The 230,686-nt window shown below is 35.4% G+C and carries 218 protein-coding genes, 6 tRNA genes, 11 pseudogenes and 3 other annotated features (2 of these 238 only partly in view); of the genes and pseudogenes, 49 read left to right on the top strand and 186 right to left on the bottom strand.

Annotation, left to right across the window (positions count from 1 at the left end):
• From C2I06_RS24480 to C2I06_RS25270, 3 genes are all read right to left on the bottom strand, one after another.
• Nucleotides 1–477 carry the 5' portion of an aldo/keto reductase gene (locus C2I06_RS24480; RefSeq protein ID WP_095330174.1) on the bottom strand. It extends 354 nt beyond the left edge of the window, so 477 of the gene's 831 nt are visible here — the first part of the coding sequence; it begins with the start codon at nucleotides 475–477; its stop codon lies off the left edge, out of view.
• 110 nt (nucleotides 478–587) lie between these two features.
• On the bottom strand, nucleotides 588–1,427 hold the full coding sequence (locus C2I06_RS24475) for an oxidoreductase (RefSeq protein ID WP_123259214.1): 840 nt from the start codon (nucleotides 1,425–1,427) through the stop codon (nucleotides 588–590).
• Nucleotides 1,428–1,543: 116 nt separating this feature from the next.
• Entirely contained in the window at nucleotides 1,544–1,696 is a 153-nt protein-coding gene (locus C2I06_RS25270; protein WP_163186788.1) for a hypothetical protein, read from the bottom strand.
• A gap of 286 nt (nucleotides 1,697–1,982) precedes the next feature.
• Here C2I06_RS25270 and C2I06_RS24470 point away from each other — a divergent pair, with 286 nt between their 5' ends.
• Together C2I06_RS24470 and C2I06_RS24465 are read left to right on the top strand one after the other, a co-directional pair.
• On the top strand, nucleotides 1,983–2,600 hold the full coding sequence (locus C2I06_RS24470) for a DUF47 domain-containing protein (RefSeq protein WP_047942753.1): 618 nt from the start codon (nucleotides 1,983–1,985) through the stop codon (nucleotides 2,598–2,600).
• A 14-nt stretch (nucleotides 2,601–2,614) separates the two neighbouring features.
• The gene (locus C2I06_RS24465) at nucleotides 2,615–3,613 is read left to right on the top strand and encodes an inorganic phosphate transporter (protein WP_095330175.1); all 999 of its coding nucleotides are present in this window, start codon (nucleotides 2,615–2,617) and stop codon (nucleotides 3,611–3,613) included.
• 92 nt (nucleotides 3,614–3,705) lie between these two features.
• Here C2I06_RS24465 and C2I06_RS24460 read toward each other — a convergent pair whose 3' ends face one another.
• Complete coding sequence (locus C2I06_RS24460; RefSeq protein WP_123259061.1) at nucleotides 3,706–3,924, bottom strand: hypothetical protein; 219 nt, start codon at nucleotides 3,922–3,924, stop codon at nucleotides 3,706–3,708.
• A gap of 354 nt (nucleotides 3,925–4,278) precedes the next feature.
• On the opposite strand from C2I06_RS24460, the gene C2I06_RS24455 reads away from it, so the two are divergent.
• On the top strand, nucleotides 4,279–4,851 hold the full coding sequence (locus C2I06_RS24455; RefSeq protein ID WP_123259060.1) for a YitT family protein: 573 nt from the start codon (nucleotides 4,279–4,281) through the stop codon (nucleotides 4,849–4,851).
• A gap of 50 nt (nucleotides 4,852–4,901) precedes the next feature.
• Here the strand turns inward: C2I06_RS24455 and C2I06_RS24450 are convergent, their stop codons facing one another.
• From C2I06_RS24450 to C2I06_RS24410, 9 genes are all read right to left on the bottom strand, one after another.
• Entirely contained in the window at nucleotides 4,902–7,763 is a 2,862-nt protein-coding gene (locus C2I06_RS24450; protein ID WP_123259059.1) for an ATP-binding protein, read from the bottom strand.
• Entirely contained in the window at nucleotides 7,753–8,118 is a 366-nt protein-coding gene (locus C2I06_RS24445) for a response regulator (RefSeq protein ID WP_095330180.1), read from the bottom strand. The genes C2I06_RS24450 and C2I06_RS24445 overlap by 11 nt, the downstream gene beginning before the upstream one ends.
• A gap of 3 nt (nucleotides 8,119–8,121) precedes the next feature.
• On the bottom strand, nucleotides 8,122–11,355 hold the full coding sequence (locus C2I06_RS24440) for a hypothetical protein (RefSeq protein WP_095330181.1): 3,234 nt from the start codon (nucleotides 11,353–11,355) through the stop codon (nucleotides 8,122–8,124).
• On the bottom strand, nucleotides 11,352–12,764 hold the full coding sequence (locus tag C2I06_RS24435; protein ID WP_095330182.1) for a glycosyltransferase family 2 protein: 1,413 nt from the start codon (nucleotides 12,762–12,764) through the stop codon (nucleotides 11,352–11,354). Before C2I06_RS24435 ends, C2I06_RS24440 begins: the two co-directional genes overlap by 4 nt.
• Before the next feature lies 1 nt (nucleotide 12,765).
• Nucleotides 12,766–13,803 (bottom strand): HEAT repeat domain-containing protein, encoded by a 1,038-nt coding sequence (locus C2I06_RS24430; RefSeq protein WP_123259058.1) that lies wholly within the window; start codon nucleotides 13,801–13,803, stop codon nucleotides 12,766–12,768.
• 1 nt (nucleotide 13,804) lies between these two features.
• Nucleotides 13,805–15,415, bottom strand: coding sequence for a response regulator (locus C2I06_RS24425; RefSeq protein WP_123259213.1), 1,611 nt, complete (start codon nucleotides 15,413–15,415; stop codon nucleotides 13,805–13,807).
• Between the two features lie 294 nt (nucleotides 15,416–15,709).
• Entirely contained in the window at nucleotides 15,710–16,525 is an 816-nt protein-coding gene (gene proC / locus C2I06_RS24420; RefSeq protein WP_095330185.1) for a pyrroline-5-carboxylate reductase, read from the bottom strand.
• A 92-nt stretch (nucleotides 16,526–16,617) separates the two neighbouring features.
• Nucleotides 16,618–16,935, bottom strand: coding sequence for a hypothetical protein (locus tag C2I06_RS24415; RefSeq protein ID WP_095330186.1), 318 nt, complete (start codon nucleotides 16,933–16,935; stop codon nucleotides 16,618–16,620).
• A gap of 36 nt (nucleotides 16,936–16,971) precedes the next feature.
• The gene (locus tag C2I06_RS24410) at nucleotides 16,972–17,193 is read right to left on the bottom strand and encodes a helix-turn-helix transcriptional regulator (RefSeq protein ID WP_095330187.1); all 222 of its coding nucleotides are present in this window, start codon (nucleotides 17,191–17,193) and stop codon (nucleotides 16,972–16,974) included.
• 169 nt (nucleotides 17,194–17,362) lie between these two features.
• Between C2I06_RS24410 and C2I06_RS24405 the strand changes: the two genes are divergently transcribed.
• Together C2I06_RS24405 and C2I06_RS24400 are read left to right on the top strand one after the other, a co-directional pair.
• The gene (locus tag C2I06_RS24405; protein ID WP_095330188.1) at nucleotides 17,363–17,752 is read left to right on the top strand and encodes a helix-turn-helix domain-containing protein; all 390 of its coding nucleotides are present in this window, start codon (nucleotides 17,363–17,365) and stop codon (nucleotides 17,750–17,752) included.
• 73 nt (nucleotides 17,753–17,825) lie between these two features.
• The gene (locus C2I06_RS24400) at nucleotides 17,826–18,248 is read left to right on the top strand and encodes a DUF4395 domain-containing protein (protein WP_123259057.1); all 423 of its coding nucleotides are present in this window, start codon (nucleotides 17,826–17,828) and stop codon (nucleotides 18,246–18,248) included.
• Between the two features lie 41 nt (nucleotides 18,249–18,289).
• Here C2I06_RS24400 and thrS read toward each other — a convergent pair whose 3' ends face one another.
• A complete protein-coding gene (thrS, locus tag C2I06_RS24395) occupies nucleotides 18,290–20,200 on the bottom strand; it encodes a threonine--tRNA ligase (protein ID WP_123259056.1) in 1,911 nt (636 codons plus the stop codon).
• 50 nt (nucleotides 20,201–20,250) lie between these two features.
• Nucleotides 20,251–20,478, bottom strand: a binding site (T-box leader).
• Nucleotides 20,479–20,515: 37 nt separating this feature from the next.
• Nucleotides 20,516–20,744, bottom strand: a binding site (T-box leader).
• 233 nt (nucleotides 20,745–20,977) lie between these two features.
• Here thrS and desA point away from each other — a divergent pair.
• The 3 genes from desA to C2I06_RS24375 all read left to right on the top strand — a co-directional run bounded on the left by desA (nucleotide 20,978) and on the right by C2I06_RS24375 (nucleotide 23,878).
• Nucleotides 20,978–22,009, top strand: coding sequence for a Delta(5) desaturase DesA (gene desA / locus C2I06_RS24385; RefSeq protein WP_123259212.1), 1,032 nt, complete (start codon nucleotides 20,978–20,980; stop codon nucleotides 22,007–22,009).
• 139 nt (nucleotides 22,010–22,148) lie between these two features.
• Nucleotides 22,149–23,282, top strand: coding sequence for a sensor histidine kinase (locus C2I06_RS24380; RefSeq protein ID WP_163186780.1), 1,134 nt, complete (start codon nucleotides 22,149–22,151; stop codon nucleotides 23,280–23,282).
• Nucleotides 23,279–23,878, top strand: a complete 600-nt coding sequence (locus C2I06_RS24375) for a response regulator transcription factor (RefSeq protein WP_095330192.1) — start codon at nucleotides 23,279–23,281, stop codon at nucleotides 23,876–23,878. The genes C2I06_RS24380 and C2I06_RS24375 overlap by 4 nt, the downstream gene beginning before the upstream one ends.
• Nucleotides 23,879–23,936: 58 nt before the next feature.
• On the opposite strand, the gene C2I06_RS24370 is transcribed toward C2I06_RS24375, so the two are convergent.
• The 7 genes from C2I06_RS24370 to C2I06_RS24340 all read right to left on the bottom strand — a co-directional run bounded on the left by C2I06_RS24370 (nucleotide 23,937) and on the right by C2I06_RS24340 (nucleotide 32,161).
• Nucleotides 23,937–24,641: a dihydropteridine reductase gene (locus C2I06_RS24370; protein WP_123259054.1), complete on the bottom strand. Its 705-nt coding sequence runs from the start codon at nucleotides 24,639–24,641 to the stop codon at nucleotides 23,937–23,939.
• 158 nt (nucleotides 24,642–24,799) lie between these two features.
• Nucleotides 24,800–25,714: a class I SAM-dependent methyltransferase gene (locus C2I06_RS24365; RefSeq protein WP_123259053.1), complete on the bottom strand. Its 915-nt coding sequence runs from the start codon at nucleotides 25,712–25,714 to the stop codon at nucleotides 24,800–24,802.
• A 155-nt stretch (nucleotides 25,715–25,869) separates the two neighbouring features.
• A complete protein-coding gene (locus C2I06_RS24360; protein ID WP_095330195.1) occupies nucleotides 25,870–26,724 on the bottom strand; it encodes an SDR family oxidoreductase in 855 nt (284 codons plus the stop codon).
• Between the two features lie 12 nt (nucleotides 26,725–26,736).
• Complete coding sequence (uxuA, locus tag C2I06_RS24355) at nucleotides 26,737–27,786, bottom strand: mannonate dehydratase (RefSeq protein WP_095330196.1); 1,050 nt, start codon at nucleotides 27,784–27,786, stop codon at nucleotides 26,737–26,739.
• Nucleotides 27,787–27,934: 148 nt separating this feature from the next.
• Nucleotides 27,935–28,852: an ROK family protein gene (locus tag C2I06_RS24350; RefSeq protein WP_123259052.1), complete on the bottom strand. Its 918-nt coding sequence runs from the start codon at nucleotides 28,850–28,852 to the stop codon at nucleotides 27,935–27,937.
• A gap of 60 nt (nucleotides 28,853–28,912) precedes the next feature.
• Nucleotides 28,913–30,700, bottom strand: a complete 1,788-nt coding sequence (uidA, locus tag C2I06_RS24345) for a beta-glucuronidase (RefSeq protein WP_123259051.1) — start codon at nucleotides 30,698–30,700, stop codon at nucleotides 28,913–28,915.
• Nucleotides 30,701–30,787: 87 nt separating this feature from the next.
• Nucleotides 30,788–32,161 (bottom strand): MFS transporter, encoded by a 1,374-nt coding sequence (locus C2I06_RS24340; protein ID WP_123259050.1) that lies wholly within the window; start codon nucleotides 32,159–32,161, stop codon nucleotides 30,788–30,790.
• Between the two features lie 309 nt (nucleotides 32,162–32,470).
• On the opposite strand from C2I06_RS24340, the gene C2I06_RS24335 reads away from it, so the two are divergent.
• Together C2I06_RS24335 and C2I06_RS24330 are read left to right on the top strand one after the other, a co-directional pair.
• The gene (locus C2I06_RS24335; protein ID WP_123259049.1) at nucleotides 32,471–33,712 is read left to right on the top strand and encodes an AraC family transcriptional regulator; all 1,242 of its coding nucleotides are present in this window, start codon (nucleotides 32,471–32,473) and stop codon (nucleotides 33,710–33,712) included.
• 235 nt (nucleotides 33,713–33,947) lie between these two features.
• Complete coding sequence (locus C2I06_RS24330; RefSeq protein ID WP_123259048.1) at nucleotides 33,948–34,286, top strand: MmcQ/YjbR family DNA-binding protein; 339 nt, start codon at nucleotides 33,948–33,950, stop codon at nucleotides 34,284–34,286.
• Nucleotides 34,287–34,730: 444 nt separating this feature from the next.
• Here C2I06_RS24330 and C2I06_RS24325 read toward each other — a convergent pair whose 3' ends face one another.
• The 8 genes and pseudogenes from C2I06_RS24325 to C2I06_RS24290 form a co-directional block, all read right to left on the bottom strand.
• Nucleotides 34,731–35,645, bottom strand: a complete 915-nt coding sequence (locus tag C2I06_RS24325; protein WP_235850271.1) for a DMT family transporter — start codon at nucleotides 35,643–35,645, stop codon at nucleotides 34,731–34,733.
• A gap of 23 nt (nucleotides 35,646–35,668) precedes the next feature.
• Nucleotides 35,669–36,493: an AraC family ligand binding domain-containing protein gene (locus tag C2I06_RS24320; protein WP_061797809.1), complete on the bottom strand. Its 825-nt coding sequence runs from the start codon at nucleotides 36,491–36,493 to the stop codon at nucleotides 35,669–35,671.
• A gap of 271 nt (nucleotides 36,494–36,764) precedes the next feature.
• Nucleotides 36,765–37,091 (bottom strand): antibiotic biosynthesis monooxygenase family protein, encoded by a 327-nt coding sequence (locus tag C2I06_RS24315; RefSeq protein WP_095330202.1) that lies wholly within the window; start codon nucleotides 37,089–37,091, stop codon nucleotides 36,765–36,767.
• 68 nt (nucleotides 37,092–37,159) lie between these two features.
• Entirely contained in the window at nucleotides 37,160–37,711 is a 552-nt protein-coding gene (locus tag C2I06_RS24310; RefSeq protein WP_095330203.1) for a hypothetical protein, read from the bottom strand.
• 11 nt (nucleotides 37,712–37,722) lie between these two features.
• On the bottom strand, nucleotides 37,723–38,637 hold the full coding sequence (locus C2I06_RS24305) for an alpha/beta fold hydrolase (protein WP_235850272.1): 915 nt from the start codon (nucleotides 38,635–38,637) through the stop codon (nucleotides 37,723–37,725).
• A gap of 210 nt (nucleotides 38,638–38,847) precedes the next feature.
• Entirely contained in the window at nucleotides 38,848–39,261 is a 414-nt protein-coding gene (locus C2I06_RS24300) for a YjdF family protein (RefSeq protein WP_123259047.1), read from the bottom strand.
• 269 nt (nucleotides 39,262–39,530) lie between these two features.
• A pseudogene (locus tag C2I06_RS24295) lies at nucleotides 39,531–39,667 on the bottom strand (cysteine hydrolase); the annotation flags it as partial.
• A 57-nt stretch (nucleotides 39,668–39,724) separates the two neighbouring features.
• On the bottom strand, nucleotides 39,725–40,471 hold the full coding sequence (locus C2I06_RS24290; RefSeq protein ID WP_123259046.1) for an SDR family NAD(P)-dependent oxidoreductase: 747 nt from the start codon (nucleotides 40,469–40,471) through the stop codon (nucleotides 39,725–39,727).
• Nucleotides 40,472–40,638: 167 nt separating this feature from the next.
• On the opposite strand from C2I06_RS24290, the gene C2I06_RS24285 reads away from it, so the two are divergent.
• Nucleotides 40,639–41,016, top strand: coding sequence for a winged helix-turn-helix transcriptional regulator (locus tag C2I06_RS24285; protein ID WP_047942800.1), 378 nt, complete (start codon nucleotides 40,639–40,641; stop codon nucleotides 41,014–41,016).
• Between the two features lie 877 nt (nucleotides 41,017–41,893).
• Here the strand turns inward: C2I06_RS24285 and C2I06_RS24280 are convergent.
• Entirely contained in the window at nucleotides 41,894–42,820 is a 927-nt protein-coding gene (locus C2I06_RS24280; RefSeq protein ID WP_123259045.1) for a ketopantoate reductase family protein, read from the bottom strand.
• Nucleotides 42,821–42,951: 131 nt separating this feature from the next.
• Between C2I06_RS24280 and C2I06_RS24275 the strand changes: the two genes are divergently transcribed.
• Entirely contained in the window at nucleotides 42,952–43,479 is a 528-nt protein-coding gene (locus tag C2I06_RS24275) for a TetR/AcrR family transcriptional regulator (RefSeq protein WP_123259044.1), read from the top strand.
• A 447-nt stretch (nucleotides 43,480–43,926) separates the two neighbouring features.
• On the opposite strand, the gene C2I06_RS24270 is transcribed toward C2I06_RS24275, so the two are convergent.
• Nucleotides 43,927–45,450 carry an SIR2 family protein gene (locus tag C2I06_RS24270; protein ID WP_123259043.1) on the bottom strand — a complete coding sequence of 508 codons (1,524 nt, stop codon included), beginning with the start codon at nucleotides 45,448–45,450 and terminating at the stop codon, nucleotides 43,927–43,929.
• A 109-nt stretch (nucleotides 45,451–45,559) separates the two neighbouring features.
• A complete protein-coding gene (locus C2I06_RS24265; RefSeq protein ID WP_123259042.1) occupies nucleotides 45,560–46,057 on the bottom strand; it encodes a P-loop nucleotide/nucleoside kinase family protein in 498 nt (165 codons plus the stop codon).
• Nucleotides 46,058–46,351: 294 nt separating this feature from the next.
• On the opposite strand from C2I06_RS24265, the gene C2I06_RS24260 reads away from it, so the two are divergent.
• From C2I06_RS24260 to C2I06_RS24250, 3 genes are read left to right on the top strand one after another with little or no spacing between them, the layout of a single operon-like run.
• Nucleotides 46,352–46,693: a PadR family transcriptional regulator gene (locus C2I06_RS24260; protein WP_123259041.1), complete on the top strand. Its 342-nt coding sequence runs from the start codon at nucleotides 46,352–46,354 to the stop codon at nucleotides 46,691–46,693.
• Nucleotides 46,686–47,168 carry a hypothetical protein gene (locus C2I06_RS24255; protein WP_095330215.1) on the top strand — a complete coding sequence of 161 codons (483 nt, stop codon included), beginning with the start codon at nucleotides 46,686–46,688 and terminating at the stop codon, nucleotides 47,166–47,168. Before C2I06_RS24260 ends, C2I06_RS24255 begins: the two co-directional genes overlap by 8 nt.
• A complete protein-coding gene (locus C2I06_RS24250; protein ID WP_123259040.1) occupies nucleotides 47,165–47,692 on the top strand; it encodes a permease in 528 nt (175 codons plus the stop codon). Before C2I06_RS24255 ends, C2I06_RS24250 begins: the two co-directional genes overlap by 4 nt.
• Nucleotides 47,693–48,018: 326 nt before the next feature.
• On the opposite strand, the gene C2I06_RS24245 is transcribed toward C2I06_RS24250, so the two are convergent.
• From C2I06_RS24245 to C2I06_RS24230, 4 genes are all read right to left on the bottom strand, one after another.
• Entirely contained in the window at nucleotides 48,019–48,489 is a 471-nt protein-coding gene (locus tag C2I06_RS24245; protein WP_123259039.1) for an NUDIX hydrolase, read from the bottom strand.
• An 833-nt stretch (nucleotides 48,490–49,322) separates the two neighbouring features.
• On the bottom strand, nucleotides 49,323–50,891 hold the full coding sequence (locus tag C2I06_RS24240; protein ID WP_123259038.1) for a 2-isopropylmalate synthase: 1,569 nt from the start codon (nucleotides 50,889–50,891) through the stop codon (nucleotides 49,323–49,325).
• A 54-nt stretch (nucleotides 50,892–50,945) separates the two neighbouring features.
• Nucleotides 50,946–51,191: a binding site (T-box leader), on the bottom strand.
• Between the two features lie 324 nt (nucleotides 51,192–51,515).
• The gene (locus tag C2I06_RS24235) at nucleotides 51,516–51,881 is read right to left on the bottom strand and encodes a cupin domain-containing protein (RefSeq protein WP_123259211.1); all 366 of its coding nucleotides are present in this window, start codon (nucleotides 51,879–51,881) and stop codon (nucleotides 51,516–51,518) included.
• 85 nt (nucleotides 51,882–51,966) lie between these two features.
• The gene (locus C2I06_RS24230; protein WP_123259037.1) at nucleotides 51,967–52,329 is read right to left on the bottom strand and encodes a cupin domain-containing protein; all 363 of its coding nucleotides are present in this window, start codon (nucleotides 52,327–52,329) and stop codon (nucleotides 51,967–51,969) included.
• A 220-nt stretch (nucleotides 52,330–52,549) separates the two neighbouring features.
• Here C2I06_RS24230 and C2I06_RS24225 point away from each other — a divergent pair, with 220 nt between their 5' ends.
• Complete coding sequence (locus tag C2I06_RS24225) at nucleotides 52,550–53,413, top strand: LysR family transcriptional regulator (RefSeq protein WP_123259036.1); 864 nt, start codon at nucleotides 52,550–52,552, stop codon at nucleotides 53,411–53,413.
• A 233-nt stretch (nucleotides 53,414–53,646) separates the two neighbouring features.
• On the opposite strand, the gene C2I06_RS24220 is transcribed toward C2I06_RS24225, so the two are convergent.
• The 3 genes and pseudogenes from C2I06_RS24220 to C2I06_RS24210 form a co-directional block, all read right to left on the bottom strand.
• Nucleotides 53,647–54,069 carry a cytidine deaminase gene (locus tag C2I06_RS24220; RefSeq protein WP_123259035.1) on the bottom strand — a complete coding sequence of 141 codons (423 nt, stop codon included), beginning with the start codon at nucleotides 54,067–54,069 and terminating at the stop codon, nucleotides 53,647–53,649.
• A 183-nt stretch (nucleotides 54,070–54,252) separates the two neighbouring features.
• Nucleotides 54,253–54,594: pseudogene (locus C2I06_RS24215) on the bottom strand (tyrosine-type recombinase/integrase); the annotation flags it as partial.
• Between the two features lie 45 nt (nucleotides 54,595–54,639).
• The gene (locus C2I06_RS24210) at nucleotides 54,640–55,095 is read right to left on the bottom strand and encodes a GNAT family N-acetyltransferase (RefSeq protein WP_123259034.1); all 456 of its coding nucleotides are present in this window, start codon (nucleotides 55,093–55,095) and stop codon (nucleotides 54,640–54,642) included.
• A gap of 154 nt (nucleotides 55,096–55,249) precedes the next feature.
• Here C2I06_RS24210 and C2I06_RS24205 point away from each other — a divergent pair, with 154 nt between their 5' ends.
• Nucleotides 55,250–55,660, top strand: coding sequence for a GNAT family N-acetyltransferase (locus tag C2I06_RS24205; protein WP_123259033.1), 411 nt, complete (start codon nucleotides 55,250–55,252; stop codon nucleotides 55,658–55,660).
• Between the two features lie 176 nt (nucleotides 55,661–55,836).
• Here the strand turns inward: C2I06_RS24205 and C2I06_RS24200 are convergent, their stop codons facing one another.
• The 3 genes from C2I06_RS24200 to C2I06_RS24190 form a co-directional block, all read right to left on the bottom strand.
• On the bottom strand, nucleotides 55,837–56,400 hold the full coding sequence (locus C2I06_RS24200; protein ID WP_123259210.1) for a uridine kinase family protein: 564 nt from the start codon (nucleotides 56,398–56,400) through the stop codon (nucleotides 55,837–55,839).
• 238 nt (nucleotides 56,401–56,638) lie between these two features.
• Nucleotides 56,639–57,370 (bottom strand): GNAT family N-acetyltransferase, encoded by a 732-nt coding sequence (locus tag C2I06_RS24195; protein ID WP_123259032.1) that lies wholly within the window; start codon nucleotides 57,368–57,370, stop codon nucleotides 56,639–56,641.
• Between the two features lie 372 nt (nucleotides 57,371–57,742).
• On the bottom strand, nucleotides 57,743–58,519 hold the full coding sequence (locus C2I06_RS24190; RefSeq protein WP_123259031.1) for an SDR family NAD(P)-dependent oxidoreductase: 777 nt from the start codon (nucleotides 58,517–58,519) through the stop codon (nucleotides 57,743–57,745).
• Between the two features lie 128 nt (nucleotides 58,520–58,647).
• Between C2I06_RS24190 and C2I06_RS24185 the strand changes: the two genes are divergently transcribed.
• Nucleotides 58,648–59,016 carry a winged helix-turn-helix transcriptional regulator gene (locus tag C2I06_RS24185; protein WP_206426417.1) on the top strand — a complete coding sequence of 123 codons (369 nt, stop codon included), beginning with the start codon at nucleotides 58,648–58,650 and terminating at the stop codon, nucleotides 59,014–59,016.
• A gap of 367 nt (nucleotides 59,017–59,383) precedes the next feature.
• Here the strand turns inward: C2I06_RS24185 and C2I06_RS24180 are convergent, their stop codons facing one another.
• The 9 genes and pseudogenes from C2I06_RS24180 to C2I06_RS24145 all read right to left on the bottom strand — a co-directional run bounded on the left by C2I06_RS24180 (nucleotide 59,384) and on the right by C2I06_RS24145 (nucleotide 69,868).
• On the bottom strand, nucleotides 59,384–60,277 hold the full coding sequence (locus C2I06_RS24180; protein WP_249928259.1) for a putative RNA methyltransferase: 894 nt from the start codon (nucleotides 60,275–60,277) through the stop codon (nucleotides 59,384–59,386).
• A 443-nt stretch (nucleotides 60,278–60,720) separates the two neighbouring features.
• Nucleotides 60,721–62,964, bottom strand: a complete 2,244-nt coding sequence (gene bglX / locus C2I06_RS24175) for a beta-glucosidase BglX (RefSeq protein ID WP_123259029.1) — start codon at nucleotides 62,962–62,964, stop codon at nucleotides 60,721–60,723.
• Nucleotides 62,965–62,980: 16 nt separating this feature from the next.
• Nucleotides 62,981–64,383: pseudogene (locus tag C2I06_RS24170) on the bottom strand (sucrose-specific PTS transporter subunit IIBC).
• A gap of 111 nt (nucleotides 64,384–64,494) precedes the next feature.
• A complete protein-coding gene (locus tag C2I06_RS24165) occupies nucleotides 64,495–65,331 on the bottom strand; it encodes an AraC family transcriptional regulator (RefSeq protein ID WP_123259028.1) in 837 nt (278 codons plus the stop codon).
• Nucleotides 65,332–65,680: 349 nt separating this feature from the next.
• Nucleotides 65,681–65,869 (bottom strand): hypothetical protein, encoded by a 189-nt coding sequence (locus tag C2I06_RS25265; RefSeq protein ID WP_141231346.1) that lies wholly within the window; start codon nucleotides 65,867–65,869, stop codon nucleotides 65,681–65,683.
• A gap of 124 nt (nucleotides 65,870–65,993) precedes the next feature.
• Nucleotides 65,994–66,989, bottom strand: coding sequence for a formylglycine-generating enzyme family protein (locus C2I06_RS24160; RefSeq protein WP_095330221.1), 996 nt, complete (start codon nucleotides 66,987–66,989; stop codon nucleotides 65,994–65,996).
• A 13-nt stretch (nucleotides 66,990–67,002) separates the two neighbouring features.
• Complete coding sequence (locus C2I06_RS24155; protein WP_095330222.1) at nucleotides 67,003–67,539, bottom strand: chromate transporter; 537 nt, start codon at nucleotides 67,537–67,539, stop codon at nucleotides 67,003–67,005.
• 12 nt (nucleotides 67,540–67,551) lie between these two features.
• Complete coding sequence (locus tag C2I06_RS24150) at nucleotides 67,552–68,160, bottom strand: chromate transporter (protein ID WP_095330223.1); 609 nt, start codon at nucleotides 68,158–68,160, stop codon at nucleotides 67,552–67,554.
• 223 nt (nucleotides 68,161–68,383) lie between these two features.
• Complete coding sequence (locus C2I06_RS24145) at nucleotides 68,384–69,868, bottom strand: sulfatase (RefSeq protein ID WP_123259027.1); 1,485 nt, start codon at nucleotides 69,866–69,868, stop codon at nucleotides 68,384–68,386.
• Nucleotides 69,869–70,106: 238 nt separating this feature from the next.
• Between C2I06_RS24145 and C2I06_RS24140 the strand changes: the two genes are divergently transcribed.
• Nucleotides 70,107–71,336 (top strand): anaerobic sulfatase maturase, encoded by a 1,230-nt coding sequence (locus tag C2I06_RS24140; RefSeq protein WP_095330225.1) that lies wholly within the window; start codon nucleotides 70,107–70,109, stop codon nucleotides 71,334–71,336.
• A 43-nt stretch (nucleotides 71,337–71,379) separates the two neighbouring features.
• Here C2I06_RS24140 and C2I06_RS24135 read toward each other — a convergent pair whose 3' ends face one another.
• The 4 genes from C2I06_RS24135 to C2I06_RS24120 form a co-directional block, all read right to left on the bottom strand.
• The gene (locus C2I06_RS24135; protein WP_095330226.1) at nucleotides 71,380–73,314 is read right to left on the bottom strand and encodes a beta-glucoside-specific PTS transporter subunit IIABC; all 1,935 of its coding nucleotides are present in this window, start codon (nucleotides 73,312–73,314) and stop codon (nucleotides 71,380–71,382) included.
• 136 nt (nucleotides 73,315–73,450) lie between these two features.
• Nucleotides 73,451–74,872 carry a 6-phospho-beta-glucosidase gene (locus C2I06_RS24130; protein WP_095330227.1) on the bottom strand — a complete coding sequence of 474 codons (1,422 nt, stop codon included), beginning with the start codon at nucleotides 74,870–74,872 and terminating at the stop codon, nucleotides 73,451–73,453.
• A 408-nt stretch (nucleotides 74,873–75,280) separates the two neighbouring features.
• Nucleotides 75,281–76,045 (bottom strand): MurR/RpiR family transcriptional regulator, encoded by a 765-nt coding sequence (locus C2I06_RS24125; RefSeq protein WP_123259026.1) that lies wholly within the window; start codon nucleotides 76,043–76,045, stop codon nucleotides 75,281–75,283.
• A gap of 196 nt (nucleotides 76,046–76,241) precedes the next feature.
• Entirely contained in the window at nucleotides 76,242–77,426 is a 1,185-nt protein-coding gene (locus tag C2I06_RS24120; protein WP_163188053.1) for an ROK family protein, read from the bottom strand.
• A gap of 229 nt (nucleotides 77,427–77,655) precedes the next feature.
• On the opposite strand from C2I06_RS24120, the gene C2I06_RS24115 reads away from it, so the two are divergent.
• Complete coding sequence (locus C2I06_RS24115) at nucleotides 77,656–78,636, top strand: aldo/keto reductase (RefSeq protein ID WP_123259024.1); 981 nt, start codon at nucleotides 77,656–77,658, stop codon at nucleotides 78,634–78,636.
• Nucleotides 78,637–78,696: 60 nt separating this feature from the next.
• On the opposite strand, the gene C2I06_RS24110 is transcribed toward C2I06_RS24115, so the two are convergent.
• The 5 genes from C2I06_RS24110 to C2I06_RS24095 form a co-directional block, all read right to left on the bottom strand.
• Complete coding sequence (locus C2I06_RS24110) at nucleotides 78,697–79,602, bottom strand: phosphotransferase (RefSeq protein ID WP_123259023.1); 906 nt, start codon at nucleotides 79,600–79,602, stop codon at nucleotides 78,697–78,699.
• 355 nt (nucleotides 79,603–79,957) lie between these two features.
• On the bottom strand, nucleotides 79,958–80,473 hold the full coding sequence (locus C2I06_RS24105) for a hypothetical protein (RefSeq protein ID WP_123259022.1): 516 nt from the start codon (nucleotides 80,471–80,473) through the stop codon (nucleotides 79,958–79,960).
• A 167-nt stretch (nucleotides 80,474–80,640) separates the two neighbouring features.
• The gene (locus tag C2I06_RS24100; protein WP_163188047.1) at nucleotides 80,641–81,033 is read right to left on the bottom strand and encodes a DUF454 family protein; all 393 of its coding nucleotides are present in this window, start codon (nucleotides 81,031–81,033) and stop codon (nucleotides 80,641–80,643) included.
• A 58-nt stretch (nucleotides 81,034–81,091) separates the two neighbouring features.
• Complete coding sequence (locus C2I06_RS25260; protein ID WP_163188045.1) at nucleotides 81,092–81,265, bottom strand: hypothetical protein; 174 nt, start codon at nucleotides 81,263–81,265, stop codon at nucleotides 81,092–81,094.
• A gap of 223 nt (nucleotides 81,266–81,488) precedes the next feature.
• Nucleotides 81,489–81,977 (bottom strand): CBO0543 family protein, encoded by a 489-nt coding sequence (locus C2I06_RS24095; RefSeq protein ID WP_095320158.1) that lies wholly within the window; start codon nucleotides 81,975–81,977, stop codon nucleotides 81,489–81,491.
• 115 nt (nucleotides 81,978–82,092) lie between these two features.
• Between C2I06_RS24095 and C2I06_RS24090 the strand changes: the two genes are divergently transcribed.
• Nucleotides 82,093–82,386 (top strand): hypothetical protein, encoded by a 294-nt coding sequence (locus C2I06_RS24090; RefSeq protein ID WP_095258692.1) that lies wholly within the window; start codon nucleotides 82,093–82,095, stop codon nucleotides 82,384–82,386.
• A gap of 93 nt (nucleotides 82,387–82,479) precedes the next feature.
• Here C2I06_RS24090 and C2I06_RS24085 read toward each other — a convergent pair whose 3' ends face one another.
• From C2I06_RS24085 to C2I06_RS24075, 3 genes are all read right to left on the bottom strand, one after another.
• Nucleotides 82,480–82,881, bottom strand: coding sequence for a hypothetical protein (locus C2I06_RS24085; protein ID WP_095330235.1), 402 nt, complete (start codon nucleotides 82,879–82,881; stop codon nucleotides 82,480–82,482).
• 617 nt (nucleotides 82,882–83,498) lie between these two features.
• A complete protein-coding gene (gene yhbH, locus C2I06_RS24080) occupies nucleotides 83,499–84,674 on the bottom strand; it encodes a sporulation protein YhbH (RefSeq protein WP_047942843.1) in 1,176 nt (391 codons plus the stop codon).
• A 259-nt stretch (nucleotides 84,675–84,933) separates the two neighbouring features.
• On the bottom strand, nucleotides 84,934–86,829 hold the full coding sequence (locus C2I06_RS24075; protein WP_047942845.1) for a PrkA family serine protein kinase: 1,896 nt from the start codon (nucleotides 86,827–86,829) through the stop codon (nucleotides 84,934–84,936).
• A gap of 283 nt (nucleotides 86,830–87,112) precedes the next feature.
• On the opposite strand from C2I06_RS24075, the gene C2I06_RS24070 reads away from it, so the two are divergent.
• Nucleotides 87,113–88,120: a ketoacyl-ACP synthase III gene (locus tag C2I06_RS24070; protein WP_095330237.1), complete on the top strand. Its 1,008-nt coding sequence runs from the start codon at nucleotides 87,113–87,115 to the stop codon at nucleotides 88,118–88,120.
• Between the two features lie 152 nt (nucleotides 88,121–88,272).
• Here the strand turns inward: C2I06_RS24070 and nfsA are convergent, their stop codons facing one another.
• The 5 genes from nfsA to queG form a co-directional block, all read right to left on the bottom strand.
• Nucleotides 88,273–89,028: an oxygen-insensitive NADPH nitroreductase gene (nfsA, locus tag C2I06_RS24065; protein ID WP_123259020.1), complete on the bottom strand. Its 756-nt coding sequence runs from the start codon at nucleotides 89,026–89,028 to the stop codon at nucleotides 88,273–88,275.
• A gap of 200 nt (nucleotides 89,029–89,228) precedes the next feature.
• The gene (trmL, locus tag C2I06_RS24060; RefSeq protein ID WP_095330239.1) at nucleotides 89,229–89,702 is read right to left on the bottom strand and encodes a tRNA (uridine(34)/cytosine(34)/5-carboxymethylaminomethyluridine(34)-2'-O)-methyltransferase TrmL; all 474 of its coding nucleotides are present in this window, start codon (nucleotides 89,700–89,702) and stop codon (nucleotides 89,229–89,231) included.
• A 79-nt stretch (nucleotides 89,703–89,781) separates the two neighbouring features.
• Nucleotides 89,782–90,660 carry an amidase domain-containing protein gene (locus tag C2I06_RS24055; RefSeq protein ID WP_123259019.1) on the bottom strand — a complete coding sequence of 293 codons (879 nt, stop codon included), beginning with the start codon at nucleotides 90,658–90,660 and terminating at the stop codon, nucleotides 89,782–89,784.
• A gap of 168 nt (nucleotides 90,661–90,828) precedes the next feature.
• Nucleotides 90,829–90,954 (bottom strand): hypothetical protein, encoded by a 126-nt coding sequence (locus C2I06_RS25900; protein WP_275068570.1) that lies wholly within the window; start codon nucleotides 90,952–90,954, stop codon nucleotides 90,829–90,831.
• 43 nt (nucleotides 90,955–90,997) lie between these two features.
• On the bottom strand, nucleotides 90,998–92,131 hold the full coding sequence (gene queG / locus C2I06_RS24050) for a tRNA epoxyqueuosine(34) reductase QueG (RefSeq protein WP_095330244.1): 1,134 nt from the start codon (nucleotides 92,129–92,131) through the stop codon (nucleotides 90,998–91,000).
• A 92-nt stretch (nucleotides 92,132–92,223) separates the two neighbouring features.
• Between queG and C2I06_RS24045 the strand changes: the two genes are divergently transcribed.
• Nucleotides 92,224–92,889, top strand: coding sequence for a B3/B4 domain-containing protein (locus C2I06_RS24045; protein ID WP_123259018.1), 666 nt, complete (start codon nucleotides 92,224–92,226; stop codon nucleotides 92,887–92,889).
• Nucleotides 92,890–93,006: 117 nt separating this feature from the next.
• On the opposite strand, the gene C2I06_RS24040 is transcribed toward C2I06_RS24045, so the two are convergent.
• Both C2I06_RS24040 and C2I06_RS24035 read right to left on the bottom strand, forming a co-directional pair.
• A tRNA-Gly gene (locus C2I06_RS24040) sits at nucleotides 93,007–93,080 on the bottom strand.
• A 419-nt stretch (nucleotides 93,081–93,499) separates the two neighbouring features.
• On the bottom strand, nucleotides 93,500–94,987 hold the full coding sequence (locus C2I06_RS24035) for an MFS transporter (RefSeq protein WP_095330246.1): 1,488 nt from the start codon (nucleotides 94,985–94,987) through the stop codon (nucleotides 93,500–93,502).
• A 404-nt stretch (nucleotides 94,988–95,391) separates the two neighbouring features.
• Here C2I06_RS24035 and C2I06_RS24030 point away from each other — a divergent pair, with 404 nt between their 5' ends.
• The gene (locus C2I06_RS24030; protein ID WP_047942853.1) at nucleotides 95,392–96,180 is read left to right on the top strand and encodes a formate/nitrite transporter family protein; all 789 of its coding nucleotides are present in this window, start codon (nucleotides 95,392–95,394) and stop codon (nucleotides 96,178–96,180) included.
• Between the two features lie 9 nt (nucleotides 96,181–96,189).
• On the opposite strand, the gene C2I06_RS25255 is transcribed toward C2I06_RS24030, so the two are convergent.
• The 3 genes from C2I06_RS25255 to C2I06_RS24015 form a co-directional block, all read right to left on the bottom strand.
• Nucleotides 96,190–96,657 carry a hypothetical protein gene (locus C2I06_RS25255; RefSeq protein WP_164463778.1) on the bottom strand — a complete coding sequence of 156 codons (468 nt, stop codon included), beginning with the start codon at nucleotides 96,655–96,657 and terminating at the stop codon, nucleotides 96,190–96,192.
• A gap of 23 nt (nucleotides 96,658–96,680) precedes the next feature.
• Nucleotides 96,681–97,103: a NusG domain II-containing protein gene (locus C2I06_RS24020; protein WP_095330248.1), complete on the bottom strand. Its 423-nt coding sequence runs from the start codon at nucleotides 97,101–97,103 to the stop codon at nucleotides 96,681–96,683.
• 170 nt (nucleotides 97,104–97,273) lie between these two features.
• Nucleotides 97,274–98,416 (bottom strand): zinc-dependent alcohol dehydrogenase, encoded by a 1,143-nt coding sequence (locus C2I06_RS24015; RefSeq protein ID WP_095330249.1) that lies wholly within the window; start codon nucleotides 98,414–98,416, stop codon nucleotides 97,274–97,276.
• Nucleotides 98,417–98,636: 220 nt separating this feature from the next.
• Here C2I06_RS24015 and C2I06_RS24010 point away from each other — a divergent pair.
• A pseudogene (locus C2I06_RS24010) lies at nucleotides 98,637–99,225 on the top strand (IS1595 family transposase); the annotation flags it as partial.
• An 8-nt stretch (nucleotides 99,226–99,233) separates the two neighbouring features.
• On the opposite strand, the gene C2I06_RS24005 reads toward C2I06_RS24010, so the two are convergent.
• The 3 genes from C2I06_RS24005 to C2I06_RS23995 form a co-directional block, all read right to left on the bottom strand.
• Nucleotides 99,234–99,800: a nucleotidyltransferase family protein gene (locus tag C2I06_RS24005; RefSeq protein ID WP_123259017.1), complete on the bottom strand. Its 567-nt coding sequence runs from the start codon at nucleotides 99,798–99,800 to the stop codon at nucleotides 99,234–99,236.
• 212 nt (nucleotides 99,801–100,012) lie between these two features.
• On the bottom strand, nucleotides 100,013–101,671 hold the full coding sequence (locus tag C2I06_RS24000; protein ID WP_123259016.1) for an ABC1 kinase family protein: 1,659 nt from the start codon (nucleotides 101,669–101,671) through the stop codon (nucleotides 100,013–100,015).
• A 13-nt stretch (nucleotides 101,672–101,684) separates the two neighbouring features.
• Nucleotides 101,685–101,984 (bottom strand): phasin family protein, encoded by a 300-nt coding sequence (locus C2I06_RS23995; RefSeq protein ID WP_047942858.1) that lies wholly within the window; start codon nucleotides 101,982–101,984, stop codon nucleotides 101,685–101,687.
• A gap of 196 nt (nucleotides 101,985–102,180) precedes the next feature.
• On the opposite strand from C2I06_RS23995, the gene C2I06_RS23990 reads away from it, so the two are divergent.
• Nucleotides 102,181–102,441, top strand: a complete 261-nt coding sequence (locus C2I06_RS23990; RefSeq protein ID WP_095258679.1) for a hypothetical protein — start codon at nucleotides 102,181–102,183, stop codon at nucleotides 102,439–102,441.
• Between the two features lie 189 nt (nucleotides 102,442–102,630).
• On the top strand, nucleotides 102,631–103,119 hold the full coding sequence (locus tag C2I06_RS23985) for a DedA family protein (protein WP_095330252.1): 489 nt from the start codon (nucleotides 102,631–102,633) through the stop codon (nucleotides 103,117–103,119).
• A gap of 365 nt (nucleotides 103,120–103,484) precedes the next feature.
• Here C2I06_RS23985 and C2I06_RS23980 read toward each other — a convergent pair whose 3' ends face one another.
• A complete protein-coding gene (locus C2I06_RS23980) occupies nucleotides 103,485–103,850 on the bottom strand; it encodes a MerR family transcriptional regulator (protein ID WP_095330253.1) in 366 nt (121 codons plus the stop codon).
• Nucleotides 103,851–103,949: 99 nt separating this feature from the next.
• Between C2I06_RS23980 and C2I06_RS23975 the strand changes: the two genes are divergently transcribed.
• Entirely contained in the window at nucleotides 103,950–104,339 is a 390-nt protein-coding gene (locus tag C2I06_RS23975) for a carboxymuconolactone decarboxylase family protein (protein ID WP_123259015.1), read from the top strand.
• Between the two features lie 352 nt (nucleotides 104,340–104,691).
• Here C2I06_RS23975 and C2I06_RS23970 read toward each other — a convergent pair whose 3' ends face one another.
• Nucleotides 104,692–105,030: a winged helix-turn-helix transcriptional regulator gene (locus tag C2I06_RS23970; RefSeq protein WP_095330255.1), complete on the bottom strand. Its 339-nt coding sequence runs from the start codon at nucleotides 105,028–105,030 to the stop codon at nucleotides 104,692–104,694.
• Between the two features lie 106 nt (nucleotides 105,031–105,136).
• On the opposite strand from C2I06_RS23970, the gene C2I06_RS23965 reads away from it, so the two are divergent.
• A complete protein-coding gene (locus tag C2I06_RS23965; RefSeq protein WP_047942862.1) occupies nucleotides 105,137–105,520 on the top strand; it encodes a RidA family protein in 384 nt (127 codons plus the stop codon).
• A 191-nt stretch (nucleotides 105,521–105,711) separates the two neighbouring features.
• On the opposite strand, the gene C2I06_RS23960 is transcribed toward C2I06_RS23965, so the two are convergent.
• Entirely contained in the window at nucleotides 105,712–106,071 is a 360-nt protein-coding gene (locus C2I06_RS23960) for a MerR family transcriptional regulator (protein WP_095330256.1), read from the bottom strand.
• A 132-nt stretch (nucleotides 106,072–106,203) separates the two neighbouring features.
• Between C2I06_RS23960 and C2I06_RS23955 the strand changes: the two genes are divergently transcribed.
• The gene (locus C2I06_RS23955) at nucleotides 106,204–107,046 is read left to right on the top strand and encodes an SDR family NAD(P)-dependent oxidoreductase (RefSeq protein ID WP_123259014.1); all 843 of its coding nucleotides are present in this window, start codon (nucleotides 106,204–106,206) and stop codon (nucleotides 107,044–107,046) included.
• Nucleotides 107,047–107,101: 55 nt separating this feature from the next.
• Here C2I06_RS23955 and C2I06_RS23950 read toward each other — a convergent pair whose 3' ends face one another.
• The 6 genes and pseudogenes from C2I06_RS23950 to C2I06_RS23930 all read right to left on the bottom strand — a co-directional run bounded on the left by C2I06_RS23950 (nucleotide 107,102) and on the right by C2I06_RS23930 (nucleotide 111,569).
• Nucleotides 107,102–107,380 carry a hypothetical protein gene (locus C2I06_RS23950; RefSeq protein WP_095330258.1) on the bottom strand — a complete coding sequence of 93 codons (279 nt, stop codon included), beginning with the start codon at nucleotides 107,378–107,380 and terminating at the stop codon, nucleotides 107,102–107,104.
• Between the two features lie 139 nt (nucleotides 107,381–107,519).
• Entirely contained in the window at nucleotides 107,520–107,627 is a 108-nt protein-coding gene (locus C2I06_RS26055) for a DUF6980 family protein (protein WP_420915972.1), read from the bottom strand.
• Between the two features lie 125 nt (nucleotides 107,628–107,752).
• Nucleotides 107,753–108,361 (bottom strand): transglutaminase domain-containing protein, encoded by a 609-nt coding sequence (locus C2I06_RS23945; protein ID WP_095330259.1) that lies wholly within the window; start codon nucleotides 108,359–108,361, stop codon nucleotides 107,753–107,755.
• Nucleotides 108,362–108,570: 209 nt separating this feature from the next.
• The gene (gene cysK / locus C2I06_RS23940; RefSeq protein ID WP_095330260.1) at nucleotides 108,571–109,491 is read right to left on the bottom strand and encodes a cysteine synthase A; all 921 of its coding nucleotides are present in this window, start codon (nucleotides 109,489–109,491) and stop codon (nucleotides 108,571–108,573) included.
• A 15-nt stretch (nucleotides 109,492–109,506) separates the two neighbouring features.
• Nucleotides 109,507–110,129 (bottom strand): annotated as a pseudogene (locus C2I06_RS23935) (lysozyme family protein).
• Between the two features lie 202 nt (nucleotides 110,130–110,331).
• A pseudogene (locus C2I06_RS23930) lies at nucleotides 110,332–111,569 on the bottom strand (MFS transporter).
• A gap of 318 nt (nucleotides 111,570–111,887) precedes the next feature.
• On the opposite strand from C2I06_RS23930, the gene C2I06_RS25250 reads away from it, so the two are divergent.
• Nucleotides 111,888–112,184 (top strand): hypothetical protein, encoded by a 297-nt coding sequence (locus C2I06_RS25250; protein WP_164463777.1) that lies wholly within the window; start codon nucleotides 111,888–111,890, stop codon nucleotides 112,182–112,184.
• Between the two features lie 506 nt (nucleotides 112,185–112,690).
• On the opposite strand, the gene xylE is transcribed toward C2I06_RS25250, so the two are convergent.
• The 12 genes and pseudogenes from xylE to C2I06_RS26050 form a co-directional block, all read right to left on the bottom strand.
• Nucleotides 112,691–114,106, bottom strand: a complete 1,416-nt coding sequence (gene xylE, locus C2I06_RS23925; protein ID WP_095334088.1) for a D-xylose transporter XylE — start codon at nucleotides 114,104–114,106, stop codon at nucleotides 112,691–112,693.
• Nucleotides 114,107–114,462: 356 nt separating this feature from the next.
• Nucleotides 114,463–116,031, bottom strand: a complete 1,569-nt coding sequence (locus C2I06_RS23920; protein ID WP_123259013.1) for a response regulator — start codon at nucleotides 116,029–116,031, stop codon at nucleotides 114,463–114,465.
• Nucleotides 116,025–117,467, bottom strand: a complete 1,443-nt coding sequence (locus C2I06_RS23915; protein WP_123259012.1) for a sensor histidine kinase — start codon at nucleotides 117,465–117,467, stop codon at nucleotides 116,025–116,027. Before C2I06_RS23915 ends, C2I06_RS23920 begins: the two co-directional genes overlap by 7 nt.
• Nucleotides 117,460–118,467 carry a sugar-binding protein gene (locus C2I06_RS23910; protein WP_123259011.1) on the bottom strand — a complete coding sequence of 336 codons (1,008 nt, stop codon included), beginning with the start codon at nucleotides 118,465–118,467 and terminating at the stop codon, nucleotides 117,460–117,462. The genes C2I06_RS23915 and C2I06_RS23910 overlap by 8 nt, the downstream gene beginning before the upstream one ends.
• 196 nt (nucleotides 118,468–118,663) lie before the next feature.
• Complete coding sequence (locus tag C2I06_RS23905) at nucleotides 118,664–118,972, bottom strand: hypothetical protein (protein ID WP_095334096.1); 309 nt, start codon at nucleotides 118,970–118,972, stop codon at nucleotides 118,664–118,666.
• Between the two features lie 71 nt (nucleotides 118,973–119,043).
• Nucleotides 119,044–119,610 carry an NADPH-dependent FMN reductase gene (locus C2I06_RS23900; protein ID WP_095334098.1) on the bottom strand — a complete coding sequence of 189 codons (567 nt, stop codon included), beginning with the start codon at nucleotides 119,608–119,610 and terminating at the stop codon, nucleotides 119,044–119,046.
• Nucleotides 119,611–119,614: 4 nt separating this feature from the next.
• Nucleotides 119,615–120,679 (bottom strand): LLM class flavin-dependent oxidoreductase, encoded by a 1,065-nt coding sequence (locus C2I06_RS23895; protein ID WP_123259207.1) that lies wholly within the window; start codon nucleotides 120,677–120,679, stop codon nucleotides 119,615–119,617.
• A gap of 16 nt (nucleotides 120,680–120,695) precedes the next feature.
• The gene (locus C2I06_RS23890; RefSeq protein ID WP_095334100.1) at nucleotides 120,696–121,250 is read right to left on the bottom strand and encodes a YwhD family protein; all 555 of its coding nucleotides are present in this window, start codon (nucleotides 121,248–121,250) and stop codon (nucleotides 120,696–120,698) included.
• 286 nt (nucleotides 121,251–121,536) lie between these two features.
• Entirely contained in the window at nucleotides 121,537–121,695 is a 159-nt protein-coding gene (locus C2I06_RS25245) for a hypothetical protein (protein WP_164463776.1), read from the bottom strand.
• Between the two features lie 230 nt (nucleotides 121,696–121,925).
• On the bottom strand, nucleotides 121,926–122,450 hold the full coding sequence (locus tag C2I06_RS23885) for a YceI family protein (protein ID WP_095334102.1): 525 nt from the start codon (nucleotides 122,448–122,450) through the stop codon (nucleotides 121,926–121,928).
• Nucleotides 122,451–122,902: 452 nt separating this feature from the next.
• On the bottom strand, nucleotides 122,903–124,159 hold the full coding sequence (locus C2I06_RS23880) for a YeeE/YedE family protein (RefSeq protein ID WP_095334104.1): 1,257 nt from the start codon (nucleotides 124,157–124,159) through the stop codon (nucleotides 122,903–122,905).
• Nucleotides 124,160–124,301: 142 nt separating this feature from the next.
• A pseudogene (locus C2I06_RS26050) lies at nucleotides 124,302–124,427 on the bottom strand (TrmB family transcriptional regulator); the annotation flags it as partial.
• A 13-nt stretch (nucleotides 124,428–124,440) separates the two neighbouring features.
• Between C2I06_RS26050 and C2I06_RS23870 the strand changes: the two are divergent.
• A complete protein-coding gene (locus tag C2I06_RS23870; protein WP_249928256.1) occupies nucleotides 124,441–124,737 on the top strand; it encodes a DMT family transporter in 297 nt (98 codons plus the stop codon).
• Here C2I06_RS23870 and wrbA read toward each other — a convergent pair.
• The 8 genes from wrbA to C2I06_RS23830 all read right to left on the bottom strand — a co-directional run bounded on the left by wrbA (nucleotide 124,731) and on the right by C2I06_RS23830 (nucleotide 130,198).
• Entirely contained in the window at nucleotides 124,731–125,342 is a 612-nt protein-coding gene (wrbA, locus tag C2I06_RS23865) for an NAD(P)H:quinone oxidoreductase (protein ID WP_095334135.1), read from the bottom strand. The two genes, C2I06_RS23870 and wrbA, sit on opposite strands and share 7 nt — an antisense overlap.
• 178 nt (nucleotides 125,343–125,520) lie before the next feature.
• Nucleotides 125,521–126,132 (bottom strand): alpha/beta hydrolase, encoded by a 612-nt coding sequence (locus C2I06_RS23860; RefSeq protein WP_123259009.1) that lies wholly within the window; start codon nucleotides 126,130–126,132, stop codon nucleotides 125,521–125,523.
• Complete coding sequence (locus C2I06_RS23855) at nucleotides 126,129–127,076, bottom strand: ring-cleaving dioxygenase (RefSeq protein WP_123259008.1); 948 nt, start codon at nucleotides 127,074–127,076, stop codon at nucleotides 126,129–126,131. Before C2I06_RS23855 ends, C2I06_RS23860 begins: the two co-directional genes overlap by 4 nt.
• A gap of 23 nt (nucleotides 127,077–127,099) precedes the next feature.
• Nucleotides 127,100–127,711: a flavin reductase family protein gene (locus C2I06_RS23850; RefSeq protein WP_095334111.1), complete on the bottom strand. Its 612-nt coding sequence runs from the start codon at nucleotides 127,709–127,711 to the stop codon at nucleotides 127,100–127,102.
• A gap of 18 nt (nucleotides 127,712–127,729) precedes the next feature.
• On the bottom strand, nucleotides 127,730–128,668 hold the full coding sequence (locus C2I06_RS23845) for a ring-cleaving dioxygenase (protein ID WP_123259007.1): 939 nt from the start codon (nucleotides 128,666–128,668) through the stop codon (nucleotides 127,730–127,732).
• A 147-nt stretch (nucleotides 128,669–128,815) separates the two neighbouring features.
• A complete protein-coding gene (locus C2I06_RS23840) occupies nucleotides 128,816–129,271 on the bottom strand; it encodes a MarR family winged helix-turn-helix transcriptional regulator (RefSeq protein WP_047945040.1) in 456 nt (151 codons plus the stop codon).
• A 265-nt stretch (nucleotides 129,272–129,536) separates the two neighbouring features.
• Entirely contained in the window at nucleotides 129,537–129,914 is a 378-nt protein-coding gene (locus tag C2I06_RS23835; protein ID WP_123259006.1) for a DUF5412 domain-containing protein, read from the bottom strand.
• Nucleotides 129,915–130,066: 152 nt separating this feature from the next.
• A complete protein-coding gene (locus C2I06_RS23830) occupies nucleotides 130,067–130,198 on the bottom strand; it encodes a YuzL family protein (RefSeq protein ID WP_095334117.1) in 132 nt (43 codons plus the stop codon).
• Nucleotides 130,199–130,490: 292 nt separating this feature from the next.
• Between C2I06_RS23830 and C2I06_RS23825 the strand changes: the two genes are divergently transcribed.
• Entirely contained in the window at nucleotides 130,491–130,751 is a 261-nt protein-coding gene (locus C2I06_RS23825; protein ID WP_095334118.1) for a DUF4190 domain-containing protein, read from the top strand.
• 139 nt (nucleotides 130,752–130,890) lie between these two features.
• Here C2I06_RS23825 and C2I06_RS23820 read toward each other — a convergent pair whose 3' ends face one another.
• The 6 genes from C2I06_RS23820 to C2I06_RS23795 are packed head-to-tail and all read right to left on the bottom strand — an operon-like array spanning nucleotide 130,891 to nucleotide 135,436.
• Nucleotides 130,891–132,285: a sensor histidine kinase gene (locus C2I06_RS23820; RefSeq protein WP_249928255.1), complete on the bottom strand. Its 1,395-nt coding sequence runs from the start codon at nucleotides 132,283–132,285 to the stop codon at nucleotides 130,891–130,893.
• 1 nt (nucleotide 132,286) lies between these two features.
• The gene (locus C2I06_RS23815; protein ID WP_123259005.1) at nucleotides 132,287–133,012 is read right to left on the bottom strand and encodes a response regulator transcription factor; all 726 of its coding nucleotides are present in this window, start codon (nucleotides 133,010–133,012) and stop codon (nucleotides 132,287–132,289) included.
• A 32-nt stretch (nucleotides 133,013–133,044) separates the two neighbouring features.
• Nucleotides 133,045–133,368, bottom strand: coding sequence for an ABC-2 family transporter permease (locus C2I06_RS23810; RefSeq protein WP_164463775.1), 324 nt, complete (start codon nucleotides 133,366–133,368; stop codon nucleotides 133,045–133,047).
• Between the two features lie 59 nt (nucleotides 133,369–133,427).
• On the bottom strand, nucleotides 133,428–133,772 hold the full coding sequence (locus C2I06_RS23805; protein WP_123259003.1) for an ABC transporter permease: 345 nt from the start codon (nucleotides 133,770–133,772) through the stop codon (nucleotides 133,428–133,430).
• Nucleotides 133,773–133,784: 12 nt separating this feature from the next.
• Nucleotides 133,785–134,531: an ABC transporter permease gene (locus C2I06_RS23800; RefSeq protein ID WP_123259002.1), complete on the bottom strand. Its 747-nt coding sequence runs from the start codon at nucleotides 134,529–134,531 to the stop codon at nucleotides 133,785–133,787.
• Entirely contained in the window at nucleotides 134,528–135,436 is a 909-nt protein-coding gene (locus C2I06_RS23795; RefSeq protein WP_123259001.1) for an ABC transporter ATP-binding protein, read from the bottom strand. The genes C2I06_RS23800 and C2I06_RS23795 overlap by 4 nt, the downstream gene beginning before the upstream one ends.
• A 201-nt stretch (nucleotides 135,437–135,637) precedes the next feature.
• On the opposite strand from C2I06_RS23795, the gene C2I06_RS23790 reads away from it, so the two are divergent.
• The 4 genes from C2I06_RS23790 (at nucleotide 135,638) to C2I06_RS23775 (ending at nucleotide 137,604) form a co-directional block, all read left to right on the top strand.
• Nucleotides 135,638–136,273 carry a pentapeptide repeat-containing protein gene (locus tag C2I06_RS23790; protein WP_095334122.1) on the top strand — a complete coding sequence of 212 codons (636 nt, stop codon included), beginning with the start codon at nucleotides 135,638–135,640 and terminating at the stop codon, nucleotides 136,271–136,273.
• A 260-nt stretch (nucleotides 136,274–136,533) separates the two neighbouring features.
• A complete protein-coding gene (locus C2I06_RS23785) occupies nucleotides 136,534–136,758 on the top strand; it encodes an AraC family transcriptional regulator (RefSeq protein ID WP_123259000.1) in 225 nt (74 codons plus the stop codon).
• A 152-nt stretch (nucleotides 136,759–136,910) separates the two neighbouring features.
• Nucleotides 136,911–137,327: a hypothetical protein gene (locus C2I06_RS23780; protein ID WP_123258999.1), complete on the top strand. Its 417-nt coding sequence runs from the start codon at nucleotides 136,911–136,913 to the stop codon at nucleotides 137,325–137,327.
• A 31-nt stretch (nucleotides 137,328–137,358) separates the two neighbouring features.
• Nucleotides 137,359–137,604, top strand: coding sequence for a ferredoxin family protein (locus C2I06_RS23775; RefSeq protein ID WP_047943252.1), 246 nt, complete (start codon nucleotides 137,359–137,361; stop codon nucleotides 137,602–137,604).
• A gap of 182 nt (nucleotides 137,605–137,786) precedes the next feature.
• Here the strand turns inward: C2I06_RS23775 and C2I06_RS23770 are convergent, their stop codons facing one another.
• The 7 genes from C2I06_RS23770 to C2I06_RS23735 form a co-directional block, all read right to left on the bottom strand.
• Nucleotides 137,787–138,176 carry a hypothetical protein gene (locus C2I06_RS23770; RefSeq protein ID WP_123258998.1) on the bottom strand — a complete coding sequence of 130 codons (390 nt, stop codon included), beginning with the start codon at nucleotides 138,174–138,176 and terminating at the stop codon, nucleotides 137,787–137,789.
• Nucleotides 138,177–138,527: 351 nt separating this feature from the next.
• Entirely contained in the window at nucleotides 138,528–139,982 is a 1,455-nt protein-coding gene (locus C2I06_RS23765) for a glycoside hydrolase family 1 protein (RefSeq protein ID WP_123258997.1), read from the bottom strand.
• Nucleotides 139,983–140,062: 80 nt separating this feature from the next.
• Nucleotides 140,063–140,818 (bottom strand): MurR/RpiR family transcriptional regulator, encoded by a 756-nt coding sequence (locus tag C2I06_RS23760; RefSeq protein ID WP_164463773.1) that lies wholly within the window; start codon nucleotides 140,816–140,818, stop codon nucleotides 140,063–140,065.
• A 688-nt stretch (nucleotides 140,819–141,506) separates the two neighbouring features.
• Nucleotides 141,507–142,112 carry an ABC transporter ATP-binding protein gene (locus C2I06_RS23750; protein WP_275068618.1) on the bottom strand — a complete coding sequence of 202 codons (606 nt, stop codon included), beginning with the start codon at nucleotides 142,110–142,112 and terminating at the stop codon, nucleotides 141,507–141,509.
• A gap of 86 nt (nucleotides 142,113–142,198) precedes the next feature.
• Nucleotides 142,199–142,744, bottom strand: coding sequence for a stage II sporulation protein M (locus C2I06_RS23745; protein WP_164463772.1), 546 nt, complete (start codon nucleotides 142,742–142,744; stop codon nucleotides 142,199–142,201).
• Complete coding sequence (locus tag C2I06_RS23740) at nucleotides 142,731–144,074, bottom strand: hypothetical protein (protein ID WP_123258992.1); 1,344 nt, start codon at nucleotides 144,072–144,074, stop codon at nucleotides 142,731–142,733. Before C2I06_RS23740 ends, C2I06_RS23745 begins: the two co-directional genes overlap by 14 nt.
• Before the next feature lie 54 nt (nucleotides 144,075–144,128).
• Nucleotides 144,129–144,452 (bottom strand): hypothetical protein, encoded by a 324-nt coding sequence (locus C2I06_RS23735; RefSeq protein ID WP_123258991.1) that lies wholly within the window; start codon nucleotides 144,450–144,452, stop codon nucleotides 144,129–144,131.
• Nucleotides 144,453–144,753: 301 nt separating this feature from the next.
• On the opposite strand from C2I06_RS23735, the gene C2I06_RS23730 reads away from it, so the two are divergent.
• A complete protein-coding gene (locus tag C2I06_RS23730) occupies nucleotides 144,754–145,515 on the top strand; it encodes an SDR family oxidoreductase (protein ID WP_123258990.1) in 762 nt (253 codons plus the stop codon).
• Between the two features lie 368 nt (nucleotides 145,516–145,883).
• Here the strand turns inward: C2I06_RS23730 and C2I06_RS23725 are convergent, their stop codons facing one another.
• The 9 genes from C2I06_RS23725 to licT all read right to left on the bottom strand — a co-directional run bounded on the left by C2I06_RS23725 (nucleotide 145,884) and on the right by licT (nucleotide 157,500).
• Entirely contained in the window at nucleotides 145,884–146,750 is an 867-nt protein-coding gene (locus C2I06_RS23725; RefSeq protein ID WP_123258989.1) for an AraC family transcriptional regulator, read from the bottom strand.
• Nucleotides 146,751–146,908: 158 nt separating this feature from the next.
• Nucleotides 146,909–147,964, bottom strand: coding sequence for an alpha/beta hydrolase (locus C2I06_RS23720; RefSeq protein WP_123258988.1), 1,056 nt, complete (start codon nucleotides 147,962–147,964; stop codon nucleotides 146,909–146,911).
• A gap of 95 nt (nucleotides 147,965–148,059) precedes the next feature.
• Nucleotides 148,060–149,412: a glycoside-pentoside-hexuronide (GPH):cation symporter gene (locus C2I06_RS23715; RefSeq protein WP_123258987.1), complete on the bottom strand. Its 1,353-nt coding sequence runs from the start codon at nucleotides 149,410–149,412 to the stop codon at nucleotides 148,060–148,062.
• 249 nt (nucleotides 149,413–149,661) lie between these two features.
• Nucleotides 149,662–150,885 carry a Bcr/CflA family multidrug efflux MFS transporter gene (locus tag C2I06_RS23710; RefSeq protein WP_095334152.1) on the bottom strand — a complete coding sequence of 408 codons (1,224 nt, stop codon included), beginning with the start codon at nucleotides 150,883–150,885 and terminating at the stop codon, nucleotides 149,662–149,664.
• Between the two features lie 233 nt (nucleotides 150,886–151,118).
• Nucleotides 151,119–152,093 carry a 5-oxoprolinase subunit C family protein gene (locus C2I06_RS23705; RefSeq protein WP_123258986.1) on the bottom strand — a complete coding sequence of 325 codons (975 nt, stop codon included), beginning with the start codon at nucleotides 152,091–152,093 and terminating at the stop codon, nucleotides 151,119–151,121.
• A complete protein-coding gene (pxpB, locus tag C2I06_RS23700; RefSeq protein ID WP_249928254.1) occupies nucleotides 152,081–152,821 on the bottom strand; it encodes a 5-oxoprolinase subunit PxpB in 741 nt (246 codons plus the stop codon). Before pxpB ends, C2I06_RS23705 begins: the two co-directional genes overlap by 13 nt.
• 379 nt (nucleotides 152,822–153,200) lie before the next feature.
• Entirely contained in the window at nucleotides 153,201–154,634 is a 1,434-nt protein-coding gene (locus C2I06_RS23695; RefSeq protein WP_123258985.1) for a 6-phospho-beta-glucosidase, read from the bottom strand.
• A gap of 12 nt (nucleotides 154,635–154,646) precedes the next feature.
• On the bottom strand, nucleotides 154,647–156,524 hold the full coding sequence (locus C2I06_RS23690; protein WP_123258984.1) for a beta-glucoside-specific PTS transporter subunit IIABC: 1,878 nt from the start codon (nucleotides 156,522–156,524) through the stop codon (nucleotides 154,647–154,649).
• 139 nt (nucleotides 156,525–156,663) lie between these two features.
• Nucleotides 156,664–157,500 carry a BglG family transcription antiterminator LicT gene (gene licT / locus C2I06_RS23685; protein WP_095334160.1) on the bottom strand — a complete coding sequence of 279 codons (837 nt, stop codon included), beginning with the start codon at nucleotides 157,498–157,500 and terminating at the stop codon, nucleotides 156,664–156,666.
• A gap of 260 nt (nucleotides 157,501–157,760) precedes the next feature.
• Here licT and C2I06_RS23680 point away from each other — a divergent pair, with 260 nt between their 5' ends.
• A complete protein-coding gene (locus tag C2I06_RS23680) occupies nucleotides 157,761–158,876 on the top strand; it encodes an NADH-dependent flavin oxidoreductase (protein WP_123258983.1) in 1,116 nt (371 codons plus the stop codon).
• A 1,031-nt stretch (nucleotides 158,877–159,907) separates the two neighbouring features.
• Here the strand turns inward: C2I06_RS23680 and C2I06_RS23675 are convergent.
• From C2I06_RS23675 to C2I06_RS23615, 13 genes and pseudogenes are all read right to left on the bottom strand, one after another.
• Nucleotides 159,908–161,805 (bottom strand): annotated as a pseudogene (locus C2I06_RS23675) (ABC transporter permease).
• Nucleotides 161,780–162,544: an ABC transporter ATP-binding protein gene (locus tag C2I06_RS23670; RefSeq protein WP_095320993.1), complete on the bottom strand. Its 765-nt coding sequence runs from the start codon at nucleotides 162,542–162,544 to the stop codon at nucleotides 161,780–161,782. Before C2I06_RS23670 ends, C2I06_RS23675 begins: the two are co-directional and overlap by 26 nt.
• Nucleotides 162,545–162,626: 82 nt before the next feature.
• On the bottom strand, nucleotides 162,627–163,628 hold the full coding sequence (locus C2I06_RS23665; protein ID WP_123258982.1) for a sensor histidine kinase: 1,002 nt from the start codon (nucleotides 163,626–163,628) through the stop codon (nucleotides 162,627–162,629).
• On the bottom strand, nucleotides 163,625–164,329 hold the full coding sequence (locus C2I06_RS23660; RefSeq protein ID WP_095333585.1) for a response regulator transcription factor: 705 nt from the start codon (nucleotides 164,327–164,329) through the stop codon (nucleotides 163,625–163,627). The genes C2I06_RS23665 and C2I06_RS23660 overlap by 4 nt, the downstream gene beginning before the upstream one ends.
• Before the next feature lie 146 nt (nucleotides 164,330–164,475).
• Entirely contained in the window at nucleotides 164,476–165,123 is a 648-nt protein-coding gene (locus C2I06_RS23655; protein WP_123258981.1) for a YesL family protein, read from the bottom strand.
• A 118-nt stretch (nucleotides 165,124–165,241) separates the two neighbouring features.
• Nucleotides 165,242–167,094, bottom strand: a pseudogene (locus C2I06_RS23650) (rhamnogalacturonan lyase).
• A 31-nt stretch (nucleotides 167,095–167,125) separates the two neighbouring features.
• Nucleotides 167,126–169,606 carry a glycosylhydrolase-like jelly roll fold domain-containing protein gene (locus C2I06_RS23645; RefSeq protein ID WP_123258980.1) on the bottom strand — a complete coding sequence of 827 codons (2,481 nt, stop codon included), beginning with the start codon at nucleotides 169,604–169,606 and terminating at the stop codon, nucleotides 167,126–167,128.
• A gap of 116 nt (nucleotides 169,607–169,722) precedes the next feature.
• Nucleotides 169,723–170,607, bottom strand: a complete 885-nt coding sequence (locus C2I06_RS23640; RefSeq protein ID WP_371000469.1) for a carbohydrate ABC transporter permease — start codon at nucleotides 170,605–170,607, stop codon at nucleotides 169,723–169,725.
• Nucleotides 170,608–170,640: 33 nt separating this feature from the next.
• On the bottom strand, nucleotides 170,641–171,576 hold the full coding sequence (locus C2I06_RS23635; protein ID WP_095333593.1) for an ABC transporter permease: 936 nt from the start codon (nucleotides 171,574–171,576) through the stop codon (nucleotides 170,641–170,643).
• 142 nt (nucleotides 171,577–171,718) lie between these two features.
• Nucleotides 171,719–173,230: an extracellular solute-binding protein gene (locus tag C2I06_RS23630; protein ID WP_123258979.1), complete on the bottom strand. Its 1,512-nt coding sequence runs from the start codon at nucleotides 173,228–173,230 to the stop codon at nucleotides 171,719–171,721.
• Nucleotides 173,231–173,586: 356 nt separating this feature from the next.
• On the bottom strand, nucleotides 173,587–175,911 hold the full coding sequence (locus C2I06_RS23625; RefSeq protein WP_095333574.1) for an AraC family transcriptional regulator: 2,325 nt from the start codon (nucleotides 175,909–175,911) through the stop codon (nucleotides 173,587–173,589).
• A 154-nt stretch (nucleotides 175,912–176,065) separates the two neighbouring features.
• Nucleotides 176,066–176,737, bottom strand: coding sequence for a rhamnogalacturonan acetylesterase (locus tag C2I06_RS23620; protein ID WP_095333572.1), 672 nt, complete (start codon nucleotides 176,735–176,737; stop codon nucleotides 176,066–176,068).
• Between the two features lie 191 nt (nucleotides 176,738–176,928).
• Complete coding sequence (locus tag C2I06_RS23615; RefSeq protein WP_328588023.1) at nucleotides 176,929–177,726, bottom strand: helix-turn-helix transcriptional regulator; 798 nt, start codon at nucleotides 177,724–177,726, stop codon at nucleotides 176,929–176,931.
• 187 nt (nucleotides 177,727–177,913) lie between these two features.
• Between C2I06_RS23615 and C2I06_RS23610 the strand changes: the two genes are divergently transcribed.
• A complete protein-coding gene (locus tag C2I06_RS23610; protein WP_095333569.1) occupies nucleotides 177,914–179,029 on the top strand; it encodes a glycoside hydrolase family 88/105 protein in 1,116 nt (371 codons plus the stop codon).
• A 291-nt stretch (nucleotides 179,030–179,320) separates the two neighbouring features.
• Here C2I06_RS23610 and C2I06_RS23605 read toward each other — a convergent pair whose 3' ends face one another.
• The 3 genes from C2I06_RS23605 to C2I06_RS23595 are packed head-to-tail and all read right to left on the bottom strand — an operon-like array spanning nucleotide 179,321 to nucleotide 182,220.
• Nucleotides 179,321–180,145 (bottom strand): ABC transporter ATP-binding protein, encoded by an 825-nt coding sequence (locus tag C2I06_RS23605; protein ID WP_123258978.1) that lies wholly within the window; start codon nucleotides 180,143–180,145, stop codon nucleotides 179,321–179,323.
• 18 nt (nucleotides 180,146–180,163) lie between these two features.
• A complete protein-coding gene (locus C2I06_RS23600; RefSeq protein ID WP_095333565.1) occupies nucleotides 180,164–181,219 on the bottom strand; it encodes a FecCD family ABC transporter permease in 1,056 nt (351 codons plus the stop codon).
• Complete coding sequence (locus C2I06_RS23595) at nucleotides 181,216–182,220, bottom strand: FecCD family ABC transporter permease (RefSeq protein ID WP_123258977.1); 1,005 nt, start codon at nucleotides 182,218–182,220, stop codon at nucleotides 181,216–181,218. The genes C2I06_RS23600 and C2I06_RS23595 overlap by 4 nt, the downstream gene beginning before the upstream one ends.
• Before the next feature lie 166 nt (nucleotides 182,221–182,386).
• Between C2I06_RS23595 and C2I06_RS23590 the strand changes: the two genes are divergently transcribed.
• Together C2I06_RS23590 and C2I06_RS23585 are read left to right on the top strand one after the other, a co-directional pair.
• On the top strand, nucleotides 182,387–183,406 hold the full coding sequence (locus tag C2I06_RS23590) for an ABC transporter substrate-binding protein (RefSeq protein ID WP_095333560.1): 1,020 nt from the start codon (nucleotides 182,387–182,389) through the stop codon (nucleotides 183,404–183,406).
• Between the two features lie 479 nt (nucleotides 183,407–183,885).
• Nucleotides 183,886–184,389, top strand: coding sequence for a MepB family protein (locus tag C2I06_RS23585; protein WP_123258976.1), 504 nt, complete (start codon nucleotides 183,886–183,888; stop codon nucleotides 184,387–184,389).
• A gap of 240 nt (nucleotides 184,390–184,629) precedes the next feature.
• Here C2I06_RS23585 and C2I06_RS23580 read toward each other — a convergent pair whose 3' ends face one another.
• Together C2I06_RS23580 and C2I06_RS23575 are read right to left on the bottom strand one after the other, a co-directional pair.
• Entirely contained in the window at nucleotides 184,630–185,547 is a 918-nt protein-coding gene (locus C2I06_RS23580) for a DMT family transporter (protein WP_047943278.1), read from the bottom strand.
• Nucleotides 185,544–185,960: a MerR family transcriptional regulator gene (locus C2I06_RS23575; protein ID WP_053215735.1), complete on the bottom strand. Its 417-nt coding sequence runs from the start codon at nucleotides 185,958–185,960 to the stop codon at nucleotides 185,544–185,546. The genes C2I06_RS23580 and C2I06_RS23575 overlap by 4 nt, the downstream gene beginning before the upstream one ends.
• 447 nt (nucleotides 185,961–186,407) lie before the next feature.
• On the opposite strand from C2I06_RS23575, the gene C2I06_RS23570 reads away from it, so the two are divergent.
• Nucleotides 186,408–186,929, top strand: coding sequence for a GrpB family protein (locus tag C2I06_RS23570; protein WP_095333553.1), 522 nt, complete (start codon nucleotides 186,408–186,410; stop codon nucleotides 186,927–186,929).
• A gap of 247 nt (nucleotides 186,930–187,176) precedes the next feature.
• Here C2I06_RS23570 and C2I06_RS23565 read toward each other — a convergent pair whose 3' ends face one another.
• The 8 genes and pseudogenes from C2I06_RS23565 to C2I06_RS23530 form a co-directional block, all read right to left on the bottom strand.
• Nucleotides 187,177–188,613 carry a DUF6179 domain-containing protein gene (locus tag C2I06_RS23565; RefSeq protein WP_095333550.1) on the bottom strand — a complete coding sequence of 479 codons (1,437 nt, stop codon included), beginning with the start codon at nucleotides 188,611–188,613 and terminating at the stop codon, nucleotides 187,177–187,179.
• Between the two features lie 3 nt (nucleotides 188,614–188,616).
• Entirely contained in the window at nucleotides 188,617–189,084 is a 468-nt protein-coding gene (locus C2I06_RS23560) for a DUF6323 family protein (protein ID WP_047943282.1), read from the bottom strand.
• A gap of 47 nt (nucleotides 189,085–189,131) precedes the next feature.
• A complete protein-coding gene (locus C2I06_RS23555) occupies nucleotides 189,132–189,479 on the bottom strand; it encodes a YkgJ family cysteine cluster protein (RefSeq protein ID WP_047943283.1) in 348 nt (115 codons plus the stop codon).
• A 361-nt stretch (nucleotides 189,480–189,840) separates the two neighbouring features.
• A pseudogene (locus C2I06_RS26045) lies at nucleotides 189,841–189,999 on the bottom strand (class I SAM-dependent methyltransferase); the annotation flags it as partial.
• Nucleotides 190,000–190,297: 298 nt separating this feature from the next.
• Nucleotides 190,298–191,920: a metal ABC transporter solute-binding protein, Zn/Mn family gene (locus C2I06_RS23545; RefSeq protein WP_123258975.1), complete on the bottom strand. Its 1,623-nt coding sequence runs from the start codon at nucleotides 191,918–191,920 to the stop codon at nucleotides 190,298–190,300.
• 108 nt (nucleotides 191,921–192,028) lie between these two features.
• Nucleotides 192,029–192,991, bottom strand: a complete 963-nt coding sequence (locus C2I06_RS23540) for a ZinT family metal-binding protein (protein WP_123258974.1) — start codon at nucleotides 192,989–192,991, stop codon at nucleotides 192,029–192,031.
• A gap of 124 nt (nucleotides 192,992–193,115) precedes the next feature.
• Nucleotides 193,116–194,528, bottom strand: coding sequence for an MDR family MFS transporter (locus tag C2I06_RS23535; protein ID WP_095333543.1), 1,413 nt, complete (start codon nucleotides 194,526–194,528; stop codon nucleotides 193,116–193,118).
• Between the two features lie 241 nt (nucleotides 194,529–194,769).
• Nucleotides 194,770–195,462 carry a TetR/AcrR family transcriptional regulator C-terminal domain-containing protein gene (locus C2I06_RS23530; protein ID WP_164463771.1) on the bottom strand — a complete coding sequence of 231 codons (693 nt, stop codon included), beginning with the start codon at nucleotides 195,460–195,462 and terminating at the stop codon, nucleotides 194,770–194,772.
• A 312-nt stretch (nucleotides 195,463–195,774) separates the two neighbouring features.
• Here C2I06_RS23530 and C2I06_RS23525 point away from each other — a divergent pair, with 312 nt between their 5' ends.
• Nucleotides 195,775–196,149, top strand: coding sequence for a DoxX family protein (locus C2I06_RS23525; protein WP_095333538.1), 375 nt, complete (start codon nucleotides 195,775–195,777; stop codon nucleotides 196,147–196,149).
• A gap of 151 nt (nucleotides 196,150–196,300) precedes the next feature.
• Here the strand turns inward: C2I06_RS23525 and C2I06_RS23520 are convergent, their stop codons facing one another.
• Complete coding sequence (locus tag C2I06_RS23520) at nucleotides 196,301–196,768, bottom strand: MarR family transcriptional regulator (protein WP_095333535.1); 468 nt, start codon at nucleotides 196,766–196,768, stop codon at nucleotides 196,301–196,303.
• A 225-nt stretch (nucleotides 196,769–196,993) separates the two neighbouring features.
• On the opposite strand from C2I06_RS23520, the gene C2I06_RS25240 reads away from it, so the two are divergent.
• Nucleotides 196,994–197,146, top strand: coding sequence for a hypothetical protein (locus tag C2I06_RS25240; protein WP_164463770.1), 153 nt, complete (start codon nucleotides 196,994–196,996; stop codon nucleotides 197,144–197,146).
• A gap of 141 nt (nucleotides 197,147–197,287) precedes the next feature.
• Here C2I06_RS25240 and fni read toward each other — a convergent pair whose 3' ends face one another.
• The 22 genes from fni to C2I06_RS23400 form a co-directional block, all read right to left on the bottom strand.
• Nucleotides 197,288–198,307, bottom strand: a complete 1,020-nt coding sequence (gene fni / locus C2I06_RS23510) for a type 2 isopentenyl-diphosphate Delta-isomerase (RefSeq protein WP_095333530.1) — start codon at nucleotides 198,305–198,307, stop codon at nucleotides 197,288–197,290.
• A 3-nt stretch (nucleotides 198,308–198,310) separates the two neighbouring features.
• Entirely contained in the window at nucleotides 198,311–199,399 is a 1,089-nt protein-coding gene (locus C2I06_RS23505; RefSeq protein ID WP_095333528.1) for a phosphomevalonate kinase, read from the bottom strand.
• 163 nt (nucleotides 199,400–199,562) lie between these two features.
• Nucleotides 199,563–200,552, bottom strand: a complete 990-nt coding sequence (gene mvaD, locus C2I06_RS23500; RefSeq protein WP_095333525.1) for a diphosphomevalonate decarboxylase — start codon at nucleotides 200,550–200,552, stop codon at nucleotides 199,563–199,565.
• A gap of 22 nt (nucleotides 200,553–200,574) precedes the next feature.
• Nucleotides 200,575–201,525 (bottom strand): mevalonate kinase, encoded by a 951-nt coding sequence (mvk, locus tag C2I06_RS23495; protein ID WP_095333523.1) that lies wholly within the window; start codon nucleotides 201,523–201,525, stop codon nucleotides 200,575–200,577.
• A gap of 42 nt (nucleotides 201,526–201,567) precedes the next feature.
• Nucleotides 201,568–202,917 (bottom strand): tripartite tricarboxylate transporter permease, encoded by a 1,350-nt coding sequence (locus tag C2I06_RS23490; protein ID WP_095333521.1) that lies wholly within the window; start codon nucleotides 202,915–202,917, stop codon nucleotides 201,568–201,570.
• Complete coding sequence (locus C2I06_RS23485; protein WP_095333519.1) at nucleotides 202,917–203,162, bottom strand: hypothetical protein; 246 nt, start codon at nucleotides 203,160–203,162, stop codon at nucleotides 202,917–202,919. Before C2I06_RS23485 ends, C2I06_RS23490 begins: the two co-directional genes overlap by 1 nt.
• A gap of 19 nt (nucleotides 203,163–203,181) precedes the next feature.
• Complete coding sequence (locus C2I06_RS23480; RefSeq protein ID WP_095333516.1) at nucleotides 203,182–203,472, bottom strand: hypothetical protein; 291 nt, start codon at nucleotides 203,470–203,472, stop codon at nucleotides 203,182–203,184.
• A 28-nt stretch (nucleotides 203,473–203,500) separates the two neighbouring features.
• Nucleotides 203,501–204,250: an ABC transporter permease gene (locus C2I06_RS23475; RefSeq protein ID WP_123258973.1), complete on the bottom strand. Its 750-nt coding sequence runs from the start codon at nucleotides 204,248–204,250 to the stop codon at nucleotides 203,501–203,503.
• Nucleotides 204,251–205,012: an ABC transporter ATP-binding protein gene (locus tag C2I06_RS23470; RefSeq protein ID WP_095333512.1), complete on the bottom strand. Its 762-nt coding sequence runs from the start codon at nucleotides 205,010–205,012 to the stop codon at nucleotides 204,251–204,253.
• A 278-nt stretch (nucleotides 205,013–205,290) separates the two neighbouring features.
• Entirely contained in the window at nucleotides 205,291–205,632 is a 342-nt protein-coding gene (locus C2I06_RS23465; RefSeq protein ID WP_095333510.1) for a DUF1048 domain-containing protein, read from the bottom strand.
• 1 nt (nucleotide 205,633) lies between these two features.
• Nucleotides 205,634–205,963: a PadR family transcriptional regulator gene (locus C2I06_RS23460; RefSeq protein ID WP_095333508.1), complete on the bottom strand. Its 330-nt coding sequence runs from the start codon at nucleotides 205,961–205,963 to the stop codon at nucleotides 205,634–205,636.
• Nucleotides 205,964–206,175: 212 nt separating this feature from the next.
• Complete coding sequence (locus C2I06_RS23455; RefSeq protein ID WP_418789598.1) at nucleotides 206,176–206,370, bottom strand: YxiG family protein; 195 nt, start codon at nucleotides 206,368–206,370, stop codon at nucleotides 206,176–206,178.
• 169 nt (nucleotides 206,371–206,539) lie between these two features.
• Complete coding sequence (locus C2I06_RS23450) at nucleotides 206,540–208,459, bottom strand: BglG family transcription antiterminator (RefSeq protein ID WP_123258972.1); 1,920 nt, start codon at nucleotides 208,457–208,459, stop codon at nucleotides 206,540–206,542.
• Nucleotides 208,460–208,645: 186 nt separating this feature from the next.
• Nucleotides 208,646–210,082: a 6-phospho-beta-glucosidase gene (locus C2I06_RS23445; RefSeq protein ID WP_123258971.1), complete on the bottom strand. Its 1,437-nt coding sequence runs from the start codon at nucleotides 210,080–210,082 to the stop codon at nucleotides 208,646–208,648.
• A 169-nt stretch (nucleotides 210,083–210,251) separates the two neighbouring features.
• Nucleotides 210,252–211,607 (bottom strand): PTS cellobiose transporter subunit IIC, encoded by a 1,356-nt coding sequence (gene celB, locus C2I06_RS23440; RefSeq protein ID WP_095333501.1) that lies wholly within the window; start codon nucleotides 211,605–211,607, stop codon nucleotides 210,252–210,254.
• 21 nt (nucleotides 211,608–211,628) lie between these two features.
• Nucleotides 211,629–212,132, bottom strand: coding sequence for a hypothetical protein (locus tag C2I06_RS23435; protein WP_123258970.1), 504 nt, complete (start codon nucleotides 212,130–212,132; stop codon nucleotides 211,629–211,631).
• 163 nt (nucleotides 212,133–212,295) lie between these two features.
• The gene (locus C2I06_RS23430) at nucleotides 212,296–212,616 is read right to left on the bottom strand and encodes a PTS cellobiose transporter subunit IIB (RefSeq protein ID WP_095333496.1); all 321 of its coding nucleotides are present in this window, start codon (nucleotides 212,614–212,616) and stop codon (nucleotides 212,296–212,298) included.
• A 58-nt stretch (nucleotides 212,617–212,674) separates the two neighbouring features.
• Nucleotides 212,675–212,983: a PTS sugar transporter subunit IIA gene (locus C2I06_RS23425; protein WP_047943303.1), complete on the bottom strand. Its 309-nt coding sequence runs from the start codon at nucleotides 212,981–212,983 to the stop codon at nucleotides 212,675–212,677.
• Nucleotides 212,984–213,890: 907 nt separating this feature from the next.
• Entirely contained in the window at nucleotides 213,891–214,541 is a 651-nt protein-coding gene (locus tag C2I06_RS23415; RefSeq protein ID WP_123258968.1) for an SMI1/KNR4 family protein, read from the bottom strand.
• Between the two features lie 405 nt (nucleotides 214,542–214,946).
• Nucleotides 214,947–215,414, bottom strand: coding sequence for a YxiG family protein (locus tag C2I06_RS23410; RefSeq protein WP_123258967.1), 468 nt, complete (start codon nucleotides 215,412–215,414; stop codon nucleotides 214,947–214,949).
• An 81-nt stretch (nucleotides 215,415–215,495) separates the two neighbouring features.
• Entirely contained in the window at nucleotides 215,496–219,566 is a 4,071-nt protein-coding gene (locus tag C2I06_RS23405) for a carbohydrate-binding protein (RefSeq protein WP_123259205.1), read from the bottom strand.
• Between the two features lie 450 nt (nucleotides 219,567–220,016).
• Nucleotides 220,017–221,096: a GntR family transcriptional regulator gene (locus C2I06_RS23400; RefSeq protein ID WP_123258966.1), complete on the bottom strand. Its 1,080-nt coding sequence runs from the start codon at nucleotides 221,094–221,096 to the stop codon at nucleotides 220,017–220,019.
• Nucleotides 221,097–221,258: 162 nt separating this feature from the next.
• On the opposite strand from C2I06_RS23400, the gene C2I06_RS23395 reads away from it, so the two are divergent.
• Complete coding sequence (locus tag C2I06_RS23395; RefSeq protein WP_095333483.1) at nucleotides 221,259–222,098, top strand: nuclease-related domain-containing protein; 840 nt, start codon at nucleotides 221,259–221,261, stop codon at nucleotides 222,096–222,098.
• A 501-nt stretch (nucleotides 222,099–222,599) separates the two neighbouring features.
• Here the strand turns inward: C2I06_RS23395 and C2I06_RS23390 are convergent.
• From C2I06_RS23390 to C2I06_RS23365, 5 genes and pseudogenes are all read right to left on the bottom strand, one after another.
• A complete protein-coding gene (locus C2I06_RS23390; RefSeq protein ID WP_123258965.1) occupies nucleotides 222,600–224,384 on the bottom strand; it encodes an ABC transporter ATP-binding protein in 1,785 nt (594 codons plus the stop codon).
• A gap of 12 nt (nucleotides 224,385–224,396) precedes the next feature.
• The gene (gene pssA / locus C2I06_RS23385; RefSeq protein WP_123258964.1) at nucleotides 224,397–224,918 is read right to left on the bottom strand and encodes a CDP-diacylglycerol--serine O-phosphatidyltransferase; all 522 of its coding nucleotides are present in this window, start codon (nucleotides 224,916–224,918) and stop codon (nucleotides 224,397–224,399) included.
• A gap of 298 nt (nucleotides 224,919–225,216) precedes the next feature.
• Nucleotides 225,217–225,331: pseudogene (locus C2I06_RS26040) on the bottom strand (protein rep); the annotation flags it as partial.
• A 378-nt stretch (nucleotides 225,332–225,709) separates the two neighbouring features.
• On the bottom strand, nucleotides 225,710–227,050 hold the full coding sequence (locus C2I06_RS23370; RefSeq protein WP_123258962.1) for a HAMP domain-containing sensor histidine kinase: 1,341 nt from the start codon (nucleotides 227,048–227,050) through the stop codon (nucleotides 225,710–225,712).
• Nucleotides 227,043–227,735, bottom strand: coding sequence for a response regulator transcription factor (locus tag C2I06_RS23365; RefSeq protein ID WP_123259204.1), 693 nt, complete (start codon nucleotides 227,733–227,735; stop codon nucleotides 227,043–227,045). Before C2I06_RS23365 ends, C2I06_RS23370 begins: the two co-directional genes overlap by 8 nt.
• A gap of 159 nt (nucleotides 227,736–227,894) precedes the next feature.
• Here C2I06_RS23365 and C2I06_RS23360 point away from each other — a divergent pair, with 159 nt between their 5' ends.
• The 3 genes from C2I06_RS23360 to C2I06_RS23350 all read left to right on the top strand — a co-directional run bounded on the left by C2I06_RS23360 (nucleotide 227,895) and on the right by C2I06_RS23350 (nucleotide 229,399).
• Nucleotides 227,895–228,662, top strand: coding sequence for a TVP38/TMEM64 family protein (locus C2I06_RS23360; protein WP_123258961.1), 768 nt, complete (start codon nucleotides 227,895–227,897; stop codon nucleotides 228,660–228,662).
• A 194-nt stretch (nucleotides 228,663–228,856) separates the two neighbouring features.
• Nucleotides 228,857–229,087, top strand: coding sequence for a hypothetical protein (locus C2I06_RS23355; protein WP_123258960.1), 231 nt, complete (start codon nucleotides 228,857–228,859; stop codon nucleotides 229,085–229,087).
• A gap of 87 nt (nucleotides 229,088–229,174) precedes the next feature.
• Nucleotides 229,175–229,399: a hypothetical protein gene (locus C2I06_RS23350; protein WP_164463769.1), complete on the top strand. Its 225-nt coding sequence runs from the start codon at nucleotides 229,175–229,177 to the stop codon at nucleotides 229,397–229,399.
• A gap of 874 nt (nucleotides 229,400–230,273) precedes the next feature.
• Here the strand turns inward: C2I06_RS23350 and C2I06_RS23345 are convergent.
• The 5 genes from C2I06_RS23345 to C2I06_RS23325 all read right to left on the bottom strand — a co-directional run.
• Nucleotides 230,274–230,355 (bottom strand) — tRNA-Leu (locus tag C2I06_RS23345).
• 22 nt (nucleotides 230,356–230,377) lie between these two features.
• Nucleotides 230,378–230,463 (bottom strand) — tRNA-Leu (locus C2I06_RS23340).
• Between the two features lie 34 nt (nucleotides 230,464–230,497).
• Nucleotides 230,498–230,571 (bottom strand) — tRNA-Cys (locus C2I06_RS23335).
• Between the two features lie 10 nt (nucleotides 230,572–230,581).
• Nucleotides 230,582–230,656, bottom strand: a tRNA-Gly gene (locus tag C2I06_RS23330).
• A 3-nt stretch (nucleotides 230,657–230,659) separates the two neighbouring features.
• Nucleotides 230,660–230,686 (bottom strand) — tRNA-Gln (locus C2I06_RS23325) (it continues 48 nt past the right edge of the window).

The following is a 230,686-nucleotide window of genomic DNA, read 5'->3' as shown; positions in this document are numbered from 1 at the left end:
TGGCTTCTCATTTGCATTTGCAAGTAAATGTTCTAAATGATGTTCATGAAAATTACTTACACCAATAGCTCTAACTAATCCTTCTTTATATAATTTCTCAAGTGCTTTCCATGTTTCCACATATTTATCTTTTCCTGGCCAATGAATTAAATATAAATCTAGGTAGTCTAAGTCTAATTTTTTCAAACTCGTTTCAAATGCTCTTAAAGTGGAATCATATCCTTGATCATCATTCCATACTTTAGTAGTAACAAATAACTCATCTCTTTGGATAGCGCTTTCTTTTATCGCTCTGCCTACTCCTTCTTCATTCTTATAAATGGCAGCAGTATCAATAGAACGATAACCAAGATCCAAAGCAGTTTTTACTGTTTGGAATACGGTGTCTCCCTCTTCTACTTTAAAGACACCAATCCCTAATTGTGGTATTTCTACTCCATTATGTAGCGTCACTTTCTGTTCGATGCTATTGACCAAACAAAACACCTCCAAAAATCAGAATTATCCATATAATAACACTTATTTGAATACTTCTCTATAAATATGAATTATTCCTTTTAAAAAATTTCCTGCTTCCTAATATATTTTTACTTTAAAATATATAGAACGATTTTCTCCCACCACTTCCATGGCACAATATGCTTGAAAAAGATTGTACCTTTTGTTCCTTTTCCAACTACATAACGTAATCTTGGATGTTTTTTCTTTGCAATAGAAACTACCTTTTCAGCTACCAACCTTGGATCTCCATTTTTTTTGCTGCTATTATGTAAATATGTATCGAGCTGTTTCATATACGAATAATAAGGTGAAGAAGACAAGGTAGATTTTTCAGCAATTTGCTTCCCTGTTGTCCAAATATTTGTTTGAAAAGAACCAGGCTCTACTAGAACGACTGGAATAGAAAATGGAGCTAACTCCAATCTTAAGGCCTCACTCCATCCTTCTAGTGCAAATTTAGAGGAAACATATGGGGATAAGCCTGGAAATCCAATTTCGCCACTTATGCTGCTTATATTAATAATCATTCCTCTCCGCTGCTTTCTCATAAACGGAAGAACACATTGCGTTACACGAATCGCTCCAAAAAAATTCGTATCCAGCTGACGTTGATATTCTTCGATTGATATCTCCTCTGAAAAACCGGCTCCTGCATAGCCGGCATTATTTATCAGTAAGTCAATCTGGCCTATTCTCTGTACATATAAACTTAAGTTTTCTACTGATTGCTCAGAAGTAATATCTAAAGAAACTATGTCTATATTAGAGATTATCCCCATTTTTGTTGCTTCTTCTACCAACTGCCTACTTTTATTCCTATCTCTCATCGATGCTATAACTGTATAGTTCGCTTTTGCAAATTCTATTGTCATCCATTTCCCAAATCCACTATTTGCTCCTGTTATGAGGACTACTTTTTTCTCCACTTTTTCCCCTTTTCCTGCCACATATTCTCATCTTCACATGGACATTATATTGACTGTTGTTCTTATTACGCTTCTTTTCTATATTAAAACTTTTTGATTCACAGAGTGGATTGGACTTAATCTTCCCCTCCTAATAAGGAATCTCCTTTCTTCTCGATAATCGTATTATTAGTTCCTGTAATGTCCATTGTAATATATAGAACTTGTTTATGGGATTCTGTTCTCTTCCTATAAGCCATATCTTTCTCGAATAATAATAATTTCATCATTAACAGTGGCTCTCCTTCTTATTTGGACATTTTGCTATTACTTTATTATATATAGAATTGGACACAATATTAGGATAGAGCTATGAAAAAGCACTCAATTTCCTGGAGAAAATTATTAAATTAATGAAAATATTGTAAAAAAGTAATGTAGTTTTCTTAAAAGTTTGTAAACCAAATATTAAGTTTTTGTAAATTTCTTTTCAAAATACTATGCTATTCGACAACTTTCCTATAAAATATGTAAGGCTTAGTCATAATTTGTTATATATTAATGGAGGTAACCATAATGGTTTTTAAAAAACAAGATAAGTTTGCTGTTATGTTAAAAAATATCGCTTCAAATTTAAAAGAAGGAGCAGACTTTTTTGCTGACTATAAGCTAACAAATGTTAGCGATTTAAAAACTTTTTCTGAAACAATGAAGGAAATTGAAACAAAAGGTGATACATATGTTCATGAAGTTATCACAGAATTAAATAAAGCCTTTATTACGCCGATTGAAAGAGAAGACATTCTAGCTCTTACAATGAGTATGGATGATGTTTTAGATGGTCTTGAGAGTACTTCTGCACTTTTCGAAATGTACAATATCATTAGTGCAGATGAATATATGCTGCGTTTTGTGGAAGAAATCAAAAACTGTGCAGTAGAAATTGATAAAGCAGTAGATTTACTTACAACTAAAAAATTACCTAAAATTAGAGAATATGCAATTAGAATTAAAGATCACGAATCAAAATGTGATGGCATTTTACGACAATCGATTAAAAACCTTTTCTCTGTAGAAAAAGATCCGATTCGTATTATCCAATATAAAGAAGTGTATGAAAATCTTGAGGATATCGCTGATTACTGTCAAAGTGTTGCCAACACACTTGAAAGTATCATTATGAAGAACGCATAAGGAGTCTTTTTCCAATGAATACATTATTAATACTTACAATTTTAATCGTTGTCTTTGCCTTAGCATTTGATTTTATTAATGGCTTTCATGATACAGCCAATTCCATTGCTACTGCAGTATCAACAAAAGCACTAAAACCAAAGCACGCCATTATTATGGCAGCATGTATGAACTTTATTGGTGCAATGACCTTTACTGGTGTGGCAAAGACAATTACAAAAGGAATCGTAGATCCTTTTCAATTAACAAATGGTTCTCTCGTTATCCTTGCAGCATTGATTTCTGCTATCATCTGGAATTTAGTTACTTGGTATTTTGGAATACCGAGTAGTTCTTCCCATGCAATTATTGGATCAATCGCTGGAGCAGCAATTGCTTCTTCTGGTTTCTCCTCCCTTAATTATACTGGGTTTATTAAAATCATTGAGGCATTGATTCTTTCGCCTATCATCGCCTTTATTGTTGGTTTTACTATTTACTCCATTTTTAAATTCTTTTTTAGGGATTTAAATTTAACAAAAACAAATAGACGTTTTCGCTATTTCCAAATATTCACAGCAGCATTGCAGTCTTATACACATGGTACAAATGATGCTCAAAAAGCCATGGGGATTATTACGATGGCTTTATTAGCTAATAATTATGTTTCAACTGGTGAGGTGCCATTTTGGGTACAATTTGCCTGTGCTACTGCAATGGGACTAGGGACTTCTGTAGGTGGCTGGAGAATTATCAAAACCGTTGGTGGAAATATTATGAAAATTCGACCAGTAAATGGGGTAGCAGCTGATTTATCAGGAGCAATGATCATTTTCGGATCGACCTTAATTCACCTTCCAGTTAGTACAACCCATGTTATCTCTTCTTCTATTCTCGGTGTTGGTTCTGCGCATCGCTTAAAAGGAGTTAAATGGGGAACAGCACAACGAATGATTATTACATGGGTTATTACATTACCAATTTCAGCAAGTATCGCTGCAATTTGTTACTATATCCTGCATTTCTTTTTTTAAGTAAAAAATTATCATATACGGCTTAATAAATGGCCATAAGAAACATCTTCACCTAATTGGGTAAAGATGTTTTTCTTATTTAAAGGGACCCTTTAAAAGTTAAAAAGTGCTGGAAGAGAACTGATATCTAAGAAAAGAAAGCCACTTTTAGTTACTTTAAATAGTTCGTAGCTTTTTGTGTGTATTTTATGATGAGCTTGTGCACATTCTTTGATTGAACACCACTTTTTCTTGCAGCCAAGCTCTTTCTGGCTTTCATTCCCTCTATGAACACCACTTTTTCTTGCAGCCGAGCTCTTTCTGGCTTTCATTCCCTCTATGAACACCTTTTTTTCTTGCAGCCGAGCTCTTTCTGGCTTTCATTCTCTTTATGAACACCTTTTTTTCTTGCAGCCGAGCTCTTTCTGGCTTTCATTCTCTTTATGAACACCACTTTTTCTTGCAGCAAATAAATGCTCGCAATCTTCTGTTATTTTATTTCGCTAAATCACCAGTTTATAGAATTTAATAGCAAAAGTAGTACTTTTACCTATCTTACTTCTAACTTCCATATCCCAATTGCTCGATCAATTTTCATCCTGCTTGTCCGATTAAGTTCTTCTATGTTCGCGTTTTTAAACATATGTATAAGATGAGTGGACAAGGAATAGATAGGATGATGTTTAGTGATAGAAAAAATAGCGGCGATAATTGTAGGGAGCTTATTAATAGGCATTGGGGTAAATGGATTTTTAGTCCCACATCATCTGTTAGATGGGGGTATAATTGGAATCGGCCTTATTCTTCACTATCACTACGAGATTCCCACAGGTCTGTCTATGATTCTTTTAAGCATTCCATTATATATTGTGGTGTGGTTTTATAATAGAAAATACTTTATTTATGGCATAATTGGCTTCCTTGCTTCCTCCATCTCTATTGATTTCCTATCTTTTTTACGTGATTTATTTTCACTGAAGCTTGTATTAAGTGCGATTTTGGGTGGAGTGATTATCGGCATAGGGATTGGCGTAATGCTTCGATTTGAGACCAGCACTGGAGGGACTGATCTCCTTGCCCAAGTCCTATCAAAGATCCTTTCTATTCAGGTAGGCTTCATCATTTTTCTAATAGATGGGATCGTTTTAGCCAGCGGCTACAAAATAGTTGGGCCGACAACTTTTTTAGCTTCTTTCTTAACTATTTTCTGTGTGGCTGTGTTTACAACTTTATTATCTAAAAACTCCCCTATAAAGTAAGGAGAGGTAGCTATTACCTCTCCTTCCACTTGCCTTTAAAAGCGACTCTTTCACTCTTTATCTTGTTCTGGTACTAATACTTGGCCCACTTTCCCCATCTTTAATAAGGTTTGCATAATGGTTTTAGAAAGTTGGCTAGTTTGATATGGTTTTACGAGATAATCCAGCGCTCCTAATGATAATCCCTTTTCTTTCTCATCTAATGCAGATGATACGATAACCGGAATATTTCTGAGTTTTTCTGATTTTTTGATATGCTTCAAGATGTTCCAACCATCAAAATTTTCATCTTCAAGCATGATATCAAGCACCAATGCATCTGGCGGATTCTTTTCTAGCATTCGAATTGCCTCTTGACCATTTTTATAATACACGACTTGGAAGCCGTTATCTTGCAATTCATGAACGATTAATTCCCCCAAGCTAATATCATCTTCTATGACCATGATCGAGTAAGTTTGCTTATTTTCTTTAGATGCTTCATCTGCAGTCTCCATTTTATGGACAAGGGGAAAAATAAGTGTAAACGTACTTCCCTTCCCATAATCTGATTCTACTACCACTTGGCCATCATGGGCATTCATAATTTCTTGAACAATAGAAAGTCCAAGGCCAGTACCACCAATCTTTCTTCGGTCCGTATTATCGACTCGATAAAACTTCGTAAATAATTTATTGATCTCTGCTTCTGGGATTCCTAAGCCTTCATCTTTAAAAGATACTCGCAGCTGATTATTCTCTTTATAGACATTAATCTCTATTGTCCCTCCATCAGGGGAATACTTAATAGCATTACTTAAAAGATTCGTCAGCACTTGTTCAATCTTCGCTTTATCACCAATAATCATGGTTTCCTCTATCAATTGGTTTATTTCGATTCGATGGGAACTAGTATTAATAGATAGCTTTTCCTTGACTCTCTCTACTATTGGCATTAGATCAATGTATTTCTTCTCATAGGTTTGCTTTCCTGCTTCCATTCGTTGAATGTCTAAGAAATCATTTATTAAGGAAGTGAGCCTCTTCGCTTCACTATATATCGTTTGTAAGTATTTCCTCTGCTTATCCACTTTTAACTCTCGATTAATCATTAATTCTGTAAATCCAAGGATGCTTGCTAACGGTGTTCGCAGCTCATGACTTACTGTGCTTACGAACTCAGACTTCATTCTATCCACTTCATATTCTTTTGTTATATCCCTATAAACAAGGATTGTTCCGAACTTAGTGTTTCCTCTAAAAAGTTCCTCCGCATAAATATTAACTACTCGTCCATCTTTCATGAAAGCACTAAAAGAATCCGTCTGTTTTTCCTTAATGGATGCTTCTATATACTGGAGCAATCCTTCCTCATCCATAAAATGAGCTGTTAATGGATGCTTCCATTCGTCCCATCCACAGCCAGGATAAAATATTGCTTCCTTCGTGTCCCCAATCATTTCTTCAAGCTTTTCATTCACAAATATTATTTCACCTATTCCACATACTACCTGGATACCCTCTTGAATGGTATTTAAGATATCGTAGTTTAATACACGATCATTTTCTGTTTGCTCAAATAATTCAATTTTATCTAAAGAAATACTAATTTGTTTTGCCAACGCAATAAATTCTTCCTTATCAAACACCGAGAAAGGATCACTAAAACGACTCAGCATCATTACCGCAGCAATTTCATCCTCCGAATTATAGACAGGAATATACAGATCATGTGTAAATCCTTTTTCAAGGTGATAGCCTTTTTCAGCCAATACCATTTCTCTTGTAATAATAAATGGGTCTTTCTCCTTTTTTAGTCGATCAAGCACTCCTTGCCATACATAATTTTTAAATTGCTCTGCTCCTTCTTCGCCAATTCCATAGGATGCATATGCTTGATCCTTTAATAGTAAGATAATTCCTCTGTCTGCCTGTAGAATTGCTGCTAGATGGGTAATAATACTCTCTAACACTTCATTTTTATCTAATGAATTCGAAATACTATTAATTAATTTATTTCTTCGCTTTAATGATTCCCTATTTGCTCTAACTGTCTCTAAGACCTCTTCTAATTCTATTTGTTGTGCATGAAGTTCATCCTGCTGTGCAAGTAATTCCTCATTTTGCGCCAATAAGTTTTGTTCTTTATCTTGAACACTTTGATACATTTGATAAAAAGCAACAGAAAGTTTCCCTATCTCATCAGCTCGCTTCGTGTCTACCTTTATCTGTGCATCATTTCCTTTCGCAATTTCATTTGCCGCAACTGATAAATCGGCTAACGGTTTGCCAATTTTGTTAAATCCAGCCCGTCCTATAAAATAAATAACCATCATAATGAAAATAATATAAACAAGAAAACAGATTTGAAAAATGATGATATTTTTATTGAGTTCATTTACCTTATCATTCAGCTCATTTGTCATCGAGTGTAAATAGTTATTTAATGAACCCTTTATATGATTTATTCGATCTGTTCCCCCATCATCTGAGATTTTTACCACTTTGTCGACTTCTCCTTCATCAAAGTAGTTTAGTGCTTTGGGGAGAATATCTTGAAAATAATAAGAATGAAAATTCACTAATTCTTCTACTAACACTGCATCTTCATCTGTTGTAGCAATAGCTTTTAGCCGTTGAATCAGTTTATTAGTCTTAGCATCCATTTTTAAAGCGGATGATCGCATCTCAGGATTATTAAACGCGAAGTATCCTCTTGCTTCTGAAAGAGCAGTTTCTAGCTTATCTTGTAACTCTCTAGTGATGGATATTTTTTCAAGGATCACTTCTCTTTCTTCTGCATAGCGATTATTCAATTGCTTTTGACTAAGTGCAAGAAAGGCACAGCCAATAAGGAAAAGCAAACTGAAAAAAAACAGTAAAGCTACAAACTGTCTTGATATGCTTTTACCAAAATAATCTTTAATCTTCATTCAATATTTCTCCCACTGTGTCTAATAAAGCAAGCGGACTAAATGGCTTTGCCATAAAGTAATCTGCTCCTGCTCCCTTAATTTCATGTTGCTCACTCGCTTGGCTTTTGGCAGAGAGCATCATAATTTTAAGATGCTCTCTCTCTTTATCTGCTCTTACTTTTTCAATGACTTCTAAGCCTGTAATAATTGGCATCATATAATCAAGGATCAGTAAATCATATTGGTTCTCATGAATTAACTGCAATGCCTCTTCCCCATCTTGCGCTTCATCAACAATATACTCATCTTCCAATGTATCAACTATTAACATTCTTAATACTTCTTCATCTTCTGCTAATAAAATTCTTTTCACCTTTTAATCCCCCAAATTTATTTCTGAAAAGGCATCCTTTAAGAGGTAATATGAAGCCCTTAGGCGTTCATGGTAAGCTGGCATCTCCCATTCCTCCCACGTATACCATTTAGTATCAGCAGCTAGGATTTCATTATATCTATTAAGCTTGGGAAAGGAAGATATTATTTCCTTCTCTCTTTCCATTACTGCTGCGATTTGGATTCCCTTAGCCTGTACACTTTCCTCTAATCCCTTTTGCCACAAATCAGCCATTATCTCCTTCCGGCTTGGATCTTTAATATTCAATAAGGCCCAAGGTATCCGGACTTCAATCGTTTTTTTATCCTTGCTCACGCTTATATCGGTTAAGCTATTAAATTCTTTACTAGCAGGATTTCCATTGCCAAACAGAAGTTGTCCAGTTATATAAGATTGAAATGGTATTTTAGTATCTGGTAGCTCTAATTCCTTATTTAAGGTCAGCCGAATAGGATGAAATACTCCATTATCCTTTTTCTTTGCATAAGCTTCTTCCCTGATCATATGCAAGATAGATCCATAATGATAATGGAAAGAATCATAATAACTATCCACTAATATTTGCGAATTGTGTTCATTCGCTATTTTGACAAGAAAGTCAGCGCCAAATGTTGATTTAATTGTTTCGTTTTTAAGTGAAATCGTTTGTTGGCCTTGCTTCTCAATTGTATTTAACAATAGATAGGTTGTATCTGTTTGTAAGTCTATTGGCTGTTGATAATCAATTCTTAAATTGACCTGCTGTTCATCACTAGTTACATAAATAGATTTTATTCCCTTTTGTGTCATTCTATCTTCATATAAAGGAGAAATGCCGAGTTTTTCCCAGTCCTTTTTCTTTCCATCTATATAAATGGGTGACTCATATTTTCCAGGATCAAAGCTAAGTAAGCCAAAATGCTGTTCATTTGTTTGCAGATTGGACCAATATGGTCTTCTATCAGGATTATCATAATCCATCGTATTCCATGTTCGCTTGAACCATTCATCCTGCCAAGCAAATAGTAGCCCACCTGCATAATTTTCATCGACAATCATTTGAAACATTTCTTTATCGAAATTTCCTTGTTCTTGTTCAGAAAGAAATCCTTGTGTCATTCCATTTACATTCTCATGCGTTTTTCCTCTCGCTGCAGGTACACCAAATTCAGCAATTAGAACTGGCATATCATGCGCTTCTCTTAACTCCTGTAAATAAGCTCCATAATTACTTTGCTTCCCTTGTTTATTTATATAGCTTTTATACGCAGGCTCATAGTTTAAGAAATCTGGATAATACGGATAGACATGGTAGGAAGCAAGGAATCCTGCATGAAAATTCTCTGTTGTCTTTATATGATTGGGATTTACGATAGCCATATCTTCTTTTGGATTCGGCTCATAACGATGTTTAAGCAAGTCCGTTGTTACCCAATTGGTAAAGCTCATTGTATGCTGCCAGTCATATTTATCAACCTCATATTTCACCGTTTCATCCATCTTCTGCGCAAGCCAACTTTCAAAAGGAGAAGCATCTTTTGTTTCAAAGTAAGTGCCATCATAAGAAGCTATGCGTTTATGTTTCTCGTTTGTATTCTTTACTACCTCTGGATCCCATTCGATTCCGATCATAATGCCCAATACATATTTGGATATATCATATGTATACTCACCGGAAGCATGGCCAGGGGCAGCAGCTATAGATGCATTCCCATGAATGATATCTATCATATTCTTCAACTCTCGATCAAAATCATTATCCACTTCCTTCGCGTAAGCATCCTGTTTGTCTAGGAGAGTCTCTTCATTAATCCATGCACCATGAAAAAGATATAAAGGCTCCTCTGCCAACTGATTATACTCATACAATGCTTGATAGAAAGCGGGTGGATGCAAGGTATACACCCTAATTGCATTGGCATGCAAGGCGCCAATATCTTTAAACCAGCGAAAATACTCATCCTTCGTTATCGCCGTTTCTCCTGGAAAACTTCCTGGCTTTGCAATCCCCATATTAACTCCTTTAACAAGGAGATTTGTCCACTTATTATCTTTTAACACTTGAATATACGTATCATCTGTTTTCGTATTTATCTTCAAATGATTCACAGTTGTTATTTCCGCATTCGTACTAGCATGATCTTCGGCATGTAAACCGTTCTTTAAAATCCCTTTCATAATAGGTACATAACTGTTCCAATAAAAGGAGTGGCGATAAGTAATAGAACTTTTCCACATATCTAACCCGACTGTTTTATAAATAGCTGGTACCTCTGCTTCATCTGCATAGTCACCCGCAAAATAATAAGATGTGTATTGTTTATTCTTGTATTGAATGACTGCTGGAAACTGCCTAGGTAAGCCATATTCTGATAAGACTGCTTTCCCTTTTTTATTTACTGGGAGTGTATATGTAGCAAGAATATCAGTTTTATCCTTTGCAGCAACAATATCAAACCAATAACCATAATTCGATATAATAGGTTGATTGAACAAACCCTTTCCTTTATCGGTAGTCGAAAATTGAACCGCTCCGCTATTAAGTTCTTGATCTGACAATACAATGAGATGATCATCGCTATTAATCAAGATTAACCCTGATCCTTTAAATGACCACTTGTCATCATAGATGCGCTCATATCTTTCTTTGACCCATATAGGAATTTCCTCACTTTCCATGTCAGAAAAATATCTGCCAATCCAGCCACTCCATGAAAGTTGGAGAAGATTTGTTATTTTTTCACGAGCTTGATCACTAGTTGGATCTGCAAAGGTATTAAATTCAGCAATCAATGTTTTATTGGTGTTTTGAAGCAAAGCTGACTCTACCCTTTCAACATCTTCTAACGCTAATCCGCCTTCCATATGCTTCGAATTTATTCTGGAAGCATCTTTCTTATCGATTCCATATTGATCTGTCATATATATCACATCATAGGAAGATAAATCTTTTGGCAAATGGGTTAATTGCTTGTGTTTTTCCTTTAGGGGATTAAATCCGACATAATCACGTTGTTTGCTATAAGGAGCATGGTTAGTTTTCACATATTTTTGATTATTCAACACCCATATCAATCCCGCATGTTCCCGATAGGAGGAATCCGACACTGTTTTATCCATAATTAAGACATTTAATTCCTTTGAATGCTTTAACTGCCAAAGCCAAAAAGGACTTGTTAAAAGTCCTACAACAAAGAGAATAAGTAAAAAGAAAATAATCGATTTATTCCATTTCATTCGGATACTCCTTTACGGCTCATTTCTCCCCAACTCTTATCTCTTCTTATTAATTGCCAAATGCCCTCGCATCGCCAAAAAACAGTTAACGGGCGGTACCAAAAAGATTCTGTCAACGAATAGAAGAACAATGAAATGATATGGGAAACCTTCGGATATTTTCGTAAACTCCATTCTTCTAATAACACTGCTGCCATTGAAAAAATAGAGCCATAAATACAGGAAAGTAATAGAATTAAGATAGCAAATTCTAAATATACGCCTCCAAAAAACAAGGCAATAATCGTATAAACATATCCTAAAAATTCAATGATGGGGCCAAAAAACTCAATTAGCCAGAAGTATGGAAAAGATATGAGCCCGATATTTCCATATTTCGGGTTAAGCGTTAGCTTTCTATGATTCCATAGACTTTCATATAATCCACGATGCCACCTTCTTCGCTGTCTTCTTAAATACTTTATTTCTTCCGGAACTTCTGTCCAGCAGACTGGGTCTGGCACATAAACAATTTTCTTTTTTTCCTTTGTCTCTTTTAATAAACGATGGATTCGTACAACGAGTTCCATATCTTCGCCGACTGTATTTGTTTGATAGCCTCCAGCCTTTAGGACCCATTTTTTTGAAAAAACACCAAAAGCTCCAGAAATAATTAATAATAAATTATGTCTACTTAATCCAATTCTCCCCATCAAAAAAGCTCTTAAGTATTCGATTATTTGCATAATAACCAAGGGATGGCGAGACAATCCTATCTCGAGGACTTGTCCGTTCTTAATCTTACATCCATTAGCAATGCGTATACTTCCACTTGATGCTATCACTTCTTCATCACTATCCATAATAGGCTTCATTACCTTTAAAAAAGCATCTCTTTCTAAGACTGAATCTCCATCTAATGAACAAATATAAGGAAAATGAGAAAAGTTCAGTCCTGCATTTAAAGCATCTGCTTTTCCGCCATTTTCTTTATCGATTAAATATAATTTTGGCAGCAGCTTTGATTGGTAAATGCCTTTAATAGGCTTTGTCGTAAGTTGTTTCCTGACAACCTTTTCTATATGAACCATCTCATACTGTTCCATCATTTTCTGCAGTGTTTGGTCTATTGATCCATCATTGACAACAATAATTTCGAATTGAGGATAATTAATGCTCAACAAGGACCGTACACTTGGAATGATTCCAGCTTCTTCATTATAAGCTGGAACAATGATAGATACAGGTTTCGTATACCATTCATTTGAAACATCATCAAATGTATCTTCTCTATTTAATTTATATTCCTTTCGAAGCTGAAGCATGGAAATGAAAAGAATAACAGTATAAAACAATATAATGATTATCATATAAACAGCAATAAACGAGGCAAAGATTTGTACAGCAATTGACCACCATTGATAAACCATGCTAATAAACTCCTTTATTTAACCATTCCCTGGCCATATCCTGAGCAAACTTATCCTCTGATTCGTTAATGACTTCTAATAAAATCTCTCTGCCTTTTTTAAAGCTTAGGATGGATTCAGCTGCTTGAGATCGCACCCACCAAGAAGAATCATGAAGAAGCTTTACTAACAAAGGAATATATTTATCGAGGCTACTTCTAGATCCTAATAGTTTGGCAACCATCATTCTTTCCTGCCAAACTTCAGACTCTGCCAAGAGAACGTAATCTTCCATATTTCTCACATAGCCTATTGCAGCTATTGCCTTCAAAGCCCTTAATCTAATCTCTTCCTCATACTTTGCGAAAACATCCTCTAAAAACTGAATGTACTCTACCTTCTTTTTCATGCTTATTACGTCTAAAGTTGCTAATTGTAACGCTTCTCGACAATAATAAAAAGGTTGAATAAGTTTCCTAAAACTCTCAGGTTTTAATCGGAGCAGTATACTACGGTAATTCTTTTCCGTAAGCTCTTCATCCTTATTTATAAGGCTCCAAATGTTATCATATTGAAAGGCTGCTAAAATCCGATAGATTTGGATTTTCTCTTCTTTATGACAATTTCTTTTAGATAATCGACTAATCACCTGGTGTGTCATTTCCTTCATATGAAAATCTTCTATTTTATAAAGTACATTCATCCGTTTACTCCAATATCTAGACTTTATTTCTTTCCGATATTTATCTTTCAAGTAAAAGTCAGCAAGTTCGTGAAGCCGTTCTTCCTCCTGTTCCCCTTCTATTCTCTCAGAAAAATCAGTGAGAACCTGTTCAATTGCCTGCTTGTCTATTCTTGATTGCATTATATCCTTCACTCTTTCCTTCCCCTCCCGAAGATAGGAAAAAATTGGTCCAATCAGCTGCTTTTTTCGCTCATTAATATGGTTATTTTGTCTATTCTCTATTACTTTCCTAATGACTAAATAAGTTAATAAGCATAATAAAGTAGCAAATAAGATGATACTAACAATTTGTAATACTCTTACCTCTTGTTCCAAATTAAATCATCCTCATAATTAACCTTGTTATTCTTGCCTGTAACTCTTTAATACTGAATGGTTTTGTAACATAATCATCTGCACCTAACCGTAATGCTTCCGCAATATCTTGTTCACTTTTTCTGCCAGTCAACATTAAAATATGAGCATTATGCTGATAAGACGTCTTTTTAACAATTTGCAGGAGCTCTAGGCCATCCATTACAGGCATCATTCCATCCAAGATGAGAAAATGCATCCCATTCTCTTGTAATCGCTTGGATTCTAAAAATTGAATCCCATCTTCATATTCTGCGACATTTATGGTAAGGTTATTTATCTCGATGGAATCTAATATATTTTTTAAAATGGAACGAATGAAAGAATCATCATCAACAATCGAAATATTTAATAATTTTTTATTCGCTGCTTCCTTTCTTTTATTGGTGCTTCGAATGCAAGCACGTCCATCTTCCTTGGCTAAATAAAGCGCCTCATCTGCCTTCTCAAGTGCTTTATTTAATGGTATATCATTTGAAATGACTTCAAATACACCAGCAGAAAAGGTCAAAGAAAATTTGCCACCACTTTCTTCGAATTCTATTCCTGAAAAACGCTTCAACATTCTATTTAATACATCGATAACTTCAGATTCTCCCGCTCGTTGAAAAAGAATGACAAACTCTTCTCCACCAAAACGAAAAAGAGTATCTGTAGTTCGAATATTTATTTTCAAGAATTGGGCAAAAGCTTTTAATACCTTATCCCCTGCAACGTGACCATATGTATCATTGACTCGTTTAAAATAATCAATATCTACAATAGCAATCGTACCAGAAGTTTTTGTCCGAACTGTATCACTAATAAAACGAGTATACGAATCCTTTAAAAACTTGCGATTATATACTTCTGTTAATTCATCAATTAATACAGACTGGTCAAAGATTTTCTTTCGCTCGATATGTCTCTCAATTCGAATCAGAAATTCTTCCATATCGAGTGGCTTTTCCATATAATCATCTGCGCCCTTCTTATATGCAGCTATTCTCTTTTCTCTTGAAGTATCAATACTGCATATAACCTTTGGAACAAATGAGTGTTTTGTATGCATCTGAATATCATCTAAGATATCTAAACCAGTTTTAAATGGCAGGTTAATATCAATAATGATACAATCTGGCTGCATTCTGTAAAATTGCTCAATCGCCTTCTCCGCATTAGAATTTGCCATTACCATCCAGCCTTTACGTTCCAGCATTTCCTTTAAAAAAATCAATAAAGAAACATCATCATCAATTAGCTGAATAAGCGGTACGTCAATATCTCTAAAATCAGGAATTTTATTAATCTCTTCGTGAAAATGCTCGTATTCCTCACAAATATCAAGTAACTCGCTTAAAAAGTTCTTTAATTCAGATTGAATCCAGTCTCCTTCTCTCTCTTCCACCTTTGCCATTAACCCTGAAACTAAATGGAATAACAAATCCAAGTCTAATGTACCAGAAGTACCTTTAATCGTATGCAATAACCGATAGACTTCCTCATTTTTTATGGTCTCTGTTGCTTGTTTATTTAATAATTCATTTAACTGTTGTGTCATCCTCGTAATAAATATTGCTTTATATTTATCCAACACTAAATTCCTCCCGCTTCTTTAACCACACCATTTAAGACTGTTTTGATATTTTTCCCGACATATAAAAATTAATCATAAACTTTTCATCCTAATTATTAGGAAAACCAAAAGATTGCACACAAAAAAACAGACCATTAAACTGGTCTGATTGCTACAATAAATATAACATTTCGATAAATGTATATAATTAAATTATATTCTTCTTCATTATGAAATTTTTCTTTTATATTATATAAAAGGAAAAAAGAATATAATAGTGAAACATTTCCTAATTTCTACTTTTATTACTTATTAATTTTCCTTCTTCATTCTGCGATTTTTGCGATCGCAGCTTTCCATTGCTGCCAAAATTGTCCCTCTAAATTGATTTTGTTCCAATGCAGTAATTGCTTCAATTGTCGCTCCACCAGGTGTGCATACTTCATCTTTCAATATTCCTGGATGCTTACCTGTTTCTAAGACCATTTTTGCTGCTCCTAAAACAGATTGTGCAGCTAACTTGTAAGCTTTCTCTCTCGGTATTCCACTGCGAACGCCGCCATCTGCCAATGCTTCAATAAACATATAGACATAGGCTGGAGAAGAACCACTAATCGCTGGAATATAGTCCATTAAGTTTTCTTCCACAACTTCTACTTGCCCAAATGCTGCAAACATTTCTATTATAAAAGCAATTTCTGGCTCTGTAACTCTTTCATTTGCACAAAATACCGTCATCCCTTCGCCGACAAGAGAAGGAGTATTTGGCATGGAGCGGATAACCTTTGCATTTTTTGATAACTGTGATTCTATGTATGCCATCTCTATTCCAGCTGCCACTGTAACAATGATTGTTTCATTCTTCACATAGGAGAGAATTTCTTGTAAGACCTCTCCATATAAATGTGGTTTTACTGCAACAATAAGTACATCTGCGAAGCTTGCTACTTTTTTATTATCTAATGTCGTTTCTATATGAAAGGTTTCCCTTACCATTTGCGCGCTTTCCACAGACTTTGTACTAGCCAAAATATCTTCTCTACTCAAAAAAGAAGACTGCAGCATTCCATTTACCATTGCTTGAGCCATTTTTCCACAGCCAATGAAACCAACTTTTCTTTTTTCCACTCTGATCTTCCTCTCATGTTTGTCCTTTTACTCTTACATAGTATGAGAAGAAAATCAACCAATCCATCTAAGCTATTGAGTGTTTAGAATGATTAGCACATCATTTTCGGACCATTTTTTCTTTGATAATACTGCTTAATTTGATCAATTCTGATTGCTTCTTCCATGCATAAATTCCCTTTATCTGCATGAAAAGATATTAAACTAATCCCATATTCGATTAAGGAAACAAGAATAATCTCCATTTCCATTCCATCCAGCTTCAAACTACTGTCATTACTGGTTGTTACTTTTTCCTTTACCATTTCTAAAATGAATAGAATTCCTCTGGATGCATTTCGTATACTAAAATCCAATGCTTCTTTTATTAATAAAAGATTTTCCTCGGTTACGTATATTTGCTCCTTCACTTTAAGCCTCCTAATTCACTTGAAATTCTACCACCCTTATCTCGAACAGTCTTTTACCTTTATATAATCTGGAAGAAAAATCTCATCTGGTGTTTTGGAAAAAATACTAGATATCTGTACTGCTTGCTCATAAGATAATCCTCGTTTACCATTTTCTATTTGCCAATAATAAGACTTTGTAATTCCTAACTTATCAGCCATCATCTGATAGGTATAGCCATATTGCTTTCTTATGATACGCAGCTTATTCCGATGCATTTTTTACACCTCATCTTCCCCATTCTCATTTTTTTCCTTATTAAAATTATACGGTAAACAAGTGGTTTACTTCAATATATAATTCCGAATTTGTTAACAAAAATTCATTATTTACTGTTAGCTAAACGTTAACTTATAATAGAAGTAACGAAATTAGGAGCTGGTTTAGATGAATTTTCCAGAAAGATTGAGACAATTGCGGAAATCTGCCAACATTTCTCAACAAACGCTTGGGAATGCAATGAATGTAACAAAAGTATCTATCTCAGGATACGAAACAGGTAATCGAAAACCTGATACAGATACCTTACAAAAATTAGCAGATTATTTTGATGTAAGCACTGATTACCTCCTAGGTAGATCAGAAGCAAAGGAAACTCGAGCTAGCTATCATAGTAAAGTATCGGATAATAGTATGACGAGTGAAGAAGCAGAGCTGCTAACTCAATTGCAGAAATACCCGACCCTATATAACCATCTTATTAGCAACCCAGAAAAGGCCGTTTCACAGCTATATAGACTCTGGCGTTTCTTAGAGGACGAAAAGCAAAATAAATAAGAGCTTATTAACTTAACAAATTTCTTATAAGAGCGTATAATATACATAATTCTTATAAGAAAGGTTGGTTTTGATGACTAATCTGCTTAAAACAATTCCAGTACCAATAGTCCGAACAAATCAATGGACTATTTTTCTATCTGTATTACTTAGTTTAGTTTTTCAGCAATACTGGATCATGCTAATTCCACTTATCGCAGGACTCTGTGGATTATTATTTCAATGGAATCCTATTATGAAAGCAGCGAGTATCTTTCTAAAAAAACCCCTGAAGGAATATCATCAAGAGGATTGGGATCAGCAGCAATTTAACCAGATAATTGCTGTAGTATGCTTGGCAATAGGTTCCCTTTCCTTTTTCTTAGATTGGAATGTTCTTGGCTATATCTTTTCTATTATAGTTGGGCTTTCTTCGATTATTGCCATACTAGGTTTTTGTATTGGTTGCTTTATCCGGTTTCAATGGAAAAAATATCAGTATAAGCGGAGCTTATAATATAAAGGGGATTCAATCAAATTCGATTGAATCCCCTATTTTTATAAGCTTCTTTCTATTATTTGCATTTCGATCATTTGTTTAAACGCTTCTAAAGAAAAACCTTTTGACTGCTCTTCTCCATATTTTCTCACATTTACAGCATTTTGTTCCTTTTCTTTATCCCCTAATACAAGCAAATAGGGAATCTTTTGCATTTGTCCTGCCCGGATTTTATACCCTAACTTTTCATTGCTGTCGTCTATCTTTACTCTTACTCCTGCTTCTTTTAAAACCGCTTGAACTTCTAGACAATAATCTAGATGAACATTGGATACCGGAATAATTTCCACCTGCACTGGTGCAAGCCAAACAGGAAAGCCACCTGCAAAATGTTCAATTAATATGCCAAAGAATCGATCAAGCGACCCATAGATAGCACGGTGAATAACAACTGGACAGACTTTTTCATTGTTTTCGTTGATATAGGCTAAGTTAAAGAGCTTTGGCATTTGAAAATCAAGCTGAATTGTTGCACATTGATGGCTTCTTTTTAAAGCATCCTTTATATGAAAATCAATTTTCGGACCATAAAATGCGCCATCACCTTCATTAAGAATATAATCTATTTTTAGCTGTTCTAAAACATTTCTTAATGCTCCCTCTGCTAATTCCCAAATGTCATCCCCATCCAATGAATCTTCTGGTCTAGTAGACAGCTCTACAGTGTATGCAAATCCAAAAGTACGGTAAACTTTATCGATTAACTGAAAAATGCTTTTAATCTCTGCTTCTATTTGATCTTCTCTTACAAACAGATGGGCATCATCCTGGCAAAATGTACGAACACGTAACATTCCGTTTAGTGCACCACTATATTCATGACGATGTACCTGCCCAAATTCCGATAAGCGAATCGGCAAATCGCGATAGGAATAGAGACTATTTTTGAAGATAAGCATATGTCCTGGACAATTCATTGGCTTTAACGCAAACTTTTGTTCATCCACTTCGGAAAAGTACATGTTTTCATGATAATGATCCCAGTGGCCTGATTGCTTCCACATTCGCTCATTCATCATTAAAGGAGTTCTTACTTCTTCATAATCCGCCTCGCCTTGAAGCTCTCTCGAAAATTGCTCTAATTCATTGCGAATGATTTGTCCTTTCGGTAAATAAAACGGCATGCCAGGCGCTTCTTCTGAGAACATAAACAGCTCTAATTGCTTTCCTAGCTTCCGATGGTCTCGTTTGGCTGCTTCTTCGATCATTTCTAAGTAATCTGCTAATTGCTGATGACTAGAAAAGGCAACACCGTACACACGTTGCAATACTTCCCTCTCACTGTCCCCTCTCCAGTAGGCACCAGATACACGCATTAATTTAAAAGCTTTAATAAAACCAGTCGAAGGAAGATGAGTGCCACGGCATAAATCAATAAACTCTCCCTGCTGATAAAGGGAAATCGATTCATTGCTTGGTATAGTCTCTAAGAGCTCCAATTTAAATATCTCTTCTTTCTCTTCAAAAAGCTGTTGCGCTTCCTCGAACGATACTTCTTTGCGAGTAAAAGGAAGGTTTTCCTTGATAATTTTCTTCATTTCTTTTTCAATGGCTTGCAAATCATAGGAAGTTAAACTGTGAGCAAGCTTCATATCATAATAAAAACCATCCTCAACCACTGGTCCAATTGCTAACTGTACATTGGGATACAATCGTTTGATCGCTTGTGCCATGACGTGGGCACTGGAATGGCGCATAATCGATACACCTTCTTCCGAATCTATTGTAATGATTGCTAAATGAACATCCTCTTCTATTTGATGGCTCATATCTACAAACCATTCGTCATTGATCTTTGCTCCAACTGCTTTCTTCTTTAAGCTCACACTAATAGACTCCGCAATTTCCGCGACTGTGCTTCCTTTTGGATATTCCTTCATACTCCCATCTGCTAATACTACCTTAATCATTTTGTTCACTCCTTATCATTTTTTGGTACAAAAAAACACTCGTCCCTAACGAAAGGGACGAGTGTCTTCACCCGTGGTTCCACCCAAATTCCCATAAAAAAACACAGTGGTTTTCTTATGGCTTGGTGCAGTAACGCTGCATACACGATATTGACTACTTCTCGTTCACCAATATAGCTCAAAGGTGGTAAATTATTTTCCTTTGCTAGGAAGTTCACACCTATTCTTCCCTCTCTGATAACAGTAAAAATAATTCATGTCCTTTTCATCGCCTATTATGAAATTGTAAAAACAAAAAACGCACTCATCCCTAATGAAAGGGACGAGTGCGTTTACCCGTGGTTCCACCCAAATTCCCATGAAAAATACACAGTGTTTTTCATGGCTTGGTACAATAACGTTTGCATCTACGGTATTGGATACTATAAATTCCCCAATACGGCTCAAAGGTGGTAAGATACTTATTCTGCGTTAGGAAGTTTTCAGCAATTCTTCCCTCTCTGGAAACCGAAATAGTAGCTCATGTCCTTATCAAAGCTTTTTATAATCAATTTTTTAAATATTCTATTACAAAGTGTAAAATTATGCAACCTTATTTTTTATTTTATTTTATTTTATTTATCTCTTTATGCTTTCCTCTTTCGTTTACAGGACTTTTTGAAGCGAGAAAAATCGCTATATGACAAATGTCATATAGCGAGCATGACATGTATGCCTGCCAATTTAATTGGTACATATTTATACTATAGATATCCATTAAGAGAAGGGAAATTAAAAATGAATATAAAAAACTTAAAACAATTAAGAACTGCTGTAGCACCATTTGAGAAATCCACTGTAAGTATTAGCATCTTGCAGCTTACCAACACTATTTTGCCCTTTGTTTTACTTTGGTTTGCTGCATATAAAAGCTTAAGTATTTCTTATCTGTTAACCCTTGTGTTCGCAATTGCCGCCGCAGGATTTTTAGTAAGGATTTTTATCATTTTTCACGATTGCTGTCACTTTTCTTTCTTTAAAAACCGTAAAGCTAACAAGGTTTTAGGAACGATTACTGGTATCTTAACCTTATTCCCCTATAGCAAATGGCAGCATAGCCATTCTATTCACCACGCAACAAGCAGTAACCTGGATAAACGAGGAGTCGGCGATTTATGGATGATGACGATAGAAGAGTACGAAAATGCCTCTTTAATGGTAAAAATCCAATATCGTTTGTACCGTAATCCGTTCATCATGTTTATACTAGGACCAATTTATGAATTTCTTTTAGCAAACCGCTTCAACCGTAAAGGAGCCAGATCGAAGGAAAGACTAAATACGTATATAACGAATATGGCGATTGTATTATTGGCTGTGCTTCTTGGCAGTACACTTGGCTGGTCATCTTTCTTGCTTGTACAGCTGCCGATTTTTCTTATATCCGGCTCTGTTGGCGTTTGGCTGTTTTATGTACAGCATACTTTTGAAGACACGTACTTTGAGGAAGATAAAAATTGGGATTATGTAAAGGCTGCTGTAGAAGGAAGCTCCTTCTATCACCTTCCAAAATGGATGCAGTGGCTGACTGGCAATATCGGCTACCACCATGTCCATCATTTAAGTCCAAGGGTTCCTAATTACAATTTAGAGCAGGTCCATAAACAGACAGAGCCTCTGCAAAATGTTCCAACGATAACATTTGCAAGCAGTCTTCGATCTTTAAAGTTCCGTTTATGGGATGAAAAAGACAAAAAATTTATCAGCTTTTATGAATGGAAGAAGCAAAAGAAATCCCTTTCCATGTCTGCAAGATCAGAAATGCCATAAATAAAAGCTTCTATCAGCCGGGTCCACTATAGATTCCGTTTGTATTAAGCAACTATCTGAGCAGCAATTAGGCCATTAATTGCTGCTCCATTATGTTAAAATGAATAAATAACAGTCAATAAAACGAGGTTAGAAACTGATGATGAAAAGATTAGAGGTTTTAAAAAAAAGCACGGGGATCTCTCCTTATATTTGGACATTGCTTACCATTTTGCCATTTTATTTCATATTCCATGCCTCTTCTGCAGTTGATGTAATATCAGGCATCATCCTTACCATTTTATTTTTTATTTTTTATAGAATTGCTTATCTGTCAAAAGGCTGGACAATCTATTTATGGCCGTCCTTATTAATCGGAATCTCTACCTTTGCTATTTATACATACAGCTATGTGTATTTTTCCTTTTTTCTTTCCTACTTTATTGGCAATATTAAAAAGCGGATTCCTTTTTTTATCCTTTATTTTATCCACTTGGCAGTTACTACATTTGCCATTTACTTCAAAATTATAATAGGCGATGCCTTGCTGATAAAGCAGCTGCCTTTTGTACTGATCATCTGGTTCGGCGTAATTCTATTGCCATTGAATATTCAGAACCGCAAAGAGAAAGATCAGCTACAGGAACAACTAGAAGATGCGAATAAACGTATTTCACATTTAGTTAAACTCGAAGAAAGACAGCGAATTGCCAGAGATCTTCATGATACTCTCGGCCAAAAGCTATCTCTTATTGGCTTAAAAAGTGATTTAGCAAGAAAACTTATCTATAAAGATCCGGAACAAGCCCGCATAGAACTGAAAGATATTCAGCATACTTCACGATCAGCGCTGAACGAAGTCCGAAAAATGGTCTCTGAAATGCGCGGCATACGATTAAAAGACGAGCTTCTTCTTGTCCAAAAAATATTAGGTGCGGCAGAGATAAGCCTGACATGCGATATAGCTTCCAATCTAAGAATTTCATCGATTGCAGAAAATATTATCAGCATGTGCCTAAAAGAGGCTGTTACTAATGTGGTTCGACATAGTAATGCCACCGCTTGCTCTATAAGCATCAACCAGAATAAAAAAGAAACAGTCATGGAAATTAAAGATAATGGAAGCACTCCTTTTCAAGAAGAAAATATGCACAAAGGAAACGGACTAGCGGGCATGAGAGAAAGATTAGATTTTATCAATGGTACTTTAGAAATTAGTGCCGAGGAGGGAACGATCGTAAAAATTGCGGTTCCACGGGATGGAAAAATAATAGAAAAGGAGGAATTAATATGATCCGCATTGTCATTGCCGAAGACCAGCGCCTGCTTTTAGGTGCTTTAGGTTCATTGCTTGATTTAGAAGACGATATCACGGTTGTCGGCAAAGCAAACAATGGAGAAGAAGCTATTCAGCTAGTCAAGGAAAAGAATCCAGATATTTGTATAATGGATATTGAAATGCCTGCTAAAACGGGTTTAGAAGCAGCGGAAGAACTTATGAGCCACCCTTGCAAAGTCATTATCTTAACTACTTTTGCAAGATCTGGTTATTTCCAGCGCGCATTGAAGGCTGGCGTATCTGCCTATTTGCTCAAGGACAGTCCTAGCGACGATTTAGCCAATAGCATCCGCAGTGTAATGGAAGGAAAAAGAATTTACGCACCAGAATTGGTTGATGATGTTTACAAAGAAGAAAATCCTCTTACTGAACGGGAAAAAGAAGTACTGATGCTTGTTGCGAACGGCAAAAATACAAAAGAAATCGCCCAAGAGCTCTCCATTAAAACAGGCACTGTAAGAAACTATATCAGCATGATACTTGATAAACTCGAAGTAAAAAACCGCATAGAAGCTATCACTAGATTTAAGGAAAAAGGATGGTTTAAATAGAAAAGGACTGGCTTTCCAGTCCTTTTCTATTTAAAGTAGATTTCTATCCATAGCCAATTTACTGAGCAAGAAACTTAGGCAGCTGATCTTCACGTTTATCGAGCATAATCTGTTCTGGCTTGATGCCCTGTTCATGCAATACTTCAATGTTCTGCATCAAGAAGTCGTCACTGCCAACAACATAGAATAGACCATCCCTGTCTGCAGCTAAATTTTTCACTTCTTCATAATAATCATTACGGTTATCGACAAACTGGGCTTCAAACTTTTTGTCAGGTACAGATGTAAAAATATCTGTAAATAAAAAGGCTTTTGATGAATCAATATTCAAAGAATGAATGTGAGTGACGTTGTCAGCGCGTTCCAAATAATCCAGTACAATCGGTCTAAAAGTTGCCAGCCCAACACCTGAGGATAGCAGATAAACATTTTTGTTTTCTCTTTTAAGCGGTAAGTTTGAATGTGTTTTAAAGATTGCGACTTCATTGCCTACTTCAAGATTTCTTAAAATCGATTTAAATTCTGAGCATTGCTCTCTAATGCGCGTTGTTATGCCGATTACATTTTCGTGTGGTAAAGAAGAGATAGACATATGACGAATCAAACTGCGATTTGGTTTGTCTCCGGCATTGAAACCTCTCAAAGCGAAATGTGTGTGGGAACCTTCTTCCCATGTAAAGTCTTGCGGACGGTCAAGCAAGTAAGTTTTAACCTCTGGGTTTTCCTCAACAATCTTATTTATTTTCGTCCAGTATATTTGCATGCTATATTCTCCTCTACATTATCGGTATCGTACTATCTACTATACAACAAATGATAATTATTCTCAATTATAAAGAGAACTTTTATAAAGAAAAACAAAAATCCTTACCCGATTGTCATAAATAGGACCGGATAAGGATTGGTAAGATGAGAACATTATTAATTTTTCACTGCATGTATATAGTGAATGGTTTCAAATGCTTGCAGGTTATCATCCCGATCAGAAAAAAACTGCTGTTGAATTTCTTGTGGTGATAGATGTTCATAAATTAATAACTGCTCATTAGCAAGTAAATCTTCTAATTCTGCAAGAGAAGCAGCAAACTTCATTGGTTCTCCGGCAGCTTGTGCCATCTGGACCATATTTTGCACACGATTAAAAATACCAGGTTCTGTAAACAAACCCTCATCGGCAAAATCAAAAATAATTGAACTTCCTTTTGAAAGGTCTTTAAAGAAGGCATGCAGCAACTGTTGAAGCACATCTTTTGTTAAATAATAAGATACCCCAAGTAAACTAAAAACTGTTTTCTTAGACAGGTCCAATCCTGCCGCAGCTAGTTTTTCTAACGAAAGCTCTTTCGTGAAATCCATTGCTACAAACTTTAAATGGGAAGGAATTTCATAGCCTGCTTGCTCTAACCGTTCTATCTTAAATTTTTGTGTGGATGGGTGGTCAACTTCATATACAGTAACATTTGGTAATGTATCATGACGCCAAGCAAAAGTATCTAAACCTGCACCCATAATGACATATTGTTCCGCCCCGTGCTGGCATTCGTTCCGTACAACATTTTCTGCGTAGGCCGCTCTAGCAAGTGGTGTTGGTGATAGTTGAATTTGTGTAACCCACTTTAATATTGCGTCCTGATCACCTTTAAATTTTTCAGCCATTTCAGAACTAAAAAAAGTAATGCCATTAGACATATTTGCTGCAATGGCTTGATATTCTTCTGGTGATAAGAAATCTTGCGCTATATAATCATTGAATATAATCGGGCAGTCCTCTTTCACATGATATGCTCGACTAAATGCTGAAACTAAAGAAGTTAAACTTGATTCATTATTCTTCATCGCTAACACCCCAAAAAAAAAAGATTCCCCCCGGCCAGGAGAATCTTATTATATCAGCAATGTTTATTATTGTGAATTATAGCACAAATTGATTTTTTTGTCAAATATTTCAACTTGTTTTATAACTACTTTCCAGAAAATACCTTTAATGAATATCAAACTCCAGAATACGAAGAAAATCCTCCATCAATCGGCAGTGTCATGCCTGTTATAAAGCTTGATGCTTTGTCACTGGCTAAAAATAATAATCCACCAACTAACTCTTCGGGTTCTCCGAATCGATCCATTGGCGTATTATGCAATATATTTTCCGCTCTTGGCGAAGGGCTTCCATCTTCTTTATATAATAAAGATTCATTTTGCTTCGTTACAAAAAATCCCGGTGCAATCGCATTAACTCGAATACCTGCTTTTGCAAAATAAACAGATAACCATTGTGTGAAATTGTTTATCGCCGCCTTTGCCCCACTATATGCCGGTATTTTAGTTAATGGTGTGTAGGCATTCATCGATGAAATATTTATAATGCACCCACCCTCTCTCTCAGTCATCGCTTTAGCGAAAACTTGAGATGGTAGAAATGTTCCAAGAAAATTAAGTTCAAAAACAGATTCAACACCTTCTGATTCGAGATCAAAGAACGTCTTATATTCTGGATGATTTCTTGCTTTTTCCCTATCAAAAAATTCATCATCTGTGGTTCCAAGAGGATGATTTCCTCCCGCATTATTAACGAGAATATCACATGCTCCTAACTTATTCTCTATTAACTCTCTTGCCTTCTCCAGTGAATCTCGTTGGAGAACATTTGCCGCTACTCCTAATGCCTCTCCACCTTCCTCTATAATCTCTCTCGCAACCTGATCAGCGGTATCCTGATTACGACCAAGAATAGCAACTTTAGCCCCACATCTTGCTAACGCTTTCGAAAAGTATGAACCTAATAATCCATTACCACCTGTTACTACAGCAACTTTATTTGATAAATTGACTTGTAATGGAATATTCACATTTAATTCCCCCTAAATCTTTCTATTTTTATTTTCCGCTTCCCATAATCCGAGGAGGTAAGCAGCTCCTAGCGCACGGTCATATAAACCATAGCCTGGTTTCCCTGTTTCTCCCCAGATCATTCTGCCATGATCTGGACGAATCGGCCCTGAGTAATTAAACTCTTTTAATGCATGTATTACTTCATACATATCAATAGAACCATACTCTGTCATATGGGCAGATTCCTGAAATGATCTGTTCCCTGTCAACTTAATATTTCGGGCATGTACAAAGTGAACTCGCCCCTTGTTACCAAAGTATCGAAGCATTTGAGGGAAATCATTAGCTGGTTCCGCCCCCAGAGAACCGCTGCACATCGTTAAGCCGTTAAAAGGGCTGTCAACAATAGAAAGTAAGCGTTCTAGATTAGCTTTATTTGTAATAATCCGCGGTAACCCAAAAATATTCCAAGGGGGATCATCTGGATGAATCGCCATCTTTACATTTGCTTCCTCAGCTACTGGAATTATTGCTTTTAAAAAATACTCAAGGTTTTCCCATAATTTTTCTTCCTTAACATTCTTATAATGATCAAAAAGCTTATATAAATCATCTTCCTTATAACTCGAATCCCAGCCCGGCAGTGACAATTCTCCAATCAAAGGATCCATCTGTTCAACTACTTCTTCTTCAAAAATTAATGCTGTCGAACCATCTGGCAGAACATAGTCTAGGGATGAACGCGTCCAATCAAATATTGGCATGAAATTATAGCAGACTACCTCGATTCCAGCCTTTCCTATATTCCGGATTGTTTCTTTATAATTTTCAATATATTGATCACGGGTAGGCAGTCCAATTTTTATATCTTCATGAACAGGGACGCTTTCGATGACGGAGATATACAGTCCTACTTTTTCCACTGCATTCTTCAATTCTATTATTTTCTCTAAAGACCAGACTTCCCCTACAGGAATATCATAGATTGCCGTCACAATTCCTTTCATGCCAGGAATCTGTCGAATGTACTCTAATGGTATGGAATCATTTTTCCCGTACCAGCGAAAACTCATTTCCATTTTTGTTACCCCCTATTAGTACAATTGCAAAGAATTTACTAATATTTATATTGGTTAATCATTCATCCTATACATCATTTAAAAATAGTTTTTTATTCTTATCATCACATTTTCTTACTAGATTGCAATTGTTAGTCTACCAATCTTATTATTTGTTTGGAGATAATACGTTTTCCCCTTCATTAATGATGAAAAATTGATATAATGCACCATAAAGATTGGCATCATTTTGAAATTTGCAGGCAACAACTTTCGGCGTTGCCATATGAAACGGATTCATTTTTTTTATTTCTTCAATAGCCCACTTTATCCTTTGCAGCAACACTGGCTGAGCACTGATCCCTCCACCAATTGCGACAACCTCTGGATCCAAAATATAGGATAAGTTTAATATTTGTGTAGCTAAGTGGAGACAGTATTCATCAAAAATTGCTGCTGCTTCTGGATCCTTATTATTAATGTAATTGAACACAGCTACCCCATCTGTTATATCTTCGATTTTCTTTATTACAGCAATTCTTTTTACCATTTCCACCGCAGAACAAATTAGCCCAAAATAAGTTACTTCTTTTGTTTGCAGATTTAGCCCATTCATGACATAACTTATTTCCCCAGCAGATAAGTGCACACCGCGATGAACCTTTCCATCGATAATAATTCCGCCTCCTATGCCGCTTCCGAGCACAAGTACGACCGAGTCTTTATAGTCCTTTACACTTCCAAGCCACAACTCAGCTAAAGCAGCACACTTTGCATCATTTTCTATTGAAACTTTTATTCCATATTTCTCTTCTATTCTTCTTTTTAAATTTACCTCGTGCAAAAAAGGAAAGGAACCACCATAATAAACGATTCCAGTATCAGTATCGATGGTTCCTGGACAACTGATCGCAATTCCTTTTATAGCCGATAAATCGTGCTCTTCAATAAGAGTAAAAAGCACATTTTCAAAATCTATTAAATTTGTTTTGGGTGTAGTCATTTTTGCTTTTTTTATAATCTGTGCTGCTGAATTCATAAGTGCATACTTAACAAATGTTCCTCCAATATCTATAACTAAATACATAACCTATCTCCTTTAAAATAAATAGATTCTAAAGTGACATACAAACCAAAACAGTAAACATTAGTCCTTATAATGAAAATTAGGAATAGCTGTCCAGCGCCTTCTTAATTCATGTGCAATAGACTTCGGCTTGCGATCACGCGTGAAAATTCCCTTCTTATTTCCTTGAACACGAATAATCCCTTGAGTCGTTGCAAAATCCGCAAAGTTCCAAACCTGCTCTCCAATGAACTGAGCAAACTCATCAAACACCTCATGGTTCGCGCGATAGAATTCTATCTGATATTCTTCTGTAAACATAATTGGTTCAACATCATGTAATCCGGCAACTGTATCTGCCCCATATTCTGTCATCATAAAAGGTGTATTAGGACATCTTTCAAGCCACCCATTTAATTCAGCACGTAACTTTTCTTTTGCCGACAGTAAATCCCCACCATCTACATACCAGCCGTAATAACGATTAAAGGCAAGTATATCAACCAATTCTGCCACTTTGTCTTTTTTAGGGGTAGACTCAATTTGAGTCACAATAGTTATCGGACGTTTCTGTGGATCAAGATCTCTTGTTAGATCAACCAATGGCTTGAAGTATTCATATGCGCCCTCTTCCTCTGATGCAGGTTCATTAGCGATATTCCACATTACAACGGAAGGATGATTCTTGTCTCTTTCAATTAACTCTTTAATCACCTGTTTATGATGTTCGAACGTTTTTAATTCTTTCCAAGTATTCCGAAGGTTTCCGCCACTATGTAGTACCATCATATTTAGATGCAGCCCTACTGCTGGTACTTCATCTATAACAACAAATCCTTCTTTATCTGCAAGACGCATAACTTCCTCTGAATATGGATAATGAGCTGTGCGAAAAGAGTTAGCTCCAGACCACTTCATGAGATTGAAATCTAATACATTAGAAGCCTCATCAAACCCTCGGCCATGAATGGGAGTATCCTCATGTTTACCATAGCCTTTAAAATAGAATGGCTTATTATTAATAAGGAACTTTCCATCTTTTATCTCGACTGTTCTTACTCCAAATGGCTGCTCATAAACATCCAGTATTTCATTTTGATCTTGCAATTCGATTCTGAGTTTATATAAGTATGCATTTAATGGTTCCCAAAGCTTTACGTTTGGGATTAAAATGGTATTCGAAATCCCTTCTGAGGAACCCACAACCTTACCTGATTCATCTATTACCTTTGCGATAATATTGGATGAGCCAGCCATATCAATTGAATAGTGAACCTTTCCATCTAATTCCGTTAGAATTGTTATATCTCTGACGTACGTTTTCGGTGTAGTATATATTTTTACTGGCCGATGTAGACCTGCATAGTTGAAAAAATCAAAATTAGGCTGATTTCGGATTATATGTCTATCTAGTGCAGTCTCTTTTTTTGTCACAAACCCAACTGGTAAGGTAGTTTCATCTACAATGTTATTAACTGCAACTGTCAATCGATTCTTACCTTTTTGAAGATAGCTATTAATTTCTGCTTCAAATGGTAAAAAGCCGCCTTTATGTTGAATAACAAGTACACCATTTACATACACATTTGCTAAATGCGTAGCAGAACCAAATCGCAACACAATTCTTTCTTCCATCAATATATTAGGTACAGTTAATTCGCGCTCATACCATACCCAGCCAACATGATCACGAATAGCTGCTTTTACCCCCATATCATTGTATGATCCTGGCACAGCCATACTAATAGGGTTGTTAAGTTCAGCTTTATGCCACTCTTCTTGAAATCCAGCACCTAAATCTAGCTTAAAATTCCAGATGCCATTTAAATCTATGACATTTCGTGTTTCCGAGATAATTGGATATAACATGTATAAATCGCCTTCCTTCTTCTAAACTATAGAAATACAAATCCCTCTTAAAAATCAAAGTAACTTGAACTACCCCTGCCCGTATTTTCAAGCAGGCTTACTTGAATTTTTTTCACTTCTTTTCCTTTCTAAATCGCTTACAAGTTGTGTTGTCCGCTTTTTATTAAGTGGATAAAGAAAAGCGAAACAAATAAATACTAATAAAAGACCAAGCGCAGGTATTAATGTAGCAAGCCTATGAATGCCATCTAGGGTTTCTTGTGTTTGAACTTGAAGAGTAGGATTATAGCCAGCTGCAGCTATTGCCACTCCACCAATGCCTCCTGCAACCGCCTGGCCAACTTTACGAGAAAAAGAATAAATAGAGTATATGGTTGCATCCTCCCGTAATCCTGTTAGATACTCATGGTAATCAACCAAATCTGTGATAAATGCCCAGCTTATTAAGTTAAAAAGAGCATAACCAAATAATCCGACTGATAAAATACAAATGAATATTGTTGCTGTTACATTAGGCAAGAAATATAACACTAAATAGGCAAGTGTAGAAAGTAAAAATCCCGCAGATGCAACTTCTTTCTTACCGAATCTTGCTACCAATGGCTTAGCCATTGGCATGCCGATAAAAATTGTTGCTGATTGAACCATACTGAATACACTTAGTAGCTTTGCATCGCCAAAATAATCCTTAAATAAATACGTATTTACAGAACCAATTAACATTAAATTTATTAAGAATAATAGTGAACCAATTAAAAACACAATTAACGGTCTATTTTTAGAAATTCCCTTTAATGTTTTTGCTAAATTAATATTCGGCTGTTCATCCTCGTTCCTTACTACTCGTTCGATACTTAGCTTGTAGCATGCCATATAACTGGATATAGAAAGAATACCAAAAATTATTGCTCCTACTAAAAATTGATTTGCATCCGCTTTATTATCAACGAATAATATCAAAGGTCCTGCAACCCCAACTATCAATTGAGCAAGTGCCGCTCCGAGAGATCTCCAAGTTGACAAAGTTGTTCGTTCTACTGGATCGGCTGTGATAACGGAAGCCATTGATCCGTATGGAATGTTAACCGTACTGTATAATGTTCCCCATAAAATATATGTTACATAGGCATATGCAGTATAAAAACCATTAGACATACCTGGAATATGAATAAACATTAAAATACCTGAAATAACAAGAGGAAATGACATTCTATAAATCCACGGCTTGAATTTTCCATGCTTCCCTGCTTTTCTAGTATCTATAAACCGTCCCCATGTAATGTCCGCAATAGCATCCCATAAACGCGCTATTAGGAATAAGCCCCCTACAGCAGCCGGATTTAAATGAAAAACATCTGTATAATAAACCATCAAAAATGAACCAACTAGAGCAAAAAAGAAATCGTTTCCAAAATCACCAAACAAGTATCCAAATTTGTCTTTTATCCCAAAAGGACGCATACCATTCACCTCAAAAATATTTTTTTATAGAGATTACGAATGAAAAATTTTGCAGATTAATACTTTCTTGACTTTTGAATCCGATTACATTTATTTTATTTATAAAATAAATGATTAGATTATTTCCCTCTAGACTTTTTAAATAGGAAAATAATCTTTGATAACGTTATCACTTATAGATAAATATTTTGAAATCGATTTCTAAATATGAGTATAAATTCTCATCCTAAGAAATTATGGTGTTTTTTACAGAATAATAGTGAAATTCACATATTTATTTTAATTTCATTTTGTCTGGAGGTACTATTCATGCAATCTATTAAACAAATAACTGATTTAGAATATATTTGCCATCTAGCTTACAGTATGTTTAAAATCCCTACTTATTTTTTCAACTCTGTAGGGGAGCTTATCCATAAAGCAGTAGATTCCAATTTTCATCATAATCCCATATACCAATCTAATGTGGACATTATTATTGAGCTATTTTCTAAAATGGAAAAACAAAAAGCTATCCCCATCCTAAAGGAGACAGCTTTTTTAGAAAAATACGTATCACTAAGCATTTATTCTAATAACCGTTTTGAGGGAAATATCATTGTCGGTCCTGTAATCAATTTCCGAATGACTGATGAAACCATCACTAGTAGTTTAAGAGATATGGATATTAGAGTGGCGAAAGAAGAAATGCTCCATTATTACTCTAATCTTCCTATACTAAGCAATCTAAAATTTATAAAATTCAGTATGATGATCTATTATATGATTTATCAAAAACAATTGAATATATTAGATATTGTGCAAACTAATAAAGAAATAGAAAAGGAAAATTTAAATATTGAGCCTATAGATAACCAAATTATTGAGAGCCGTCAAAATAAAAATGTGCATACAGATATTTCTCTCGAAAAGAAATTCTTAAATTATATTAAAATAGGAAAAAAAACAGGATTATTAGAAAGTTTTCATGCTATCAACAAACAAGGCAAAAAAGGGATTCTTTCCAAAACTAGTTATTTAAGAAGTCAAAAAAATATTGCAATATCTCTTATTACCCTTGCAACAAGAGCTGCAGTGGAAGGAGGCCTGTACCAAGAAATTGCCTATAGTCTTAGTGATTCCTATATAATCAAACTTGAAGAATTATCTAACAGCAGAGCAGTGGACCAACTTATCGAAAATGCTCTCATAGATTTTGCAGAGCGAGTAGAGAATTCAAAAAAATATAAGTACTCGAAACCCATTAATATTTGTCAAACTTATATTTTTAACCATCTTTATGAAAATATAACCCTTTCTGAACTTGCTAATTTAACTGGATTAAATCCAAACTATCTCTCTAACCTTTTTAAAAAGGAAGTTGGAATTTCTATAAAGGCATTTATCCAAAAAACTAAGATAGACGAAGCAAAAAACTTATTAAGCTATTCCAATTATTCCTTAACAGAAATCTCAACATTATTAAACTTTCATGACCAAAGTTATTTCACAAGAATATTCAAGCAGGTTACAGGTATCACTCCTAAACAATATATAAACAAAAATTGCTAAGCGTAAAAGTACGTTTTAATTTGGATAGTTCTGATAAGCTTTCCGTTATCAAGATATTTGTTAATTTTCATACAATGCTTGGAATGAATGAGGTAAAACATCTGTGAGATTAGTGCACGATCCACCCCATGAGCGAAAAAAGCAACATAATCAAGGACATCCCCTATCTATCAGTTTATACTACTAAAAGAGTAATAAAGAAAGGAGCTAAACTTTATGACAATCCAGAAAAGAAATTTTTTCTTATGTAAAAGAAAAGTATGGTACAAATCCAGAGTATCCATGGAAAAAATTCCAAAATTATGCTGTGTTAAGACATGATAATCAGGGAAAATGGTATGGGTTAATGATGAATGTTCCTAAAAACAAACTAGGATTATCAGGAGAAGAAGTAGTAGATGTCTTAAATGTAAAATGTGAACCAGAATTAAAAAATCTACTTCAGAAAGAAGAGGGAATCTTACCGGCATACCATATGAATAAGGAACACTGGATTTCTATCATACTTGATAGCCCATACCCTAAAGCTGACATCTATAATTTACTAGATACTAGTTATTATTTAACAAAATAAAATATGTTTATTATAACCTTAAAAGGTTACAAAGAGATAATTTGCATTATAATGAATTCGTCCATAAATCTACAGTTCTCTCTAGTTTATAACATCTACATTTGTAATATCATAATAAAGGACCCTGCTTTAAAAAAGGAAGAGTCCTTTATAAAACCCTAAATCTAGCTATTCAATATGGCAGGAGATAAAACCATTTAAGCTGATTATGAAATTAATCTGTGTATATGAACAGCAATATGAACTATTTCCTTAATGTTGAATGTGCCATTCCTAGCTTGAGATACAAACTAGCAATCTGTCAAAAAGCATATTATCTATATCCTTCACTTAGCCAACACTTTACATTCCATGAAAAAATTAGATCATTTTAACAGTCTCATTTTATAAAGAACCACTCTTATAAAAAAGCAATCTCCCTCATTGCTATAAGTATCCCTCCATCTAATAACTACTTACCAAATCCTTTTTTTTCTTAGTAATTATTTTAGATTCGGAAACGAAAAGGCCAGTTAGGGTCAACAATGTACCAAGAGCTGCCATCCAAGTTAAAGGCTCTTTTAAGACTATCATAGCCGTGATAACGGTAATTACAGGAACAAGATAGATATATACACTTGCTTTAATTGCCCCTAATTTCTTAATGGCTAAATTCCAAGAAACAAAGCAAACTGCAGATGCGCCTAATCCTAGAAAAATGATATTAAATAAGTAGATCGGTTGGGTAAAACGTTCGATTCCTAGTTTAAAGTCAAATAAACATAAAACAGGGATCATAAATAAAATACCGTATAAAAAAATCCGCCTTGTAGCTTGAATCGTATTATATCCATAACTACTAATTTTCTTCGTAATAACGGAATAGATTGCCCATATTAGAGTTGCTGCAACAGCTAGTAGATCACCTAATGGATTTACTTTAAAATTAGCAGTGCCATTAAAACTGATGAGAAAAATTCCTATTAAAGCTAGAATAAAACCAATGAAGAAATTTAATCGCAAAGGTTCACTTTTCAAATAATAATAAGTGAGAATAGCAGTAAAAAATGGCACCATCGCACTTATTACTCCTACATTAGAAGCAGTAGTAAAGGTCAAAGCAATATTTTCTAAGAGGTAATAAAGTGTTACCCCACATAACCCCGCAAGTAAAAATAAATAATGATGCTTTCTATCTTTCATTTTTAGTCGATATGGATAAATGATGCTCAAGGCTACAATTCCAATGACAAAACGAAAGAATAATACCTCAATGGGAGTAAAATCAGTTAATAATATTTTTGTAGATATGTATGTTGTCCCCCAAATCATTATCGTGATAATTGCTGAAATATGTCCAAAATTCATCTTATTCGCCACTCTTTCCTTCTAGTTGAAACAATTTAATTTACACTATCTATATAAATATTTCGGTATTGTCCAGGCGTTAATCCAATAAAATCCATAAAATAATGACTGAAATGGCTTTGATCCACAAAACCAGTCTGAGCAGCTACATCGGTTGGTTTCATCCCTTGTTCTAATAGCTTCTTTGCTTTGTTGATACGCACTGTCTGTAAATATCGATAAGGAGTAATACCGCGAATTCGCGCAAATGAACGTAATAAGGTATATTTATTCATATTGCATACCGCCACCAAATCATCAAGAGAAATCGGATCAACATAATGCCTTTCAATAAATTCACAAACTTTTGATATTTCCTTGGTCATCTTATCCAATTTAATGTTTTTCTCTATGGCACTATATTCTTCAATCAATTGCTCCATTAAGAAATAAAAAGTTTCTTCTTTCTCCAAATCTCCTAACTCAGCCATGATCATTTGATGCAGTCGCTGTAATAATTCTGCATGTTCACTACGGAAGACGACTGGATCTTTAAAGGAAGGCAGATAGTCTTTACCAGTGATTTCTTCTACCACTTTTCGCATTACTTCTGGTGTAATATTTAAACAACGATAATCTAAGGGCTCATCATCCATTTGTTCACAAGCATGATTATCAAATGGATTAAAAAAGATAAGATCTCCACTATTAATAACATAATCTTTGTTTCTACATGTCAATTTTCTTTGACCACTCTCGATAAAGCCAATAACGTAGTATTCATGAAAGTGATTAGGAAACTTTTGCATAATCCCGTGAAATCGATAGGCTTCAATTTGCAAATCTTCATCAAAACAAATTTTTCTTTCTTCCCTTCTCATCTGATACTGTTCCCCCTTGTCTTCTGTTTAAATAGCTTAGCATACTTTTATTAGTTGTTCTTGTAGGATATTGACTAAAAAAGCTTTAAGCAAAGAAAAAAAGCGTCAAAACCATTTATCCTGGTAATAGACGCTGCTAAGAAAAAAATTGCCGCATTTTTTCCATAGCTTAGTTCAAACTTATCTTCAAAATTTTTTCCTATAATCAAAGAATCATTTTCCGCAAAGATGCTCTTCTGCTTTTATGGTTAGCCTAAAGAGACTAGCTTTATTACATTTCGAAGAAGTTATCTCTTTCTACTTTGCACACTCTTAGCGCAAAGCTCTGGTACCACTCTTTTTTTCCCAATTTCTGCGCAGCAAGATGGACGGAATTTTCCTTCCAATTCTTTATTGCCTCTAAGGAATCCCAATAGGAAACAGTAATGCCCAGTCCCTCATCACGTGCACTTTCTACACCTAAGAAACCTTCCTGCTGTGAAGCTAACTCTACCATTTTTTCCGCCATTTTTCCGTAGCCTTTGTCACCTTCCGTTCGCTGGGAAGAAAAGATAACCGCATAGTAAGGTAGTTTAGGAGTTTTAGCAATCCCATTCATTTTTAGTTCCTCCAATACGTCTTATTTTCCAATCACTTTTAATAGATGATTATAACATCGTTTTACGTTTAGTCTGGTAAATTGCTATTTAACAATTGATTATATTCACTCCAAAACTCATCATACATATTTTTATCAAAGTCATCAGCAATTCGTTTCTCTTTTGAAGAACGAAAGAAATCCCTTGCCTCTATTGCAAATTGACAAACTTGAAATGTATATTCGTTTCTACTAAGCTTAACATTTAAATCGGGATAGTAGATGCTGCCTGATTGATTGTCGGTACTAGTAAACTTAACAAAATCTGAAAGAAATACGTCATCCCCACAATGTTTTACTGTCCAATGAATGGAAATAGGACAACTCGTCATCAATATTAAACCACATCCATGGAGAATTAACCCTTCATCATCCTCGGGAGCACAAAGATAATCATTATCTAATGTTCGTAACAAAGCTAATGCTGATTCACTAATCCCCCATTCTTCATCTATTCCGGATTGAGTAATAACGGTGTCATTAACCTTTAAATATATTTCTCCATGAGAGCATAGATCCTCTTCTGAATCAGTTGATCCTAGCCAGTATTGTTTCTTGATATTGATTTTAAACAGTTGCATTGTTTAACCCCTTATAATCCATTTCTAATTTTAATCAAACTTTTAATTGCTGTTATTACTACGTCTGGACGATCAAGATAAATAGAATGACTAGAATTCTCAGCAAAAATTAATTCACTATCTTTACTAAGTAGGGCCTGTTTCATAATAAGCTCTGCCCACTTATCTTCTAATTTTCTCATCTCCCACTCGGGCAGTCCCTCCGCAATTCCCAATTGAATGTTATATTCTTTATCTCGTCCAATAACTATTAGAGGCAAATTAGGAAAAACCCCCAACCTCTTTATTCGTTCTCCATCCTTCTTCCAATTACACATTTCCAGGTACATCGTTTTATATAAGGCAGGACTTGTCTGAAAGTCAAGGACATGCTCTTGGAGATGAAGTGGTAGATTTTTTTGTTTATCCGTAAGAGTAGGTTTTACTATTTCTTTTAGTTCAGCTGGTTTCATTAGCGAGTAAGAATGGCACTTCTCTAACCAGACCTCATCCGTACCAGTCTCATCTAGCACTGGTAACTCTAATTCATCTAATTCTTTTAAGTCAACAGAAGTGGAATCAATCAATACGATTCCGGCAATTTTTTCTGGAAAAACCTTGGCATAATGCTGTGCACATAAACCACCATAAGAATGTCCAACTAAAATAACGGGCTCAAAAATATTTAATCCGATCAACAATTGACTTAATTCATCTATAACTGCGTTCGTATTACGTATCTCTTCACTTAATGGACTAAGCCCGAGTCCTGGTCTATGAAACATAATGACTCTGTTTGATTTCGCTAATGATTTTGTTACTTGATACCACTCATAAAACGAACAACCCATTCCTGTAAGTATAACAATAGGAATTCCTTTACTGCCTATATGTAAAAGTTCTATTTTCTTCTCTTTTACCATTATAAATTGGTTAATCTTATTCACCCCTGCTTTGGAATAATAGTTCTATCTCTTCCTTTTCCAATAACTTACTTATTCTATATAGTCTTGTATATTCCTTCTTCTGTTCCATGCCCTGATAGTTTGATAAAACATCCTTGTTTTTTAGTAAGATAAAGCAATTAATTCTATTTAAGTGAATGATGATAAATAAAAACAGACAACATTAGTTGTCTGCAAAAAATAGAAATTATGTTACCTGCCTTTATGTTTATTTTTAGCCTTTTGAACCTTGCAATTTCTAATATACGTCTTTTTTTCTTCTCTTAGCTGTTTATTTTTAGCTGATTTTGCTTTCTTCCGTTGTTCATATTCAGCCTTGATGGCTTCTTGTGCTTTAGAAGAAACAGAGCATTGCTTTAATTCTTTTGAGACTTTTCTTTGAATTCTTTTAGGATTAATTTTCTTTTGTGATTTCTGACAAATAGGTATCCCTATTTGTTGATTAGATTCAATAACCCTTAATAATTTTCTGTTCACAAAATCTAATACTTCCTGATCTTTTGGTTCTTTACCGAAAATATATCGGCAGGCTTTAAGTTTATTTTCAGACACAATTTCTATAAGCCCTATATAAAATTGACCATCATAATAAATGGTTAGTTTCATTATAGGTCCCTCCTCCATTTATACTAGAACGATGGACATCCCGAGGAGGGGAAGGCTACTGACATTAAATTTTTTAATGCATTCGGACTACCAACCGAATTGTGTTTTTTCATTCCAAAATATATTATACAATAATTTACTTTTTATGTAGAGTTAATGGTAAAAGATTGTTTAACTCTGTAACTGATCCTACTGAATTATTCTCCTACATTTATGATAAAAGAATTTCTTTATTTAGTACTGGAAAGCCGCTTAGTGCCGTAAGCGTATTAAAAAAACTCGTTTAGCAATTTAACTGTTGTAAGTATTGAGGCAAATTCTTCGTGCAATGTAGCTAGAGATTATGGATAGTAGCTGCATCATAATATGTACCATCTTGGACCTTCATACCAAAAGCAGCTGTTGCAAGGAAATCCCCATTAACCCTTTTTTAGGGACTATTTGTAATCTCTGCACAGTGAAATTATACCTGTGCTAGCCCGCCATCTACGAACAATTCAACTCCCGTCAAGTAACTGCTTTCGTCTGAAGCAAGGAAAGTTACAGCGTTTGCTACTTCTTCAGGTGTTCCAACTTTTCCAGATGGAACAGTATTTTTGCTATTTTCCATTACTTCTTCAAGTGCATCACCAAAAAGTTCATCGTATGCAGGTGTAAGAATAGCTCCTGGACTAACCACATTTACACGGATTTCAGTACCTTTTAGGTCAAGAATCCAGTTGCGAACTAGTGCTCTTAATGCTGCTTTAGATGCTCCATATACACTAAACGCTGGGTTGCCAATTGATCCAGCAGTAGAGCCTGTTACAATAATAGAACCTACTTTGTCCGGGAATAGTGATAACGCTTTTTGAACAGTAAAGATGGTTCCTTTAACGTTAATGTCGAACGTTCTATCAACCTGCTCTTCAGTAATTTCACCTAATGGAAGGAAGTTGCCGATGCCTGCATTAGCAAAAAGAATGTCCAACTTACCTTTTTCCTGCTTTATAATGTCATATAGTTTGTCTAAGTCTTCAAGCTTAGAAATATCACCTTGAACACCGGTTACGTTCTTGCCAATTTGGTTAACAGCTTTATCAAGTTCGTTTTGTCTACGTCCCGTGATATAAACATATGCACCTTCGTTTACAAATTTTTGTGCTGTAGCAAGACCAATCCCACTAGTTCCACCCGTTACAAGCGCTATTTTACCTTCAAATTTACCCATACTTAACACTCCTTTAGAATTAATTTTATTTTATGTCTAGTACCTTAAGTACTTGAAGAACAACTTACAAGATATAGTATCCTTCAGTAAGCACATTATCGGAAGTACCCACTTTTTTGTGATATAGTAACTAAAAAGTAATAAATGTGGAATGGAGAGCTTTAGACATGAAAAAATTTAGTTGTGGGTTTGAAGTGACAAAGGAAGTTATTGGCGGAAAATGGAAAGGCCTTGTATTATACTTTTTAATGAATGGACCAAAGAGAACGAGTGAATTAAAGCGCATTATCCCAAATATAACTCAGAAAATGCTGATTCAAACACTTAGAGAGCTTGAAGCCAGTGGACTTGTGAGCAGAAAGATGTATAATCAAGTACCGCCGAAGGTTGAATATTCATCCACTGAACTTGGAGAATCTCTTAAACCTATCTTGCAGGAGCTCTGTCAATGGGGAAGCCATTATGCGGAGCAAGAGTATGCAGAAGGTGAATATGAAATTGTACAACCAGAACAAGTTTCATATCAAGATAATATCATTTCATAGAGATCTAAAGGGATTAGTCATCTTAGTCAATACCTTCAGAATAAGGTTTAGGAATACTTGAACGCACTATCAAGATATAATTACATAATGTAATACAGCATTACCTAAAAACACGGAGCTACTTTAGATTAGATGATTCTTATTATTATTTTAACTTTATAGTTTGGTGTATCTGATATATTTTCTAAAATTACAAAAAGAGAAAAACAATATATTAAAAATTATTTCAGATGATACTATTAAAAATTAGTCGAGATAAACTCGGCTATTTTCATTGTCTAAACTTTTCGCTTGTTATTCAATTATCCTGCCCTGATAGTGATATTAGAAATACCTTTTTTAACAAAAAGAAGCGTTAACTCTTAAACTAAGCGTTAATCTTTCTTAATCTATCGAAATGGTTTGGATAGAAACTAAAGCAAATTCTCGCGAAATTGTTATTACTAACCGGGGAAAAACTGGCTTTAAAGACTTTTTTGGACTAGATAAATCAGATTTAGACTTTCCTGTTTCATAATAGTGGTTTACAGACTATAATAAAAAACTTTCTTTATTGAAGGTGTTTTTGTGGGCCATTTTTTATAACATTCTAGTTAATCTTTATTACGTTATCCTGCCCTTATAGTTACAAGGGACTCCTTCTTTTGAAATGAAATAAGCATTAACTGCCAGTTTAAGCGTTAATCCTTCTCAACCTAAATTATGGTTTAAAACAGTAAAAGTCTAATTCTATTATATTCACACGAATATTCGCTTTATTTTTGACTGCGTATTTATCTTGGACATTGCCTATTCCTATTTTCCCTTCTCTATAACTTTGTTAAAATACTGCAACACTATAACACTTTCCTATTATAAGTAAAAAAAGCTTATATCATTAGGTTAGGAGTTTACTAATATTTTCGAGTGTATTTACATGTATATTTTTTCTTCTTGCTTCATCAAGAATTAATTTGGCACTGCGTCCAGTTATAATATTATTTCCTTCCATTAAAGATCGTGCTGTACTTCCACTTTTAAAGATAAACTTGGACATTATAATCCCTATAATTTTTGGTGATATCGTTGAAAGTAAAGTATTTAAAGCATCATAACTCATTCCTCGCTCCTTCATTATAGGCTTTAGCTGTCTAAGATTGATGGAAATGTTTCCTAAAGCATCGATAGAATCCATCAATCCTATAAAACTCCCTTCTTTTAAAACTTCTATTTCAACAGCTACATTTAAGAGGAAGTGGTTCAATAAGAACTTTTTAAAGTTAGTCTGCCTTTTAAGGCTGAATTCTGCTTGCTCAAATAATGTGTATACTTGCTGAACTCGTTCTTTCGAAGCCTTCCCTATATCACCTATCATAATAATAGAAGAAAACGCACCATTAATTGTGTTTGTCCCTACTGTTCCCCCGCCAGCACCAGGAAACCCGAATATAATTTGAGTTTGTGGTAATATTTCTGTCTGCTTGATTGGATCCTCCCAAAAGTTATTAAAAAACAGTACAGTAGCGTTATTCACCTTATTATTCAATGTTTTTACAACAGAACTGATTTGTTCAATATTGACGCTCACAAAAATCAAGTCATAGTTATGATTTTGTGGAATTTCATATATTAAGTTAGTTTCCCACGATACATTAATCTTTTTAGACTTCCGTTTCCTCCGATCGTCTAGCTGTAAGTTCAGCATTGGCGTATACTTATCTATTGATTCTGGTCTAATATAAAAGTCAATATTATTTCCATTTTCTTTAAAGATCCAAGCATATTGAGTAGAAATCACCCCACGCCCAATAACTAAGATATTCATTAAATCCCCCTCCAGTTCGTTAATTGAACAGTTGTTGATTTAATAGTATCATTTGTATTACAGGAAACAATCATCAAAAGCCATGATATGTTGATTAATGAACATCATACTAAAATTGTTGAGGTGTGGAGATGGAAAGAAGAAAAAGGAGAACGCAAAAGCTAATAATAGACACTTTTTTCTTATTACTTAATGAGAAACCGTTTGATAAAATCACAGTAAATCAAATTACAACATTAGCTGATATTAACAGAGGCACTTTTTACCTTCATTATCAGGATAAATATGAATTACTAGAAAAAACCATTAAAATCTATATAAATCAAATGGACCAATACTGTCTTCATAATCAAGAAATGACTATTAACTCACTTACTTTAGCTTTTGATTACTTAAAGGAAAATTACAATTTTATTGAACCCTTATTGAGGAATGAAGGGTATCAACTATTCCAACACGAACTCAAGTCATCTATATCTTCCTTTATTGAAACTTCCGATTTATTTGATCTCCGCGTTGTTAGTATTTTGAAAAGAAGGGCTATCATATCAACTATTCTAGGAACTATTGAATGGTGGTTAGCTGAAGATGAATTGAACACAGATCCATCAGAAATTGCTGCTGAATTAAAAGATATAATCTTTTCCATCATTACATAAATTTATTATATAATCTTGGGTTAAATATGGGCTGCTTCTCTTGGGGAGTATCGATAGTAAGAACACGAAATACCATTTCCTTTTCTAAAGAGATATTGTTGATTTTTTCGTGATTAACAGCTTTAAACTTTTTGAAAGACTTTTAACCTAACAAAATTCTGTGTTAGTAAGTGCGTAATCATAGTTACTGTCGTGTTTAGTAGGGGATTTATAATCGTGCTAGCCGATAAAAGGCTATTAATAGCTTTTCGCCGCAAATTTAATTATCTTGTAAAACTTGAAGCTTTCTCCCCTACTTTTCCTTAACACTAGAACCGTTATTTACATTTTTCGCCTTAACTCCTCCAGCTTGTTTTAAACAATTGCCTGATTTTATTATTTTATAACGTTTAAGTTCAACTTCTTTATTACACACATTGCAATAGCTTTTCGGTCAAAAGAAACCCTCTATAATAGGGCGTTGTACCAAATATCTCCATTAAATATACGGTTATTATCTACCAAAACGACTCTTAAGTTCCCAGAAGAACTTAAACGTAATTTTTGTTGATAATACCTTAAAAGTTGCTGCTGCGTACGATTATCGCTTTTATAGTGTAAAATGACTAAACTTTTATTTTCTATCTCTACCAAGCTTCTGAACATTCCATTTATATGGCCATCATCTCCGTTAAAACCATAACCAATCACACATACTATGTCTGATTCAACAAAATGATCATAAAGATTAACATACTTTCTTGACATACTGACAGAAGTCAAAGGTTTAACTCCACTTTGAGTAAACATAAATGGTACAAGAATTCTTCCTTGTCTCTCCTCGGAAGAAGGTTCTGTTAAAATTTCATTTTTGTATGGATCATAGTATTCATTTACACTTCCATTTAAATGATACACAGGTGTTTCTGCTAATTCTGTCCCTGCTAATACCTGTTGTACAAAATTGTTATAATTGGTAGTTCCCACAGCTTTAATATGAAAATAATTTCTTAAATTTATTAAGTCGTGATAATATCCGGGACCATCTGAAATTCTTGTTTCATCAACATGGACTTTGTTAGTAATATATCTTTGAACAGTATGAAGGAATATAGCAATCCGACTAAATTTAGCCCATTGCGCTTTCGGATTATACAGATATCTAAAATGACTATCTATTAAAGCTTGGTAATCCATTGCTTGGCAATAAATTTCTTCTAATATGCTTCTACCAAGTTCTCTAAACACTGTAAGTCCGTCTGTATCTTCCTTTAAATCAATAGAGGTTTCTTCAATTACAATTTCCATTCCAGTTTGTCCAACACCTTGATAATTCAAAGAAAAAACCCCTGACAAATCATCAAATACGTTTAATTCATCAGGTGCTGCAGTAAACAATTCTTCGTTTAGCTGCGAAACAAGACTTTGACCAATTGCTCCAACCAATAATTCCAAAAAAGCCCTTACAATTCTTTTCAAATAACGATCTGTTGGATATTTTTCTAATAATCTTAAGAATGCTGAAAAATAGTCAGATTCAAACAACAATACACTGGAAGCAAGCTTCTCATTTAACCGAATTGCTTGATTATATCTCATATCACCAATTTGTTCGCCTGTTTCGTTTGTAAACTTATCACGTATTATTGTTTCATTAAACTTCCATTTATTTAACAGATCGGAAACGTTTTCATCAAAATGATCCAGATAATCCAAAATGTTGCTTCTTCTATTTTCTAAACTTGAGGCAATAAGGCCTTCAAACTCTCCTTTTCCAAAAACATTTAATCTCTTACTCGCATAGTTATCTGGAAGCCATTGAGTAGCAATCTGTGACCTAGAGTCTAGGCTTTGAATCTGGCTTCTAAATGTTTCTTTATCTTTTTCATTTGAAACTCTAAATATTTCTAATGCAAACTTCCCTCCAGAAGGTAAACCATAACCTATTTCTGCACCTGCTCCGAAAAATACTGATAATGTTGGTAAACTCAAGCATCTTCACCTCAGCCATCTATTTTCTATTATTTTACTTCAATATTCAAAAAGTTAGAACACCTCCCCCAAAAAAGCACTCTACATACATGAATCATTGAACTCCTTGTTATTCTTTTCCGCTATATTCTAAAATATTTAAACCCTCAGATGCCTCTGGTGCTTCAAAAAATTTAGTAACATGAATAAACACCGCTTCTGTGTCAAAAGTTGATCTTTCTGGTTGTTCATTACGCCTTTGTGCGATTTGACGTAAGCATTGCTCGTTATTTAGATTAAGGAAAATTAGTTGATGGCTTGCATTGACCTCTGACGCCATATCAAAAAACCACTTTCGCAGTTTTTGAGTGTTTGCTGGAAAATCCATTACTACATCTGTACCAACACTTAATATGTTTTGGACATGCTTTTTCACCAATGGCTTGAGCTGCGCTGAGAATTTTAGATAGTCCTCAAATGATGCAATTTGATTGGGATAAAGAGATGAAAGCCACTCATCCTCAGACAACAGTACCGCATGTTTATCTATCGCCAATTGCTTTGATTTAGTTGATTTTCCAGCTCCCATTTTTCCACAGAAAAAGTATAGAGTCCCCAATTTTTTCATTTTTTTAGTTATTCTCCTCTTATTAATATTTAAAAGTTAAGATTTATATCCAGTATACTTATTCTACCGATATCGTTTATTTTCCTTTTTTAGCAAACCCGCTCTTTAATTCCATAAAAAGAGATGCCGTAGCACCTTCTTTTCCTAAATATAAGTCTAGTTAAAATGTAAGACTCACATTTAATTTTCATTATAAAAAGATTGACATATAACCGACAATAACACTATACTGTTAATAACAGTAATATATTGATAAAAAGTTCATTACATTAAAATTAGGGGGCTCAATCTTTTATGAAACATACAGGGAGACATACTGGTGCATTTCTTTTGCTGTTTTTAATGGAGGGAGATAATTATGGTGGAAAACTGTTGCAAAAATGTAAGGAAGAGCTTCCCATCAATCCAATTGATAGCGCCATACTATATCGCACACTAAAAAAATTGGAGGAAGAAGGTGCCATTGATTCTTATTTAGATGTTTCTGATCAAGATAAACCGGTAAGGATGTATAAAATCACTACACTTGGAAAAAGAAAATTAGAAGAATTTCAAATTGATATTCAAGAAAAAATTAAAAATTTATCATTTTTCCTGGAAAAATACAAAAAATGGAATTGCGAAAATAATGGTTAATGGAATTGTTTTATATACGATAGCTGCTATTTATCTGAGCCTGTCTTTTATAAAAGACAAATATAAAACAAAGGTAGCCTTATTAAGCTCATGGAAAATGTTTCGCAATGTTTTACCGGATTTATTAGCCATTATGCTCTTCGTTGGGCTGGCACTTTCTTTATTGACACCGTCTCTTATTTCTTCCATTATTGGGGAAAATTCCGGTTTACTTGGTATCCTTTACTCAACAATCATTGGATCAATTGCTATAGTCCCAAGCTTTATCGTTTTTCCTCTTGGACATACATTAGTTCAAAATGGCGCTGCTCTTCCACAAGTTGCTGTATTAATGTCGACATTAATGTCTGTAGGACTGGCAAGTTTATTTATGGAGCAAAAAACTTTTGGTCAAAGTTTTGCTTATGCCCGAAATATTTCTGCCATAATAATGTCTCTTCTATTTGCATTAATTATTTGGGTGGTGATGACATGAAAAAGCTAAAAAGATATCGCTTCTTTCTCATTTTATTATTAGGGCTTCTGCTTATAGCATTTATGAATCAAACGATTGCTGCAAAAACAGTTCAGTTAACTGGTAAAAATATTTTGGATATGTTAATTCTACTTCCTCCAGTATTTATATTAGTGGGATTATTGGACCAATGGGTAAAGAAAGAAACACTCGTTAGATATATGGGGGAAAAATCAGGTATAATTGGTGTCCTCTTCACCTTATTATTAGCAACAGTAGCTGCTGGACCTCTTTATATAGCCTTTCCAATCGCAGTACTTTTATTGAGAAAAGGAGCTAGCATCCGCTATATAGTGTTTTTTTTAGGGGCTTGGTCAACAGTGAAATTGCCAGTTCTAGTGTATGAATTTACTTCATTTGGTCCTAAATTCACACTTATTCATATTTGTTTCGGACTCGTGTTTTACTATTTAACAGGAATTCTTTTTGAAAAAATGTATAGCCAACAAAAGTTGCTAAAGTATGATACAACTATCGGAAAATAGATTTAAATCATTTAGTATTTTAAACCCCACAATTCCAAATTCTTTAGTAGCTGTAGTCATTAAATTGATAACACTCTATTAGTCTTTTTAAAAGCAATACAAATAAAACTCCAACGAATTATAGAAACTCATTTAATTTAACGTCACATACACTTCGCCCAAAGTGCCTGAAACCCTCTTGATAATCTCCCGGTGGAAGGCAATTATATGTTTCTATGGGTGAAGCCATTGAACGAGAAACTATTAGATTACTTAGGATTGTACTCGTAGTATCTATTATAGAAAGCCTCGGTTAAAGACTATGTATAATTATTTTGAAGTTGAACTTATTTAAATACACCTTTTCTTTTGCAAAGCCAATCTTCTAAGGCATCTTCGTGTTGCTTAGTGAATAATTTCGGTATTTTATTTATTGGAAAGTACTTCAAATCCAATGTCTCAATACCATCTGCAGTAAGTTCCCCATCAATTGGCTTACATTGAAAAAAGTGAGTAATAGTCTGAGCTTTATCTCCGTTCGGAAACTCAGCAGAATATTTAGAGTAGACACCAATAAGATGTTCAACCTTAACATTTAATCCTGTCTCCTCAAGAATTTCTCGTTTTGTTGTTGCTTCAAGAGATTCTCCTAGTTCCATAGCACCGCCTGGAAAACCCCACTCATTTCCATCTCCCCTTTTTTGTAAGAGAATCTCATTTCGTTCGTTATAAACAATACCTCCAGCAAAATTAAGAAATATTAAATCTTGTCCCACTTTTCCACGAATATAGCGAATGTAGTCACTAGATGTAGTCATAAATTTCCTCCTATATATAAAATACAAGTTAATTATATACCAAATAGAATAAAATGGTATTTCAAGTTATATTTTTCCGTCTTCCACTAATTCCCTTTTGTTTAATAACTTAATAAAAAAGCATTAATCCTTCTTAATCTTAATTATGGTATAATAAAGAAAACGTCTAACCCTTATGTATCAAGGATTTAGACGCCTATCATTTGAAATTATTGAGCGTTAATATGTATTATACGAACGTTTGTTTTATTTATAAAAATATGTTTAACCTGAATAAGTTAAGGAATGTCCTTTTTAAAGACATTCCTATTTTTCCCTCAGTAGTACTAATTTATCCTTATTTAACTATCGCCCCCGATTGTTTAAATGCATTCCTCCTAAACTATCCTTGTTTCATCCCTTATCACAGGAAATGCTGCCTAGTTAGTGCAGAAAAAGAAAAGTAGAGCATTAACCCTTATTGGACTACTGCTCTCTTAAATGAGAATATCCCTTTTTATCAGTTCTTTCATTAGTAAATTGATTCTAAAAATAACAAGTATTTAAATAAAATTAACTTTTCTGTAAACTAAACCAGCACCTTTTTTGTTAAGATGAAACAATAAAATCTTTGTCCATATACATCCATTATTATTTCATCTTACATCAATTGTACCGAGAATTAATTTATTTTTTTCTAGAATTGTAAAATGATAATAATTCACTTGGAATTTCCTCCTCTTACAATTATTGTATTTTCTTCTGCTGTTTTTTTACATTCTGGAATTAATATTTGTTGTACTATATTTTCCCTTCATTGATAAGCTCCTAACTTTTCAAATCATGTTAGGTTTTTATTTTACTGGAAGTAAATGATCGACCACAATACTATTTATGGCATTAATATACGCATAAGCACTTGCTTTTAAAATGTCTGTATCTGATGCTTTGGCAATATATACTTCCCCTTTAAATTCAACTTGAATTTTCACTTTTCCTAATGCTTCTTTTCCCCTTGAAACACTTCTAATATCGTATTGAATCAACTTCATATCTAAATCACATACATTCATAATTGCAGAATATAAAGCATCAATCGGACCAGAACCTATCGCAGTTCCCTTAATGATTTGATCAGCCTTCTTTAACTCCACACTAGCAGAAGGAAATTTTGTATTACTGATCACTTGCAGATCTATTAACTCATAAAAATTGTTACTGTAATGGCTGATGTCCTGATTATTCCCCTTTACTTTTTTGTAATAATTTTCAATCATTACATATAGATCATGATTATATACTTCTTTTTTCGCATCGGCTAATTTAAGAAAGTCTACAAAGATTTCCTCGAACTCTGAATTCGAGAATTGATTCATACCTAATTTTTCAAAAGCAGTTTTAATCGCATGGCGTCCAGAACGTGCTGTTAGAATAAGCTCCATGTCATCAAGACCCACAGTGACGGGATCAATTATTTCATAAGTATTTCTTGACTTGATTAATCCATCCTGGTGAATACCTGAAGAATGTGCAAAAGCATTTTCCCCTGTAATTGCTTTGTTTACTTGTACATCAAGTCCCATGAATCCACTTACTATCCTCGACGTATTCATAATTTCCTTTGTATTAATATTCGTAAATGCTTGATATATCTCAGAACGTGTATGAACAGCCATAACTACTTCCTCTAATGATGCATTTCCTGCACGTTCTCCGATTCCATTAATAGTACATTCTACTTTTTCAGCACCGTTTTTAATTGCTGCCAATGTATTAGCTGTAGCCATTCCTAAATCATTGTGGCAATGAACACTTAGAAGCACATTATCATTCAAATTCTTCAAGCGATCATTTATCTTATAGATTAATTCACCGAACTCTTGGGGCTCAGCATAACCAACTGTATCAGGTATATTTATAATTGTGGCTCCTGCTTTTACAACAGCTTCTATAGTTTTCCATAAATATTCAAAATCAGCTCTTGACGCATCCTCTGTTGAATATTGCACTTCTGGCAGGAGTGTTTTCGCATACTTCACAGCATCCACTCCTATATCCAATATTTGATTTTTCGATTTTCCAAATTTCTTTTCTACATGAATATCCGAAGTACCTAATACAATATGGATTAGTGGATTTTTTGCATATTTAACACTATTATATACATCATCAATATCGGATTTTACTGCTCTTGCTAACGCCGTAATTATCACATCATCTGTATTTCCTATCCTTTTAGCAATTTCTTTAACCGCGTTAAAATCACCTATTGATGAAGAAGGAAATCCAGCCTCAATCATATCAACTTTGAGTTTCTTTAATTGCTTGGCGACTTCCAATTTTTCGTATACATTCAATTTTGCACCAGGAACTTGTTCTCCATCTCTTAATGTTGTATCAAATACCCAAATTTTTCTTGACATGTGACACACTCCTTATTTAATAAAATATAAAAAAGCCCCGCCTCTATATAAAAATATAGAGACGAGGCATTGCTCGCGGTACCACTCTAATTGGTTAATATAATACAAAAGTAACCCACTCATTTTCGGCGGCGATCACCACCTATCTTTATAACGGAAGAAATCCGACATCCCCTAACTTATATGGTTCAGAGAGTAGCTCTTGGATGAGTTCAAAGGGTATAACTACCGATTCGCACCAACCATCGGCTCTCTGAAGGAGTTTATCAACCTTCTACTATTTCCAATCTTTGCTTATTTATTATTTAATTATAGGCTATAATATATCAGTAATATCAAGTTGTCAAGTTGATATTTTCAGAAATATATAATTTGTATAATTTTTCTGAATTTATTACACCAGACTGTCTTTAGTAATTTGATTAATTGGACAAAATAAAGGTCATTTCCACTGACTAAAAACATTCTTTGTTTCATTATCCACTTCAGTAATTCGTCTGATACTTAATTAATAACTCTTTTTGAATATCTATGCAAGTTCTAATTTAAACAGTCGAAATAGTATTAATAATTCTATCCACACTTACTATAACATTTGATAATTGTTTATATTTTATCATTAGATTAGATCCAGATATCATTAACTGCGGTTAATGCTGATTTAGTATCGCCAGTATTTACAATTCCCCTTGGCTCTACTAGCATGATATGACACTCTTGTGTAGCGAAAGGTTTATGTTCGGTCCCCTTTGGCACTATAAACATCTCTCCTTGAGACACCTTAACTTGACCATCGCGAAAATCAATAAACATTTCACCAGTGAGAACGATAAACACCTCGTCGGTATCTTGATGATCATGCCACACAAAATCCCCTTCTATCTTGACCACTTTGAATTGATAGTCATTCATTTCACCAATGACCTTTGGAGACCAGCGTTCGTTGAACTTAGAAAATTTTTCATTCAAATTAATAGTTTGATAATTAATATTAACCCCCACCTTTTGAATTCTATATACCATATTTTGATTCGATTCATTTTAACCAATCCTACTTTTAAACTTTCAACATTTATTAAATTTCTTGAGGATTCAACACAGTTCGTTGATTAACCACATTTCCTGTGTTTAGCGTGGTTTTTGGTTCGATTAATAACAAATGGACTTCCTCTTCTGCAATTGGCTGATGTTCTATTCCTTTAGGTATAACAATAAATTCTCCTTCATTAAGAACTATTTCACCGTTTCTCAAACGTATTACCAGCTTTCCTCGCCATACGAAGAACATCTCATCCTCATGATCGTGGTGATGCCAAATAAATTCACCCCTAATCTTTACCATTTTTATGTATGAATCGTTTAACTCACAACCTATTCTAGGATTCCAGTAATCATTTATTTTTAAAAATTTATCCTGTATATTTACCTTTGAAATCAAGAGCTTACCTCCTCGTTATCGACAACTGTTGTATTATCCTACTTAGCTAAATTTCCTTTTTCTCCATTTTCCTCCTTATTAATGAATAATAAGTTACTCTATTACTTAGTCTTAACGTTAATCTCTTACAAACTAAGTTTACATACTCCAATGCATCATGTAAAATCAAAAAAAAGAGGATAGTTAATCATAATTTGTGATGCTAAAGGAGAAATTCACTTTGGATATTAAATCTTTAGAAGTGTTTAAGGCAGTAGCTATTGAACAAAGTATCACTAAGGCTGCTGAGAAATTAAATTATGTACAGTCAAATGTTACTGCAAGAATACAGCGTCTTGAACAGGAGTTAGGAGTTCCCCTACTATACCGATATCATAAGAAGATATCCTTAACCCCTGCAGGTCGTGAATTATTACCATATGTAAATAAGTTGCTTTTCGATTTTGAGGAGGCTATTGAAGCAGTCAAACTTTCCTCTACTCCACGAGGTTCTTTGCACATCGGAGCTATGGAATCAACAGCTACTACACGATTACCAATTATTTTCTCTCGATATCACAAGGAATTTCCACAAGTAGAACTAAGCTTATATATGGCACCTACTGTAGATCAGGTTAATGCTATTCTCAATTACAAGATAGACGGCGCATTTGTTGATGGGCCAATTCTTCATCCAGAAATTATTGAGTACCCTGTACTTGAAGAATTCCTAGTTCTAATTACAAGCTACTCTACGGAAACATTTCATATAGAATCAATTTTACATAAACCACTGCTTTCGTCATTCGCACATTGCACTTATTTAGCAATTTGGCAAAAATGGCTAGCGGACAATGATTTTGCTCCTATGAGAGTAATGGAATATGGCACTTTGGAGGGTGTCCTTAAATGCGTTGAAAACGGGTTAGGAGTAACCGTATTACCAATATCTATGGTCGAATCACGTATGCAGGACAAACTTAACTGCCATCCATTACCGGATCCACATAGAACAGTTCCTACTGTGTTTATAATGCGTCGTGATTCGTATAGGACTAGTGCTCTCTCAAAATTTATGGAGCTAGCAGGTATTACTAATCTATGAAGAACGGAAGCAAATCAGCCGGTATTTGAATCGGTTAAAACTATCTTTATAGGTAATAGTTGAGTGTGAATAATCAAGGGATTAATTAGTTTGTGAAATATTGTACTTAAAGTAAACTGACCCGTTTCTTCCATAGGCTAGTTTCAAGGAATGCTTCCATAGTTCCTGAAGATGCAAAGCATTACTATAACCCCATTTTATTTAACTCGAAACTTAATCTTTAAAAATACCTTTTAATTTCGGGAATACTTAAGTGGGATGAGTTCACTAATTGCAGTTTTAATTAACTCGCCATTTATTTCTAGAAGGACAAAACATTCTGGTGCATAGTCAGAAATCAGCTCCCTACACATACCACAAGGACTTACTACCTTTATACGTCTATCTACTTCATCAGAATAGGGATGTCTGACTGCAACGATTGTATCAAAATCCTTTTGTCCATTTGATATAGCACTACCGATTGCAATAGCTTCCGCACAAACCGTCACTCGTCCAATATACGCTTCAATGTGTACTGCCGAAATAATCTCCCCTGTTTTCGTACGAATGGCAGTTCCCACATGATGTTTATCGTCTTCATAAAGCATTGTTATCTTCTGTGTTGCTACTTCTACTAATTCTATATCTTCTTTAGTTGTGTTAAATATTTTCATATGGACTCCTCTTACATTAGTTAAATTTATGCATTTAGTTATCTTCATTTATTATTCAGAATTTTAATGTCCTTGTTACAATGTCTTGTTGCACTATCCTGCACCTGATTGTGCATACAACATTTATTCTTGCAATATGGCTCTGATAAAAAATAAAGAACTGCAATTTTCCCTGCAGTTCTTTCAGAAATATTTCTTATATAATTCTCGTCTTAATTGTCCACTTAGATAAGCGTAAATCCTTGTTGTTTCACTTTTCTCATGCCCCATCAAGTTTTGAATAACTTCTAATGGTGCTCCATTATTATTTAAGGTGGTTGCATAACTATGCCTTAATTGGTGCGGATGTATACACTTACTAATTTTTGCTCTTAACGAAATCTGTTTAATGACATATCTCATTTGTGCAACACCCATTCGGTGTGGGGCACGGAGAGTAACAAATAAAGCCTCCTCATTATCTTTTCTTTCCTCTAGATATCTCTTTAGCCAAATGCTACTTCTTGTATTAAAATATACTTCTTTTAAGATTTTCTATGTAAGAAATGCCCCCGTTAGTCCCATAACGCATTAACTTTTAAACTCCATAAAGTGACTTGAATTTGGATAAAGATTTCCCCTTGTAAATCCGATAGAAGAATAAAATCTATCAGCTTGCTCGGTATCTGTATAAAGAACCAAAATTTTATAATGTCTTTTCGCTTCTTCTATTATCCTTTTTACCAAAAGACTTCCTATACCATTTCGCCTATATTCTTTATAGACATAAAGCCTTCTCAGTCTACCGATATTTTGAGCACCTGAAAATGGGTCTTTATTTAACCCACCAATAGCAACAAGTAAACCTTCTTCATTAAAAACCCCAAATAAGCCTTCACCAAGATGGTTGAAAGTATTATTGCCATTTTGATATTCATTTAATAATCTTTCTACAAAACAAAACCCATCTTCTTTGCTTTGTTTTACTAAGCTAACCAAATCAAAATTCAACAGATTGTTAATGTACTTTACCTCAAACTTCTCCATATTCATCCTCCCTCTAGTTTATATAGTTCCTGCCCCGTTAGTGCCCGAATAGATAAAAAAGCATTCCTCCATCTTGGATTAATGCCCCCGTTAGATAAAGAAGGATTTTAGAAATGTTAATAGAATTAATTTAATTACATATGGAGGGAGACTAATGGAATCTATGAATCAAATTTCTTATAAAGTAAATGAATCAATTAAAGCCGAAGAACTCTCAGAAGTATTCAAAACATCTGGTATTAAAAGACCCTCTGATGATTTGAATAGACTTCAACAAATGATTGATAATTCTAATGTATTGATTACTGCTTGGTATAATAATCAACTTATAGGAGTTGCCAGAGCTATTACTGATTATTGTTATTGCTGTTATCTATCTGATCTAGCTGTAAATAAGAATTATCAAAACAGGGGCATAGGCAAAGAACTTGTAAGATTACTTAAAGAACATAATGGCGATGAAGTTGCCTTACTTCTTCTGTCTTCACCTATTGCGATGGAATACTATCCTAAAATTGGTTTTGAAAAAATAGAGAATGGCTTTAAAATCCCAAGGAAGAAATAATAACATTGGAGTGGCGTTTAAGTCACTTCTTTTCTTATTTCTTATAGTGCTAACCTGCCCCGATTGTGACATAAGACAGGTACTACCCTTATTCAAGGATTGCAACCCTGTTTATTAACCATAAGAACAGGCTTTACCTTAATTAAAGGAAAGCCCCTGTTATTTGAACAAGATTATTATTTAGTCCCATTAACAATAAGGTCAGCTCTTTCAAAAGGTTTTTGTGTTTCAACATATAAATCTTCTGAAATCATCCAATTGTTTTCCCACATATCTCGAGCCTCTTCGCCGTCTCTTTCAAGCCCTCGTGAAAGCCTTTTTTCTCGTGGACATTCCACCCAAATTGTGAAATCGTACTTACTTGCTAATTCATTGCGAATGGAATAAACACCTTCTATTATGACAACTCCTCCGATTGGAACAGTATGCCACTCTGCTAAGTCATCTGTTTTCCAATCATACCGCTGATAACTCCCCTCCTTGTTTTGACTAATAGGTTCAAGAACTTGATTAAGTACACGTTTCCAATCAAAGTCTGCACCAATGGCTTTATTTTCTGGAATTGTTTCTTGTAGTTGTTTGGATGGTAAATAAAAATCATCCATATGCACAACAGTTACATCAGAACATTCATCCTTCAGTTTATGTGCGAGTGTACTTTTTCCTGAACCCCCACACCCATCTATTCCAATTAATAAGGTTGATTGTTTTCTGGGAATCAAATTAATGAAACTAACCAATTGTTCAAAATTTTTTAATTCACTTTTAAAACTCACTATATCACCACTTTAAGTTTGATATATATTACTTCTCCAAACAATTTAATAACGCCTGCTTATTAAAGTAAATTCCACGTTTCTTCCATAACCTATTTTTTTCATTATTACAGGAATGCTGCCACTTTAGTGCCTTAATAAATAAAAAAACATTCATAGGTCTTGGATTCATATCCCTGTAACCTTAATTGTGTTCATAAGACTATTCACTAGAATACTCTAATGAAATAACTGTATTTTTGTTTTCAACACACCCATTGTATATCATTATTTTTCTCATAGAGTAATTGTTAATTTGCGTAGCTCCTACATATGACTTTGCCTTAAAATCATTTTGCAGCCTATACAAGCCTATTAAGTGTAGGTTCTTGCCCAGCCCTTTTCCTCGAAATTTCGGATGAATACCTATCCAAAAAATACGTCCTTCTTTGTCCTTGTCTGGTTCAAGATGAGGAAATACTACTCCTACAGGTTCATTGTTAACTTTATAAATGGTAAACATTTTCTGAACTTGTGAAGGTAATTCAGTCCTCATACTCCCTATAAATTTATGTATATCCAACATGTTTCTATCCATTATTTCAGATAGAAAAGTAAGTGATTTCTCATCATTAATTGACCATAATTCGTAATCTATATCTCCAATATTTATAGGTTCTTCTAAGGATTTTATATATATAACTCTTTCCCCTTTAATCTTCATCTTTTCCATTGTTCTATTTAGATGTTCTAAATGAATTTTAGGACATTCTAGTAACACTTTTTTAAGATTACTGATTCTCGTATTAATTAGGAGATTATTTATAAGACAATCCATTTTTTCTTTTTGTTTCAAGTTATCATCTAATATTTCCAAAATAATTTGTTCGTCACTTATTATACTATGTACACCAATTACTTTAAGTTGGTTTAATATTGAATTGGTTGTATTCATAACTCCACTCCCAATATTTTTAACTTCCTGTTAGTCGAAATAGAAAAAAGTATTAATTTCCATTGGATTTTCAACTTATTGAACAAGGAACGTGCGATACTTCATTAAACATAACCTACTAAATTCCAGAACACTCTATATCTCTTATTCAACAAATAGTACTTACTTCCTTCAAAAAAACAAGGCTTTTAGATAGTGTTTATGCCAATATTATTCCACTAACCTGCCCGTTAGCACAATAAGAAAACGGGATAGCCCCATCCATCCCGTTATTGAACATAAGCATGAATTTATCACCATTAATACCTCGAATCATCAATTCTCCATTTTCTTGGTTCTATTACATATTTTTGATTAGATTGTTCATAATTACTACACATTTAAAAGTACCTGTTTAGTAATCTCTTCTAACTGTTTAGCCTTTTGTGAATCAAATGTTTTCATGGATACATCAACAGTTTTTGAAAGTTTATAAGCTGAGAAACTCTGCGAGCTTGATTCCTGTAAAACGTTAACAATACTATTTACGATTTCATCAACCTCATGTCCTATTAGACGATGAACTACTCTTAAGAATATTCTCATCAATGGATTCGCAAAGACTGATCTAGCCCCACTAGTTCTTACAGCCATTGGATTATATAGAATATAACGAACACCCTTGCGTTTGAATCCTGCTCCTAACAAGTCATTTAGCCGGTTGGCATTGATGTTGGCTTTCACGGTATTGAACTTGTATCGATGTTCTAAATTGTCAAAGTTGACGGTGCCGTTGATGCCGGGGGTAGCAATATTTAAAATAAAAGAGTCATTATTAAATGCTAACTGATTTGAAAGAATATACCGACTTAAATACTGCAATGCAAAGGTGAATTCTAAACCTTCTTGTGTGATTAAAGCGTCTTTGCGAGCTCTTTGTAGGACAGCACAAAGAATTAATCCATCGATTGCGCCATAGGATCTTTGGATTTTCTCGATGATACGATAATTTTCCGAAGCAAGACTCAGATCTGCTTGAAGATAAGTAGCATTAGGCAGATCACCTTTATTTCTGCTTACAATAATGACCCTATTCCCAGTTGTTAAATAATACTCCGCCAGTCCTTTGCCAATGCCACTAGTACCTCCTGTAATTAACAATGTTTTCATGATTGAATCCCCCTAATTAACGGTATATTATTTATACTAGTATGATTATCGTACCGAATGATATTCATTTCAAGTACGTAAAAATTACTTACTAAGTACGGTGGACAATACTAAGGAGGTAAAAAACAATGGACATACCAAATTTACAAGAATTAATGGCCCAAAAATTAAATAATCAAGAAAACTGCAATCCTAATTTTAACCCGCTTGATCCTGTCTTCAATGTCTTTCAGGGCAAGTGGAAGAATCAAGTACTATTTGAAATTATTGCATTAAAAAATGCTCGTTTTGGTCAGCTTAATCGAGCTATCCCAAAAATCACAAATACTATGCTATCTGCGACGTTAAGAGAGCTAGAAAAGGACGGTTTAATCACAAGGAAACAATATAATGAAATCCCCCCACGTGTTGAATATACAATTACAGAAAAAGGGAAAGATCTACTTCCCGTTTATTATGAAATGTATAAGTGGGGCATAAAGTATCAAAAGGAATAAGAATTGAGCCTGTTTTTGCAGAAAATTTTAAGGGGAAAATATTTTGTTATTATAGCTGGATAGAAATTGAATTAATTGGTATTGAACTAAACTCCCAGTTAGTTACATAAGAGACTCCTTCTTTTTAATGAAAATAAGCTTTAACTTTTATATTGAGCGTTAATCCTTCTTAACCTTAAATATAGTATAAGGAACCTATGTTAATGTTTATAGGACTATAAATGGTATAAAATATAAAGTTAGATGGTTCAACCTGCCCGTTAGCACCAAAATAAAAAGTCTTTCTTTTTATTTTGAAAACAGCCAATAATTGCAGAAAAGACTATTAGGGCTGACCCCTCACAAGGCCATCCTAATAGTCTTTTTCCTAAATTGTATTTTTACCAATTAATATATCCAAATCAACAGTTATTTGAGCCGAATCCTTAATTAAAAAAGATTTTATTTGTTCCTCTGTTGTTGACCAAGTCAACGGAGTCATTTGAACCAACCATTCAATTGAGGATTTATTAAGGTTCATGGTATAGGTTAATCTTGAACATTCTATAAATTGAAAACTCTTCTTAAATCTCTCCATAGTCTCTGCATTAGAGTAAAACTGTTTTTCGTTTTTTTGAAAAAGATGTTCTCTCAACTCTTTTAAGTAACTATTTTGAGGTACAATTTTGATTACTATACCATTTGGTTTCAACAATCTATCAAATTCAGCATAATTTAAGGGTGATAGGATATTCAGGATAACATCAAATTGTTTAAATTTAAATGGTGTGTTCGCGAGGTCAGCCACAGCCCAAATCTTATCAGAATAGTTCTTAGAAGCTACCATAATTCCTTCTTTAGAAATATCTATTCCTACTCCTAATACATTTTTGAAAAAGTTGGAACGAATAATTTCACAAATATTAGAAAGATGTGAACCCTCGCCACATCCCGTATCAAGAATAGAAATTGTTTCTTTTGTCTTAACAAGATGTTCCGTAATAAACTTTGCAATTGCATGGCTTAATAGTGTAAAAAATTCACCTTTGGTAATAAGTTTTCTTCTTGCTTCAAAAAGAGCTTTGCTGTACTTAGTATTTACTGAGTGAGTCATCAAGTTCAGATATCCTTGCCTTGCAAAATCAAATGTATGGTGATTTAAGCAGATTAAACTTTTAAAATCGATAACCTGCATAGACGATCTACATATTGGACAAGCAAAAATGTTTTCAAAATTACTCACATATTTCGCACTCTTTATTCTTTTATTTTCTTTTAACAAAGAAGTCACCTCATTCATTCGTTTTTAGATAAATGAAAAGGCATAGACAAATAAACCCTCATCAAATTTTTTTGAAAATTTGAGTTGGATTTTATCCTTGTCTATACCTATTTCTATCTATAGCGAATGAATTGAATAATCATGACACTAGCTCCTTTATTCCATGTGCAGCATTAAGCTCCACAGTAAATAATAACGAGTCTTTTAAACATTGGCAAGACTATATAGCACATAAGAAAAAGCTATTTCTCATCTATAAGATTACCTTTAGTTTTAGTAGTGAAATTTTAAAATAGATAACGAAATGGTTCTTTCTTAATGGCAGTGAATTTATATATAAAAATAAGGAAAGGTGAATTTGAGTACTTCAAATTCACTTTTCTCATTAGTTAAAGCTGGTTATATTCCAGCCTTAGAGTCATTGCATTTCTATATAAATTCATTTAACTCGTTTGAATTAAGTCAAAGCTTTCTTTTAAAGGTAAATCTTCACTACTAGAACCGATATAAACATCAAATTGACCTGGCTCGCTAGCAAAGCTTAAATCACTTCGATAAATTTTCAATTGCTCCTCTGTAATAGTAAATGAGATAGTTTTCACTTCGCCTTTTTTAATACATACCTTTTTGAAGTCTTTTAGTACCTTTACTGGTCTAGCAGTACTGCCAAACTGGTCTCTTATGTAAAGCTGCACAATCTCATAACCGTCATAATCCCCAGTATTTTCAACCTCAACTGTTACAATTAATTCATCATTGCTATTTTGCCTTATTAACTTTTTATTAAGTGAGACAGAGTTATACTGATAAGTTGTATAAGATAATCCATAGCCAAAAGAGAATAATGGTTTATTAGATTCATCAATATATCGTGAAGCAAAGCGATAAAAAGCATTTTCTGGCAGATCTGGTCTCCCTGTGTTTAACTCATTATAATAGATTGGTATTTGTCCAACACTCCTTGGGAAAGACATCGACAGCTTTCCTGATGGATTACTTATCCCATAGAGAATATTCGCTAAGGCCTTTCCTCCCATAATACCTGGAAACCAAGCCTGTATAAGAGCATCTGAGTGTTTTTCTACATCGGTTAAAATTAACGGACGTCCACTATAAATGATAGTAATTATTTGTTTATTTAATTTTTTTATAGCATCGAATAATTTTTGTTGAGGTTTAGGTAATGTAATCTCTGTACGTGATCCACCTTCACCACTCTGAAAAATACTTTCACCTAATGCTAGTATTACAATTTCAGAGTCCTTTGCTAAGTTAACAGCTTCTTCTATTAATTCATCATTACTTATTCTTTCATTTGGAATTTTATCTTCAAATTTTCCAAGTAAGTGTGCCGTTTCCTTCTCTATTAAATGTGATCCTCTGCAAAAAGGATTCTTATTATTCCCTACAATCTCATTTATCCCATCTTTCAATGTAATAGTGTCATTTATGTCACCTTTGATAGCCCACATACCTAGCGTTGATTTTTCATCGTGATATGGTCCAATGATTGCAGCCTTTTTGCCCTTTTCTAATGGCAAGACGCCATTATTCTTTAATAAAACAATCGATTCCTCACTTAACATTAAAGCAGTCTTTTTATGCTCAGAACATAAGATACTAGAGTTTTCTGCTGATCTTTCTTTTAATCCTCTATATGGATCTTCGAATAAGCCCAGATCATTTTTTAAGGATAAAATCCTATAAACTGCTTTATTTAGTAAATCCATCATTTGCTCATTGTTGTTAACAATTGCACCTAATTCATTAGCAAAAACCGATGTTTTCATATCAATATCAACTGTTGCTTTTAATGCTAGCTGCGCTGCTTCTTTCGGTCCATTAGCATAGCCATGAGTAATTAATTCCTCAACAGCTGCATAATCTGAAATAAGTACTCCCGCGAATTTAAATTCATCTCTTAATATCATCTTATTTAACCACTCGTTACCGGTTGAAGGTACGCCATTTAAAGTATTAAATGCCGTCATAACAAGCTTCACTTTTGCTTTTACTGCCGATAAGTAACCCGGTAAATATACCTCCCGCAATGTATGCTCAGACATATCTACTGCATTATACTCACGCCCTGCTATAGGGGCTCCATATGCTGCAAAGTGTTTAACACATCCAGCAATTTTATCTTTCGGTATTTTTTGCTCGGAATTACCTTGAAGTCCTTTTATTACTCTTTCTGCAAATAATTCGGCCATAAGCGTATCTTCTCCAGGAGATTCCATAACACGGCCCCATCTTGGATCTCTTACAATATCAACCATAGGAGAAAATGTAACGTGTAATCCTTCTTCATAGGATTCCTTAGCACTAATGGAAGCTGCTTCTTCTATTAAATCAAAGTTCCAACTACAAGTTTGTGCCAATGGAATGGGAAAGATAGTTCTAAATCCATAAATAATATCTGCCATAAAAAGCAAAGGAATTTTATGGCTTGAGTTTTCTAAATATTTCTCTTGAATTTTAATTATTTCATGAGCATTAGTAATATTTAAGATTGATCCTGTATGATAAATATTATAATTTTCATTTAATCCTAATTTTTTTATCGGACCAGTTATCGTTTCTTCCGTTTCATTAGTAAAAAAATCTCCAGTTAATTGCACAAGTTGACCGATTTTTTCCTCAACGGAAAGAGAATCGATTAGAGCCATAACTTCATTTTTTTGCATCGATACTCCCTCCTTATTACTTTGTTTGTTGGTTGTCTTTATATCCAAAAAGATAGGTAAGAATAAATGCCACACCAAACCCGATTAGGGATACTAATAAATATCCAAAAATTTGACTATTCAGAAATAGCAAAGTCCCTGGAATAGCTGTGATAGACATTCTGTGGCTGATAAGTGCATTAACCCAGCTACAAATCCACCAGCAGCACCCCCTATTAATCCCATAATAAAAGGCTTCCCGTATCTTAATGTAACACCAAAAATAGCTGGCTCAGTAATTCCTAGTAATGCAGACATAGTGGAGGGATATGCAATAGCCTTAGTTTTCACATTTTTTGATTTGACCGCGACTGCAAATGCAGCTCCTGCTTGAGCACAGATCGAAGCAGTACTTATCGGGTTAACCAAATTTTTTCCTGTATCAGCAAGCATTTGGATTTCAATTAAATTAAGAGGATGGTGCAATCCTGTTATAACGATTACTTGATTAATCCCACCATAAATTAAACCACCAATACCAAATGGTAATTCTAAAACATATGTTACTGCATGTAATAATAATAATTCTACTTCATGAAAAACAGGACCAATTAAGAAAAACGCTAAAACTATCATAATTAATAAAGTGAAGAACGGAGATAAAATTAAATCGAGAGCACTTGGCACTCTTTTTCTAATAAATCCTTCCACCTTTGCTCCCAAAGCCCCAACAATAAATGCAGGAAGAACAGAGCCTTGATAGCCTGCAACTTTTATAATTCCGAAAAATTTTAAAGGCTCTGCTACATTTTGTGCAACATCCCATGATGTGGGCAAACTTGGATGTACAAGCATTAACCCTAACAGAATTCCTAATAATTGCGAACCTCCAAATACTTTGAAAGCAGACCAACAAACTAATACAGGAAGAAATGCAAAAGCAGTATCTGTTAATATTTGAGTAAACTTAATAAAATTATCTGAAATATGATCTGGCGTTAAACCAAATACTGCGAGGATATCAGGTTGTAAAATCAATCCTCTTACTCCCATAAATAACCCAGTAGCTACCAATGCCGGTATAATTGGCACGAATACATCGCCGAACAAACGTATCATTCTTAAAAAGATATTATCATCTTTATCTGAAGCAATCTCTTTCAATTCAGACTTTGTTGTTCCAGATACGCCTTCTTGTAACATCGCATCATAAACATGATTTACTGTACCCGTTCCAAAAATAATTTGATATTGACCAGAAGTAAAGAAGAAACCTTTAGCAAAATCAATATTTTCAATCAATTCATCATCAATTATATCCCTATCTTTTACAATTAATCTTAGCCTAGTAGCACAATGAGCCATCGAAATAATGTTGTCAGTCCCACCAATACCACGTATTACTTCTTGAGCAATATTTTTATAATTTTTATTACTCATTTCTCCCCCTCATTTCTGTTTATTAATTATCAAAAACACGCGTAATTTACGCTAACCACACAAACAAGGATAACAGGAATACGTTTACATTACGTTGCATTTTCTTACTAATTAAGGGTCATTTTTTGACCTTTTATAGTATTTGGGATTAATATTCATAGTTGATCGAAAATAGTTTCTAAATGATTTTACATTTGAAAAACCTGATTCATAGGCAATTTGTGTAATGGTTTTATCTGTTGTATTCATAAGCTCAATTGCTTTTTCTAAACAAAGATTTCTTTTAAAATCTATGAAAGTCTGTCCTGTTATTGTATGAAATAATCGAGAGAGATACGCTTCAGAATATCCACAAGCATTGGCAATTTCCTTTAAGCTAGGATTATCTTTATAGTTATTTTTTAGATGCCTTATTACAATTTCAAGTTGCTTCAATTTTAATTGTTTTCGATTATTATCTTCACATTTCCCATTAGCTCCAGAGGAAAAATTTGTTACCAATAAATATTTTAAATGAAGTATTTTACTCTGTTCCAATAAGTAGTCATATTCGTTCGTCGATACATGGTATTCTATAATTTCAGTTATTATTTTCCTAGTATAGTCTATTACTTGCGCATCATATTTGTTTTCGCAAGTGCTTAAATGAATCGATTTATTTTCTTCTTCAAGAAAATTTCCAGGAAACTGAATAATGCATACATGATTATGAGTTATACTTTGGGTAGAATGTGGGGTATTAGAATTGATTAATAGCAAATCTCCCTTTCCTAGGGTAACAATTTTCCCTTCATACCAGACTTTTAGCTTTCCTTCTACACAATAAATTAGTTCAGGACTATCGTGCCAATGCATAGGTATAATTCTTTCTGTATCTTTGGCTTTGAATGAGAAAAATTTTATTGTTTTTTTCTGATTTATTTCAATATATTCATATAGTTCACCCATCAGTAATTTATCCTTTCGCCCCTATTAAACATTTTCCATACATTATAGCAGATTAATAAAATGAAAGAATTTAAAACAATCAGTGTATTAATAAAAACTTATTAATCGCTTTCTCATTTCAAACAGAATTGATTATAATCTTTAAATTCTAATGTCATCTATTCTAATACAAAAAAGGACTCCCTTTATAAAGAAAGTCCCATTTTATATTGGTTTTCATACCGTTCTTTATTCACATTACTGATATATTCAATAGCTGGAATCTCGTTCTAGCTTTTTGATTTTACGCTTATCTTTAATCAAACGATTAAAAGACTAAGCCTTTCCCCATCATTACTTCCATCCTCTTTTAATTAACAGCTATAAGGGAGGCAACGGTCATTATGATAAAAATAAAAGAAATGGTAAACCATATTGTATTTTTAGTAGTGCTATCTTCCTCTTGTATTTTCTTTAATAAGGATACTAGATTTAAACAGAAAATAATGCAATAAACTGGTAGTAAATAAAAACCAAAAATAGCAAAAAACTCTATCATTCATTCACAACCTTAATTTTCGTATTTCCTAAACTTATAGATATTATGATTGTACATTAATGTAGAGTCTAATTCTAATTCTAATTCTAATTCTAATTCCATCTATATCATCTTTGCTAAATACTCATTTTCTGTTTTGATTTACTTCTACTTCATCCACATCTGCGGCACATCGAAAACCTAAATTGCCACTCGAGCTATCTATCGTGTTGCTTGTCCTTGCTGCCACTCGATAGCGATTACAATAGGAATCATGGCATAAGTAGGATCCGCCACGCAGCGATTTTGTGTTACCATTTGGAGGTCCTTTTGGATCTTGCAGGGAATCTTTCTGATGGTATGTGGGATGAAACCAGTCTGAACACCATTCCCAGACATTTCCCGCCATATTGTAGAAACCATATCCATTCTCTTCAAAACTGTCTACTGGCGCTGTCCCTAAATAACCATCTTCTATGGTATTCACTGTAGGAAACTCCCCTTGCCAAATATTACACATATGCTTCCCGTTCGGATTTAGCTCATTCCCCCATGGATATTTATTCTGTTCTAATCCTCCGCGGGCTGCATACTCCCATTCAGCCTCTGTTGGCAGCCTTTTGCCAGCCCACTTACAATAAGCCATGGCATCATTCCAAGATATATGAACAACAGGGTGATTCCAACGATCTTCTATCGAAGAATTGGGACCTTCTGGCTTTTTCCAATATGCTCCTTCTACTACACGCCACCAAGGTGTATTTCTGGGAGCTCTTGTATATATAGCAGCATCTTCCTTTGCTAACAGCAAATGAAATACAAAGGACCAGCCAAATTTTTCTGCATCTGTTTTATAATTTGTTTCTTCTATAAAACGTGCAAATTCCTCATTAGTAACTGCATATTTATCCATATAAAAGGGGCTTATCTTAACTTTCCTGATTGGTCCTTCTCCATCTAAGGGAAAACCATCTTGATCCTCTGTTCCCATTAAGAATTCTCCTCCTTGAAGAAGAAGCATATTTTTGCGGGAGTAAGAACTATTTTTTGTGAAAGTAGCATCTTCTCTTCCGAAATTTATAAAGTCCATTGACTCTCTACTTGCAGAACAACATGATTTGCTTTGTAATTCCTTATCCATACTTGTCTCCTTCCTAAAAAACAAAAATCCCTGCGATGCCAGCACCTAATAGAACAAATAAAGGATGAGCCTTCCATCTCCATAAAAAATAGAGAGAGACCAAACATATAAGCAAAAGAGAAATCATTTCCATATTAACATTTAAAGAAATAACATGATTCGAATAAGCAAATTTCCAAGCAGCATAAACAATTAAACTAGTAACAATTGGTCTTAGTCCATAAAAACTCTGTTTTACTAATTTATATTCATTTACTTTTGTAAAACAAATAGCCATTAACAGGATGATGACCAGGGAAGGAATCGTCATTGCTAAAGAAGAAATAATTCCTCCAGGAACTCCTGCTAGCTGATAGCCAACTAATGTGGCACTATTTGTTGCAATTGGACCTGGAGACATGCCGGCAATCGCCATTATATCAGTAAATTCATTCGTACTTATCCAGCCTCTAGCAGATACCCCCTGCTCAATAACAGGGATCATTGCATAGCCGCCGCCGAAAGAAACAGTTCCGATTAATAAAAAAAATAAAAATAGTTGAACGAGCATGCTATCCTCCCCCTAACTTGCTTGATCTGCTTCGTGAACTTGACTCTCCTCTTTTTCCAGCTTCACAGCCATTCCTAGTTTCTCTTTAACTTTTGCAATCATGATTCCTAGTAAAGCACCTAGTAGGATAACCACGATAGGATGAAGATTAAATATAATCATACTTACTATCATCACAATTGATAATACGGCGGTTGATTTATCAATAATGGACGTCTTTCCTATCTTTATTGCCGCATAACCGATAAGCGCCACTACTGCTCCACTAATCCCCTTAAATGCTGCATTTACAAAGACATTGTCTTGAAAATATAAATATAGACTGCCTAGAATTAATACAATCAGAAATGTTGGAAGAAGGGCGCCTAGCATAGCAACCAATGCTCCTAGAATTCCGCCTAGGCGATATCCAATAAATATAGACGCATTTACTGCAATAGCTCCAGGTGCTGTTCCCGCAAGTGCTAACGTATCTGATATCTCTCCCATTTTCATCCATTTTTTTCGGACTACTATTTCTTTCTCTATAATGGGGATCATCGCATAGCCACCGCCAAAGGTAACAGGGCTCATCTTGCAGAACACCCAAAATATTTGAAACAACGATACTTTCAACTTCATATAATCTCCCTCCGTCTATTTCAGAATAGAACGAATGAGTTTTCTGTTCTTTCTTTCATTATAGCACACTTTTATCCATTTTGGATAAAAGTGTGCAAATTAAGCAATAAACATTAAAAATTCATAAAACTTTTTAGTAATGAACTATCCAGAAATTTGCTTCTTACTCTGTGAGAACTCCATGGTTATATATTCATAACCATGGAGTTCTCGCTTATGATAATTATCTTCTATCTAATCCTAAACGTATATATTGCTCTTCTGGTGCATCGCTCTTCCGCATTAGATCTACTAATTTATGACTCATTTCCTTTTCCAATTCTTTATCAACTATAGGCTTTTCTTGTTTCGGGTCATTTTGGATATCAAATAATAAGCTGCCAGTCTTATAAGAATTATAATAACTCTTCACTGGAATTTTTAAGTAAGGGGAATAGTTTGTAAATCTTGTTCCTGGTTTTAATTCCGCTTTATTTATTGCCTCTTGATCTAAGAACCCCCTTATCGCGGTGACTGCTAAAGTATGATTATATAAGGGACCATTTTCTTCCTGACTGGAAGCTCTCATATAAGTATATCTTCCATCATGAATATTTACATAAGAACCATGAGTGCCAAACAAAATGGACTTATGATTTTCTTCTTTCTCTTTTTCAAGAATCGGCAGGAGCGAATTCCCTAGCAGGAGTTTATTATCATAGGGAACATGAAAATAATCCATCAAAGTCACAGGAATATCGATCGTTTGCGATAACGCCGAACATCTAGTTCCACCTATAGTAATTTTAGGTACATGAATAAAAAATGGAATATGAATAATTTCTTCATATAAGGGAGCAATATTCTTACCAACCCAATTATGTTCTCCTAATAAGAATCCATGATCTGTATTGACAATAAGCATCGTATCTTTCCACATATCATGTTCATCCATATAATCTAGTACTTTACCGAGGTGATAGTCACACATACTAATTAAAGCAGCATACTCTTTTTGCATGTCTTCTATATCTTTTTCTTCATAATCTCCTTCTTTTAATTGCTGATAGGCTGGCCAATATGGGATATCTTTTTTATCTTCACAATCATAAATTTTTCTATATTTCTCTGGTACATAGAACGGTTCATGTGGATCGAAGCATTCAATCTGTAAGAACCAATTATCTTTTTCCTTATGTGTGTGTAAGAAGTCTAAACCAGCTGCAATTGTTTGAACACTTGACATCTCTTCTTCCTCTTGTTGTCTTGTTCTGTTTGCAAAATGCTGGATCACAGACAATCCTTGCTTATTTAATTTATGGTTGTTTTCGTTTGGGAGTGCTTCCCCTCTTGCAATCCATCTATCGCCTTCCTGCCCGCGAAATCCTTCCCAGGTAGAATAGCGATTATGATAAGTAGCACCTCCATCCTCAAAATAATGAGAGTGATCTGTTACTAAATGTGTATACACATCATTTTTCTGCAATTCTTCAAATACAGAACGATCAAACGACTCGAGGGGACCCCATTGACGATGCAGGAAGTTATAATTCCCTGTATGCAGTTCTCTTCTTGCTGGCATACAAGGCATACTGCCACCATAAAAATGATCAAATGTTACTGTTTTATCCTGTAATCGCTTAAAATTGGGAGCATGCACCCAATTGTTATTATAATTCGGAAGAAAATTTCGAGATAAAGTATCAAACATTATCATAACTGCTCGCATTTTATTATTTCTTCTCCTCTCTGTGTAATTACTATTTTATGAATAACATAAATTTATTATATAATTGCATTCCCTATTTTTGGTCGGTTTCAGGCAGGTTGGGAAATTATCCATCATTTTGGGACAATAAAGACTAATTTCTATTTGGTATATTTTCACTGTGACTTTAATCATATATAAATCCAATGCTTTATGCTGTAATAAATAGATAATACATGGATAAGGTGGGTAGTTTAATATGATTCATTCTCCAATAGCAGCACCCTTAACTACTGTACTTTTAAAAACGGTATCAGAGGCTTGCAACCTGGCTTGTGATTATTGCTATTACAGTAAGTGTGAAAATAAGAGTACAATTCAAACATTCGATTTAGACGTTTTAGAAAAATTTATAAAGGAGTATTCCTCCTATAGCAATGGATTTATGACTTTTGTGTGGCAAGGTGGTGAACCTTTATTAGCAGGGCTTCCCTTTTTTGAGAAAGTAATTGAGTTACAAAAGAAATATGGCAAAAATGGGTCAATTATTAGTAACTCCTTGCAGACAAATGCGACCCTTATTACAAAAGAATGGGCTGATTTCTTTAAGGAATATAATTTTCTAATTGGGGTAAGTATTGATGGTCCTAAAGAAATACACAATAAAAGACGGCCAAATAGAGGGGGACAAGGCAGTTTTGCGCAAGTAATGCGCGGGATTTCTCATTTAAAAGCAGCAGGTGTGGAGTTTAATATTCTAACGGTTGTCCATGAAGATAATGTCTTAAAAGGTCAAGAATTAATGGCTTTTTATAAGGAAGAGGATTTCCGTTATATTCAGTTCATTCCTTGTATGGATTTTCAATCTCAAGATATAGATGCACCTGGAAAATTTTTAATTACTCCAAAAGAATATGGAAAATTCTTATGTGATGTCTTCGATGTTTGGTTCAATGATGGTAGCCCTGAAACTTCTATTCGTTTTTTTGATGAATATTTAAGTGTATCCTTGCATCAGCAGGCTGCCTTATGCACACATCGAAAAACTTGTCCCAAAACACTAATACTAGAATCAAATGGCGATGCCTATCCATGTGATTTTTATATCACAGAAGATCTTCGGTTAGGAAACATCGGAGAAGATAGCCTAACTGATATCTTATCAAGCCCTATCTATAATACATTCCTAACTAAGAAAGAGGATTTAGCTGAAAGATGCCTTGATTGTGAGTTCTTATCATTCTGCCATGGAGGATGTCCCCGAAATCGTAATTGGACAGAAGATGCTAATTATGATTACTTTTGCGAAAGTTTTAAGATCATCTACCAATATTCATCTGACCGGATGAATAGATTAACTAGGACCATTAAAAGCCAATGGAAACAGCAATTGATAAGAGAAGGTCATCCTCTCCCAGACCGTAATAGTTTATGTTTTTGCGGAAGTGGTAAAAAATACAAAAAATGTTGTGCGCTGCTCACTGTTTAGTAATAAAAAAAAGGAAGGATATACCTTCCTTTTCCATGTTATATTAGGCTTCTAGCGCCATTAAGGTTCCGCCAAAATTAATCTTGTGTCCGGCTGCAACTATTATATCTCTGTACTGATCATAGTTAGTAACAACAACTGGCGTAATTAATGAATAACCTGATTCTTGGATTTTATCCATATCAAATTCTATTAATAATTGCCCCTTTTCTACTCGATCTCCATCTTTAACATAAGCTGTGAAGTAATTCCCTCCTAATTGTACCGTATCCATTCCTATATGAATTAAAATTTCCGCTCCTGCGTCTGTTGTAATCCCGATAGCATGTTTCGTAGGAAAGAGGGCCGTAACTGTTCCGCCCACCGGCGATATTAATTTTCCTTCTGCGGGATTAATGGCAACCCCTTTTCCAAGTGTCCCCGAAGAAAATGCTGCATCCTCTACATCTGCTAACATTCTTACTTCTCCCTTAAGAGGGCTATATATTTCTTCATTACTAGCAGTACCTTGCGGATTGTTTGGACTTTCTTTTTCCTTTGCAGCTTGTTCTTGTTTTGCTAATTCTTCTTTTTCTTTATTCTTATCGATGCCAAATAAGTATGTTAGAATAAACCCTACTATTAAATTGGATGTCATCGCGAGGACTGCTCCCCAGAATCCCATATCGAAGCCATCAGTGGGGTTAATTTTGGTCGGCAAACCAAAAATACCAAGTCCTCCCATTGTATATGCCTTTGTTCCCATAATTCCCATAATACATCCACCTATAGCAGAAGTAATAAGGGTAATAATAAATGGTCTTTTTAACGGCAGGGTAATTCCATAAATAGCAGGCTCGGAAACACCAAATATCGCGGAGATAAAAGCTGGAATACTTAATGTTTTATATTTTTTTTGCTTTGTACGGACTAAAACACCTAACACAACCCCAGCTGTTGCTAAAGATGTTGCTGAATTAAATGCTAAGATATAATCACTGCCATGTACTGCAATATTATTGTAAGCAATCGGAATTAATCCCCAATGCAAGCCAAACATAACAAATACTTGCCACAAACCACCAACTACAATACCTGTAATAATCGGGCTTAAATCATAGACCCACAGAGTCAATTCTCCTAATAGCTTACCTAACCAAGTTGCAATTGGGCCAATAAAAATAAATGTTAATGGTACACTAATTAACAACGTAAGGAAAGGTACTAAGAAAGTTTTAACAACTGCTGGAATTACTTGCGCGAACCACTTTTCTAGCTTTGATCCAACATAGGTTGCAATTATTATAGGAATTACAGAAGAAGAATAAGACATTAAAATGACCGGTATTCCAAGAAATGTTATATGAATTGGCGATTCAAAAAGTGTTCCTGCAAATAAGGTGTACAGCGGATCACCTGCAGTCAATCCGGATAATGTCGGATAAACTAATGCAGCTCCGATTGCCATTCCAATAAAAGGATTACCACCAAATTTCTTCATTGCTGTATATCCTAAGAAAATAGGGAAGAAGTAAAATAAGGAATCCCCAACGGCATTAAGAATATGGTATGTCCCTGATGTATTTGCATACCAGCCCAATGCTACAAATAAAGCATTTACCCCTTTTATCATACCAGTTGCTGCTAATACACCTAGCGTCGGAGCAAAAATACCAGAAATCAAATCTATAAATTTATTAAAAAGTCCTTGCTTCTCTCCTGAATCTTCTTCTACTAAAGATGAATTAGATTGAAAATTCCCAACTTCTACAACCGCTTTATATACCTCAGGTACATGATTTCCAATTACTACCTGATATTGCCCGCCGCTTTTCATAACAGTGATAACATCTTCCATGTTCTTTAGTATGTCTGTATTCGCTTTACTTTCATCTTTTAATTTAAACCGTAATCGCGTTACACAATGGACAACACTGTTGACATTCTCTCTTCCACCGACGTTTTTAATAATATCTTTCGCCAATTGTTCATATTTCATCTTTGAGCCCTCTTTCTAATTTTTCTAAAACTAGAGATATCCAACCCCACTAATAGGCATAAATATTAACCAGTAAAACTATTAGCGCTTTCCAATAATCTCATCAATGCTGGAACGCTTGGTTTTTTAACTGGAATTACAATTCTTCCCCATTTGTCTCAATTACTTTTTTATACCAATCAAATGACTTTTTCTTATATCGTTTGCCTGTCCCATTTCCTTCGTTATCTAGATCTACATAAATGAAACCATAGCGTTTTTTCATTTCACCAGATCCTGCACTAACAAGATCTATACATCCCCAAGAGGTGTAGCCTAACAAGTCTACTCCGTCATCAACCGCTTCCATCATTTGTTTAAGATGTTCTCTCATATAATCAATTCGGTAGTCATCTTCAATCGTTTCATTCTCCAGTTTATCTACCGCACCTAATCCATTTTCTACAATGAATAGTGGCTTCTGATAACGATCATACAAGTTATTCATCGTTACTCGTAACCCGATTGGATCAATTTGCCATCCCCACTCAGATACTTCAAGATACGGATTTCGTAGGGAACCAAACGCATTACCAGATTTATTACCTGCATTGATAGCAGGATCTGCACTCGTTAAGCGCGACGAATAATAAGAAAACGAAATAAAATCAACTGTATATTCTTTCAGTAATCGCTCATCATCTGCTTCCATCTGCAAATTCACACCTAATTCACGAAACATCCGTTTAGTATAAGACGGATAAGCACCGCGTGACTGAACATCAATAAAGAAATATTGTTTTTGATTTTCTTTCACTGATTTCAATAGATCATGAGGATGACAAGAGTATGGATAAATTTCACCAGCAGCTAACATGCATCCAATCTTAAAATTGCTGCCATTTATTTCTCTTGCTGCTTTCGTTGCCAAACTGGAGGCAACAAGCTGGTGATGTGCTGCTTGAAATTTTATTTGATCAGCATTTTCATCATCATCGATTATTAATCCTCCACCAAAAAACGGAATATGAAGAAGCATATTAATCTCATTAAATGTTAACCAATATCTCACTTTATCTTTATAACGCTCGAAAACTACCTTTGCATATCGTTCATAATATTCAATGAGTTTACGGTTTCTCCAGCCACCATACTTTTCAACCAAATATAGCGGTGTATCAAAATGGTTTATTGTAACAAGTGGTTCCATTCCATACTTATGGCATTCAGAAAAGAGATCATCGTAAAATTTAAGTCCTTCCTGATTGGGCTCCAGTTCATCCCCATTTGGAAAAATCCGCGGCCAGGAAATAGATGTGCGAAAGACTTTAAATCCCATTTCAGCAAATAACTTTATATCCTCTTTATACGTATGATAGAAATTAATTGCCCTATGACTTGGATAATAGTCATATTTTGTTTCTAAAGCTTTTTTAGGATTATATAATGCCTCCCAGCGTTCTTTTCCTGCAGGCAAAATATCTACTAACGCTCGTCCTTTTCCGCCTTCTTGATAAGCACCTTCAGCCTGGTTAGCGGCAATGGCTCCACCCCATAAAAAGTCCTTTGGTAAACTCATTCTGCGTCTCCCTTTCTTTGCTCTTCTAGAATCTTGCCTGTAACTATCCTTCTAGATTACTAATTACTCGCTCTAATACCTTGTTTCTTGTTTATCCTTTATACAATGAAATAATAATGTTTAATTCTTTTCATTTACGAAAGCGCCTTCTAAACGAATTATAATTTATTCCTGCTATTTGTGGATCATTTCTAGCAATCTTGGGAAAGCGCTTCATAGTTTGGGAATATTCTAGATATCCAAACTATATCTTCGATGTGATTCTTCCTTTTATATACAAAAAAACCTAGCCTTTTTATAAGGACTAGGTTTGAATAAGGACGAAGCCATAAAAATAGCTTTATTATATTTATGACTGGAATCGTAATTTATTTGAAGTTTAATCTCTTGATCATAACTAAACAGTAATTATGTTTTTCTATTCAGGTATTCGGCATAACTATAGACTAACATTTCAATAATGGCATGAATTGGACTATATAAAGAATAAATATTTTTCATACTTGTTGGTGAATCTATATAGGCATAAATATTAAATGTCGAATGATTGGCTAACCAATTATTGGAGTTGGCAGTAATCCCAACTATTTTGACATTCTTTAGAATAGGGGTAGTCAATGCTTCCTTTAGAATCGGATTATTGCCCGATCCGGAAAAGACTATAAGTAAGTCTTTATCACACATTCTTTCGATCATTACTTGATAAAGGCTTGTATGCCCAAAAGGAAGCACCTGCATCTCTTTCCCCACACCTAAGAACATTCTTTGTAATTCAGAGGCTTGGTTCTGTTGTGCCCAGCCTGTGCCAATAATATAAATATGTTCACTGCTATCAATTGCTTGAAACATTTCGTCCATATTCATATTTTTTAAATGTTCAATTGTAGTAGTAACACTATTTACGATTTGTTCGCCTAGACTACTATTAACAACAGGATTATCTGAAAAAAAATTCCCCCATTTCATGAAATTTTTCAGCTCGGTAAATCCGGAAAAACCTAGCTTTTGAGCAAATCGCAGGACCGATGATTTAGATGACAAACTGTTATTTGCAAGCTGGTTAATGCTTAACGTATGGATGATTTCTTTATTTTGTAAGATATATTTTGCTATTTCCATTTCTCCGTCGCTAAAAGAATTATATCGTTCATTTATCAAACTTTCGAGTTTCATTAGATAACCCCTTTATCCACCTTTTTAAGTTCTAGTATTCCTAAAACTATATGTAATTATATTATCACAACTTTTTTTCAAAATGGATGAAAGTTATCTCTTTATCTTTGATTATTACCAAAATAGAAATAAGGATGAAGAATATTCTCCTCATCCCACCTCGTAATATGCAGAACAAATTAACTAATGGATGTAATTAGTTATGCATATTAAAATAAGTATTATAAAGCTCGATTGCACCGCCTAAAGCAACGGATTTTTCTCCTATAGTGCTTTTTTGAATAATAATAGTATCTTTTTGATATACATTATTTTTAATCGTTTTTACTACTTCTTGATAATAAGAAGGATATTGATATATTAATTTTCCATGCAAAAACACTTTTGTAGGATGCAATATATTAACCATATTACTTATCCCAATACCATAGTAATAGGCTGATTCTAAAACTAACTCTTTTACTAATGGATCATTCTTTTCTATTGCTTCTATAATATATTCAAAAGCATTGATTTCCTTTTTTGGAAAAGAAACTTCCTTTTTCTCCATTATTTTTTCCAATAGTGCTTCATAGGTTGTATAAGTGGCTAAGCATCCTTTTTTTCCACAAATACATTGTCTTCCATTAATATCAATAACGATATGCCCAGCTGCACTCGAATCACCTTCATGATTATTGCCGATTATTCCTCTTTCTAAAAATCCAGTTCGAACACCATATCCATTGATACAATACAAAATAGAATCATCTAACAAACTGTTTAAGTAGTATTCTGCATATGCTGCTGTATTTGCACCATTGTTTAAAGTGATTGGCACAGGAAATTCCTGTTTTAGAATATCTACAATTCGTACATTATTCCATGCACTAGCTGCAAAACTATCAGGATTAAGAATAATTCCTTTTTCCCTATCCAGCGGGCCAACAGAACCTATCCCTATTCCGAGTAAGTACTCTTCCTCAATCTTATGCATCTCTAATAACTTCCTTAAATCCGAAATCAATTTAGGAACTAATCTATCTGGTGTATCTGTAGTCTCAAGCTTTGTTTGTATCTTTCCTAATTCTTCAAAGGCAATATTAGTAAGAATACAAGTTACATGTGTCCTAGATATATCAATCCCAATCACATATGCAGCATCTGGCAGAACCGCATAATAGGTAGGTGGCCTTCCTCCTGTTGGTTCTCCTTTTCCATCATTGTATATATATCCTTTATCATGTAATTCATAGATAATTCTTGTTAAAGTTGTTTGAGGTAAATGAAATACTTGTAACATCTCGTTCTTAGAGGCTCTTTTATGTAAATGAATGTATTTATAAATTTGTTTTTTGATATTATTTTTCTCGGAAGTATCTAATAAAAATTCCTTTAACATATCATCACTCTGTTCCATGTTTTTTTGTTAATATATCATACCTATTGAATAATATGGAAGAATAAATCATTCCTTTATCAAAATCCCTTAAACTCCAGCTGCTTCTCCAATTATTTTTATATTACTCTTTAAAAAAGATTAACATGGATTCTTTATTTAAGACCTAATTCATTTCTCTCGCATAATGAATAGCCACTCTTTTATAATAAAACAAAAGGAGGAGTAGCAAATGGATTATGTTAAATTAGGATCTACTGGTTTAGAAGTCTCTCGTCTTTGTCTTGGTTGTATGAGTTATGGAGAACCCGATCGTGGCGGACATGCATGGACATTAACAGAAAATGATAGTCGTCCCTTTATCAAAAAAGCATTGGAGCTTGGCATTAACTTTTTTGATACTGCTAACGTCTACTCTGATGGATCAAGTGAAGAGATAGTAGGACGGGCATTGCGTGATTTTGCCAATCGTGATGAAGTTGTTCTTGCTACAAAGGTACATGGAAGAATGCGTCCAGGTGCTAATGGAGCTGGTCTTTCCCGCAAAGCAATTATGAGTGAAATTGATAATAGTTTAAAAAGGCTTGGCACCGACTATGTTGACCTCTACCAAATACATAGATGGGATTATGAAACACCTATTGAAGAAACAATGGAAGCATTACATGATGTTGTCAAAGCTGGCAAAGCCCGCTACATTGGTGCATCCTCCATGTTTGCATGGCAATTTTTAAAAGCAAATCATGTAGCAGAGAAAAATGGCTGGACTCGTTTTGTTTCCATGCAAAATTACTTAAATCTGCTCTACCGAGAAGAAGAACGAGAAATGCTGCCCCTCTGTAAAGAAGAAGGTATTGGAGTTATCCCTTGGAGCCCGATGGCACGCGGCCGCTTAACTAGAGATTGGGAAGACACAAGTACGCGTAAAGAAACGGATGCCTTTGCAAGAACATTATACTCCCAAACAGAAGTAGCAGACCGTCAAGTAGTCGAGCGAGTGAAAGCAATAGCAGAAAAACGCGGTGTGCCTCGTGCCCAAGTTGCCCTTGCATGGGTTTTACAAAAAGAGCCTGTTACTGCTCCAATTATTGGTGCAACGAAACTGCATCATCTAGAAGATGCGGTTGCTGCACTTTCTTTACAATTGTCACACGAAGAAATCGCTAGCTTAGAAGAACCATATGTCCCACATCCAGTTCTAGGGTTCAAATAATTTTTTTAACCGGGCGTAACCATTAATGTTCGTCCGGTTATTTTAAAAAAGGGAAAAAAATTAGTTTTCTCCCATTAAAGCGAAAGATAAGCTAATTTTCCCCTCTTGATAAAGTTCCCAATCTTTTTTATCTATACTGTAGATAAGCAAGGTTACTATCGTAAATATTGCTTTAAACTGAGCGAGTTTCAACGTAGTATCATCTACTTCGCCATAGTTAGTAAAAAATTGTTTTCTCCCTTCAGAAGGGCACAGACTGTAGGCAATCGATAAATCCACGGCAGGATGACCAATATGCGTATCTCCCCAATCAATAATTCCCGTTAGTTCCTTTTTTTCATTAATAAGCATATTGCGAATATGGAGATCACCATGTGTAAGGACATGAACAGTTGGGACTGCTATATGGGTTAATTTTTTTGCATAGTCTTCTACTAAATGGAATAAAGCTATATCTTCATGCATACGCAGCTTCTTAATCGAATCGATTAAGCGGGATTTTCTTTTATCAATATGAAGTCGATCAAATTCATCGTATGGAACAAGCTTGAATTGCTCGGTGGAGAAAGAATGCAATTTTTTCAAGAAGCGTGCTAATGGCTTTGCCATCTGAATTCTTTCCTTATTCGTTAAACCTTCTGGAGTATTTCCTGGTAAATGCTCATATCCTATAAAAATTCGCGGAAAGACCCTGCTCGCTGACCCTATATAAACCGGCTTAGGTATGGGGATAGGCAGCTGATCTGCAATAATCCGCAATAGCTCCCATTCACTTGTTAAAAGTTTCACCGCTATTTCTCTTCTTGGGAAGCGAAAAGTATAACAATCGTTAACGAGAAGGATTGTATTATCAAACCCTTCCCCTATTTCTCTAATAGAATACACACTGATTGGAAACTGTTCCTCCACTAATTGAGAAGCTTGCTCCTTTGTTATGGTGTATTCGGGCTCCCATATATTTGGCATTAGACTCCCTCCTTTCTAATCATTTTAATGATAAACAAAAATAAAGCCAACCAAAGAATAAAATCTATTCTTTGATCGGCTTCGTCATAGAAGGATTAGAGGACTAAATGGTCCGCAACCACCATTGCAATAATTGGTAAAAAGTAAAGGGTAAACGAGTAATGGGTTAGTGGTCATTGGTTTAGCCAGCACCATGTAAACGTACCTTTGTACACAAAAAGAGAAATCCTTCTATCCTTGAATAGGAGTCTCACCTATTCAAGGCAAAAATGGATAAGTAAGTGGCGTTCCTTCCGCACTTTTTCAAGGCGGGAGCAGCAATTTTGATGCCTGCCCGTTAAGCATGCTAAAAAAATTAAAAATATTTTTCCTCATCAAATTCTAGCTCAATTTGATAGTTTTTGCTGTTAATTAAATTGGATAAACGGTTTGCTTTTCGTTCACATTCTAAGCTTTTTATACGATATTCCTCTGGTTCAAAGGTCGCTACCTTCATTAGTTGAACTGTTTCACTATAAGAATAGACGTATTCTTCCTTTTCCGCTGCCGCAAACTCTTTATATTTTCGTGCCTTTGCGCGGAGCTGTGTCGCCAGTTCAATTGCTTCCACAATGGTGATATTCGTATTTTCAAAGCTAATTTCGTTTTCGATATTGGCACAATACATTAATTTATCAAGCAATCGATAATCAGCTCGTACTTCTTCTAGCTCTTTCTCTACATCAAGGATTGTTCGTTTTTGCTTCGGAATAGGCTTGCCTGCTTCAACTTGTACAAATGCAACTCTATCCATTTCCTCCTCTAGTTCATGAATTCGCTTAGAAAGGACACTTTTTAATTTAACTGCTTCTGCTTGTGAAATTTTATTCATCTTTACCTCCAATAGGAAATGTTAGTATAACTGGGGAATTATCTTGAGGCTATTAATTGGAAATTACTAGAATCCTATTTTACTATTAAACAAGTATTTTTTTCAACTATTAACCTATAAGTACAAAAAAAGGATTCCTTAAAAAAGGTCATCCACTGTTTTTTTTCTTATTCTTTTATGATTACTTCCGGTTCCTCTTTTTTCGTCTTTATGATAAACATTGAAATGGCTTGAACAATCGCAATACAGCCCAGCATGATTCGAGTATAGAAATGATCTACAAGGATAGCACTGACAGCTAAGCAGATATAGCACGTGATAATGATTTTGATTTTCTGCTTTTTCGTCAATTCGCCTTTACGAAATCCTTTCACATAGTCACGATAAAACGTTGTAGAACGAAACCATTTATTAATACGCTCAGAACCCCGTGTATAGAAAAAGGATGTTAATAATAAAAAAGGTGTAGTTGGCAGCAAAGGCAAAAAGGCTCCAATTATTCCTAAAACCAAAAAAACTGTCCCTAGAAATATATAGATCCATCGATAAATAGGCTTCATCTTTTGCTCCCTTCCTACCCTTTTTAAGCAACATTCCATTTCATAAACGGCCAAATTCCTAACGTCTTTTTCTTTTCGCTCCTCTAACAACATCTCTTAAACCAAAAAGAAGCATAATTACACCAGAGGATAAAAACTCCACACGGAAGATATCCGTATCAAGCACTCCTGCTGCATAAAGAACAATTCCAATGACATTAATTAACAGAATGATATTTACGATTTTTGTCATTTGCTTTCCTTTCTTAGGATTAACTTCTATCCTAATCACGTACAGTATGTAATTACTATTATTGAATGAAACAATCTACGTTACACTATTCTACTTCGCCATTTTACAATAAAAAGAAGGAAATAACTATGTTTTCTTTTAAAATGGGATAGAAAGATTTAGTCTGTCTCCAATATTTTCCCCTTGTTTGTAAATACATAAACTTTAGAGAAAGCAAATTAGCTCATTTTGTCAAAAAGTTCATTTTCCTTAACATTTCGATAACGAATCTTGTTATTAATGACTTAAGAATTATGCTTAGAAAAGAATAGTACCATTTCCACCACTTATTCCATTCAATTAATTTTGTCTTATTTTCAGCCCATAATTCAATAATAAAAAAGGGAAGAGTAAAAAAAATCAATTTATAGAAAATAGCAAAGGGCTTATCTCTCTTCGTTAATTGATTATAGAAAACAGTAAATGTCGGATAAATTAAGAAATCAAATAATATATGTATATTAAATATCTTCGGCAGAAAGCGAACTGGATATCTAATTACTTTATGAGATGTTAAAAGCATATCAAGCAAACCATTGGTAATAGCATTATACACAAACACAATAATCCAATCTCTAATTGGGGGTTTTCTATATAAAATCGGCAGCAGGATCAATAAATTCCCGATAAGTAATCCATTTAAAAATCGTTTCTCCATTTTATTTTTCTCCATTAAATACCACCTCAGCATTAATATGCGCTTCCTTGAGCGGTTTATTCGATACTTTTGAATTATGTATTAGTTACAAAGGTAAATGGAATACTAAACCGTAAAGGTGGTGGATGTAATGGATTTCCCAACTATACAAACAAACTTCTGGGATGCTGTCATCGCAGTCCCTGTAGTGATGATTATGACACAATTACTGAAAATGATGATAAAGATACCGAAAAAATATGTTCCGACCATCGCCCTAGCTTTGGGATTATTGATTTCTGTCTTTATTAGTCATAGACATAGTCTTGTTGCTGGTTTGTTTATGGGCTGGTTTTACGGCTATTCAGCCATTGGTTCCTATGCTTCTATGAAAACAACGATTTTAACTTTTCTTGAAAAGAGGAAGAAAAAGGCAGGCAAATGATAAGATATTCAATCGCAACCATATTTAATCGTATACAGTTTATTTGAGGATGCATGGAAAGTTTCTCTGCCATTCAAATAAGTAACTTCTTAGCTATATTTTCACAAATGTAGTGACACTTCTTTTAGAAGCAATGGTTCGGCTTGAAAGATCTTCCCGCCATCTTTTAGGATCCAATTGATATGCACCATATTGATCCTTATACGTTTTCTTCCAAAGATTAATGGTTCTTGCTTCTTCTGGAAAATTTTCAGAGAGCGTTATACCATTTCGTCCTTCTTCATAAATATAGTGTTCCACAACATCCCCTAATTGCATAAAGTCATCAAGAAAGATTATTAACTCTCTATCATCTTCATCCACTTCATAAACATATGGTAATGTAAAAGGTAATACCTCTTTATATGCTTCACCACTTAGAAAAGAGTAGTTATTGTCTCCTTCATGAAATTCAGGAATAGCTCGCATGGTAGCAATAAAATAATGACTCGTCATTTTTCCACTTCTTTCTCTAGAATTAATTTAATATCGGAGTAAAACCTACTCTTTTTTAATATTTGCTAGTATTGTATAATATCAATTACCAAACGGTAAACAATCTACTTAAGAATTGGGGATGAAAATGAATAGATTTTCTCTTGCTACTATATTAACAATTTTTATTCTGATTTTATTTATGATGGATATGATTACCGATAGACTTTTTGTCATAGCCTTTATTCCTTTGAGTATTTGGATGCTATTTATCGGTGTCTCTGAATTTAAAAAAAACATTAAAAAATAGAAGTACTGTTGAAGAAGATGCAAACAAGCTTAAATAAGAAAACACAAAAATATTCCTTTTTACTCTTTCTTACTAGTCATTCTTCACAAAGTGATGGTCTCTCTAAGTTTTAATCTTTGTAAAAGTAAAGACTTGTATCAGTCATTAAATTTTGTATACATTTAGACTTGTTAGGCCTACATAAGTACCATTTTGTCAAAAAGAGTCTAATAATGGCCAAATGAGAGAGTGCTCTTAAGAAAAAAGTATTATAACATAGACGTCCTATTCCATCACACTTGTCCTATCAAAAAAACACAACCCATTTGATGAGTTGTGCTTCTATTTTTTATGCGTACATCTGTCCCTCCTCCTCTTTCCGGAAGAAACTTGCCATAGCATTGAACACATCGGCTTTTTGTCTTAGTAAGTAGTAGCGGAATCTTTCATCTTGAATATTTTTGTAGGCAGACATGAGCGTACTGTGTCGATTGTATTGGTTAACTTCCCCATAGCCAAACATATTGGATACTTCCATCAGCTCTTCTACTAGCTTGACACATCGAGCATTATCGGACGTTAAATTGTCTCCGTCTGAAAAATGGAAGGGATAAATATTAAATCTGCCTGGATCATACTTATCATTAATCAATTCTAATGCTTTGCGATAAACAGAAGAACAAATCGTGCCACCGCTTTCTCCTTTAGAAAAGAAATCTTCTTCCGACACAACTTTTGCTTCCGTGTGATGGGCAATAAATTCTATTTCTACTGTTTCATATTTGGTGCGAAGAAATCTCGTCATCCAGAAGAAAAAGCTTCTTGCCATATACTTTTCCCATAACCCCATCGAGCCGCTCGTATCCATCATCGCAAGGACAACTGCTTTGGACTCTGGTTTTTGTACTTCGTTCCACGTCTTGAATTTTAAATCCTCGGGATAAATCGGGTGAAATGCTGGTTTCCCAGACATGGCATTGCGCTTAAATGCTGAGATCATTGTTTTTTTCTTATCAATATTACCCATTAAGCCTACTTTTCTAATATCATTAAATTCAATATTTTCCACAACAATTTGATCTTGTTCTTTTCGTTTTAAATTCGGTAATTCTAATTGCTTAAATAGAGCTTCTTCTAATTCCATTAAAGAGACCTCTGCTTCAAAATAATCTTCTCCTGCTTGATCTCCTGCTCCTTGCCCTTTTCCTGGGCCTTTTTGATTTCCAGAACCATCGCGTGCGACCACATCGCCAACTTGACTGTCTCCATTCCCTTGCCCAATATGTTTGTTTTTATCGTAATTATATCGAATCTTGTATTCATCTAATGAACGAATCGGAATTTTTACAACTTCTCGCCCATTTGACATGACGATGTTTTCTTCTGTAATTAAATCAGGGAGGTTATTTTTAATGGCCTCCTGCACCTTTTCCTGATGTCGCTGTTGATCATCGTGGCCTTTGCGATGGAGGGACCAATTTTCTTGGGATATTACAAACTGATGTTTATTTTGCTTTTCGGTCATTTTACCCCTCCTAAAAATTTTTTCTACGTTTTGTGCACATATGAAGTCCTTTGCGCATACACTAATTTGGGTATCACTCTATCTAAATAAAGTGATTACTCTATCATATGCAGTTGTCTTAAATAATTTACTAATAATTTCGATAATTTTACTTTTTTTAGAAAAAGCTTTAGATATGCTCCAATTATTCACTTTTCTTTATCTTTAGGCGAAAAGAGGAACAGACGTCTTTTAGCCTGTTCCTCCTTGACCAATTTAATTAACGATTTAATAAGCTTCCTACATAACGCAGCAACTCATTTGCTGAAGTGGAATTATAGCCGTGTTCATCGATAAGGCGTGCAACCACTTCATTTACTTTCTTCAATTGCTGTTCATCTGGTGTCTTAGTAGATGTAGTAATTTTTACAACATCTTTCAGATCTGCGAATAACTTCTTCTGGATAGCTTCCCGTAAGCGATCATGAGAGTTATAATCAAATCTTTTTCCTTTTCTTGCATAGGCAGAAATGCGAATCAAGATTTCTTCACGGAAAGATTTCTTTGCATTTTCGGAAATACCAATTTGCTCTTCAATCGAACGCATTAGTTTTTCATCTGGATTGATCGGCTCGCCCGTTAATGGGTCACGAAGCTTATTTTTATTGCAATAGGCTTCTACATTATCTAAATAGTTATCCATTAACGTTTTCGCTGACTCTTCATACGAATAAACAAATGCCTTTTGTACTTCTTTCTTCGCAATTTCATCATATTCCTTCCGTGCTAAGGAAATGCAATTTAAATACTTTTCTTTTAATTCATTCGTAATAGAAGAATGCTGATCCAAGCCTTCTTTTATAGATAAAAGCACATCTAATGCATTGATGCTTGTGACATCTTTGCGAATAATGGTAGAAGAAATCCGATTAATCACATAACGGGGATCAATGCCACTCATTCCTTCATCGCCATATTCATTTTGCAGTTCCTTCAAATCAGCCGAACTGAAGCCTTCTACACTTTCGCCATCATATAGACGCATTTTTTTCACTAAATCAATATCACCTTTTTTCGGCTCCTTTAATCTAGTTAAAATCGTAAAGATAGCGGCTATCTTTAAAGTGTGTGGGGCAATATGAACATCGGCAACATCACTTTCGCGAATCATTTTCTCATAGATTCTTTCCTCTTCTGATGCTTTTAAATTATATGGAACTGGCATGACAATAATCCGGGAATGCAGTGCTTCATTTTTTTTATTGGAAATAAAGGAGCGATATTCCGTTTCATTTGTATGGGCCACAATCAACTCATCAGCAGAAATGAGAGCAAACCTTCCCGCTTTAAAGTTTCCTTCTTGTGTTAAGGATAATAAATGCCATAAGAATTTCTCATCGCATTTTAACATCTCCTGGAACTCCATCATCCCTCGGTTTGCCTTATTCAGCTCGCCATCGAAGCGATAGGCTCTTGGATCTGATTCAGATCCATATTCAGCAATTGTCGAGAAATCAATACTTCCCGTTAAGTCAGCAATATCTTGGGACTTCGGATCAGATGGACTAAAGGTTCCTATTCCAGTTCGCTTATCTTCTGAGAAAAATACTCTTTCGACGATTACATCTTCGATTTTTCCATTATATTCTTCCTGAAGTCTCATCATATTAAGTGGTGATAAGTTTCCTTCAATGCGGATTCCATATTCATCATAAAAATCTTTTCTTAGACTATGTGGGATCATATGAAGTGGATCTTCATGCATTGGGCAGCCTTTAATCGCATATACCGCTCCACGATCCGTGTACGTATATGCTTCTAAGCCTCTTTTTAACATGGTTACCAATGTCGATTTCCCACCGCTGACTGGACCCATTAGTAATAGAATACGTTTCCTTACATCTAAACGCTTAGCAGCTGGATGGAAATATTCCTCTACTAATCTTTCTAACGGCTCTTCTAAACCAAAGAGCTGATCAGAGAAAAATTTATATTGTTTTTTTCCATTTACTTCATCAATACCTGCATCTTTAATCATGTTATAAACCCTTGAATGCGCGGATTGACCAACCCATGGCTTTTCCTTCAATATTTCTAGGTACTCTTCAAATGTCCCTTCCCACTTCAACAACTCTTCTTCTTGTCTATGCATCTCGATTTTCTTTAATATACTCATATGGACCTCCCCTGTCACTTTATCAGAGACGATTAATATAATCTATGCACCAGCGAATACGAACATGCTTAAAAGAGGGAATAGTTTTTTTAGTGAAGCGAACTAATTGGAGGAAAAACCTTTTCTTTCGTAGGGGGACCGCTATCTTATAATCACTAATTTCTTACGCTCTTGTATTAGAAGTTAAAACCATCAAAAAAGAAAAATTGACTTGTAAAAATATACCTTTATAATTAGCACTAGGTACTAATACTAACTAATAATAAAATATGAGGTGGATCAAATGGTCGGAGCGAGAATAACAGCTATCGGTACTTATGTACCTAAACGAAGATTAACTAATTTAGAACTTGAGCAAATGGTTGATACAAATAATGAATGGATTATTCAAAGGACTGGAATAGAAGAACGCCGAATAGCTCGTTCTGATGAATTCACTAGCGATTTATGTATCTCTGCTGTTAAAGATTTAATGCAAAGGTACAATAAAAAAGTTAATGATGTAGATATGATTATTGTAGCAACAAGTACACCTGATTTTCCATTTCCCTCTGTAGCAAGCATTATACAGAATAAATTAGAAATATCCAATACAGGTACCATTGATTTAAGTGCAGCTTGCGCAGGATTTGTTTATGCCTTACACACCGCACACGGATATATCGCATCCGGACTACACAAAAAGATACTTGTTATAGGTGCGGATACATTATCAAAGATTACGGATTACAACGATAGAAGTACCTGTATATTATTTGGAGATGGTGCAGGAGCTGTTTTAGTGGAAAGAGACGAGAAAACAAGCAGTTTCATTGGATTTCATTTAGGAAGTGATGGAAGCGGAGCACAATTTGTATATCGTCCTGGCTTGACAAAAAAAGTAAATGATATTGAATTAATAGATACAGAGTATCTTGTTCAAAATGGTAGAGAAGTTTTTCGATGGGTTGTTAGGAATGTGCCAAACAATGTTAAGAAAATTTTAGATAAAACACATATCAGTATGGATAAAATAAATTGGTTTATACCTCATAGTGCTAATTTAAGGCTAATCGAACCTATTTGTGATAAATTGGGGTATCCGATGGAAAAAACATTATATAGCTTAACCAAATTTGGCAATACTTCTGCTGCTTCCATCCCTTTAGCACTTGACCTAGGTATTCGAGAAGGAAAAGTAATGAACGGGGACAAAGTACTAATGTACGGCTTTGGTTCAGGTTTGGTTCATGCTGGAGAACTTTTAGAAATAAATTTTGACGAAGCTAATAATGAAACAAGTACGTTATAAAGAACAACTTAATGCCACTATTTATAAAAAGTTCATTAATCATTTTTAAAGCGAGAAAAATGACGTGTCAAATTCACACGTCATTTCTGTCATTTTATCGATTTGCATCTTAAAACGAAACCCTTCAGTATTCCTCGACACTGTTTTTTTACTTATTTCAAATCAAACTTCTTCTGCTGCACAAATTCCTTCATATACATACGTGATTTTTGCTCAAAATTAGCAGCCATTTGCGCAGTCCATGTATCCGATCTTGCTCCATTTGTTCTTTCCTGATAATAAGCTTTGATTTCTTCATTATATTCCTGTAGACCTTTTTTATATTGTGCTTCATCTTGCTCATATTGATCTTCATGATAAATATGATGAAAAGGAGCTCTAGGCTTTTTCTCTGTTTGTTGGTCTGGATGACCTACTACTAAAGCAAATAACGGCAGAACATAATCAGGCGTTTTCAATAGCTGACTTACTTCCACTAAATTATTGCGAATACCACCTATATAACAAATACCAAGTCCTAATGATTCTGCAGCAATGGCCATATTTTGCGAAGCAAGCGCAGCATCAATAAGGCTTACCATAAACTTTTCCGTGCTTTCAATGGAGTCCTGAGCGGCTTCCTTCTTTCCTTCCATTTCAGCAGCAACTGTATGACGATATAAATCAGCACAGAAAATAAATAAATGACCATTATTCTCTACGTATTGCTGATTTCCGGCTAGGACTGCTAGTTTTTTCTTTTTCTCCTTATCCTTTACCCCAATAATACTATATGCTTGTACAAAGCTAGAGGTAGAAGCACTTTGCGCAGCTTCAACAAGGAGACGAATTTGCTCTTGTGTTAACTCCTCATCTGTAAATTTTCTAACAGAATGATGATTGAGTATGGTTTCGATTGTTTGATTCATGAGATCTTCTCCTTTGTTTTTTCTTATTGTCTCCCAAAATTACTGATAGTAACTATAATATAATATACCAATAATCTTTTAGACCAAAAGAATTAGCTTGCTAAACTAGCTGCTTTTTTCACTGTATTTCAAAAAAATAAACAAGTATACGTAGAATCTTCGTATACTTGTTTCGATTTATCCAATTTTCTGGTTTCATTTTATTTTAAATGAGCGAAGTTTTGCTGTCTTAAAGCCTCATAAATAAGGACAGCTACTGTATTCGAAAGGTTGTAGGAAAGAATATCGTCCGTCATTGGAATTCGTAACGTTTTATTTACATTATTCTGAATGACTTCTTCAGGGAGACCTGTTGTTTCACTTCCGAAAATAAAATAATGCTCTTTATTTATCGCACTGTAATCGAAGGAGTCATATGGAGTTTCCCCTGCCTTCGTCACATAGTAAAAAGCTCCACCTTCATTTTTATCGTAAAATTCCTCTAAAGAGTCATAATAATAAATCTTAACAAACTCCCAATAATCTAAGCCGGCTCTCTTTAACGCTTTATCCTCCATAGAAAATCCAAATGGTCGAATTAAATGAAGCACCGTGTCTGTTCCCGCACATGTTCTGGCTATATTGCCTGTATTGGAAGGAATTTGTGGTTGGTATAAAACAATATGTATTGCCAAGTTTGTCACCTCTAACTATTACTTTCCGTTCCATTATACACTTTGTGAAAAGGAAATGCGAAAGAGATAAATCTCTTTTTTATCCATCAATAATCGTAAAAAATTTGTATTTAATATTCGGTGTATAAGCTGTCGAATCTTCATATTTCCAGTAACGCATGCGACTATTATACGTATGCGCATTTACTAATGGCTCGCCATTCGCATCTTTTCCCGTAACAATCGTTGTATGATTATATTTCCCATCTCCTTCAAAATCATAGCAAATGACATCTCCAAGCTTTAACTCCATGGCACTATCCACCCGCTTTGCCCGCAAGCCAGCAGTAGAGGTTTCCAAGTATCTTGGGAACGCATTTGCTACGGCCCAGCTATAACTCCAATTATTATTTTGCATCCACCAGCCTTTATTTCGATTAGGATAGCCTCTCATTGGTGCCCCGCCTTCATGGACACACTGAGATATATAATTGGTGCAATCTACTTCAAATTGATGGTATTTCGGATTATAGCTATTCCACCATTTTTCTGCATATTGAACAGCCTTTAAACGATCATACTTATAGCGGCTTTCTCTTTCTTTCGTTTCTCGCCATTCTTCCGCTAATGGCACCTCTCGATAGTCTTCTGGATAAGCTGGGAGAACCTCTGTATCTTCAATTATTACCCCCTTGTAAATAACAGCTTTTCTATTTTCCACCTCTTCTTCAATCAAAAAAAGCTCGCCTTGCTTGATAAAATATTGAAGATGAACAGAATACACTAATTCTTCTGTCTCATCCGCCTTTTTTTCCATATCTTCAATTTTCCCTTTTGCCTTTACATGAACAATTTCAGCCTTTCTTTTATACATGCTATTTCTTTTTCTCTCTAATTTTTCATCCACTATTGCTTCCCTATCCTTTGTAACGCATTGCTGAATCCTTTTCTCGATTAACTCCATTAATTGTTGTCTCATTCCATCTACTCCCTTCATTAATAACTATGTTAAAGCGGAGTAGAAGTATACAAAAAAAAGAAGGCATTGCTAGCCTTCTTTTTTCTTCTCGTATTAATTCGTTAAAATGATAAAGAGTATTTTTCTAATGAACGCCTGTTTTCTGCTTGCTCTGTGGATTTTTAGCGTTCATCCAACTGCTGAACACCACTTTTCCTCTTGCTCCACGGGATTTCGGCTTTCATTCGACTTATGAACACCACTTTTCCCCTTCCTCCACGGGATTTCGGCTTTCATCCAACTGCTGAACACCACTTTTCCTCTTCCTCCGAAAAATTTCAGCATTCATTCCTATTAATTATTTTGCCAACCGCTGTAATGCATCGTCCATTTCTTTTAATACTTCATGATCAGATTCTTGTTGTTTGGCTGATTCTAGGGCTGTCTTTGATTCATCGCCGCCGATTTTCCCAAGTGCCCAAGCGGCTGTTCCTCTTATTACTGGTCTTGGATCTTTGTTCATGACTGTAATTAAATCACCGATTGCACCTTCTTCTTTAAAATGGGCAAGTGCAATAATCGCATTACGCTGGATCGGCTTCTTCCCACGCCATGAACCAGAAATATGACCATATTTTTCTTTAAATTCTTTATTACTGATAAAAAGAAGTGGTTGAAGCAATGGTTTTGCGATTTCAGGGTCTGGTTCCATTTCTGGATGATTATGAAAATCAATGCCCTTATTTTTTGGACAAACCGTTTGACATGTATCACAGCCATAAATTCGATTCCCAAGCTTTTCTCTGAATTCTTCCGCTAAAAAGCCCTTTGTCTGTGTTTGAAATGCTATACATCTTTGTGCATTTAATTGTCCACCTTGAACAAGGGCACCTGTTGGACATACATCAATGCATTTATTACAAGTTCCACATTGATCCTCCATCGGTGTATCAGGCTCGATTGGAAGATTGGTAATCATCTCGCCTAAATAAACATACGAACCAAATTCAGGAGTAATGATTGCACAGTTTTTTCCAGACCAACCAATTCCCGCTCGCTGGGCAACTGCACGATCCACTAATTCCCCGGTATCAACCATTGACTTACACAAAGCATCTGGAATTCGTTCTTTTATATAATCTTCAAGCTTTTGCAAGCGATCTTTTAAAACAACATGGTAATCTGTTCCCCAGGAAGCACGACAAAAAATCCCTCTGCGCTCCCCTTTTTTGCTAACTACTCTTTCCTTCATTTTAGAAGGATAAGCTAATGCAATCGAAATAATGGACTTTGGCTGATGTAATAGAAGGGAGGGATTTACCCGCTTCTCAATATCCTTCTCTTCAAAACCAGATTGATAGTTTAACTCCTGCTGGGTTATTAGTCGTACTTTCATTTCTTCAAAGGTGCTCGCACTCGTAAAGCCTATTTTATCGATCCCGATCGTTTTACTATATGCAATGATATCTTTCTTGAATTCACGGTAATCCATAGGGCCCCCTCCTTCCTTTTCATTGGTTTTTTATAAAGATTACGCTAAAATATAGAATAACATAGACAACTATTATATTGGAGGTGTATATATTGGATATTTCAATCGCAAAAGAGATTAAAGAACGTATACCCAATTTTAAGATTGGCTTCATTCATTATCAAGGCATGCAAGTAATGGACACCCCGCAAATGATTAAAGGGCGGATGCGACTTTTTCAAGAGTCTATTTTTTTTGATTTAGAAGATAGTAATGTAACGGATATCCCTTCTATAAAAGAATGGCGGGAAATCTTTAAAAAGACAGGCAAAGATCCAAATCGTTATCGTCATTCAGCCGAAAGCCTGCTGAGACGCATCAAAAAACAGAATTACTTAGAACCAATTAATAGTAGTATTGATATTAATAACTTCTTTTCCCTTCAATATGGTATTCCGATCGGTATTTATGATTGTGCCAATCTTCAAGGAAAAATAAACATACGTATCGGAAAAGAAAGCGAACAATACGCTGGCTTTAACGGAAGAATAAATTCGATTGAAAATTTGATTGTATCAGAAGATGAACTTGGTCCATTTGGAAGCCCCTTTGTCGATTCAGACAGAGCCCCTGTCCAATCATCTACGAAAAATGCCATTCAAATCATTTATCTCCCACCCTCTATTGCAAATGAAAAAGCCAAACAAATGGTAGAATCTCTACTTAAAATGTTTCTACAAGTTCATGGAGGAGAAGCCACATTTTCCATTGTGGAATAATATAGTTGGGAGAAGCGTTTTTTATAAAACGCCTCTTCCAACTATTTTCTTCGTAAAATATAAAAAACGCAATGCTTCGTTCTTAATGAAACGAAACACTGCGTTGTGAGTTATGTATGGAGCGGGTGATGGGAATCGAACCCACGACATCAGCTTGGAAGGCTGAGGTTTTACCATTAAACTACACCCGCATTTATTAAGTTTTCTTTACTGTTTTTTAACATGTCCTTAACACGTTTTTTATTATATAACCATCATGTAAAAAATGCAACCTTTTTTTCGACAAATTTTTTATTATTTCTTTCCGTTTCTATTTCTTGCACCAATCTACTGCATATAGTTTTCATTGGTTAAGGGAATCTACCTATCTTTTCAAACCTTCAAGCTAGCCTCCTAGATCGTCTCTGTCTATGGGGCCATCCAATTCGTTTCTATGATATATCATAGCAGATTCCCTTGCCAAATCTTCTACATCAACATTCTATTCAACATCGAGATAATTATTAATACTTTTTTATTCCTTTACAATTCTTTTACTTTTAATTGATAGGGATGACAATAGACCAGTTTACTTTTTAAAAGTAAATCCGGCCTTTTAATTTAGAATATTTCATTTAGGAAAAATGGATTTCCCCTCTTTCCATGCAAAGCCTGCAATTCCTACTAACAGTACTCCCATAATGAGTACATAAGTCGTTACAGCCCCCGCTACCCCGAAAGACTGAGATAAATAGCCAAGACCAATAACCGGCAGGCTCACACCAAGATAAGTAATGACAAAGAAAGTAGATACAATATTTCCTTTCGTTTTACTTGGAGCTACTTCATTAACTAGTGCCAGACTTCCTGCATAAGCTGGTCCATTTCCTCCACCAATCAATACAGCAGAAATCAACAGTAAGGTCAGTGATTTCGTATCAATCGTAATAACTAGAAAGATAAGACCCAATGCAAGAAACACATATCCAATTGTCATTAATTTCATTAGTGATAATTGTTTTAATAAAATTTGATTAAAAGCAGCAGCGATTAATCCAAGTGCTACAACTACGCCTGATATTGTTAAACTAGTTACCGTTGTAAAGCTAGACAGATTAGACGGAATTAACGACATAAACATACTAATAATCGACCATGCTACAAAAGAAGTAAATGATGCTAGTAAGAATGGTTTCATAATCTCTTTTGGAACAAATGGCTTCTTCAATTGAACAGGCTTTAAACCAGGTTTAATATTTTCATTTAAGAAAAATAGGAAGATAAAGCATGGAATGATAAATAATAAATGTACATAATAGGATAATCTCAATGGGATTGGAGCAAAATCACCAAGTAATCCGGAGAGAATTGGGCCGAATGCATTCCCAAGCGTAACAGCAAGAGCACATATTAACGCAGTCTTTTTTGTATTTTTATTCTCATCAAGCTCCGTTAAAGCAGCTACTGCTACCCCATTTAAAATACCAACAGATAATCCTTGGAATAAGCGACCAATAAGCAGCATTCCCAGACCATTCGCTACGGTGAAGCAAAGAGTTCCTATAAGGGAAAAGAAAATTCCCGGGATAAGTACTTTCTTTTTTCCAATCTGGTCGGATAATTGCCCCGCAATCACAATTGCTGGAATAACCGTAAAAGCATAAATAGCAAATACAAGGGTAATCATTCCCGATGTAAGTCCCCATTCTACACGGTAAAGCGAATACAGGGAGGCAGGAATATTCGTACCGAATAATGTTAAGAACAAGCTACAGGCAACTAGCCAGTAAGATACTTTTTTGCTTAGTGTTTTTTGCTCTCTTAGGGTTTGAATAGTATTTGTACGTTGAAGCAGTCGTTGCTGAAAAGCCGATTGATGAATAGCATCTGCATCCACCTCTACAACATCCATTAATCCCTGTAATCCTAGGATAAGGTTTTGTACTTGCTTCTCTTCTGCCGAACTAGAAATTTGTATTCTAGTCGTTGCTTCTCGTTTATATTTTTTCGTTTTGATATCTTCAATATTAACATGATGCGTTCCAAATAAGCTGGATATACGAGCCAGAACTCCCGGCTGATCGTTTACAAGCATCGAAATGCGATATGCTGAAGTCATGAGCTCTTCACTCCCTTGTTAGTTTCCATCTTCTATTTTATGATTGAATAAATATAAAGTCTATACATTTGTAAGAAAATATAACATGAATTCTTCGACAAATTATTCCAAGCTGATATTACGCGTTTTATTCTATTTTCCAATACATAGCTCAGTCTTAATTAACAGTATTTTCAGAAAAATATTGCATATTTTATGAATATTTTTAATTTAGTCTATTTGGGAATATAATAAGATCGTTAACTTTTCAGTAGAAATGTGAACAAATTTCGAATATATATTATTATTGTGATTTTTTTCACATAATTTTATTGACCTCTTAAGGAATCAACATGATAATAATAGGGTAAGAAACATTATTACAGTGAAAACAAAGAAAACCTTTTTTTCAGGAGGATTAGAATATGGAAGGCGCATCTCTTTATGAAGTAGAAAAATTAGCCTTAAAAAAATTAAAAATTTATAAACGCAGTAAGTTTCGCTTTTTTATGCGTGCCGTTGTCGCCAGTATGTTTATTGGATTTGGAGTAATTGTTGCATTTAAGACAGGGAACTTCTTCTATGCAGTAGAATCTCCTTTTGCGTATCCTATGGCAGCATTAGTATTCGGTGCAGCTATTATTCTTATCGCTTATGGTGGCGGAGATTTATTTACAGGAAACACCTTTTACTATACTTATGCTGCACTAAGAAAAAAAATCAAGTGGACCGATGTCTTTAAAGTTTGGGGAACTAGCTATGCAGGAAATATAGTCGGAGCAATTTTCTTTGCTGTTTTCATCTTACTAACAGGGCTATTTAAGTCACCTAGTGTCAATGACTTTTTGCTTCACGCTGCAGAAACTAAATTGCAAGCACCCATAAGTGAACTTTTCTTTCGAGGAATTTTATGTAACTGGCTTGTGTGTTTAGCATTCTTTATCCCAATGGCTTTAAAGGAAGATATCGCTAAAATAACGGTAATGATTTTATTCGTTTTCTGCTTTTTTATCTCAGGTTATGAACATAGCATTGCCAATATGGCAACATTCTCTATTTCTTATGTACTAGATCAGAATCCAGCTGTCACTATCCCAGCCATTATTCGCAACTTAGTGCCCGTAACAATAGGGAATTTAATTGGCGGGGTTGGTTTTATGGGGGTTATGTATTATTACGTTAATAAGCCTTTTATGGAAGACGACGAAAAATAAACATTTTTATTAAAAAGAGCCGATTCTCCTTGGAATATCAGAGTGTGAAATCGGTTTTTTATTATTTTTTGGATCAGTTCCCTTTTTTCCTTTGCTATAAGAGAATATATTAAAGGCTAATTTTGCGGATATCAGCCAAACTTCTTCCCTTATCAGCCAAACTCCTTCCCTTATCAGCCAAACTTCTTCCCTTATCAGCCAAACTCCTCCCCTTATCAGCCAAACTTCTTCCCTTATCAGCCAAACTCCTTCCTTTATCAGCCAAACTCCTTCCCTTATCAGCCAAACTCCTTCCCTTATCAGCCAAACTTCTTCCCTTATCAGCCAAACTTCTTCCCTTATCAGCCAAACTCCTTCCCTTATCAGCCAAACTCCTTCCCTTATCAGCCAAACTCCTTCCCTTATCAGCCAAACTCCTTCCCTTATCAGCCAAACCACCAACATCACAAAAACAAAAAGAAAGCGATGATTGAACATCGCTTTCCACACAAATCAATTAACTAATGGGACAAAATCAATCCATCCTCATTCGTCTTTTCTGGTTTCTCTGCTACTATTTCAATTAAAACTTTATGGGGCAAACAAATAATTGTTTGGCCCGGTATGCCTTTCCATCCCATTTTGACTCCAATTTGGTCTGGACTATTATCTTCTTTAATTCTGATTTGTTCATTTTCCACTTCGATTAAATTATATTGTTTTCCTTTTCCTTTTATCATAAATTGTTCATTTTCCGTATGACCTGTTAGTTCTACTTCACGAATGACTTTCCCGTCCTGTGTAATAACGGCCATGACTTTATTCCCTTCTTCTTCCTTCCCTTGGTTCATCGCAAATACGGCCATTGGGACAAATGAAATGATTAAGAGGAGAACAACCATAATAATATCAAAAGGCTTAATCATCTTGGAGTATTTTCTCATCGAAAACGTCCCTCTCTGTGTTAGCTAGTTTACACTTTTATTATAAAGGGTTAGATAGTAGAAACATATGGATAGCGTCAAATCGTCGATAAATTGCCATATGTTCGGACGGGTTTGATAAAAAAGTGAAAAGCAATCGGTCTTCTTCCTTCGATGGCTTTTTCGAACTATTAAGGTTTAAGGACAACTTTGATTACTTCATCTTGGTGATCATTGAACATTTGATACGCATTGCTCGCATCATCTAATGCAATGCGATGGGTAATAATCTCCGTTGGATCAATTTTGCCTGTAGTAATCCAATCAAATAACATAGGCATATAGTGTATTACTGGTGCTTGTCCTGTTTTCACAGTAATATTTCGTTCAAAAATATTTCCTAATGGGAACATATTATATTTAGATCCATAAACACCTGTTAAATGCATGGTACCAAACTTGCGCACAGCATTCATGCCAATTTCGATAGCACTGATTGTTCCGCCCTGAATCTTCAACTTTTGACCTATTGCTTCCATAGGCGATTTCTTTCCGTCCATTCCTACACAATCGATTACGACATCTGCTCCACCTGAAGTCAGTTCCTTTATATAGTTGCCTGTATCTCCATGATTATCAAAATTGACAATTTCTACTTGGTTCATTTTTTGAGCGTGGTTTAAGCGATATGGAATATTATCAACTGCTATAACGCGCTTCGCACCCTTCATCCAAGCAAATTTTTGAGTCATTAATCCAACAGGTCCACAACCTAAAACGACGACCGTATCACCATCTTTTACGCCTGAATTTTCGACACTCCAATATGCCGTTGGAAGGACGTCGGACATAAATAACAAGGCTTCATCCTCTAATTCACAGGACTCCGGGATAACAAAAGGGACAAAATTCCCGTATGGAACTCTTAACAATTCGGCTTGTCCACCTTGATAATCCCCATACCGTTCTGTAAAGCCAAAATATGCTCCCGTATCTGCAATATCCTTATTGGGATTAGCATTATCACATTGACTTTCCATATCGTGCTCACAATAGTAACAATGTCCGCAAGCAATGTTAAATGGCAGTACCACACGATCTCCTTTTTTTACTCTTGTTACTTCAGGTCCTACTTCTTCAACAATTCCCATTGGTTCATGTCCTATAACATAGTCTTTTTCAGCTGGTAACGCTCCTTGATAAATATGTAAATCAGATCCGCAAATAGCCGTAGATGTAATACGAACGACGATATCATCCTTTTTTTGAAGCTTCGCATTTGCCACTTCCTTTACTTGTACATCCTTCGTTCCTTGAAATGTAACAGCCTTCATCTGCAAACTCCTCCTGTTTTAGTTGATTGTTTATCTATACCATTTCCAGAAGAAGCTACAAACATCCAAATATTTCCGCGATTTACTGTAGAATTAGATTCCTAGTGCGGTTAATTTTAGGAATAACCACCGATTAAAAGACTAGATTTGGAGTAACGATGACGGTTAGGATCAAAATAGAAAAATCTACTACTTCACTTGATATAGCTACACATCCCAAGGATTTCTAATGTTGAAAGGAATTGCGGAAAGTGATGAATCCTTTTTTAAGGAGTCTTTAAAAGAATGTAAGCCTTAGACAGAAAACCAAAGAAACATGTGGAGGAAGAGACGGATTAGTAACCTTAAAATTGCAGTTGTGGTAGCTCAAAACCGTAATTGCAGGTTATATCTCAAGGCCGAGTGCGAGCGGAGGAAATAAATGCGGTTATAGGGAATGATAATGAACCGGCTTCTTTGCTATGCACTAATACTACATACTATAAGAAATTCGCTCTGATAAAGACATTGAAACACGAGCCCTATTAATCTTAGAAAAGAAGGATATGTTCAAAAAGGTATCCACCACCTGAATAATGTAAACCAACTATCAAAAACGGTTAAAGGATTGGATGGAAAGGTTTCAAGGGATGGCGACTAAATATCTGAACAACTACCTTTATTGGTTTAGCTTTCTTCAACAAAACAAGAAAATTGAAGAGAAGGAACGGATTAATCAAATGTTTCTCAGTGCTTGCCAGAACTCAAACACAATCACTGTAAATTTTTTTTGCGGGAGGTATAAAAAAATAAAACGCCATATTTCCTAATCAGTTTTTTAATATGTTTGGACTTTAATTTTAGGCCAAATAGCCTTCCAATTCTTTTTGATAATTCGCTCCTCGTAAATTGCAGCAAGTTCTTTTGTTTCGATAAAATAGGGAGTCGGTTTCAGTTCTAAATTAATGACATCATCAATTCCACAAGGAGAAGTAAGAACCAGTTTATTATCCTTGTCTATCTTTACTCCGATGGCAGTTGCAGTTTCTGGAAACTTTGAAATAGCATCTTCAGAAGAAGAATAAGGAGGAAGATTATTAATGACGTGCATTCTTGCTTCATTTTTAACAGACCAAGGTATATTAGGCATTATGCTTTTCAACTTATTCTCTAATTCCTTTTCAAAATTCTCATCAATTTTTGTGTTATCAAAATAAATAACATCTACGTCTGGCGTCTCAGTTCTTTCAATAAACCCGTGCAATGTGTCCCAGATTTTTGAACGTACAAATCCTGCACATATCCACCAATCAGGCAAATTCAAGGAACCCGCAACCTTTATAATCTCCATCATTTTTTCATCGCTTTGGATTAGCTTTATTACATCTTCTCTATTCTTTAACATTTTAAAGTTATCCCCCTTCTACACAACCGAACATACATCCTTATTCTAACACAACAAAGCGCGAAGGAATATTATTCCAAAAGATTTCCAAACACACTCCCCTTAATATCTAAAGCAACAAGTTTACAAAAAGACCATAAAAAAAAAACATGACCGAAAAAAGTGTCAAAAACTCGAATAGGGAGTCTTTGACACTTTTCATTTTCATTATCCTAAAACCTGCCAGACCGAAAAATCGAGTAAATAAGCCATGCAACCATCAACATGGCAATGGAAAAGCCAATTTCAATAATTGGAAATTTCCAGAGAACGGTTTGTACTCCGCTAAGTGCGACACCAATAATGAGACCGACCATCACGATACTTAATGCCAGCAGCACTATACTAAACGCGATTTGATTACTGAATCGATCAATCTTTTTGATTAACAAATCCAACTGTGGGGAGGTAAACTCTACCTGCACCTTTCCCTTGCGAAGAATTCCCATTAACTGTTTAGCGGTAATCGGAATATCTTTCAGAGAAGCAAAATATTCTGGTATTTCATCTACTATATTTTTCACTATTTTCCATGGCTTTAGCTTATCAAGAAATAGCTTTCTTCCAAATGGCTCCGCCACATCAAATACACTAAAAGTAGGATCTAGTGCAACGACAACTCCCTCCATCGTCATGAGCGACTTTCCTAAAAGGGTTAATTCGGAAGGAATTCTTATATTATGACGGAAGGCAATAATAAATAAATCATTAATTGCTTCACCCACACTTACGTCTTTCAGCGGAATATCATAATATTTATCGCGCAGTTCTTCCACATCAGCTGTTAATTTTTTTATATCAACATTTTCGGGAATCATGCCCAAATCAGAAATCGCGCGGATGATTCCTTTCGTGCTTTTATTACGAAGTGCAACAACGAAGGAAGCAAAACTCTTTTTCGTATAAGAGGAAAGTTGTCCTACCATTCCAAAATCTAATAAAACGATGCGCCCATCCTGTAGTGCAAGTACATTTCCTGGATGAGGATCAGCATGAAAATGACCAACCTCTAGAATTTGATAAAAAATCGTATAGGCTAATCTTTCGGCAAGCAGTTCTCGATCAATTCCAGCTTCATCTAATCGCTTATGGTCAGATAGCTTTATTCCCTCTATATAATCCATCGTCAATACCTTTTTTGTGGAATAATCCCAGTAAACCGACGGGATGACAACATATCCTATCGATTTATTCTGTTCTAGAAAACGCTCCATATTTCTTGCTTCGATTCCATAGTCTAATTCAACCAGTAGACCTTTTGCTAGTTCATCAACAATTTCGCGAAGCCCATACTGCTTTGCCCAACCCCATGTATTCTCCGCAATTCGGGCCAAATCGGCGATAATTTCTAAATCTGTTTCGATGATAGCATGAATATTAGGACGTTGTATTTTGACAGCAACTTGTGTCCCGTCTTTAAGGATTGCTTTATGCACTTGCCCAATGGATGCTGCCGCCAAAGGAGTTTCAGAAAAATGTTTGAACAGATGATCGACAGAATCACCTAATTCTTCTTCTAAAATCTGAACGGCTTCTCCATAGGTAAAGGGAGGTACTTGATCTTGCAGTTCTTTTAATTCATTAATTATTTCTGGTGGGATTAAGTCAGGACGAGTACTGGCAATTTGCCCAAGTTTAATAAAGGTAGTTCCAAGTTCTTCGAGTATTAAGCGGATGCGTCTTCCAGTGCTTTTAGGAGGATGTTCTTTATGAAAGAAAAACTTCTCCTCCAATCCGATCTTATTGGAAAAAAAGCCTATTCCGTTACGAGCGAGAATAGACGTTATTTTGCGATATCTTTTCATCTGTCTAATACGTTTACTTACACCCATTTACAAACCTACTTTATTCGTCGAGATTTTTTCTTTCTAATGCCTCTATTCTTTTTTCTAATTTCTTTACATCCTCTAAAGTAGCCAGCTTTAATTCCCCATAAGCAGCATTTACCTTTTCTTTTGCCACTGCTTCAAGCTGACCTTTCATTTCCTCTCCCTTTTGAATCAAATGATTGATTAAATCTTTTGATTCATTTTTGCTTACCTCTCCTTTTTTCACCAACTCTTCAACTGTTTTTTCTACTTGTTCTTTACCTGCAATCGCTAAACCTAAACCTAAGGAAAGTGCTTTTTCAATCGTTGTTCTCATCCTCAAAAAACCTCCTTATATTTTTCTAGCATGCTTCATTTTCCCATTGACTACTTTTCTATTTGTCATTAAAGTAATCCAAATATGATTCAAAGTCAAATCATTCGAGTGTAATTTCTTTCTTTGTACCAACATACTTATGATATGCTTAATAATGTAAATAATGGTGACTTTTTCATAAGGAGGTGTCAAAATTATGGAGAATAAAAGAAGTCTGTATATCGAATTAGTATGGGGTTCCATCGGCATGCTGATTATCTCTCTGGTTATTGCCAATGCCCTCTTGTCCTCCGAGCACTCCTTTTCTGTACCTACTCTTATTCTAGGATTTGCTCTCATAAACGGTTATATCTTTTTCCTAGAAAAAAGAGCGGGACTCAGCCAAAAAGTAATCTGGACACAATCATTGATTCTTGTTTGCATTATTATTATTTACATCGTTAGCAACTCTTCATAAAGTGATCTTAAAATGAACTTCTTAAAACTTTTCACTCCCATTTTTCTTTATTTCCCTGTATGATAGGAAAGTCGCATTATTTCTTTACTTTTTTTGTCATAGAATAGGTGCATTTTACTTAACTACTATATACTGTGGATTTCTTCCAAATTAGCTAGTTAACGAGAAATAAAGAACGGAGTAATATAGATGAGTACATCCATACATTTCATTTCCCAATTCGGCTACATTGCCATTTTTGCGCTTTTTGCATTAAGCGGGTTAGGGATTCCTGTTCCAGATGAAGCATTGCTAACCTTTGTAGGCTATCTTTCTTCCATTTCCATAATGAATTTTCTTACTGCAGATATCATTTGCTTTATTGGTGCCCTTAGTGCCATGGTCATCAATTACGCACTAGGCAAGAAAATTGGCAAACCATTTCTGCTTACACACGGAAAGTGGATCAAGCTTACCCCTAGCAAATTAGAACGCGTGGAAAATTGGTTTGATAAATATGGCCCTTGGACAATAGTCATTGCTAATTTCATCCCAGGTGTCAGAAGATTAACTTCTTATTTTTCAGGCATTTCTGGCATGAATTTATCAAAATACATGTTATTTGCCGCAATCGGTTCTTTTCTTTGGTGCTTACTTTTTAATATTATTGGTTACTATATGGGAGTGCTTCCATTTTAAATGGGAAGCACTCCTTTTTTTTGAAGAGCAAATTCCAGCCCAAATACTGTTCCTTCTAGCTTTCTAATTGATTATTTCATCCTAAATAATCAATTGTGGTGGCGTAGATCTAGCTCGACTACATAAGCTAAAGTAAAGTGAAAGGAGGGCTTTCATCCTCTAAATGAATACCACATTTCCATTGAGTAGTAACAAAAAAGGTGTTCACCATTTATGAAGATTGCCCTAAGATATTTGTATAACTTGCTAAAACCTTTAGCCAGTAATTGAAAAGCTTCCTTCCTGAGAGAGAAGGAAAAGTAGATTCTCTATTTCCTTGCATCATTTCTTTAGGAGCAATCGCAAATTGAATACCATTATTTTATTTACTCCAATTCCTTATAATAGTTGATTTTCTCCTCAATCTTATGAAGATTATTTTGTAAGTCTTTTATTTGTTCCTGGATACTTTTTTGATGATCTTCTAATAACTTCCGACGTAAACTTATCGTAGAATCCCCTTTACTCCGCAGATCAGAAAACTTTTTCATCTCAGACACTGGCATCCCTGTTACTTTTAAACGAATTAGGAAGTTTATCCAAGAAATATCTGACTTAGTATATTGGCGATAACCATTTACATCCCGTTTTACATTGTTAAGCAGACCAATTTTTTCGTAATAACGTAAGGTGTGTACGGATAGCTCCGTCATATTTGATATATTTCGAATTGTAAAATATTTTTTATCCATAAATTTAATTATAGCATAAAAAAAGCCTTGCTTTAGAGTGCAGTCTAAAGTGTAAATTATTTTATGTTATTGATTTTAAACACTAAGGAGGATAATCAAATGTCAAATGACCGTTATCAAAGAGGTTGGGAAAAACTAATGGAAATAGACGGAGAAGGCGGAGAGCGAGTTATAAATTCTCTAAAAGATATTGCTCCCGACCTCGGTAAATATGTTGTTGAATTCGCTTTTGGAGAAATTTATACTCGAGAGGGATTAAATTTAAAACAACGTCAACTTATAACCATTGCGTCACTTGCTACTCAAGGAGGGTGTGAACCACAACTTAACATCCATATTAATGCTGCACTGAATGTGGGACTCACCCCTATAGAAGTGATCGAGGCCATTACTCATTGTGTTCCTTATACAGGTTTTCCAAAAGTTCTTAATGCTATTTTTGTTGCTAAACAAATTTTTAAAGAACGTAATTTGCAGATAAAAAACTAATATTTTTCAAGATGAGTTTCAATTCCTCGAAAAATATTAATTGTGTAGTAACTTTATATCCCTATTTTTTTATTATATTTACCTATCACAATAGCGGCAAACGAGTAGGGAGCAGCATTGCCGTGACGACCATGGTTCCTTTTAATTCCGTGTCATCACGGATATCTTTGCCTTTGACTAATGGTTTTCATAACCCAACCGTCCAAAGCAGACTTTCACCTCCTGCTAGTGAACATGCCAGGAACACTACGAAAACAGCTACCATTAGGTAACTGTTTTCTGTTTTCTAATGCAAGAGACTAAATTTAGCTCATATTGATCCAAATAAGTTCTTATTATCTTACAAAAAAATTTAAATATTGCGGTTTTTTTCTCCCCATTCACATAACTGTTCTAAAATAGGCAATATCGATTCTGCTTTATGTGTTAGACTGTATTCCACTTTAGGAGGAATTTGAGGATATTCCTTTCGTATAACCATCCCATCTGCTTCCAAATCTTTAAGCTGTGAACTTAATGTTTTAAAGGTAATTGTTCCTATTCTTCTTTTCATATCATTAAAGCGAACAGGTTGACTTTCTGAAAGGAGATAAAGAATTAGCATTTTCCATTTACCTCCAATAACTGACAGTGTATATCCAAAAGGTGTCTCTTGGATATTACCCTTTTCTTTATAATCAGCCATACTCACATTGACACTTTCCTTTCTGATAGTAGCTATCTAAATAGTGCGTACTATTTTTTTCTTTATATTCATTTTATACTTTACCTTAATTCGAGAGAAAGGAGAGAAAAAAATGACTACTATTAAAACCTACAATCACAACCTATGGGACCACGGTATTACCCAAGGATATAGTGTCAACGGTACTATCTACATTTCAGGTCAATTTTCGCACGATAAGGATGGTATGTTCGTTGGCAAGGATAATATTGAGGCACAAACTCGCCAAACATTAGAAAACCTCGATCGAGTTTTGAATGAATTTGGTATCACGAAGTCCAACCTCGCTTATGTGGAAATCTTTCTAACAAACCCGCAGGAGCACACTGAGCCAGTCATCAGTCTGTTCAAAGAATACCTGGAAAAACACAGACCAGCCGGCAGCCTCATCGGCGTGACTTATCTGGCGTTTCCGGAGCAGTTGATTGAAGTCAAGGCTGTCGCACACTCTGATTAAGTAAGATATTATTTCAAAGTAATTAATGTACCTGACCTATACCCCTGTAATAATATTGATTTAAATATCATTACAGGGGTATAGGAATATTAAATTTCCTATTAGTTATGTCACTAACCCTTCCACTTTAGTTGTGAAATACCAAAATCTATTTGATTTAAGAAATATCCTTAAATTAATGATATACGTTTTTATACTTTTCTTTTTAACCATGTTCCTTCGGCTAATTTTTCATCGATAAAATCCAAAACAGTCTGTAATTGAGCCATCTGATTTTTTACTTTTTCTTTTTGCCGAAGCATACCTGCTATCATTTCAGGAGTCATCTTACTTGTTTCCGCAATATCAAGATATAATTTCACTTCTTCTAAACTAAGATTTGCCTTTTTCATACAAGTGATCATTTGAAGCCTATCAATATCAGCTTGTGTAAAGACCCGATGCTTATTCGGCAGCCGTTTAATGTTTGGGAGCAAACCAACTTTTTCATAATATCTGATTGTATCAATGCTTAGTCTAGTAAGAGCACTTGCCTTCTTAATGGTATACATTCGTTCGTCCTCCTTCTTATAAAGTCATTATAAGATATGAAGTTAACTCCAGGTCAAGGAGAATTCTTTTTATTGACATGGAGTTAACTCCATGTTCTATACTTCCTTCATTCACCAATAGGAGGTAATAAAATGATTATATCAGAAAGAAAAATAGCTCTTGTTACGGGGGCGAACAGCGGAATAGGACTTGAGCTGACTAAGAAATTAATTGAGAATGGATGGGAAATTGCAGCTTTAATTCGCTCTGAATTTCCCAAAGAAGAACAAATGCTACAGCAAAAAATCCAGACAGGAGAAATCCGTGTTTATCATGCTGATATAGCTGATTTTAAGCAATTAAAGTCTGCTTTGAAGCTAATAAAAGAGGAAGAAACAAAGCTTGATGCTCTCTTCAATAATGCTGGAGGCAGTTTTTCGAAGCTCATCTTTTCCCCACAAGGGCGTGAGCTACATTACGAAATTCAGACTGTTGTTCCCTTTATCATTACGATGGAACTACTTGATCTTTTAAAAAAAGGAAAGCCTTCTATTGTTATACAAACTAGTTCAGATGCATTTCATTTTAAAAAATCTTTCGTACCAGAGGAATTGGCAAACCCGCCCAAATTTCAGAAATTGATTGGTCCCTATGCATCGACGAAGCTGGCAATCACTTTGTGGACATATGCTTTTGCGCAAGAATTAAAGCGAGAGGGTGTCACAATTGTCAGTATAGATCCAGGCAATAACAATACAATGCGCAAAGGAAGAAATGGAGGCCTGCCACTTATTATACAGCCATTCATCCGTTTATTTGGCCCACATCCTAGTGTAGGGGCAGATCGGTTGTTTGCTGGATTAGAAAAATCCCCGCATGACGCTGGGCTTTATTTTAGAAAAGGAAAGCCTGCAGAATTCAAATTTAAACAGCATGCTGGCCAAGTTTTACTACAAGTGCAATCTGTATATGAAAAGGAATATTTGCCACTTTGAAGAAAAGAAGGAGGCTGCCAAAACTATCTTGACAGCCTTTTTTCCTGCAACTGCTTTAGACAATATTCCCATTTTTCAGTAGAGCTTTGTATAATTTTTCTTGACACTTATTTTGATAAGAATGATTATGAAGTTTACTACTTTTGAATTTCCCAATACATTGTCGGACATCCTTATCATGAATTATAAGCCCACGATACTCTTCAACATTAAGGTAATTTTGGAACCATTGATGTTTTTTTAGATGTTTTACATTTCTGCATACATCTTCTTCATCGACCTTAAAAAAAGGTATATAAACAGCAAAATTTAACAATTCGAGTAAAATTCCCAATACTTTCCCTCCCTAATAATTTGTTTATAAATTGTACGCTTATATGGAATAAAAAGTTTCACCTTATGCAATTTTCAGCTGTCCTAATTCTCATTCTTCCAACCGATACTTGGCCAATACGTAGGTAAATCTGCACAACCTATGCTAATTTTGACCTACACCACGGACTAAATTCAATTCCAATACTTGAAGTACCACCATCATGTATGATCAATCCGTAGTCATGATCCTTTTCATTGAATAAAATTAATTTATCTGGACAGTCAAAGGGATTTTTATGAATATCACACTTGAATGTTGCATGATAATCATCTCCCTACAGCAATGCATTTTCCTCTTTCTCATCTCCTTGTAAACCATTAAACACCTGCACTAAATGCTATCAGGCAAATGATGTTTGTACATTTCTAATGCATCATTATGACCCTTTAACACATTTATTGTTTTGGTATTTGGCTGAACATAAATAACGGGATAGTCCTTTTCATCCATTTTTTCATTAACTGTAAAAGCTAACTTTTCTTCCTCTAAGGAAAATTGTGCATCAATGCCAGCTTTGTTTCCACGAGCATCTAATCGTATCCATTTATTTAGAGATTTTAAATAAACGGCATTTAAAGCATGTAGACAATATCCTTTTTCAGGAGAGTCAAACAACATCAATCGCTGATAACAGAAACCTGTTGGAATATGCTGAGAACGTAATAAAGCTGCTAATAGATTAGCTTTTGCATAACAAATTCCTTCTTTGTACTTCAAAACATCGGATGCCTTACAAGTCACTCGTTTGCCTTGAATATCCCAAGAGTGAGATATTTCATCACGGACGAATTCAAAGGCTACTTTAGTTTTTTCGATTTCTGTTTGAGCTGAATTAAAAAGCTCCTTTCTTTGTTCTTTAATAATTGGATTAGAATAATTAACTTTCTTTTGTTCAGATAAGTAATCTGTTAATTGGCCGGACTCACAAATCAATTTCATTAGCTCCATTCCCTTAATTACGTATAAAAATTTGTTTGTATGTATTATTATACACACGATTCAAAACAGAGTTAAAGATGTATTATAAAATCAAAACATTATTATGCTAATTGGAGAAAAAAGACCAAATCATAAATGATCTGGCCAGTTAATGTCATTTGAAATTTTTTCTCCCAATAGGAACAGCTTATTCCAATGTCTCCATACTTTTATGAAAATAAATCTGAAGATAAATAACGTTCTCCAGTATCAGGTGCGATGCATAACACTTTAGCAGATGATGGTAGTTCACTTGCTATTTGCACAGCAAAATGCGCGCTAGATGCACCCGATGCACCTACAAAGATCCCTTCTTCCGCTGCTAGACGTCTCGCCATGACTTCCGCATCATGATCTTTTATTAATAAGACTTTATCAAAAATGTCTCTGTTTAAGATTTTCGGTATAAATCCTGGGCCTGTCCCTGGAATTTTATGAGGACCTGGTTTACCTCCTGATAATACTGGTGAACCAAATGGCTCCACTACATATATTTTTATGTCTGGAATCATTTTCTTTAATTCTTCTCCAACGCCAGTAACTGTTCCCCCAGTACCAGCAGTCAAAACAAGTGCATCTAGCTTTCCTTCAAACGCTTCAAAAATTTCAACAGCGGTAGTACCTCGATGAGCATCGGCATTTGCTGCATTTTCAAATTGCATGGGAATAAAGCTGTCAGCAATATCTGTAGCTAAACGATTGGCTTCATCAATTGCCCCTTGCATTCGTCTGTTACCTGGAGTTAAATATACCTCTGCTCCATATGCCTTTAATATTTGGACACGTTCTTTTGTTGCATTATCTGGCATTGTAATGATACAACGGTATCCCTTTACGGCAGCAACCATAGCAATTCCTATCCCTGTATTACCTGAGGTCGGCTCAATAATAGTGCTTCTTCCTGGGATAAGCTTTCCCTCTTTTTCGGCACGTTCAATCATATTTAGAGCCGCACGATCCTTCACACTTCCGCCTGGATTGAAAGATTCTAATTTGATAAAAACCTCTGCTCCAGTAGTATTAGGTATTTTATTCAATCGTACAGTTGGTGTATTGCCAATTAATTCAAGTACAGAATCGTAAAGCTTCATTTTTCTTTATTCCTCCTATAATTTACGAGCATATTTTTCAATTATATTGCTCATCTCATCGACCTTAGATGTCACTTTATCTGCATAAGTAAAATCTCCATAGCAATATGGATATCTAAAATTCAATTTGTCATTATTACATGTATAAATGTCTGGTGACCGTTCAACCATATATTCAGAGTATGTTTTGGCTGATTCTTCACTATGTTCGACTTGATTATTGCTGACAATGAAATCAATATAACCAGGTCCCATATTATAGCTTTGAATGATTGCTTCAATATCTACTCCTTGCTTTTGCCCATACTTGTACACTTCTGCAAAATGAAATACTCCTTGCTTAATGCTCTCGGCTGGGTCTTCAATTGCATTTCTCTTCAGCCCCGCTGATTCAGAGGACTGCATGGGATCATTTCCTTTTCCGCGACTTTCTTGATCCATGATAGCAAGCACAACGGGTGCTAGCTCTTCTGCATTTAATTCATTTTTTTCAGTTGAGTGGCAATTTCCGGTAAATATTTCAATAATCTTTGTTCTTTATTTTGCTTAATTGTAGTAGAAGCAAATAAATAGCCAAAATATATAACTAATATTAAGACAATAATTGTATTTGTTGTAGTTTTCCTTCTTCTTTTCATACCTATCCCTCGTTGACGCTTAAATATCAATTAAGCGTTTCGTTTTTGAACGTTGCATTTCCCGATACATTTATCCATTATACAAGAAACACTATCGAATTTCATTCCTCGTAAGAGAACTTTTAAATTCTTCCACCTTTTAAAAGAAAAAAAGACTTAGCTACGCAAACATAATATGCGCTCACCAAGCCTAGCAGTTGAATCAAACTCCTTCAATAGAAGGTTTTCCAGCTTCGATTAATGCTTTGTCTTTTCCTAAAAAAATCGACAGGATCATAATAAAAGCCCCTGTTCCTAATAATAACCATTCGACTTTAATAAAATCGGCAAGCGGTCCAAATATTAACATGCCAATTGGCATCATAGAGGTAGAAATCATTCCCATTACACCGAAAACTCTTCCTAAAAACCCTTCTTCTATTTTTTCCTGCAATAAGACCGTGGTTGGTGTATTAAATATAGGCATTGCCACTCCGAATAGTGCCATGAATACTAAATAGATCCAAAAGAATGGAATCATCCCGAGTGCAAAAGTACAAACTCCCATAATAATGCTTGCTAGGGTCATTGTTTTCACTTTATTCTCAAATCCACCCCATGCGGCAATGACTCCTCCGCCTACCATCATTCCAATCGAAAAAGCTATTTCAATGGCTGTAAGCCGCCAGACATCATCTCCAAAACTGCGAGTAACCTGCAAAGGAGTTAAGAATGCTGCTGGTGCCATCAGCACAAAAAAGATGGAAAAATAAATAAAGAATTTTTTCAAAAAGGCATGATGATGAACATATTTCAGTCCTTCTTTAAAATCACTAAAATAACTAGTCGCTTGTTCTAGCGATGCCTTTTGATGTGCAGGAATCTTTAAAAAGGCAAGCAAAGTAAAAATAGCAATAGCTGCCGTGATAACATCAATGAAAAAATCGCTTCGATGGATCCCATCGTCAATAAAGTAGCACTAACCATCGGAGATACAAACATAATTACTGCCTGAATACTCCCATTAACACCATTCACTTTTGTCAGCTTATCTTTTGGCACTATTTGTGGCAAAATCGCCCCAACAGATGGCGTTTGAACACCTGTTCCAAACGCTCGAACTGCTGCCATCACAAAGAGTAGCCAAATGGAATCATATCCCATTAAAAAGAGCAGTGCCAATATTAATGTCGCAAATGCAATTAATCCATCAGATATCATAATCAAGAGTTTCCGATTATAGCGATCGGCCCATACTCCAGCCACTGGCGACAAAAGAAACGTGGGAAGAAATCCACAAAGGATATATAATGTCATCATTAAACCGGATTCAGTAGTTAACGTTATATGCCACATAATAGCATATTGCACAAGCGATGATCCAAACAAAGATATCGTCTGGCTGCTAAGAAATAATACAATATTCCGATACCAATTTTCTTTATTATTAACTGTACTCATTTATAAACCTCACATTCTAATTTTTTTGTCATGTGAATAAGTCTATCTATTAGAGCAGTAAAAAAGAGCGAAGACTTGGTATCTCCCCTCTTTATTAACCATTATTAGGCTTCCATAAACAGACAGACCAATCCCACTTCTTCTCAAAAGAAGACTATCCAAACGTATTTAGTTAACGATGAAATGTGGGAATCTTAGTCTCATAGATGCTGTCACAAGGAAAACCTCCGCTTCATTTATATTCCAATTAATCATAGCATATGCATCACCTTTGATACAATTTGCTTACAAAATAAATTTTTTAGACCTTTTTTATGATTGCTGATTGAATTAGCCAATTATGGCTGCCTTTTTGAGATAAGACTTAATTTTATCAACCAAAACTGCCCTCTTTTCAGCCAAACTACTATTTTTTCAGCCAAAACTGCTCTCTTTTCAGCCAAACTACTATTTTTTCAGCCAAAACTGCTCCCTTTTCAGCCAAACTACTATTTTTTCAGCCAAAACTGCTCCCTTTTCAGCCAAACTACTGATTTATCAGCCAAAACTGCTCCCTTTTCAGCCAAACTACTGATTTATCAGCCAAAACTGCTCCCTTTTCAGCCAAACTACTGATTTATCAGCCAAAACTGCTTTCTTTTCAGCCAAACTACTATTTTATCAGCCAATTCCGCTCTCTTTTCAGCCAAACTACTGATTTATCAGCCAAAACTGCCCCCTTTTCAGCCAAACTACTATTTTTTCAGCCAAAACTGCTCCCTTTTCAGCCAAACTACTGATTTATCAGCCAAAACTGCCCTCTTTTCAGCCAAACTACTATTTTTTCAGCCAAAACTGCTCCCTTTTCAGCCAAACTACTGATTTATCAGCCAAAACTGCTCTCTTTTCAGCCAAACTACTATTTTATCAGCCAAAACTGCTCCCTTTTCAGCCAAACTACTGATTTATCAGCCAAAGCTGCTCCCTTTTCAGCCAAACTACTATTTTATCAGCCAAAACTGCTCCCTTTTCAGCCAAACTACTGATTTATCAGCCAAAACTGCTCTCTTTTCAGCCAAACCATCCACTTCTCAAAATACTAAAAAGCAGAGGATGGTCTCCTCTGCTTTTACCACTTCATCTTACGCTACATCTTCATCTTTTTTCTGAGAGTTAACTAGGATCTTCTCTAATTCTTCTAATGATCGACCTTTTGTTTCCGGGACAAACTTCCAGATGAACAATGCTGATAGTAAACTCATGATTCCATAAAAAGAATAGGTTAAACCGCCACTTACCTCCATCATTGCAGGATAAGTAGAAGAAATAAAGTAGTTCGCTGCCCATTGTGCTGCTACGGCAATTGCGACAGCTTGTGCTCTTATTCTATTCGGGAAGATTTCTGAAATTAATACCCAGACAACTGGTCCCCAAGACATCATAAAGGATGCTGTATAGATAATAATAAAAATTAATGTAGCAATTCCGATTTTGTTTGAGAAAGCCATTGCTGCTACCCCAAACATCCCAATTGTCATCCCGACAGAGCCAATAATTAATAATGGTTTGCGTCCAAATTTATCGACTGTGAAGATTGCAATAAGGGTGAAAACAACATTTACTAAGCCCATAATAATAGTTTGGAACATCGAAGCATCTCTTGCTGCGCCCATGCTTTCAAAAATACGCGGTGCATAATATAAAGCAACATTAATTCCAACGAATTGCTGGAAGACTGATAGTAAAATTCCAACGACAACAATTTTTTTACCAAATGTAAATAGTTTTGCTTTCTTATTACTTTCCTTAAAGGATGCTTTAATTTCAAACATTGTCGCTTTCGCCATTGTTTTCTCATATATTCTTGAAAGGATATTCATCGCTTTTTCATCTTCGTTCTTTGATACAAGATAGCGTGGTGTTTCTGGCACTGTAAATAATAGAACCATGAATAAAATTGCTGGGATTGCTTCTGACAGGAACATATAGCGCCAACCGATATCATTTACCCACTCTAGTGTTTGTCCTTTAGCAATGCCCCAGTTAACAAAATAGACAACAAGCATTCCAAAAATAATAGCAAATTGATTTAAAGAAACTAAAGTGCCTCTTATTTTGGGCGGTGCCATTTCGCCGATATACATAGGGGAGATGGCTGAAGCTAAACCTACGCCAATTCCTCCAATAATTCGATAGATATTAAAGGTAATGAGCAGCGCATAGCTTGGTTCCCCTCTTGTGAAAAATAAAAATTCAGGAAATGCAGATCCAAGAGCGGATACTAGAAATAATACAGCGGCAATAATAAGCGAATATTTTCTCCCAAAATTGGTAGCGAAGTATCCAGATATAAAGCCTCCAATAATACAACCAATTAAAGCACTTGAGACAGTTAGTCCATGGATAAGTGAACTAAGTCCTAATCCCTCAGTAAAATAGGCTTGAAGTGAACCTTCTGCGCCGGAGATTACTGCTGTATCATACCCAAATAACAAGCCTCCAAGTGTTGCAACCATTGTAATTAATCCGATATAAAGATAGCTATTTTTATTTACCATATATTCGAAAGAGACATACTCTCTTTCTTCCCTCCTCTTGTGATACTGTCCGTCTTTCTTATCTGCTAATGATTATCACAAAGCACTATCTAGTAACTATCAACGTTACTATCTCCTCCCTTTCTAGCATCAGTATGATTCCGTTTTCATTTTTATTTAATAATTCCTATACTCTATTCCGTTCATATAAATAAATTATCACGAAAGCGTATTCTTGATAGCGATTTCATCTTCACTTTTTTGTTAATAGCTAGACTTTCTTGTAAAATGTTTCTTTGCGCTTAGTTAAAAATCATTATAAGCAGTCTAGACCAATCTTCCAAAACGGAAAAAAACAGCGACCCATAATCGCTGTTTCACTGTTGATATTTTGTTCGATATTCACTTGGACTCATTCCCACTTCTTTTTTAAATACTCTGCTAAAATAGTTTGGGTCCTTGTAACCAATAGTTAAAGCTATTTCTTTTAGTGATACATTGGGAACTAATAGAAGTTCCTTTGCCTTTTCCAATCGTGTATTTGTTATATAGTCAATAAAGGTAACTTGAAATCGCTCTTTGAATAATTTACTTAAATAATAAGAACTGATGCCAATTTGATCCGCAACTTCCTCGAGAGAAATAGCTCGATCATAATATTTATCGATGTACTCTTTTGCTTCTAATAGTAAGGAGTGTATCCCCTTTGACCGCCATTCTCCTAACCGCTTCATAATACTCAATAATTGTGATTTAGCTGCTTCTTTAATTTGCATTGAGTGATCAAATTGTCCTAAGCTCGTTTCAATTTCCTCTTCAAAGCCTAGTTCTTTCAGCGAACGAGTTAAGACGATAAAGAAGCTCTCCATTGCTTTGTGTATCATTCTTAGCTGGAAGTCGGAAGCCTGTTGAATAGATTGAAAATAGGTTTCAAACATTTGTAACCCTTTTTGGCTCTCTCCCTTTTTCACTGCATCTAGTAGTTCTTTCTCCACATCAAAGGGAATTAATTGTTTCCGTTTTTGCTTAACGCGATCATTATAGGTCATATATGCTGCACTTGGATGGCTGTGAACAAGCTCCAACGCATAGATTGCTTCTTTATAAGAATCAGAAAACTGATGAATATTTGAAACAATTGTACCTACCCCTGCATATAAAAGACATTGTTCAAGCTGTTTTTGTACATCGTGGATAATCTTTCGAGCAAAATAGTCTCTTCTCTCTTTATCTGGTGGTATATTTTCATCCAAGAGTACAAGTATAGGTACTTGAAAGCCTGTTAATGGTCCAACAATACAAGGGAGATCATATGCCTGTAAAGCTTGTTTGAGGATGCGATACCAATGGCCTTTTACTGCTTTGCTTGGATGCTGGTCTTCTGATTCAAAGGAAAAAACGGTAACAAATCCTTTTTTCTGTTCAAGATCAAGCCATTCATCCCATTCCTCCTGATTAAATTCATGCACATAATCCATTATTAAGGAAACGATAAATTCATTTTCGATAACAGAACTAACCCTCTCCAGTCGATGATGAATTTCCTGCCTATTCCTTACTTCTCGTTTTTCTTTTTCAATTTCTGCTGCCATTCCATCAAAAGCAGCTAAAACCTCTGAGACCTTGCTTGGTTTAAGTAAATATTCCTTTATCCCAAATTTCATTGCTTCTCGGGCATAATCAAATGTATCAAAAGCAGAAACCATAATATATTTAATCATAGGAGCAGAGGCATATATTCGTTTAATCGCTTCGATCCCATCCAACTCTGGCATCTTTATATCCATAAAAACTAAATCTGGCTTATGAGCAATAGCCAACTCTACTGCATCTTTCCCATTTTCCGCTTCTGCAGTAATTTCAAAATTAGAACGATTACGGCTAAGCATAAGCTTCAATCCTTCTCTTTCAATCGGTTCATCATCTACTAACATTACTTTTAGCATAAAGTATCCTCCTTTCCTAATTTATTCAAGCTAATCAACACTGTTGTTCCTTCGCCAACGATGGAGTGTATCTTTACTTGGCTGTCCTTATCGAATAGTCGCAGTCTTTTTATGACATTCCGCATGCCAATACCAGTTGAATGCCCTGCTCCTTTATTGGCAACTTCCTGATCTGTCTCCTCGCTCACGTCCAGCAATCGATCAATGGTATCTTGATCCATGCCCACTCCATTATCTATCACTTCAATCAAGACTTTTTCCTCTTTTTCATAAATAGATAATGTAATTTTCGCCCCTTTGGCCATCCTTTCAATCCCATGAATAAATGCATTTTCAATAATTGGCTGTAAGGTTAGACAAGGAATGGGTGTCGATAAGCACTCTGGATCAATATCCTCTGTAAATTCCACTCTCCCACCAAAACGCGTTTTTTGAATAAAAAAGTATTCCTTCACAATTGCAACTTCATCTTTCAACAATGTTTGGCGGTCAAGACTGCCTATATTGTAGCGAAGCAATGCCGAAACCGATGAGATTAAATCACTCGTCTTGTCAGCTCCCTCAATATAAGCGGTTTTAGAGATAGTATTAAGTGTATTAAAAAGAAAATGGGGATTGATTTGATTTTGTAAACTCTTCAATTCCATCTCTTTAAGCAACTGAGCCAATTTTGCCTTTTCTTCTATTTGTTTAACAGACTCTAAAATATTTTTTTTCATCTCATTAAATGTTTTCGTTAAAAACCAAAGCTCATCCTTTTGTGAAACGACAATATCTTCCCTATTGTATCTGCCAGCAGAAATTTCTTCTGCTTCCTTTGTTAAGCGACCAATAGTTATTGTGATTCCATTCGAAAACCATAATGCAAATAAAATACTCAAGAGAATAATAGATAGAAGAATAGCGGTTCCCATATTTTTTGTTTGGGTAATTTTTTCATCTAAAAAATAAGAGGCTGCTTGGTATTTTGTCAGTTTTTCATCAATTAAATCAAGTGCTTTTTCATGAATGTAGGCTGATATTTTTTCTACTTCTTTTAGAGAAGTGGAATATTGCTGAATATCTTCGTTTTCAATCCCTTGCACTGTTTTTTCTGTTTGTTTCCGAAAATTATTTATCATATTTAATAGATTTTTCTTCGGTATTCCCTCTTTTTCCATTGCTCTAAATTGTTGTTCCACCCTGCTTATCTTTTCTATTTCCACCTTGTACAAGGCTAAATTCTCCGGTAATGGTTCATGAACATAGATTTGCAGCGATTGATAGGCCTGATTCGTTTCTTTCGTCATTTCATTCAGTAAGAAGAAAGAGGCCATATTCTCATCGTATAATTTCTTTACTTGTTGATTGCTAGTTTCTCGAATCCAAAATAATAGTAATAATAACAATAGAATGACCCCAAAATATATAAGCAGCTTCGTACGAATTTTAATCATGGCCATTCCCCATTTTTTCTACCATACTATCTAAATCTTTCGAATGAATAATAGCAGCATTCATATGATGCATCTGAGGAACAGACTTCTGTTTGACCAGATGCATCATTAATTCAATACTTTTTTGTCCCATTTCGTATGGCTGCTGTTCAACAATGGCATTTATCTCTTCTTTATGTAATAAATCAAGATTCTCTTCTAACGAATCAAAAGAAATGACATATAAATCATTTTGTCTATTTAATGATCTTGCTGCTGCTGCAATTCCAATACCATCTAACGAACTTGTTCCATAAAAAGCAGTGATATCTTTATGCTTTTTTAGCATCTTATAGGCCTTTTCTTCTGCTTGAACTCTTGTGAGATTAGATTCATCTATCGCAATAATCTTGATTCCTTCTATCTTTTCGATTGCCTCTTTAAATCCCTGTACTCTTAATTGATGCTGTTTATAAGCATTATCCACTCCGCCTGTAATAATCCCTATCTTCGCTTTTCCCGCAGTATCCTTTACCAATGTTTGTCCTGCCAATCGACCAGCTTCATAATTATCTGTGCCAATATAAGCAAGACGCAAACTATCTGGTGCATCTGTATCAATCGTAATAACAGGAATACCTTCTTTTACTGCCTTGTTAATTAGAGGCGTAAACGAATCATTAAGCGCTTGCACAATTATTCCATCCACTTTAGCCTGTATGGCCATATCTAGAAGTTTTAATTGTTCCTCGGGATTGGATCGCTTTGGACCCTCGTATTCAACAAAAACATCATTTTCCGCTGCAGCTTTTTTTGCTCCAGCTCCTACTAAGCGCCAATAATCATGATCCATTTCCTCGCCAATAAAAGCAAAATGATAGGTTGGTAGAGATACCTCATCAGAAAGAACTTCTTTCATTTTCTTATCAAAAGTATGAGCTTGCTTATAAAAATACAAGGAATATGCAACCGCTATCAGAAAAGAGAGAAGGAAAAAGCTATATAGCAAGGTTCGTTTCATATGCCCCTCCATGTCTTATCTAGTCTATTATGTTGATGATAGCATAAATTTAAAACTGGTGAGTAAGGAAATGTCTAGAAAAACATAGAGAAAGAAAATTTTTATTTCGTTTATATATAATAGATAATGATTTTTCCTTTCTTAAGAACAGAAAAGCTAGTACTCTTCAACGAAAAGTACTAGCTTTTTTTAGAATTCAACTTGAAACGATTATTTTGACAAATTCATTTTCATGCTGCTCTAATAACTCTCTAATATCGATATCATCGATAAAAAAGTCATCTACATATTTCGTTCCTCTGTAGTAATGTTGCTTGCCTTCAAAGTAAAAAATATCAGCTGTTCCTTCAAATGTATAAGTTTTCCCCTTTGCACAAACAATAGTAAGCTTAATTTCTTCCCCATTGCAGCCCATATAATACTGTGATACAGGGACATTATTAATAACTAATACATCTGAACCGATATCTCGTTGAATGACAACGATTCCTTCTAATTCCTTCATTTTTCTTCCTCAATTATAAATACTAATTAGACTAAAATATATAAAAAATATCCTACAAATATTTTCACTTATTAAAAATCGTATTGGGCTTCCTTTTTCGCTCGTATTTCCGTATATGTCTCTGTTAATACTATTGTATCTTCCACTAATCGTTCAATGCGGAATAACACATCATCATCTGTAATTTCTTTGCGCTGAAAATCCTTTTCCTCAATAAATACATATGTTTGGACGATCTGTGCTTTCATATAAGCCAAAATCGGTTTTAACTGCTGTTCAGCAATTAAATAATGTTTAGATGAACCTGCCGTTACAATTATACTAACTACTTTATCGCGAAACGCATTTTGCGGCAACAAATCAAAAATATTTTTCAATGTAGCAGGAATAGATGCTTGGAAAACTGGTGTGCCTATAATAATCGCATCTGCTTCCATCAATGTCTTGGTAACAACCCCAGTGTCCCCTTCATATTCTAAATAGTTTCTCCCATCACTAAATTGGATATCATAATCCGCCAAATCGAGTAACGTTATCTCAATATCGGGATAATTATCCGCAATAGCTTTCATTGTGTAATCCATCGCTGTTCTCGTTTTAGATCCGACCTTTGATCCGGATAATCCAACAATTTTCATAACCTTATGCCTCCGATTTTTTTGTGTATTTTCTAATAGCCGGCAAAATTTCCGTACCAATGATCTCCACATTTTTCATAACATTTTTAAACGGCATACCACCAAAATCAATTTGGGCAATATAGCGTTGATGATTAAACATTTCATGTTGATAAAGAATTTTTTCTATGATTTGCTGTGGACTTCCGATGTTCATAATATTATGCGGATCTACCCCTTGGGCAAAATGCTGTTTTGGAAATCCTGCCCCATTTGTTTTTTTCATGCCTTCATTAATATGTGGGTACATATCTTTTAAAGCTTGCTGGGATGATTCTGCTGCATAAAAGAAGCCTGCTGTAGCTACTGGTAATTCAGCTGGATCAAATCCGCTGTTACGAGCTGCTTCACGATAAGCATCTACTGTTCGTTTGAATACAGATGCTGGACCACCTAAATGTGCCATAAACATTGGAGCTCCTACCATTCCAGCTCTGATTGCACTTGCTGGTGTCCCTCCAACTGCACGCCAAATCGGAATAAAACTATCTTTAGGTCGTGGTAACACTCTCGCATTTCTTAACGGTGCACGGAATTCTCCACTCCAGTTCACTACTTCCTCTTCATTAATTTTCATTAATAATTCAAATTTCTCTTCAAACAATTCTTCATAATTACGAAGATCGTAACCTAACAATTCAAATAAACCAACTCTTGAAGCACGACCAGCAATAATTTCAGCACGGCCTTTAGAAATTAAATCAATTGTTGCAAAATCCTCATATACCCGGACTGGATCTGATGTACTTATAATAGTAGACGAGCTAGCTATTTTAATATTTTTCGTAGCTTGTGCAATAGCTGATAACACCACTGAGTGCGCTTGTGTAACAAAATATTCCTGATGACTCTCTCCAACACTAAAGAAATCAAGTCCTGCTTGATCTGCTAATTTTGCGTATTCGATAATCTCGTGTACACGTTCTTCTGCAGAAATTCGTTCCCCTGTTAGTGGGTTTGGTAAATGATCCCCTAATGTATAGATACCAAACTCTAATCCTTTGCTTGGATCTAATCCGTATTTTTTCAATTTCTTCACCTTTCTTCTATTCATCATTATTTAAACTATTCTTTAATTCCTCAGGCGATCTCTCCCAATATTCATTGTTAAAATCAACAAGGAACTTTTTTAACGACTGCTTGGAATCGTAATCCATATTATTTAACGCAAATCTTCGTTTGATAGCTCTATCAAGGCTATTTACGTGCTCTGGCATCGCCTTGTAGCCAAAACGTTTTCTACTTCCTTCTTTCATTTTCTTTGCTACCAAGATTTCGCAAGCACCAGCACCAGAATAATAAGCACCCTCTTCATTTCTGTCCAACGCAATCCAAATAACCCAATATTTATGCGGATCCAAATCTAGTACTTCTTCTTTTGTCACATTCTTAAAAAATACTTTTTGTTCCACTTTACTTCTGCCATGCATAGCGCCTATATCAATAAATACTTCCTGGCTTTCTCGATCAATAATGATTGGCGTAACATTCTCTAAAGAGATAGATCCTACTCCATAGCCGCCATCACCTTTTGTTGGATCATTCCGCAAGATATTAAATTGTGCATTTTTTTTGGATGAACCTTCCTTTTTGTTGTCCATATTTGCGTTAACTCCTCCTTTTTGTACAAGTCCCTTATGCTTTTTTTCTTATTTAGACCAACTACATAAGGTATTTTCGGAAAACTAACTTACTGCTTCGAAATGACTTGTCTTGATTGCTATATTAAGGGTGATGGTGTTTTATGGCAATTATTCTGCTTGTTGGTGTTATTATAAATAAGGATTTTATATGCTCATTTAGTTTATAGCTTGCCATTTTTAGAGTGTGGCTATGTATGAAGTTTGGATGGAATACAGTGGTTGGTGAGCTTTTGAATTTAGGTGTTTATGAACACCATTTTTCCCTCTTCCTGACGAGCTTTTGGCTTTCATCCTCTTCATGAACACCATTTTCCCTCTTCCTGACGAGCTTTTGGCTTTCATCCTCTTCATGAACACCACTTTTCCCTCTTACTGACGAGCTTTTGGCTTTCATCCTCTTCATGAACACCACTTTTCCCTCTTACTGACGGTTTTTCGGCTTTCATCCTCTTCATGAACACCATTTTTCCCTCTTGCTGACGGTTTTTCAGCTTTCATCCTCTTCATGTCAGCAGTCCCATTATTCTCTTTATATAGAAAAAATTAAGTTTCTTCCCAAACAGTTTTTTATCTAAATAGGACAGTTCTTCCGCATCCAATAGGATACATAAGAACCGTCCTCCCTCTGTTTCCTTATGCTGGGTTTACTTCTAATTCTACTTTGATTTTGATGTCTTTTCCTACTAGCACGCCGCCTGATTCTAATACTGCGTTCCAAGTAAGTCCGAAGTCTTCACGGTTGATTTTTGCTTCTCCTTCGAAACCGTAAACTTCTACGCCCCATGGGTTTGTACCTTTCCCACCATATTCTACGTCAAATGTTACTGGCTTTGTAACATCCTTAATAGTTAAATCACCAGTTACTTTATAGTCATCGCCATCTTTTGTAATCGATGTTGATTTAAAATCAATTGTTGGGTATTTTTCTGTATCGAAGAAATCTGCTGATTTCAAGTGATTATCACGATCTTCGCTATGTGTGTTAATGCTTGCTACATCAAATTTAAATGCAATGCTAGCAGTTGTTAAATCTGCTAAATCTGCCGCTTCTACGTCTGCTGTATAAGAATCGAATTGACCCTTCACCTTTGATACCATCATATGTTTTACTTCAAATCCTACGCTAGAATGTGATTGATCTACTGTCCATTTTGCCATTTTAAAATTCCTCCCATTTTCCTCTTATTATTTACTTTGAATTCAAGATATTTATTAAAAAAATTAGTTTCCCTCAATCTTATTGAATATTAAGGCAAACTTATTAGAGATATTCCTATCAAAAATACTTTGAAATAAATTATCTCTAATTAAAGATAATTTTACACGCATCTTTTTGTTTTGTCTACACTTTTGCGAAAATTTTTTCAGGAATTTTTGAAAGAAAAATTAAATTAAACTAATCTCAGAATATAGACATACTATTATTAAAAAGAGATATCATCTTATATACTAAAATATTTGTACCTTCCCGAAATAAGTGAGATTCCAACATAAGAATTGCGCAAATTCCAATAAATTATTAGCTTCTATTTAGACGCTTTTTTTAAAAAGTTAAGTATTTTCACACCCCAAAAAAACAGGCATCAGCTAAATGATACCTGCTTTTTCTCTTAACAAAATGTATCTTTTGACTTTGGTACAGAAAGTCCAAATAATGGACGAAGATACAAGGCAACAAATGTCCCAGCTAATGCTAATATTCCCCACACATAACCGTGAACACTGAATGATGCAATCCCGCCAAAGTAAGCACCTACGTTACATCCAAATGCTAAACGTGAGCCATAACCCATTAGTAAGCCGCCAATGATGGAAGCAAGCACATTTCCAAGCGTCACTTTTGAAAATTTAAAAAGACCGCCAGCTGCCGATGCCAAAAAGGCGCCAAGGATAACACCGAAGTTTAGAATCGTTGTAGAATCTGCAAAAATAGAAGCTTCTAAAGCTTGAGCATTTGCCCCTTGCCAGAATCCCCAGCTTGCTACATCCATACCAAAAAATTGGGCCACTTTTGAACCCCATAAAGCAAAGGCAGAGGTAATTCCCCATGGAGTACCGCGTGTCATTAAGGTTAAAGCATTAAGAACAGCTAACACGATCGCTGCCGCAAATAATGGCCATGAACCGCGGAAAATACGTTTCCAGCCAGTTGTTGTTGGAAGAGGAGCCATTTTTGGCGCTTTTCTTTTTCTTTCCACAACCAATGTAATCCATGCAATTACACCAAATAGAATAATGGATACAATCCAAGCACCACCATAGCCAAGACCAGTTGATGTCGCTAATGAAATTGGGGCAAAAGATGGTAAGTCTTCTGTCCAAAACGACAGATGAGCTGCACCAATTGTAGAACCGATAATGAAGAATAGTAATGTTACAAATGCAACAGAACGTCCGCCGCCTACTGCATACAAGGTACCAGAAGCACATCCGCCCCCAAGCTGCATGCCAATCCCAAACATAAAGGCACCAACGACAAGACTAACACCAACCGGTGATACATAGCCAGTCGCTCCTGTTCCAAAAAAGGAAACGCCGTATGCTAAAATTGGGGCAAATAGCGTTACCGCCACTGCTAACATCAGCATATGCGCACGTAACGCCTGCCCATTTCCTACTGACGCAAGTCTGCGAAATGCGGATGTAAAACCAAAACGAGCATGAAATAATGTATATCCTAGTAAGAGGCCCAAAACTAATAATATCGGCTGCATACTTTTTTGTGTCATTAATAAATAGACTAGTAGAATCGCTGTTACAATGAGTCCACCAATGATTAAAGGCATCTGTGGAGCCTTTAATCCTTTTGGTTGTTCTTTTTGACTCTTTATCTTTTGAGTCGACTGAACATTTGCTGAAGTTGCCACTCCAAAACACCCTTTCCCTATTAATATAGTCGGAATTACTTTTTTCATCTTAATGGTATTTTCAATTTGTGTCAATATAAATTTTTATTTTTGTAATTAAAAATAAAAAGATACCTTCACCATAGGAGTAAAGGTATCCTTGCTTTTTGAAATCAGGATAGATAGAGAATTTTCTTCGCAAATCAATCAGATTCTTTCCAAATGAGTCTTCTAATATATCACGATGTATCTCCAATATTTCCATTAAGTATAAATCATGAATCATTAGCATTGGCTGCTCTGTGGCTGCCTTTCTTTTATATAATTATGGATTAAAAAAGCTGTCTGCAAGTGCTTCCGTTTCCTTAATGAATCTTGTTCCTGTACTTGGGATAGTCTTTTTCATTTTTCTTCTAGAGGAAACCGTTACATTGACCCAAATCATTGGCGGAGCAAGTGTCATTATCAGTGTTATTTTAAGCTCCATTCAAAAAAGGAATTACCTCATGCCCTGCCACCGGAAGCCTCTTTGGAATAGCAGCATACAAAAAAACCAGAAGCTATCTACTCCTGGTTTTCCTATGTTTACAAATTATTGATTTCCTTTTTTAACCCACTCTGCAACGGTAACAGTACGTTTCGCTTGATGTTTAACTGCACCTTGAACGTCTTCGATCATTTTTCCATCTTGTCCAACTGTTACACTTGTACCATAAGGGTTTCCACCTGCTCCGAATAGAACTGGATCTGTGTATCCTGGTGTAGCAATAATAGCGCCCCAATGCATCATAGAAGTGTATAAAGATAATAATGTTGCTTCTTGTCCACCATGTGGATTTTGTGCTGAAGTCATAGCACTTACTACTTTGTTAACTGTTTTTCCGTTTGCCCATAGACCGCCTTGTAAATCAATGAATTGCTTCATTTGAGAAGGCATTGTACCAAAACGTGTTGGAACACTGAAAATAATCGCATCTGCCCATTCAATATCTTCCGATGATGCAACTGGTACATCTTTTGTTGCATCCACTGTTGCTTTCCAAGCTTCATTGCTGTCAATAACAGATTGTGGCGCTAATTCTTGTACTTTTACTACTTTCACTTCTGCGCCAGCTTCTTTTGCTCCTTCTGCTGCCCACTGTGCTAATTGATAGTTTGTTCCACCCATACTATAAAAAATTACTGCTACTTTAACATTTGCCATGTTTTCCATCTCCTTTGATTTTCCAAATAATTTGTTTAAAAACCCCATAAGTACACCTGCTTTAATTTTTTATTGATCTTATAAGAATCACCTCCACTGAAATAGTCTTTTCAATGTTAGCTGTTCTTCTTATTCCCCAATTGTGGAAATTTATGATTACTTTTTCTCTTTTAAATAATTAACTATTTGTTAAAGCTGAATACCATTTAGCAGCTGCTTCTACTTCCTCAGCTGTTAGCTGATGGCCTCTGTTTTCCCAATGCATTTCGACATTCGCATTAGCATTAACAAGCATTGATTGTAGTTCATTTGATTCTTCTTTTGAACAAATCGGATCATTGGTTCCTGCAGTAATAAATACTCCTTTTCCGGTTAAATCAGGGAGCGTAATTCCTCTTCTCGGTACCATTGGATGATGTAGAATAGCTGCTTTTAATGCATCCTGATAGTGGAATAATAAGCTTGCAGCAATATTGGCACCATTAGAATAGCCAATTGCTACGATATTTTCTCTATCAAATTCATATTTTTGGGCTGCTTCATCCAGAAATTCATTTAATTCCTTTGTACGAAAAATTAAATCTTCTTCATCAAATACACCTTCTGCTAAACGCTTAAAGAAACGCGGCATGCCGTTTTCTAAAATATTCCCGCGGACACTTAACACAGAAGCTTCATCATCGATCATCCCTGCTAGTGGCAATAAATCTAACTCTGTTCCGCCTGTTCCGTGTAACATCAATAACGTGGGCTTCTTCGGATCTTTTCCCTTATTGAAAATATGTTTCATCCCTTCTCCTCCTCTAAGATTCTAATCTCTACTTTAGGCAAAGCAGCTGTTAACTCATCACGCTTTTCTTCTAACCAATCAGGGAGCATTAGCTTCTCTCCCAATTGTTCTACTGGCTGATCCACCGTAAATCCAGGTCCATCAGTAGCTAGCTCAAAAAGAATGCCGCCTTCTTCATGAAAATATAAGGCTTTAAAATAGTTTCGATCTTTCACTTCCGTTGGATAATACCCTTTTTCTTGTAGCAGCGTTCTCCATTGCTGAAGCTCTGTCTCATCTTTTGCCCGCCAAGCAATATGGTGGACAGTTCCTGCTCCCATGAGCCCACGAACAGACGGGGTCAATTTGATATCTATCACATTTCCTATCTGTGCATCGGCGATGAAACGCAAATACCCTGCATCTTCTCCTACACATTTAAGACCCAATATATGTTCTAATACCTCTGCTGTTTTGTTCGGTTGTGCCGAAAGTAATGTTGCTCCGCCAAAACCTTTAATAGCAACATCAGGATGGATTGAACCTAGCTGCCAATTACTTAATGGTCCTTCGTTTCGTTCCACTAATTCGATTTGCAGACCATCTGGATCGACAAATTGCGAATATCTTTCTTTAAATCTCGAAGCATTTTCCACTTCTACACCATAGGAAAGAAGACGATTTTTCCAAAATGCACTGCTACCATGTGGAATAACATAGCTCGTTACACCAACTTGCCCTTGGCCAATTCTACCTTTCAGCTGTTTTTCCCATGGAAAGAAAGTAATAATTGTTCCTGGTTCCCCTGTTTCATTCCCAAAATAGAGATGATACACTTCTGGGCGATCAAAATTAATTGTCTTTTTTACCAATCGTAGACCAAGGACACCTGCATAAAAATCAATATTTCTTTGTGCATCATTTACCATTGCTGAAATATGATGAATTCCTGCTGTTTTTTGCATCTTATCCTCTCCATTTCATGGAACTATTGTGGTCTTACTTTTGTAAACATGTCACCAATTTTTGCATAGTCATTTCCTGCTAATCTGCTGACAGCTGCTAACCCTCTTGGATCAATTCTGCCATTTTCATACAGGGTAGGATCAATGTGATAATGAACCACTCTTCCAATTAGAAAATCACATCCAGGAAGTGCCTCGGTACCTCCCAACTCTAATGAATGTTCCAATACACATTCCATACGAATCTTAGCTTCCTTTATACCCGGTACAGAGATGGCGCTGCTATCTATCGGTGTTAATCCTGCTAATTCAATCTCACTTTCACTTGATGCAAGACTTGCTGCCGTTTGATTAATTTTATCAACATTTTGTTCATCTACAATATGAATGACAAATTCCTTTTTGTTTAAAATGTTCCTTGCCGTATCTTTTGGTTTCCCATTGGAACGCTGAATGGATAACGATATCATTGGCGGATTAGATGATACAATATTAAAGTAGCTGAAAGGAGCCCCATTTAAGACACCCTCTTCCGACAAGCTAGTAACAAAGGCAATAGGTCTAGGAATTATGCTTCCAATTAGAAATTTATAATTCTCTCTTTCTGAAATGGTTTTCGGATCAATGGAATGCATCAAATCATCCTTTACAAATTAGTCGAGATTTCTAACATCAATTGGTATTAATCTGCTATTAAGCTGTTCTCTATATTGTTCATATTGACTTGGCAGCATTAATGTCTCTCCTAGTGTTTCTTTAGATTCATCAATTGCAAATCCTGGCGGATCTGTCGCAATTTCAAAGAGTATTTCACCATGCTCTCTAAAATAAATGGCATTAAAATAATTTCGATCCTTAACAGCTGTTACATGGTATCCATTTTGCGAGACGTGTTTCTGCCAGTCTAATTGGTCAAGATCATCCACTGCTCTAAAAGCAATATGATGAACAGTTCCAACACCCATTTCCCCACTTCTGCCTGTAGTTAATTTTAAATCGATGACATTTCCAATATCGCTAAAGGAACGGAAACGTACATATTCTCCTTCTTCGCCAACTTTTTTAAATCCCATCACTTTTTCTAAAAGTTCTGCTGTTTGTGCAGGTTGTTTCGATAAAAGCGTTGCACCGCCAAATCCTTTAATAGCATTTTCAGGTGTCACTTCACCAAACTGCCAGCTATTATTTTTCCCTTCTGCTCTTTCTACTATTTCTAGCAGTAAGCCATGGGGATCAGAAAAAGCTAAGTATTCCTCTCCAAAACGCTCTGTTTTTGTGAAAGAAATATTAAATTTTGCTAACCTTTTTTCCCAAAATGAAAGAGCTCCTATAGGCACAACATAAGACGTTACACCGACTTGCCCGTCTCCAATCACTCCTTTACGCGCTCCTGTCCATGGAAAGAAAGTAATAATCGTGCCTGGATTGCCGCCTTCATCTCCAAAATATAAATGATATGTCCCTGGATCATCAAAATTGACCGTCTGTTTCACTAAACGCAATCCCAATACACCTGCATAAAAGTCAACATTCTCTTGCGGGTGGCCTACGATTGCCGTAATATGGTGAATTCCACTTGTGCTCTTCGTCATTGCCGTTCACTCCTATTCCAATTTTCTAGCAAGCTTTATTTAGTTACTATTTGATATAAGTAGAAAAATCATTTATAGAAATTCTCTATTTTCGCTCATTACTACGAATTAAAATATTATTAATTCGAGATATAACCTCAAAAAAAATCACATCTCTTGTGCATGAAGCCCTAATTTTTTGAGCTGTTCAATCAGTATTTCTTTTTCTTTATTGTCTAACCCGCCACATATCTCGTTCATGGCTGCTCTATGCTTTGGAAAGACTTTGTCCATAAGCTCGGTTCCCTCTTCTGTTATCACCACATAGGTTATGCGGCGGTCTTTTGGACAAGGTTTTCTTCTGATTAATTTTTTATTCTCTAATTTATCTACTACATAGGTAATGCTGCTGCTTGCAATCAAAACTTTTTCACCAATCTTTTGAATTGGCTGATCCCCTTTGCTATAAATCAATTCCAGCACAGAAAATTCTGTAGGGTTTAAACCGAGACATTTTATATCTTCTTCTACACGTTTCTTTATCGATTGCAATGCTCTCGACAACACAACGAATACCTTTAATGATAAATCTTCTTCATATTTACTTACTTCCTTATTATCCATGATAATCTTCCTTTCAATTATCTTGAATTCGAGATAATTATATAATACTTTATTTGTACATGTCAACTAGTATTATTTAAACAATCACATTCACGTTATATTGTCCGTATGTAAAAGAACAGAATTTCCCCATAGCGAGTAATTTCCGCCTTTATTAGTAAACCCATCTTTAGATCTATCATAAGGAAGTGAGTCGTAAAAATTAACTTGGTCAGTTTTCAAAAACAAATTTGCAGTAGTAGGAGGCACTTCCTTAAAGTTCTCCTTACTGATTTCGATAATCAAATTTATCTGTTGGAACATGAAGAGAATGCCCATTCACTACTACTGTATGTTTATCGCTCCATACAATTTTTGCTGTTTCTTCCCCTTCATTCCAATAAACGTTCTTTTTCTTACCCTTTTTATTAAAGACAAGTTCCCCGCGGATTGCATATGAAGTAGTTGCACCACCATTTGTCCGATAAGCTTTTAAGGTATAGGCCCCGTCTGGTGAAGTTTCTTCTGTAATATATTCTCCTTTTGGCAATCGATTCATATCATAAAAAGCCCAGTATACTCCATAGCCAATAATCCCAATAAAAAGAATAACACTGATAATAAACAGAAAGCCTTTATTTCTTTTGCTTAGATAAGTATTCAAATGATTTCCCCCCCACATTTAAAATAATCTAAATATTCTTTCCTTATTATATATTATTAATTATATAGAGATTTATAAAACCCTTCTTCCATCAAGATCCAATAAAATACAGGTGGCATTTCCTCCACCTGCTTTAGTCGTTGTATTAAGTATTAAGAACGTTTTTGTTTCTTTCTAGAAGAATCTTCCTTTGTTTTTCCTGTTTCCTTTGAAGTTGTTCCTTGACCTTCTGGCTGGTTAGAACCTAAACCAATTGTCGATGGATCAGCTTTTCTGTTTGTCATTCTCTTCACCTCCACAGATTAGTGTTCCATGAATAAATGAAGTTATGTGAATCGTTGTATAAAGAATGAAAAACATACATTGTAACTTTAGATGCTGTTATTCGTATTACTTTATATAAGGATAAAGCAAACAACCGCAGTATAGAAAAAACTTCTATTAGTGATGCCCTTATAACCACTAATGGTTAGTTATATTTATCGACCTTCAAGTGTACATCCCATCCTTAGCTGACAGATTTTCTGCAGTTTGAGCTGGAAGGTATGCAAAAAAAAGAAAGGAGAAACGACTGTCATGAACAATCAGACAAACACTAATTCAATCATATCGGTAACATTGGGTATTTTATCGGTATTAATTCCCTTCATTGGTCTTATTTTAGGAATTATCAGCATTATTTTTTCAAGAAAAGCAGTAAATGAAATCAATAAAACGGACGAAAATGGGAGAGGTTTTGCGACAGCAGGTTTAATATGGGGCATAGTTGGAATAATCCTCCAACTATTAGTACTGTTAGGGATTATTGCGTTTTTATCACTAGCTACTTTTGGATAAACTATATGTTTTTGTGAGGCTCCCCCTTTATGGAGAGCCTTTTTAGAAAATCATATTGTTGTTGCTTCGGATAGTACCTACAATATTACTGACAACTTTTAAAAGCATTCTGCCATTTATATTATTTAAAAATATATTTCTAGAAAATAAGCGTAATTCTTGTTCCTTCCCCTAACTTGCTATCTACAAATATCTTTCCGCCATGTGCTTCGACAATCTGCTTAGCAATAGCTAATCCTAAGCCACTTCCTTTATGTGCTTCTCCTGTATTTGTTCCGCGATAGTAGCGAGAAAATAAATCCTCTAGTTCTCCTTCTTCAATGCCATTGCCATTATCCTCTATCCATACTTTAATCGTTTCTTTTTCTTGACCAATAAATACTTGAATAAAGGTATCGGGTGGATTATGAACGATGGCATTATAGATTAAATTCATTAATGCACGTTGTATCAAGGTTTTATCGCAGTTAAATAAAATTTGCTCGGTTTCTGTTGAAAAATCAAGATTGGTTTCCTCGTATAAAGGGTGATTCAAAATTTGGATAACGGACTCCCTTATGATATCCACCAAATTTGCTTCTGCCTTTTTCAAAAGAAAGACATTGCTTTTTAATTTATAGGTTAGATTCAAATCATCGATTAAATGCTCAATATAGACTGATTTATTCAGGATAATATCCACATATCGATTCTTTTCATTAGCATCTAGCTCGTAGTCTTGCAGCAGTTCCGAATAACCTTTAATCGAGGAAAGTGGTGTTTTTATATCATGCGTAATATTCGTAATCCATTCTTCTCTCATCTTTTCTAATTTTCTGCGCTCTGCTTCATTAGATTGCAGTGTATCCGATAATTCATTTAAATTCTCAAATACCGTTTTATAAACACCCTTCACCTGATTTCTTCTCCAAAAGTCCCCTTTCGCAAGCTTTTGAATGCCCTCAATAAGCTGAACAATCGGCTTTGCCAGCCGTCTACTAAAAAAGTAGCCAAATATTAAAGCAATTAACGTTACAACAATTACAATGGAGACAATCATGAGCAAAACATCTCGCAGTAGTGTTTCTGTCCGATAATTGATATAAGCCTTTCCAATAACTTTCTCTGGATACCCCATAATATAGCTCAAACTTCGATTTCCTTTTTCTAGCATCCCAACATATATAGTAGAGTTTTCCAGTGCTCCCGTAAATTTATGATAACGGATTATTTCAGCAGGCGTATAATGGCTAGGTACTTTTTCCGGTTTAAACTGACTGTAGATCTCCGTTCCGTTTTCATCTAAAACTTGAATCCAAATTTTTCCCTCTTTGAGATCATCCAGCTTGTTCTTTGCAATAGAAACTTGATCATTTTCATATCGAATATTGTCTGCAAAATCCAATGTATAATAAGTCGGGTTCTGATAAGGGAATATACGTTCCTTTCCCAAATAGCTACTATAGAAGAAAAATACATTCACCAAAAGAAAAGCAAAAATGGAAAGCAATAAACTTAATATCATAAAAAGAGAAACTGCGTTGTAATCTTCCACTTCATCCTTCATTTCCTCTAACTTGCAGCTTATAGCCTAGTCCTTTAACTGTTTTTATCCATTTTGGATTACTCGGATCCTCTTCAATTTTTTCGCGAAGGCGACGAATATGGACCATTATAGTATTATCTAAACCAATGAAATCTTCTCCCCACACAGCTTCACAGATTTTACTTTTGCTGAAAATCTGATTCGGATGTTCGGCCAAATAAACTAATAATTGCAGCTCTTTTGCTTTTAGCGTTATTGATTTCTCCCCTTTTTTCACTTCTCCAGTATTCGGCGAAATGATGATATCCCCAAACGTAATTTGTTCATCTATATTTTGACTTTGAATCATATATTGACTTCTGCGCAGTTGAGCCTTAACCCGAAACACTAATTCTTTTGTGCTAAAAGGCTTTGTAACATAATCATCGCCACCTATTCCAAGTCCGAGCAATTTATCAATTTCCTCTGATTTTGCCGATAAAAAAATAATTGGCGCAAAGGTTATCTTACGCATCTTTTGACATACCTCATAGCCTTCCATATCGGGAAGCATAATATCGAGGATAATAATGTCTGGATTAAACGTTTCACTAAGCCTAATTCCCTTTTCACCGGTCGTTGCTTTTTCGATTCGCTTAAAGCCTTCCTTTCGCAATACGGTTTCTAGTAAATTTAAAATATCAACCTCATCATCTACTAATAGTATTTTCTTTTCTGTTAATCCCGTTAATGACATATTATATCCCTTTCTTTTCCACTTCTATATTGCTATAGTACATCTTTTGTCCGAAATCGTAAAAGTCCAATTATAATTGTAAGAAGAAAGATACTGATCGATATAACAAGCATGCTTGTATTTTTTCCAGATACTTCAAATACACCAGTCATCGAAGCAACAATTGGATAATCCCACGGATAAAAAATCCATAACTTCTCAGAATTAGCAACAAACATGGCAGGAAAAGCAAGTCCCGCTCCAATCGCTATAGGTACAGCAAAATGGGTGAAACGATAGCTTAAATAAAAAACAATCCCGATTATCGCGAATGATGAAAGCAATAATAAAGCAAATCTTTTTGCTAACCATAACAATGGAACTGCTTCTAACCCCAGATAATTAGCTACTAAAATCATTCCCGCAAACAGTAAAACTAAGCTATAAAAAATAATTCCACCCCAATAACAAGCTTCGCTAAATATACTTTCACTCTGTCTACTGGTAATGTCAGATAGTACTTCCAACTATTGTTGCTATGCTCCATTCTTGACATCATCACGAGAACAAGGGTGATAATAAGCGGGAAAATAATCCAGCTGTAGACTGTAGCAGTTCCTTGAAATAAAAAGGCTTTAAAAACATTCCCCTCTCCTTCTGCATGGCCAGATTTGGCAGAATCCCAGCCTTGATAAAGAGCAAGAAAAGTAAAAATCGTAGTTGCTAATAAAATTTTTGACCGCTTTAATTTATATAATTCTACTTTTAATAAAGTGAACATTGTTTTCCCCTCCTACAGAACATCTTTTCTTTTAAATTGCCATATTCCAAAACATAAAAATAACAACGTAAAAACGAGAGAATAAGGCAAAAACTCTGCTAATTCCTTATTGACCAGTCCATCTGTAACGTAAGGATACATATAGGGAAAGAACTTTCCTGCTTCTGGATATTGAAACTTGACAATACCGGATACAATGACTCCAGCAAATCCAATCGCAATAGGAATGATCGTATTCTTAAAATAAGAGCTTAACCAATTATGCAAACTAGCAACAGCTAATATCATCACGATTTGTTTCCCCGCATAAAAAAGATAACTGCTCCATTCCACCGCTTCAGGAAAATCCATCATATATCCTACTAAAATAAGTCCGAGCATATTTAGGATTATAAGAGCTATACAACACAAAAGGCCTGCTAAAAACTTAGAAAAATATACAGCTTCCCGTTTGATAGGTAAGCTAAGAATTTGCTTCCAATTATTTTGGCTGTCTTCGACTTGAAAGATTAAGGAGTAAATGATGCCGATAAACATCGGTAAAAACATGCCCCAGCCAAGAACACTATGATTTTCCAACAAAAGGATATCCCATGAATTATAACCTGGACTTGCTGTATCGAGTAAATAGTTATAACGCTCATTAATATCTAAGAACATCGCTAATGTCGTTCCAGTAGGAATAACTAGCAAAAATAACCACAACCAGCCTTTTTTCTGTTTGTAGCTCTCTAACAAAATCAAGGTTGTTAGTTTCATAACACTGACTCCTTCCCTGTAATAGATAGAAATATTTCCTCTAAGGAGTTCTTTTTCATCATTAATTGATGGACATCATACCCATTCATAATCAGCTCTCGATTTACTTTCGCCGGCTGATAGTTTGGTTCAAGGTATAAATAACGCTTATCTGCTTTGAAAGGTATCTCAGCATTTTTTAAATAAGCTTCTACCTCTGCCCTCGGCTCCGCCTCTAGTTGAATGACCGCTTTTTGTTTCTCTCTTAAATCATTCATTGAACCTTGAAATAGTAATCTTCCTTTGTTAATAATCCCAACATGGGTGGCCATTAATTCTATTTCGCTTAAAATATGGCTGGATATCAGAATCGTAATGCCATAATCCTTTGGCAAACTTTTAATTAATTCACGAATTTCGATAATGCCAGAGGGATCCAATCCATTTGTCGGCTCATCAAGAATTAGTAGTTCTGGTTTTCCTAACAGAGCTTGAGCTATTCCTAACCGTTGTTTCATGCCCAAGGAAAACTTTTTTACTGCTTTGTTACGAACTTCTGTTAATTTTACAATTTCTAAAACACGCTCTATTTCCTTTTTTTCTGCACCTAAAATTTTTCGCGTTATTTCTAAATTTTCATAAGCAGTTAAATGACCATAATAGGAAGGAGTTTCTACCATGGAGCCAATGCGGCTTAGAATAGCGATGCGGTCATCCTTTATCGACTTATTAAATACCTTCACCTCTCCTTCTGTTTCTTTAATAAGTCCGAGCAGCATTCGAATCGTCGTCGACTTTCCAGCTCCGTTTGGACCGAGAAATCCATAAATCCCTCCCTTTGGTACTAATAGATTCACCTGATCAACCGCTAAAAACTTTCCAAATTTCTTCGTTAAATTGCTTGTTTCAATAATATAATCTAACATGACTTTCTCCTCCATTTCTTTTCTTCCATTATTCTAGCCGCTCTATCTTAACTGTTCGTTTTCCATACCTTAACTGAACCTTAAAAATCTATAATTTTCTACCTGCACATAAATAGAACAAAAAATACAGTCTTTAAATTAAAGTTATTTTTTCATATAGTAGTTATCACACAGGAAGGCAACAGAAAAGGAGTAGTATAGATGAAAATAGAAGAACCAAAGATACCTGCGAACCTACCATCAAAGAATTTTCACGATATATTGTACGAGGAAGAATTAGAGTTAGAAGGATGCGAAGTTCATCACTCCATGTTTGAAGAAGAAGTATTAAATAAAGTACGGTTATCGAAAATGGTGCTGAAGAATTGTAAGTTTATGCATACTGATTTTTCCGGCATGGAATTAACAGACGTTATTTTTGAAAGCTGTGATTTCTCTAATGCGAAGCTCACTAGTTCTTCCATTCACAAATGCCAATTTACTAACTGCAAATTATTAGGGGTAGATTTTACAGACTCCCGTTTAAGAAATGTGCAGTTTACTGATTCCTTATTGAGACTAGCCGCTTTTGGAAGCTCCAAATTAGAGAAAGTTAGATTCCAAGACTCGCCTGTTGAATCTGCTGATTTTTATGATTGTCTCTTTAAAAAGATCGAATTTAAGAAATGTACAATGGACGGAGCAAATTTTGAAAGAACTTCCCTTAACGGTGTTGATATTAGTACCTCTACCTTCCAATCATTGCTTGTATCTCCACCAGATTTAAAAGGGTGTAAGGTTTCTACCTATCAAGCCATCCAATTTTCTGCTTTATTAGGCTTGGAGATTGTTGATTGATTGCATAAAAAAGTTCTAGCAAACCGTCCTATTTCGGTTTGCTAGAGCTTTTACTGTTTATCCCCAAAACTTCATATAATCTTTCCTTTTTTAACATACTAATGTTAAAAGATATCTTCTCCTCTTTCAAAAGGTTCTAAGGGATTTATTTAAAGGTGACACCCAATTTGTCTATTTATCGCCATAAAAGTTTTCTTTATGATATATGTGGTAATTTAGTAGAGAACACAAATTTAATGCCTGTTGCATACTCACTATAAATGAAAGTTTTTCATAGAATATTGCTTTATGTAGACAGCCACTACAGTCAGGATTGCACATTGAAAGTCGTAGCAAAGCATCTCCAATATGATTATGCTTATCTTTCCAAGCTGTTTGTTCATATAACAAATATGACCTTTACCGAATACTTGACCCAGTATCAAATATCACAGGCGTGTTATCAGTTAAAAAATCGGCAGCTGCCGATTTGCAAAATGCCATAAACTGTGGGTTACAATAATTTGCGATCCTTTCATCGCCATTTTAAAAAGATTACTCGCATTTCGCCTAGAAAATAGCGAGAACTCTCGTAAGATGTATAGAAAGCCGATATTATGTCCATTTTATAGATACAATGCTTAAAGGTGGGATTTCCATGGAAAACGCCTCCAAGAGATTGCAAATATTGATAGGCGACACGTTACAAATACTTGATCATATGAAAGTAGATGCTGACAAAGATCCTTTGCTTCAGCAAGTGAAGAATGATTTACAAGAACAGAAGAACAAAATGGATAACTTTCCAAAATCAAACGAAGAAATCATCAACACAGCCAGCTCGATGACACAAAGTCTTGATAGAATAAACAATATGGTTCAACAATTGGAAGCTAGCTTAATGGAGGACTATCAAGCATCAACAGGGGGCATTGATGAATATCAGCATATGTCCATTGATGAGCAAAGAGAACAGCCTGAAAGTTATCATGATAAAATTGATTACTTAAGTGCTGTAAAAATCCGCGAAAATATAAATCGAATGAATGAAGTACTACTAAACATTAGATCTTAATATTATTTAAGTAAAGGGGAGGGGAGATTCCATGCCTTTCGTTATAACTTCACCATGTATGCATGAACAAGCAGGAGATTGTGTAGATGTTTGTCCTGTTGATTGTATCGCAAAGGGAGAAGATCAATTCTATATTGATCCCGATATTTGTATTGACTGTGGTGCATGTGAAGCAGTATGTCCAGTTTCCGCCATTTATCATGAAGAAGAGGTACCACCAGAAGAACAGCCTTATATCCAGAAGGCTATCGATTTTTACAAATCATATGAAGGATAAGGAAAAACAAATCAACTTTTTTAGTTGATTTGTTTTTCTTTTTTTCGTTTAGGGATAGTATTGATTGGTTGCCTTATGCTATCCTTTTCAAAGTATGAAAAACCTTGCCAGAAATCTTCTGACAAGGTTCTTCCTTACATCTTAATTAGTGGTCAAGCACCTATCTAACGATATTAAAGAGCTTAAGCTCCCTCTTTCTCCACGTTAGCATCTATATCTTTTTTTAATTGATTTACTTTATCTTCAATTTCCGCTGGAATATACTTCGCTTTTTTCAAATATGTTTTACTTAACGAATAATCAGGAACTGCTTTAAAAGCATTGGCTAAAAAGTAAAAATTGACTTGGGCATCACTAGCAAGATGGATTGTTTCATCAACAATCTGTTGATATTCGCCTTTTTCCAACAGAGCAATAAATTTCTTATCTTCATCTGTTAATTCTTTTGCTTTTGTTTCTTGGTCTGCATTCATTTCTTTTTTCACTGGTTCCTCTTTTTTCTCTTCGGCTGAATTCCCGCATCCTGCAAGCAAGAATAGGAACGCGACCATAAATAGAGAAAGATATTTCATCTGAATCTCTCCTTATATGCATATAATATAATTACTATTTTATAAACCGAAAGTAATATGTAGCCTATTTAAACACTTGGTCAACATATGTTACCCTACTGTTATGTATTATTAGAAAAATTAGAATATTATTCAGTATTTAATCATAATAAATTCTAAACTACACTAATGAAGATGCTTGACTGGAACATTTTAACATATAGTTTTCATTATATCAATATATTAAGATTTGTTTATTAATTCTAAAAAATCTATCATTTTCAAAAATCGGATTGCTCTACTTTTTCTAAAATAGTCTATAAAAAAAGTGCTGAAGCCCAAAAGGGACAGCACTTTTTATCTAAACAAAGATTATAATTCTTCGCCATTTGTCGCAATGACATTTTTGTACCAATCAAATGATTTTTTCTTCGATCTTTTCAATGTTCCATTTCCATAATCATCTTGGTCTACATAGATAAAGCCATATCGTTTAGACATTTCAGAGGTGCTGGCAGAAATAAGATCAATACAGCCCCAGCTTGTGTAGCCAATTAGGTCTACACCTTCTTTAATTGCTTCTTTCATCTGCTCGATATGTGCCCGCATATATTCAATACGATAATCATCATTAATAGAGCCATCTTCTTCTACTTTATCATGTGCACCTAATCCATTTTCAACGATAAATAAAGGTACTTGATATCGATCATACATTTTCTTTAGCGTAATACGCAATCCTTTCGGGTCGATTTGCCAGCCCCAATCGGATGATTCTAAGTATGGATTTTTCACTCCAGAGAAGAAGTTTCCTTTTTCTTTTTTCTTATCTGGTGCTCCACTTGCAACCATAGACATATAATAGCTAAAAGATAGGAAATCAACAGTATGCTGTAAAAGCAGCTCTTCATCCCCTGGAAGCATTTCAATCTGAATATTATTTTCCTCAAAGTAGTTCAGCATAAAGCTTGGATAATAACCGCGCACTTGAACATCTGTGAAAAATAAATTCTTCTGATCCTCTTCTAATGCTGCTAATACATCATCTGGATTACATGTTTCCGGATATACTTCCATACGTGCCAGCATACAGCCAATCTGTGCATCAGGAATAATCTCATGACATGCCTTCACTGCTCTAGAGCTTGCCACAAATTGATGATGTAAAGCTTGATAAATAGCTTGTTCTTTATTCTCTACCTCATCAATTAAAATTCCACTACCAATGTAAGGGGATAGGGTTGAGATATTAATTTCATTAAACGTTAACCAATACTTCACCTTGTCCTTATAGCGGTTAAAGACAGTTTCAGCATAATGAACAAAGAAATCTACTAATTGCCTATCTACCCAGCCATTATATTTTTGGACAAGGTTCAGTGGGATTTCATAATGGGATAGCGTCACTAATGGCTCAATACCATATTTAGCCAATTCATCAAATACTCGATCATAAAAAGCTAACCCCTCTTCATTTGGCACCAAATCATCCCCGTTCGGGAAAATACGCGGCCAAGAAATAGACAGACGGAATGTTTTGAAGCCCATCTCTGCAAAAAGAGCAATGTCTTCTTTATAGCGATGATAAAAATCAATCCCACGACGTTTCGGAAAATTGTCGCCGCCTTTGCCAGCTAATAGTGCTTCTAATTCCGCTTTGCTCTTCACATCCATCTCGATATCATCGCCACGTTCTTCCTTTGGAACGAATGTGACCATATCAAAGATCGATAATCCTTTCCCGCCTTCATTATACGCACCTTCTAATTGATTGGCGGCTGTAGCTCCCCCCCATAAAAAACCTTCAGGAAATCCGTTTTTCTTCATTATATGTTTCCTCCCTTTTCTAATCTCTACCTATAATGATACGCTTACAAAAAAGAAAAAACTGGTCTCTTTCAGACCAGTTAGAAAGAAGGATATCGTTTTTGATAGTGATAGATGAGAATATCAAACAAACGTAATAAGGTATAACTACTCACAGCACTATTATCAATTTTTCCACATTGTAAAATCTCATCAAATATTTGTTGGTGCTTCTCGGAATCTGAAAAAGTAATTAGCAATTTCTTCCCGCTTGCTGCCTTAATTTTTTCTTTGATTGCTAACGCTTCTGTCAGGATGTTTCCTTCAATGGAAATGGTAATAATCATATCTTCTTCTGTCAAATGAGAGACTGTTTCCAATTGTTTAAAAAAATTCGTATTGCATTCACATAGCTTTCCGAGCAGAAATAATTGCTTTTGAAGCTCCATCGCTTGAATTTGATGTTTTTCAAATCCTAATATGACAATTCTTTTAGACTCATGAATCTTTTTTATGATACGGTCTAGTTGCACTCTGGAAATTCTTTCCATTATCTCGATATTTTCCTTTAGTTTTAATTCAAATGTTTCTGTAGTTAAGCTCTTTTCCCTTTCCTCATACATTCCCCCATGATAAGCAACACTACTGCGGAGATTCGAAAAGTTACGGAAGCCAATTCGCTTACAGAAACGATTAATTGTAGATGGGGCAACATTACATACTTCCGCAGCCATTTCTAAAGAATAGCCTTCTATATGATGAATATTTTCCAGGAAACTATTGGCGATGGAATAGTTAATATCTTTTTCTAAAGAATTATTTATGTACGCTAAAAGTGTATAAATTAATTGTTCCAAAATTTCCACCTCATGATCATCGTATCATATTTTTATGAGGTTGTTTTGGGTTATTCATTTTCAGCATAGATTAATTACTACCTTTTATAAAACCCGACCATTTTTTTATGTCTTTTTAAAATTTAATTCTATTGAAAAATCATAGACCAATGATTGTAAATTCTCTATAAAAAATTGCTTTCAAGATTATCCTTCTTTTTTATAAAATTAGTAAAAAATTAGTGTAATCATTAAATTAACTACATAAAATAAAATTGAAAATAGTATAGAAGCTAAAATCTTTCTAGTATTAAAGAACGTAAGTATAAGAATTACAACAGTGCTAAGCAGCACTAAAGGATTTAAATATAATGCAAATATAGAATTTCCCTTAAATACCTCATATAAAAAAACATGGAAAGCTGTAATTATGAGATTTATAGCAACTAAATAGTATACAAAGTTAAAGGTTAACTCTAAGCTTAGCACCTTGTTTGAAATTAACAAAAATATCGTAACAGAAAAATAAACTACAAATAATATAGCAACTACAATTAATAAAATTAGCATCAACAATACAATTTTATAATTTATATCTGTTTGTATTAGATTTACAAAATGATAATATTCATCTACATCAACTGTTTTATAACCATAGCCCAACATAAATAATTGACAACCTACTAGTAAGAGAAATAATAATATATTACTAATTTTTTTCACTTTCATCACCGCCTATGTTTCTTGAAATAATTCGTCTTAATTCTTTAACATTACCTTTTATTCTATCTATATTTTTTAGATTACCTTCATTTAATATTAATAATTGATCTGCCATACCCATAATAGTCTCTAATGAGTGAGAAGATAATATTACGGAATGATCACCACTTCTAGTAAATTCTCTTATGTTATTTTGTAATAAATTTAAATTTATTACATCTAACGAAGTAAATGGTTCATCAAGTAGTAATACTTTTGGAGAAACTAGTAAACCAATAGATAATTTTAATTTTTCCAACATTCCTTTAGAATATGTTAAAACTAAATTATCAATAAAAGATTCTAGTTTATTTAATTTAATTATTGAATCAATTTTCTTTGTATCTATTTTCTTTAATTTTGCTATTAGAAATAAATTTTCTCTTCCTGTCAAATATTCTAAAACATTCATTTCCTCTCCAACAAAATAGAAATTATCACTAAAATCATCTTTTTTTTCATTGAATTTTATCAACCCTGCCAGTCCACGTAATAAGGTTGTTTTACCTGCACCATTTCCACCAATAAGTACATAAATACGCTTTTTCTCAATATTAATATTAAATGGACCAAAAACATATTTTCCTCTATAACTTTTGGAAATATTATTAATCTTAATTATATGAAACCCTCCTTCACTTATTGCAATAGAGTTAAAAACTTAGAAGTAAAAAAAATTTCTATTAATGCTGCTAAAAATAATAAAGAAATACCTATTATTAGTTTAAATAAAGTTGTATTGAAGAACTCTTTACTTCTAAATGAAAAGTTCTTTTTTGGAAATATCCATCTTCTAAAAGTTTCAAATGATATATCTGCTGAAATAGAGATAGCCATTAGTTCAAATATTCCATGGAGTAATACGGAAAATATAGCAATTGCCTTATTTCCTGTTAAAGAATAGTATTCAGCGATTCTAAATGCTGTAAAAAAATAAGTAATCGCTAATAATATTATTGTTGAAAAGCCAAAGGTAAGATTCCCCAATAGGATAACGATTATAAATATAAGAAAATTGTGAATAAAAATCATTTTCACTTCAAATATTCCTAGGGTTTCATGTACATTTACATTCAAATTCCCCTTCACTTCTGTAGTTAAAATGAGAATATTTAAAATTATAAATAGGAACGACAATATACCAAAGATTACAAATGAAGCTTTTAATTTCTTAAAATAATGCAATAGCATAAGTTACTCCTTTTATTATTGAATAAATAAGAAATGGTATAATAGAAGCAAAATTAATAATTCGATGAGTTAATATTTCTGAAAGAGAATCTTTACTTTTTATCCATTTAATAAAAGTAGAAAAAAGCCAAAAATAAATTAAATCGATACATATTAGAGTAATAACTAAATTTATTAAATCTACTATACTAATGAATGTATTTTTTAATGCTATTCCAAAAATACATACAGAAATTAAACTAATAATATGCATAAAAGAAAAATAAAGCGCAACTCTAAATTCACTTAACTTATTCAGATAAATGAATTTATCAAGTTCACCAAATACATATTTTGTGAATAGTGATAAACTTAGAATTCCAAAAAAAAGAAACCCATTAGCACCAATAATTTTTTTTACTATGGGACTATTAAGTATATTCATTAAAACAACACAACTAATAAAATTCTGATTAAATAAACCAAATCTACTAAATAGGATGCTTAAAACACTAGATTTAGTTCGTATAGGTGCTCTATAAACCTTCGTAATATCCTTATTATTTAAACAATAAGAAATAAGAAAAAATATAATAATAAAGAGGATCATTATTTTTAATTCACGAGCATAATTATAGTTATAAAATGAAAATGAATTTAAAAATTTATTTTCATTTAATCCTACATTCATATTAAATTTAATAAAATAAGTGATAATATTTTTAACGACATACACTATTTCATCAAAGAATAATGTAACTCCGATACTTAGAAGAAATATAAATATTTCTTTCATTATTATCAAATTATATTTATCCCATATTAATTTAATTGATTGGATAAACATTTTCAGTGACGTAATAAATAAAAAAATCATGAATAGAAATACAATAAAGTGTAAGTTAAATATTATTCCTTTCGAACCGTTTAAATATGATTGTCCTATGATTACTGGTAGTTGAAACAATAATGCAAATATAAATGTACAAAAAGGAATATAGGATTCTACGATTAATAAATAGATATAACGGTTTTTAACTGAAATATTTGACTCAACAAATCCTCTTATTATGCTCATATCTAGATTTGTAGTTAGCAAAATAGAATACATCGCTAGAAAAGCTAATATAAATATATTTTGTAAAACTATAGTAGTGTTCCCCATGTTATGGGCTAAAATTTGAACACAGACAGTAAAAAGGAAAAAGATAGCATATAAAATAAAAGCTAGATAAATAATATGTTTCTTAAAAAAATTGAAATTCTTATTTTCCAATACTCTTATTATAAGATTCATGTAATATTTATTCGAATATAAGTATAGATAAAAAAATTTTTTCACCATAATATCTCCTATTAAATAGAGTTGCACAGGGGGTAATAAGTTATAAAATTAGTATTACCAGTTTGCTAGTGTTTTTAAGTTACCATCTAAAAGCATACTGATTAACCAATCTCCACCATAAGCAATAACAAAACTAACTACACTCCAAGATCCAACAAATTTTAAGGCAGTACGTAAATTCTTTGTTTTTTTGTATGCTTTACTAGCAATTTTCAATCCATTTAATGCTGCTGCTGCAGATAAACCAGGAACTAAATAACTTAAGTTAAAATGAAAAGAACCTTGAGCTAAATTAATAAGAACAATTGATATAACTAATAAACTACTAAAACTAACTACCAAAAGAACTTTATTTGATATTTTTTCTTGTGTAATCATCTAAAACCCCCCCCTAAATTTCCCCTTGTGCAACCTTTTAAATTAAACATCTATAAAAATAGAAAGTTTAATCCATTTCCAATTTTATGGTAATATTTTTTTCGTTGTCAATACTTTCCAATTAAATAAAACGAAAATTCTACAAATTACGACTATACGCATAATAATTGTTCTTTTCCACTTTTTAAACTAACTATAATTCACTATTAATGGAGTCTTATGGTAATAATAAATATGCAAATTACAAGATATAATAGATAAAGTAAGGAAAAAATATGATTAGTCGAAAAGAGGAATCCCAATGAAACTCTCTAATAATACCATTCTTATTACAGGTGGAAATGCCGGGATTGGCTTAGCTTTTGCTGAACGATTTATGAACGCTGGAAATACGGTGATTGTATGTGGCCGCAGGGAAGAAGCACTTCAACAGGCAAAAGAAAAATATCCTAGCTTGATTACATATGTGAGCGATCTCTCTGTAGAAGCTGAACGTGTTAAATTATTTGAGTGGGTAACAGCGCACTATCCAGAAGTGAACGTATTAGTAAACAATGCAGGCATTCAACAACGTTTTAATGTGTTAAAAGCGGACGCGAAGAATGATTGGAGCTATTTCAGCAAAGAAATTACGATTAATATGGAAGCTGCTATTCAAATGTCTATGCTATTTACACCTTATTTTTCAGAAAAAGAAGATGCAGCCATTATTAATGTAACATCAGGTTTAGCCTTTACGCCGATGGTTATTGCACCCATTTATTCAGCAACCAAAGCAGCCATGCATTCTTTCACTGTCAGCTTAAGACATCAGCTTTCCGACACTTCTATAGAAGTAATTGAAGTTGCCCCTCCAGCTGTAAATACAGATTTAGGCGGTGCCGGGTTACATACAGCAGGAGAGCCATTAAACGAGTTTGCCGATGGAATATTCCAAGGGTTAAAAGAAGGAAAGCTAGAAATTGGCTATGGCAGCTCCGTAGATCGTTTGCGGATGTCTCGTGATGAAGTGGATAAGCATGTGGAGAATATGTATGAGGCGATGAAGAAGATGATTGAGTAAAGAAAAAGTAAAAGAGTAGTGCCTTAGCCTACTCTTAGATTGTAGAGAAAATAGTATTTTTTCTACAATCCTAGTTCCTATTTTAGGAACTTTTTTTATTCGAATTTTAAATATCAGTTGTTTATAATGAAATTTACTAGAATCATGTTAAGTGACAACTGGTTCTTATATTAAATTTATAACTGGGAAAGAAAACTCGCCATAATTGGTGAGTTTTCTTTCTATCAACTTCTTGCCCTGTTATTATTCCATTTATAAAGGATACCGAAAAACTTTTCAAATAGCTTACTAGTTTTATGAACTATTTTAGTTCCACACTTTAATAATTATTTCATCCAAAATACTAAATATCACTTAATCAAAAGAAGCTACTTCTTCCCTTTTATTTCTTTACGATATTGATATGGACTTTTATTATAAATAGCCTTAAATACCCTATTAAAAGATTTTTCATTGGGAAAACCATGCTCTAATGCTATTTGTAAAATAGTGTGATCTGAATTCATTAAGTCACGATACGCTTTTTCTAGTCGAATTGCATTAATATAATGATGCACTGTCATCCCCATATGCTTTATAAAGAAACGGGATAAATATTCAGCTGACAAATCAAATTTTTCCGCAATTAAACCTATAGGTAGATTATGATTATAATTATTCTTAATGTAATTTGTAATTTTCATTAGTCTATCAAGATATTTATTTGTTTTTATTTCTCCCCTAATTTTCTTATTAGATGAAAAATTCTTTAATAATACATAAACTAAATCATAGATTAAGCCCGTTATTTTAATAGTCTCTAAGGGATTATGCTTTATATTTAAGTAAGCTTTTAATATCGCATCTAAATTTTCACGCAATTCATTAAAATATAATGATTTTTGTTCACTAGTTTCATTAATTGATATACAATCAAAAGAAACTTGATCTATATTGTTATAGATAGCTTTTATAAATTCATATGGAATGAATAAGGAAAGAGCTCTCCTATTTTCTCCTCGATCGAGGGAAAAAGCATGAATGGAATTCGAATTTATTAAAACAATATCTCCTTGTTTTGAACAATAAACAGAACCATCAATATAAATTTGTTCAATCTTTCCTGAGAGAACATACGACAATTCTATACTATCATGCCAATGACTTGGGACAAAACTAGGCTCATTTGACTTATGATAAATTATTTTGATTGGTAAATTATCATCGGTTTTGATAAATTCATATTTATACTCCATCTTAACACCCCGAAAGAATTATCAAAAAAGAGAAAAAACACACTCTCCTTTACATTATAATAAATATTAAAAAAACTCTCTTCTCTTTTTTCAATATATTATCTTCAATGAAACAGAGTAGCTATCTCATTACTATTTTTTCAAAAATTAAACTTATCTTAAACTGTTGTAAATGTATTCATAATAAATTGGACTGTTTCATTTATGAGATCTTCCGCTTGTGGAAAATCTCCAATCTTATCCATAAAAGCGTGTATCATACCATTGTACCGAATATATTCTACTGATGCCCCTTCCTCTTTCATAAGATTAAATAATTTCTCCCCTTGTATTCTTAGCGGGTCGAATTCGCCAATTAGGAATAATGTGCTAGGCATATCAGCTAATTGACTTGCGAATAACGGTGCAATAAAAGGAATATCTGGCTGAATATATGGTGCATACATCTTATCAACGTTGTCACACGAAGAGGCGAAATTCATAATATATTCACTAATAAGTGCTTTATCAGCCTTCATTCCCCACTTTTTTAAATCCCATAATTCTCCATTTATATCACTTCTTAAAACAGTTGCCGGATAAATAAGAACTTCCGCTTTTATAAAATTTGTTCCAAGCGCTCGATCTAATAATGATGTTGTAAAACTTAAATTCCCTCCTGCTGAATCACCTGCAATAGCTATTTTCCTAGGATCAATGCTTAATTCAGCAGCATTTTCGTAAACCCACTTGACAGCATGATAACAATCTAAAAGTCCGTTGGGATATGGTTTTTCTGGAGCCAAACTATAATCCACAGAGATGACTTTAATATCTGCTTTATCTGCTAGAGCTCTACATGGATTTTCAACATTATTTAGGGATCCTCCAAAGAATCCTCCACCATGAATAAAAATAAGCGCGGGCACTTTTTCCTTTAATGCTTTTTTCTGGTAAATCCTTACTTTAACATTGCTATCCGTCACCCTTTCTTCGATTTTTAATGGGAGTACAGCAATATCCTTTGTTGCTCTCCAGCCCATAGAATCACGGATTTCCTGTAGAGTTGGTTGGTGATTTATATTTTCATTCTCTTGTTGGAACATCTGAATTTCCTTTTTGGCATTAGGATCTAGAAATCCAGATTCCTCTTGTAATCCAGGTACATATTTCACAAAATATCCATCTTGCGCATGTTTATTTTTTAGTTCATCTAATGCTTCAGTATACTTCATAAATTTTCCTCTCCCATCCCTTTTGAATTTAGCCTATTTGCCTCTAATTGTATAAAATCACCAGTCAACTTTAAGCATTTCCTTCGAAACATTATTTATATGCTTAAATTAGATCTTCTCTCATTTAATTCACTAATCATTTGCTTTTCCTGTTTATCTAACTTGTAGAATAAAAGCAATAGAATGCTAATAAAAGATAGAATAGTCGGTGCCCATATAAAATTAATTTCAATTGCTCTTAAAGCAGAGGGAATTTGTTCTTGATTAGGAACATATTTTCCAACCGTTAAAATCCATGCTGAAAGAGCTCCACCAATTCCCATGCCAGCCTTAACACCAATAGCAGGGGTTGCAGACAAAAATCCTTGTGCACGGATACCTGATTTCCATTCACCATAATCAACAGTATCAGCATTCATAGCAAATGAAACCCCCATAGCAAAACCACCACCAATCGAACCGATAATTGTACCAATTATCAATATTGAAACCGAAAGAGTACTAGCCGCAAAATAAAGGATAAACTGACCAATAATTGTTAAAATCAAACCATATATCATCACATTTCTTTTACCCATTTTATTAGCAACCAAAGGCATTAAAAAATATGCAATAATATTTAATGAAGCTAATGCTAATATAATTCCAATTAAATCAGGTCTATTTAAGTTATAGGTTAAATAATAAACAGTTGTAGATGATTTCATTATTGATGAGATAAAGGTAAAGAAGCTAACAAAGAATAAAATGAACCAAGGAGTGTTTCCTTTCAAAGTCTTTAAAGCTAACTTAAATGGTACCACTTGGTCACTTCCTGTATTCCCCACCTTTTCTCTTACATTAAAAAAGGTAACGAGAAAAAGAATAATTCCGATAACAGCAAATAATGTCATCGTTAACATAAATCCTTTTTGTTGATTTCCATTACCAAATACCTGAACGAGAGGTAAAGTGCCAATACTAACTATCGTCGAACCTACAGTAGCTAAAACCATTCGAGTACTGACTAATATATTCCTTTCTTTTGGATCACTTGTTAGACTTGGCAAGATAGCTGTGATCGGGATATTGATAGCTGAATAGCAAATTCCTAATAGAATATACGTTATATAAGCATAAATCAATTTTCCAGAATCACTAAAATTAGGGGTCGTAAACGCCAAGATAGCCAAAATCCCAAAAGGTAGTGCAAACCAAAGGAAATAGGGTCTAACCTTCCCCCATTTCGTACTTGTTCTGTCAATTAAAATGCCAAAAATTGGTCCATCAATAGCATCAAGTATCCTGGCCACTAAAAATAAAGTTCCTACTGAAGCAACACTAAGACCAAATACATCAGTATAAAAAAACATTAAATAAGTTGTAATCATGGAATACACTAAATTTGAAGCAGTATCACTAAAGCCATAACTAATTCTCTCTTTCCACGTTGTCTGCTTAATTGGCATTCATAAACCTCTCCTTAAAATAGAAAATATACCATTTTATAAGCGCTTACATTATTCATTTTAATCTAACCTAATACTAATAATCTCGTCATTTTTTAACTTAAACACAGTCGTTTTCTGACATTTTTTAATTCTTAAAAATAGATAACCGCTAACCCTATAAATATTTTCAAATTTCTTTCCTTTGCTTTAGTTTTCTTCATAAAAAAGGCACCTTCTATTTGAAGGTGCCTTTTTTATGAAAACATATTAATTATGCGTAATATGCTTAGGTGTATTCATCTTTACCGCTGATTTACGAACCAATATATAGTAAGACAAAAATGCTAGTAAGCTTGATGCGAAAATAATAACTCCCATCGGCACAGCGGTATGTTCTCCGCCGATGCCTACTAGTGGTGCTGTTAAAGAACCGAGTAAAAACGGTAATAAACCTAGTAATGCAGATGCACTTCCCGCCATATGCCCTTTTGTTTCCATTGCCAATGAAAAAGACGAGGTTCCAATAATACTAATAGAGGTAACGAAAAGAAAAATAGGAATCGCTACCGCCACTAATGGTGCATGCACTAAAATAGCAATTACTAATAAAATCGATGCGGACATGGATAGAGCTAATCCACTCTTCAAGAATGTTTTCTCTGAAAATCTCGATAATCGTCCAACAATTTGCGTTCCGATAATTAAGCCAACCCCGTTTACTCCAAACAATAAACTAAATACTTGTGGGGAAACGCCATAAATATTTTGGTAGACAAAAGAAATACCAGAAACATAGGCAAAGATTCCTGCCGTTGTGAAACCTTGTGTAAAGGCATAGCCGGCAAATTCACGGTCTTTCAGTAAAGAACCGAAATTCGAGACTACTTTTTTAATATTGCTTGGTACACGTTTTTCCACTGGTAATGTTTCTTCCAATTTAAAAGCAACGACTAAAGTCAAAATAATTCCAACACAGGTTAATACAAGAAAAACTACTTTCCAACTCGCGAAAGAAAGAATAGCTCCGCCTATAATTGGTGCTACAATTGGACCGAGGTTTCCGATTAACATTAATGTTGCGAAAAACTTCGTCAGCTCTCTTCCACTGTAAAGATCACGAACGACTGCTCTTGAAATAACAAGACCTCCTGCTGCTGCAAAGCCTTGGATAAAGCGAGCACCTATCAGCATATAAATATTTGGTGCGATTGCACATATTAACGAAGATAGTAAATATAAGCCAAGAAATGTAAGCAACGGTTTGCGACGTCCTTGGACATCACTCATTGGTCCAATAATTAACTGCCCGAAAGCAAGCCCTAACAAGCATGTTGTCAAACTAACTTGAACTAAGGATGCATTCGTATGAAACTGCTCTACAATAGTTGGAAATGCCGGCAGATATGTGTCTATTGTAAATGGACCTAATAGGGAAAGAGATCCCAATAGAAAAGCAATTTGTAATCGTTTCGTTTTGGTTAATGAATTCAACTTTTCATCGCCTTTCAATATGAAATATTTATTATTTATTTGAATAATGACCTGAAAAAAATGCTTCTTTCAAAGAAGGAAGCATACTTAAATATTGTATTATGAAACATGGAATATTTCACTAATTAAGCTCACTTTTTTAAAATAAGTATTTTTTATAATAAAGTACTGTCATTTATTCATATGAAGGATGGTGTATTTTATATCTAAAAATTATCTTCTTGCCCAATTTTTCAAATTGCTGTTTTCCGGTTTAAACGTAGATTATTTGCAGCTAAAATAGATAGCCATTTCATTTGCCTTTTCCATTCTTCTTGAGCTTGTAATATCGATATAGGATGGAATTTAATTGTATCACCAGGCTTTTTCTGAGCTACTAGGGGAATATCTGTGCCTATGACCATGCCGATTTTTGTATAACCACCAGACATTTGGCAATCTGCCATCAAGATAATGGGCTTACCATTTGCAGGGACTTGAATTGTTCCTGGTGCTGCAAATTCACTAAGTATATCTGCAGACTTCTTATGTACTAGCGGATCTCCATCAAGACGGTATCCCATTCGATCTGATTGACTGGTCACTTGATATAACCTTTTTACAAATAGCTCCTTTGACTCTCCTTCAAATTCCCTATTATGCGGTCCCCATACAAATCTAACCACATCATTTGAAAAATTCGGAATATAACAGTCAGGGATTCTCCGATTTTTTACTAGGTTCATCCACTTAGGATTAAACGGTCCTATTGGAATGTAATCATTGCTTTGAAGGGCTCTTCCTTCCATCCCTCCATATCTTCCGCGAATAAAAGTTGATTTACTTCCCATTACTTCTGGAACATCAATCCCGCCAAGGATAGCAAGATAGCTGCGACAGCCATTTTTCCCTTTTCCAAACTTCAAAACAGCTCCACCCTCGATATGGATCGCTTTCCACATAGGGATCGCTTTTCCATTTAATGTTGGTGATAAATCTGCCCCAGTAATCGCAATAATCCCTTCTCCTTCGAAAAGTATTTCTGGTCCTAATAATGTTATTTCTAAAGCAGCATAGTCAGGTGGATTGCCGACGATAATATTAGCTAGCTTCAAGGAAAGAGGGTCCATTGCACCAGAGACTGAAACACCAAATGACTGATAAGACGGTCTCCCCAAATCTTGGATGGTTGTTAATAAGCCTGGTTTTAAACACTTTATATATTCCATAATTGATCCCACTCTTTTTGTACTTGGCTGTTCCATTTATGGGCGACTTTAGCTGAAATAGGCTCATATTTAACATAATCTCCTGCCGTGATAAAGTTAGGAGGATTCTTTGTTTCATCAAAAATATCCATTGGTGTCCATCCAACTATATGCCATCCCCCTGGAGATTCGACTGTATAAATAGAAGTCATTTGGTTAGCGATAGCAACCGCACCTTTGGGGACTTTAACTCTTGGATTAGATTTTCTGGGAACAGCAATTCGTTCATCTAGATTCCCCATATATGGCAAGCCTGCAATAAATCCAATCATATAGACATAATAAGCATTTGAAGTTATTATTTCGACGATTTCCTCTTCACTAAAGCCCAATTTCTTTGCTAACTCAGATAAATCAAGACCATACTGTTCATCAAAAACGACTGGAATATGAACCATCCGTGATTCTTTCTCTCGCCCGCTAACTTCTGTAAAATCAATATGGATAAGCTTATCTTTTAATTGCTCAAAATTTATTAGTAGTGGATCATATAAAATCGAGAAATTGCACATACCTTTAACAATATCTTTAACACCTCGAATTTTTAAAGACTTGATCACCTCAGCAAAACGCTGCACTATTTGATTCTGTTCGATTGATAATATTTCCTCAAACTGGACGATTAAAATCTGTTCTCCCATTGGCAGAAATTCTATCTTTCTATTGGTTTTCGGGGGTATTAGTTCCAATGAACTCACCTCTTATCACTAAGCTTATATTCTAAATGGGTCTCTCCTCATTTTCTCTTAACTTTATATGGGATATGATAAACTTCTATTTATTGTTTGTAAATACAATTGTGTTAATTTTTAAAATATTCAAATAAAGTAATAGCTAGATTGCTTATTTAAGTCTCTTTTCTCCGTTTACTCGACATTTGAGTATGTTAAATGGAAAATCATCTATTTCACTTGTGCTGCTTGCTTTTTTGTTTGTGCCTTTTTACTTTTACTTGCGCGACTCCCCATCTTTTACTTGCGCTTCTACCTCTTTTACCTGCGACTCCCCATCCCTTCTAAAAAAAGAATGCGTACAAGAAATTCTTGCACGCATTGTAAACTATCTTTATTATTCGTTAGTTAAGTCTTCCCCGTTGGAAGCTATTACTTTTTTATACCAATGAAACGATTTTTTCTTTGCTCTATTTAAAGTGCCGTTTCCTTCATTATCGCGGTCTACGTAGATAAAACCATAGCGTTTTTTCATTTCGCCAGTTCCTGCTGATACCAAATCAATGCATCCCCAGCTTGTGTAGCCAAGCAGATCGACACCGTCTTCGTCGACTGCTTCTTTCATCGCTTGAATATGTGCAGCAAGATACTCAATGCGATAATCGTCTTCTACATATCCAGATTCATCTGGTGTATCGACTGCACCCAGACCATTTTCCACGATGAATAAAGGTTTTTGATAACGATCATATAAATCATTCATCGTGATACGTAAACCTAATGGGTCAATCTGCCATCCCCATTCACTAGATTGAAGATATGGATTTTTAACAGTAGGGAACAAATTGCCCGCCGTTTTTTCCACATCAGAGTCTTCAGCTGCCGCCACACGAGAAGCATAATAAGAGAAAGAGATAAAATCAACTGTGTGATTTTTCAAGACTTCTAAATCTTCTGCGGTCATTTCTACCTCAATGCCTTTTCTCTCTAATTCTTTGAGTGCATAAGCAGGGTAGGCACCTTTTGATTGAACATCAATGAAAAAGTAATTTCCTCTATCCTTTTGCTTTCCTTCCCAAACATCTTCTGGTCGGCAGCTATAAGGATAGTAACTTGCAGCTGCCAGCATGCATCCTATCTTATTCTCTGGATCAATTTCATGGGCGATTCTTGTTGCTTCCGCACTTGCAACCAATTCATGATGGGCAGCTTGGTATTTTACTTGCTCCTCATTTTCTCCTTCTTCAAAGCAAAGGCCTGCGCCAAGAAACGGAGCATGCAGGATCATATTAATTTCATTGAAAGTAAGCCAGTATTTAACAAGCCCTTTATAACGAGTAAATAATACGGTACATAAACGTTTATAAAAATCTATCAGCTTTCGATTTCGCCATCCGCCATACTGCTCAATTAAATGCATCGGGCAATCAAAGTGAGTAATCGTCACTAACGGTTCGATTCCATATTTATGACATTCTTTAAACAGATCTTCATAAAACTGTAGTCCCTCTTCATTTGGCTCCGTCTCATCCCCTTTTGGAAAAATGCGGCTCCATGCAATCGATAATCGGTAAGTTTTAAAGCCCATTTCTCCGAACAAAGCAATATCTTCTTTATAACGATGATACATATCAATTGCTTCTTTTGCAGGATAAAAATAACCTTCCTCAAAAGAATACATCTTCTTTTTACCCGTAATAATACTTCTGCGATCAGGACCAGTTGGAATAACGTCCACATTTGCTAGACCTCTGCCACCTTCATTAAATCCGCCTTCACATTGATTCGCTGCGGTCGCACCGCCCCATAAAAAATCTTTTCTAAATCCCATTGTTTATCCCTCCTATTTCATTACTTTTATTACTTCTTCACCAAAGTGAATAGGACCTTCATTTGCAATTAGAATATCTCCTACTTCTGCTGAATTTGTAATAACAACAGGTGTAATTACCTTATATCCTTTTGCTTTGATTCCCTCTAAATCAAATTGAATCAATTTGTCTCCTATTTGAATTTCTTGTCCTTTCTCAACAAAATATTCATATCCTTCTCCATTCAATTGAACGGTATCAATCCCTACATGAATCAATAGCTCCACTCCGTCTTCACTAGTAATACCAATGGCGTGTTTTGATTCAAATGTCGCACTAACTATCCCATTCACAGGGGAAAGCACAGTCCCTTCGGCTGGCTCAATGGCTACACCTTGTCCTAATATTTCCTCAGAAAACATTCCATCATCTACATGTTTTAAGCTGTGTAAATTTCCTTGCAGCGGAGATATGATTGTTGCACCACCGATACTCAAATTAGGAGTTTCCTTTGTTGTTGATTCATTAGCTTCCTCTTTTTCTTCTGCCACAGGGTCTTTGTATAAGATTAATGTCGCAATAAATGTGACAACAATACTAATAGCCGCGCCAATACATGCATAATAGAAGAAACTTAGTGTATTATCTCCAATATAACTAGGTAATGTTAATAGACCAGGTGAACCGCCAGAAAAGTTACGGACTCTACAAATACCCATGAATAGCCCGCCTGCTGCTCCACCAATCATAGCGGCATATAAAGGTGTCTTAAAGCGTAAGTTTACTCCATATAAAGCTGGTTCTGTAATACCAAACAAACCAGTTAGACCAGCAGAATAAGCTAATTGTTTAATCGAACTATCTTTTGACTTAACACCAACTCCAATAGCTGCAGCCCCTTGACTCACGTTCGATGCAAGCATACCTGGATAAATCACGGTATCATAACCAGTTGTCATACGATTGTTAATTCCAATTGGCACCAGACCGTAGTGCGTACCAGTTGCCACAAGTAATGGACTAAATGTACCAACCAATAATGGCACGATCCATGGACTTACAGATTCTAATGCAGTGATTCCGTTTGAGATCGCATCACTGATTAAATAACCGATTGGTCCTAATACTACTAAACTTGCTGTTCCCACTATAAAAATAGTAATCATTGGTTTACTAAAAAACTTAATCGCTTTCGGTGAAACCTTATCTGCAAGTGGTTCAATATAAGACATAAACCAAACGGAAAGAATAATCGGGATAACAGAAGAAGAATACGAAACGGCTGAAATTGGAAGTCCCATTAGTTTAATGGCTTCTCCGCCTTCTTTCGCAATATTAACCATTGCCACAAAGTTAGGATGCAGCAAGATTCCCCCTACCATCATCGCCAAAAATGGATTGGCTTTGAACTTTTGAGCAGATGAAACAGCTAGTAAGATAGGTAAAAAGTAGAAAGCTGCATCTGCCATGAAATTAATAATCTGATAACTTTGGCTTTCTGTTGTTAAAACTTTAAACACTACTAATATAGAAAGCACTGCTTTTAGCATCCCTGCCGCTGTAATTGCTGGCAGAATCGGAGTAAAGATTCCTGTAATCGTATCGATTACCTTTGCAAAAACAGAACGCTTATCTTCTTCCTGGCTTTTCGCTTCATCATTAGCAATATTGGTTTGTGTAATAATTTCTTTATACACATTTCCAACATCACTTCCAATAATGACTTGGTATTGTCCACCTTTATTAACTACTCCCATTATTCCTGGCGTACTTTTCAATGTTTTTTCGTCTGGTTTCTGATCGTCCTTTAAATTAAATCGTAACCGTGTAGCACAGTGAGTTAAACTTTTAACATTTTCCTCACCACCAACTTTATCGATAATTACTTTAGCCAAATCTTGATAATTCATCTGGTTTGCCCTCCATTATTTTTATAAGCTAAAAAATATTTGTTGTAGTTGTAGTCTAAAAGGAATAAAAAATACCTAAATGAAACCTCATAAACAGTAGAGGTTCATTTAGGTATAGCCTGCATTATCAGTAACAATCCTAATCACTGGTTATTCTTTTTATATGAATCGTCAGGTAGATTAACTCATCTTCTTCTAATTCTCTTCCAAATTCTTTCTTAATATACTCTCTAATTTTCAGCGCACAAGCATACTCATCTGTATACTTTTCCTTCAGCATGAAAATAAAACTAGACGTTCCAGCATCATCCAATTTAACACCACTAAACATTCGTTGAAAGAAAAATTTCAAGTGGGTGATAAATCGTTCATAATTAAGGGAATACTCGTCCAAATCAATTTTGAAGTGATACTTTACAATATTAAGGATATTCTGGATAACCTTTGCCATTTCCGATACTTTGCTTACTTGCCCCATATCAAGCTCTGCATTCACGATATGCAAAGCAATAAATCCAGCCTCATCTTCCGGTAAGTCAACACCGAGTCGATTTTTTACAATCGATAACGCTTCTTTCCCAATTAAGAATTCATGATTATAAAATCTTTTAATCTCCCAAAGAAGAGCATTCTTAATTTCCATACCATTCTCATAGCGCTCAATTGCATAACTGATATGATCGGTTAACGTTAAGAAGATGTTTTCGCTTAATTTTTTTCCAAGCGATACTTTTGCAAAGCTGATGATTTCATTTGCCACTTGAATATGTTCCAACGGGATAGAAGAAAGCATTTGGGTTAATTTATTGACGCTCCATTCCTTTGAACTGAGATACATATTCTCAATCTTCGATTCATCAATAGCATCACCAGCTTTTTTCTTAAAGCCAAGTCCTTTACCCATAATGACAACTTCTTGATCATCATCATTCCTAGACAATACAATATTATTATTAATTACTTTCCATACGTTCATAAGATAGTCCCTATTCTTTTATTTTCTTTCACTACAACAAAAAATAGGTATAGCCCACAATAAAGCGGTAACAATCCTTTAAAATCAGTCTATCATAGGTAATTTATACTGTCAATTTGATATTTTTTAAAATTTCGAGACAAGCTGTCTTTGTTTATTCCTAAAATAAAACGGAAAAACTATGTAAGCATTAAAATTTATCCAAAGTATTTGTTGCTATATAATGACACTAATACTTTTAAAAAAGGAGAAAATCATAGATGAATAACAAAGAGCTTTTATCTTCTTTTACCCTACCTAATGGTGTAACCCTTAAAAATCGAGTCGTTATGGCTCCCATGACTAATTTCTCTTCTAATCAAGATGGAACAGTCACAGCAGAAGAAGTCGATTATTATGCCCATCGATCTACTGGAGTTAGCATGGTTATTACTGCTTGTACAAATGTTACGCGTAATGGTCAAGGATTTCCTGGGGAATTTGCTGCCTATAGCGATGAATTTATTCCTAGCTTGACAAAATTAGCTTCTCGTATTAAAGAAAAAGGCGCAAAAGCAGTTCTGCAAATTTTCCACGGTGGACGAATGTGCCCTCCTGACTTAGTAAATGGAGATGTCGTAAGTGCTAGTAATATTCCTGCTGAAGGAGAAGGAAATGCTACTCCAAGAGAATTATCAGAAGCTGAAGTCGAAGCTATTATCGATGCTTTCGGAGAAACAACTCGCCGTGCTATTGAAGCTGGTTATGATGGAGTAGAGATTCATGGAGCAAACGGATATCTTATTCAGCAATTTTTCTCTCCTCATTCTAACCGCCGCGAAGATCGCTTTGGTGGAAATCTTGAAAAACGAATGACTTTTCCTTTAGCCATTATTGATAAGGTTAAAAGTGTAGTCGCAAAACATGCTACCTCTCCTTTTATTGTTGGTTATCGTTTTTCTCCTGAGGAGCCTGAAACACCTGGAATTACCATGGGTGATACTCTTGCACTAGTGGATAAACTTGCTGATAAGGGCCTGGATTACTTACATGTTTCTCTTCAGGAATTCCATTCAACACCAAGAAGAGGAGTAGAGGATTTATCCAAAACACGCATTGACTATTTACTGGAAACTATCAATAATCGTGTACCGTTAATTGGCGTTGGCTCTATTTATACTGCAGAGGATGCTCAAAAAGCATTTCAAACAGGAGTATCTTTGCTGGCATTAGGTAGAGGCCTTATTATCGAACCTCATTGGGTACAAAAGCTAGCGGAAGGAAAAGAAGATACCATTGTTACAACCCTAAATAAAGAAAAACAAAAAGAACTTGTCATTCCAGATCCACTCTGGAATGCAATTATCAATGCACCTGGCTGGTTCCCTGGTGTATAAAAAAGAATGCAGCTATATCAAAAGCACCTGCTAAGTAGGTGCTTTTGATGTCTATTTTTTGGAAATCAAAGGATGCATTTGCAACCGTTCTATGAGAAATATAATTTTAGGGACTTCTCCCCTAAAATGACAGGAATGTTTATTCAGTTAAAGTGGGAATATTATTTTCAAACTGATAGATTTTCAAAATGGTTTTCCTCCGCAGCCTCAAAATTCCGTCTCTAATTATTCCATAGATAAATCTTGGATTTTACTAACCTTGTTCTGAAAAATTATAAAGTTACGCAAAATACTTATTACCCGCTATTAAAATAATACCAGGTATACCTACTATTATTCTGCCCAGCATAAAATCAAAATAACTAAAAGCTGCGAATAAGAAGAGAAGAATCCCAATTGTGATGGGGAAGTTAAATTTCCATTCCGAGCGATCCTTCCACTTAAGCCTGTAATAAAAACAGAAAAAGCTACCAACAAGGAAATAAATTTCGATTATAGTCACTCCTAAGGCCTGAAGCCAACCACCATCCTCTCTTTTCAGCTAGTTAGATCAAAGATAAACAACTTCTTATTATCCCTATATGGAATATACTACCACATCATAAAGGATAATAATTAGATGAATTTTCGAAAACCTGCAGTCCTTTTCCTTATATAAAACGAGGGTGGGACAAAAGAATTTTACATAATGAAAAAGCCAAACTATAATACAATAAAACATCGTAATAGTTCGGTTTTTTCTTTTCGCTGATTTATCTTTTTTATAGCTAAAAAACAAGTTCGTTCCATTGCGCTCCAGTCACTCGCTTTCCGCGGGGAGGAAGCTGAGCCTCCTCACTGCGCTGCGGGGTCTCAGCCTTTCCTCTATTTCCCGCAGGAGTCGAGTGTCTTCCACTCCATTTCACTAACCTTATAAAATGGGGCGAGAAACAAAAATAGATTTTATTTATCATTCGTCTAATTCAACAAATGATTATTCAGCTTTAAGCATATCCTTTTTAGTTTTGTCTCAGCCCCGACTAATATATCCATTAAAGAATAATTCTCTTCACTTGTTTTACATAAAAGTAGCGAACGATTAAGAAATAAAGAATCTGTATGAAAGCAAAGCTTCCTAATACCAATGCTGCCTCTCTTGTAATATTAAAATCAAACATATTGGATAGGGCAATAAGTGCGACAGAACCATGGATTAAAGCGACTATAATTGGTGAGAAAAATAAAAGAGCTATTTGTCTGTTGACGACTCTTTTCAACTCCGTCTCCATTAATCCAATTTTAGCAATCGATTGGAATTTGCGCTTTTCTTCCTCTAAATCAGTAAATAATCGGAAGTAAAGGAAGCTTCCTGCCGAAACGAAGAATACAATTCCAATAAATAAGCCAATGAACAGAACAGGGCCAAACGCTTTATTGATTTGATATATAGCATAGTCAACAGAAAAAGCTTTGTAAGATAATTCTTCATCTAACTGTTCCCCAACTGCAAGGACTTTATCTTCTTGTCCTTCTTTTGCTTGCCATACAATACTTGGTTTGCTTTTTATTGGTTCATCCAGCTGTTCATATATCTTATCATTTACTACATAATAAGCCGATATTTCTGTTAAAACAGCCGCATCTATTACTCGAGAAGGTGTTACTTCTCGACCACTTTTTAAAGGAATGGCCGTTTCCAATAGCTTTTTGCTAGGTTTCTGTCCGCCTTCCTTTAAGACAGCATCACTCTGTTCTACAACAATGGCTTCGTCTTCCTTTGGATGAATTTTCTTCTCACCAATTAGCTCGGCAAAACGATTGTAATCAGATGCTCGCGCAATTAAAACGTTCTTCTTTTCCCCAGCTAGTTTGTAATAATTCAATTGAGTCTCTTCACTACTCACATCAAGCTTTTCATTTTCTATTAACGTATTCATTTTACTCTTATCTTTGGCAATTACTTCTTCACTGTCCTTGTCCAACGGAGAATAAGTAAAAGTATAGCGATTTATTTCTTTTACCCCTTTTGTTATATAGGATTGGAACCCATATAGTGTTCCAATGGCGCTAAAAGCCACTGTTGATATAATCGCCACTAAGAAAAAGGTTCTTGCATTATCTTTCATGCGAAAAGACAAATCGGAAAACAAGAGCATATTTGTTTTTTTCCAAAAAATGGACTTATTCCCTTTTATCTTGCGGATAAAATACACACTCAGTTGAGTAAATAAGAGATAGGTTCCGAGTGTTACTAAGAGAACAACTGGAACCAGCGCGTAAGCAACCAATATTCCCTCTACAGAAATTGCAGTAACATATCCTCCAAGTAAAAGCAGCCCTGCTAAAATTGATAGAAATAACGAAGCTTTCGGTTCTCCTTTTGACTTTTTATCCCCTTTGATTAAGTCAATCAACTTATTGGTACGAAGAATAAAGGAAACAAAGATAGAAATAAAGAAAAGAGAATCAGAAAACTAATAAACGTCACCACAATTGCCAATGTAGGGAAATAAAAATTAAGTGACTCTGTAATAATTAATACATTCTCGGCAATCAAAAGAATTACCTTCGCAAATACTAATCCTGCTAGAATCCCACTCACTGTGGCAAAAAAGCCGATCAGAATATTTTCTAAAAATACTAGAAGGCGAATCTGCCGGTTAGATGCTCCAAGCATCATTAATAAGCCAAATTCCTTCTTTCTTGATTGTAAGAACGAGCTCATAGAATATAAAACAAAAAAGAAAGAAAAGATATAAATAATTCCGCCAGCAACACCCATTCCAAATAGTGCATGACTATTCACGTCGGGACCAGAAAAGGCTGGATGAAATGCAAAGATAGCAAAGGTAAAAAACACCATCACTGTAAACATGCTGCTGAGAAAATAAGCAATATACAGCCGTTTATTGCGGAGTACGTTATTAAACGCGAACTGACGAAAAGTCATTGCCGTCGCCTCCCATCAACGAAAGCATATCGATTATTTTTTGGAAGAATGCTTGTCTACTATCTCCTCGATGTATTTCAGAATGTAGCTTTCCATCACGAATAAAGACTACTCTATCAGAATAACTAGCCGCTTGGGGATCATGTGTTACCATTAATAAACTTGTCTGTTTCCTTTCATTAATCGAGACAAGCATATTCATCACATCTTTTGCTGCTTTTGAATCTAGATTTCCTGTGGGTTCATCTGCCAATAATAGCTTTGGTTCATGAATCATTGCCCTGGCAATCGCGACCCGCTGCGCCTGCCCACCTGAGATTTCATAAGTACGTTTATTCAGAATCGCTGTAATCCCCAATTCCTTAGCAATTTCTTCTGCTTTCCTCTTCATTTCCTTAACAGGAGAGCCATCCAATGTTAATGGTAAAACGATATTTTCTTCCACTGTTAAAGTATGCAATAAATTAAAGTCCTGAAAGATAAAGCCTAATTCATTTCTGCGAAACTTAGCTAGAGCGTTTTTCTTTAGCTTATGAGGCATTTTCCCCTCTATTTCCACAGCACCTGTAGTTGGACCATCATTCGTAGAAATAATATTAAGCAGCGTTGTTTTTCCACTTCCAGATGGCCCCATAATCACCACAAATTCACCTTTGTCAATTTCAAAATTAATATCAGTAAGGGCACGGTAAGCTACCTTTCCTTCGTAAACCTTACTTACGTTTGTAAGTTTAAGCATAATCCTTCTCCTCTCTAACAATTCTAGTAAAAGTATAACCTGTAGAGGATATGGCATACTATCGATTATGCTTTCAGCAAGCTTACATTGATGTAAGGTTTTGTGTATCAGAAAAAATAATCCTAATCGTTGTACCTAGGCCGACCTTTGATTCCAATTCCAGACGATGCTCTAATCTCTCTGCCACTTCTTTTACTAAATAAAGCCCCATACCGGTAGATTCTCGATATTTGCGGCCATTTTCTCCTGTATAGAATTTATTAAAAATACGCTTCTGATCTACAATCGGTATACCAACACCAAAATCCTGCACCTCCAGAACGGCTTCTCCTGATTGTTCATACAAAGAAATAATGAGATGATTTGCTTTTCCTGCCGAATATTTCACAGCATTATGAACAAGCTGTGTCAGGAGAAAGAATAGCCACTTTTCATCTGTTTCTACTGTAATGCCTTGCTTTTCTTCTTTAAATTGCGGATACACTTCATTGCGAATATAAAAACGCTTATTTTCTTGATTCACCTCATGGATTAACTTAGAAAGAGCAACAGGCTTAATCTGAAAATCTTCTGCAATGGTGCGAAGTCTCGCCATATAAAGAACCGTATTCAGCCCGTTTCGCATTCGGTCTGTCTCTTCCCGGATACTCGATGATTCTGGCTCGTCAAGCGTTTGGGCTGTCAGCTCAATAATCGAGAGAGGTGTCTTCATTTGATGGACCCAGCGATCCATAAATAGAAGATGCTCATCTTGCCTGTCCTCTGCTTTTTGAATTTCTTCTTGGTATAAACGATACTGTACCATTAGCAACTGATCGAGAGCTTCGGAAATTGGTTTTGCTTCCGTCGTCTCCAAAGAACCATCTAATGTTCCGATTGAATGTTCAAGCCTTTGATAAAATTTTCTTCTACTCACATATTGATATAGTAAAAATACTGTTAAAAATACGACTGATAAGAAAATAGCATATAGACATACTCCTTTTCCTCGGTAACCATCCAGCCAAAATATAAACGGAATCAACAGACATTGGATGAGTTGTATGATAATAAATAAAACATGCTCGCGAATAAATAGCTTCATGCTTGTCCCTCTTTCCAAGTCGGCCGCAAACGGTATCCTGCTCCTCTAACTGTTTCCACTGCCTCCTCAATCCCTAGCTCTTGAAATTTTTTCCGCACACGCGTAATATTCACATTCAATGTATTCTCGTCGACATATGCTTCATCATCCCAAAGCTTTGCCAATAAATCTTGCCGGCCAGCAACACGAGGGTAGCGATCAAGTAAGCTTTCGATAATGTCTGTTTCCTTTTTCGTTAATTGCGTTACTTTGTCTTTAAATCGTAATTCAAACCGTTCTGGATATAAGCACAAATCCCCTTCACGAAGAACCCTTTCCTCCTGTTTTAAGGCATATTCCCCATATGCACGGCGGAGCTGGCTTCTAATTTTCGCCATCACAATATCAGGATGAAATGGCTTTGTAATAAAATCATCCCCACCATTTTCAATTGCCATTACTTGATCCATTTCGCCCGTTCTTGCTGAAATAAAAATGACCGGGCAAAGGGATTCTTTGCGAATTTGTCGGCACCAATAGTAACCATCGAAGCTTGGAAGGTTAATGTCTAATAGTATAAGATCTGGTTTCTCCCTTCTAAATGTCGCCATTATGGTTTCAAAATCGATGGCTGTAATTACTTCATATTGATATTTCTTTATGTAGGCGCTGAGATGTTCTGCGATTTTTACATCGTCTTCGATAATCATGATTTTTTGCATCGTTAGTTTCTCCTAGGTCTTGATGATTTAGTTTAAGTTTAATTTAAGAGGAGATTCTGTTCAAGATTAGGTTTGGTAGAAGGGAAAAATTCTCCCTTCACAAAAAAAGAAGCAAAAGTGACTTCTGCCTCCTTTTACTATTAAGATTAAGTCTTGCAGTTATTCAGTTTTTGATGCTGCTCTTCCATTCTTTGTATCTTTGTAAAGGCGAAAAAGGAAGACCACATCATAATAAATGCTAATGCACTTCCGCAAAACAGCGGAATCATTCCCGGAACCGTAGTCATTAGTAGATAAATTGCTGTTATCCCGATCACCATTATTATCGTAGCGATTGGATTCATTAACATAATGATAAATGCGTTTTTTATCACTTGGTAGATTTTGAGATCAAAATGTACAAAAGTAGGAAATACATAACAAATCGTTAATAGAAAGCCTAAACAAATTAATAAGGCTGGATAATAGAATACGTTCATTATTCCACTTGTATGTTTCAATAAATTTATATCAATATATAAGAAATAGCCAAGGATAGAAACAATAAATCCTAATAAATTACTCTTAATAAATTCGGTCTTATAGGATTCCCAAAACGTTTTAAAAACGGGAATATCCATGTTTCCCATCAATAACTTTCTTACAATCACAAACATAGCAACGGTAGCGGGGAAAAAACCAAAGATTAACAGCCCCAAAAGGGAGAAGGCAATCCATAAAAGATTCACAAATGCTAGCTTCATAATCCAATCACAAAGTTTATAAAATCCTCCTATCGCACCATTCATCTGCATATATACTCCTCCTAAATAATCTCGGACATTTTGTCAGCTGAATAAAAAGTTAAACAAGGAAGCAGGCACCAAAGACGTTCCTCAGATTGGCTTCTAGTAGTTATCACCAGCAAACTTCTTATACCTCCAAGTCTCTCTGATTTTTCACTTCGTAAATTCGGGGAACTGGCGGTTTTTCCATATTGTGTCCAAGGAAGAAACCAGGATGTGGCGGCTGGTTATAGGCAACATTCTGCCAAGCGATTGCTAACCGATAATTAGGGTCATGCATTAAGGTATAAATGCGGTGATCCGTTAGATCCGTCGTTGTATAAATCCTAAGTGCGGTGCTGTCATCAGTCCGCCAAATGACTTCCTCTCTCCAATCTCCAAAGATATCGGCTTGCAAACAAGGATTCCCTTTTGTCCCGTTATTCGATCTCGTACCATCTGCAGTCAAAATATTAACGAGCCTTCCGTTCTCATAATCCCATTTGTCGATTTTCCCGACTCCGATGCCAGTTTCCTCGCAATAGTCATGGTCAAGAAGTTCTCTTAATAAATCTCCATCCCACCAGATAGCAAAATTAAAGGACTGGGGATTCAAATCAGAGATTTTTTCTCCTGAACTACTATAAAGCCCTGCTCCTCCCGTTTTCCAGTGTGTCGATGACCAGACCTCTGCTCCCTCATAGCGCGGGTCAATATCTGCTGCCATCCCCCTTCCTACATCTTCAGTAGAAGGAATCCCCCATAAGATTTCGCCTGTTTTGGCATCATGGATTTCCGTCCCCATTGCTTGAGGCGTTTCATGTACTTGAAATATTTCCAAGCCTGGTCTCGCTGGGTTAAAATTTCCAACATGAATGGCGTCCCCATGTCCTAAACCAGTTTTATAAAGCCCTGTACCATCATGGTCAATTACACAAGAACCATAGATAATTTCATCCTTCCCGTCATCGTCTACATCTGCAACGCTTACACTATGATTACCTTGCCCAGAATAACCTTCATTACCAGGTGCTAGGCTATCAAACATCCATACTTTTGACAGTTCGCCATCTCGCCAATTATAAGCAGCTAGCACTGCTCTCGTGTAGTAGCCACGACACATTACTAAGCTAGGTCTTTCCCCATCAAGATAGGCTATACATGCTAGAAAACGATCGACGCGATTTCCTTCATCATCCCCCAGTCCTCGCCTTTTCCTCGAGGGGGATCATAGTCGGTTGTCACTAACTCTCTCCCTGTCATTCCATCAAATATCGTTAAATATTCAGGCCCTTGCAGAATAAAACCATCTTTATTTCGATAATCCGCACCTATATCTCCAATTACTTTCCCTTCTCCATCTCTAGTTCCATCTGCCGTTTTACAGGCAACCTCCGCCTTTCCATCCCCATCTAGATCATAGACCATAAACTGCGTGTAATGAGCTCCGGCACGGATATTTCTTCCTAAATCAATCCGCCATAAGTGCGTGCTATTTAACTTGTAGGCATCTAAATATACATTCCCGGTATAGCCTTTATGGGCATTATCATGCGAATTAGATGGATCCCATTTGAGGATAATTTCATATTCTCCATCCCCATCTACATCTCCAACACTTGCATCATTAGCACTATAGGAATAAGCTACTCCATCTGGTGTTATTCCTCCTTCAGGTTTATTCAGGGGAATAGTCAAAAAGCTCGTCTCCCATACTTCAGCCTTTTCTGAACAGGGCTGTTCCTTGCCATCTACAATAGAACATACTTGATAAATAGAAGCTTCTACTCCACTTTCATCTAAATAATTGGTACTGCTAGTAATCGGGGCAGGATTCACTTTAATTCCATCACGATAAAGATTGAATGATTTTTCCTCTGGATCTGTCCCAAACAAGCGCCAGCCAATATAGACACCGTTCTTTACCTTTACAGCAATCAAACCACGATTTAAACTTTCCATCTGTCGTAATCGTTTTTCTTGCTTCTTTTTTTCTGCCATTTCCGATTCCCCCTCCGTACCAAGGAATAATTTATAGATAAAACTTTAATCTTACCGGTCCAATTAATCCGGACTTCATCAATTCTTTTGCATATTCGTTTGCCTTGCTGTTGGTAACAATTACTTCTATATCCAAGGTGCCTGTGTTTATGTATGGTGTTATATCAAAATGATAGGGACTCCACATTTTAACTCCGACCGTTTCTCCGTTAATACACAATTCAGCAAGCTCACAAACTTCTCCTAAATCTAATTGAGCTTTTTTATATTTTCTTTTCGATGCATCTAAGGTCACTTTTGACTGATAGATAGTTTTGCCGGAAAAATATTTTAAATCTTCATATTCCGTTAAGGAAACTAGTTTTTTGATCACTTCCTTTTGACGGAATGGATTAGTCATTGTCCAATGATCTACGTTGATATCCAAACTGTGTTCTTCCTTTTGGCTTTTGGCTGCAAAAGTTGGTGTTTCCTGATGATTAACACAGAGAATGATAGACTCCCTATGCTGCAAAGAAAAGTTGTACTTTGTATACTCCCCATCTACTTCATTTATTTCGATTGTTTCTATGTTGGAGGACCAAGCATCCCATTTTTCTAAAGCACCCCTGCATTTAACAGCCAGTTCTCCTTCTACGGATGAATCATCTTCATTTACCAACACATAAAAATCTATACCTTCCTTGACAATATGGGTAACACGCAATCCAGGATTATGTGGTATCAAATAAACATCCCTGGATTGCAACCGATCAAGGGAGCCGATTACGCTATTGTAGTTAGAAAGTTGTACTACATTCCCACGTAAAGGAAGTTCCTTCTTTTCGGGATTATAAATAATAACAGTGCCCCCATTCTTCAGAAAAAGACTAAGCTTCTGCACCATTTCGTTAGAAACAAGCTGTTCCAGATTTTCTATTACGATTACTCTATAAATTTGTTTTTGGATTTTCACTTGGCCTTCTTCGATGAGACAGTTGTGGAGAAATAAGTCTTCTTCTAAGTAGTTAAATTCTATTTGATTGGTATAGAGCGGTTCTGCTATTTTCCAAGGAAGATGGTCTTCCTCACACAAAATCGCAATTTCTGTAATATTGGTACAATCACTTAAAAGCCAAGACATCCGTCTTTCATAATCAGCAAACAATCTATAATAATTCCACCATGCATTATGGGGGCCGTTATCTGGTGCGCGCTCATTTAAACGTTCACCTTCGATCGAGTAATAAAAGGCATGGGGATAAAGCATATTTACTCCTCTTACAAAAAGCCAATCTACAAACCATTTCATATCCGCTGCTGTTAATTGCCATTGATGTCCATTTGGCCCACAACAGCCAAAACATTCATTGGCATTACGAGGCAACCCACGGTGCCTAGCCGCATCGGAGGAACATTTTCCTAAAGTACTATCATGTCCTTGAATTCCTTTATTGTCTTCTGGTCCAACCCATCTCCATACTAAATCCTGTCCAGGCAGCTGAAAATATTGCAAAAAGCCAATATCGTCACTCGCCTCCGGATGCCCAGTTAATTGAATCCCATGCTTCTCACACCACTCCGATATCGGAAGGTAATACGTTTCCTGAAGGCGTTTATTAACCGTTTTTTTAAAGTTTCTTCTCTTAATAGCAGTGTCAGTCCCGACATCAAACCATAACGCTAACAAATCCTTCGGCTCATTGCCATGCTGCCTATAATAATCCAAGAAGCCCTCTGTCCAAGGCTTAATTTTTTCTGGATCGACACAGCGGCCTAAAACACTCGGTTCATCTGTAAATAGTGCTGTTATGGTATTGCCAAAATACTCACTAAATTGTTCATAATATACATCATGAGTCACACGGATAAATTTTTTCATAGCATCTGGATTTAATAAATCGCCTGCTAGTGGAGCATTTGGTTCGCCATCATCTTCTCCAAAGTGAAGCCCGCGAATCGTCCCTTTTGAAAAAGTAGCAATAAGGAAAACAATCGACCAACCTCCTGATTCTTTCGGATCAAAAACGATGCTGTCTTGTTCCACTTCCAAGGAAACAACGGAGTGAGGATCGATTTTCCTATCACCAGTCATCTTTAAAGCAGCAGCAAAAACAATTTCCTCGTATTCTTCTAGTTGTTCCTTTATTTTGGCAGGACCTTTTATAGGATGCATTGTCATGCGCAATCCACGGGCTGCATATTCAGGATTGTTCTCAACCACCTTCCCATGGGCAGATCCGGATGGATACATGCCTTCATCATAGATAATCACTTTCATCCCTAGTTCTGCAGCTTCTTCCATAATAAAGCGCAGTCGTTCGATAAATTTTGTTCCTAAATAATCGATGTCCTCAGGTATGCCAATTCGGGGATGTGCTACTATCCCATGCACGCCTTTATCCTTAAAATCTCGCAATTGTCTAGCTAGTTCTTCTTTATGAAGATCACCATTTAAAAACCAAAATGGAAAAATCGAATATTCTGCAGAAGGATCATTAAATTCATGTTTTAGCTGTAGGAAATTAGTCATTTGCTCACCTTCAATTGTTTAATTATGTTCAAAATAGATAGCATTAAAAAGACGGCTGTGCGTTCCTTATATTCCACCGTTCTTCGGTCATCAGCCATCGGTATTAAAGTTAAAACTTATCCCTTTACAGATCCTAATAACATTCCTTTAGCAAAATGCTTTTGCAGGAATGGATAAACAATTAATATCGGCAAGGTAGCTACTACGACAACAGCCAATTTTAATGATTGTGCTGGCGGGGCTACATATTCTACTCCTTGTGAAGCGGTATCAGCCAAGTTCCCTTGAGATAAAATAATAATTTGTTGAAGCAGGACCTGTACAGGCCATTTTGCGCTGTCGCTAATATACAATAGTGCATGAAAGTAATCGTTCCAGATGGTAACCGCATAAAATAAGGCAAAAGTGGCAAGGACCGGCTTGGATAAAGGTAAAATGATCCTTAAAAAAATTCCCATTTCGGAACATCCATCCATCTTCGCCGCTTCCTCTAATTCCACTGGTATCCCTTGAAAGAAGGTTTTGACAATAATTAAATTGAATGGGTTAATCGCAGCTGGCAAAATTAATGACCAGTAGGAATCTAATAATCCCAATGATTTAACAACAATATAAGTAGGAATCATCCCTCCACTGAATAACATGGAAAAGACAATCATATTCATCAACAGGCTTCGTCCAATTAAATTTTTCCGTGATAATGGATAAGCCATTGTAAAGGTAAAGAATAGACAAATCAAAGTCCCAACTAATGTAATCCCAACCGATACGAGAATACTCCGTGTAAAAGTTCCTGTCGAAAAAATATATTTATATGCATCAAGGGTAAAGGTTTCTGGCCAGATAAAAAAGCTCCTTGTGGTTAACTCTGCCTCTGTAGCAAACGATCCTGCAATAATGTATAAAAACGGCAGAATCATCGTGATTCCGATAATGCCTAAAAGGATTACGTTAAAGCCATCAAATATACGCCCTCCCCGTGTATTATGCATTTTGGGCATCGCCATTTTTCACACCTCCTTGAATTTTCAACATTAAAAGATTCCTTCCTCTCCCATTTTCTTCGCTAATTTATTGGACCCCAAAACGAGGATAATGCCAATGACAGACTTAAAGAGACCAACTGCTGTACTATAGCTGTATGCTCCTTGGGTAATACCAACAAAATATACATACGTATCAAATACATCCGCCACGCCGCGGTTTAATGAATTGGACATTAAATAGATTTGTTGAAAGCCTGTGTCAAGAAAACGGCCAAGCTGGAGGATAAGCATAACAATTATCGTACTTCTTATTGCAGGTAAAGTAATATGCCATAAACGCCGTAATCTTCCTGCACCATCGACAATCGCTGCTTCGTACTGCTCTTTATCAACTGCTGTTAGTGCTGCCAAAAAGATTACCGTTCCCCAGCCCGTTTCCTTCCAAATAATTTGCATCATAATTAATGGGCGAAACCAATCTGGAGAAGAGAGAAAATCAATGTTTTTACCGTAAATTTGAGAAACAATATCATTCACCACACCACCGCTTGTTGTAAAAAAGATATACGTAATACTGGCAATGATTACCCACGACATAAAATGCGGCACATAAATAAATGTTTGAACCACTCTTTTGTATGAATTAACCCGCAGCTCATTTAAAAGAAGTGCCAATATAATAGGGGCTGGAAAGAAAAACACCAAATTTAGCACTGCAAAAATAGCTGTATTATTTAATAATCGAAAAAAATCTGGATTTTTGAAGAAATCGATAAAATTATCAAACCCTACCCATTTGCTTCCTAATATGCCTGTAAAAGGGGAATAATCTTGAAAGGCTATGACAATTCCCCACATGGGAAGATACTTAAATACAATGAAATACGCCAAACCTGGCAGTAATAGAATATAAAGCCATTTATCTCTCAAAATACGTTGGAACTTAGAAAGATTGGGCTTTTGCTGCACAGTAGTTCCTATCATGGAGTGGGCGATGTCTGTTTCTGGTTCTGTCACTTGCGTACTGGCTTTTGCCATTATAATTTCCTCTCCTTCCCTTCTTTAATTTCACTGTCTTTAAGAGAGACTGGCAGTTTAATATACTGCCAGTCTCTTAACTTGCTGGTTACTTCTGGCTTTCTTTATATAATTTATTTATTTCTTCAATATAGTCGTCTCCGCCGGAGCTGCGCCATAATTTAATCGCATCTTCAATGCCTTTATCATCAATTTGGCCGACAATGTATTTAATTCGAGCGTCATTGATAATGTTGTCTAACTGCTGCCCTTTTTGTGCATACACTGTTGATAGTAAGGATTCGGCAGGATTGGCAACAACAATCTCTTCATTCTTTTTCATTAGTTCGTTTTCTTTTAATCGAAGCGCTGTAAATTCTGGATGCTTGAAGTTTTCACCAGGAATACCTGGGATAAACTGGTTAAGATCGGTATATTCAGTAGATTCCGGATCTTGAGCTGTTACAAGAGGAATAAACTCCCCATCCTTTATTTCATAATGACGCCCCTCAACTCCAGCATAAGCTATTGTTTGCGCTGGTTCGTTATTTACTTTGTCTAAGAAAGATAATATCTTTTTAAGCTCCTCCTCTGTTTTTACACTGGATTTAGGAATGGCTAGTATTCCGTTATATCCTGAAGTAGGAAGATTAAACAGTCCTTTTGGTCCGGAAACAGCACCTATAACATCTACTACATCTTTGAACTTTGGATCGATCTTTTCCATTGCTTCTTGATTGCGATGGGCATCATCCAATGTACTTATCTGAACTCCTGACTTTCCATTTTGAAACGGTTCATTCCACTTTGCTGTATCCATTACTGCAAAATCCTCATTAATTAATCCTTCGTCATACAATTGTTTAAAGAATTTCAAGGCATCCATATATTCCGGTGACATGAAGTCTGGCTGCAGTGTACCATCCTCTTCGATACTCCATTTATTTGGTACGCCAAACCATGTTTGCATAATATCAAACGGTCCAAACCATTTCGAAATCGTCATACCGTAAGTATCATCTTTTCCGTTCCCATCTGGATCATCTGTTGTGAACGCCTTTAAGACGTTATATAAATCATCAATTGTTTTCGGTTCACTTAATCCTAAATTATCCAACCAATCTTTGCGGAAAAAGACTCCATTTCTTCCTAAAGGTCTTGATCGATAAATCCCATATATTTTCCCATCAATAGCGCTATTCTGTAAGGTAATTTCATTTGCTTGACTCAAATTTGGGTATTCCTTTAAATATGGGGTAAGATCCCAAAAGGCATCATTTCGCACAGCGCTTACAAAGCTTGGAATTTTACCTGGAATCATTATGATCATAGGCAGTTTACCTGAAGCTAAGGTGACATTTAACTTATCTGTATAAACGGAATTAGGTACGAATTCTGCATTAATATCCATTTCCGTATACTTTTCCAGCGCCTTTAGGGCCGGACTGTCATCTGATGGAGGTGTAGTTGTATAAGCAGTTGTCATAATAGTAATAGTTGATTTCCCATTACTTTTGGCAGATGACTCTTCCGAATTGCTGCATGCTACTAGGGAAGAAAGCATAATAGCTGATAATACAGGTATTGCTACTTTTTTACCAATACTCTTACTTTTTTTCATTTAGGATCCCCCCGATAATTAAATTAGTTTCTACCTAGCATTGCCTCAACTTCTAGGAACTTTCCAATCATTGCGTTGGGCTATATTTTAAAAATAAACCGCTTTCATTTTTCTAACAATTATCATTTTTTGTCTGTAAAAAAACTTGTTAAATCAATGTTTTAGTTCCCTATAGTCACTTTTTTGCTCGTTTAACACTTCCTTGCCATTCTCCTTTTAAACTCATTACAAAAAAGTATTATCGTATATCATTCTTTGCACCGTTAAAATCAATAAAATAGAGCTGAACCATAAACTTGAATAGGTTCAGCTCTGGCAAACTAGCCTTTTTTGCTTTTTTTCAACTCTTCATTCCCTTATAGAGAAGCAGATTCTTGATTCCGTTTGCGAAATTGGCTAGGTGGCACCCCCATTTGTTTTTTAAAGATACGATTAAAATAACTATGCCTGTACCCTACATTTTCAGCGATGTCATTTATTTTCATATCAGAATGGATAAGCAGCTCTTTCGCCTTTTCCATTCGTAATTGAGTGAGGTAATCAATAAAATTAATCCCAACAATTTGCTTAAATGCTTTACTAAGAGAATATGGATTTGTTCCTACTTCGTCAGAGCAGCTTTCTAAAGAAATATCATTCATATAGTTTTCTTCCAATTTGCTCACTACTTGTTCGACTATTCTTTTAAGTTCTAAGTTCTTTCTGCCTTCTAATCTCTCTATATATGGGGTGATTGCATCCTTTATTAACCAAGTATTAATGCGGATAAGATCCCGCATTTGTGAGAGCTCCCGGAACATATTTCTCCCTTCATACAAGTCATTCGGATGAATCCCTGAATGCAATATCTCATGCTGAATACTGCTAAATAATTGCAGAACAGCTTGTTGGATGTAAATTTCGCTTATCTCTTTTTTTGTTAAGTCTTGCGTAAATTTATTGATTAATTTTTCTATATCCTCTTTGTGTCCCATGCGAATAGCTTTCAGTATTTCCTTTTCCGTAGCAAAAGGATAGTGAAAATCTGCCTCACAAGCACTATTTTTATGCTCCTGTAAATCAATCATTTGATTAATGTTTTCAAACGTTCTAAATCGTTTTCCTGTCCGCACTTCTTCAAATATGTAGGGAATTTCCTTCACACTATTTGTTGTATGACTTATGGTTAGTGTTACTTGTAAATTCAATATTTTATTAACAGCATCCGTTACATTTTTCGCAAAGCTATATAACTCTTTTTTGATGGAGGAATCACTGGGGAAAATAACGAGCATTCCTGCAGATAAATCAGAAAATTTTATGACATTAAATTGTTTAAAAGCTGCCTGCCCGAGCTCTTCCATGATATTAATCGTCATAAAGGTAATTAACTCTTCATCTTTATCTGAAAAGCTTTCTTTTAAATCGGCCATTCCTGTTAATTGAAGATCAAGAGCAATAAAAGACTGCTCTTGCAAATCCCAGCCATATGTCTCCATTTTTCGGCGTAAGTCTTCCTCATGATAATGGAAGGAGTATCCTTGTATTAATTTATATATAAAACTATTCTTCAGCTCTATTAATTGTTTCAAAAGTGTATCTTGCATTAGATTACTTTTATGAGACATCTCCTTCCAACGATGCTCGATAATAGAGAATTCATCTTTGCCGTATTGTTTAAAAGTCTTTGTTTCGTCACCAGCTAAATTTTGTAAAAGTTTTCTAATAGGAGAATAAATTCTAATGGAAGTAAACCAGGACAATATAAATGCGAGAATAAGGGCCGAACCACTTATAATTAGGATTATTCTTGAAATAAAAACGATTGGTGCTGTTATAGAGGACATTGGTGCTGCAGAAACATACTTCCAATTTGTATTCATACGTGCAAAATCACCAAAAGAAACAGAATACATAATCTTGTTGTATTCAAATGGAAAAGAACCATTCCTCTCCTTATGCTTCTCTAATTCTTTTCTTAGGGCATCAATAAAATTAGACTGATTCGTACTATTGGAAGAAAGCATAACTTTATTATCTTCATTTAATAGAAACGTTGCTCCATTATCATATGGAGTCAGTGTCCTTAATAATTCAAGCAGTTTCATCTGATCGATAGTCACAATAATGGATCCGAACGGCTGCTTACTAGTGATGGGAAGTTCACTAACAAAAGCTAAATTTTTATTATCGTCATTTTTATTATCATCGTACTCTATCCAATGAAGCCCCGCTTCTTTAGATTGTAAGCCACGATAAAAATCACTCTTTTTTTCATCCAAGGGATTGTAGGAGGGCTCAAATAATATTGGTTTATCAAAATCTAAATAAAGCACTGCATTACTAATTAAATTATGACTCCCCTGCAATAATAATAAGGTTTTAGTTATATCATTAGTCTCTGTAAATTGTTTTACAAAGTCGATATCTTTTAAGGAATCACCAAAGCGCGGCTCAAATGCCCAATGGGTTGCATATTCCTCTATGTATCGAAATTGTTCATTCATATTATTTGCTCTTTGAACAATTTGATTAGCGTTTGATAACATAATCTCATCTTCTACTTTGCCTACGGCAAACCAGTAGATGAAGATACCAGTTATCAAACCTGGAATACTCGTAATAAGCAAAATCAGAATAAAACTATTTCGATGGAAGTTTCCATTCCAGCGAAAACGTTTCAAGAAACTATTCCATTCCATTAAGACCACCCCAATATATTGCGTATCACCATGGATTTCAGTTCTATTGTTTTACATATTTTCTAAAAAGTTGTATCGATAGCGAGGATTCAAAAACATCGACTCTTTTACTAGAATAGATGTTTTATAGGAATACAGCATGAATAGCAGTATTTTATCCTTTGTATGTGTCTACTAATATATATGGGGAAAGTCGAGAAATCTGTTCTTTTATTTGCTCTGCAACCAATTTTGCCATTCTATTCGCCCCTTTTTTTGTAAAATGAGTATGATCTGTATTATTTACCGATACCATGAAAAAAGAAACGACTTCAGCATAGCCCATTTTTGCAAATAAGCTTAGGCTTCTTTCCATTAAATCCAGTAAGGGAACATTCTCTTCCTGAGCTACTTCCTTCATTGCTTGGCAGTAATCAGGGAAATCATTGATAAATTCCCCATTTTCCTGATGTAATCGAGCAACTGGAGTTATTAATACTGGTTCAGCCTGGCACATTCTCGCACTTTTAATATAAAGCTTTAAATATTCCTTATAAGTGGTAAAAGGATTTGTATAGCGCTCTGGCCTGCTTTTGGTAGAATCATTATGACCCATCTGGATCAATAAATAGTCATCTGCACCCATTTCCTCTGTTATTCTTTTTAATCTACCTTCCTCGACAAAGGTTTTCGAGCTTCTTCCTCCGATTGCATGATTCATTATTTGCACATCCTTTGTGAAATAATCTTGCAGGAACTCTCCCCAGCCGCCTTGATATTTCTCCTCCTCATATTTCTGAACAGTTGAATCTGACGCAAGAAAAATTCTAATCTGTTTTGCCCTCATAAAAAGTCTCCCATCCTTCGTTGGTATGGATAAGTAATGTTTACGCTTTCATTTTCTTCCAAAAGTACAGATAGTCTTATTCTTTATATACAAATCATCATCAAAATGTTAACGTTAACAATTCTCGTTTAGTTTAGCAGAATACTCCAGTCTTGTAAATATTCTTTCTGACAATTCAATCATCACCTTTCCTATCTCTTCATTTTTCTATAGTGTAATGGAACATATCCGGTCACTTCCTTAAATACTCTGCCAAAATGGGTAACACTTCCAAAGCCAACTTTCTTGGAAATCAAATTTACTTTCATAGAGGAATTCTCCAATAGCTTCTTTGCCTCTTTAATCCGCACACTGTTCAAGTACTCTACAAAGGTAAACCCAGTTGCCTCTTTAAAAAAACGACTTAAGTAGTATGGACTAATATAGAATTTCTCTGCCACTGATTGGAGCGACAGCTTGTTCATATAATGGCTGTTGAGATAGCGTACAACCTCCGAGATTCTTTCGTGCATCAGGCTCGGCGATTCTATTGGCTGCATGTTGTGTTGCTTAATATGCCGGCAGCAAATAATGAGCATCTGCAGGATCAATGTTTGAGCATAAATTTCACAGCCTGGTCTTTGCTCTTCAATCTCCTCAATAACCTTTTGCGTAAGACTATCTATAGTAAGTAACTCATTCAGCGGACAACTAATAATAAGGTAATCATTCTCAAACAATGGTTGATAAATATCTAGATAAGAAGGACTTATTTGCGCGAGATGTTTTTCATGAATATTAACTATAAATCGCTCATGTTTTGGCTTTTCAGTATTTGTTGTCCGATGGAGGATGTTAGGAGAAATAATGACAATATCTCCTTGATGAATTACTAAGGTTCGATCCTTAATAAAAAATTCCCGTTTGCCAGAGATTAAATAGTAGATTTCAAATGTACTATGGAAATGATTAGTTGGCATATGATGGCTCAATGCTTTTCGCTGAGACACTATGAATGTTTCCTCCGCATTATGAAATAAAATATCTCTCAGTTTATTCCCCTCCCTTTCCCCATTGCCCCTCTTTATTATACGCACTTAAAATTGCAAGATATAAGAAGTTTTTAGACTTTTTCGCAAAAAAAGTACATATTTCTGTGCTACCCTAGTCTTATATTTAAGAAGGAGGAATATCTGGATGACATTCTCTGAATCTAGTACTTATGTGAAGGCAAATGAAACTTTAACTCCTATTCAATGGGCGGAGAAGGCTTGCGAAACAATAATGACTAAATTTGAACCTGAACAACTTCCGCCAGAACGATTTCATTATCATCAAGGAGTCTTTTTATCTGGGATGGAGAAATGCTGGAAAGAGACGAAAAAAGATAAGTATTTTTCTTATATTAAGAAATGGGTCGACAGCCATGTTCTCGAAGATGGAAGCGTCACCAAATTAAAAACAGATGAACTGGATGATATGCAGCCAGGTGTGCTTCTTTTCAATCTTTATGAACAAACAGGCGATGAACGATACAAAAAAGCACTTTATCATATTGTTCCCTTATTAAAGACCTTAAAGTGCAATCCCTCTGGCGGTTTCTGGCATAAGGAACATTATCCAAATCAAATGTGGCTGGACGGATTGTATATGGGAGGCCCTATTGCCGTCCAGTTTGCAAAAACCTTCGGAGAAACAGAATACGCTGACATGATCACACACCAAGCACTATTACTGGAGAAACATACGAAGGATCCAGAAACTGGCTTGTTATATCATGGCTGGGATGAAACCAAAGCTGCCGAATGGGCAGATCCCATTACTGGAGCCGCTCCAGAATTTTGGGGCAGAGCAATTGGCTGGGTTCCTGTAGCTCTCTTGGAAATATTAGATTACCTTCCTGAAGACCACAAAGATAAAAAGGCATTGACAAGTATGCTTCAAGACCTGTTAATTGCTTTAACGAAATACCAAGATTCGAAAAGTGGTTTATGGTATCAAGTAATTGATAAAGGACATTTATCCGACAACTGGCTGGAAAACTCTTGCTCCTCTTTGTTTGTTCATGCCATCGCTAAAGCAGTCCGTTTAGGCTATCTAGAAGACAAGTATTTGCCATTTGCTCAGAAAGGCTATCAAGGTGTGATTGATACATTAAAATATGATACAAATGGAAATCTAATCATTGGTAATATCTGCATTGGTACAGGTATTGGGGATTACCACCACTATATTGCCCGTCCTACTAGCGAAAACGATTTACATGGCGCTGGCGCCTTTATTCTGATGTGTGTCGAAATGAACCAGCTTTAGGTCAGTAAGCGACAAGATAAAATGAAGGGGCGATTTTTTTTTCGCGTAAAAAGGCAATACTTCTCCATTGCCCCTTCTCCTTAGTGATAAATCTCCTCTCCTATTTCTTTCAGATACTTTGTATGAAAAAAGCAAAAGCATAGAGTAGCACTGATTATCTTTTGTCTGATTTTTCTCTGAATCAATTAAAATCCTCCCTTGGTGGAAGACCAAACATCCGAGGATAATCTCGACTAAATTGCGATTAACTTTCATAGCTACCCTAAACGCGTTTTAGCAATTTCGGACAAATCAGCTATTAATAAGCGCCTCCCTATGCATTTTTTTAATATTGCGACCTTTGCCATGAGGGATACATAATGGCGTCCCAAAGAGAGGATCTACAGTCACTTCACATTCTAAGTTAAAAACGTCTTTAACCATTTTCGCTGTAATTACTTCTTCCGGTTTTCCCTGCACATAAACAGATCTATCCTTAATTGCAATTAGATTATTGGCATAGCGGCAGGCTAGATTTAAGTCATGAAGAACCATTACAATCGTACGATTTTCTTTTTCATTTAATTCGAATAATAAGTCTAGTACCTCGATTTGGTGGGTCATATCTAGATAGGTTGTCGGTTCATCCAGCAAGATAATATTGGTATTTTGTGCAAGGGTCATTGCAACCCAGGCACGTTGTCTTTGTCCTCCAGATAACGAATCCACTAGACGGTCGCTCAGTGCAGACATACCAGTCGCCTCAAGAGCGTTATGAACGATTTGTTCATCTTCCTCCGACCATTGTCTGTACCATTTTTGATATGGATAACGTCCTTGTTTTACTAATTGCAAAACCGTTAACCCTTCTGGAGCAACAGGGCCTTGCGGAAGAATTGCTAATTGTTTGGCGATTTCTTTGGTGGAGAGCTCAGAAATTTTTTGTGCTTCAATTAAAATCGATCCAGATTGCGGTTTTAATAAACGAGCTAATGAACGTAACAGTGTTGACTTTCCACAGCCATTACTGCCAATAAACACAGTGATTTCTCCTTTAGGAATCTTCATATATAAATCATCTATAATGACTGTATCTCCATAAGATAAGGTCAAGGAATTTGTCTCTAAAAGAACCATTTGTTTAACTTCTCCTTCCTATACTTTTCGCTGCTTATATAAAAGAAAAATGAAATAGGGCGCTCCAATAGCAGCCGTAAATATTCCCGCAGGAACTTCAATTGGAAGGAATAAAGTTCGACCGATTGTATCTGCTATTAGGACCAGAATTGCACCAATTAAAGCAGATAAAGGCAATAACGCACCAAAAGAAGAACCAACTAATTTTCTAGCTATATGAGGTGCCATCAGTCCAACAAAGCCAATTCCACCTGCAAACGCTACAGCCGTTCCAATTAAAGCTGTACTAATGAGTAATAAAAAAAGACGCTGTTGCTGTACTTTAGAACCTAAGCCAATCACTATCTCTTCCCCGAAATCTTGAATATTTAACGTTCTTACCATAATAAAGGATAGTATCAATAATAAAAGAATAATAGGTGCAGCAATCTGAATCTTTTTCCAATCGGCAGTACTAACAGAACCAGTAAGCCAAATATTCGCTTGACTAGCCTGATAAATTGGCCCTAAGATCATGAACAAGTTGGTCAATGCCTTTGTTAACGACCATAAACCAATTCCAACTAGGACGAGACGTACAGGTGAAACACCTTTTTTCCATGCAAGTACATATAGTAGAAATGCTACGAAAGCTGCCCCGATAAAAGCTGCTAAAGGCATCCAATTAATGCTTATCGTTAATGAATGATTCATGTCACTAAATAAAGCCAAAAATAGGACAATAGCTACTGAGGCACCACCTGTAATTCCAATAATATCAGGAGAAGCCAAAGGGTTTCGTACAACAGCTTGTATTATAGCTCCAGCAACTGCTAAACTCATCCCCACCAATATAGCTAAGAGAATTCGCGGCATTCGGAAAGACTGGACAATTAAAGTGTCAAAATCCGAACCTTGCCCAGATAAAATGCTTATGATCTGCCAAGGAGAAATGTAATCTTCTCCAATACCTGCACTTATGAAAAAAGCTACTAGCAGAATGATAAAGAATATAGATGTAAGGAATAATGCTCTACGATCCACTAAAAAGGAAACCTTGTCATTGGCTGTTCTAAGCGATAAATATTTCTTCATGAGGACTTTCCTCCATTTCGTGCTATGTATATAAAGAAAGGGGTGCCAATGATAGCAGTCATTATGCCAACAGGTACTTCTTGGGGCATAATGATAAATCGAGCACCAATATCGGCTAACAATAACAAGATTCCTCCTGTAATTCCGCAAAAAGGTAGTATCCAGCGGTAGTCATTACCGACCAGCCATTTTACTATATGGGGAACAACGATACCAATAAAGCCAATGGGACCAGCTACTGCAACCGACGAGCCCGAAAGCAGGATAACCGAGATGCCAATCAGCAATTTGACAGCACCTGTACGCTGGCCAAGTCCTCTTGCTACATCCTCTCCCATGCTATAAACATTCATTTTATTAGAAATTAAAAATGCTAGCAAAGTTCCGATAATCATATAAGGTAGAACAGAAAATAAAATCTCCAAGCTTCTTCCTTGGACGGAACCAGCCATCCAAAATAAAACTTCTTCTAAGGCTGATTCATTCATGACTAAAAATCCATGAGCAAACGAAGAAAACATGGCTGCCATGGCTGCGCCGGCTAGTGTTAATTTTATTGGTGTCAGTCCTTCATTACCTAAAGATCCTAGAAAATAAACAATAAATCCAGCGGCGGCTGCACCTAAAAAGGCAAGCCAAGCAAATGCTTGTAATGAATTAATAGAAAAAAAGAAAAGTCCTATAATGACAAAAAAACTGGCTCCTGAATTAATGCCCAGTATATCCGGAGAAGCCAATGGATTTTTAGTCAGTGCCTGTAATAAAGCCCCTGTAATCGCTAAACTGCTGCCAACGATAGTTCCAATTAATGCTCTAGGAAGGCGAACTTCTTTAATAATAATATGCTCATTCGAACCATTGAACTGCTGAAAAGCTTGTACGGCTGTCTTAAAGCTCGTATCGGCGTAACCTAGTACAATACTAAAAATGAAAATAGTACATAATAATAGTAAACCAATAATAAGCCCAATGATTCTCCTTCTGTTATTCAATAGTAACATGTAGTTTTCCCTCTCTAATAGTTTCTATTTTTAGTTTAGGAGAAGTCATAGGGACTGTCAATGACTATGAGAATCATTTTCAATTAATGATTGACATATTTTTCATTATAAAATATTATCTAATTGTTATTGAAAATCATTATCAAATAAAAAAGGGGAGGAAAATATGCTTACATATTTTCAACAAAAACGATTTACTCCAATGCTGGTATCACTGTTGGTCATTATATTTGTTGTGCTGGCGGGATGCGGAAATAACGAAAAAGAAGTATCAGGAAATAAAGAAACCTCCAGCGATACAAACACATCGGATAATAAACCTTATACGATTGAACATGCAATGGGAAAAACGGAAATTAAAGGGACACCAAAGCGTGTTGTCGTATTGACGAATGAAGGAACAGAAGCACTTCTTGCTTTAGGGATTAAGCCAGTTGGGGCCGTCCAATCATGGCTGGGAAATCCATGGTACGATCACATCAAAAAAGATATGGATGGTGTGGAAGTAGTTGGAGTAGAACATGAAGTAAATGTAGAAAAAATCGCTTCATTAAAACCAGACCTAATTATCGGGACAAAAATACGCCAAGAAGCTATCTATGACAAACTACGCGCTATCGCTCCAACTGTTTTTTCCGAAACTTTAAGAGGTGATTGGAAGGATAACTTTGAATTATATGCAAAAGCACTGAACAAAGAAGAAGAAGGGAAAAAAGTGCTTAGTGCATTTGCAGACCATGTTGCAGAAGTAAAAGAAAAATTAGGGGATAAAGTGAATCAAGAAGTTTCTGTGGTTCGATTTATGGCTGGAACTTCCCGGATATATTATACAGACTCCTTTTCAGGTGTAATTTTGGATGAATTAGGATTCAAACGTGCCAAACAGCAAAAATCACTTTTCACTGCTGATAATCAGCTTGGTAATCTTGCTATTGAAGTAGGAAAAGAGGCTATTCCGAAAATGGATGCAGATATCCTTTTCTACTTTACCTATGCTCCACAAGATGACCAAAAAGCCTTAGATACAGCAAAAGAATGGACAAGCGACTCCCTGTGGAAGAACCTAGATGTGGTCAAAAAAGGAAATGCTTATGAAGTAAGCGATGCAGTATGGAATACAGCAGGCGGGGTTATCGCAGCTAATCAAATGCTAGATGAACTGGAAGAGATCATGCTAAATAAATAACTACCCTAAAGAAAGACGCGATAAGCCACCCCCAATAAAGCCCGGCAATTATACGGAGATACTAACGTGATTTCGTATAATTGATTGGGCTTTATTAGTTTTAAATAATCCCCCCTCAGCCTTGCTAAACAGATGAAAAATCAAAAAAAGCCTCTCTTCTTCCTTCTATTCGACTATTTACGAGAAAATCAATTTATCCTGGCTCCTCAAATAGCTCTATTAGAATCTACCTTGATCTTATATTAAATTTCTCCATTTAGAATTTGCAGTAGGGATTGAAGCAACAGAAACTTTCCTTAAATAATAGGGACAGTTTGCAAATATATGTAAGCTAATTTCCACAAAAGAGAATATATGTTCCATCAAGTTGTTCAACATGATATAATCCAATTGCTAATATTAGAAAATTACTGATAACAAATTCAAAATAAAAGTGAATAAAAAGGATTGTAACAATAAATATATGGGGGAAATACATAGTGAATGAATTTTATAAAGCCTTATCCTTTGTAAAAGAAAATTTTTATGAACCAAATCATTTTATTATAAAATCTATCCAAGAAGAAGCTCAAAATTCTGATTATGGGGCCGGAATATTTCAGCTGAATTCAAAATCTGTTAGATTTAGAGTGGCAAAAACTACCCCCAATAAGGTAGGTCAGTTTGTTGCCTTCTGGGAAAAAGATGATGCTAATAAAAACCAAGCCTTTTCATGTGACAAAGCGACTGATTTATTGGTAATTAATACATTTGCTAGTGGAAATAGATTGGGACAATTTGTTTTTCCAAAGGAAGTACTCTTGAAACATAATATTCTTAAAACGGCTACTACCAAAGGAAAAATGGCCATGAGAGTTTACCCTCTATGGGATAAACCTACTAATAAACAAGCTATTAATACGCAAAAATGGCAATTAGAGTATTTCTTTGAATTTAATAATCCCAATAATCCTCATCCGGATGTCCTGCAATTATATTCCTAAAGGACAGAATTTTAAAATAAAAGGACAAAAATAATGTTATATGAGTAATTCCGCTTAATCTCTAGGGATTATCCATAACTAGACGGGAGCGCCTTTTTTATGTCACTAAAAGGGAGCACAAAATAGGAATCTAGGAAAAAAATTATGATGTGAGGATGAACTTAAGCTGGAACAAAAGAAAAGCCGCATTTTGAAAATACGGCTTTACTATTTCAATGAATAATTGTTTTTTTGCTATATTTATGCTGCCGATTGTTTTTCTGCTTTGTACTTAGGTAAACTTATGACTCCTGAAGAAGTTAAAACGCCTAATATGACTAACAATGCTCCCAAAATCTGAAATACCTTTATCGGTGTTCCAAAGGCAAATGAAATAGTCATTGTTACTACTGGAACAAGATTAAAAAATAAGGAAGTTTTACTCGCACCAATCTCCTTCATTCCCTGATTCCACCATAGATATCCCAAAACACTTGTAAATAAAGCCATGAAAGCAATTGCTCCCCAAGCTTCAATGGGAATATTCGGTATAGACACAGGATTAGAGGTGAATAGGGATACTACTATTAGACTGACGGCACCGATAACCATTGTGTAAGTGGTTGTAGATAGAGGAGTGCCATTCTTTATAAATTTACGTCCAAGCACACCATAAAGTGCCCAGCAAACACTACCTGCAAAGATAATTACATCTCCAATTGAAATAGAAAGGGTTGTTATGGTTTCTATAGAACCCTGTGTAATGACTAATAAAACACCGAGGAAAGCAAAGCATATGCCAAATACTTGTTTTTTTGTAATATGATCCTTTAAAATAATTCGAGCAAAAATAGTTGTTAATAAAGGATTTAGACCCATAATTAATGCCCCATTAACAGGTGAAGTATATTTTAAACCTATAAAAAACAAAGCATTAAATCCAAAGATACCTATAAGCCCAAGAACAATATATATAACTATATTTTGTTGTAATTGACTTTTCTTTATCCCTTCAGTAAAAATCAAAATAATGAGCATAACTGCAGCAGCCACTCCGAAACGCCAAGCCGCAGCAGATGATGGAGAAAAATAAACAACAGTATACTTTGCAAGATTAAAAGTAGCTCCTGTAAAAACGGAGAATCCAAGCAACATCAGGTATATATTTAAATGTTTCATTTATTTCCCTCATTCTGTTTCAAAATTGAATAATATGTATCCAGTTTTAGCTTTGTTATGGAAGTCACTTCTTCGAGTTCCTTCTTTTTAATTTCCATTTTTTCTAAGTGCTTGGTTAAAATCTCAATACGTTTATTTATAGACGGAGTAAGTTGTGTCGGCTCCGCATTCGAACTGATTTTTTCTAAAATACATCCGTCTTTGACAAATTCATTAATATCTTCTAGAGACATACCTGTATCCTTTAAACTTTTCAGAAATTTCATGAACTGAATATCAGTTTCCGTATAAAGACGTCTTCCACCGTTGTTTCGTTTTGGTGAGGGCAGTAACCCTATGTTTTCGTAATACCTTAATGTATATGCGCTAATACCAGACTCCTCAGCAGCTTTACTAATGGAATACAACAATATCATCCCTTTCTATTATTTAAAGTTAGTTTATAACTTAGAGTTTACTCTAAGTCAAGAAAATAAATGTATAATCAAAGAGGAAGAATAATTGAGAAATTTTTCTTATACTAGCAAATGCAAATTTATTGGCTAAGTTTGTAAGTGGGATAAAAAGGATAGCTTTAATGTTTGTGAGCATATACGAGATTGTTAGAAAAAATGGGAGATTCTTTAAAGAGGTCCATTGTGTCGCTAAAATCTAAAATCGGCAGGAAGATTTTAGTAGATATATATGCAAAGAGCATATAACAAGAAATATTAGAGGTATTTGAAACAATATGTGTTATTATTCCGTATACTTCTTATTGTCTAGGACATTTCTTTTTTATATCACAAACTGTTATCAAGAATTTAGATAATAAAAAGCTTGATAACGATGAAAACCATGGATGGATTGGAGGAATTATCTTGCGTAAGGTAGAAATATTTTCATACGATGAAAAATGGAAGCAAATGTTTAAAGAAGAAGCAGCGAAGCTACAAACCATCTTTGGAAATGAAATTGTAGATATTCATCACATTGGCAGTACTTCTGTTCCAGGGTTAAAAGCAAAACCAATAATAGACATAATGCCTGTTGTTAGAGATATTAACACCGTTGATAATTATAATATTTATATGCAAGAAATCGGCTATGAGCCGAAAGGAGAAAACGGTATACCTAAACGGAGATATTTTCAAAAAGGCGGGGAAAATCGCACTCATCATGTTCATATTTATCAAACTGGAAGTTATGAGATAAAAAGGCACTTAGCTTTTCGCGATTATTTGATTTTACATACAGACTATATGAAGAAATATGCTTATCTAAAAGAAAAACTGGCTCAGCAATTCCCCTATGATATTGAGTCATACATAAAGGGTAAGAATTATCTTGTTAAGGAAATTGAACGAAAATCATTGAAATGGTATGAGGCAAGCCAAAAATGAAATAGCTAATAACTAAGCCAAGTTATTAACTAATAGTTAGCTTTTATTATTTAATAAAAAGGGCTGCATTGCTCAAATTTCCGTTCCTATAATTAATGGATCAACATAATAGAGCGCGATGCTTCAATAAAGAAGCATCGCTTATTCTTGGGCAACTAAAGGTACAGTTAAACTTACACAAGTTATTTACCTTAACCAGGTTTAATTTATATATCCAACCAATAATCGTCATTTTATATATTTTTACTCAATAAAACGATATATCATCATAATCAATATCATAGATAAGGCGTCCAACAGCTCCGATACACTTGTCTTCTAGCTGCTGCATAAACCCTATATAATGTGTTTCCCACTCATTCTCTGTTTCAACACCGTCAGCAACAATGTCTGAGAAATCTCGCATTCCCCCTCGTAATTTCTCATAAAATACAATTTTGGCTAAAATAGCTAATTCGATATCATCGAAAGTATCAAAAAGTGCATCATATTCGCCACCATAAAGACATCCCGAATTCAGTAAATCTAGATAATCATGTAATGATACAAAATGCTTCCGAATTAGTTGAACTTTTTTTTCTGTGTTGTCACTTTCCATAATACGATCTACTAAATCCCGCATTTGAATATCACTCATTCGATCATTCTCACTTAACATTAAGACCATTGTTTTTTCGGGCTCTTCGACTTCTCTGATGATCAACGTTTCGAAGCTACCGATTTCTGCTGCATTATTTACCCTTTGAATCAATTCATCTCGATACAAATTGATATAACGGGTAAGTGTTTGATCCGTTTGTAAGGTTTCCTGCAATTGATCGACCGCTTCATGAATCAACTTAGTTCTTTGTTTAGTATGACAACCTATTAACATTCTGCTCAACTGACCAAATTGAACTTCCGAAATTTTAACATTAGTAGCTTTTCCTCCGGATAGTAGTGAAAAAACAGCATTGTTTACTAAAAGCTCAAATATGTTGAATAGCTCAATTCGATAATTAAAGCGACATATTTTCCCGAAATTTGTCAAAACATACATTAAATCTTGATGACTAAAAAAGTGACAGAATCTCGTCTCCATTCGCAGTCGTTCTAAATATTGTTTCATATAAAAAACACCTTGAAGTCGCATATCATCAATGGCTAAAGGATAGTCAATACTCGCCATTGTATTTTGGGCCTCAAAAATAATATTATAATGGTTCATAAATACAGGTATTGATTCATCAATGGTCATATTATAGGCTTCAACAGGCACATCTAATTTCATCTTTTTTACTTCTTGATACAGCTGTTTGGCGTCCTCAAAGTAATGGCGAAGTAATTCAACACCTTTAGCATGTATATTCTTTATATTCTCAAAATTTATATGCGCAATAGCTTCTTCAGGATCCTTAAAATGAAGTGCATAGGCATCCATAGCATACATTAGGGATGCCATGATACCTTCCGCTGTTTCCGCTGTCACTGACGTACTTTTCCCTTGGGTATACCGCCGTATCAATTGCTGTAGAACTTGCATAATCTCTACTTGTATCTGGTAAGACTTCTGACTGGTAATAATCCCCACTCTCTGACCTTCCTGCAAAAGAGACAGGATATATTGACTTCGTTTTAACCGCGATCGATCGATAATAATATTAGAAATCGAGCGAGAGCGATCTTGTGTTTTATCTATTTCCACGCATTAATCATCACCTTCAAATAAAGAATCACGACACATCATATCCCTTCTGAAATTCTCTGCAAGTTCTTCCATTTTACTTTTTAATAGTTCTAAAGATCCTGCACAGGGTCCGTTATAAAAATCATTCATCCGTTGAATAAGTTTTACGTCCCCAATCTTATCTTCCGTTTCATTTCTAAGATAATAAAAAATCTCCTGAAGTTCATTTATCGTTTCAACATAATGCTCCCGCTCCATATAGGGTGAAGTAGAAAACACCTCAATTAATTCCTTTAACACTCCAATGTCCAGCTCAACTCTCGCATGATCACGCAGCACTTTATTTCTGAACACCACCAACGTTTTTACATCATTTGGCGTTAGAACCAAACCTCGCTCTTTCGTTTTTTCATTTAAACTAAGTAGCTCCATCACTGTCTTGGACATGTGTGATAATTGGATGGAATTCAAAATTTCGGTTAAATTCATAAGCTCTCTCCCTTCCTCTAGCCCCCTAAAAAGTTTTGACTTTTCTCCTAAATAAAGTCACTCCATGTAAAATCAACACTTAAGATACCGATAGGGTGCGAATTGGTCGTATAGTTTCTTCTAGAAGCTAATTTTGGATTACGAAAACAAATGAGATTATTATAATAACCAAACGCTCGACAAATTGATGGACGTACTGAATGAATACCACACCGATCGTTTGTTTCGTCATAGAAAATACAGGTCCCAAAATAACGCCGTTGGTGTTTTAAATCTAGACGTGTTTTTTTAGGCATAGATTTTATCTTCTTTTTTATTTTCTTCAACTCATCTTTTGTAATAGGAACAGGACCGCAACACATTCCTTTGCAGCCATTACAAGGTAGACTTTCCACTAATCTAATCATCTCCTAAAAAAGGTAAGGTGTTTAGATCCATTCAATGATATGGATTTTTTAGTTAATAACAAAATTGGAGTATAAAACGGCATTCATATGCTGTTTTATTATTCAATAGCAATAATAAAGTTGTTTCTTTAGTCACTATATATAAAAAACTGTATTTATGCTTTGCGAAGAATTAGATAAAAATTTCAATAGGAATTAAAAAAACAATTACCAGGATAAGCACTAACAAGAGATTATTCGGTCATTTTTCAGTCACATCCATTTAAAGTTGTGTTATGTTTCTTTATCGTATGAATGTAATGAAGTTTCAAGAGCTAGGAATTTTTTCAATCGTCAAATGACATCTAACTAATTTTTCAGGTGATAAATGTTCATAAATGAGTAAACAGGATTTTTCTAACATTCTCTCCATTTGATCATAAGAAAAACATAACTTCATTGGTTCGTCACTTACTGAAGCCATTTTTACCATATTTTCAACTCTATTAAGGATTCCTTTTTCTTCAAATTGACTATATAGGATTTCCAAAAGCTAATATTAACAAGATTAAACTTGACTCACCTTTCTGATACTTCATATTAGAACAAAAAAAGGATTCCCCTGGCCAGGAGAATCCTATTATATAATCATATTCAATAAAAGTAAATTATAGCATAAATAAATTTTTTTGTCAATATTTTTGATATCCAAGAACTATATTCTATCGTAACAAAAAATAAAAAAACGCCTCTACCTTGAGACGTTTTAACTATTTATATTTTTCTCCAGATTAACGAGCAGTCTATTTAACTTGACTCAACTTCTATTACTTAACACTTAACTGTAATGCTTTCAGATTTTCGCGCATTGCATCTAGATAGCCTAAGTCCTTTTCTTGCAGTTCCTTGGATAAAATCTCTAAATCATATAAAATAGCTGTCTTTGTACCTGTTTCATTAGCAACTGTTTTTGCAATTGCGGAGTTTGCTCCATGTTGGTAATAAATAACTGGAACATTATGCTCCTTAACAAGCGTTCCGATCTCTGCCATACGTGATGGACTTGGTTCTACTTCTGTAGATAAGCCGCCAATGGCAATTTGTTCTAAATTATAGCGCTTTGCAAGGTATCCGAATGCCTGGTGCTGGACGACAAAAGCACGGTTCTTGGCATCTTTTAAAGTAGTTTCATATTCTTTATCCAATGCTTGAAGTTCTTTAATGAAAGCTGCTGTATTTTTATCATAGATGTCTTTTCCATCTGGATCAGCCTTAATCAATGCATCACGAATAATCTTCACTTGCTCTTGCGCTAACACTGGATCTAACCAAATATGTGGATCGTGATTGTTATGATCATTAATAAAAACAGTCACAGGCTCGGATTCGGCAAATGTATGATGCTCCTCGTCAAATAGTGCGGCTTTCACTTCAAAGCTTTTCCCAGTCGTTTTGTATTCAAAATGGTCACTTCCTTGGCCAGATACAACTTCCCAATCTTCCTCTTCGCTGCTTCGTGTATACCAATGCCAATGATCGTAATCTGTCTTTTCTTTAAGCTCGGCAACAAGTGATACAACATCCCCTGTATGATAATGATCCGCTAATCCAACGATTTCAATCTTTTGAGCATTTGCATCACCTTCATGATCGTGATCTTTATCAGCTTCATGACCATGGTCATGGCCTTCTTCTCCATCAGCATGATCATGACTAGCTTCCTCCCCATGATCGTGGCCATGATTATTAACAACTATTTCTACCGGAGCTGACACGGAAAATTCATTATGATTATCATCATATAATACTGCTCGAACCTCGAAACTTTCGTCTGCTGCTTCATATTTAAACTTAGGCCCGCCTTGATTCGGAACAGTTACCCATTCCTTGTCCGCACTTTCTCTTGTATACCAATGCCAGTGATCATAATCTACTTTTTCATCTAACTTTGCCGTTAATTCAATCATGTCACCAGTGTGATAGTGGTCCGCTTTCCCTTGAATCGTTATTTTTTCATCACTTTCATGTTTTGCTTCTTCATCGGTATCTCCATGGCCGTGTTCATGACTATGTCCTGATTCATTCGTCCCCTCTACATCTATTCCATCCGCAGTGCGTGCTATTACAAGATTATCGTTATCTATCGATTTTAATAAGCTGTTTACCCAGTACTCCATTTCTTCGCTACTATAGACGAAAACATCTGCTTTATTAACCTTTGCTACATCTTTCGCACTTGGTTCATAGTGATGGGCATCTTGCCCATCTGAGACCATTAACGACACATTTGCCCGATCTCCTGCCACTTGCTGAGTAAATTCATACATTGGGTAAAAGGAGGTCATAACTGAAATTTTATCTTCCGAACTACTTTCTCCCTTTTGGCACCCTAAAAGAACTACACTCATTAGTACACTTAGAAAAATAGCTAGTAACCAATTCTTTTTCATCTTATTCTTCCTTTCATTTTCCTAAACAAAGCGTAATGATTACGATTTAAAAACTAGTATTTTCTCATTCTATTTAAATCAAAAAAACGTCGTTATTTTTAAATAATATTAATGTGCTAACATGTCCCGGACTAAACCATCAGCATCTAATTCAGATGGATAATACGTTGGCCAATTCGTGACTTCTTCTAACAGTTTCTCTCGGTCATCTCCCCAATATAGGTGGTAATGAGCAGAATCAACTGGAAAAATATTATGGTCGCTAAATTGGATATATTGAGGCATTTCCTTGGATCCATCTACTAATTTGAAAATAAAGCGTACACCTCTATTTCCTTTTTCATAGGTGAGGATTTCATATCTATCTGATTTATACTCTCCTGAATATTCTTTATCTTTCTCGAAAAAGGTCACCACATTATCCTTAATGGTAATGCGATTTACATCTGTTTTATAGCCTACTGTATAGTACTCCTTATACTCTTCTTTTGTCATATCGCCATTTTCCGCTTTATGTGCAAACACTTCATCTAAATCTCCAGAAAGAAGATACGGATAAACAGACTGCCAATCGCCTTCCCAATCAGATAGTTCTCGATCCTTTACTTGATTATCATCAAAATACCCTTGATATATTTTTTTACTTGCCTCATCATGTCCATGATGATCATCAATGACGATTTGAACTGGCACCGATTGAGCAACTGCCTTATCATCACTATTGAATAAGCCTGCTTTAATTTCTAATCCATTAACTGTTGCTTCCCCTGTAAATGTTGCTGTCTCTTGGCCAGAAACAACTTTCCATTCATCATTGGCACTTTCTCGATTATACCAATGCCAATGATCAGCATCTGTTTCTTTATCTAATACAGCTGTTAGCTCAATCTTATCTCCAGTATGATAGTGATCAGCAATTCCTTCCACTTTTATACTTTCCGGAGCTTCATGCACAAGCTGCGCTGCATCTTTTTCCTCTTTATTCGCTTTCTCTTCTTTAGTTCCTTGACACGCGGCTAAGAACACACTTAATAATAATAAGCACGAAATGCTAAATAGCAGTTTTTTCATTCTTCCCCTCTTCTCTATGTATTTTAATAAATCGTAACCATTACGTTTTATAACCTACCATTTACACCACTTTTGTGTCAAGGGTTTTTTTAGGGACAAGGGGACAGACCCCTTGTCCCTACGCTCAATGTTTAAGCGTATCCATTCTTTTATCTGTTAAAAACAAACTTGGAATAAAGATTAATGCAAGGACAATAGCTGATACTAAAAATCCAGCATGGTAACCACTAATAATTGTTGGCTGCACTCCTAGTGCTACAGTGGCGACAACGGTTGCGATAATAGCTGTCCCAAAGCTTGAGCCAAGATTTTCAATAATATTAATACCGACACTCGCTTCTGGAAGTTGATTACTGTTGAGATCTGTATAAGCGTCACTCGTCAATGGAAGCATGATTCCCCCAAAGCTGGTGCCACGAATGAATAATATGGCCGAAATCCAAATCATGCTTGTTTGGTCTGTAATAAAGATAAGTGGAATAGAACTGATAACTGAAAGAGCAAGACTGACAATAACTACGTATTTCGCACCAATCTTATCAATCATTATTCCGATTATTGGTCTTGTAACAAGCATTCCAACTCCTTGCGGAATTAATGCAAGTGCTGCTTCGAACGCCGAAAACTGCCGGATGTTTTGAAAATACAATGGAAGTATTAACATAGGTCCCATGATGGCAATGTTGGCTAAAAATAAACCAACACTGGAAACTAAGAAATTTTTGCGTGAAAACAGATTTAATGGAAGCACGCATTGATTTTTCTGGATTCGATTATATACAACATAAATAATTGCTAAAACAATACCGATTCCCATCCACACAATTGTTTCGCTATTGTTGAATGATGCATGGTTCGCAGCTTGCGTAATTCCGTAGATTAGTGCTGCACTCATTAAAGACAAATCAATTATCCCAAAAATATCGAGTTTACTATCTTTGTTGAATGGATTATAGTCTGGAACATATTTCATCATAAGCGGTACCGCAATCAAGACAATGAACACATTGATGAAGAATATCCAATGCCATGATTTACCATGAACAATGAAACCTCCGATGACGGGTCCTAAAATGGGACCTAAAATCATCGGCGTACTTACTATTGCCATCACTCTCCCCAAGTTTTCTGGACCTGCCGTTTTAACCAAAAGTGTTGACATAAGCGTGGTAATAATACCAGCGCTAAATCCTTGAAGCAAACGGAAGAAAATAAAAACTGAAATACTCCAACTAATTCCAGCAAGAACAGAAATGACACCAAAGGCGATAACTGCACCAATGAGAATTTTCTTTCCGTTATATTTGTTCATCAACCATCCAGATACTGGAACTGCCATTGCAAGGGCTAAAACATAACCTGTAATGGACCATTGAACAATATTTAATGTAGTATGGAAATCTTTAAGTAGTGTATCGACGGCGATATTCACCATGGTGGAATCAAGCATTGGAGCAATTCCTCCTATGGCAAGAGCCCAAGCAGCCGCCAGCATTTCTTTTGGTAATCCTGATTGCCTAACTTTATCTTTTGACATATTATTATCCTTTCAAATATTTTAGTTTCCTTGTCAACAAAATATAACATCACTTTTGTTTCCTTGTCAACAATATGTAAAAAAAAACAGCCCTTTTTATATAATTGGGCTGTCTGTTCACTTATTATTGTAATTTTTGACTAATTAGTTGTTTTCTTTTGTTTCTTTATTCCGCATCGAATGTCTGCAATACATTTCGACAAGTTAGACATTAACAGGGCTAAATAATAATTTCTCTTTATTACTCTTCATTGGTGCTATTTTTAATAATCAACTGTTCAATTCCAGATATAATAATGTAAAGTCCATTCTCAAACATACGGTCAGAGCCTATTTCTTCGAACAAATCATTATTATATAGCCTCTTTAATACTTTTACACCATCATCAGGAAATTGCTCAAAGGGTCGTTTAAACAATGTTTGAACATCATTTGGACCGAATTCTTCCAATATTAATAGTTGTGTTTTCTTTTGTTCATACTTGTCTAATTCAAAAAAGATGACGTAATTTAATAGACACATAATAGAAGAAAATTTATCTTTGTCTTCCATTGGCAAGTCATCGACCACTTGAAGTAATTCATTAATTAATATCATGTAATCAGGCTCAGTTGGAATGGTTTTCATTATTAATTGAGCTGAGCAAGGATACTTACTCAATGTATCTTTGATCCCGACAGCAAACTGAGTCAATTTTCCCTTCCAATCTCCGTCCAATTTTGTGGAAAGTATAGACTCCTTCGCAATTTCATTGGCAAGTGATTGAAAAATACTCTGTTTGTTTTTAAAATACCAGTAAATAGATGGGGCTTGAATATTTAATTCAACCGCTAACTTTCTCATACTAAATTCCTCGATACCTACTTTATCCAACAATCTCCAAGAAGCAGCGATAATATTTTCTTTTGTGATTTTTGTTTTTTTCCCTTTCATTAATAGCAACTCCATTTCTAATAAATCAATCATACAAAAATATAATGTAATTGTCTAACACTGTTAAATAAATGTTTACACCATATAAAATCAATGTTATATTATCTAACGGTGTTAGATTTAATTCTGGTTTAGTCTCTTCAAATTGATCCTTTCCTTTGTTGCCCGTTAATTCCTATTATTTATATAAGGACTGGCTACAAATTGAAGCAAGTATCGTACCTACAGATTCCACCTTAAATGATATGGCTATAACCATACGTAAATCACACCGTTCTTACATCTATTAATAATCAAAAGGAGATATTAAATATGCATATTGTCACGATTGTTATGCAATCATTTTTAATATTTATGTTTTTAATGGCAAGTTCTAGAAAATTGACAGGCGATAAGACAGCTATCGAAGAATTTAAAACATTGAGAATGCCCCAATGGTTCCGTGTGTTCACAGGTGGCTATGAATTAGTAACGGCAGCAGCTTTAATTATCGGTTATTGGAATGCAAGCTGGATCGCAGCAGGTTCACTTCTGACTGTCATTTTTGCTATAGTCGGCACTTTTGCAATGATACGTGTTAAAGAACCATTTAAAAACATGACAATGATTATAGTGATAGCTATTTTTGCCCTTATCTTATTTTTAAGCAATGCCTCGAATCTTGCAAATTTCCCTGAATTTAACTAATAAAGAGTTCATTCTCACAAGAAACCAGAGGTAAATAGTGGTGGTCTATTAGACTACCGCTATTTTTGTATCGGAATTATTTAGCGATGAAAAAAGGCAGACCTTTCTCACTAGAGTCGGTCTGCCTTTGATATCATTCTTTTTATCTGAACTAATTAATTGTTAGATTTTGTTTCTTTATTTCCGTATTCAAATGCTTACTGTATTTTTCCACAAGGCTAAGCATATTGTCAAATTGTTCCTCCGTTATTTGTTCAAAAATAACTTTATCTCGTTCATAAAACTCATTATGCAGCTCTTCATGTATTTTAAATATCTTTTCCCCTTGTTCTGTGAGCTTAAAGTAGATTTCCTTTTTATTCTCCGGTTTCTGATAACTTTCGATAAGACCTTTTTTAATAAGTTTTTTCGTTAATTTACTGATAGCACCTCTAGTCATATAAAGGGACTCCGCAAGATTTGTCACATTGGGATTTGTAGATTTTTCAATGGATTCAATACAATGCACTTCAGAAGGTGAGTGTCCCTCAAGACTTTTCATCATTTTACTTTTATTAAGCCAAACCATTTTATTAAATAAGTCCCTGACATTCATTATGAGTTCTTCTTCCTTGGTCACGGTTTGCCCTCCCACTTGTTGGTACATCAATGATATTATACTGTTATTTTGTTTCTCTTTCAACAATACCATCAAGGGACAAGGGAGACAGGCCCCTTGTCCCTACTTCCCTACCTAAATTGTCTCAAAATGGAAAAACAATATGATATAATAATGGTACAACTACATAGGTGCGGGTGGTATGCACTCTTTTCCTATCTAAGAAGGAAAGGAGGTGACATACAAATGGATTTCGTTTTGGACTTACTCAAAGATGTAGCAAAAATCTTTTTTACTACTCTTGCTGCGGGCTATGCAAATCGCTTTGCAAGCAAAAAGAAGAACAAACGAAAACCCACCCCGCGCCGTCGGAAGCATAAGGGTGGGTCTTCTAAATAACAATTTAGCATACCACTCGAAAGTAGTTGTCCAAGGAGTTCTAGCTCCTTGGTTTTTTTAGTTTGATTCTTATATATTATAATATACCCTTACTACCAAAATTTCAATCCTGAAGGGACAAAGGGGTCTGTCCCCTTGTCCCTACTTAATCCGATCTGTTCCCTTCAATTCCTCAACAGTTGCTGCACCAATTCCGAACATTGTCATCTGTAATTCTAGTTCTCGTGTCTCAAACAGTTCGATTAGATCTTCTGGTGATTCAGTAGCTTCTTTTAAAATGGAACGAGCAAAACCAACCATGTCTGATCCTAGTGCGATTGCTTTAGCGGCATCCATTCCATTTTTGATTCCCCCGCTGGCGATAATTGGTTGATTAATTGCTTCTTTAACGGAAACAATACATTCAGCCGTTGGGATTCCCCAGCTGCTGAAGGCTTCGGCTGCTATTTTCTTGATTTTCTCTTTGGAGCGTAGTTTTTCTACTTGGCTCCATGATGTACCGCCTGCACCTGCGACATCAATAAAGGAGATGCCAACATCAGTCAGTTTTTTCGCAGTGGTGCCATCGATTCCAAAGCCTACTTCTTTTGCGCCAACAGGAATCTCTAGCTGTGTACAAACTTGCTCGATTTTTCCAAGCAGATCTTTAAAATTGCGATCGCCTTCATGCTGCACAATTTCTTGGATACTATTCAAATGGAGCACAAGCATATCCGCATCTGTCATCTCGATAATTTGTCTGCACTGGTCGATTCCAAAGCCATAATTAAACTGAACGGCTCCTAAATTAGCGATGATTGGAATCGATGGTGCATATTTTCGAATTTGAAAGGATTCCCGATATTTTTCATTTTCAATGAGTGCTCTTGTGGATCCTAATGCAAAGGCCCACCCACGTTCTTCTGCCGCAATTGCGAGGTTTCGGTTAATCGTCTCCGCCATCGCAGCCCCGCCAGTCATTGAACTGACTAAAAAAGGAGTCTTCAGCTTTTTACCTAGAAACTCTGTGTTTAATGTAATGTCATCAAAGTTAATTTCCGGCAAGGCATTATGTAAAAAGCGATACGTTTCAAGGCCAGTCGTAATATTATCTCCTGTGACTTTTTCATTTAAAACCAACTCAATATGCTGGGCTTTTCTTTTGTCAATTGAATCAGTCATTCTCTAAACTCCAGTCTCATTATTTTTGGCTGCAGGGAGGATATCTAAAGGTACGACACCAGCCTCCTGCCATTCTTTATGTAATCGTTCCAGCTTGTTCATGCTTGTAAAAGCAATTCCACAATCGCCGCCGCCAGCACCAGATGATTTTCCAGCTCCAAAACGATCAGCAATCTGAATTAGCTTTTCTAATTCCGTCGTTTCAATTGCCCCGCCAGTTTCTCGACTTAGCTCTAATAAAGCAGAACGGTTAGCGGATAAACTCGCCATCACCATCGTTATATCGTTTTGTTTAAAGCCTTCCACCATCGCGGAAACAGCATCGCGACTTTTCTGAAGGAATCCTTGATAGATATGGGAATCTTGCTGCTTTAATGGTTCAATCTTTTTTATTAAAGAAGCCGTTTTTGCAGCACTGCCTGTCCAGCCGACAGCAAGCACTAATTCTTCAGGCGCTTCTAGCTGTTCTATCTGGAGATAGGGCCAATTCTCTTCCACCAATTCAGAAATAGAACCTTTGTCTGCAAGCTTTCCTTTTAACCAGCTTGCTTTAAATGCTGCATAGTGGAGCCAGCCGCCATATGTCGATGCTGCTACATCTGCACAGGAGCCACTGCCTTGTGTCTGATAATGAGCGATTGCAGCGAGCTTATAAATATGTTTTTTCGTAACAGTTAGTTGATCTTGATACAACATTAAAATGGAGGATACGACCGCAACAACTACTGCTGCACTAGATCCTAGGCCATATTTCCGACCAGTGGAAACATCATCTAATTCGCTAGTAATACTAAGTGAAAAAGGCTTCGTATGAACAGACTTTTCTCGTAAATACTGATGAACTACACCTAATGTGTTTTCGATAAATTCCAATCTTGCATCAGTATCTTCCAAAACGACTTGTCCATGCTCGAATCGGCAAGCAACATTGGGAAGTCCTATTTGCGGCAAGGACAGCATCTGTTTTTCACTAAATGTCACTTTCGCTGTAATAAACCGGTCAACTGCTACAACGATTGCTGGATAGCCTGGTTCTAGCACTGCATATTCCCCAGCAATAAACAGTTTACCCGGAACTTTTATTTCATGCATCTGGACTCACTCCTTTTAAAAGTCCTCATTTATGCCACGCTTAACTGGAAGTAAGCTCCAAGAACAGGTGTGGATAAATTGTCCGTAAAGACTCGATAAATGCCACTTTCCTCCGTGAGGGATAAGTTTTCTTTAACGATCCCTCTTCCTATTTATTTTACCATTATCCCACCCATTCAGATAAATATTGAATTCCAGGGCCTGGATGACATACAACTACATCACGAACAGAAGCTACTGCTGCCAGCTTTTCTTTGATTATATGTTCTTGCTCTGGTTTGCAGAGGACTTTTACATTCGGTCCAGCATCAATGGTGAAATAAGCCTCTAGTCCTTGTTGACGCAATTCCATCACCTGTTGCATAACATCGAGCGTTGCACTTTGCCAATATAAAAACGGCGGCTTTGCCCCTAACGTTGTAGCATGCATTTTCATCGCATTTGCCTCGGCAATTTCACCTAGCTTTGTAAAATCACGTGCATTTATCGCTTCTTTCATCTGCTGTAAATCCTCATCTACTGTCGCTAACCAGCCCGCATAGAAAGGAGAAGTTTCCACTGTCCGCTGCATGCCGTCTCGGCTCGATACCGATTTAGGACCAGCTTCCACTACAACAGAAAGGACGCTCAGATCCCATGCTTTTTCGTCTAAAATTTGCGTTGCAAACGAATCCGTTCCGTCTGTCTTCTCGCCTTTTTGCCATTCTACAAATCCTCCAAAAATAGAGCGGGAAGCAGAGCCAGATCCTTGACGGGCTAAAGCGGAAAGTTCTGTCCCTGTTAAACCTAGCTGTAATGCTTTACTTGCTGCCGCAGCTAATGCTGCATATCCCGAAGCAGAGGAAGCAAAACCAGCAGCTGTCGGCACATGGTTCACCGATGTCACCTTTGCAAAAGCTTTTGTGCCAGCAATGTTCCGGACATGATCAAGAAAGGCTGTTATTTTCCCAATTTCTCGATCAGAGACTTGGCTTCCATCTAATATCAAGCTGTCCTTCTCAAACCGGTCAGAAAACTGCACCTTGGTTTCTGTGTAAAAATGATCTAATGTTATCGACAAACTACTATTTGTCGGTAAAAACAATTGGGTATTCCGTTTTCCCCAATATTTGATTAACGCAATATTCGTATGAGCTCGAGCGATCGCTTCCATTAATTACACTCCTCCATTGTTACTAGCATTCAGCTATTGTGTATTGCCATGTTTGGGCAGCACCAGCTTCCAGCAAAGCATCGGCAACTTTTTTTCCAAGCTGCTCATTTTCCACTAATGCTAAAATACAGCCACCGCGGCCACCGCCTGTTAATTTTGCACCAACTGCTCCAGCAGATCGAGCAGTGTCTACTAAATCATCTAATCCAGAATCACTGACACCTAACAAACCTAAATGCTGGTGTGCTTGATTTAATTTGTCGCCAACCAGTTGAAAATCACCTGCAGCAAGTGCTACTCGCGTCTCTTGTGTTAATATGCCAAGTAGTGTGATAGATTCCTCTATTTGCTCAGGCTTAATTTCATACTTATCTCGGATTGATTTAACCGCTGCAAAAGTATCGCCAACCCTGCCACTATCTGCTATAACCAGATGAAATGGCGCGCCAATTTGCACATGTTCAACCTCTTGCTGCTTTTGAAACCAAATCGGAGTGGCGCTAGCAGCTGTCATCATATCGATCCCACTTGGTGTTCCATGCGCAAATTTTTCCGCCCGCTCCACCAAGATCATTAATTGACTGTTGCTTAGCTTTTGATTGAAAAAGGCAAAAAGACCGCGAACAAGCGCGATCGCAATTGCCGCACTTGAACCTAGTCCTCGTCCAATCGGAATCGTGGAGGAAATCTTAATTTCTAAACCGGAAGACTGCTGCTCCAAAACCTTTAATGTCTGGATAATACAATCACCAATTCCCTCCATCTTTTCAGGAATTTGCTCTATTGGTCCTTGATAAAAGGGACTTTCGATTTGTATCGAACTTCCCCCGATATTCTTAACGGTTACTTTTACTTCTATTTGTTTAAACGGAAAAGCAATGGCCGGCTGTCCATAAACAACCGAGTGCTCCCCAATTAAAATTAACTTACTATGTGCTCGGCCTACCGCAATTTTTTGTGGAGTTTCAAGCATCGATATCCCCACTTTCATATAAATATATATCTGTTAGGATTTTTAAAACCAACTAATGATCCACGGTGCTGAATAAAGGATCATAAACTGAACGCCATAATTGACGCCCCAGCGGTGCAGCATACCAGCAAATAAACCGATAACAAGTACACCGATGATATTTATCCAACCAGCGTCCATAAAAGCTAATAATAACACAAGTCCAAAAAATAGTCCTAGAATTGCTTCATGGGGAACCCAGCGAAACACAAAGGCACAAATTTGATTAGCATACTTTACAGCGACAAAATAAGTAATTACAAGAGCTATCGTTGCCCCGATTAATGTTGCCCACACAAAATCTGCATTTGATAAGAGATGATGCAAATTATGCTCTGGCGTGAACACTGGCGGTGCGTTAAAGAGAGCATTTGCAGGTCCAATTGCCATTGGAGACAACGGGATACCGAGAGCAATCAAGGGAATTAATGTTCCAGAAATATACGTAGCATTTGTCAATCCTTCCATTGAAGCGATTGCTACTGACGCTTTTTTCACAGGATCCTTGATGCGACTTGAAAATACTTCTCCAAGGAAAATAGTCATACCGACAGGACTCATAATAAAGGTAATAGAGCCAATAAAGCTGGCAAGCATACTTGTTCCCGTTTCCTGTTTGGTCAATATTTTAAAAGGATTTGGAAAACCTTTAGAGGTATTCGTTTCCGCAAAACGAATCGTTTTCTTTGGATATCTTGGCATACTAGCTCGTTTTTCTTTATGTAATAGTTCAAACAATGTCAAAATGACAGGGCCAATGGTAATTCCTAAGAAAAAGGATATGAAGACATTCGTTCCTTCAGGCACAACCCCAATTCCCCAATAAAGATGGCGTAACCCTTCTATTAAGAGAGCAAACGGCAGGATCACTAGAAGTGATAACAGCTTATTTTTCGTCATTAATGCCAGTAAAACGGCACCAATGAAAAAGAGAGGGTTTGCATATTCTTTAATGACATCAGAGAATGGAATTAAGACTTGCGCCATCAATAAGCTCACAGGAACCGATACAAGCGTCCCGATTACAGATCCAGATGCCATTTTGCGAATACTGATATCTGGCATGCCATGTTTTTTTAACACGAGGGCATGCTCTACCATCGGGGTCGCCATCACTCCCCCTGGAATTCCAGCAAGTGCGACTGGAATAGAATCGGTGACTTTATTTGCTACAATTGCAGACATAAAAAAGGTTAAAACCACAATAGGCTCTACCCCCGCAAGTACAATCGCCAGCGTTACCGGTGCTAAAACAGCCGTTTCGTCTGTCCCCGGTGCTACACCAATTATGGTATACAATACAGCTGCTAAAACGGCAGCAGCAATCATCTCAATAATTAATACGATATCCATTATTTTTCTCCCGTTCTTTCAAAGTTTCTTTTTGGCTTAATGATAAAACTACAAATAATAAAACCGATAATGGCACCACCAAGTCCAAAAAACAAAGGCTTTGGTGCCTCATTTGGTGCAATAAAATAGGCACCCATAGTCGTTATACTACAAATTATTAGTGCGATCACTAAATCTTTTATATTGATGAGATCCTCCCAGACCTCAATATTATCGTTTTCCTCTTGATTATGTTTATTTTCCATACAATCAAACTCCTTGTATTTAATGAGCGTTAATGAGCATACTGTTAGGTTCCGCTTCCCCACGAAGATTATACACTAAATTCCAACCGTTGAAAATGATTCTCAATTGAATTCCGGAAATTAAATATGTATTCATGGTTGTTATACCACAAATAGTAAATGAGATAACCATTATTTGTTCAGATACTCCAATTGTTCGATATTTAAATGAAACTACATTTTCTAAAGCAAAAAAACGATGAATCACATTAATATTTAATGTAGGTTCATCGCTCTTAAGATTATTTACTTTTTTGATAATTAATCGCAAGCAACCATTGTTCCTTCCCTCAAGGTAGTTACCCTAACTGGCGTTTAAATGCTTTATTAGCGAAGAAATAAGCGATAGCCATGATACCGACACACCAGCCAAGAGCTATCCAGATATCATTTCTAACGGTGCCTTCATACAAAAGAGCACGAATGGCATTTACAATGGAGGTCACAGGCTGATTCTCTGCGAACACACGGATAAGCTTAGGCATGGTTTTGGTAGGAACAAAGGCTGAACTGATAAACGGCAGAAAAATCAGCGGGTATGAATAAGCTGTAGCTCCTTCCATAGTTCCTGCTCTTAAGCCAGGAATGACGGCTAGCCATGTTAGTGCAAGTGTAAATAGTCCTAGTATCCCAGCTATCGCAAACCAATCTATAATAGCCGCATTGGAACGAAAGCCCATCAAAAGCGCAGCCAGGATAACGACCACCACAGTAAGCATATTGGAAATAATTGAAGTCAACACATGCGCCCATAATATCGACGAACGTTTAATAGGCATTGTAACAAAGCGTGCCATCAGCCCGCTTTTCACATCCGTAAACAGCCGCAGCGAAGTGTAAGCAACACCGGATGCGATTGCCAGCAGCAGAATGCCTGGCAGTAAATAATTGACGTAGTTATCCGTACCAGTTTCTATCGCACCACCAAATACATAGACAAACAGCAGCATCATCATAATCGGCGTAATCGCCACTGTAATTATCGTGTCTGGGCTGCGCATAATATTGCGCATTAAACGTCCTAGTAGAACCCATGTTTTACTTTTCATTTACATTCTCTCCTTTTTGCCAATTATTGCGAGGAAAATTTCCTCCAATGTCGGCTGCTTCTCGATATACTCCACTTTTCTTGGTGGAAACATCTCTTGAAGTTCAGTCAGAGTACCAGTAGTGATAATTTTTCCGCCATGTAAGATGGCAATACGGTCTGCTAGCTGTTCCGCTTCCTCCAAATACTGAGTCGTTAGCAAGATGGTTGTGCCACCGCCCGCAAGCACCTTGACTGTATCCCAAACTTCCATCCGCGCCTCAGGATCAAGTCCTGTCGTTGGTTCATCAAGAAAAATTACAGACGGCTTTCCGATTAAACTCATGGCAATGTCAAGTCTACGCTTCATCCCTCCCGAATATTGATCTGCTCTCTGGTTAGCTGTGTCAGTCAGGCTGAATCTAGCAAGCAAATGGTCAGCAGCCTGGACTGGATTAGAAACTCCCCGCAGCTTTGCAACCATGATTAGATTTTCACGACCAGTAAGCATGCCATCTAATGCTGCAAACTGCCCTGTCAGACTGATGCTTTGACGGACATTATCTGGTTGACGATGGATGTCAAAACCATCTATACTTCCTTTTCCATCATCAGGTTTCATCAACGTGGAGAGAATGTTAACTATCGTCGTTTTGCCCGCTCCATTTGAACCTAGCAATGCAAAAATTTCGCCACGCCTCACCTCAAAATCTATCCCCTTTAATACTTCTTTGGCTTTAAAGGATTTCTTTAATCCCTTTACAGAAATTGCTGTTTCACTCATGCTTTTCCCTCCTTATAGAAGTGCTTACCTAAAACTATATTGGCAGCATTCAGCTATTTAGCCTGACTGATATTCTGTATCACTTACTACCGATATAAAAAAATAACTGAATAGTTAACAATTCACCTTGGCAACAACCATCCAGTCCATAATAGCCTTTTTGTTTACTTTTGCTAAAATCGTTTCATGTTGATTTATTCATGATACTGCGGATGAAGCCAATCCAACCAAAATTTAGGATTTACATCATTAGCTTAAACCTCAATAGACAATTGCGGTTATCCGCGACCAATAGTATCATTTAATTTTTTCCGATACTTATCATTCCAAGTTTCCTCATCCTTCACTAGCTCGTCACAAAAAGCTGCTACATCCGCACCTGTAAGGTCAGTAACTTTCTTTCCTTCAGCTGCTCCTGCCTCGAAGAGATCAAGAATACCGTTAAAAATGCGGCTGCTGCCCTCCCAATCAGTGGGACCACCACCAGCATTCCATATATATTTTTGAATTGCTTTATAAGCGCTGCTATATTCACCTGGAAGTGCTTTTGCACGTGCCTCCATCGCCTTCCATTCCCGTTTTTCTTCCAGACTGCCAACTATCTTTTCAAAAATACTCATTTTACAACATCTCCTTTGATTTAAGTTCATTAATTTTGCTTGATACAAACTCCCATTTTTCCCAAAACATTTTAAGCTGCTCTTGGCCAGCTGCATTCAGCTTGTAAAATTTTCTTGGCGGCCCCATATTGGATGGCTTCTTCTCGATATCAACTAAATTGTTTTTCTCCAGCCGCATGGTAATCGTATAAACAGTCCCTTCCACTACATCCGTGAAACCAAGCTCTCGCAGTTGCTGCGTGATTTCATACCCGTAAGTTTCCCCCCGGCTTATAATCTCAAGCACACACCCCTCAAGCACTCCTTTCAACATCTCTGTAATATTTTCCACATTTCCACCTCACTTACAGTTATTTTATATTTCAATACTATGCATCATCAGTACATTGTGTTACAGATATCAAGTATTACTTATTACTGGTATATAGTAATACATATTAGATTTGTTTGTCAAGACGCAAAGAGATTTCTTTATGATGGTATGTCATATGAAAAGAAAAGGCTAAGATTATTTTGAAAATCTCAGCTCTGAAGGATAAAAATTCAATATAATAGTTTCTTTAATTCTTTATCATCTGTAATCAAGTTTCTATACTCTTTCCCATTTATACTTAAACAGCTTGCTTCAATAAAGAAGTTGTCCTTATTATTGACTTGGAAATAGAAATTTGTTGTAGATGAAAGTGTTTCCATTTCTTTTAATGCACTATTTAGGCTTTCAATCATAATTTTTTCCAAATCCTTGAGGAAAATAGCTTAATTCTGTTAATAATAAATGAGACTCATCAAAGTTAGTTATTCAGTCTATACGTATCATGATTCTGGTTCTTGATAAACATAATAAGACATGACTTGTTTAAACGTCATATTAATTTTAATTAACCAATACAAAGTATGATCTTATTCGTCAATTTAGTAACTCTATTAACTCATCTGCATCTTTACTTTTGATGATTTTTTGCACAATCGACTTATTTTCGATAATAGAAATTAACTTTTTAAACATGCCATCCAATTCACTATGTGTTCCCTCTTTAATATTCAATAGGCAAACAAATTGAACCATTTGCTGCTCATTCCATTGGATTGGATTTTTCAATGTGCACACTGTCCAAAAGGTCTCTTGCGTTACGGGAACCAAGGGATGGGGAACAGCCACGAGATTCCCATAGCTAGTCGGGGCTATTGCCTCTCTTTCTAAAACAAGATTCATATAGTCTGCTGGTACAAGATTTAATTGATATAACTCCTTACTTAGAAATTCTATAATGCTTTCTTTATCTGGCAAGTCTAATTGAAGATAAATTCTAGATGCATCTAAGTAATTCCCTACCTTATAAGAAGCAGCTTTTAGATGGTCATGAATAGATCGTATATCCTTGTCCTCTAAGAAAGTATTCACCACTTGGACTGGTATACCAAAATCTTCCCTTATCGGAATGGTGCTAATAATTAACTCAATATCCGTCAGGTCATATGAGGATAAATTATAATAATTAATGGTATCTATTATTTCCAGTTCTTGTTCAAATCTATTTTGCAAGCGATAATACAGTAACTTAGCACTCCCCACACCTGATGCACAAACAATGATTGCTTTTTTTCTTTTCTTCTTCTCTAATTCTAATCGTTCGAGCGCAACACCTATATGAAGAGAGATATAAGCAATTTCATCTTCTACCACTTCCATCCCTAAGTATTCCTCTATACATTTGCTAGCTATAATAGCTCCTTCAAAGGCAGCAGGATATTTTTTCTTAATATCGTTTAGTAAAGGATTACGTATACTCATTTTATTACGCAATCGATTCATGGCAGGACGGATATGCAAGGTTAAAGCTTGGATAAACTCTCGATCTTGGCGAAAGTCCCAATTCAATTCAGTGCGAAGTCTTTCTATCATCTCATTTATGATTGTCCCCGCCTCATCAAATTTACTGAATTCGACTAGCTCTCTTTTATGCAAGAGCTTTGTTCCGAGTAAATGAACAATAATATAATTTATTTCTGTGTTAGGAAACGTTAGACCCGTAAACTCTTCTACTTTACTAGTAATCTCGTCTGCTACTATCTTTTCAAATGGATACTCTTCCACTAGAACATCTGTTAACTCTTCTATTACAAAGCCTTCCTGAATTCTCCTGCATGCAATCGCTATATGTGTGGCTAGGTTTTCCAAAGAAATATCAGATATATCAATTTTATATTTAACTACCTTTTGTATGATAACCTCTTTAATCTTTTTTAAAAGATTTTGATCAATAAGCTGCAGAGAGTCTTCTTTAACAAATGTCTCTTGATTGCGACTTAATAAGAAATTGGATAAACATAACCGTTTCATATATTCATCACCCTGCACTTTCGAGCCATAGTGTGGTCTGTTTATTAATTTCAAGTTATATTTATCTAGAATCTCTTTCACTATTTTTAAATCATTATTCAAGGTAGACATCGATATAAACAGCTCATCTGTAAAGTTTTCTAGTTTAATAAAATCCTTTTCTAGAAATAAACGCTTTAAAATATAGAGAACTCTCATATTTTTATCGGCAAAATCATCCACTGGCTTTTTTTTATCGTTAAAATGTTCATGAATAGTATTGGAAAATAAGGCAGGATTAACGATATTCAGTATATAGCCTTTTCCTCTAATGGAATCGATTATGGTCCCACATGACTCTGTCGTGTCCTGCATCAATTTTATTTCTTTACGAATAGTCCGATCACTGACACCCAATTCTTTAGCCATCCAGTCTGAAGTAACAGGCTCCTTTGATTCTGATAAAAGAACTAGGATATCTTTCTGCCGGCTTGATAGTAAAGCCAATTTTAATCAGCTCCCTTCATCGTCCATTCATTGGACCATTTTTACTCAACTTACTAAATTATACATTTAAGTCCAGCACATAGGAAAAAATGGAGTTTAAAGCAAACTCCATTTAGACTATGAAAGCAAATCCTGACCTACCAGCTAGATTAATAGGTACAACAGAAGGCATGCCTTAGAAAAAGATCAAAGTTCTTCCCCATTTGTTTCAATAACGTGTTTGTACCAATCAAATGATTTCTTCTTGCTTCTCGCTAAGGAACCTTTTCCTTCATTATCTTTATCTACATAAATAAAGCCGTAACGTTTTTCCATTTCACCTGTTCCCGCGCTAACTAAATCAATACAGCCCCATGGTGTATAGCCGATTAAGTCAACACCATCTAATTCGACTGCCTTTTTCATTTCGGCAATATGATCACGGAAATATTGAATTCGATACTCATCATTAATTGATCCATCTTCTTCCACCGTATCCCTTGCTCCTAGACCATTTTCCACAATAAATAAGGGAATATTATATCTTTCATATAGAGCATTTAATGAATACCGAAGACCTACGGGATCTATTTGCCAGCCCCAATCGCTCGCTTCTACATAAGGATTGCGAATAACGTGGCCAAATTCGCCATCAGATTCACTGCCTTCTACTTCACGGCTACTCACTACTTTAGACATATAATAACTAAAACCAATATAATCTACGGTACCTTCTTTGAGAATCTTTTCATCCTCTTTCGTGATATCTATTTCAAATCCATTGCGTTCCCAATATTTCTTCGTATAATTAGGAATCTCTCCTCTAACATGTACATCGCCAAAGAACCAGCGATTATGCATTGCTTCTGCGGCATACATAACATCATCGGGATGACAAGAATATGGATAAACAGGTACAATGGCAAGCATACAGCCAATTTTAAAATCAGGATTAATTTCCCGGCCAATCTTCACTACCTTTGCACTAGCAATTAGTTCATAAAGAGAGGCTTGATACATCGTTTGCTTCCGATTTTCCCCTTCCTCATATTTAATTCCTGAATTAGTGAAGCTCGCGAAATCCATGCTTGTATCTGCTTGGTTATTGATTTCATTAAATGTCATCCAATACTTTACTTTATCCTTGTAGCGTTTTAATACCGTTTCCGCATATTTAACGAAGAAATCGATACACTTTCTATTTCTAAATCCACCATATTTTTTTACAAGATGATAAGGTAATTCAAAGTGTGAAAGTGTAATAACTGGTTCAATATTATGTTTTAACAACTCATCAAATAAATCATCATAGAATTGCAGTCCTTCTTCATTTGGTTCTGCCTCGTCTCCATTTGGAAAAATTCTTGTCCAAGCAATAGATGTACGGAAACATTTAAATCCCATTTCTGCAAATAGTTTAATATCTTCCTTGTAGCGCGAATAAAAGTCAATTGCTTCATGGTTTGGATAATTGTATCCTTCTAGCACACCATCTGTAATCTGACGAGCGACACCATGTCTTGCTGCTGTCATTACATCCGCAACACTTACACCTTTTCCGCCTTTATTCCAGCCACCTTCAAGCTGATGAGCCGCAACTGCTCCACCCCATAAGAAATTCTCTGACAATGCTGTTTTTGACATGATAAGCTTCCTCCAGTGAATGTTATTTCTTGTAAGTTATAAATTTGTTAATAAAAAAAGAAAGCGGTCTATCGTTTCGTGGAGAACCGCCTTCTTCCTGTTAAAATAAATAGAGCTACAATGAAAATACTTCGTGTAAGTATTCGTTTCTCCAAATTTAATTATTAGACTATAATACTGATTCTCCACCTTTTTCTTGTATTACTAACTTGTTATCATACATTTTAATAAACGGGAACCAAACCAGAAATGCTACAGCACCGCAAATTATCGCTACAATAACAGCCATGTAATCTCCCGCTGTACCAATAAATGCTCCTATACCAATTGGCGAAGGCCAAGGTACTTGTGCAATAATCGCATCAACAAATTTTAACTTAATGGCCCAATATCCAATCGAAGCCGAAGCCATTGGTGCTAAGAAGAATGGGATTGCCAAATATGGATTATAAACAATTGGCAGACCGAACAATAATGGTTCATTAATATTGAAAATACCAGGAGCAAGCGATGCTTTCCCTAATATCTTTAGTTGTTGTGACTTAGCTAAAAAGGCAACGAAGAACACTAATCCAATAGTTGCTCCAGATCCTCCCATAATGACAAATGAGTTTGAGAATTCTCCAGCAAACGGAATATTACTTCCCTCTAAGTTTGACTGCATATTAGATAGAACAATAGGCGTTAAGAATGCGCCGATAATATTTGCACCATGAATTCCTACAATCCAAAGGGCATGGATTAAGAAATAAATTACCATGATTCCTAACCAGCTGTTTGTTAAATTCACAACGAAGCTAAATGGAACAGCTACTACTTTAAAAATATCTGTACCTAATGCTACTAGAATACCGTTAATAACTAAGATCACAATAGCCACTAAAAAGGCCGGAATTAGCGCTGTAAAAGATCTAGATACCCCCTCCGGTACTGCTTCAGGCATTTTAATTACCCAATTTTGTTTAACACACAATCTATATAACTGCACGGCGATAATCCCGAGAATAATTGCTGCAAAAATACCTGTAGTACCTAACCGACTCACACCATCACCAACCATCTCCCAGCCATTTACAATGGTTGTTCCATCATCAATTTGATGAATAAGCGAGATTTTTCCGCCATCTATTACGAGCATAGGAATGGTCATAAAGAAGGCAAACATAGATAGTAAAGCCCCATTCAATGGATTTAAATTTAAGTTGTCTTCTTCAGCAATAATTTTCGTATACTCATAACCGATGACAAGGTTAAAATAGAGTGCTAGGATTCCCATTGTTGATTTATTTGCTAACATATACAAGTCACTAATCTTAAAGAAAGTACTATTGAAAAATCCTTCTAAAAAAGTAAGTGTCTGCGGCAATACATTCAATACTAGGAACATAGAACCAACGATAGTAAAGGGAATGGAAGCCATCCCTGCTGCCATTACTGCCCGCACAAAGCGGAAGGAAGCAACTTTCCCCATTGGACCCATGAGATATTTTTCAAAAAGAGCAAATACTTTATTTTCTCCTGACATATAAACTCCTCTTTTCCATGGTTAATTAATAACTTTTTCATATAGTTTAATGCGGCTATAGTGTTTATCTTCATTTAAACTAATTTTGTGCAATCGTTTTAGCATGAAAGCAGCTAATAATATTCCCGAAATTAAAATAGTTAGAATGAACATTCTAGATTCATCTTGATTAATTAAGAACGGATAAAGCAAAGCAAAAGTAGAAGAAAAACAAGCAGGCACTATACAAATTACATTTGCAGCGAGCAATGCCGTAAAACTGTATTTTGTAAATTTGGGATGATGGCTAGGACTACTGTAAATCTTCACTTGCTCCACAACACTAGCTACCATAAAAGCCAATAATACGAAAGGAATAAAAAACAGCTTTGAATCACTTAGCACCAACGAAATAAACCAATATAAATTGGTAAAAAAGAATAGTGCAGTTACATAACGAACAAGTAAATACCGATTAAAATACATCGTTTTTATACTTTGTTTCTTTCTTTGCTTTTCTAGCAAGGCTCTTTGTTCATAATTCATATTAATCCCTCCTTCTCTTGTTCTTCGCTACTTGCTTCTTCATTTGAGATTTCAACTAATATTAGATACCGCTTTCATTTTTCATAGTGGAAATTAGATCGAACGGACTCCGTCGTTGAAAGCGAAAAACTAGTAGCTTCCTTCTCTTCTATTCATTAGCACCTTAGTTCGGCAGTTCCTGTAAAATTACGTTTGCTAATTTTTCAATCCCCATCGGAATTGGAATATACGCTTGTGGTGGTATGTTAACAACCGGCTTCCCTACACGATCCCCTGTTTCTTTCAGCTTATTGAAATACATTTTTGTTTGCGGGCTTACTAAATATAGATCAAATTCACCCTTCTCAATCATCTTACCGCCTTCATTTGCAGATATAGCATCTAATACAATATCTTGACCTTTTGATTTAAAAAACTCCGTTGTCTTTTTTGCCATTAGTGATGATGACATACCAGCTGCACAAATAATTAGGGCTTTTTTCATTTTATATTCCTCCAATAATTAATAAGATTTTTTGATTAAGATTAAACAAATTCCCAGCTTAGTTAGGTAGTTTCTTATGAAGTTCTATGAATTCCTTTGCCATATCAACAACAGTCATGGCATTCATTAAATGATCTTGCGCATGGATAAGCAATAACCGAATTTCAAATTTTTCTCCACGAGCTTCCCCTTGAATCAAATCTGTTTGAAAGCGATGAGCTACGCGCATTGCTTCATTTGCTTCATCCAGTTTTTGCTCTGCTAAAGAAAAGTCGCCACTTTTAGCATCATTTATTGCTTCCATTGCTAAACCTCGAGCATTTCCTCCATTTAAAATAATTTGAAAACTAATTTCCTCCAAGTTCATGCTAATCCACCCTTACATAAAAAAATATGTGCACCATTTCTCCTATTTGCAGTAAAGATAAAGCTAACAGTATGTTCGACTTAATTCTCTTTCGATTGCTAGCTTAAAAGAATGAAAGGCCAATTGAGAATACCAAAAAACCATTGTTAGCGATTTCATCTTTTGTTATCAACTGCTTATCTACATACTATACTTAATTAAATTTAAAGTTAATTCAAACTCTTTCCTTTGCGCAACGGAAACCATTACCATAAAAACAGGTGTCAGGCACCACAAAAAGACAACTGTCTTTTTACGGTGCCTGACACCCACTTCTATATATTTTGACAGCAATTCTTTGTATATAAATTTTTAAGAAAAGCAGTAGTAAGGAAACCAATAATTCCAATGATCATCATTACTATATTTGCATATATATACTTTTTAATAGCTTTAATCTCTTTATTAAAAGAAAGTACAATATAGCAAGTCAGGATTAGTATAAATACACTAAGAGTTACTAAAAATAAGATCATTTTAAATATATTAGCATCCATAGAATTATATGGAATTGCCAACATAAATGCGAATAGACTTATATAAAATACTAAATGAAGCCTCAAAAGTATTTTCATATATACATAACCTTCTTTAATTAAATTATATGATTCCTTGTGACGTTTATTGTACAATATAGGATGAACGTCTTATCCAAGCTTTACTTTAAAAAATCCCTTTTAGTTGGTATATATGCTTCTCTGGATTTATTTGTGATTGAAGAAGTTATTTTGGCCTTTGAATAATCTTACGGGGAACTTTTTTACGGTGGAAAGTTAAATATTTAAATTCATCATTAATTTAGTATATTATAACATTAAATTAATATAGGAAAGAGCATTGAGTTAGACTTTAATGCTCTTATTACTATTTATATATCTAATCCTAGCCAAGTTCTAAAAAGCCCTGCTTCCTCTCCATCCGCAACTATTCCACTGCCAGGACTTGTTGTAAAAGGTAGCCATTGCCAGTCCTCACACCCTACAAACCCTATTCTTGACCAATTATTGAGGAATTCAATAAAGTTATTTGCCAATATATAACCGTGCCCTTCACCATTATCGTGACTAAGATATACGATTGGGGCATCTTCCTTGTTACTCATATCAAATGCTAAATAATCCCCATTCCCTACTTCACTAAAGGCTAATTTATTATGCCAAACTACATCATATTCATCTTCGGGATCAGAAAAAACATTTTCAATCCACCCCATACGATCTTCTTCACACTGAGAAAGAAGTTCTAAGCTCCAGTGAGGAGTACCAGAGAATATTTCTCTGAATTCTTTTGGTTGCTCCATATTGTCAGGTAAAAGCCACCGCAAACTGAAATTACTTGAGAACTCATTAAGAACCTTCTTGAAACTTTCAGGTAACTTTCTCCCAAGTTGTTCCTCTGTTTTGATTATTTGTTCAAGCGAAGCTGGCTCATCAATAATAACTTCTTGAACCTCTCCACCAATTTCTTTAATCTTAGATGTAATAGCCTCAATTCTATATCTAATTAATTCGTAATCCATTTAATCATCTCACCCTTATCTTAAATATAATATATCAATCATTTTGAATTTTCTGTTATTTTCTAATACTCACGCTAATTTGGTTCTGCCCATCCGGGTCTTATCATATTTCTCTTCAAAAGGAGAAAACGTAAAAATAATTGGGGAATGACGAAAATTCAACAAAGATGGCTAACAAAAAGTCCCAATGTAACAATGCGCTCGTGCGTAAAGATAATATTTATGTATAAATTTATCTCCATCAAAATATCTACCTTCTCTTAATTTGACCTATGTCTTCGGAAATCATGACTTAATGACTTAAAGCAACATTGACAACAAAGTCAATCCAATTTCCCACCAACCTTTCATACACCGTACGTAGCCAAAATACATTAGTATTCTTAGCTTCGATGAATAAGGATTTCAATCAATTGGTATTTTTAATTCTGAATCATCAATAATCAAATTTTTATACTCTTCATCATTAATAATTAATGCGTTAGCTTCAATAAAGAAATAGTCTTTATCATTAACTTGAAAGTAAAAATTTGTAGTGGAAGATAGTGTTTCTATTGCTTTTAATTCACTATGAAGGCTTTCAATCATTATTTTACCAAAGCCTTGAGGAAAATAGCTTGATTCTGTTAATAATAAATGGGACTCTTCATCAAACTCATTTAGTCTAAAAGTATCATAAGCTGGTTCCTGAAATACATAATAAGACAACACTTGTTTAAACGTAATATTAATCAAATTGTTTTTTCTATCACCCTTTAATTTGAGGGTAATAGTTTCTTTCAGGTAATTAATATTCAAGTCAATAATAGCCAGAGACTCTATTTCCGAAAAAAAATGTTGTAATTTTCTTTCAGTATTCACTTTATCTTGCACCTATGTTCCCTCTCTTCTTTATAAAATGGTGTCAGGCACCACAAAAAGACAATTGTCTTTTTACGGTGCCTGACACCCACTTTACAATCGTTCTATCAATCTTTCTATTTCCGCCTTTAATACTTCCTTTTTATCGTTATGAAGCAGCTTGATTATATCTTGGAGAAATTTAATCGCTTGATCGTTTTTGCCTTTCTCTAGGTGTTTTTTGGATTGCTTTAATTTATTGCTTAAGCTCTTATAAAGACTATCCTTTAATTCACCTGATTCCTTGTACATATCCAGTAATGTTTGAATGGACGTATGATCTGCTTGATACGGTCTAACTAAGAAATGATCAAACTTGGTATTATTATAATTGGATCTTACCCCTACTTTCCCTTGCGTAAAGGCAGTACGGCTATTGTCCGTAAAATTAATCTTTGGTGTCTCCATATCATCCACATATACTTTAATTGTTGTCCCAATCACTTCAATTTTCATATGATGCCAAGCAGCTTGTGGTTCTGTGATCGAGGCACCACCAAGATACTCCCAATTATAATTTTGCTTTCCAAGATGGACGCCGTCCTCATTTATATAGGCCACATATCCTTGCATGAAATCAGCATTATTTTGGCTATACTCAATTCCATTTGCGGGATTATTTACTCGAAAGATGACTCCTCCGTCTCCGGATCCTTCAGCCACTTTAACATCTGCTTCGATAATGTAATCCTTCCACTCTTTTTCACCGATAACTGATTTTGCAAAGGTTTCGCTACTTGCATTGTACTCGCCTATTATTTGTGGCTCTGGTACTTCGATTTCCTCTAGGATTTCAAAATAATAGAAGTCAAATTCACCTTTTACTATTTCTACTTTAATCGTATGCTGTCCTGTTGGTAAGGAAACTTTTTTCTTAATAACGCTTTGCCAATTATTCCAATCGCCAGTGCTAGGGACATCAATAACACCTGTCAAATCAATCGAATCATCAAGCCATAATCGGATTTGACTATCTTTATACGTCGTAGCTACATTTATGGCTAAATCATAGCTACCTTCTTCTGCAATATCGACATTATACTTCAGCCATTCTCCTGTTTGATTCCAGCCAACATTGTAGCCACCTTCCGGATTCACACGGATATCGACTGCATCCTGGCGATACTCCCCGCCAATATTTTCGATAGTATTATCGTGATAGGCAACCCCTTCACCACCAGTAATATAATCTGCCGCCATTATTCTGCCTGGCAGCTTTTTATACTGATCAAATTGGTGGAACATAAATTTTGAAAGCTCAAAGCCACCTTTTACAGCAACTATTTTTAATGTATGCTGCCCAGCTGGCAATGTTATATCCTCTAGTGATATAGTCTTCCAACTGTCCATGCTGCCCGTTTTCGGCAGATCAATTTCTCCCGTTAGATCTAGCTTGTCATCTAACAGAAGCTTTATTTTCGATCCATCCTTTACAGAGGAAACAAGTAAATCAAGTCCATAGCTTCCTTCTTCTAAAATATTCACATCATATGTTAACCATTCATCCGTCTCAATTGAGGTAACTGCATAATCCGCTGCAGCTGTTTTTCGAATGTCCATATCGTCATTACGGTATTGTCCCCCACTATTTCCTTCCGACTTATCATAATAAGCTACATTTTGCCCACCGTTGTTATAGTCTTCCGCTTCAATGAGCCCAGGTAGTGGTCGATGAACATCAAATGAAGACAATTCCATTTTCGTAAAGTCAAATTCCCCTTCTACGAATTCTAGTTTCAAAGTATGATTTCCCTTCGGCAACTTAATTCCATTTTTAATGACAGCCTGCCAATTGTTCCAGCCGCCAGTAGCAGGAACATCAAATACGCCGGTTAAATCTATTTTATCATCTAACCATAGACGCGTCTTTGCACTTGTAAAAGTTGTTGCAGCATAAAGCTTAAGATTGTATGCGCCAGCTTCTTGAACATTTACATTGTATTTCAGCCATTCACCAGTCTGATTCCACCCAACAGCATAGCCGCCGCCTTCTGGATTGGTTCGGATATCTACTGAATCTCTTCTAAATACTCCACCAATATTTTCTGGTGTCGTATCATGATAGGCAACTCCTTCCCCACCAGTATTGTAATAGGCTGCATTTATTACCCCAGGAACCTGTTTATACTCATCGAAATCAATATTTTGCTCTTCAAAAGGACCAACTTTCCATGTCCCCTCGACTTCATCCCATCCTTTAGCATTCCCATCATTAAAGTCGTCATATAATACATCAACTGCTTTATAGCCTTGTACTTTAAAGCTTGAAAAATCAAATGAACCCTTTACCACTTCAATCGTTAGCGTATGCTTTCCTTTTGGTAGTTTCAACTTTTCGATTGAGAACGTTCTCCAATCCGTTGATGGCGGAATACTTACATCCCCCGTTATATCCGACTTTCCATCTAACAAGATCCTTATCTTGGCATCTTTGGAGGATTCGCCAACACGTAAATCCAGATTATATAAGCCTTCTTCGGCAATATTTACATTATATTTCAGCCATTCGCCTTTTTTATTTGATTCAATGTAATAACTGCCGTCAGAATCGTCAGCAATATCTACATAATCTTGGCGGTAGGCATTAACTGCTTCTTTCCTTGTTTTATCATGATAGCCGACACCTTCACCACCAGCATTATAATGAACAGCCTCAATCGTCCCCGGTAAAGGCTTATACGCATCAAAGACATTGCTGCCGTCAACTTTATTGCTAAAAGCTGTATAGCCAAAAGCTCCATGTACATCTGAAGTAGTATAGCCGATGCTGCCAGCGCCAATGTTTCGAACTTCTCTTGTTTGCTTTTGCATGCCATCAACATAGATTCTAAATGTATCTCCCGACCTTTCTACTCTCAATTGGAGTAGCTTTGTGTAATCATAGCCTTCTGGCAGATCTGCATACTCCCAGCCTTGTTCCTCACCATCCACAACAAAATTAGTTTCCAATCGATTATGCTTCGAGCTTAGGACAGCTGTTCCGTAGTTCTTTTCATCTTTATAGGAGAAAACTACACCAAGTCGCGGATTTTCACTCTCCCCTTTTTCTACCATTTTCAGATTGAATTCTGCTGTATATTCCTTATCTGTAGATACTTTACTTACTTGTCTATACCATCTCGTATCATCCAAAGTCTTCTGTTCCAGCCAATTAGAAGTATTTTTCGTGATACTCCATTTCCCTCCATTTACATTTTTCCAATCTGCTCCAAGTTCGGTTCGATTAAATCGATCACTAAAATCCGGTAAAGCAGGATCAGACTGTTCAGAAGTTGTCGGCCCTAACACGAGCATTTTCTCGCCATTCCACGCAATGCGGTCGAAGTTTATGTTACGCCCTGGGTTCGCATGACTATGATAGACGATATAGTCGGAATCAAGGTCTGGTCCTCGCACAACTGTGTTATGACCTAAACCTACATTTTCCCCTTCTGTGTTTAGTAAAAGTGGATTCTGCTCTTTATTCGTTGTAAAACCAACATTAGGAGAATCACTTACTCCATAATCAATACGGTATGCTTTATTCCAAATATGGTTTCCTGTATAAGTCATATAGTATTTGCCATGTCTTTTCAGTACGGTTGCCCCTTCTGTCCAGCCATTCATTTTTGCACCTGTATCCGTTGCCTTGCCAAATTCAGTTGGCGTTGGCATCGAGCGTGCATCTATTCTATTTGATCCCGTACTATAAAAATACCATTTGCCGTCATCATCAATAAAAACATGTCCATCAATCCCCATCCCAAGGTTATCGGTTTGTTTTTTAAAAGGACCAAGAGGGCTTGAACTTTTATAGACATAATGCCCATTTCCACCTGGAGATGTATACATATAGAAATCGCCATTCCAGTAAACAACTTCCGGGGCATAAGCAGCCTTCGTAGTAGGTTCTTCTGTAACAAGACCAGCATATGTCCAATTCATTAAATCTTCGGATGTCCACGCCTTCACACCGCTTTTATCATCTACGGTACTAACATAGAGATAATAAATACCATTATGCTTTAGGATATATGGATCCCCTTCTCCATAATACTCTCCGCTATCCCATGTCCAAGATTCTGGTAAATCCATCGGGTTACTGTAGGCAAATGCTGCATACGGTAAAGAGAGCCATAAACTCATACACAGTAATACTTTTACTAACTTCTTCAGGATAATCCCCTCCCCATATTTGTTGAAAACTACCATCTATATAAAAAGGGCATACCTGATCAGTTATAAGTTGATTTTGTACACCCTGGATACCTGTATTCTAGTAAAATACTGCTCTCTTAAATTTTGTTGGATAATACCTTCTCATTGTTTAGAAATCATATAGAAGAGAGAAAAACGATTCATCTAAAAATTATCTACTTAATCTTGTTCTTTTTAAATAAAACGCTTACAAATATCTTATATTATCCTCATTCGTAAAAATATACTAAATTTAGTATATAATATACCTTTTATACTTTTTTGATGAAAAAATCCTATTTATTAGCAGAAAAAGGAAAGAACTGCATGGGAGAAAAATGTTAGGAGAATAATTTTCCAACAAAAAAAACTACCATAGTCAGGTAGCATATTCTTTACCTATATTTCATTTCCGGCAGCAAACACCACATTTACTGGGATAAACATTCGTTTTGGTTCGTATTCTCCAGCCATTTGCTGCATTAATAACTTCACCGCATCCTTGCTGCACTGCTGGATATCCTGCTGAACAAAGGTAATCCCTTCTATTCCAGAAAAATCAAAAGTAACCAACTCTATTTGACGGTAAGACTCTTTTTGAACTTCTAAAATAGCACGATGCGCATACTGTGCCAATTCCGCATTCATCGTAAATAAGCTTGTTAGCTTCGGGTTTTCTAATAAAAATTGTTTAATTATTGCAGGCGTTTCCTGAATGGAGATTTTATCAAATGGCAGTGTTAGCCAAAGGTTTTTATCAATTGTAATTTCTTTTCTAAAAAAAGCTTGTTCAAATCCTTTTGCTCTTTCTTCCGTAACCGTGTTTGTTATTAAGGGAGAGATAAGTCCAATCTGTTCATATCCTTTATCCAACAAATAAGAAATAGCCGCAAACGTTCCTTGAGTATTTTCGGAACTGACACTATAGGTAGAAATATTTTTCATATATCGGTCAATCAATACGAGAGGAAACTTATCTAGCGACAGTCGAAGAACTGCCTCATTATACATTTCCTTTTCTGCCGGAAAAATAATAATTCCTTCCACACCAATCACACGAAAAGTCTCAATAGCTTCCGCTTCTTTTAGTTGTGATTCTCTAGAAATCTTAATGACTAAGTTATACCCTTGCTCCGTCACATATTGTTCAAGAAAATTGACAAAATCCTGCTCCACCTTTGTCTTCATCGTTGGAATAATTAACCCAATCAACCCACTTGAAGTTTGGTTTCGTGCCATTGAACCTGTAAAACTACTTTCAATAACAAACGTCCCTTTCCCCTTAATCCGCTCCACAATTCCTTGATCAGCTAAGCCAGCCAACGCATTCTTGGTAGTAATCTGACTTACATGAAATTCATCCATTAAATCCTTCTCAGAAGGAACTCTATCTCCGACTCTCCATTTCCCGTCCTTTATTCGCTCTATAATCTTATTTTGAATCTGCTGATATAATGGTTCGTTTTTAATTGTACTCATCCTCCAGCCGTTTTTGTGTGTAACTAATGGAAAATATATATCTACTATACTAAGTTTGGCGTGAAAGATGAAGGGGGATGATTCTTTTGGGTCTCTAAAAAATTCTCCCTATAAGTCGATATTAAGGTATAGAAAAATATTTCCAACAGAAAGAGGCAGATTATGTTTTTAGATTTTTTATTTAAAAAGAAAAATATTAAAAAAAACAAGAAAGAAGGTCCAATCAACGTAAAAAATAGAAACAACTCCACAACCAAAATAGAAAACAATCAATCTGCTGTTAGAAAAGGGGAACTCGGCGAATACAAAATTGATATTCAACTATCCCAGCTACCTAAAGATTATATGTATTTAAGTGATATATTCATTAAAAATCCTAAATCATCAACGGGATATTCCCAGATTGACCATGTCATCATAGCTCCTTATGGTTTATTCGTTATCGAAACGAAGAATTATCAAGGAACTATTTACGGAGGAAAAGATAGAAAAACTTGGTTAATTAATGGTAAGTTCAAAATGATGAATCCTATAATGCAGAATTATGGTCATATTCAAGCCCTCAAAAGTTTTATAGAAGCGAAATATCATCCATACTTTATTTCAGTAGTTTCCTTTACAAAGAGATGCACATTTAAAATAGAGGAAGAATTGCGTAAGATTAGTTCTACTGAATTGGTCATTTACGATGTTGAATTAACTCAGTTTATTAATAGAAAGGTTGCTGTTCTTAAATTACAATACCCAACCCCCCTTTTTCTAAAAAGTGAAATGGAGATGATCTACAATTCACTTGTGAATGCTAATATTACAGACGCTGCAATTAGAAAGCAGCATATAGATATTATCGAAGAAAAGAAGAACATCACTGACAAAAAAGAAAAGGAAAACACGTGTATAATCTGTCAGAAACCCGTATCAGATAAAGTAAAATCATTCTGTTTATCTAATAAGAAGTTCCAAGGAAAAATTTATTGTTATGAGCATCAAAAAAGTTTGTAAAACAGAAGTTAATATCCATTTAGATAATAGAATCATAAATCTTAATGGATAAGTAAGTGAAAAAAGGAATATATGGAACTTGCTGATAAAGCAAGCTTAAAAAAAATCCTATTTTATAGATTTTTCAGTATTTTTTCTTTCTTCACTTGTCATTCTTTTAAAAAATAATCTAACAATTCCTTTGCGAAAAATTCTTACTCTATAAATAACCTCTATTAATAAAATTCTAAATAGACAAAGAATATTCTTGGATTAAACGAAAAACTATACCAAAATCACTAATAAGGAGGGTTTTCATTTTTAATCGTTTTCCTGTTCATCAGATAGAGAGAGTGAGTTGGGGGTTAGGGGGCTTCCCCCTATTCCTCAACTGATTCATCTGGCCACTGGTAATCCTTTCATCGATTAATTCAGCCATAAACAACGAAATGATGACTTCCATAGCAATTTCAACAAGTATAAATATAGGTTTTCGAAAATTTTCAGCGTCAATGTTATAGTTTATAGTCTCTGTATACCTTGAAATTGCTTATTTGCCCATGCAGCATAAGAAGGGTGTGTCTGAAGTAATTCTTCATGTTTTCCAACTCCTGTAACATGTCCATACTCAAATACAATAATTTGATCCGCATGTACAACTGTCGATAATCTATGTGCGATTACAATGGTTGTACGATCTTGCATCAAATAATGCAGTGCCTTTTGGACCTCATGTTCTGAATCACTGTCCAAGCTCGCGGTTGCTTCATCTAACAGCAAAATATCCGGTTGTCGCAACAAAGCACGAGCAATAGCTATACGCTGGCGTTGTCCGCCTGATAACTGAATTCCTCTTTCTCCTACCTCTGTTTCATACTTTCTTGGTAAAGCGTCAATGAAATCATGGGCATATGCAAGTCGGGCTACATTCATCATCTCCAACTCACTCACTTCGTCTTCTCGCCCATAGATAATATTTTCTCGGATTGTACCTGATATAAGAGAGCTTTCTTGAGACACATAACCAATTTTTTTGCGCCACTCATGGAGAGAAAAAGAATCGATTGGCGTATCACCCCAATATATGTTTCCAGTTTCCGGATCATAAAATCTCTCAATAAGCGAAAAAATGGTTGTTTTTCCACTTCCGCTAGGACCAACAAAAGCAGTTACTTTACGATCTGGTATCGTAAAAGAAGCATTTAGCAGGATTTGCTTATCTCTTTCATAACCAAAACAAACCTTGCGAAACTCTAAGATGTTATGCTTGTCCGGCATCACATCCTTTTTGTTGTCAGCTTCGAGGGGCTGTTCCAAGATAAGCCTTAATCTCTCTGTTGATCCCATTACTTTTTTTAAATTCGAAAAAAATGCTCCAAACTGTTCAACAGGCATCATAATTTGAAACAAAAGTAAGATATATGCTACAAGTTTCCCTGCAGTAAGAGCTCCCGAAGAAACACGCACTCCGCCATAACCGATAATTACAACTAGTAGCACAATCATGATTAATGTCATCAATGGCATCAGTACTGCATTAACCCGAGCTTCTTTCATTTCCGATTGAAATAAATCATCCATGTTAACTTCACCGTTTTTTAATTCTTTTCTCTCCGAGTTAGAAGCCTTAACCAGTCTCATTTCCCCAATGATTTGGGACAGAGTCGAGGATAGTGCTGCCAAATGTTCCTGTAAACGCACGGAATTTTCATACATCTTATTCCCCATCGGCATCATTACAGCTAAACTAATAGGTAATACCAACATAATGATTAACGTCATTTGCCAATCCAAATAAAATAACATGGCCACTGCACCAATAACTGTAATCAAGTTGGAAATAAAGTTGATGAAGTGATCGGTAATGAGTGATTTAATCTCATTTGTATCGTTTGCGATGCGACTCATAAGATCCGCAGAGCGGTAGCGATCAAAAAAACTCATCTGTAAATGAAGCATCTTTTCCCAAAGCTGTTTACGCAATTGATTGACCATTCTATTTCCGACATAAGCTAACAGATAGTATGAGAATCCACTTGATACGGCTTGCAAAATAAAGATAAAGACAAGCTGTATAATCGTAGTGGCATTTATTAATTCCAAACGAAATTGGTCAATTATTTTTCCAGTAGCTATCGGAACAATCAACCCCACAACTGAACTGATAATACTTAAAATAAGGGCTATGCTTAGAACCAGCTTGGGAACTTCTGTAGAAAATAAAAGCTTCGCTAAATAGCGTAGACCGGTTTTATTTAAAGAGTTGTCACGATCGCGAATATTTGTAAATTTCTCTTGATTGCTCATAATTACTCCTTACTATATTTTTTTAAATTTTATACTTGATACCATTAAATAGGAAAAAGCAAATAATGAAATCACCGATATAAGTGTTAAATTAATCGTGCTTGGTGCAAGCACCGAGTAAATGGACAGAATAAAACCTGCCACGGTTATTGGAATTCCACTAAAGATACCTTCAAACTCTTTGATATTAAATCGTGCTAATCTATATGAACCGCTGACGACGTATAACAATAGAGCAACTATACCTACAAGTCTCAGCATGCCAAGATCATCAAAGTTAAATTTAAAATAAACAAGTAAAGCTGGAGCAATCCCAAAGGAAACCAAATCAGACAAGGAATCCAATTCTTTACCGAATTCACTGCAAACATCTAATCGTCTAGCGATTCTTCCATCGTATCGATCTATAAATGCTGCAATAATAATATATATGGCACTTACGAAGTAATTTTGATTAATAACCTCAATAATTGAAAGCACCCCCAATGACAAATTTACAAAGGTAAGCAGATTGGGAATATTTTTTATAAACATAGATTCTCCTAACTAATAATGAATTTTATTATGACTCCCTATTATTGATATTTGGTAATCTGGTTAAATTGTTTTCGCCTGTAATCTACCCTCTCCTATTTGCTTATGATATATAAGATTATGGGAGATTTCTTAAGATGAGGGGTTCATAATTCTTAAGAATTCTTAAGTCGGTTAGTATCTACATATGGGTAGCTAATTTCACAACTTGTTGGTACAACTGAATGATAAATGGAAAAGGAGAATTGATATGAAAAAAATAATAAAAGCAGACCATCACAACCGGTCTGCTTTTATTGATTATATAATTCTTAATGCCAGGATGCCGATAAGCCATCACCCCGAACGCTCCATTTGCAATCTTAACCAGATCGCCGTCCTGTTGCTTCACCACGATTCTGTCCCTTATGAATTTATTTTCTCAATTGTTTTTCTTTTGTATATTTTTCATCATGGATCCATATATCCACTTTGAAGCTATATACACTACATTTATCAACAAGTATAGAACAAATAAGAATAAAGCTACCAAGAACACACCATTATTCTTTATAACAATCTCCTGAGAATTCATTGAATATATCAACACATAGAGATAAAACATACAGAACATAAACACAGCTTCAATAAAAAAATAGTTTAACTCCTTATGTTAGAGATTAATTTATTTAGATACAAATTCAAACAGCGGAGAGTGAAGCCCCATTCCTCTCCTTGACTCGGAAACAACTGATTTTAGCGACTTTGTTTGCGTATATCTTGGTTCCAGTGACAAGTTGGATGCCCAAAAATCATTCAAAAGTCTGTGCTGTTTTATTTAAAATGACAGGTAACGTTACCTGTAGTAAAAAAGTATCTTTTCGTACTGATACGTTCAACGTCCCGTTGTGCTTCTGTATTATTTTCTGGCAACTAACGAGCCCAATTTTGTTGCTATCTTCCTTTTCGGCTTCACGTAAAATTTTATTCTCGAACCTAAGATCGACCCATTGTTGTTTCAAGGAAACCTGAATAAGAATGGGATGCGTCGGATCGGCATACTTTCGAATATTTGAAAATATATTATCGAATACACGGCGTATAGCGACCAAATTGATTTCCAGTAAAAATTGCTCATCATATGGATCTGCTTGAACTTGAATATCTAAATTATCCATAACCACCAGTTGCTCATCAATGAGTTGATCTATAAGAGCTCTGCCCTCATATAATTCAAATTCCACTTCCTCTTCTTCAGCGGCAGAGGACACCGTAAAATATTCGAATAGTTTGTCCGATAGCGCTTTGATTTGATAGGCCTTTTCCCGGCTATTATGGATATATTGCAGCAAATCCTCATGAGTCTTATACTTGTTAAGCTCGATGATATCCATATACCCCAGCAAAATTGTAAGTGGAGTGCGTAAATCGTGGGAAATTGCCGTGATCAATTCGCGATTGGCCATCCTCATCCTCTCCTCACTGCCGAGTCGCTCGGCAAATGATTTCCTCATCTCATCAATACTTTGGGCCAAAGAGGATAATTCATCCTTTCCAGAAACAGTAATTGAATAATCTAAATTTCCACCTTCAAGTATTTTGATCTCTTGTTCAAGTACTCCAATATAAGATGTTTTCTTATTAATTATCAGTAAGAAGGAGATAATGAATATAATGGCTGCTATGAAAATACCAATAAACAAAATGAGATTATAGTATTGATACTCATAAAGGCCTACCAAGTAGATCTGGGCATCTTGATCCGCAAAATGGATGGTAGTAGGTGTTTCCGAAGGCGTGAACCGAGTTAGTAGCTCTTCGTTAATAGCAGGATCAACCTCTTTATTTGATGAAAAAATTAATTTCTCTTTTGCAAAAATATACAGATTCAAATATCGCTCATTATTTATCCATTCAGTCAGTTTCTCTCGATCACGGGTGGACACGTTTTGGCTATTCACAAACTCTTCGAATCGTTCAAGCGCGTCTTGCTGCCTATTTTCCATAAACGCAGATTTGCTTAAATAACTATTTAACACTTTCTCGCCAACGACTTGTAAAATGCCGAAAACACTTAAAGAAATAGCTGAGGAAATTAAAACTGCCAGAACGAGCTTGATCTTAAGTTTTTTCCCCATTAGTAATCTATTCAATTTTGTACCCCTTTCCCCAAACAGTCTTTACATATTTAGGGTTCTGCGGGTCATCTTCAAGTTTACTTCTCAAATTACGAATATGGACCATAACTGTGTTGTTACAGGTATAAAAGTAGGGTTGCCCCCAAACACTTTCATATATGTTTTCAGCCGAAAACACCTTACGTCGTTTCTTAGCTAACAGCAGCAAAATCTGGTATTCAATTTCAGTCAAAGTGATTTCCTTCTCTCCAACAAATACAGTCTTTGCATCCTGGTGAATAGTAAGATCCTTAATGATAATATGCTCCGTTTCCTCCGTCTTCTCCTTGCCACGATAGACATAATATCTCCGCAGTAAAGCCTTCACTCTCGAAACGAGTTCTGTATAAGAAAAAGGTTTGGACAAAAAGTCATCACTGCCTGAAGAGAAGGCCAATTGTTTGTCCGAATCCTGCGTTTTCGCAGTAAGGAACAAGATCGGTGCGCTTGTTTTTTCACGAATCTCCAAACACGCCTTCAGCCCTGATTTATTGGGCATCATCATATCTAAAATTATGAGATCTGTCTCTTCATTTACTTTATTAATCGCATCTTGACCATCTATCGCTTCAACCACTTCATAATTCTCACTTTCTAACAAGATCCTTACAATTTCTCGAATTTCACTGTTATCATCAGCAATTAAGATTTGCTTGTTCATCTGATCACCCCATCTAATATCAGTATAATAGGCGTTTTGTGCAACTACCAGTAAATAGAGTCGACTTAAGAATTCTTCAGAAATTATGTATGTAACTCTTAATTTATCCATTCTATACTACAAACAGATAGAAGTAATTACATAAAGGAGTTTTAATCTATGCCACAACTTTCGAAAAAAACAATCATAACAATACTATTAGGTCTTACTCTCATATTGTCTATTGGTTTGATCTATTATTCTCCTACCATTATTAAGATTATGTCGTCCATGAACAATTTTAGGGCGTTTATTCATTCAACAGGTCATTGGGGACCGGTCATGTTTATTTTATTTCAGATTCTTCAGATCGTGGTTGCGCCTATTCCAGGAGAAGTCGTACAGGTTGCAGGCGGTTATATTTACGGGGTTACATTAGGATCCTTATATACTACAATCGGCTTAATAATAGGCTCAGCGATTGCTTTTTATTTCACTCGGTTTATCGGGCGCGATTATATTTCAAAGCTACTGCAGAAGAAAAAATATAAGTGGATGTCGTTAATACAGGATGAGAAAAAGTTTTCTATCTTTTTATTTATCTTTTTCGTGATTCCAGGTTTGCCGAAAGACCTGCTTGTATTTGTGGCCGCTCTTACATCCATGAGTTCATTAAGATTCTTCACCATACTTATAGTTGGTCGTCTGCCGTGGATTATTGCATCTGCCGCTTTGGGGTCCACCATTCATATGCAGCAATATAGCATAGCCATTATCATATCGGTTATCGCTGTAGTTGGTTTTATTCTCGGATATATCTATAAAGATAAAATGATGGATCGATTCTCCAATATGAAGAAAACAAAAGAGACAAGTCATTCTGCCAAAACCAAGGTAAACCTGAGCATTAACAAAAAGGAAAGTTTGTGTACAAAAAAAGGAGAATAAATCGAATACAAAGAAACAATTATTTTGCAAAGAAAGAATACCTACCGATTTTTATTTTTGCCATTATTGGTGGAGCGTAAAATCAATGGAATCCCAAAATGTACTCAATATTTCAAAAGAGCAGCAACAATCGGTACTAATTGAAATTGAAGAAGGTGTTCATTACGTATTATCACAAGTAAATTTGATAATAATTGCAGGAAATATGTTTAATTTCTGATTTAGCGTTTGGCATTACACAACCTTTAAATGTCTTTGTCATTATGGAAAGATTAGGTCTTGCTAAAGAGAAGGCACAGGGGTTCGCTGCGGCTGAAGGGATTGGAATGCTCATTGGCGGAGGGATTGGCTGTTGCTTTAACCGCATTCGGAGAAAATCATACGAAGATCATTATGACCGTTTGTCTGTTAAATTTTTGCTATGATAACACTGTTAGAAGTACTATCAGTTAGGTCATTTAAGAATTTTATCTGGCATAGCTGCAGCGTTTTTCCAAGATGTTTTCAGTACATTGATGATTAAACAAGTTGCCTCTGAATATATCGGACGAACGAACGGCGTAATTATGCCATTGTTGATGGCAGGTTTGTTATTTGGCTCCTCTATCCCTGGATTTATTGTTTTTCAACTTGGGTTATTTGGTGCCTATTTCATCGCAGCCATTCTAACTGCATCATGTGCCATTTTAACAATTAAAATGAACAATCATCGTGCAACAGCAGAATATATGGAGTAAAGGCTGCAATCTGAATAAAGTCTATAAAATAAGCCGAATAAAGAATCTTAAATAGACAAAATTCCTTGGGGAATATCGTCTACAATCGTTATAAAATCATTCGCAATAAAACATCTTTTGAAACAGCATATGAATTTATACCGGCTAATTTAAAATTAGTAGATTTATAACTTTGAAAAAGAAAAGATAATTTTTAAAGACTATTAAAACGAGGCCTGTTGCTGCTTATAATGTGTGATAAATAAAATAATGCTAATAAGAGAAAGCCCTAAGGATAGTAGATACCTAATTATGTTTATTCAAGTGATTTGTAGGCCACTTGTTGGGGGCTTTATTGTACATTGATATAAAAAATAATCTCCCAATAGTTGCAAGTACAGAAAAACCTTTTGAAACTATATTTATATGGAGGAAAAATATAATGCAACAATTTTTAGTAAAACTAACTGTACCCATTCCTTCTGATTCATACTACTTTCAAAAGTTGAATTAGAGGAATTAAAGCCATCACAATCAGTAGGGTCTATGGTCCATGAAGGTACAGAAATGTATAAATGCGCAATGATAAATATACCTAGATTGTATAATTACAACTAATAATTCTACATAAGTTCACATTTTTTTATTTAGCGGCAGGCTTCTTTTAAACTGTTATTGATAACATTTCATACTTATTATACCTTTATTGATATTACCGTTAAAAAGTTCTACAAAGTGGCAGATCACTCGATTTTGAATAACAGCTTGTGAAAAGATATCGTATCTTATCGTTTTCTATCGTATACTCTATAAACAAAGAAAGCTCACAAACGTTGATTTAACAACATTTGTGAGCTTTCTTTAGTGGTAATCTAGACATAAATTAATCTAATGATACCGGTGGTCGGGGTCGAACCGACACTCCAGAAGGAACACGATTTTGAGTCGTGCGCGTCTGCCAATTCCGCCACACCGGCGCGTTTATAATTTGTTTGGTAATGCCGAGGACCGGAATCGAACCGGTACGGTAGTCACCTACCGCAGGATTTTAAGTCCTGTGCGTCTGCCAGTTCCGCCACCCCGGCATGATATGTAACAAATTTAAATTATAAACGATTATGGAGGCGGCAACCGGATTCGAACCGGTGGTAAAGGTTTTGCAGACCTCTGCCTTACCACTTGGCTATGCCGCCATAAATATATTGGAGCGGAAGACGGGATTCGAACCCGCGACCCCCACCTTGGCAAGGTGGTGTTCTACCACTGAACTACTTCCGCGAATGGCTGGGCTAGCTGGATTCGAACCAA

The organism is Niallia circulans, assembly GCF_003726095.1.
GTDB classification, from domain to species: Bacteria; Bacillota; Bacilli; order Bacillales; family Cytobacillaceae; genus Niallia; species Niallia circulans_A.
Note: the sequence above shows the minus strand (reverse complement) of the source record. Positions and strands in the feature narration are given on the sequence as shown.

Bases quoted from the DNA above. Each gene is read 5' to 3' on its own strand.
- C2I06_RS24290 (WP_123259046.1), bottom strand. From the start codon at position 40,471: ATGGGTAAATTTGAAGGTAAAATAGCGCTTGTAACGGGTGGAACTAGT.
- C2I06_RS23840 (WP_047945040.1), bottom strand. From the start codon at position 129,271: ATGGATAATAAGGAAGTAAGTAAATATGAAGAAGATTTATCATTAAAG.
- C2I06_RS24020 (WP_095330248.1), bottom strand. From the start codon at position 97,103: ATGAGAAAATACTCCAAGATGATTAAGCCTTTTGATATTATTATGGTT.
- wrbA (WP_095334135.1), bottom strand. From the start codon at position 125,342: ATGGCAAATGTTAAAGTAGCAGTAATTTTTTATAGTATGGGTGGAACA.
- C2I06_RS23505 (WP_095333528.1), bottom strand. From the start codon at position 199,399: ATGCATGAAATAAAAGTTCCGGGTAAACTGTTTATTGCTGGGGAATAT.
- C2I06_RS24130 (WP_095330227.1), bottom strand. From the start codon at position 74,872: ATGAGTTTACCAAAGGACTTTTTATGGGGTGGAGCCATTGCCGCTAAC.
- C2I06_RS25245 (WP_164463776.1), bottom strand. From the start codon at position 121,695: ATGAAGAGGATGAAAGCCAAAAGCTCGTCAGTAAGAGGGAAAAGTGGT.
- C2I06_RS23405 (WP_123259205.1), bottom strand. From the start codon at position 219,566: ATGAGTTTATGGCTCTCTTTACCGTATGCAGCATTTGCCTACAGTAAC.
- C2I06_RS23605 (WP_123258978.1), bottom strand. From the start codon at position 180,145: ATGGTTCTTTTAGAGACAAATTCCTTGACCTTATCTTATGGAGATACA.
- C2I06_RS23775 (WP_047943252.1), top strand. From the start codon at position 137,359: ATGCCTTTCGTTATAACTTCACCATGTATGCATGAACAAGCAGGAGAT.
- C2I06_RS23850 (WP_095334111.1), bottom strand. From the start codon at position 127,711: ATGCATTCCATTGATCCGAAAACCATTTCAGAAAGAGAGAATTATAAA.
- C2I06_RS23475 (WP_123258973.1), bottom strand. From the start codon at position 204,250: ATGAAAAGTAAAACATGGGTTCTACTAGGACGTTTAATGCGCAATATT.
- C2I06_RS24380 (WP_163186780.1), top strand. From the start codon at position 22,149: ATGATGAAAAGATTAGAGGTTTTAAAAAAAAGCACGGGGATCTCTCCT.
- C2I06_RS24335 (WP_123259049.1), top strand. From the start codon at position 32,471: ATGCAATCTATTAAACAAATAACTGATTTAGAATATATTTGCCATCTA.
- desA (WP_123259212.1), top strand. From the start codon at position 20,978: ATGAATATAAAAAACTTAAAACAATTAAGAACTGCTGTAGCACCATTT.
- xylE (WP_095334088.1), bottom strand. From the start codon at position 114,106: ATGGTAAATAAAAATAGCTATCTTTATATCGGATTAATTACAATGGTT.
- uxuA (WP_095330196.1), bottom strand. From the start codon at position 27,786: ATGGAAATGAGTTTTCGCTGGTACGGGAAAAATGATTCCATACCATTA.
- C2I06_RS24075 (WP_047942845.1), bottom strand. From the start codon at position 86,829: ATGAGTATATTAAAGAAAATCGAGATGCATAGACAAGAAGAAGAGTTG.
- C2I06_RS24370 (WP_123259054.1), bottom strand. From the start codon at position 24,641: ATGCAAATATACTGGACGAAAATAAATAAGATTGTTGAGGAAAACCCA.
- C2I06_RS24140 (WP_095330225.1), top strand. From the start codon at position 70,107: ATGATTCATTCTCCAATAGCAGCACCCTTAACTACTGTACTTTTAAAA.
- C2I06_RS23740 (WP_123258992.1), bottom strand. From the start codon at position 144,074: ATGGTGAAAAAATTTTTTTATCTATACTTATATTCGAATAAATATTAC.
- C2I06_RS23720 (WP_123258988.1), bottom strand. From the start codon at position 147,964: ATGAAGTATACTGAAGCATTAGATGAACTAAAAAATAAACATGCGCAA.
- nfsA (WP_123259020.1), bottom strand. From the start codon at position 89,028: ATGAATCAAACAATCGAAACCATACTCAATCATCATTCTGTTAGAAAA.
- C2I06_RS24145 (WP_123259027.1), bottom strand. From the start codon at position 69,868: ATGCGAGCAGTTATGATAATGTTTGATACTTTATCTCGAAATTTTCTT.
- C2I06_RS23995 (WP_047942858.1), bottom strand. From the start codon at position 101,984: ATGAGAACAACGATTGAAAAAGCACTTTCCTTAGGTTTAGGTTTAGCG.
- C2I06_RS23730 (WP_123258990.1), top strand. From the start codon at position 144,754: ATGAAACTCTCTAATAATACCATTCTTATTACAGGTGGAAATGCCGGG.
- C2I06_RS23695 (WP_123258985.1), bottom strand. From the start codon at position 154,634: ATGGGATTTAGAAAAGATTTTTTATGGGGCGGTGCGACCGCAGCGAAT.
- C2I06_RS23360 (WP_123258961.1), top strand. From the start codon at position 227,895: ATGCCACAACTTTCGAAAAAAACAATCATAACAATACTATTAGGTCTT.
- C2I06_RS24190 (WP_123259031.1), bottom strand. From the start codon at position 58,519: ATGAAAACATTGTTAATTACAGGAGGTACTAGTGGCATTGGCAAAGGA.
- C2I06_RS23445 (WP_123258971.1), bottom strand. From the start codon at position 210,082: ATGTCAAAAACAGCATTGTCAGAGAATTTCTTATGGGGTGGAGCAGTT.
- pssA (WP_123258964.1), bottom strand. From the start codon at position 224,918: ATGTTTATAAAAAATATTCCCAATCTGCTTACCTTTGTAAATTTGTCA.
- C2I06_RS24440 (WP_095330181.1), bottom strand. From the start codon at position 11,355: ATGAAATGGAATAAATCGATTATTTTCTTTTTACTTATTCTCTTTGTT.
- C2I06_RS24450 (WP_123259059.1), bottom strand. From the start codon at position 7,763: ATGAAGATTAAAGATTATTTTGGTAAAAGCATATCAAGACAGTTTGTA.
- C2I06_RS23630 (WP_123258979.1), bottom strand. From the start codon at position 173,230: ATGAAAAAAAGTAAGAGTATTGGTAAAAAAGTAGCAATACCTGTATTA.
- C2I06_RS24090 (WP_095258692.1), top strand. From the start codon at position 82,093: ATGGATTTCCCAACTATACAAACAAACTTCTGGGATGCTGTCATCGCA.
- C2I06_RS24195 (WP_123259032.1), bottom strand. From the start codon at position 57,370: ATGAATACAACCAATTCAATATTAAACCAACTTAAAGTAATTGGTGTA.
- C2I06_RS23540 (WP_123258974.1), bottom strand. From the start codon at position 192,991: ATGAAAAAACTGCTATTTAGCATTTCGTGCTTATTATTATTAAGTGTG.
- C2I06_RS24405 (WP_095330188.1), top strand. From the start codon at position 17,363: ATGAATTTTCCAGAAAGATTGAGACAATTGCGGAAATCTGCCAACATT.
- C2I06_RS23780 (WP_123258999.1), top strand. From the start codon at position 136,911: ATGGAAAACGCCTCCAAGAGATTGCAAATATTGATAGGCGACACGTTA.
- C2I06_RS23705 (WP_123258986.1), bottom strand. From the start codon at position 152,093: ATGGAATATATAAAGTGTTTAAAACCAGGCTTATTAACAACCATCCAA.
- C2I06_RS23470 (WP_095333512.1), bottom strand. From the start codon at position 205,012: ATGAGTGAAACAGCAATTTCTGTAAAGGGATTAAAGAAATCCTTTAAA.
- C2I06_RS24185 (WP_206426417.1), top strand. From the start codon at position 58,648: ATGGACATACCAAATTTACAAGAATTAATGGCCCAAAAATTAAATAAT.
- C2I06_RS23560 (WP_047943282.1), bottom strand. From the start codon at position 189,084: ATGAATTTAACCGAAATTTTGAATTCCATCCAATTATCACACATGTCC.
- C2I06_RS24245 (WP_123259039.1), bottom strand. From the start codon at position 48,489: ATGACTACATCTAGTGACTACATTCGCTATATTCGTGGAAAAGTGGGA.
- C2I06_RS24030 (WP_047942853.1), top strand. From the start codon at position 95,392: ATGGAAGGCGCATCTCTTTATGAAGTAGAAAAATTAGCCTTAAAAAAA.
- C2I06_RS23765 (WP_123258997.1), bottom strand. From the start codon at position 139,982: ATGAAGAAAAACGGATTTCCTGAAGGTTTTTTATGGGGGGGAGCTACA.
- C2I06_RS23425 (WP_047943303.1), bottom strand. From the start codon at position 212,983: ATGAACTTGGAGGAAATTAGTTTTCAAATTATTTTAAATGGAGGAAAT.
- C2I06_RS24350 (WP_123259052.1), bottom strand. From the start codon at position 28,852: ATGTATTTAGTTATAGATATTGGAGGAACATTTGTTAAGTATGCACTT.
- C2I06_RS23965 (WP_047942862.1), top strand. From the start codon at position 105,137: ATGACTACTATTAAAACCTACAATCACAACCTATGGGACCACGGTATT.
- C2I06_RS23485 (WP_095333519.1), bottom strand. From the start codon at position 203,162: ATGGAAAATAAACATAATCAAGAGGAAAACGATAATATTGAGGTCTGG.
- C2I06_RS23395 (WP_095333483.1), top strand. From the start codon at position 221,259: ATGTTTTTAGATTTTTTATTTAAAAAGAAAAATATTAAAAAAAACAAG.
- C2I06_RS24100 (WP_163188047.1), bottom strand. From the start codon at position 81,033: ATGAAGCCTATTTATCGATGGATCTATATATTTCTAGGGACAGTTTTT.
- C2I06_RS24110 (WP_123259023.1), bottom strand. From the start codon at position 79,602: ATGCCAAATATATGGGAGCCCGAATACACCATAACAAAGGAGCAAGCT.
- C2I06_RS23400 (WP_123258966.1), bottom strand. From the start codon at position 221,096: ATGAGTACAATTAAAAACGAACCATTATATCAGCAGATTCAAAATAAG.
- C2I06_RS23490 (WP_095333521.1), bottom strand. From the start codon at position 202,917: ATGGATATCGTATTAATTATTGAGATGATTGCTGCTGCCGTTTTAGCA.
- C2I06_RS24365 (WP_123259053.1), bottom strand. From the start codon at position 25,714: ATGAAGAATAATGAATCAAGTTTAACTTCTTTAGTTTCAGCATTTAGT.
- C2I06_RS23435 (WP_123258970.1), bottom strand. From the start codon at position 212,132: ATGAATTATGAACAAAGAGCCTTGCTAGAAAAGCAAAGAAAGAAACAA.
- C2I06_RS24125 (WP_123259026.1), bottom strand. From the start codon at position 76,045: ATGAAACTCGAAAGTTTGATAAATGAACGATATAATTCTTTTAGCGAC.
- C2I06_RS24105 (WP_123259022.1), bottom strand. From the start codon at position 80,473: ATGAATAAAATTTCACAAGCAGAAGCAGTTAAATTAAAAAGTGTCCTT.
- C2I06_RS24460 (WP_123259061.1), bottom strand. From the start codon at position 3,924: ATGAAAGCCAGAAAGAGCTCGGCTGCAAGAAAAAGTGGTGTTCATAGA.
- C2I06_RS24250 (WP_123259040.1), top strand. From the start codon at position 47,165: ATGAAAAAGCTAAAAAGATATCGCTTCTTTCTCATTTTATTATTAGGG.
- C2I06_RS24260 (WP_123259041.1), top strand. From the start codon at position 46,352: ATGAAACATACAGGGAGACATACTGGTGCATTTCTTTTGCTGTTTTTA.
- bglX (WP_123259029.1), bottom strand. From the start codon at position 62,964: ATGCAAAAAAATGAAGTTATGGCTCTAATCGATTCTCTTTCCGTTGAG.
- C2I06_RS23825 (WP_095334118.1), top strand. From the start codon at position 130,491: ATGAACAATCAGACAAACACTAATTCAATCATATCGGTAACATTGGGT.
- fni (WP_095333530.1), bottom strand. From the start codon at position 198,307: ATGACTGATTCAATTGACAAAAGAAAAGCCCAGCATATTGAGTTGGTT.
- C2I06_RS23890 (WP_095334100.1), bottom strand. From the start codon at position 121,250: ATGGACAACAAAAAGGAAGGTTCATCCAAAAAAAATGCACAATTTAAT.
- C2I06_RS23975 (WP_123259015.1), top strand. From the start codon at position 103,950: ATGTCAAATGACCGTTATCAAAGAGGTTGGGAAAAACTAATGGAAATA.
- C2I06_RS23855 (WP_123259008.1), bottom strand. From the start codon at position 127,076: ATGCAAAAAACAGCAGGAATTCATCATATTTCAGCAATGGTAAATGAT.
- C2I06_RS23860 (WP_123259009.1), bottom strand. From the start codon at position 126,132: ATGAAACATATTTTCAATAAGGGAAAAGATCCGAAGAAGCCCACGTTA.
- C2I06_RS23635 (WP_095333593.1), bottom strand. From the start codon at position 171,576: ATGATAGGAACTACTGTGCAGCAAAAGCCCAATCTTTCTAAGTTCCAA.
- C2I06_RS23815 (WP_123259005.1), bottom strand. From the start codon at position 133,012: ATGTCATTAACGGGATTAACAGAAAAGAAAATACTATTAGTAGATGAT.
- C2I06_RS24070 (WP_095330237.1), top strand. From the start codon at position 87,113: ATGGTCGGAGCGAGAATAACAGCTATCGGTACTTATGTACCTAAACGA.
- C2I06_RS24120 (WP_163188053.1), bottom strand. From the start codon at position 77,426: ATGTTAAAGGAATTTTTATTAGATACTTCCGAGAAAAATAATATCAAA.
- C2I06_RS24435 (WP_095330182.1), bottom strand. From the start codon at position 12,764: ATGGTTTATCAATGGTGGTCAATTGCTGTACAAATCTTTGCCTCGTTT.
- C2I06_RS23390 (WP_123258965.1), bottom strand. From the start codon at position 224,384: ATGAGCAATCAAGAGAAATTTACAAATATTCGCGATCGTGACAACTCT.
- C2I06_RS23885 (WP_095334102.1), bottom strand. From the start codon at position 122,450: ATGGCAAAATGGACAGTAGATCAATCACATTCTAGCGTAGGATTTGAA.
- C2I06_RS24165 (WP_123259028.1), bottom strand. From the start codon at position 65,331: ATGGGTGAACTATATGAATATATTGAAATAAATCAGAAAAAAACAATA.
- C2I06_RS23610 (WP_095333569.1), top strand. From the start codon at position 177,914: ATGACATTCTCTGAATCTAGTACTTATGTGAAGGCAAATGAAACTTTA.
- C2I06_RS23645 (WP_123258980.1), bottom strand. From the start codon at position 169,606: ATGACTAATTTCCTACAGCTAAAACATGAATTTAATGATCCTTCTGCA.
- C2I06_RS23805 (WP_123259003.1), bottom strand. From the start codon at position 133,772: ATGTTCACTTTATTAAAAGTAGAATTATATAAATTAAAGCGGTCAAAA.
- uidA (WP_123259051.1), bottom strand. From the start codon at position 30,700: ATGTTATATCCAATTATCTCGGAAACACGAAATGTCATAGATTTAAAT.
- mvaD (WP_095333525.1), bottom strand. From the start codon at position 200,552: ATGGAAGCGATCGCTCGAGCTCATACGAATATTGCGTTAATCAAATAT.
- C2I06_RS23665 (WP_123258982.1), bottom strand. From the start codon at position 163,628: ATGAAGCTATTTATTCGCGAGCATGTTTTATTTATTATCATACAACTC.
- C2I06_RS24265 (WP_123259042.1), bottom strand. From the start codon at position 46,057: ATGAAAAAATTGGGGACTCTATACTTTTTCTGTGGAAAAATGGGAGCT.
- queG (WP_095330244.1), bottom strand. From the start codon at position 92,131: ATGGATTACCGTGAATTCAAGAAAGATATCATTGCATATAGTAAAACG.
- C2I06_RS24055 (WP_123259019.1), bottom strand. From the start codon at position 90,660: ATGAGACAACAATTAATGGAGTTAATCGAGAAAAGGATTCAGCAATGC.
- C2I06_RS24035 (WP_095330246.1), bottom strand. From the start codon at position 94,987: ATGACTTCAGCATATCGCATTTCGATGCTTGTAAACGATCAGCCGGGA.
- C2I06_RS24210 (WP_123259034.1), bottom strand. From the start codon at position 55,095: ATGGAGAAGTTTGAGGTAAAGTACATTAACAATCTGTTGAATTTTGAT.
- C2I06_RS23955 (WP_123259014.1), top strand. From the start codon at position 106,204: ATGATTATATCAGAAAGAAAAATAGCTCTTGTTACGGGGGCGAACAGC.
- C2I06_RS23580 (WP_047943278.1), bottom strand. From the start codon at position 185,547: ATGAAACATTTAAATATATACCTGATGTTGCTTGGATTCTCCGTTTTT.
- C2I06_RS23670 (WP_095320993.1), bottom strand. From the start codon at position 162,544: ATGCTTAAACTTACAAACGTAAGTAAGGTTTACGAAGGAAAGGTAGCT.
- C2I06_RS25255 (WP_164463778.1), bottom strand. From the start codon at position 96,657: ATGTTCAATCATCGCTTTCTTTTTGTTTTTGTGATGTTGGTGGTTTGG.
- C2I06_RS23905 (WP_095334096.1), bottom strand. From the start codon at position 118,972: ATGAAGGAATTAGAAGGAATCGTTGTCATTCAACGAGATATCGGTTCA.
- C2I06_RS23990 (WP_095258679.1), top strand. From the start codon at position 102,181: ATGGAGAATAAAAGAAGTCTGTATATCGAATTAGTATGGGGTTCCATC.
- C2I06_RS24160 (WP_095330221.1), bottom strand. From the start codon at position 66,989: ATGGATAAGGAATTACAAAGCAAATCATGTTGTTCTGCAAGTAGAGAG.
- C2I06_RS23980 (WP_095330253.1), bottom strand. From the start codon at position 103,850: ATGGATAAAAAATATTTTACAATTCGAAATATATCAAATATGACGGAG.
- C2I06_RS23625 (WP_095333574.1), bottom strand. From the start codon at position 175,911: ATGGAATGGAATAGTTTCTTGAAACGTTTTCGCTGGAATGGAAACTTC.
- C2I06_RS23715 (WP_123258987.1), bottom strand. From the start codon at position 149,412: ATGCCAATTAAGCAGACAACGTGGAAAGAGAGAATTAGTTATGGCTTT.
- C2I06_RS25265 (WP_141231346.1), bottom strand. From the start codon at position 65,869: ATGATAGAGTTTTTTGCTATTTTTGGTTTTTATTTACTACCAGTTTAT.
- C2I06_RS23365 (WP_123259204.1), bottom strand. From the start codon at position 227,735: ATGAACAAGCAAATCTTAATTGCTGATGATAACAGTGAAATTCGAGAA.
- C2I06_RS24410 (WP_095330187.1), bottom strand. From the start codon at position 17,193: ATGCATCGGAATAAGCTGCGTATCATAAGAAAGCAATATGGCTATACC.
- mvk (WP_095333523.1), bottom strand. From the start codon at position 201,525: ATGCTTGAAACTCCACAAAAAATTGCGGTAGGCCGAGCACATAGTAAG.
- C2I06_RS23800 (WP_123259002.1), bottom strand. From the start codon at position 134,531: ATGAAACTAACAACCTTGATTTTGTTAGAGAGCTACAAACAGAAAAAA.
- C2I06_RS24300 (WP_123259047.1), bottom strand. From the start codon at position 39,261: ATGAAACTAACCATTTATTATGATGGTCAATTTTATATAGGGCTTATA.
- C2I06_RS24315 (WP_095330202.1), bottom strand. From the start codon at position 37,091: ATGAATGGGATTGCTAAAACTCCTAAACTACCTTACTATGCGGTTATC.
- C2I06_RS24400 (WP_123259057.1), top strand. From the start codon at position 17,826: ATGACTAATCTGCTTAAAACAATTCCAGTACCAATAGTCCGAACAAAT.
- yhbH (WP_047942843.1), bottom strand. From the start codon at position 84,674: ATGACCGAAAAGCAAAATAAACATCAGTTTGTAATATCCCAAGAAAAT.
- C2I06_RS23660 (WP_095333585.1), bottom strand. From the start codon at position 164,329: ATGCAAAAAATCATGATTATCGAAGACGATGTAAAAATCGCAGAACAT.
- C2I06_RS23595 (WP_123258977.1), bottom strand. From the start codon at position 182,220: ATGTTACTATTGAATAACAGAAGGAGAATCATTGGGCTTATTATTGGT.
- C2I06_RS23590 (WP_095333560.1), top strand. From the start codon at position 182,387: ATGCTTACATATTTTCAACAAAAACGATTTACTCCAATGCTGGTATCA.
- C2I06_RS23790 (WP_095334122.1), top strand. From the start codon at position 135,638: ATGAAAATAGAAGAACCAAAGATACCTGCGAACCTACCATCAAAGAAT.
- C2I06_RS24155 (WP_095330222.1), bottom strand. From the start codon at position 67,539: ATGCTCGTTCAACTATTTTTATTTTTTTTATTAATCGGAACTGTTTCT.
- C2I06_RS23910 (WP_123259011.1), bottom strand. From the start codon at position 118,467: ATGAAACGAACCTTGCTATATAGCTTTTTCCTTCTCTCTTTTCTGATA.
- C2I06_RS23690 (WP_123258984.1), bottom strand. From the start codon at position 156,524: ATGAATTATCAAGATTTGGCTAAAGTAATTATCGATAAAGTTGGTGGT.
- C2I06_RS24470 (WP_047942753.1), top strand. From the start codon at position 1,983: ATGGTTTTTAAAAAACAAGATAAGTTTGCTGTTATGTTAAAAAATATC.
- C2I06_RS25240 (WP_164463770.1), top strand. From the start codon at position 196,994: ATGGATTTCGTTTTGGACTTACTCAAAGATGTAGCAAAAATCTTTTTT.
- C2I06_RS23530 (WP_164463771.1), bottom strand. From the start codon at position 195,462: ATGAAAGGGAAAAAAACAAAAATCACAAAAGAAAATATTATCGCTGCT.
- C2I06_RS23465 (WP_095333510.1), bottom strand. From the start codon at position 205,632: ATGAGTATTTTTGAAAAGATAGTTGGCAGTCTGGAAGAAAAACGGGAA.
- C2I06_RS23640 (WP_371000469.1), bottom strand. From the start codon at position 170,607: ATGCCCAAAATGCATAATACACGGGGAGGGCGTATATTTGATGGCTTT.
- C2I06_RS23785 (WP_123259000.1), top strand. From the start codon at position 136,534: ATGAAAGTTTTTCATAGAATATTGCTTTATGTAGACAGCCACTACAGT.
- C2I06_RS23920 (WP_123259013.1), bottom strand. From the start codon at position 116,031: ATGCTAAAAGTAATGTTAGTAGATGATGAACCGATTGAAAGAGAAGGA.
- C2I06_RS24005 (WP_123259017.1), bottom strand. From the start codon at position 99,800: ATGTTAAAGAATAGAGAAGATGTAATAAAGCTAATCCAAAGCGATGAA.
- C2I06_RS24085 (WP_095330235.1), bottom strand. From the start codon at position 82,881: ATGACGAGTCATTATTTTATTGCTACCATGCGAGCTATTCCTGAATTT.
- C2I06_RS24280 (WP_123259045.1), bottom strand. From the start codon at position 42,820: ATGAATATCTTAGTTATTGGGCGTGGGGTGATTTCTACTCAATATGCT.
- C2I06_RS24340 (WP_123259050.1), bottom strand. From the start codon at position 32,161: ATGCGTCCTTTTGGGATAAAAGACAAATTTGGATACTTGTTTGGTGAT.
- C2I06_RS24375 (WP_095330192.1), top strand. From the start codon at position 23,279: ATGATCCGCATTGTCATTGCCGAAGACCAGCGCCTGCTTTTAGGTGCT.
- licT (WP_095334160.1), bottom strand. From the start codon at position 157,500: ATGAACGTATGGAAAGTAATTAATAATAATATTGTATTGTCTAGGAAT.
- C2I06_RS24205 (WP_123259033.1), top strand. From the start codon at position 55,250: ATGGAATCTATGAATCAAATTTCTTATAAAGTAAATGAATCAATTAAA.
- C2I06_RS24310 (WP_095330203.1), bottom strand. From the start codon at position 37,711: ATGCAACTGTTTAAAATCAATATCAAGAAACAATACTGGCTAGGATCA.
- C2I06_RS24015 (WP_095330249.1), bottom strand. From the start codon at position 98,416: ATGAAGGCTGTTACATTTCAAGGAACGAAGGATGTACAAGTAAAGGAA.
- thrS (WP_123259056.1), bottom strand. From the start codon at position 20,200: ATGATTAAGGTAGTATTAGCAGATGGGAGTATGAAGGAATATCCAAAA.
- C2I06_RS24275 (WP_123259044.1), top strand. From the start codon at position 42,952: ATGGAAAGAAGAAAAAGGAGAACGCAAAAGCTAATAATAGACACTTTT.
- C2I06_RS24320 (WP_061797809.1), bottom strand. From the start codon at position 36,493: ATGAGAAGGGAAGAAAGAAAAATTTGTTTTGATGAAGATTTGCAAATT.
- C2I06_RS23770 (WP_123258998.1), bottom strand. From the start codon at position 138,176: ATGAAATATCTTTCTCTATTTATGGTCGCGTTCCTATTCTTGCTTGCA.
- C2I06_RS24285 (WP_047942800.1), top strand. From the start codon at position 40,639: ATGAAAAAATTTAGTTGTGGGTTTGAAGTGACAAAGGAAGTTATTGGC.
- C2I06_RS23620 (WP_095333572.1), bottom strand. From the start codon at position 176,737: ATGAGGGCAAAACAGATTAGAATTTTTCTTGCGTCAGATTCAACTGTT.
- C2I06_RS23795 (WP_123259001.1), bottom strand. From the start codon at position 135,436: ATGTTAGATTATATTATTGAAACAAGCAATTTAACGAAGAAATTTGGA.
- C2I06_RS23725 (WP_123258989.1), bottom strand. From the start codon at position 146,750: ATGGAGTATAAATATGAATTTATCAAAACCGATGATAATTTACCAATC.
- C2I06_RS23960 (WP_095330256.1), bottom strand. From the start codon at position 106,071: ATGTATACCATTAAGAAGGCAAGTGCTCTTACTAGACTAAGCATTGAT.
- C2I06_RS23680 (WP_123258983.1), top strand. From the start codon at position 157,761: ATGAATAACAAAGAGCTTTTATCTTCTTTTACCCTACCTAATGGTGTA.
- C2I06_RS23415 (WP_123258968.1), bottom strand. From the start codon at position 214,541: ATGGATTACGAATTAATTAGATATAGAATTGAGGCTATTACATCTAAG.
- C2I06_RS23430 (WP_095333496.1), bottom strand. From the start codon at position 212,616: ATGAAAAAAGCCCTAATTATTTGTGCAGCTGGTATGTCATCATCACTA.
- C2I06_RS24255 (WP_095330215.1), top strand. From the start codon at position 46,686: ATGGTTAATGGAATTGTTTTATATACGATAGCTGCTATTTATCTGAGC.
- C2I06_RS23735 (WP_123258991.1), bottom strand. From the start codon at position 144,452: ATGATTACACAAGAAAAAATATCAAATAAAGTTCTTTTGGTAGTTAGT.
- C2I06_RS24135 (WP_095330226.1), bottom strand. From the start codon at position 73,314: ATGAAATATGAACAATTGGCGAAAGATATTATTAAAAACGTCGGTGGA.
- C2I06_RS24095 (WP_095320158.1), bottom strand. From the start codon at position 81,977: ATGGAGAAAAATAAAATGGAGAAACGATTTTTAAATGGATTACTTATC.
- C2I06_RS24150 (WP_095330223.1), bottom strand. From the start codon at position 68,160: ATGAAGTTGAAAGTATCGTTGTTTCAAATATTTTGGGTGTTCTGCAAG.
- C2I06_RS23900 (WP_095334098.1), bottom strand. From the start codon at position 119,610: ATGAAAATTGTTGGATTATCCGGATCAAAGGTCGGATCTAAAACGAGA.
- C2I06_RS24115 (WP_123259024.1), top strand. From the start codon at position 77,656: ATGGATTATGTTAAATTAGGATCTACTGGTTTAGAAGTCTCTCGTCTT.
- C2I06_RS24465 (WP_095330175.1), top strand. From the start codon at position 2,615: ATGAATACATTATTAATACTTACAATTTTAATCGTTGTCTTTGCCTTA.
- C2I06_RS23535 (WP_095333543.1), bottom strand. From the start codon at position 194,528: ATGTCAAAAGATAAAGTTAGGCAATCAGGATTACCAAAAGAAATGCTG.
- C2I06_RS24220 (WP_123259035.1), bottom strand. From the start codon at position 54,069: ATGAAAATATTTAACACAACTAAAGAAGATATAGAATTAGTAGAAGTA.
- C2I06_RS23655 (WP_123258981.1), bottom strand. From the start codon at position 165,123: ATGCAGATGAATGGTGCGATAGGAGGATTTTATAAACTTTGTGATTGG.
- C2I06_RS23945 (WP_095330259.1), bottom strand. From the start codon at position 108,361: ATGAAATTGATTTGTGAGTCCGGCCAATTAACAGATTACTTATCTGAA.
- C2I06_RS23845 (WP_123259007.1), bottom strand. From the start codon at position 128,668: ATGACGAAGAGCACAAGTGGAATTCACCATATTACGGCAATCGTAGGC.
- C2I06_RS25260 (WP_163188045.1), bottom strand. From the start codon at position 81,265: ATGACAAAAATCGTAAATATCATTCTGTTAATTAATGTCATTGGAATT.
- C2I06_RS24240 (WP_123259038.1), bottom strand. From the start codon at position 50,891: ATGTCAAGAAAAATTTGGGTATTTGATACAACATTAAGAGATGGAGAA.
- C2I06_RS23985 (WP_095330252.1), top strand. From the start codon at position 102,631: ATGAGTACATCCATACATTTCATTTCCCAATTCGGCTACATTGCCATT.
- celB (WP_095333501.1), bottom strand. From the start codon at position 211,607: ATGTCAGGAGAAAATAAAGTATTTGCTCTTTTTGAAAAATATCTCATG.
- C2I06_RS23600 (WP_095333565.1), bottom strand. From the start codon at position 181,219: ATGAAGAAATATTTATCGCTTAGAACAGCCAATGACAAGGTTTCCTTT.
- C2I06_RS25270 (WP_163186788.1), bottom strand. From the start codon at position 1,696: ATGATGAAATTATTATTATTCGAGAAAGATATGGCTTATAGGAAGAGA.
- C2I06_RS24000 (WP_123259016.1), bottom strand. From the start codon at position 101,671: ATGGGTGTAAGTAAACGTATTAGACAGATGAAAAGATATCGCAAAATA.
- cysK (WP_095330260.1), bottom strand. From the start codon at position 109,491: ATGAAGCTTTACGATTCTGTACTTGAATTAATTGGCAATACACCAACT.
- C2I06_RS23915 (WP_123259012.1), bottom strand. From the start codon at position 117,467: ATGATTAAAATTCGTACGAAGCTGCTTATATATTTTGGGGTCATTCTA.
- C2I06_RS23525 (WP_095333538.1), top strand. From the start codon at position 195,775: ATGCATATTGTCACGATTGTTATGCAATCATTTTTAATATTTATGTTT.
- C2I06_RS23545 (WP_123258975.1), bottom strand. From the start codon at position 191,920: ATGAAAAAGAATTGGTTACTAGCTATTTTTCTAAGTGTACTAATGAGT.
- C2I06_RS23830 (WP_095334117.1), bottom strand. From the start codon at position 130,198: ATGACAAACAGAAAAGCTGATCCATCGACAATTGGTTTAGGTTCTAAC.